At 45.2% G+C, this 230,686-nt stretch carries 214 protein-coding genes (2 of these 214 only partly in view); 40 read left to right on the top strand and 174 right to left on the bottom strand.

Features of this window, described 5'->3' with window-relative positions:
- The 3 genes from C161_RS13055 to C161_RS13045 form a co-directional block, all read right to left on the bottom strand.
- Window positions 1-896 carry the 5' portion of an ROK family protein gene (locus tag C161_RS13055; RefSeq protein WP_036670650.1) on the bottom strand. It extends 157 nt beyond the left edge of the window, so 896 of the gene's 1,053 nt are visible here — the first part of the coding sequence; the start codon lies at window positions 894-896; its stop codon lies beyond the left edge, outside the window.
- A 36-nt stretch (window positions 897-932) separates the two neighbouring features.
- The gene (locus C161_RS13050) at window positions 933-2,135 is read right to left on the bottom strand and encodes an ROK family transcriptional regulator (protein ID WP_036670648.1); all 1,203 of its coding nucleotides are present in this window, start codon (window positions 2,133-2,135) and stop codon (window positions 933-935) included.
- Window positions 2,136-2,686: 551 nt separating this feature from the next.
- On the bottom strand, window positions 2,687-3,526 hold the full coding sequence (locus C161_RS13045; protein ID WP_017688839.1) for a YitT family protein: 840 nt from the start codon (window positions 3,524-3,526) through the stop codon (window positions 2,687-2,689).
- A 374-nt stretch (window positions 3,527-3,900) separates the two neighbouring features.
- On the opposite strand from C161_RS13045, the gene C161_RS13040 reads away from it, so the two are divergent.
- From C161_RS13040 to C161_RS13030, 3 genes are all read left to right on the top strand, one after another.
- Window positions 3,901-4,959 (top strand): fatty acid desaturase, encoded by a 1,059-nt coding sequence (locus C161_RS13040; protein ID WP_036670647.1) that lies wholly within the window; start codon window positions 3,901-3,903, stop codon window positions 4,957-4,959.
- Window positions 4,960-5,046: 87 nt separating this feature from the next.
- Window positions 5,047-6,195, top strand: coding sequence for a sensor histidine kinase (locus tag C161_RS13035; RefSeq protein WP_036670646.1), 1,149 nt, complete (start codon window positions 5,047-5,049; stop codon window positions 6,193-6,195).
- Entirely contained in the window at window positions 6,192-6,791 is a 600-nt protein-coding gene (locus C161_RS13030; protein WP_036608692.1) for a response regulator transcription factor, read from the top strand. The genes C161_RS13035 and C161_RS13030 overlap by 4 nt, the downstream gene beginning before the upstream one ends.
- A gap of 182 nt (window positions 6,792-6,973) precedes the next feature.
- On the opposite strand, the gene C161_RS13025 is transcribed toward C161_RS13030, so the two are convergent.
- The 7 genes from C161_RS13025 to C161_RS13000 form a co-directional block, all read right to left on the bottom strand.
- Entirely contained in the window at window positions 6,974-7,882 is a 909-nt protein-coding gene (locus C161_RS13025; RefSeq protein ID WP_051449717.1) for a hypothetical protein, read from the bottom strand.
- A 44-nt stretch (window positions 7,883-7,926) separates the two neighbouring features.
- On the bottom strand, window positions 7,927-8,667 hold the full coding sequence (locus C161_RS13020) for a polysaccharide deacetylase family protein (RefSeq protein WP_036608702.1): 741 nt from the start codon (window positions 8,665-8,667) through the stop codon (window positions 7,927-7,929).
- A gap of 471 nt (window positions 8,668-9,138) precedes the next feature.
- Window positions 9,139-9,642, bottom strand: a complete 504-nt coding sequence (locus tag C161_RS13015) for a ferritin (protein WP_036608705.1) — start codon at window positions 9,640-9,642, stop codon at window positions 9,139-9,141.
- Window positions 9,643-9,798: 156 nt separating this feature from the next.
- Window positions 9,799-9,918 (bottom strand): hypothetical protein, encoded by a 120-nt coding sequence (locus tag C161_RS13010; RefSeq protein ID WP_017688846.1) that lies wholly within the window; start codon window positions 9,916-9,918, stop codon window positions 9,799-9,801.
- 100 nt (window positions 9,919-10,018) lie between these two features.
- Entirely contained in the window at window positions 10,019-10,276 is a 258-nt protein-coding gene (locus C161_RS13005) for a YolD-like family protein (protein WP_036608707.1), read from the bottom strand.
- A 153-nt stretch (window positions 10,277-10,429) separates the two neighbouring features.
- A complete protein-coding gene (locus C161_RS31535; protein ID WP_051449716.1) occupies window positions 10,430-12,121 on the bottom strand; it encodes a DUF11 domain-containing protein in 1,692 nt (563 codons plus the stop codon).
- Complete coding sequence (locus tag C161_RS13000; RefSeq protein ID WP_051449715.1) at window positions 12,118-18,828, bottom strand: DUF7507 domain-containing protein; 6,711 nt, start codon at window positions 18,826-18,828, stop codon at window positions 12,118-12,120. Before C161_RS13000 ends, C161_RS31535 begins: the two co-directional genes overlap by 4 nt.
- Window positions 18,829-19,060: 232 nt before the next feature.
- Here C161_RS13000 and C161_RS12995 point away from each other — a divergent pair, with 232 nt between their 5' ends.
- Window positions 19,061-20,200 carry a GGDEF domain-containing protein gene (locus tag C161_RS12995; RefSeq protein ID WP_047842681.1) on the top strand — a complete coding sequence of 380 codons (1,140 nt, stop codon included), beginning with the start codon at window positions 19,061-19,063 and terminating at the stop codon, window positions 20,198-20,200.
- 103 nt (window positions 20,201-20,303) lie between these two features.
- Here the strand turns inward: C161_RS12995 and C161_RS12990 are convergent, their stop codons facing one another.
- Together C161_RS12990 and C161_RS12985 are read right to left on the bottom strand one after the other, a co-directional pair.
- A complete protein-coding gene (locus C161_RS12990) occupies window positions 20,304-20,825 on the bottom strand; it encodes a hypothetical protein (RefSeq protein ID WP_036608711.1) in 522 nt (173 codons plus the stop codon).
- A gap of 71 nt (window positions 20,826-20,896) precedes the next feature.
- The gene (locus C161_RS12985; protein ID WP_036608713.1) at window positions 20,897-22,537 is read right to left on the bottom strand and encodes a sensor domain-containing diguanylate cyclase; all 1,641 of its coding nucleotides are present in this window, start codon (window positions 22,535-22,537) and stop codon (window positions 20,897-20,899) included.
- 461 nt (window positions 22,538-22,998) lie between these two features.
- Here C161_RS12985 and C161_RS12980 point away from each other — a divergent pair, with 461 nt between their 5' ends.
- Genes C161_RS12980 through mnhG form a run of 6 tightly spaced genes read left to right on the top strand, consistent with a single transcriptional unit; the run spans window position 22,999 to window position 28,907 of the window.
- Window positions 22,999-25,953 carry a Na+/H+ antiporter subunit A gene (locus C161_RS12980; RefSeq protein ID WP_036671065.1) on the top strand — a complete coding sequence of 985 codons (2,955 nt, stop codon included), beginning with the start codon at window positions 22,999-23,001 and terminating at the stop codon, window positions 25,951-25,953.
- A 1-nt stretch (window position 25,954) separates the two neighbouring features.
- Window positions 25,955-26,293, top strand: coding sequence for a Na(+)/H(+) antiporter subunit C (locus C161_RS12975; RefSeq protein ID WP_036670645.1), 339 nt, complete (start codon window positions 25,955-25,957; stop codon window positions 26,291-26,293).
- Window positions 26,286-27,764, top strand: coding sequence for a Na+/H+ antiporter subunit D (locus C161_RS12970; RefSeq protein WP_036670641.1), 1,479 nt, complete (start codon window positions 26,286-26,288; stop codon window positions 27,762-27,764). Before C161_RS12975 ends, C161_RS12970 begins: the two co-directional genes overlap by 8 nt.
- 6 nt (window positions 27,765-27,770) lie before the next feature.
- Window positions 27,771-28,247, top strand: coding sequence for a Na+/H+ antiporter subunit E (locus tag C161_RS12965; protein WP_036608718.1), 477 nt, complete (start codon window positions 27,771-27,773; stop codon window positions 28,245-28,247).
- Window positions 28,247-28,531, top strand: a complete 285-nt coding sequence (locus C161_RS12960) for a Na(+)/H(+) antiporter subunit F1 (RefSeq protein ID WP_017688855.1) — start codon at window positions 28,247-28,249, stop codon at window positions 28,529-28,531. Before C161_RS12965 ends, C161_RS12960 begins: the two co-directional genes overlap by 1 nt.
- Window positions 28,515-28,907: a monovalent cation/H(+) antiporter subunit G gene (mnhG, locus tag C161_RS12955; protein WP_017688856.1), complete on the top strand. Its 393-nt coding sequence runs from the start codon at window positions 28,515-28,517 to the stop codon at window positions 28,905-28,907. Before C161_RS12960 ends, mnhG begins: the two co-directional genes overlap by 17 nt.
- A gap of 134 nt (window positions 28,908-29,041) precedes the next feature.
- On the opposite strand, the gene C161_RS12950 is transcribed toward mnhG, so the two are convergent.
- From C161_RS12950 to C161_RS12925, 6 genes are all read right to left on the bottom strand, one after another.
- A complete protein-coding gene (locus C161_RS12950; protein WP_156946111.1) occupies window positions 29,042-30,214 on the bottom strand; it encodes a rhamnogalacturonan acetylesterase in 1,173 nt (390 codons plus the stop codon).
- 51 nt (window positions 30,215-30,265) lie between these two features.
- On the bottom strand, window positions 30,266-31,285 hold the full coding sequence (locus C161_RS12945; protein WP_036670638.1) for a dienelactone hydrolase family protein: 1,020 nt from the start codon (window positions 31,283-31,285) through the stop codon (window positions 30,266-30,268).
- Between the two features lie 191 nt (window positions 31,286-31,476).
- The gene (locus C161_RS12940) at window positions 31,477-33,723 is read right to left on the bottom strand and encodes an MMPL family transporter (protein ID WP_036670637.1); all 2,247 of its coding nucleotides are present in this window, start codon (window positions 33,721-33,723) and stop codon (window positions 31,477-31,479) included.
- Between the two features lie 108 nt (window positions 33,724-33,831).
- On the bottom strand, window positions 33,832-34,986 hold the full coding sequence (locus tag C161_RS12935; RefSeq protein WP_036670636.1) for a type III polyketide synthase: 1,155 nt from the start codon (window positions 34,984-34,986) through the stop codon (window positions 33,832-33,834).
- A gap of 233 nt (window positions 34,987-35,219) precedes the next feature.
- Entirely contained in the window at window positions 35,220-35,840 is a 621-nt protein-coding gene (locus C161_RS12930; protein WP_036670635.1) for a flavin reductase family protein, read from the bottom strand.
- Window positions 35,841-36,008: 168 nt separating this feature from the next.
- Complete coding sequence (locus C161_RS12925; protein WP_084650154.1) at window positions 36,009-37,007, bottom strand: ABC transporter substrate-binding protein; 999 nt, start codon at window positions 37,005-37,007, stop codon at window positions 36,009-36,011.
- 233 nt (window positions 37,008-37,240) lie between these two features.
- Here C161_RS12925 and C161_RS12920 point away from each other — a divergent pair, with 233 nt between their 5' ends.
- A complete protein-coding gene (locus C161_RS12920; RefSeq protein ID WP_036670632.1) occupies window positions 37,241-37,891 on the top strand; it encodes a hypothetical protein in 651 nt (216 codons plus the stop codon).
- Window positions 37,892-38,028: 137 nt separating this feature from the next.
- Here the strand turns inward: C161_RS12920 and C161_RS12915 are convergent, their stop codons facing one another.
- On the bottom strand, window positions 38,029-39,264 hold the full coding sequence (locus tag C161_RS12915) for a multidrug effflux MFS transporter (RefSeq protein ID WP_036670630.1): 1,236 nt from the start codon (window positions 39,262-39,264) through the stop codon (window positions 38,029-38,031).
- A 6-nt stretch (window positions 39,265-39,270) separates the two neighbouring features.
- The gene (locus tag C161_RS12910; RefSeq protein ID WP_036608962.1) at window positions 39,271-40,014 is read right to left on the bottom strand and encodes a GTP pyrophosphokinase; all 744 of its coding nucleotides are present in this window, start codon (window positions 40,012-40,014) and stop codon (window positions 39,271-39,273) included.
- A gap of 245 nt (window positions 40,015-40,259) precedes the next feature.
- Here C161_RS12910 and C161_RS12905 point away from each other — a divergent pair, with 245 nt between their 5' ends.
- Together C161_RS12905 and C161_RS12900 are read left to right on the top strand one after the other, a co-directional pair.
- Complete coding sequence (locus C161_RS12905) at window positions 40,260-41,138, top strand: alpha/beta hydrolase family protein (protein ID WP_051449714.1); 879 nt, start codon at window positions 40,260-40,262, stop codon at window positions 41,136-41,138.
- 86 nt (window positions 41,139-41,224) lie between these two features.
- Window positions 41,225-41,941 carry a YoaK family protein gene (locus tag C161_RS12900; RefSeq protein ID WP_036670627.1) on the top strand — a complete coding sequence of 239 codons (717 nt, stop codon included), beginning with the start codon at window positions 41,225-41,227 and terminating at the stop codon, window positions 41,939-41,941.
- A gap of 127 nt (window positions 41,942-42,068) precedes the next feature.
- Here the strand turns inward: C161_RS12900 and C161_RS12895 are convergent, their stop codons facing one another.
- The gene (locus C161_RS12895; RefSeq protein WP_036670626.1) at window positions 42,069-42,965 is read right to left on the bottom strand and encodes a LysR family transcriptional regulator; all 897 of its coding nucleotides are present in this window, start codon (window positions 42,963-42,965) and stop codon (window positions 42,069-42,071) included.
- Window positions 42,966-43,104: 139 nt separating this feature from the next.
- Here C161_RS12895 and C161_RS12890 point away from each other — a divergent pair, with 139 nt between their 5' ends.
- The 3 genes from C161_RS12890 to C161_RS12880 all read left to right on the top strand — a co-directional run bounded on the left by C161_RS12890 (window position 43,105) and on the right by C161_RS12880 (window position 46,461).
- A complete protein-coding gene (locus C161_RS12890) occupies window positions 43,105-43,809 on the top strand; it encodes an O-methyltransferase (RefSeq protein ID WP_051449713.1) in 705 nt (234 codons plus the stop codon).
- Window positions 43,810-43,886: 77 nt separating this feature from the next.
- Window positions 43,887-45,197, top strand: a complete 1,311-nt coding sequence (locus tag C161_RS12885) for an MFS transporter (RefSeq protein ID WP_036670625.1) — start codon at window positions 43,887-43,889, stop codon at window positions 45,195-45,197.
- A 148-nt stretch (window positions 45,198-45,345) separates the two neighbouring features.
- Complete coding sequence (locus C161_RS12880) at window positions 45,346-46,461, top strand: AbrB family transcriptional regulator (RefSeq protein ID WP_235193798.1); 1,116 nt, start codon at window positions 45,346-45,348, stop codon at window positions 46,459-46,461.
- Window positions 46,462-46,591: 130 nt separating this feature from the next.
- Here the strand turns inward: C161_RS12880 and C161_RS12875 are convergent, their stop codons facing one another.
- The 15 genes from C161_RS12875 to C161_RS12805 all read right to left on the bottom strand — a co-directional run bounded on the left by C161_RS12875 (window position 46,592) and on the right by C161_RS12805 (window position 67,428).
- Window positions 46,592-46,795, bottom strand: a complete 204-nt coding sequence (locus C161_RS12875) for a hypothetical protein (protein ID WP_017688872.1) — start codon at window positions 46,793-46,795, stop codon at window positions 46,592-46,594.
- Between the two features lie 77 nt (window positions 46,796-46,872).
- On the bottom strand, window positions 46,873-47,136 hold the full coding sequence (locus C161_RS12870) for a zinc/iron-chelating domain-containing protein (RefSeq protein WP_036670624.1): 264 nt from the start codon (window positions 47,134-47,136) through the stop codon (window positions 46,873-46,875).
- Between the two features lie 162 nt (window positions 47,137-47,298).
- Window positions 47,299-48,147, bottom strand: a complete 849-nt coding sequence (locus tag C161_RS12865; RefSeq protein ID WP_036670623.1) for a hypothetical protein — start codon at window positions 48,145-48,147, stop codon at window positions 47,299-47,301.
- Window positions 48,148-48,375: 228 nt separating this feature from the next.
- Window positions 48,376-50,394, bottom strand: coding sequence for a PTS system trehalose-specific EIIBC component (gene treP / locus C161_RS12860; protein ID WP_036670622.1), 2,019 nt, complete (start codon window positions 50,392-50,394; stop codon window positions 48,376-48,378).
- 28 nt (window positions 50,395-50,422) lie between these two features.
- Window positions 50,423-52,144, bottom strand: coding sequence for an alpha,alpha-phosphotrehalase (gene treC, locus C161_RS12855; protein ID WP_036670620.1), 1,722 nt, complete (start codon window positions 52,142-52,144; stop codon window positions 50,423-50,425).
- 376 nt (window positions 52,145-52,520) lie between these two features.
- Window positions 52,521-53,876 carry a C4-dicarboxylate transporter DctA gene (gene dctA / locus C161_RS12850; protein ID WP_036670619.1) on the bottom strand — a complete coding sequence of 452 codons (1,356 nt, stop codon included), beginning with the start codon at window positions 53,874-53,876 and terminating at the stop codon, window positions 52,521-52,523.
- A 238-nt stretch (window positions 53,877-54,114) separates the two neighbouring features.
- Entirely contained in the window at window positions 54,115-54,807 is a 693-nt protein-coding gene (locus C161_RS12845) for a metal-dependent hydrolase (protein ID WP_036670618.1), read from the bottom strand.
- A 97-nt stretch (window positions 54,808-54,904) separates the two neighbouring features.
- Window positions 54,905-56,617 carry a glycoside hydrolase family 13 protein gene (locus C161_RS12840; RefSeq protein ID WP_373461303.1) on the bottom strand — a complete coding sequence of 571 codons (1,713 nt, stop codon included), beginning with the start codon at window positions 56,615-56,617 and terminating at the stop codon, window positions 54,905-54,907.
- A 310-nt stretch (window positions 56,618-56,927) separates the two neighbouring features.
- The gene (locus C161_RS12835) at window positions 56,928-57,386 is read right to left on the bottom strand and encodes a VanZ family protein (protein ID WP_051449712.1); all 459 of its coding nucleotides are present in this window, start codon (window positions 57,384-57,386) and stop codon (window positions 56,928-56,930) included.
- Between the two features lie 41 nt (window positions 57,387-57,427).
- Complete coding sequence (locus C161_RS12830) at window positions 57,428-58,297, bottom strand: effector binding domain-containing protein (RefSeq protein WP_036670617.1); 870 nt, start codon at window positions 58,295-58,297, stop codon at window positions 57,428-57,430.
- A gap of 264 nt (window positions 58,298-58,561) precedes the next feature.
- Entirely contained in the window at window positions 58,562-60,994 is a 2,433-nt protein-coding gene (locus C161_RS12825; protein ID WP_036608763.1) for a glycogen/starch/alpha-glucan phosphorylase, read from the bottom strand.
- A 522-nt stretch (window positions 60,995-61,516) separates the two neighbouring features.
- Window positions 61,517-62,620, bottom strand: a complete 1,104-nt coding sequence (gene glgD / locus C161_RS12820) for a glucose-1-phosphate adenylyltransferase subunit GlgD (RefSeq protein ID WP_036608765.1) — start codon at window positions 62,618-62,620, stop codon at window positions 61,517-61,519.
- A gap of 26 nt (window positions 62,621-62,646) precedes the next feature.
- Complete coding sequence (locus tag C161_RS12815) at window positions 62,647-63,816, bottom strand: glucose-1-phosphate adenylyltransferase (RefSeq protein WP_036608767.1); 1,170 nt, start codon at window positions 63,814-63,816, stop codon at window positions 62,647-62,649.
- 519 nt (window positions 63,817-64,335) lie between these two features.
- Window positions 64,336-65,487, bottom strand: a complete 1,152-nt coding sequence (locus C161_RS12810; protein ID WP_036670616.1) for an iron-containing alcohol dehydrogenase — start codon at window positions 65,485-65,487, stop codon at window positions 64,336-64,338.
- Between the two features lie 246 nt (window positions 65,488-65,733).
- Window positions 65,734-67,428, bottom strand: coding sequence for a M3 family oligoendopeptidase (locus C161_RS12805; protein ID WP_036670614.1), 1,695 nt, complete (start codon window positions 67,426-67,428; stop codon window positions 65,734-65,736).
- A gap of 660 nt (window positions 67,429-68,088) precedes the next feature.
- Here C161_RS12805 and C161_RS12800 point away from each other — a divergent pair.
- Window positions 68,089-68,790 (top strand): DUF3153 domain-containing protein, encoded by a 702-nt coding sequence (locus tag C161_RS12800; RefSeq protein ID WP_235193797.1) that lies wholly within the window; start codon window positions 68,089-68,091, stop codon window positions 68,788-68,790.
- 117 nt (window positions 68,791-68,907) lie between these two features.
- Window positions 68,908-69,120 (top strand): hypothetical protein, encoded by a 213-nt coding sequence (locus C161_RS12795; RefSeq protein WP_017688899.1) that lies wholly within the window; start codon window positions 68,908-68,910, stop codon window positions 69,118-69,120.
- A 50-nt stretch (window positions 69,121-69,170) separates the two neighbouring features.
- Here C161_RS12795 and C161_RS12790 read toward each other — a convergent pair whose 3' ends face one another.
- Window positions 69,171-71,918 carry a PAS domain-containing hybrid sensor histidine kinase/response regulator gene (locus C161_RS12790; protein WP_036670612.1) on the bottom strand — a complete coding sequence of 916 codons (2,748 nt, stop codon included), beginning with the start codon at window positions 71,916-71,918 and terminating at the stop codon, window positions 69,171-69,173.
- Window positions 71,919-72,128: 210 nt separating this feature from the next.
- Here C161_RS12790 and C161_RS12785 point away from each other — a divergent pair, with 210 nt between their 5' ends.
- The gene (locus C161_RS12785) at window positions 72,129-72,953 is read left to right on the top strand and encodes a protein-glutamine gamma-glutamyltransferase (RefSeq protein WP_076327827.1); all 825 of its coding nucleotides are present in this window, start codon (window positions 72,129-72,131) and stop codon (window positions 72,951-72,953) included.
- Window positions 72,954-73,140: 187 nt separating this feature from the next.
- On the opposite strand, the gene infC is transcribed toward C161_RS12785, so the two are convergent.
- The 11 genes from infC to C161_RS12730 all read right to left on the bottom strand — a co-directional run bounded on the left by infC (window position 73,141) and on the right by C161_RS12730 (window position 88,401).
- Window positions 73,141-73,632: a translation initiation factor IF-3 gene (infC, locus tag C161_RS12780; protein WP_036670610.1), complete on the bottom strand. Its 492-nt coding sequence runs from the start codon at window positions 73,630-73,632 to the stop codon at window positions 73,141-73,143.
- Between the two features lie 121 nt (window positions 73,633-73,753).
- Entirely contained in the window at window positions 73,754-74,686 is a 933-nt protein-coding gene (locus tag C161_RS12775; RefSeq protein WP_036670609.1) for a manganese-dependent inorganic pyrophosphatase, read from the bottom strand.
- Window positions 74,687-75,128: 442 nt separating this feature from the next.
- Window positions 75,129-75,881, bottom strand: a complete 753-nt coding sequence (locus tag C161_RS12770; RefSeq protein ID WP_036670608.1) for a metallophosphoesterase family protein — start codon at window positions 75,879-75,881, stop codon at window positions 75,129-75,131.
- A gap of 99 nt (window positions 75,882-75,980) precedes the next feature.
- Window positions 75,981-76,988, bottom strand: a complete 1,008-nt coding sequence (locus C161_RS12765; protein WP_036670607.1) for an LLM class flavin-dependent oxidoreductase — start codon at window positions 76,986-76,988, stop codon at window positions 75,981-75,983.
- Between the two features lie 234 nt (window positions 76,989-77,222).
- Window positions 77,223-79,160: an LTA synthase family protein gene (locus tag C161_RS12760; protein ID WP_036670605.1), complete on the bottom strand. Its 1,938-nt coding sequence runs from the start codon at window positions 79,158-79,160 to the stop codon at window positions 77,223-77,225.
- Between the two features lie 115 nt (window positions 79,161-79,275).
- On the bottom strand, window positions 79,276-81,555 hold the full coding sequence (locus tag C161_RS31530; protein WP_051449711.1) for a putative PEP-binding protein: 2,280 nt from the start codon (window positions 81,553-81,555) through the stop codon (window positions 79,276-79,278).
- Between the two features lie 149 nt (window positions 81,556-81,704).
- Window positions 81,705-82,862 (bottom strand): amidohydrolase family protein, encoded by a 1,158-nt coding sequence (locus C161_RS12750; protein ID WP_051449710.1) that lies wholly within the window; start codon window positions 82,860-82,862, stop codon window positions 81,705-81,707.
- The gene (locus tag C161_RS12745) at window positions 82,843-84,144 is read right to left on the bottom strand and encodes an amidohydrolase family protein (RefSeq protein WP_036670603.1); all 1,302 of its coding nucleotides are present in this window, start codon (window positions 84,142-84,144) and stop codon (window positions 82,843-82,845) included. The genes C161_RS12750 and C161_RS12745 overlap by 20 nt, the downstream gene beginning before the upstream one ends.
- Window positions 84,145-84,164: 20 nt before the next feature.
- Window positions 84,165-85,721: a glutathione ABC transporter substrate-binding protein gene (locus tag C161_RS12740; protein ID WP_036670601.1), complete on the bottom strand. Its 1,557-nt coding sequence runs from the start codon at window positions 85,719-85,721 to the stop codon at window positions 84,165-84,167.
- A gap of 60 nt (window positions 85,722-85,781) precedes the next feature.
- Complete coding sequence (locus tag C161_RS12735) at window positions 85,782-87,071, bottom strand: amidohydrolase (protein WP_036670600.1); 1,290 nt, start codon at window positions 87,069-87,071, stop codon at window positions 85,782-85,784.
- A 58-nt stretch (window positions 87,072-87,129) separates the two neighbouring features.
- Window positions 87,130-88,401 carry an amidohydrolase gene (locus C161_RS12730; RefSeq protein ID WP_036671053.1) on the bottom strand — a complete coding sequence of 424 codons (1,272 nt, stop codon included), beginning with the start codon at window positions 88,399-88,401 and terminating at the stop codon, window positions 87,130-87,132.
- A gap of 216 nt (window positions 88,402-88,617) precedes the next feature.
- On the opposite strand from C161_RS12730, the gene C161_RS12725 reads away from it, so the two are divergent.
- The 7 genes from C161_RS12725 (at window position 88,618) to C161_RS12695 (ending at window position 95,552) form a co-directional block, all read left to right on the top strand.
- Complete coding sequence (locus C161_RS12725; protein ID WP_051449709.1) at window positions 88,618-89,502, top strand: ABC transporter permease; 885 nt, start codon at window positions 88,618-88,620, stop codon at window positions 89,500-89,502.
- A 31-nt stretch (window positions 89,503-89,533) separates the two neighbouring features.
- Entirely contained in the window at window positions 89,534-90,454 is a 921-nt protein-coding gene (gene nikB / locus C161_RS12720; protein WP_036670599.1) for a nickel ABC transporter permease, read from the top strand.
- Between the two features lie 21 nt (window positions 90,455-90,475).
- Window positions 90,476-91,516 carry an ABC transporter ATP-binding protein gene (locus tag C161_RS12715; RefSeq protein ID WP_051449747.1) on the top strand — a complete coding sequence of 347 codons (1,041 nt, stop codon included), beginning with the start codon at window positions 90,476-90,478 and terminating at the stop codon, window positions 91,514-91,516.
- A 38-nt stretch (window positions 91,517-91,554) separates the two neighbouring features.
- Window positions 91,555-92,544 (top strand): ABC transporter ATP-binding protein, encoded by a 990-nt coding sequence (locus C161_RS12710; RefSeq protein ID WP_051449746.1) that lies wholly within the window; start codon window positions 91,555-91,557, stop codon window positions 92,542-92,544.
- 178 nt (window positions 92,545-92,722) lie between these two features.
- Window positions 92,723-93,487: a sensor histidine kinase gene (locus C161_RS12705; RefSeq protein WP_036670598.1), complete on the top strand. Its 765-nt coding sequence runs from the start codon at window positions 92,723-92,725 to the stop codon at window positions 93,485-93,487.
- Window positions 93,488-93,526: 39 nt separating this feature from the next.
- Window positions 93,527-94,225 (top strand): response regulator transcription factor, encoded by a 699-nt coding sequence (locus C161_RS12700; RefSeq protein WP_036670597.1) that lies wholly within the window; start codon window positions 93,527-93,529, stop codon window positions 94,223-94,225.
- 1 nt (window position 94,226) lies between these two features.
- On the top strand, window positions 94,227-95,552 hold the full coding sequence (locus C161_RS12695) for a hypothetical protein (RefSeq protein ID WP_036670596.1): 1,326 nt from the start codon (window positions 94,227-94,229) through the stop codon (window positions 95,550-95,552).
- Between the two features lie 58 nt (window positions 95,553-95,610).
- Here the strand turns inward: C161_RS12695 and C161_RS32980 are convergent, their stop codons facing one another.
- From C161_RS32980 to C161_RS12635, 12 genes are all read right to left on the bottom strand, one after another.
- A complete protein-coding gene (locus C161_RS32980; RefSeq protein WP_051449708.1) occupies window positions 95,611-96,705 on the bottom strand; it encodes a fibronectin type III domain-containing protein in 1,095 nt (364 codons plus the stop codon).
- A 190-nt stretch (window positions 96,706-96,895) separates the two neighbouring features.
- The gene (locus C161_RS12685) at window positions 96,896-97,165 is read right to left on the bottom strand and encodes a hypothetical protein (RefSeq protein ID WP_036670595.1); all 270 of its coding nucleotides are present in this window, start codon (window positions 97,163-97,165) and stop codon (window positions 96,896-96,898) included.
- 691 nt (window positions 97,166-97,856) lie between these two features.
- Window positions 97,857-99,410 carry a helix-turn-helix domain-containing protein gene (locus C161_RS12675; protein ID WP_076327930.1) on the bottom strand — a complete coding sequence of 518 codons (1,554 nt, stop codon included), beginning with the start codon at window positions 99,408-99,410 and terminating at the stop codon, window positions 97,857-97,859.
- 216 nt (window positions 99,411-99,626) lie between these two features.
- Window positions 99,627-100,631, bottom strand: coding sequence for an ABC transporter substrate-binding protein (locus C161_RS12670; protein ID WP_036608793.1), 1,005 nt, complete (start codon window positions 100,629-100,631; stop codon window positions 99,627-99,629).
- Window positions 100,632-100,809: 178 nt separating this feature from the next.
- Window positions 100,810-101,184 (bottom strand): hypothetical protein, encoded by a 375-nt coding sequence (locus C161_RS31520; RefSeq protein WP_051449706.1) that lies wholly within the window; start codon window positions 101,182-101,184, stop codon window positions 100,810-100,812.
- A 207-nt stretch (window positions 101,185-101,391) separates the two neighbouring features.
- Window positions 101,392-101,520 (bottom strand): hypothetical protein, encoded by a 129-nt coding sequence (locus C161_RS33315; RefSeq protein WP_268745225.1) that lies wholly within the window; start codon window positions 101,518-101,520, stop codon window positions 101,392-101,394.
- A gap of 60 nt (window positions 101,521-101,580) precedes the next feature.
- On the bottom strand, window positions 101,581-102,159 hold the full coding sequence (locus tag C161_RS12660) for a histidine phosphatase family protein (RefSeq protein ID WP_235193796.1): 579 nt from the start codon (window positions 102,157-102,159) through the stop codon (window positions 101,581-101,583).
- Window positions 102,156-104,378, bottom strand: coding sequence for a class I SAM-dependent methyltransferase (locus tag C161_RS12655; protein ID WP_036670590.1), 2,223 nt, complete (start codon window positions 104,376-104,378; stop codon window positions 102,156-102,158). The genes C161_RS12660 and C161_RS12655 overlap by 4 nt, the downstream gene beginning before the upstream one ends.
- Before the next feature lie 241 nt (window positions 104,379-104,619).
- A complete protein-coding gene (locus C161_RS12650) occupies window positions 104,620-105,432 on the bottom strand; it encodes an aminoglycoside phosphotransferase family protein (RefSeq protein ID WP_036670589.1) in 813 nt (270 codons plus the stop codon).
- A 13-nt stretch (window positions 105,433-105,445) separates the two neighbouring features.
- A complete protein-coding gene (locus C161_RS12645; RefSeq protein ID WP_036670588.1) occupies window positions 105,446-106,036 on the bottom strand; it encodes a GNAT family N-acetyltransferase in 591 nt (196 codons plus the stop codon).
- Between the two features lie 8 nt (window positions 106,037-106,044).
- Complete coding sequence (locus C161_RS12640; RefSeq protein WP_036670586.1) at window positions 106,045-106,491, bottom strand: RidA family protein; 447 nt, start codon at window positions 106,489-106,491, stop codon at window positions 106,045-106,047.
- Window positions 106,488-107,390 (bottom strand): AraC family transcriptional regulator, encoded by a 903-nt coding sequence (locus C161_RS12635; protein WP_036670585.1) that lies wholly within the window; start codon window positions 107,388-107,390, stop codon window positions 106,488-106,490. Before C161_RS12635 ends, C161_RS12640 begins: the two co-directional genes overlap by 4 nt.
- A 127-nt stretch (window positions 107,391-107,517) precedes the next feature.
- Between C161_RS12635 and C161_RS12630 the strand changes: the two genes are divergently transcribed.
- Window positions 107,518-108,807, top strand: coding sequence for a Gfo/Idh/MocA family oxidoreductase (locus tag C161_RS12630; protein ID WP_036670584.1), 1,290 nt, complete (start codon window positions 107,518-107,520; stop codon window positions 108,805-108,807).
- Between the two features lie 312 nt (window positions 108,808-109,119).
- Window positions 109,120-110,775 (top strand): MGH1-like glycoside hydrolase domain-containing protein, encoded by a 1,656-nt coding sequence (locus C161_RS12625; protein ID WP_036670583.1) that lies wholly within the window; start codon window positions 109,120-109,122, stop codon window positions 110,773-110,775.
- 73 nt (window positions 110,776-110,848) lie between these two features.
- Here the strand turns inward: C161_RS12625 and C161_RS12620 are convergent, their stop codons facing one another.
- Window positions 110,849-111,193 (bottom strand): hypothetical protein, encoded by a 345-nt coding sequence (locus C161_RS12620; RefSeq protein ID WP_036670582.1) that lies wholly within the window; start codon window positions 111,191-111,193, stop codon window positions 110,849-110,851.
- A 123-nt stretch (window positions 111,194-111,316) separates the two neighbouring features.
- Between C161_RS12620 and C161_RS12615 the strand changes: the two genes are divergently transcribed.
- Window positions 111,317-111,739, top strand: a complete 423-nt coding sequence (locus C161_RS12615; RefSeq protein WP_036670581.1) for a hypothetical protein — start codon at window positions 111,317-111,319, stop codon at window positions 111,737-111,739.
- 199 nt (window positions 111,740-111,938) lie between these two features.
- On the opposite strand, the gene C161_RS12610 is transcribed toward C161_RS12615, so the two are convergent.
- From C161_RS12610 to C161_RS12550, 13 genes are all read right to left on the bottom strand, one after another.
- Window positions 111,939-115,112 (bottom strand): bifunctional cytochrome P450/NADPH--P450 reductase, encoded by a 3,174-nt coding sequence (locus C161_RS12610; RefSeq protein WP_036670580.1) that lies wholly within the window; start codon window positions 115,110-115,112, stop codon window positions 111,939-111,941.
- 298 nt (window positions 115,113-115,410) lie between these two features.
- On the bottom strand, window positions 115,411-115,965 hold the full coding sequence (locus C161_RS12605) for a glutathione peroxidase (protein ID WP_036670578.1): 555 nt from the start codon (window positions 115,963-115,965) through the stop codon (window positions 115,411-115,413).
- Window positions 115,966-116,180: 215 nt separating this feature from the next.
- Window positions 116,181-116,906 carry a LutC/YkgG family protein gene (locus C161_RS12600; protein ID WP_017688925.1) on the bottom strand — a complete coding sequence of 242 codons (726 nt, stop codon included), beginning with the start codon at window positions 116,904-116,906 and terminating at the stop codon, window positions 116,181-116,183.
- Window positions 116,896-118,413 (bottom strand): LutB/LldF family L-lactate oxidation iron-sulfur protein, encoded by a 1,518-nt coding sequence (locus C161_RS12595; protein ID WP_036670576.1) that lies wholly within the window; start codon window positions 118,411-118,413, stop codon window positions 116,896-116,898. The genes C161_RS12600 and C161_RS12595 overlap by 11 nt, the downstream gene beginning before the upstream one ends.
- Window positions 118,410-119,138, bottom strand: coding sequence for a (Fe-S)-binding protein (locus C161_RS12590; protein WP_017688927.1), 729 nt, complete (start codon window positions 119,136-119,138; stop codon window positions 118,410-118,412). Before C161_RS12590 ends, C161_RS12595 begins: the two co-directional genes overlap by 4 nt.
- 113 nt (window positions 119,139-119,251) lie before the next feature.
- Complete coding sequence (locus C161_RS12585) at window positions 119,252-120,013, bottom strand: DeoR/GlpR family DNA-binding transcription regulator (RefSeq protein ID WP_036670575.1); 762 nt, start codon at window positions 120,011-120,013, stop codon at window positions 119,252-119,254.
- A gap of 1 nt (window position 120,014) precedes the next feature.
- On the bottom strand, window positions 120,015-121,508 hold the full coding sequence (locus C161_RS12580) for a rhamnulokinase (RefSeq protein ID WP_036670574.1): 1,494 nt from the start codon (window positions 121,506-121,508) through the stop codon (window positions 120,015-120,017).
- 235 nt (window positions 121,509-121,743) lie between these two features.
- Window positions 121,744-122,259: a DUF2500 domain-containing protein gene (locus tag C161_RS12575; RefSeq protein ID WP_235193795.1), complete on the bottom strand. Its 516-nt coding sequence runs from the start codon at window positions 122,257-122,259 to the stop codon at window positions 121,744-121,746.
- Between the two features lie 111 nt (window positions 122,260-122,370).
- A complete protein-coding gene (gene pepF / locus C161_RS12570; RefSeq protein WP_036670573.1) occupies window positions 122,371-124,173 on the bottom strand; it encodes an oligoendopeptidase F in 1,803 nt (600 codons plus the stop codon).
- A gap of 353 nt (window positions 124,174-124,526) precedes the next feature.
- A complete protein-coding gene (locus C161_RS12565) occupies window positions 124,527-124,886 on the bottom strand; it encodes a winged helix-turn-helix transcriptional regulator (RefSeq protein WP_036608849.1) in 360 nt (119 codons plus the stop codon).
- A 267-nt stretch (window positions 124,887-125,153) separates the two neighbouring features.
- Window positions 125,154-125,717 carry a 6-phospho-3-hexuloisomerase gene (hxlB, locus tag C161_RS12560; RefSeq protein ID WP_036670572.1) on the bottom strand — a complete coding sequence of 188 codons (564 nt, stop codon included), beginning with the start codon at window positions 125,715-125,717 and terminating at the stop codon, window positions 125,154-125,156.
- Window positions 125,718-125,721: 4 nt separating this feature from the next.
- On the bottom strand, window positions 125,722-126,354 hold the full coding sequence (gene hxlA, locus C161_RS12555) for a 3-hexulose-6-phosphate synthase (protein ID WP_036670570.1): 633 nt from the start codon (window positions 126,352-126,354) through the stop codon (window positions 125,722-125,724).
- A gap of 381 nt (window positions 126,355-126,735) precedes the next feature.
- Complete coding sequence (locus C161_RS12550; RefSeq protein WP_036670568.1) at window positions 126,736-127,818, bottom strand: lactonase family protein; 1,083 nt, start codon at window positions 127,816-127,818, stop codon at window positions 126,736-126,738.
- Between the two features lie 214 nt (window positions 127,819-128,032).
- On the opposite strand from C161_RS12550, the gene C161_RS12545 reads away from it, so the two are divergent.
- Window positions 128,033-128,962: an AEC family transporter gene (locus tag C161_RS12545; protein WP_036670567.1), complete on the top strand. Its 930-nt coding sequence runs from the start codon at window positions 128,033-128,035 to the stop codon at window positions 128,960-128,962.
- Here the strand turns inward: C161_RS12545 and C161_RS12540 are convergent.
- From C161_RS12540 to C161_RS12520, 5 genes are all read right to left on the bottom strand, one after another.
- A complete protein-coding gene (locus C161_RS12540) occupies window positions 128,940-129,530 on the bottom strand; it encodes a DUF2062 domain-containing protein (RefSeq protein WP_036670565.1) in 591 nt (196 codons plus the stop codon). The genes C161_RS12545 and C161_RS12540 overlap by 23 nt on opposite strands.
- A gap of 58 nt (window positions 129,531-129,588) precedes the next feature.
- Window positions 129,589-130,047, bottom strand: a complete 459-nt coding sequence (locus C161_RS12535) for an OsmC family protein (protein WP_036670564.1) — start codon at window positions 130,045-130,047, stop codon at window positions 129,589-129,591.
- A 20-nt stretch (window positions 130,048-130,067) separates the two neighbouring features.
- Entirely contained in the window at window positions 130,068-130,835 is a 768-nt protein-coding gene (locus C161_RS12530) for a DeoR/GlpR family DNA-binding transcription regulator (protein WP_036608860.1), read from the bottom strand.
- A gap of 137 nt (window positions 130,836-130,972) precedes the next feature.
- Entirely contained in the window at window positions 130,973-132,103 is a 1,131-nt protein-coding gene (locus C161_RS12525; protein ID WP_036670562.1) for an NADH-dependent flavin oxidoreductase, read from the bottom strand.
- 187 nt (window positions 132,104-132,290) lie between these two features.
- Complete coding sequence (locus C161_RS12520) at window positions 132,291-132,968, bottom strand: SOS response-associated peptidase (protein ID WP_036670560.1); 678 nt, start codon at window positions 132,966-132,968, stop codon at window positions 132,291-132,293.
- Between the two features lie 228 nt (window positions 132,969-133,196).
- Here C161_RS12520 and C161_RS12515 point away from each other — a divergent pair, with 228 nt between their 5' ends.
- Together C161_RS12515 and C161_RS12510 are read left to right on the top strand one after the other, a co-directional pair.
- The gene (locus C161_RS12515) at window positions 133,197-133,718 is read left to right on the top strand and encodes a hypothetical protein (RefSeq protein WP_051449705.1); all 522 of its coding nucleotides are present in this window, start codon (window positions 133,197-133,199) and stop codon (window positions 133,716-133,718) included.
- A gap of 44 nt (window positions 133,719-133,762) precedes the next feature.
- Window positions 133,763-134,434 carry a hypothetical protein gene (locus C161_RS12510; RefSeq protein ID WP_036670558.1) on the top strand — a complete coding sequence of 224 codons (672 nt, stop codon included), beginning with the start codon at window positions 133,763-133,765 and terminating at the stop codon, window positions 134,432-134,434.
- A 134-nt stretch (window positions 134,435-134,568) separates the two neighbouring features.
- Here C161_RS12510 and C161_RS12505 read toward each other — a convergent pair whose 3' ends face one another.
- The 10 genes from C161_RS12505 to C161_RS12460 all read right to left on the bottom strand — a co-directional run bounded on the left by C161_RS12505 (window position 134,569) and on the right by C161_RS12460 (window position 146,681).
- Window positions 134,569-136,479 (bottom strand): AraC family transcriptional regulator, encoded by a 1,911-nt coding sequence (locus C161_RS12505; protein ID WP_036670557.1) that lies wholly within the window; start codon window positions 136,477-136,479, stop codon window positions 134,569-134,571.
- 235 nt (window positions 136,480-136,714) lie between these two features.
- Window positions 136,715-137,803 carry a peptide-methionine (R)-S-oxide reductase MsrB gene (msrB, locus tag C161_RS12500; RefSeq protein ID WP_084650143.1) on the bottom strand — a complete coding sequence of 363 codons (1,089 nt, stop codon included), beginning with the start codon at window positions 137,801-137,803 and terminating at the stop codon, window positions 136,715-136,717.
- A 16-nt stretch (window positions 137,804-137,819) separates the two neighbouring features.
- The gene (locus C161_RS12495; RefSeq protein ID WP_036670555.1) at window positions 137,820-138,401 is read right to left on the bottom strand and encodes a redoxin family protein; all 582 of its coding nucleotides are present in this window, start codon (window positions 138,399-138,401) and stop codon (window positions 137,820-137,822) included.
- Window positions 138,402-138,419: 18 nt separating this feature from the next.
- On the bottom strand, window positions 138,420-139,145 hold the full coding sequence (locus C161_RS12490; protein ID WP_235193794.1) for a cytochrome c biogenesis CcdA family protein: 726 nt from the start codon (window positions 139,143-139,145) through the stop codon (window positions 138,420-138,422).
- Between the two features lie 34 nt (window positions 139,146-139,179).
- Window positions 139,180-140,220 carry a sensor histidine kinase gene (locus tag C161_RS12485; protein WP_036670551.1) on the bottom strand — a complete coding sequence of 347 codons (1,041 nt, stop codon included), beginning with the start codon at window positions 140,218-140,220 and terminating at the stop codon, window positions 139,180-139,182.
- Window positions 140,217-140,921 (bottom strand): response regulator transcription factor, encoded by a 705-nt coding sequence (locus tag C161_RS12480; protein WP_017688950.1) that lies wholly within the window; start codon window positions 140,919-140,921, stop codon window positions 140,217-140,219. Before C161_RS12480 ends, C161_RS12485 begins: the two co-directional genes overlap by 4 nt.
- A 77-nt stretch (window positions 140,922-140,998) precedes the next feature.
- The gene (locus C161_RS31515) at window positions 140,999-141,550 is read right to left on the bottom strand and encodes a hypothetical protein (protein ID WP_051449704.1); all 552 of its coding nucleotides are present in this window, start codon (window positions 141,548-141,550) and stop codon (window positions 140,999-141,001) included.
- A 166-nt stretch (window positions 141,551-141,716) separates the two neighbouring features.
- Window positions 141,717-144,266, bottom strand: a complete 2,550-nt coding sequence (locus tag C161_RS12470) for a beta-mannosidase (RefSeq protein ID WP_036670550.1) — start codon at window positions 144,264-144,266, stop codon at window positions 141,717-141,719.
- A gap of 246 nt (window positions 144,267-144,512) precedes the next feature.
- The gene (locus C161_RS12465; RefSeq protein ID WP_036670548.1) at window positions 144,513-145,544 is read right to left on the bottom strand and encodes a LacI family DNA-binding transcriptional regulator; all 1,032 of its coding nucleotides are present in this window, start codon (window positions 145,542-145,544) and stop codon (window positions 144,513-144,515) included.
- A 189-nt stretch (window positions 145,545-145,733) separates the two neighbouring features.
- Entirely contained in the window at window positions 145,734-146,681 is a 948-nt protein-coding gene (locus C161_RS12460) for a DMT family transporter (RefSeq protein ID WP_036670547.1), read from the bottom strand.
- Between the two features lie 165 nt (window positions 146,682-146,846).
- On the opposite strand from C161_RS12460, the gene C161_RS12455 reads away from it, so the two are divergent.
- Window positions 146,847-147,722, top strand: a complete 876-nt coding sequence (locus C161_RS12455; RefSeq protein WP_036671042.1) for a LysR family transcriptional regulator — start codon at window positions 146,847-146,849, stop codon at window positions 147,720-147,722.
- A 42-nt stretch (window positions 147,723-147,764) separates the two neighbouring features.
- Here the strand turns inward: C161_RS12455 and C161_RS12450 are convergent, their stop codons facing one another.
- From C161_RS12450 to C161_RS12430, 5 genes are all read right to left on the bottom strand, one after another.
- A complete protein-coding gene (locus tag C161_RS12450) occupies window positions 147,765-147,962 on the bottom strand; it encodes a hypothetical protein (protein WP_036670545.1) in 198 nt (65 codons plus the stop codon).
- A 32-nt stretch (window positions 147,963-147,994) separates the two neighbouring features.
- On the bottom strand, window positions 147,995-148,477 hold the full coding sequence (locus C161_RS12445) for a tetratricopeptide repeat protein (RefSeq protein WP_036670544.1): 483 nt from the start codon (window positions 148,475-148,477) through the stop codon (window positions 147,995-147,997).
- A 426-nt stretch (window positions 148,478-148,903) separates the two neighbouring features.
- Window positions 148,904-149,761 carry a heme o synthase gene (gene cyoE / locus C161_RS12440; protein WP_036670542.1) on the bottom strand — a complete coding sequence of 286 codons (858 nt, stop codon included), beginning with the start codon at window positions 149,759-149,761 and terminating at the stop codon, window positions 148,904-148,906.
- Window positions 149,762-149,918: 157 nt separating this feature from the next.
- A complete protein-coding gene (locus tag C161_RS12435) occupies window positions 149,919-150,485 on the bottom strand; it encodes a hypothetical protein (RefSeq protein ID WP_017688959.1) in 567 nt (188 codons plus the stop codon).
- A gap of 656 nt (window positions 150,486-151,141) precedes the next feature.
- Window positions 151,142-151,495: a DUF3243 domain-containing protein gene (locus C161_RS12430; RefSeq protein ID WP_036609024.1), complete on the bottom strand. Its 354-nt coding sequence runs from the start codon at window positions 151,493-151,495 to the stop codon at window positions 151,142-151,144.
- 246 nt (window positions 151,496-151,741) lie between these two features.
- Here C161_RS12430 and C161_RS12425 point away from each other — a divergent pair, with 246 nt between their 5' ends.
- Window positions 151,742-151,957 carry a hypothetical protein gene (locus C161_RS12425; RefSeq protein ID WP_036670540.1) on the top strand — a complete coding sequence of 72 codons (216 nt, stop codon included), beginning with the start codon at window positions 151,742-151,744 and terminating at the stop codon, window positions 151,955-151,957.
- A gap of 116 nt (window positions 151,958-152,073) precedes the next feature.
- On the opposite strand, the gene C161_RS12420 is transcribed toward C161_RS12425, so the two are convergent.
- From C161_RS12420 to C161_RS12360, 13 genes are all read right to left on the bottom strand, one after another.
- Entirely contained in the window at window positions 152,074-152,991 is a 918-nt protein-coding gene (locus C161_RS12420) for an NAD(P)/FAD-dependent oxidoreductase (protein ID WP_036670538.1), read from the bottom strand.
- A 181-nt stretch (window positions 152,992-153,172) separates the two neighbouring features.
- A complete protein-coding gene (locus tag C161_RS12415) occupies window positions 153,173-154,804 on the bottom strand; it encodes an S-layer homology domain-containing protein (RefSeq protein ID WP_235193793.1) in 1,632 nt (543 codons plus the stop codon).
- A gap of 94 nt (window positions 154,805-154,898) precedes the next feature.
- Window positions 154,899-155,498, bottom strand: a complete 600-nt coding sequence (locus C161_RS12410; RefSeq protein WP_036670536.1) for a nitroreductase family protein — start codon at window positions 155,496-155,498, stop codon at window positions 154,899-154,901.
- A gap of 148 nt (window positions 155,499-155,646) precedes the next feature.
- Window positions 155,647-155,901: a hypothetical protein gene (locus C161_RS12405; protein WP_036609033.1), complete on the bottom strand. Its 255-nt coding sequence runs from the start codon at window positions 155,899-155,901 to the stop codon at window positions 155,647-155,649.
- Window positions 155,902-156,037: 136 nt separating this feature from the next.
- The gene (locus tag C161_RS12400; RefSeq protein WP_036670534.1) at window positions 156,038-156,901 is read right to left on the bottom strand and encodes an AraC family transcriptional regulator; all 864 of its coding nucleotides are present in this window, start codon (window positions 156,899-156,901) and stop codon (window positions 156,038-156,040) included.
- A gap of 65 nt (window positions 156,902-156,966) precedes the next feature.
- Window positions 156,967-157,515 carry a glutathione peroxidase gene (locus C161_RS12395; RefSeq protein WP_036670533.1) on the bottom strand — a complete coding sequence of 183 codons (549 nt, stop codon included), beginning with the start codon at window positions 157,513-157,515 and terminating at the stop codon, window positions 156,967-156,969.
- Window positions 157,516-157,704: 189 nt separating this feature from the next.
- Window positions 157,705-158,601, bottom strand: a complete 897-nt coding sequence (locus tag C161_RS12390; protein ID WP_235193792.1) for a carbohydrate ABC transporter permease — start codon at window positions 158,599-158,601, stop codon at window positions 157,705-157,707.
- A gap of 18 nt (window positions 158,602-158,619) precedes the next feature.
- Window positions 158,620-159,501: a carbohydrate ABC transporter permease gene (locus C161_RS12385; RefSeq protein ID WP_036670532.1), complete on the bottom strand. Its 882-nt coding sequence runs from the start codon at window positions 159,499-159,501 to the stop codon at window positions 158,620-158,622.
- Between the two features lie 208 nt (window positions 159,502-159,709).
- Complete coding sequence (locus C161_RS12380) at window positions 159,710-161,026, bottom strand: ABC transporter substrate-binding protein (protein WP_017688971.1); 1,317 nt, start codon at window positions 161,024-161,026, stop codon at window positions 159,710-159,712.
- A 168-nt stretch (window positions 161,027-161,194) separates the two neighbouring features.
- Entirely contained in the window at window positions 161,195-162,046 is an 852-nt protein-coding gene (locus C161_RS12375; protein ID WP_036670530.1) for a response regulator transcription factor, read from the bottom strand.
- Between the two features lie 182 nt (window positions 162,047-162,228).
- Entirely contained in the window at window positions 162,229-164,049 is a 1,821-nt protein-coding gene (locus C161_RS12370; RefSeq protein ID WP_036670528.1) for a cache domain-containing sensor histidine kinase, read from the bottom strand.
- A gap of 198 nt (window positions 164,050-164,247) precedes the next feature.
- On the bottom strand, window positions 164,248-166,581 hold the full coding sequence (locus C161_RS12365) for an endo-1,4-beta-xylanase (RefSeq protein ID WP_051449703.1): 2,334 nt from the start codon (window positions 166,579-166,581) through the stop codon (window positions 164,248-164,250).
- A 359-nt stretch (window positions 166,582-166,940) separates the two neighbouring features.
- Window positions 166,941-167,705, bottom strand: a complete 765-nt coding sequence (locus C161_RS12360; protein WP_036670526.1) for a helix-turn-helix domain-containing protein — start codon at window positions 167,703-167,705, stop codon at window positions 166,941-166,943.
- A gap of 146 nt (window positions 167,706-167,851) precedes the next feature.
- Here C161_RS12360 and C161_RS12355 point away from each other — a divergent pair, with 146 nt between their 5' ends.
- Window positions 167,852-170,101 (top strand): FAD-dependent oxidoreductase, encoded by a 2,250-nt coding sequence (locus C161_RS12355; RefSeq protein ID WP_036670525.1) that lies wholly within the window; start codon window positions 167,852-167,854, stop codon window positions 170,099-170,101.
- A 59-nt stretch (window positions 170,102-170,160) separates the two neighbouring features.
- Here the strand turns inward: C161_RS12355 and bglB are convergent, their stop codons facing one another.
- From bglB to C161_RS12205, 30 genes are all read right to left on the bottom strand, one after another.
- Window positions 170,161-171,231, bottom strand: a complete 1,071-nt coding sequence (gene bglB, locus C161_RS12350) for a beta-galactosidase BglB (protein WP_036670524.1) — start codon at window positions 171,229-171,231, stop codon at window positions 170,161-170,163.
- 35 nt (window positions 171,232-171,266) lie between these two features.
- On the bottom strand, window positions 171,267-173,774 hold the full coding sequence (locus C161_RS12345; protein WP_235193791.1) for a hypothetical protein: 2,508 nt from the start codon (window positions 173,772-173,774) through the stop codon (window positions 171,267-171,269).
- Window positions 173,775-173,827: 53 nt separating this feature from the next.
- Window positions 173,828-174,652, bottom strand: coding sequence for a carbohydrate ABC transporter permease (locus C161_RS12340; protein ID WP_036609056.1), 825 nt, complete (start codon window positions 174,650-174,652; stop codon window positions 173,828-173,830).
- Entirely contained in the window at window positions 174,652-175,557 is a 906-nt protein-coding gene (locus tag C161_RS12335; protein WP_036609058.1) for a carbohydrate ABC transporter permease, read from the bottom strand. Before C161_RS12335 ends, C161_RS12340 begins: the two co-directional genes overlap by 1 nt.
- 91 nt (window positions 175,558-175,648) lie before the next feature.
- Window positions 175,649-176,920 (bottom strand): ABC transporter substrate-binding protein, encoded by a 1,272-nt coding sequence (locus C161_RS12330; RefSeq protein WP_036670521.1) that lies wholly within the window; start codon window positions 176,918-176,920, stop codon window positions 175,649-175,651.
- Window positions 176,921-176,942: 22 nt separating this feature from the next.
- Window positions 176,943-177,824 (bottom strand): AraC family transcriptional regulator, encoded by an 882-nt coding sequence (locus tag C161_RS12325; protein WP_036609061.1) that lies wholly within the window; start codon window positions 177,822-177,824, stop codon window positions 176,943-176,945.
- Window positions 177,825-178,060: 236 nt separating this feature from the next.
- A complete protein-coding gene (locus tag C161_RS12320) occupies window positions 178,061-178,861 on the bottom strand; it encodes a phosphotransferase (protein ID WP_036670519.1) in 801 nt (266 codons plus the stop codon).
- A gap of 11 nt (window positions 178,862-178,872) precedes the next feature.
- Window positions 178,873-179,148, bottom strand: a complete 276-nt coding sequence (locus tag C161_RS12315; RefSeq protein WP_036670517.1) for a hypothetical protein — start codon at window positions 179,146-179,148, stop codon at window positions 178,873-178,875.
- 166 nt (window positions 179,149-179,314) lie between these two features.
- Entirely contained in the window at window positions 179,315-179,854 is a 540-nt protein-coding gene (locus tag C161_RS12310; protein ID WP_036670516.1) for a GNAT family N-acetyltransferase, read from the bottom strand.
- A 204-nt stretch (window positions 179,855-180,058) separates the two neighbouring features.
- Entirely contained in the window at window positions 180,059-181,246 is a 1,188-nt protein-coding gene (locus C161_RS12305; protein ID WP_036670515.1) for a glycoside hydrolase family 5 protein, read from the bottom strand.
- A 208-nt stretch (window positions 181,247-181,454) separates the two neighbouring features.
- Window positions 181,455-181,871: a hypothetical protein gene (locus C161_RS12300; RefSeq protein ID WP_051449702.1), complete on the bottom strand. Its 417-nt coding sequence runs from the start codon at window positions 181,869-181,871 to the stop codon at window positions 181,455-181,457.
- Between the two features lie 26 nt (window positions 181,872-181,897).
- Window positions 181,898-182,926 (bottom strand): alpha/beta fold hydrolase, encoded by a 1,029-nt coding sequence (locus C161_RS12295; protein WP_036670512.1) that lies wholly within the window; start codon window positions 182,924-182,926, stop codon window positions 181,898-181,900.
- A gap of 39 nt (window positions 182,927-182,965) precedes the next feature.
- Window positions 182,966-183,613 carry a hypothetical protein gene (locus tag C161_RS12290; RefSeq protein WP_036670510.1) on the bottom strand — a complete coding sequence of 216 codons (648 nt, stop codon included), beginning with the start codon at window positions 183,611-183,613 and terminating at the stop codon, window positions 182,966-182,968.
- Entirely contained in the window at window positions 183,610-184,143 is a 534-nt protein-coding gene (locus C161_RS12285; protein WP_036670509.1) for a GNAT family N-acetyltransferase, read from the bottom strand. The genes C161_RS12290 and C161_RS12285 overlap by 4 nt, the downstream gene beginning before the upstream one ends.
- A gap of 40 nt (window positions 184,144-184,183) precedes the next feature.
- Window positions 184,184-184,453 (bottom strand): hypothetical protein, encoded by a 270-nt coding sequence (locus C161_RS12280; RefSeq protein WP_036670508.1) that lies wholly within the window; start codon window positions 184,451-184,453, stop codon window positions 184,184-184,186.
- Window positions 184,454-184,503: 50 nt separating this feature from the next.
- Window positions 184,504-184,971: an NUDIX domain-containing protein gene (locus tag C161_RS12275; protein WP_084650137.1), complete on the bottom strand. Its 468-nt coding sequence runs from the start codon at window positions 184,969-184,971 to the stop codon at window positions 184,504-184,506.
- Window positions 184,972-185,126: 155 nt separating this feature from the next.
- The gene (locus C161_RS12270; RefSeq protein ID WP_036670507.1) at window positions 185,127-185,585 is read right to left on the bottom strand and encodes a GNAT family N-acetyltransferase; all 459 of its coding nucleotides are present in this window, start codon (window positions 185,583-185,585) and stop codon (window positions 185,127-185,129) included.
- Window positions 185,586-186,147: 562 nt separating this feature from the next.
- Window positions 186,148-186,690 (bottom strand): GNAT family N-acetyltransferase, encoded by a 543-nt coding sequence (locus tag C161_RS12260; protein ID WP_036670506.1) that lies wholly within the window; start codon window positions 186,688-186,690, stop codon window positions 186,148-186,150.
- 2 nt (window positions 186,691-186,692) lie between these two features.
- Window positions 186,693-187,190 carry a GNAT family N-acetyltransferase gene (locus C161_RS12255; RefSeq protein ID WP_036670505.1) on the bottom strand — a complete coding sequence of 166 codons (498 nt, stop codon included), beginning with the start codon at window positions 187,188-187,190 and terminating at the stop codon, window positions 186,693-186,695.
- 479 nt (window positions 187,191-187,669) lie between these two features.
- Entirely contained in the window at window positions 187,670-188,137 is a 468-nt protein-coding gene (locus C161_RS12250) for a DUF2691 family protein (protein ID WP_036670504.1), read from the bottom strand.
- A 50-nt stretch (window positions 188,138-188,187) separates the two neighbouring features.
- Entirely contained in the window at window positions 188,188-188,718 is a 531-nt protein-coding gene (locus C161_RS12245) for an AAA family ATPase (protein WP_036670502.1), read from the bottom strand.
- A 12-nt stretch (window positions 188,719-188,730) separates the two neighbouring features.
- A complete protein-coding gene (locus C161_RS12240; protein WP_235193790.1) occupies window positions 188,731-189,216 on the bottom strand; it encodes a GNAT family N-acetyltransferase in 486 nt (161 codons plus the stop codon).
- On the bottom strand, window positions 189,206-189,358 hold the full coding sequence (locus C161_RS33420) for a hypothetical protein (protein WP_442789430.1): 153 nt from the start codon (window positions 189,356-189,358) through the stop codon (window positions 189,206-189,208). Before C161_RS33420 ends, C161_RS12240 begins: the two co-directional genes overlap by 11 nt.
- A 94-nt stretch (window positions 189,359-189,452) precedes the next feature.
- A complete protein-coding gene (locus tag C161_RS12235; protein ID WP_036670499.1) occupies window positions 189,453-189,983 on the bottom strand; it encodes an AAA family ATPase in 531 nt (176 codons plus the stop codon).
- A 191-nt stretch (window positions 189,984-190,174) separates the two neighbouring features.
- A complete protein-coding gene (locus tag C161_RS12230; protein ID WP_036670498.1) occupies window positions 190,175-191,239 on the bottom strand; it encodes a polysaccharide deacetylase family protein in 1,065 nt (354 codons plus the stop codon).
- A 220-nt stretch (window positions 191,240-191,459) separates the two neighbouring features.
- Window positions 191,460-192,512, bottom strand: a complete 1,053-nt coding sequence (locus C161_RS12225) for an ABC transporter substrate-binding protein (RefSeq protein ID WP_036670497.1) — start codon at window positions 192,510-192,512, stop codon at window positions 191,460-191,462.
- Window positions 192,513-192,620: 108 nt separating this feature from the next.
- Window positions 192,621-193,595, bottom strand: coding sequence for a galactofuranose ABC transporter, permease protein YjfF (yjfF, locus tag C161_RS12220; RefSeq protein WP_017689006.1), 975 nt, complete (start codon window positions 193,593-193,595; stop codon window positions 192,621-192,623).
- Window positions 193,585-194,628, bottom strand: coding sequence for an ABC transporter permease (locus C161_RS12215; RefSeq protein ID WP_083657362.1), 1,044 nt, complete (start codon window positions 194,626-194,628; stop codon window positions 193,585-193,587). Before C161_RS12215 ends, yjfF begins: the two co-directional genes overlap by 11 nt.
- A 4-nt stretch (window positions 194,629-194,632) precedes the next feature.
- Complete coding sequence (locus tag C161_RS12210) at window positions 194,633-196,144, bottom strand: sugar ABC transporter ATP-binding protein (protein ID WP_036670496.1); 1,512 nt, start codon at window positions 196,142-196,144, stop codon at window positions 194,633-194,635.
- Window positions 196,145-196,229: 85 nt separating this feature from the next.
- Window positions 196,230-197,252, bottom strand: a complete 1,023-nt coding sequence (locus tag C161_RS12205) for an ABC transporter substrate-binding protein (RefSeq protein ID WP_017689009.1) — start codon at window positions 197,250-197,252, stop codon at window positions 196,230-196,232.
- A 243-nt stretch (window positions 197,253-197,495) separates the two neighbouring features.
- On the opposite strand from C161_RS12205, the gene C161_RS12200 reads away from it, so the two are divergent.
- Genes C161_RS12200 through C161_RS12190 form a run of 3 tightly spaced genes read left to right on the top strand, consistent with a single transcriptional unit; the run spans window position 197,496 to window position 201,860 of the window.
- Window positions 197,496-199,307, top strand: a complete 1,812-nt coding sequence (locus tag C161_RS12200; RefSeq protein WP_036670495.1) for a cache domain-containing sensor histidine kinase — start codon at window positions 197,496-197,498, stop codon at window positions 199,305-199,307.
- Between the two features lie 5 nt (window positions 199,308-199,312).
- Window positions 199,313-200,902 (top strand): response regulator, encoded by a 1,590-nt coding sequence (locus C161_RS12195; protein WP_235193821.1) that lies wholly within the window; start codon window positions 199,313-199,315, stop codon window positions 200,900-200,902.
- Complete coding sequence (locus C161_RS12190) at window positions 200,895-201,860, top strand: sugar ABC transporter substrate-binding protein (protein WP_036670494.1); 966 nt, start codon at window positions 200,895-200,897, stop codon at window positions 201,858-201,860. The genes C161_RS12195 and C161_RS12190 overlap by 8 nt, the downstream gene beginning before the upstream one ends.
- A 135-nt stretch (window positions 201,861-201,995) precedes the next feature.
- On the opposite strand, the gene C161_RS12185 is transcribed toward C161_RS12190, so the two are convergent.
- The 6 genes from C161_RS12185 to C161_RS12160 all read right to left on the bottom strand — a co-directional run bounded on the left by C161_RS12185 (window position 201,996) and on the right by C161_RS12160 (window position 206,179).
- Window positions 201,996-202,520 (bottom strand): GNAT family N-acetyltransferase, encoded by a 525-nt coding sequence (locus C161_RS12185; protein ID WP_036670493.1) that lies wholly within the window; start codon window positions 202,518-202,520, stop codon window positions 201,996-201,998.
- 38 nt (window positions 202,521-202,558) lie between these two features.
- Window positions 202,559-202,882 (bottom strand): hypothetical protein, encoded by a 324-nt coding sequence (locus C161_RS12180; RefSeq protein ID WP_036670492.1) that lies wholly within the window; start codon window positions 202,880-202,882, stop codon window positions 202,559-202,561.
- A gap of 45 nt (window positions 202,883-202,927) precedes the next feature.
- A complete protein-coding gene (locus tag C161_RS12175; RefSeq protein ID WP_084650135.1) occupies window positions 202,928-203,374 on the bottom strand; it encodes a GNAT family N-acetyltransferase in 447 nt (148 codons plus the stop codon).
- 182 nt (window positions 203,375-203,556) lie between these two features.
- Complete coding sequence (locus C161_RS12170; protein WP_036670491.1) at window positions 203,557-204,402, bottom strand: hypothetical protein; 846 nt, start codon at window positions 204,400-204,402, stop codon at window positions 203,557-203,559.
- A 129-nt stretch (window positions 204,403-204,531) separates the two neighbouring features.
- On the bottom strand, window positions 204,532-205,389 hold the full coding sequence (locus C161_RS12165; RefSeq protein WP_268745226.1) for a methyltransferase domain-containing protein: 858 nt from the start codon (window positions 205,387-205,389) through the stop codon (window positions 204,532-204,534).
- A 229-nt stretch (window positions 205,390-205,618) separates the two neighbouring features.
- Window positions 205,619-206,179: a class I SAM-dependent methyltransferase gene (locus C161_RS12160; RefSeq protein WP_156946108.1), complete on the bottom strand. Its 561-nt coding sequence runs from the start codon at window positions 206,177-206,179 to the stop codon at window positions 205,619-205,621.
- A gap of 157 nt (window positions 206,180-206,336) precedes the next feature.
- Between C161_RS12160 and C161_RS12155 the strand changes: the two genes are divergently transcribed.
- Window positions 206,337-206,786 (top strand): DUF1569 domain-containing protein, encoded by a 450-nt coding sequence (locus tag C161_RS12155; protein ID WP_036670488.1) that lies wholly within the window; start codon window positions 206,337-206,339, stop codon window positions 206,784-206,786.
- A 106-nt stretch (window positions 206,787-206,892) separates the two neighbouring features.
- On the opposite strand, the gene C161_RS12150 is transcribed toward C161_RS12155, so the two are convergent.
- From C161_RS12150 to C161_RS12080, 15 genes are all read right to left on the bottom strand, one after another.
- Entirely contained in the window at window positions 206,893-207,474 is a 582-nt protein-coding gene (locus tag C161_RS12150) for an HAD-IA family hydrolase (protein ID WP_036670485.1), read from the bottom strand.
- 21 nt (window positions 207,475-207,495) lie between these two features.
- The gene (locus C161_RS12145) at window positions 207,496-208,458 is read right to left on the bottom strand and encodes an acetamidase/formamidase family protein (RefSeq protein ID WP_036670484.1); all 963 of its coding nucleotides are present in this window, start codon (window positions 208,456-208,458) and stop codon (window positions 207,496-207,498) included.
- 87 nt (window positions 208,459-208,545) lie between these two features.
- Window positions 208,546-209,025 (bottom strand): DinB family protein, encoded by a 480-nt coding sequence (locus tag C161_RS12140; RefSeq protein ID WP_051449700.1) that lies wholly within the window; start codon window positions 209,023-209,025, stop codon window positions 208,546-208,548.
- Between the two features lie 33 nt (window positions 209,026-209,058).
- Window positions 209,059-209,856: an aminoglycoside N(3)-acetyltransferase gene (locus tag C161_RS12135; RefSeq protein ID WP_162163197.1), complete on the bottom strand. Its 798-nt coding sequence runs from the start codon at window positions 209,854-209,856 to the stop codon at window positions 209,059-209,061.
- An 84-nt stretch (window positions 209,857-209,940) separates the two neighbouring features.
- Complete coding sequence (locus C161_RS12130; RefSeq protein ID WP_036670481.1) at window positions 209,941-210,480, bottom strand: phosphotransferase-like protein; 540 nt, start codon at window positions 210,478-210,480, stop codon at window positions 209,941-209,943.
- A gap of 54 nt (window positions 210,481-210,534) precedes the next feature.
- Entirely contained in the window at window positions 210,535-211,017 is a 483-nt protein-coding gene (locus tag C161_RS12125; protein WP_036670479.1) for a DinB family protein, read from the bottom strand.
- 31 nt (window positions 211,018-211,048) lie between these two features.
- Complete coding sequence (locus tag C161_RS12120; RefSeq protein ID WP_036670478.1) at window positions 211,049-211,705, bottom strand: DUF4367 domain-containing protein; 657 nt, start codon at window positions 211,703-211,705, stop codon at window positions 211,049-211,051.
- Between the two features lie 42 nt (window positions 211,706-211,747).
- A complete protein-coding gene (locus C161_RS12115; RefSeq protein ID WP_036670477.1) occupies window positions 211,748-212,302 on the bottom strand; it encodes a hypothetical protein in 555 nt (184 codons plus the stop codon).
- Between the two features lie 185 nt (window positions 212,303-212,487).
- On the bottom strand, window positions 212,488-213,015 hold the full coding sequence (locus tag C161_RS12110) for a YfiT family bacillithiol transferase (protein ID WP_235193789.1): 528 nt from the start codon (window positions 213,013-213,015) through the stop codon (window positions 212,488-212,490).
- A 181-nt stretch (window positions 213,016-213,196) separates the two neighbouring features.
- A complete protein-coding gene (locus C161_RS12105; protein ID WP_036609128.1) occupies window positions 213,197-213,598 on the bottom strand; it encodes an NUDIX hydrolase in 402 nt (133 codons plus the stop codon).
- A gap of 52 nt (window positions 213,599-213,650) precedes the next feature.
- Window positions 213,651-214,079: a hypothetical protein gene (locus tag C161_RS12100; RefSeq protein WP_036670476.1), complete on the bottom strand. Its 429-nt coding sequence runs from the start codon at window positions 214,077-214,079 to the stop codon at window positions 213,651-213,653.
- Between the two features lie 86 nt (window positions 214,080-214,165).
- Entirely contained in the window at window positions 214,166-214,690 is a 525-nt protein-coding gene (locus C161_RS12095) for a hypothetical protein (protein ID WP_036670474.1), read from the bottom strand.
- Window positions 214,691-214,890: 200 nt separating this feature from the next.
- The gene (locus C161_RS12090) at window positions 214,891-215,094 is read right to left on the bottom strand and encodes a helix-turn-helix domain-containing protein (protein ID WP_036670472.1); all 204 of its coding nucleotides are present in this window, start codon (window positions 215,092-215,094) and stop codon (window positions 214,891-214,893) included.
- A gap of 103 nt (window positions 215,095-215,197) precedes the next feature.
- Window positions 215,198-215,599 carry a GNAT family N-acetyltransferase gene (locus C161_RS12085; RefSeq protein ID WP_036670471.1) on the bottom strand — a complete coding sequence of 134 codons (402 nt, stop codon included), beginning with the start codon at window positions 215,597-215,599 and terminating at the stop codon, window positions 215,198-215,200.
- Window positions 215,600-215,732: 133 nt separating this feature from the next.
- Complete coding sequence (locus C161_RS12080; RefSeq protein ID WP_179086413.1) at window positions 215,733-215,954, bottom strand: helix-turn-helix domain-containing protein; 222 nt, start codon at window positions 215,952-215,954, stop codon at window positions 215,733-215,735.
- Between the two features lie 153 nt (window positions 215,955-216,107).
- On the opposite strand from C161_RS12080, the gene C161_RS12075 reads away from it, so the two are divergent.
- Window positions 216,108-216,395 carry a hypothetical protein gene (locus C161_RS12075; protein WP_036670469.1) on the top strand — a complete coding sequence of 96 codons (288 nt, stop codon included), beginning with the start codon at window positions 216,108-216,110 and terminating at the stop codon, window positions 216,393-216,395.
- 22 nt (window positions 216,396-216,417) lie between these two features.
- On the opposite strand, the gene C161_RS12070 is transcribed toward C161_RS12075, so the two are convergent.
- The 16 genes from C161_RS12070 to C161_RS11995 all read right to left on the bottom strand — a co-directional run.
- On the bottom strand, window positions 216,418-216,909 hold the full coding sequence (locus tag C161_RS12070) for a GNAT family N-acetyltransferase (RefSeq protein ID WP_036670468.1): 492 nt from the start codon (window positions 216,907-216,909) through the stop codon (window positions 216,418-216,420).
- Window positions 216,910-217,150: 241 nt separating this feature from the next.
- Window positions 217,151-217,804, bottom strand: coding sequence for a lysozyme inhibitor LprI family protein (locus tag C161_RS12065; protein ID WP_036670467.1), 654 nt, complete (start codon window positions 217,802-217,804; stop codon window positions 217,151-217,153).
- 224 nt (window positions 217,805-218,028) lie between these two features.
- Window positions 218,029-218,574 (bottom strand): hypothetical protein, encoded by a 546-nt coding sequence (locus C161_RS12060; protein WP_036670465.1) that lies wholly within the window; start codon window positions 218,572-218,574, stop codon window positions 218,029-218,031.
- Between the two features lie 550 nt (window positions 218,575-219,124).
- Window positions 219,125-219,895, bottom strand: a complete 771-nt coding sequence (locus C161_RS12050) for a nucleotidyltransferase domain-containing protein (protein WP_036670463.1) — start codon at window positions 219,893-219,895, stop codon at window positions 219,125-219,127.
- A 201-nt stretch (window positions 219,896-220,096) separates the two neighbouring features.
- Complete coding sequence (locus C161_RS12045; RefSeq protein WP_179086414.1) at window positions 220,097-220,933, bottom strand: Cof-type HAD-IIB family hydrolase; 837 nt, start codon at window positions 220,931-220,933, stop codon at window positions 220,097-220,099.
- Between the two features lie 178 nt (window positions 220,934-221,111).
- Window positions 221,112-221,738: a Type 1 glutamine amidotransferase-like domain-containing protein gene (locus C161_RS12040; RefSeq protein ID WP_036670461.1), complete on the bottom strand. Its 627-nt coding sequence runs from the start codon at window positions 221,736-221,738 to the stop codon at window positions 221,112-221,114.
- 272 nt (window positions 221,739-222,010) lie between these two features.
- Entirely contained in the window at window positions 222,011-222,487 is a 477-nt protein-coding gene (locus C161_RS12035) for a GNAT family N-acetyltransferase (RefSeq protein ID WP_036670460.1), read from the bottom strand.
- 329 nt (window positions 222,488-222,816) lie between these two features.
- Window positions 222,817-222,987 carry a hypothetical protein gene (locus C161_RS32975; RefSeq protein WP_235193788.1) on the bottom strand — a complete coding sequence of 57 codons (171 nt, stop codon included), beginning with the start codon at window positions 222,985-222,987 and terminating at the stop codon, window positions 222,817-222,819.
- 194 nt (window positions 222,988-223,181) lie between these two features.
- Window positions 223,182-223,559, bottom strand: coding sequence for a hypothetical protein (locus C161_RS12030; RefSeq protein WP_036670459.1), 378 nt, complete (start codon window positions 223,557-223,559; stop codon window positions 223,182-223,184).
- Window positions 223,560-224,192: 633 nt separating this feature from the next.
- On the bottom strand, window positions 224,193-224,633 hold the full coding sequence (locus C161_RS12025; protein WP_036670457.1) for a hypothetical protein: 441 nt from the start codon (window positions 224,631-224,633) through the stop codon (window positions 224,193-224,195).
- A gap of 393 nt (window positions 224,634-225,026) precedes the next feature.
- Window positions 225,027-225,686: an HAD hydrolase-like protein gene (locus C161_RS12020; protein ID WP_036670456.1), complete on the bottom strand. Its 660-nt coding sequence runs from the start codon at window positions 225,684-225,686 to the stop codon at window positions 225,027-225,029.
- 239 nt (window positions 225,687-225,925) lie between these two features.
- The gene (locus C161_RS12015) at window positions 225,926-226,645 is read right to left on the bottom strand and encodes a ferritin-like domain-containing protein (protein WP_051449699.1); all 720 of its coding nucleotides are present in this window, start codon (window positions 226,643-226,645) and stop codon (window positions 225,926-225,928) included.
- Window positions 226,646-226,818: 173 nt separating this feature from the next.
- Window positions 226,819-227,610: a GCN5 family acetyltransferase gene (locus C161_RS12010; protein ID WP_051449698.1), complete on the bottom strand. Its 792-nt coding sequence runs from the start codon at window positions 227,608-227,610 to the stop codon at window positions 226,819-226,821.
- A 185-nt stretch (window positions 227,611-227,795) separates the two neighbouring features.
- Window positions 227,796-228,767 carry an HNH endonuclease gene (locus C161_RS31510; RefSeq protein WP_051449697.1) on the bottom strand — a complete coding sequence of 324 codons (972 nt, stop codon included), beginning with the start codon at window positions 228,765-228,767 and terminating at the stop codon, window positions 227,796-227,798.
- A 341-nt stretch (window positions 228,768-229,108) separates the two neighbouring features.
- The gene (locus tag C161_RS12000) at window positions 229,109-230,206 is read right to left on the bottom strand and encodes a Gfo/Idh/MocA family protein (protein WP_036670455.1); all 1,098 of its coding nucleotides are present in this window, start codon (window positions 230,204-230,206) and stop codon (window positions 229,109-229,111) included.
- Between the two features lie 63 nt (window positions 230,207-230,269).
- Window positions 230,270-230,686, bottom strand: the final stretch of a protein-coding gene (locus C161_RS11995; RefSeq protein ID WP_036670454.1) for a Gfo/Idh/MocA family protein. It continues 756 nt past the right edge of the window; 417 of the gene's 1,173 nt are visible here — the last part of the coding sequence; its start codon lies beyond the right edge, outside the window; it ends in the stop codon at window positions 230,270-230,272.

Genomic DNA, 230,686 nt, shown 5'->3' with positions numbered 1-230,686 from the left:
ACGCCACCACCGATCACTATAATGGAAGGATTGAGTAAAGCCGTAATATTCGCCAGACCTCTCGCCATATAACGCATGGGTAGTTCCAGAATCTCCAGGGCAGCAAGATCACCCGACTCCGCTGCTTTGAATACATGCCTGGCTTCAATCTGTTCCGCTTCCCCTCCTGCCAGACTCATGATCAGGGATAAGGAACTTCCCTTTCCAGCAGCAAAATAACGCCTCGCCTGTTCGGTAATTCCCGTACCTGAAGTCACTTGCTCAAATACGCCAAAGGAATCCGCATCCGCAACGTAACCGGTATGAAGCCCTTCGTCTCCTGCAATGAAATGCCCAATCTCACCTGCTGCTCCATTCTGGCCGCTATAGAGCTGTCCATTCAGGATAAGAGCAGATCCAATGCCTGTTCCAACCGTGACCATTACACAGTGTTGATGTCCCTGTGCTGCCCCTTGATCATATTCTCCCATTGCCGCCATATTCACATCATTATCCAACATGATATTCCCGCTGTAGTACTTCGCAATAACAGGGCGAATATCTAGCTCAGGCCACTGAAAAGCGGGAGCATTTCGCAGTATCCCCTCCTCTTGCAGAATCACACCAGGGAATCCCAAGCCTGCACCTTTAAGTTGATCCAGACTGCATCCAACTTCGCGGCAGAATATTTCCAATTCAGTAAATAACCATCGGAAGAACTCATCCGGCTGATCACTGGCAAGCGTAGGCAAGATACGTTCATGAACTTCATTTCCAGCCTGTTGTGATGACAAGAGCATTAATGTTTTGGTGCCTCCAATGTCAATACCTGCAATCCAGCCGGATAGATCACCTCCAACCGTACCATTCTGATTGGTCTGATAATTATTACTTACGTTTTTCACGGATTCTGTCATGCCTTTTCCCTCCTCACATGTTGTATATCCAATCTCTTATTCCATGGCTTCCTGCTGAAGGTTCAGCATCGTTTGTTGTATGGCCACCTGTACCGCGCCAGTGACAACAGCCTGCTCACCAAGCTTGGAACAGATTAACTGTGGTTGCACAGGGAATTGCTCAGAGATGATCTGCCTCAGTAAAGGCAATAACATATCACCGTTCCCTCCTACACCTCCGCCAAGCACAATGAGATCTGGAGCAAGCACAACGCTAATCTGACGCAGAGCGGAAGCAATCTTCTGGCTGTATTGTTGTAGAATGTCTAACGCCTCTACTTCTCCACTGCGCGCAGCTTCAAATAACTTCTCGGGAGTTAGGTGTCTGTGAAGATCATCTGCACCCGAATCAGCAACTTCCAATAGTTCATCATGCTGATCTAGATAATCTTTCGCCAGTTGCATCAGACCATCAGCGGACAGCACTTCCTCCAGACGTCGGCCATCGTCCACCAGCATCTCCGCGATCTCTCCAGTTAAGCCACCTAAACCTCGAAGCAGTTGGCCATGTACCATGATGCCAGCGCCTGTCCCTGTACCGATGGAGAAAAAAACAAACAAGGGATATCCTGCTGCTGCACCACTCCGATACTCCCCAAGGGCTGCAAGATTCACATCATTTTCCAGAATTACTTCACAGGGAAAAGCTCCTGACAACGATTCTAGAGAGAAAGCTTCTTCCAGACCCGCTAACGGGTCCACAATACGATTGATACGCCCTGATTCAGGCAGCACTACGCCTGGTATACCAAACCCGATGCACTGAATCTGATCCCAGTTCAGATGATTCTCATCAAGCAGTTCGTTCATATGGCTTCGAAGAAGTTCCAACATCGTCGCTTCTCCTCGCTCATAAGCTCCTTGAACAACCATGGGATATGTTCTATAGGCAATGATCTCTCCATTCAGATCGGATAATGCAACCCGAATACGTGTTGCCCCGATATCTATACCACAGACATAATAAGCCGTTTCGTTGAAACGAATGAGGGTTGCTTTTCGACCCTGAGCGTTGTCAGCTGGCCCCATTTCCCTCACCAGATTACGGTCAATCAGATGTTCGACTGCCAAAGATACTGTTGGTTTACTGAGTCCGGTCTGACGGCTGATATCCGCTCTCGACATGGTTCCCTGAGTTATGAGGGCATCCATGATGAGATTTTCATTCAGATTGCGGATATACTGCGGTGTGCCAGCCATGTTATCGCCTCCTCTTATAGTTAGTTAGGTTTATTAACAAATTGATTAAATTCAATATATCATCGTGTTTGGTAGGTGTACAGCTTTTTGTCATTGCACTCTTTTAGTAGAAAGTTTTACTAGAAAGAACCAACCTTCACCTGTAACACAGAAGCCTAATAAAGGAATTATTATACAATAATAGACGTTTATACATTTCCGAAACAGTGACACGCTCATAGAATACCTTATCACGATCAGGGAGGTTTTAATATGTATAGAAAACATCATAAATGTCATCATCCAAGACCAAAGTGTTTTTACAAAAAAATTACGAAAACTTGTGTTACCAAAGTGAAATATGTCCCTACAAAGTGTAAAAAACACTGTCATGTCACTGTTGAATATTGTGGAATCAAAAAAAGAAGACATTATTAATACTCTTTTGCCCTTCTCTTCAGAGAAGGGTTCTTTCTTATTGAACTAGGTTAATACCGGATACCATTAACCTATCAAAAAAGTTGCGGTGATATTTCACCGCAACTCCTTTCTTCCTTATATACATATATTCATCAAGTTTTAGAGAGTTCAATAAATCCTTCACCGAAAACATCACGCACGTCATGAATGGTGATAAAAGCAATCTCATCTTCTGCTCGTACAATCTTCTTGAGCATAGAAACTTCCTGCTTGCTAATCACAATGTATAGAATTTCTTTCTTATTTTTTGTGTAATAGCCATGACCGGACAGGACGGTTACTCCGCGATCCATCTTCTCAATGACTTGCTTTGCGATTTCATCCTGTTTGGAAGAGATAATCATGACTGCTTTTTTCGGATTGAGCCCTTCAATAATGAACTCCATTGTTTTGGTTCCGACAAACAGCAAGACAATTGTACACATTAATCCTTGTGGTCCAATGATGAAGTATGAGGAGAAAGCCACAATCAGATCGAAGAACAGAAGTCCGTAACTGATATTCCAATCCAGATATTTGTTGGCAAGTCGGGCCAGGATCACTGTCCCCGCCGTTGTGCCTCCCACTCTAACAATCAAGCCAATTCCAAGACCGGCAAATAATCCGGCAAAAATGGTATTGATCCAGAGTTCATCCGATGCAATCGTCCAACTCTCCGTCAGATGCAGGAACAACGAGTTGAATACCACTGCAATAATCGTATATACCGTAGTCGTTTTATCAAGAAACCGATATCCCACAATTAACAAAATACCGTTCAGGATCAAGTTCATCAGTCCTGGGGACCATTCAAACAGGTAATACAAAATAATCGTGATACCCGTGACGCCGCCTTCAGCCAAATCGTTCGGGATGACAAACAGGTTCACCGCCAGTGCAAACAGAAATGCACCTGCCATAATAAATAGGATATCCGTAATTCGTTTCTTCATTATGCATTCCATCCAATCCATCAGAAATCAACCTAATCGACCCGTCTCATAAGTTGTCATAATCACTCAAGGATAGATTTTACCATGCTCACAACAAAATTTGTATACATAATACAAATTGTTGCGTAATTTGTGCAAAGGAATTAGTAAAACCTGCTCTTCTGTCTTCTGCAGAGCTATTGAGTATCATACACCCATGACAAATGTCATGGTCCATCATTGATATTCATCATTACAGAAGGCTGACGTTTATGACTTACTGTCATGTTCGGATTGTTTTACAATGATAAAAACGCTTCCTACAGGAAAGTCTAGCGGGAAACGCCAAGTTGTAGCTGATTACAGTTATAACGATTGAAGGAGGACACAATTTTATGAACAGATCAAAAGAAATGGCCTTAAAAAAAGAAGTTACCCCTTACGAAAAAAATGATCTCAGACTAAGTATCCGCCAGTTAATCAATACATTGCTCCCGCTCTTCTTGTTATGGGCTGCAGCTTACTTTAGCTTATCGGTTTCCTACTGGCTGACCTTCCCGATTGCCTTGGTGGCATCCGGATTTGTACTGCGGACCTTTATTATTTTCCATGACTGCTGCCATGGTTCATTCTTCAAGAGCAAACGCGCCAACGATATTCTCGGTACCATTACTGGTGTATTAACAGTGACACCCTATCAGCAGTGGAAAAACGAGCATTCTATCCATCACGCAACAAGCAGTAATCTTGACAAACGTGGTGTAGGTGATATCTGGGTTATGACGGTTGACGAATACAAAGAAGCTTCTACTTGGGGTCGTCTCTTCTATCGGATTTATCGTAACCCGTTTGTATTGTTTTGTATCGGACCCATTTACGTGTTCCTGTTGGCTTACCGTTTTAACCGCAAAGGTGCTAGACGTAAAGAACGTATCAATACACACCTGACTACCGTATTGATCGTTGTGCTCTATGCATTCATGTCCTGGTTAGTCGGATGGCAGGCTTTTGTAATGGTGCAGGCACCTATCTTCTTCTTCTCCGGTTTCTTTGGTATCTGGTTGTTCTACGTCCAACATCAGTTCGAAGAGACGTATTTTGAACATGAAGATGAGTGGAGTTATGTAAAAGCAGCTGTTGAAGGCAGTTCTTATTACAAATTGCCAAAATTATTGCAATGGATCAGTGGTAATATCGGGTTTCACCATGTGCATCACTTGAGCCCACGTGTACCTAACTATTTCTTGGAAGAAGCACATAACGCAACACCACCTTTGCAAAAAGCAACGACTATTACATTACGTTCCAGTCTGGTTGCCCTGCGCTTCCGTCTGTGGGATGAAGATTCTAAACAGTTTATTAGCTTCAGACAGCTCAAAAAGCTATCCCGCAAGCCGTATGTTCAACCGCCTATCCGAGTAACCAATCCAGCGGGTCTGACAGAGAAGCCTTAACTCTGTCGGATTCGTTTTCTTGTGTTCAAGCCATAGTCATGCTACAGTCATGCTAAAGTTGAGTACAAGTTTGAGGAGGAGAATTCCATTCAAAAGTGGATGCAAAATTTTTATAAAAAAACAGGGTTGAACCTTTATGTATGGCTCGCCTTTTTCATCCTACCATTCTATTTTATATCGCAATATTCTAAATTATGGACGATGGTAACCGGCATCATCATTATCCTCGTTTTCTTCGTCTGTTACCTGCTCGCCTTCATCACCAAGGGCTGGCAGGTGTACATGTGGATTGGAATGCTTATTGCCATATCCATTACGATGACGATCGCCTATGATTATGCGTATTTCTCATTGTTTCTTGCTTTCTTTATTGGGAATATTAAAAATAAAGCCGGTTTCTTCACCCTCTACTCGGTGAACCTGGGAGCCAGTTTCGTAACCATTAATTACGGTTTCATTAATCAGAGTTCTCTGTTGGTGAGCCAACTCCCGTTTGTATTCATCAGCTTAATGGCCTCCATCCTGCTCCCAATCAGTACGTATAACAAAAACAAAACTGAACATTTGGAAGGCCAATTGGAGAATGCGAACAAGCGACTTGATGATCTCGTAAAAATGGAAGAACGCCAGCGTATCGCTCGTGACCTGCACGATACACTTGGACAGAAGCTCTCTTTGATCGGTCTGAAAACCGATCTGGCGAGACGGCTGCTCCGCAATAATCCCGATCAGGCCGAGATTGAATTGAACGACCTCAGACAAACGGCAAGTACAGCTCTGAAGGAAGTCCGGGAAATGGTCACCACTATGCGTGGTACACAATTGGTCGATGAACTGTTCCGGGCGGAGCAGATTCTGAAGGCCGCTTCGATTGAATTTGTGCTGGAAGGTAATCCGAAGTTACAGGATACGTCACAATTGAATGAAAATGTGCTCGGTATGTGCTTGAAAGAAGCTGTCACGAATGTCGTCAAACACAGTCAGGCAACAACCTGTACTATCATCATTAAGGAAACACTAGCGGATAATGTAGTAACCGTTCAAGATAACGGTGTTGGAATAGAACGAACTCGCAAACAGGATCGGCGCGGAACAGGAATTTTGGGCATGAAGGAACGACTTGAATTTGTGAACGGATGTCTGGATATTCCCTCTGCGACAGACATCCCGGGTACAGCGATCATTATTCATGTTCCGAAACTCGTTCGCAAACCGATAAAGGAGGCAGAATCATGATTAGAATTGTAATCGCGGAAGATCAGCGCATGATGCTCGGCGCCTTGTCCTCCCTCCTCAATCTGGAGGAAGATATGGAAGTCGTCGGACGTGCCAGCAACGGCCAGGAAGCCCTTGCCCTTGTCCAAGAGCTCGCACCAGACATCTGTCTGATGGATATAGAAATGCCTGTAAAAAGCGGCCTTGAAGCCGCAGAAGAACTCAAAGGAATGAGCTGTAAGGTCATTATCCTGACCACTTTTGCCCGGACCGGATATTTCGAACGTGCCCTAAAGGGCGGTGTCCGTGGTTACCTGCTCAAAGACAGTCCAATTGAAGAACTTGCCGAGTCGATCCGCCAAGTTATGAATGGCAGACGTATCTTCGCTCCCGACTTGGTAGATGAAGCTTATGTAGAAGAAAACCCACTGACAGAACGGGAGAACGCTGTACTAGGCCTCATGGCAGATGGGAAAAACACCAAGGAAATCGCCGGGCATCTGTTCATTACAACGGGAACGGTGCGTAACTACATCTCCATTATTCTCAACAAGTTAAATGCCAGTAACCGCATTGAGGCCATCACTCGCTCCAAGGAAAAAGGGTGGTTCAAATGAAAGTACCGCTTTAACCCATTGAAACAAAAATAAGCATGTACCCCGGCTGCATAAGCTGCGATAACATGCTCAAAATAAAAAGCTTGGCCCAGCACTTCCTGGGCCAAGCTTTTTTAGGTGTATCGTAACAATCCCACACTCATCTCTTCTACATAGCAGAATATCCGTAAAACACTCAAGATTTATTTCACAGATACAACCATGCCAAGAGCTTCTAATGGCACTTGATCGGTCTTAAACTGATGAATTTGGTTACCGTCCTGCCATGAGATCGTTACAAGAACAGACTGTCCACCACTTGGATATTCAACCTTGATATACCCTTTATCTTTAGGTACAGGCAAGGTATGTAACTCCAGGTACTCCACCATTTTTTTCGCTATGCCCGGATTATTCATTTCATCTTCGGATACCGAACGAATTTCCAGCGTCCATCTACCTTCTTGCCAAGTCAGATATTGACTGCCTGCGGCACCTTCACTCATGCCTTTGATGCCATGTCCCAGATCCACAGCCATATCTGCTGGAATATCTTTCAGGTCCGTCTCAGGGAATATTTCTGGCTGATCCGGGTCCTTATAGGTCTTCACTTCATAGGAAGCCAGTACAGGTATCTTACTGTCGGATGCAGTTAAAGATTGATCATTAATGGCAACAGACTGAGTGGTAGCGTAGAAGTTTACCTTAAATGCATCCGCAGTATTGGACAGTATTGCCGCCCCCAAAGATGTACCCTTGTCCAATGTGAATGAAGTGGGTAACGCTGCATCCTTCATCTTCAACTGGTTGCGAACTTGCTTGATCACATCATTCACACCTGAATGACCAGTGGCAACTTGGTTGTCATTTGCCTTCGATCCTGATGTGTCTACATTATCTGTTGTGCCCGTATTCTCTTTGGTTCCTGTTTCATTTTCATTAGAGAAATCAGCACCACCGCTGCCGGTCTCGGTCTGCTCCCCCACTGTTGTTGTTGGTGAAGAGCTATTCTCTGATGATGCTGCATTTGAATCCGGTCCGCCACATCCTGCCAGAGCAAGTAAAACGGCTGTCGTTACTGGAATCATGATCCATAATGGCTGTTTCTTCATGATGTGTACCTCCTTCGTTGTAGCCAATCTAAAAATTCAAAAGATTAACGCTTGTCGTTCCAGAAGTTAACCGGCTGTACTTTTTTGCTTAATACTTCAAAACGATACCCTTCTGCCTTCAATGTTTTCAATACTTGCGGTAATACTTTCAGCGTTGCTTCCTGGTCGTGCATAAGCACAACAGGTGTTGTTCCGCTCTTTTGCACATTGTGGATCTGCTTCATTACACTGTTATAGACTTTCTGGTGATCCTTCTTGTATTTCCAATCTTCCGAGTCGACATTCCAATCCCATAGATGGAATCCACCCTGGCCCAGAAGTACACTACGGAACGCAGGCTTGAGGTATGGTTTACTACCGTATGGCGTCCGCACGAGACTTGTTTTAACTCCGGCAACCTTGTTCAGACTTGCATTGGCCTGTTGCATTTCTTTCAATCCGCTATATGCAGATTTATAGAATTTGCCTGGAACGTGAGTCACACCATGCAGACCCAATCCATGCCCGTCAGCTACGATACGTTTGGTAGCCTTCTGAAATTGCTCCATTTGAGGTCCCAGCATGAAAAACGTTGCCTTCGCATGATATTGATCCAGAATATCCAGTAACTGACCCGTATGAGCAGTTGGCCCATCATCAAACGTCAGGTATATGATTTTGGAATTTGCTTTGCTTGCACCATCCTTGGATGCAGCTGATTTGGCAGATACCGACTGCGGCAATAATAGTGGAATGATTAATAAAATAGCAAGTGTGACCATGATAGATTTACGAATATGTAGCATAATTAAAAGTCTCCCTTGTGTGTTAAATTTCCCCGGGTGTCCATGTTTTTCTACCTTCATCCCTTGGCGATTAATCCTAATACTATCAAAGATAGTGGCTCCTGTTCTCGCTCCAAAGGCTACGGTAGAGTTACACTTTTGTCAGATAAACCTAAAATTTAATACGAATTTGATAGATTTGCGCAAAATAAGATCCCGTCAGGATAGATCAATTGTGACATATCCTCTATTACCCACATTCAGAATTTTGATAGACCTTTCCTCCAATTCAAGTAAATCTATACAATCATTAAATATCGTTGCATGCAAAAAAACCTGCACAAGTGCAGGCTTCTTTGTCTTCAATCAGCATATGGCATCAAACCATCATCCCTTGCAAGGGGATTGCCCCCATTGCTTTCAGGATCATTACCTCATGCTGTATGTAAATGGTGTTTTGACGCTGGAATCTTCTCGACTCCCAACATGCATTTATTCAGCAGGAGCAGTGAACGAACGTTTGCCAAACTCGGCATCCAGCATGTAGAAGGCATTGCTGTCTTTTTCAATGCGGCGCAGCTTCTGAATAATATTGTCAAACAAAGCTTCCTCTTCAACCTGCTCATCAATGAACCATTTCAGGAAATACATCGTTGCATGTTCACGTTCATTCAGAGCGATGTCAGCCAGATTGTAGAATTTTTTCGTGTTTTGCTGTTCATGAGCATAACCATGCTCAAACACATCCAGCATCGAAGCATATTCATTCTTCGGTTCTGGCAAAGCCTCAAGTGTGGCACGTTGCCCACGATCATTCAGGAATTTGTATATTTTCATGCCATGGAATCGCTCTTCTTCCGCTTGCACGATGAAGAAGTTCGCAAATCCATCCAGACTTTTGCTGGAACAATAGGCTGCCATAGCCAGATATACATGAGCGGAATAAAACTCAAAGTTCATCTGTTCATTTAAAGATTCTGTTAACGTTTGGCTCATAATCAAAACACCTCTTTCTTTCTCTAGGGATGGTTATATTCTAACATAACGTAAGCAGGACTTACACCGATTTTCTACAAAATTCGCCAAGGACTGAACGAACAAAAAAGCTCTGCCGCGATGGCAGAGCTTCTTTCATTCTTTAGAGATATGCAATTATACCAAGAACGCTTTGGAGATGATAACCAACAGGATGAACAGAACCAGAATGGCACCTACAGAAGTGAAACCTCCGTATCCGTAGCCTCTTGTTTCTCCACCTAATACTTCGCTCATTGACCGTACCTCCTCTGCAACAGGTATGGGTTATCTTATGCAGGAAGAACGACTTTGACAGGGCGGATGCCCTAATTATTCAGATTGCTGTTTTTTTCGTTCAGTACCGGGGAGATTGCACACGCATGATATCCAGAAAAGGTACCTTCGCTGTGAACTCTTCTTCGGTATACTCTACATGCACAAGTCGTGTACGGGAGTCCATTTTGACGATGACTCCTTGCACCTGATCTTCTTTGCCCCATACCGTCAACAGTACTTCCGAACGTTCCCGAAAAGCTTCAACCAGCTGGTTTCCCAACTCTTCGAGTTCAAACTCATCCCGTGTAGGTCTTTTTGCTACTTTTGCTTTTGCCAATGTGGCTGCCTCCTCTACTCCGACGTCCCGATTCCACGGGTTGATTGCCGAGTTCATATTCAATTAGTATACCATTCATTTACGTTCGTGTAATCTCATGGCAACCAGAATGAGCAAATTCCTCAGGCAAGTTACCGTTAACCGTGATACCTCCTATTCTTCTCTATACTCCACAATGATGCTGTACTCATTCGATCGGGTTTCGCCAGCCCGTTTTTGTCCATTCCATTCATACGTGTACCTGGCAATCAAGTCTCCTTGCAGCGTCCCCACCTTCTCAGAAGCTAACTTCGCTACATACGAGATGTTTTTTTCCGTTCCAGGCTCAATCACGCCCACATGCAGAACCCGTGGTGTGGAATACTCTGATATGCTCAATTGGAGCTCACCCGTAGCTTGACCAAGCCATCTGGCACCCTCAGGTAAAATGCTCCCAAGTTGTACACGTGCCGGCAAATTACCCGTATTCCCCACACGTACCTGAAAAGTGACGGTACCTCCCTGCTCGACCAATGTGGGTGTCACTTGAACATAAGCCTGAATTATCGGCGCTTTCAATTCGACCACAGCTTCATTGGATGTAATCATCCGCTGCACTGACCGTGAATCTGGCAATCGAAATGTATACATCAGGCTAGCATGATTCACATACCTGTAGTCATCAGGCATCGATTCATCTCGATCTGGAAGTTTCGCTTCGAACTGAATATTCAGAACCGACCGGGCTGTCAACGTCCCCAGATTAAGCCCTTTAGCCAGATTGGTTCCGGGACGTTTAACCCCATTCCAGCGCAGGCTGCCTTCGACAAATGTCACACCTGTGGGCAGTCCATCCAGGAGAGTTCCATCGACCGCATAACTGCTTGCATTGGAGACGGTAATATTATATTGGACGACATCGCCTAATGTGGCCGTTACCGGGAGCACACTTTTCACCACAGAGACCTGGGGCTGTATCACTTCCAGGGTAACCTGATTGGAGTAGACCGTCTCCTGCTGTCCTGCCGAGATATACGCCAGTACAGCTACACTTGATATTCCGTTTGCATCGCTTCCCCCAATAACCTGAACCCGATATTGTATTCTAATTGAGCTTCCGGGTAAAATCTCTCCAAGTTGTATGCCCGTATCAGGCGTTACTTGTGGCGCAAACATTTCATCTACGATGACACTCGCAGGTATAAAAACAATACCTTGTGGCAAAGAAATCGTTACTTGGGCATTCGTGGCTGCAATAAAACCCGGATTGCTAACGATGACGGTGTACATGACAATATCCCCTGAGAAGGTATAGATGTGATCAGCCTGAAAGGAGATCTCCAGCCGGGATGAGACCAGATTGACCTCCACGATATTGGATTGTTCCATACCTGTAACCGTTCTGCCTTCCGGTGTCAAAAACTCATAGTTAACCTGTGCCTGATTCAGCAGCTTCAGTGTCTCAGGTAAACGCAAGATTACAACTTGGAAGTGGTATCGCAACGTGGCTCCGGGCGCGATTTCAGCTGGAGGCAATCCTCTCTCCGGTGATGCTCCCGGTAACGGAATACCATCACGCAGTACACTGTTGGGAAGCAGTGCCGTCTCTGCAGATAGCTGATCCAATAGGTACACTAGGGCCGTAAGATTTCCGGTGTTAACAATTTCAACACGGTAGATAAGAGACTGCCCTAAGGCAGCCTCCGTGACATTGCAGACTTTTCTGACTTCAAGCCTGGGGCCGATCCACGGTGTTACAACCGTATTCGAATAGGATACCTGTTCCAGTTCAGTCGCACCAGAGCTGAATCGAACCAGGGACTGATTCTTTAGCCAGTGGGACAACGGACCGGAAGATTGGCTCATATCACCACAACCTCTACTCTGAATGTAACCGTAACGGAAGCACCCGCAGCAATCGAACCAAGCGTGATGCCTGTATTCGGATTCCCTGTTGGTCTTGGCACACCATCCACCGTAACACTTCCTGGCACAAATACTGTACCGACAGGTACCGGGTCAACCATGACCACATTATTCACCACTTCAATGCCGCTATTGGTTACTACAACCGTATAGGTGATTACATCACCGACAACAGCATCAATGGCACTTGTACTTTTGGCAACAACAACATTTGGTGCAGATACCGGGATAACCAGAACATTCGAAGATACGGTCCCCGTCAACAGACGGCCATCGGGTGGACTAAATGTATAGTTGGCCACCGCCTGGTTAACCAGTTGCTGATCCTGCGGCAACGTATCTACAGTCACCTCGAGGGTAACCGTTACAATAACCGTACCTCCGGACGGTATGGTACCCACAACGATACCCGTCTCTGGATTGGCACCTGGCTGTGGAACACCATCAATCAGAACACTGTTGGGAAGCAGTACGGCTCCATTCGGTATATTGTCCGTTAATGTCAAACTTGCATCCAGATTCCCGCTATTGTTAATGGCAAAAGAATAGGTGATGGTGTCACCAATGGTTGCATTGGAGGTGCTCCCTGTTTTGGTTACGGCAATAATCGGCTGATAGATTGGTGTTACAACCGTATTGGAATACGCTGCTCCCGAGAAAACACCCGATGTGAAACTTACGGAAGACTGACTGCTCACTTGTGGTGGTGTTGGAAGCGTATTGACCCGTACTGCATACGATACCGCTATCGATGCTCCAGGCGCTAAACTACCAAGGGCTATGCCCAGCGCCGGGTTTGCCAAGGCCCGTGGGACGCCGTCCACCAGAACACTGCCTGTAACAAATGTGGTGGCTGGGTTAATCGGATCGGTGATCACAATGTTGTTTACCGGGTCAATTCCTTCATTGGTCACAACCATTTCATACACAATCGTGTCGCCTACCACGGCATCAACTACCGAAGCCGTCTTAACTACACTCACGTTCGGAGCAGATACTTGAATGTTGAGTGCGTTGGACGTAATCGTGCCTCCAAGTGTTCTACCATCAGGTAATGTATACGAAAATGTCGCAGAAGCCTGATTGGTAATGGACTGGCTCAAAGGTAACGTCACAATCACAACGGAGAAGGTAACCAGAGTTGTTGTGGAAACGACACCAAGCGGAATACCCGAAGCTGGATCTGCACCTGGTGCAGAAGCCCCGTTAATAATAACGCTATTTGGAACAAACTCTGTTCCTGCCGGAATGGTATCCGTTAACGTGACAGATGCCCCATAGTTCCCGGCATTGGAGATGGCGATGCTGTACACAACGGTATCCCCTACCGTTGCTATCGTCTGATCTCCCGTTTTGACTGCCGACAGAATAGGTTGATAGACCGGAGTTGTAACTGTATTGGAGAATGTGGTCGCTGAGAAAACACCTGATGTAAAGCTGACAGTAGACTGATTGTTTAACACTGCACTTGCCGGGAGCGCCGTAACCTGCACACTAAATACAACGGTTACCGTAACACCAGGTGCGATGGAACCAAGTGTTATTCCCGTAGAAGGATTGGCACCAGGGCGCAGAACACCATCGACAAACACGCCGGTTGGCGCAAGAACGGTACTTGTCGGCACTGCATCCGTGAAAACCACATTGTTGACCGTTGCAATTCCGTTATTGGTTACAGCGATGCTATACGTTACGATATCACCAACTGATACCGCCGTTGAAGTTGTGGATTTGACGACATCAACATCCGGTGCCGATACGGTAATGGTCAACACATTGGATAGAACAGACTCCGTGATGTTTCGCCCATCCGGCAATGTATATGATAGAGCCACCGAAGCCTGATTCACCAGTTGTTGCGGACTTGGCAGCGTATCAACAACTACTGAAAAGGTAATGGTGGTCGTAGCTCCGGGAGCCACATTACCTGCGGGGATGCCCGTTGCTGGATTTCCTGCTGGCAGCGGTTGACCGTTCACAATAACGCTATTTGGCACAAGGATGGTTCCGGCTGGAAGGTTATCTGTCAGGTTAATCTGGGCTCCATAGTTTCCCTGATTGCTCACGGTTATCGTGTAGCTGACTGTATCCCCAACGGTAGCATTTTGTGTACTGGCTGTTTTTTGTGCTGAAAGAATAGGCTGGTACACCGGAGTGACCACGGTATTTGAAAAGGTTGTGCTTGAGAATGTACCTGAGGTAAAACTGACCGTAGAGCGATTGCTCAACTGATCACTTGGCGGGATCGCGTCGATACGGATACTGAATGTGACCGTCGCGGACGTTCCGGGCCCCAATGTACCAAGGGGTACCCCACCTGCCGGATTGGCTCCGGGTTGCGCAACCCCATTCACTGTGACACTCCCTGTAACAAAAGAGGCTCCAGCTGGAATCGGGTCTGAAAACTGAATATTGTTCACCGGTGCAATTCCGCTGTTGGTCACCAGAATGGAATAGGTCACTGTATCTCCTACCGTAGCCGCAGTGGAAGCTGTGCTTTTGACAACAGCGACGTTTGGTGACGAGACCGGGAACGTGAGTGTATTCGAAGTGGCTGAGCCAGTCAACGTCCGCCCATCTGGAGGTGTAAATGTAAAGGATGATGTAGCAAAATTGCTAAGCTGCTGTGGGGATGGAAGTGAATCCACAACAACGGCAAACGTGACAACAGCCGTCGCCCCCGCTGCTACAATGCCTACCGGAATACCTGTTCCTGGTGTTACTCCCGGCTCTGGCACACCGGATACAACCACACTGTTGGGTACAAAAGTAGTCGCAGAAGGAATGTTGTCTGTGAGAGTAACATTTGCTTCCAGATTGCCAGCATTGCTGACCGTTACCGTGTATACAACCGTATCACCTACAGTTGCATTTACGGTATTTGCTGTTTTGACAAGTGAAATCTGCGGTTGTATGACCGGAGTCTGAGTGGTATTGGACGATGATGACCCTGAAAATGAACCGGATGTGAAGCTGACCGTCGACTGATTGTTAATCTGCGAAGGAATCGGCATGGTAATCGTCACCTCAAAAGTTACGGTAACCTCGGCTCCTGGAGCCAACGTACCGATTGGAATGCCGGCGGTCGGATTGGAGAGCGGGAACGAAGTCCCGTTCACAATGACACTTCCGGGTACAAATGGGGTATTCGAAGGAAGAGGATTGACATATACCACATTATTAACGGCTACTGTGCCGTTATTACGAATAACAGATGTGTATCGAATGACATCTCCGACTACGCCGTACTCTACATTGTCACTGTTGACAATCGTAACATTGGGCAGAGACACTGGAATAGTGATGGTGTTTGATGACGAGAGACCGGCAATCGTTCTCCCACTTGGGAGTGTGTAGGCAAATGAAGCAACCGCCTGATTAATTAACTGCCTTGCATCTGGCAAACTGGTAACCGTTGCAACAAAGGTGACCGTTGCACCTGAGCCCGCAGCAATCTCTCCTAGACTGATACCCGACTCCGGGCTGACTCCAGGTGTAGGTACGCCATTAATAATGACACTATTTGTGCTGAATACTGCTCCTGCTGGAATGGGATCTGTCAAGGTAACCGTTGCAGCTATGTTACCTGTATTGTTAATTTGGATGGTGTAATTAAACGTATCGCCTACAGTCAAACTTGTTGTACTTGCTGACTTCACCACTTGGATCACTGGCAGAAATATGGGGGTATTTACTGATATAGAAGAAGAAACACCGTTAAAACTGCCTGATGTAAATGCTGCATTGGCCTGGTTACTAACCAAACCCGTAGATGGAACGGAATTCACTCGGGTCTGATAGGTCACAGTTACACTGCTTGAGCTATTCAATGAACCCACTGCGATTCCCGCAACGGGGCTTGCGCTGGGAACAGCAGATCCATTAATCGTGACACTACCCGGGACAAATTCAGAGCCGGATGGTGCATCCGAAATCACCAGATTTTGTACTGTACTAATTCCTGCGTTTGTTGCAACAACGGTATACGTAAGCACATCTCCAACTGTCGCATCTGGTGTGTTTACTGTTTTACTAAGAGAAATATTGGGAGCCGATGCAGATATACGAACGATATTGGATAAGCTACTGCCTGAGAGATTCCTTCCACTTGGAAGCTGGTACGTATAACTTGCTGTCCCTTGATTCTCCAGTGTCGGGGGATTCGGGAGTGTGGTGAGTGTAGCGCGAAACACCACCGTAGCCGCAACTCCCGGCAGGAGGCTGCCCAGTGTTATTCCGGTTAATGGGCTTGTTCCAGGACGTGCAGTACCATTCACAGTTACCGAATTCGGGACAAACGTCAGCCCCGCTGGAATCGTATCCGTCACATTCACTTGAGTCGCTATATTCCCACTGTTCGTGACCACAAGTGTGTATGCAATCTGATCCCCCAGTGTCGCATTGGTTTGGCTTGCCGACTTGTTGATACCAACAACAGCTTGGTATACAGGGGTTGTAATGGAATTGGAGTTGGAAATGCCCGTGAACGAACCAGAGCTATAGGACACTACCGCTCGATTGACTAACGAACCTGAAGCAGGCAAAGACTGCACATTCACCTGAAACGTCACCGTCGCAGAACTTCCGGCCGCCAATGTCCCAATGGAGATACCACTGCTCGGATTCGCAGACGGTACAACAGTTCCCCTTACGGTTGCACTGCCGGGAACAAAAGTTATTCCAGCAGGGAGCGCATCTGTAAGTACCACATTGTTAATCACCTGAATACCGCTGTTGGTAGTAACTACGGTGTACGTGAAGGTCTCCCCGACAGCAACATCGGTGACTGATGCTGATTTTACCGTGGTCACATTGGGCAATGTTACCGGAATCGTTAAGGTATTCGAGGCGATGTTTCCCGTGATCGTCCGACCATCAGGTGAATTGAAGGAATAAGAAGCTGTCGCCTGATCCACAAGAGTCGGCGGTGTTGGCAAGCTTGTTACAAGTACCTGAAAAGTCACGGTATTGGCACTTCCTGCCGCGAGGCTCCCCAGATTAACGCCAGTAACCGGATTGGCGCCAGCAATCACATTTCCATTCAGACGAAAGCTGCCTGCTACATATGAGCTACCACTTGGAATGTTATCCCTCAATGTAACGTTGGCAGCAACATTCCCTCCGTTGTTCACTTGCAGTGTATAGGTTACCAGGTCACCCACCGTGGCATTGGTGGTACTCGCCGATTTCACAATGGACAGGTTTGGCGAATAAACCGTAAGGGTGGAGTTGTTGGACGGAATAACTCCGGTAATGACCGGCCCCCCTGCTACACTTTGAAATGTAAAGGCTGCATTGGCCGAATTCACCAGTTGCAGGATGCTTGCATCCTGACCGATGAGTGCTCGATAGGTTACAACAACACTGCTGGATAAAGTTAACGAACCCAGCGGGATGCCTGCCGTCACATCAAGTGTTGGACGGGATACACCTGCAACCGTGACACTACCTGGAATAAAGGTAAGACCTGCAGGAAGTGAATCGGATAAAACAACACTGGCCGCACTCGCAGTGCCTGCATTGGTAACGGTAACCGAATATAGAATACTATCCCCGGCAACTGCACCGGCGGCGACCGTTGCCTTAGCCAATGTGATCTTGGGTGCATTAATATCAACTTGAATTGCATTGGCGTTGACAATGTAGGCATCCCCCGAGGTCGTTAATGTCAACACCGCAGATGACTGGTTATTAATCAGTCTTGCTGAAACATCCACATTGGTAATATCCCAGCCTTGACGTCCACCGATAATATTCGTACCTGGAGCTCCGTTGATCTGATTTCGTGTTCCAAACGTTCCTGTTGTATTAAGCGCTCCGGTATCTCCGTTAATCTGAGAGGCAAAAAAGTTCGCAGCTAGATTATTGGGCCCAGACAAAGCAACCGATGTAGCTGAGGTCGGCCCGAATAATGCCTGGTCACCGGTCCGGTTCGCGTCGCCCTCCTGTGCACTGAACAGTATTCTTCCTCCCAATACACCGGAAAGGGGCGTTGCAAATCCAGTCAGTGTGGTAACAACAGGTGGTGAAGTGGATTGAACGAGTACGCCCCCTGCACGCAAAGACATGTTGCGAAAAGGCAGATTGGGATTCTGATAAATGACTCCAAGTGTCCACCCCGCATGATTGGCCGTGGAATCATTTGTAATAACAATAGTCCCTACCACTGCTCCGGTGATATATGTACCTGCTCCCCCATTTTGTACAAGTGTGGTCACATTAGCGGAACGTACATAGCCAGCAGCACCGCCCCCCAGATCGAATTGATTGTAGGTAAGTGGATCAGGGGTAACACTGGAAGTCCCTGCGGGTGTAATAAACGTAACCGGATTGTTGATGGCAGCACTCAGGTTGACTGTACCATTAATGTAACTTCCGCCCCAGATCAATTCTGCATACAGAACGGTACTTCCAGCAGGTAGTGTAAGAATGGCTGCTGAACTGTTGCTCTGATACAGGCTTGTCGTTCCCAGTGGATAGGTGCCGTATTGGAGGCTGGTGTTGGTTGTGATAAAACCTCCAATACTATCCTGTGTTCCGGGTACTCCCGCTGTTTCCGAACGACTCAGTCCAAGCGTATTTCCTGTAAATGTAATTGCTCCCGTAGCATTAACGGTTGAACGAACGACAAGAGGAATGAAGATCACCTCCCCTTCATCAATGATTTCCTACATATGGAACGGAGCCATGTATATAGTCTATGAGTGTATTGTTGAGTTTTGTTTGTCCTCCATAAAAAGTTTGTGACAACTCGAAACTTCTGTGAGTCTTGTTCTCTCATAACAGTTAAATACATTTGCGTTTTGTTCATTGTGATTTATAATTATCATATACGAGAGTAATTCTGTCGTACCATTATGATGCAGTCAGCGGTGATATATGAAAGGTTTCCATACGCACAATAGTCACATTCCAACAGAGTACGAGTTCAAACATTCCAAATGGATTCAAAAAATGCTTCATGCCTACTGGGTTGTTACGATTGCACATTTCGCCATTCAGATTGGCTGTTTCCTGTTTCTGGAGTACGATCGCACACCTACAGATTTCTTGATGAATGTCCTCTTCTGGCCTACGGCCGTCAGTAGTTCATGCATTTTGTTCGCAAGCTGGGTTGATCGGCGCTTCAGTTCATATTCCTTTTACACCATGTCTATAGCCAGCACGGTTATCGCGTGGACGATTATTCATGTCAATTATGACATTCGGATTATATTAGCAATCTGTCTGTTGCCCATCTTTGCTTCGGTGCTGTTCTTCAGTAAAAAAAGAGTCTGGATTGTCTTTCTGATGCAGATGACTGGTTACTTTCTGGTTTTGTTCGATCCGGCCTACCGGTTGTACCTGTCTTCATTTGACATGGTATCCATTCCTGCTTTTCTAATCCTAGGTACATATGTAGCACAGGTTATCGTAACCAGCGGCGTTGAGGTGCTCGATGATCTTCAGGCCAGCATGCTTGCCAAGCAGGACCTTATTGTGCGAAATGCCATTATGACCAAACAGTCCAAAACAGACGGTTTAACCAACCTTTATAATCAAAGTTCATTCAAGGATTATTATGAAAAAGCATTTGAGTATGCCAACAGTGGCATGAGTCTGCATCTGGCCCTGATCGATATTGATGACTTCAAATCCATTAATGATACGTATGGTCATCGGGTTGGAGACATTATTCTGGAGAAAGTGTCCCTGATCATTCAGGAAACCATTACCTCAAGTGATATTGCAGCACGGTACGGGGGCGAAGAGTTCGCCTTATTGATGTTTGAGCAATCTTTCAAGCAGGCTTATGCCTTGGTGGAACAGATTCGTCAGAAGATTGCCCTGATGGGCCATCTGGAACTTGAAGGAGCTTCCATCACGGTGAGTATCGGTCTCAAAAGCTACAGCCCTAATCTAACCAAAGACAAATTGTTCGAGGAAGTGGATGCCTGTCTGTATGCCGCCAAACGAACAGGTAAAAATAAAACCGTAACATCACTTGATCTGACTTCATCCTTGGCAGAGAAAATATAAATAAAAAAGTTGTGCTGTACACCGGAATTCCGGTTTGTACAACACAACTTTTTTTGGGTCTGAATATGATCAGCAGGCCGATCTTTTTCATACATCTATGTTCTCATTCCGCCCATTCCCAGCGATGACGATTTTGCTCCAGCATCGGATGCAGGTATTCGGACGATCCATCAATGATGAGACGCAGCTCTTTGATCCAATCCTTGAAGGAATCAAATGAAGCAAACATATTCGCCATCTCTATCGTCAAATACAGAAAGTGAGGGGCTGGATATTCCGCAGTGATATGGCGCAGCGCGCTATCCACAGGTGTATATTTCTTTCTCTTGCCCTCAAGCCCCTCCACACGTATACGCGAAGTTGGATGTTCCCGCCGCCAATCATGCAGGCGGTCTTCTCTTTTGTAATATGCCTGTATCGAATCCTTGCTCATTCGTTTAAACGTGCTCTCGTGTAAAGGATACAACACAAGCTGTATGAATGAACGGGTATCTACCGTTGCAGCGGCGCGCTCGAGTTGCTCATCCGTCACATGTTCAAACGAGTCATAAAAAGTCAGTGTGCCTTTGCGGCTGGCCGCCGGTGGCTCATAACCATAAGGTACAGATGTATATTTTCCAGACATTTCACCCCTCCTTGTTTATACGCACATTCGCACAAAGGTGATTGGGATAACCCAGCTCATGTTATTATACGCTAACGATCTTGCTTCAACTCGGAATAAAATGTCATTCTGTTCTTGCCTGCACGTTTGGACTCATACAAAGCTTCGTCCGCCATCCGAATAATCTCACTTGGGTTGTCGCTGTTGGTTGGATATTCGGCACCTCCGATGCTACATCCAATTCGAATTCGCTCGTATTCGATAATAAACGGCTTGTTCAAGCTTTGAATGATGGCTTCTGCATAAGCCATGGCTTCTTCCCTCGGATGACTTCCAACAGACTGAAGTACAATCAGGAATTCATCTCCGCCCAATCGGACTGTTATCCCCTTCACCTGACCAAGAGCAGACAGTCGCTGGGCCACTTTCTGTAACAGTACATCTCCAGTCTGATGTCCAAGTGTATCGTTGACCCGTTTGAATCCATCGAGATCCAGATAGAGAAAAGTCAGCGTGTGATTTTCACTTTCGGTCTCCAGAGACTCCTCCAGATACACTTCTAGGGCAGTGCGATTTGGCAGTCTAGTCAACTGATCAAAATGCGCCAGATTCTGCATCACGACCAGCTCTGAGTTTTTATTCATAAGAGAGGTCAGCATATCCCGAAGTGAACGGGACAACACTTCAATCTCCTTAATCCCCTTAATCGCAGGAATCTCAAGCTCTTCCCCTGCACGCAGTCGATTGGCTACTCTGGTAAGACGCACAAGCGGGGCAGAGATCAGACGTGAGACAACCCAGCCAATCAGTGCAAACAGCACGGTAACGGCGAGTCCAGACCACACATTAAACCACATTAGGTCAAACACAGACGCAAAAGCAGATGACTTGACTTGACGAATGACTACGGTCCAGCCTAATCCGGGAAAATCCAGATGACCCTGGCTGTAGGCAAACCCTGTCACATATTCATTACCGTCAGGCCACTTTTCAATGGACCAACTGCTCTTGTTGAGCTGGGCCTCTTCAATGCCAGGCAATACTAACGGTTTACCGATCCATTCCTTCGGCCCGAGCAGCACTGTATGTTCCTTTTTGCTAACGATAAAAAATTCAATGTCCTTTTCTTCCCTTTTCAATGGGGCAAGTACGGATTCCTCGACTTCCTTCGCCCATTCCCAGCTTAAATGTGCAGCGAGCACACCTTGAATCATTCCTTTGCTATCCTTCAGCGGAAAACTGATATCGACAAATTGCAACGGCTCTCCCGTTGGATTCGGAAGCAGCTTGGCAAGAAGGACTGCATTATGCACATCTCCAATGAATTTACCCTTGATTCCCTCCTGATACACAGGTCGCTCTGATAAATTTTCCCCAAGCAAGATACCATCCGTAGCAGCTAACACTTTTCCCTTCGGGTCCATGAATCCAACCCATGAGAATGAGGGAAAGCTATCTTGTAACTGATCCAGCAGCATCTGAATCTCATCAGGTTGGAATTCATCTTCCAACGAAGCCATTCGGCCCAGCAGGTCCAGTTCACCCGCGCGAGCCGACATGAATCGATCCAGCTTGTCCGAAGCCTGTGAGGCCGTGCCTGTAAGCGAGTGACCAATCTCAGTCTCTACAGCAACAAATGACTTTTGGCTGAAAATAGACCCAATCGTCAGGGTAACCAGCAAGGATAACACAGCAAAGATGACTGTAAGCACAGTTCTAATTTTGAATGACATTACTTCCTCCATTACACGGTGAAACCATCTTGCTTCTCAACATAACTATGCTGTAAAGAGTACACGGAATGTCACCTCGGACGTGTCTCAAAACTCGCTGAAGTGCATCTTTTACCGCCTTTTCGCCCCCTGCTGCGTCACTTTCCCTTGACGTGCCCCGGCACGCCTGCGGAAAACTTCCTGGCTTGGAACGAAAATTCGGCAAAATCTGCTTCTTCGGAGTTTCAGACACGCCCTAATCGTTTTCATATTTATCGGAACTTGTGTGTTTTTTTATTATACATACCCATACAATATTATACTGAAATCTTCACCGTGTTTCTTCCATTCAAAGAATAGACACGATTCTGTATATACATACTTGGGTTATGAATATAGAGAGCAAGCATATTCTTCAAAGGATCATGCGCCTGTATGTCACAGAGAGAGTAATCGAAATAAAAAACATTGGGGGTGTAATGTTGAGCCTGCTTCATGTTGCTGTTATTCTGCCTTTTGCCGCTGGCATTCTTCTTGCCATGCTGCATCGTTTCTTCCGTAAATTACATTTGGGATGGCCGGTTCTCCTTGTCCCGGCACTATTATTTGTATACTTTGCGAGTCTCATACCCGCTGTGTCACAGCGCAATACCGTATCCGGAAATATCCCGTGGATCCCTTCACTGGACATTGGATTCAATCTGTATCTGGACGGTCTGAGCCTCATGTTGACACTGCTGATCACCGGAATCGGTGTCCTCGTTGTTCTCTACTCCATCTTCTACATGGATATGAAAGAAGCGCTGAACCGTTTCTACCTGTATCTGTTGATGTTCATGGGAGCCATGTTGGGCGTGGTACTGTCTGATAATATGATCGTGCTCTACGGATTCTGGGAATTGACCAGTATTACGTCATTCCTGTTGATTGCATTCCATTACAAACGTAAAGCCTCGACTTCAGGAGCACAAAAATCATTCCTGATTACGGTATTTGGCGGTTTCGCCATGCTTACCGGATTCATGATGATGTATCTCATTACAGGAACATTCAGTATTCGTGCAACCATTACAGGATTGGGTCAGTTTCAGGAAAGCGCACTATTTCTACCCGCACTTATCTTGATCCTGATTGGAGCTTTCACCAAGTCAGCTCAGTTCCCGTTCCATATCTGGTTGCCGGATGCCATGGAAGCTCCGACACCTGTTAGTGCCTATCTTCACTCAGCCACCATGGTCAAGGCCGGACTGTACGTTGTCGCACGGTTTACACCAATCTTCGGTGGACAGGGACTCTGGTTCTGGCTCGTTACTGGCGTTGGTCTTCTGACTTTGTGTTATGGATCATTCCTGGCGGTGAAAAAAAACGATCTCAAAGCGATTCTTGCCTATTCGACCATCTCTCAACTTGGTCTGATCATGTCCCTCTTAGGGGTTGGATCTGCTGCTCTCTACTTCGGATATGGCGAATCCTCTGCGATGTACACTGTGGCAATAACCGCTGCGCTACTTCACCTGTTTAATCATGCAACCTTCAAGGCCGCTCTGTTCATGGTCGTAGGGATTGTTGATCATGAAACGGGTACACGTGACATACGGAAGCTCGGTGGACTTGCTTCATTCATGCCAATCACATTCACCGTGGCATTGATCGGCTCACTTGCCATGGCGGGTATTCCGCCCTTCAACGGATTCCTGAGCAAGGAGTTATTCTTCCAGGCGATGGTGGAAGTCACGCATCTGCGAATCTTTGGACTTGGGTCCTGGAGTGTTCTATTGCCGGTATTCGCTTGGCTTGCAAGTGTGTTTACCCTGATCTATGCGCTAATTATCGTGTTCAAAACATTCCTCGGTCGTAGCCAAAGCGAGATCCCTGCCGAGAAGTTGCACGAAGCGCCAGCTGGCATGCTCATTCCGCCTGTTGTTCTAGGTGTTCTTGTCATTGTATTCGGACTCTTCCCGAATCTGCTGGCCGGATCACTGATTGAACCGGCAATGGCCGCTGTGCTTCCATCCCTCTTGAATGGAAATGAGCGCTTCGATGTACATTTCTCCCTATGGCACGGATGGACTCCGGAACTGATTATGACAATCGGAGTCGTGATTCTCGGAATCACTCTCTACAAGCTGTTGCCACGATGGAGGAATATTTATGAGCATTATCCACAAGGATTAACAATTAACAATATGTACCACGTCGTGCTGGATAATCTTCAGCATTATGCACGCAAATGGACGGAAGCCTATATGAATGGCTCGGTTCGTAATTATCTCGTTTACATTTTCTCATTCACGGTCGCGTTGCTGGTCTATGCCTTCTTCCGTTCAGGAGAAAATATTAGCTGGAATCTGCAGGGCAATGCACCTTACTCATTCTATGAGGTGGTACTGCTAGTCACGCTCATCGGTGCTGCAGTTTCGATTCCTTTTGCCAAGAACAGACTGTCAGCAGTCATTATGACCGGAGCGGTTGGTTACCTCGTAACCCTACTGTTTGTACTCTTCCGGGCGCCAGATCTGGCGTTGACACAGATGATTGTTGAGACGGTATCGGTTGCATTGTTCCTGCTCTGCTTCTACCATCTGCCTGAGCTTCAACGTGGCAAATCAAGCCGCAGTTATCTCACGGTAAATATGATCGTAGCGATTGCAGTCGGAATCGTGATGACTTTTGTTGCACTAGCGGCAAGCGGAACAGCATCACTGGACAGCATTTCTACCTTCTTCCTTCAGGAAGCGTATGACTCGGCTGGTGGTAAAAATGTCGTGAACGTGTTGCTGGTAGATTTCCGTGGCTTCGATACGTTATTGGAAATTATGGTGCTTGGCGTTGCTTCGTTATCCATCTACTCCATGATTAATCTGAACCTCGAAGCAAAAGATCTTGGAGCCCGCTTGAAGTTCCGTAAGAAGGACGAGAGTCAGGATTCCGAACCTGCTCTAGATGATGAAGCGGACAATACGAAAAAGTATGGTAACCGGGAACGCAGCTCATCCTCGTGGGATACTGTCCCTTTGCAGAGTAATGATGTATTGCTGCAAACGACCACCAAGGTTGTTGTGTTCATCATACTGACGTTTGCCATGCACCTCTTCTTTGCAGGTCACCACAATCCGGGCGGAGGTTTCATCGGCGGCTTGGTCACAGCGGCAGCGCTCGTATTGATTGCCCTGGCATTCAGTACAGATACGATACGCAAAGCGTTACCGGTTGACTTCCGTATGCTAACAGGAATCGGATTGGGTATAGCTTTACTCACGGGTGCGGGTTCATTTATATTCGGAGTCCCGTTCCTAAGTCAAACCTTCGGCTATTTCGAACTTCCTTTGCTGGGAGAGACAGAACTCGCTACAGCCATGCTGTTTGATCTTGGCGTGTATCTCGCTGTCCTGGGTGTCACCATGACCATCATTCTACAGATCGGGGAGGATCGCTGATATGGAAATATTGATGTGTGTAGCCGTTGGCATTCTGTTTGCGGTTGCCGTCTTTTTAATCTTGTCGCGGAGCCTGCTCCGTATCGTACTTGGCATGTCCATACTAACCCATGGCGTGCATCTGCTCTTGATCACCATGTCACGTCTCAAAACTGGGGCACCACCACTGCTTGGGGAGATGGCTGAACGTTATGTCGATCCACTTCCTCAGGCTCTGATACTAACTTCGATTGTTATTAATTTTGGCCTCACTGCGTTCTTCTTTGTTCTCTCCTATCGTTCTTATCTGAAGTTAAAAACAGACGATATGGAAGAAGTAAGGGGGCGTCCATATGAATAATCTCGTCGTTCTGCCGATTCTGTTGCCTTTGATTACAGGTGTTCTGGCTCTGCTGTTTTTCCGGAAAACAAATATCCAGCGGATCATTAGTGTCATTGGACTTTTGTTCACAGCAGCGGTCTCAACGATACTCATTACGCGGGTAGCTCAGACTGGAGTTCTAACGCTTAATATGGGTGGATGGGCACCTCCCTATGGTATTGTGCTTGTTGCGGACATGGTATCGGCGCTACTTGTCGTTGCCGCTTCCATCATTGCACTGGCGTGTCTGCTGTATGCGTTTCGCAGTGTGAACAAGGAGAGGGAAGAGCACCACTTCTATCCGTTCTTTCATTTTCTAATCGCGGGAGTTAACGGTTCATTCCTAACCGGAGATCTGTTCAATTTGTTTGTCAGCTTTGAACTGATGCTCATCTCTTCCTATGCACTGATCGTATTGGGAGGTACCGAAAGACAGCTTCGGGAAACGATCAAATATGTCTTGATTAACATCGTTTCTTCAGCTCTTTTTGTCGCTTCCATCGGCTTCCTCTACTCCATTACTGGCACACTGAACATGGCAGATTTGTCCGTCAAAATTGCTGAAGTGGGACAGAGCGGAGTCATTACCTTAATTGCTGTTCTCTTTCTGATCGTATTTAGCATCAAGGCCGGTCTGTTCCTGTTCTTCTGGCTGTCGGGCTCTTATGCGGCACCACCTGCTGTCGTCACTGCATTGTTCGCAGGATTGCTGACCAAGGTTGGCTTGTACGCGATTGTGCGAACATTCACACTGATCTTCTATCATGATCCTGATTTCTTCCATGCACTGATCGGATGGATGGCTGGTGCAACAATGGTCCTTGGTGTCATCGGTGCGATCTCATACCGCGATGTGAACAAGATTCTCATCTACAACGTGGTCGCAGGTGTGGGTTTTGTTGCTTTTGGTATGGCCTCGGCCAGTCGCCCTGCACTGGAAGGTCTGCTCTTCTATATGCTGCATGATATGTTGATCAAAACATTGCTCTTCCTGCTCGGCGGCGCCTTGATCGCTGTTGCCGGAACATCCAAACTCGACAACATGGGAGGCCTGATCCATCGCTATCCGCTGCTCGGCTGGATGTTCTTCATTAGCGCACTTGCCTTGGCAGGTTTGCCGCCATTTAGTGGATTTCCAGGGAAGTTGCTTCTCTTTGAAGGAGGCTTGCAGGCAGGCTTGTATGGTCTTACCGGCATTGCGGTGCTTTCGAGTTTGTTGATGTTATATTCGGTACTGCGCATCTTCATACAAGCGTTCTGGGGCGAACCGCCTGCCGGGGTTACAAGACGCCCTTACGCGGTGAACGGCCTTCTGATTCCTGCCGGAATTCTGTTTGTATTCATCATCGTAATGGGTGTGGGGGCTGAAGGCATGTTCCAATTGACCTCCCGCGCAGGCGATATTCTACTGCATCCCAATATTTATATTGATGCCGTATTGAAGGAGTAGATGTCTATGGCCTTTCAGATTGTACTGAATCTTATCATTGCTTTTGTATGGATGTTTCTGAACAACGCCTGGAATGGTGTTGGTTTTCTCATAGGTTACCTGCTCGGACTGCTTCTCATCGGGGGGATGCGCAGATTCTTCCCCCAGCGCTTCTATATTGTGCGCGTCTGGGCCATCTTCAAACTGATTACTCTGCTATTCAAGGAACTGGTGCGAGCCAGTATTGAGGTTATACGCCAGATTATCAAGCCTAAGCTCGATATAAGGCCCGGTATTTTTACGTATAAAACTCAATTGTCCTCGGATTGGGAAGTTACTCTGCTCTGCTTACTCATCTCATTGACACCAGGTTCTCTGCCGCTTGAAATTTCGGGTAATCAACGCAAACTGTTTATTCACGCACTGGATATCAAGGATGAACAGAAAATGAGAGATGATATCCAAAATACATTCGAAAAAGCAATTATGGAGGTGACGCGTTAATGTTATCCTCACTGTTGTTCATCTCATTGCTCATTCTCTCCTTAGCCATTCTGGGTTGCTTGTACAGGGTGCTTCGGGGACCATCCATGGCTGACCGGATCACGGCACTGGATACCATCGGTATCAATGTGATTGCCATCGTTGCCGTTCTGTCGATGATGCTGCAAACCCAAGCCTATCTGGATATTATCTTGCTGATTGGCATTTTGGCTTTTCTAAGTACAGTGGCATTTGCACGTTATATTGAACGGGGGGCGGTATTCAAAAATGATGGAGATCGTTAAAGTAGCCGCTGAAACCGCTATAGGTCTACTCGTACTGCTCGGTGCACTACTCAGTGCACTCAGTGCATTCGGACTTATTCGTCTGCCTGATGTATATCTACGTGCCCATGCCGCAACCAAAAGTATGACACTTGGAGTGTTCTGTGTATTAAGCGCTACATTTTTCTACTTCTGGTATTTCGATAACTATATCAGTGCCCGCTTGTTGTTAGGTATCCTGTTTGTATTCATCACGGCTCCGGTCGCCGGACATCTGAACGGACGGGCCGCCTATCGCACAGATGTACCACTGTGGGAGCAGAGCGTGCAAGATGAACTGGAACCCTTGTTAAAAGGAAAAAAAGTGAACCATGAAGCCAAGGATATGATGGAGTAATCCCCAGTCTAGGCATAACAAATACCCCCGAGGATCAGCCGCCCGTTTCGCGGCATGTTCCCGGGGATATTTGTTTATTTTGCATACACGGATCATATCAAGCACTGATTATGCAGACTGATTAAGTAGTAAAGTCAGAATCCATTCAGTCCCTGTCTTCTCAGGTCCGCAGCCACAATACGTGCAAGCTCCGCAGCCCCTTGACGATTCGGATGCAGACTATCCCCTGTCATATACAGAGCAAGTGTTGCCGCAGGACCAATGGACGTGAAATAAGCAGAACTTAACTTATTCAGTTCAACCAGGGTGACTCCCTCTTCCTGAGCGAGTGCACGTGTGGATTGATTGTACCAGCGGTTCTCCGCTTGATGCACATTGGCTGTATTAAAATCTGTTGCCCGGCCCTGAGGCGTGGAGAGGATAACCGTTGCTCCTTTGTTCTTCGCCTTACGTACCATATCCCGCATAATCTCTTTGAACTGCGCCTCCGTTGTATTGTTCTTGGCATTGGTATCGTTAATTCCGAATTGCAAAATAAAATAATCTCCCGGCTTGATATACTTCAGAATCGCTTCCATCTGACCATCATCGCGGAAACCTCTCGCAAATTGACCACTTGACGCCATATTTCGAACCTGGAAGGTGGAATTGTTCACATAGGACGGAAACAACTGTCCCCAACCTCCTTGTACACTGCTACCCAGCGGATAGTAATTACAAACTGTTGAGTCACCACCAATGTAGATTGTGCGGTTGGTAACGGTCTGATTGGATAACTTCCGGATTTCGAGTGCACTAAGTGTGAAGGCGGTGCCTGCCTTTCCTTCTGTAACCAGCAGGTTTAATTGCCCGTCAGTCACCGGAATTTGAAACTGGTCCGTTGCCCCGTTGCCCGTCATATTAATGATCTGGTAGACACCTTCTGCAGCCACACTCGCTCTGGCAGTATTGCCCAGGACCACTTTAACTTCATATAGGCCATTGGACAGATTCACATTGAAGGTATTGGTGCTCTTGGTGCCGTAAGTCAGAAACTGCACAGCGTCACTCTTAACCCCGCTTCCTGAGGCAGGCACATTTCTCATATTGGTAGGTGTGTTGAAGCCATAACCTTTCGTAGGCGTATAGGCATCTCCTGCGGACACGCCTGTGTAACCGCTCTCAACACCACCCGAACCAAAATCAAATCTGTAATTGTCCGTTGCCGCTTCGGCGACTTGCCCTCCACTGCTTCCCAAACCGATGCCCGTTGTACTTGCAAACAGAACAAAACAGAGCAGTAGCTTTACCGATATTGACCATTTCATCACTAATTTCTCCTCTCGAATCAGAATTATATTAGTTGAAGATCCACAGCTTCACAGAACTTGATCAAGCCAGTCATAAGCCTTCGCTCCGCTAATCTCATGTCCACCGGTAAAGAAATCCGCATCCAGTGATTCTGCTGCTCCCGCCTGCTCATATATGTGTGTCAAACGGGCATACGCCTCTCTCGCTGCATGGATTGGGAACACCTGATCATCACTTCCAGCTTCAATAAAAAGTGGCCTAGGCACAATCAGGCCGATGAGATCCGGCAACTCCGCTTCACGCAGGATACCTGGCACATAGTTGTCCAGACAATGGTTCCGATCCAATATGCTGCCCTGGAATGTATTTGCATAACCGCTTACCACAGTTGCCCTGAACCGTTCATCCAACGCGGCTGTAAATGCGGTCACCAGCCCACCGCCCGAGATACCCATGCTTCCAATTCGCTCCGAATCCACTTCTGGCCGAGTCGATACATAATCCAATACACGTGTTGTTTCATACACCCTATGACCGGCGAGGGTCTTCCCCACCATGAGCAGATGCGCAGCAATCTTCGTACAGGAGCTTACCCCTGGTGGCGCATCGCGGTCCTCTTCCAGTCTTCGATCACCAAATCCGAGCAACTCTGGAGCCGCAACCACATAACCACGCTTCACAAGAGCTACTGCAAAGTCCTTGTGTAATCCGGGCTCGCCTGTCCGTAGTGACCCATCCGGTTCCATACCCGATATCTCTCGGCTACCGTAGCCATGCCCATGACAAGCAACGATAGCAGGTCTCTTGTTTTCGGTAATGCTTCCATCACCCGGAATTAATAAATACACTGGCATGCGAAGTCCTGCATAGGTCGTGATTTCAATCCGCTCCCGAATATATCCGTCACATGTAATGCGCTCCAGTAAGACAGGATTCAGTGCGGCCGCCATCGTGGGAAAACCGCCCAGCCGTTCTTTCACACGTGTACGTAACTGACTGCGCCATAACTCCAGGGGTTGATCTGGATGATACGCGGAACGACCACGAAGATTCGTTTGTTGTTGTAGATAGGCTTCAATATCAGACATGGGCCTGTGTCCCTCCTGTTTTTCATAGGATAACGTAGATAAAAGACTGTTATATGGAATTAATTCCATCCATTATAGAACATCTATGTCACCCATGAATTGAACATGTTTGCCTGTTTTGAATGGAATCACATGATTTCTAGCCAAAAAAAGGATATCTCCAACCTGAAGACAGGTTACGGAAATACCCTTCATTTCATCTGACCTGGCAGCCACCAGTTCCACCTGCCCATTAATTTCATCAATGCAGGTACCAGTATTAGACGGATTAATGTAACGTCAATCAACACCGCTGCCGTGATTCCGATCCCTAACTGCCTCACACCTGCGACTTCAGCAAAAGCAAACGGCACAGTCACCGCAAGCAGAATGGCCGCTGCGGAGGTGACCAGACGACCTGTAGAAGCCAATCCCTGTTGGACAGCCACATCGCTGTCTCCGGTTCGTCTATACACTTCCTGAATACGGCTCAGCATAAACACACCATAATCCATGGATATGCCAAACACCAATCCTGCAATGAATACAGGAATCATAATGGCAATGGCTGACGGCTCCATACCTAGATGTCCTTCATTGAACACCCACACCAATATGCCAAATGAAGCGGCTAAGCTGAGCAGATTCATCACAATTGCCTTGATTGGAATGAGCATCGATCGGAATGCCGCCAGTAACACAAGATAATTGGTGACCACTACAAATACCAGCACTTTGGGCAGTTGACTTGTGACTTCTTGCATTATTTCATACTGCTTGGCAGCTTCCCCGCCATAACGTAGTTTTACGTTGTTGGAACCTGGTGCATGATCGCTATTCCTCATTCGTTCAAGCCAATCTGCAACCTGTTCCGAACCAGGTTCCCCGTGCACGGTGGCTATCAAACGTATGGAATGGTCAGAGACCGTTGAATGCAGCCATGCCGCCCTTATTGACTCCTTGCCTTCTATGGAAGGAGTGAGCGCCGACGGTGGAATTTGTAAAAGGCTCTGCGAGTCATTTTGATTCGGCTGTAATAGGCCCCATGGTGAAACAATGCTCAATACTTCTGAGTCCTGCAGTAGTTGATGGGCTTTGTTGTGGGCCATCTGCCAGTGAGAGGCAGTCAACAGTTCCTGCTGTCCGCCAATCACCATCTCGATGGTAGAGGTATTCTTTTGCCCCAAATCATGTTGCAACTGCTCTGCTGCCTGGCGGGACTCCATTCTCTCTGGCAGTGAAGAAGCATCCGGGACGGACAGTTCCAGCCGGGTCACTGGATATACACACAGGAGCAGCACAACCGTACCTCCAATGGTCATACTGACTGGGCGTTTCATGACCATTGCAGACCATCTATGCCAGATCGAGCTTCTGGGTAACCAATGGACTAACTTTCGCCTGAAGACCCGACCCGCAGACAGTGACAGCAGAGCTGGCAGCAGCGTAACATTTAAAAGTAGCGATAGGAGCAGAACAATAATGGCCCCCAAGGAGACACTCAGAAACATCGGCAGTCTGATCCAGAGCAGACCCATCAGCCCAAGGAGCACGCACGCTGCCGAGAACAACACTGCTCTGCCTGCTGTACGCAATGTTCGCTGAAGAATCTCGCTCCGCAAAACCTCGCTCTGCATATCCAGGCTACTGCCCGTAACGTTAGCTTTGCCTTCATCTTCATAGGCCCGCTGAACTTCTTCCCTGTACCTGCTCAGGATGATCAGGGCAAAGTCTATACTCAGTGCCATACCCACCATGGGAATCACATTAATGATAAAGTTAGACAATTCCAGATGATAACCAAGGAGTGTCGTGACTCCCATGGCGGTAATCACAGCACTGATCCCCATCATGACAGCAATCAATGCAGCATATAGCCCCCTGAATGCAAAACACAAAACGATCAGGGCAATCGGCAGGCCCACCATCTCTGCCCGTTCCAGATCACGAAAGCTCAGATTATTGACATCCTGCTGGACGACTGCCTTTCCCGTCAATTGCACCGTACCTGGACCGTCTGTTGCCAGCACGGCGCGCAACTGCTCCAGTGGGGGACCCATCTGATGCGCGGGCACATCCATTTTCACAAAGGCATAGGCCCTTTGGTTTTGCAGCGTCACCCTTTCGCTAACATCCAGAGGGGACGTGATAGAGGTTACCGCAGGCAACACTTGAACCTGTGTCAAACGATCCTTGATCCACTGCCGGAACTGTAACGGCGAGGTATTTTCCTTTTTCTCAAACACCAGAATAACCGGATCAGCAGGAGATCCGAATTCATCCTCCAGAACAAGTTCAACCGCTTGCGCATCCCCGTGAACCCGTTTTAATCCGTGATCTTGAACAATGTCAGGTAACTTCCATGCCCAGACCGCTGACATCCCGATGATAAATACCCAGCAGAGAATAATGAACCGCGGATATCGGCTGATGAAGGCAGCAAGTCTGCGATAACCCATACCTAAGCTCCTCTGCGATCAGATTAGTCATTCGATTATGTTCATCGGTAAGATCATAAGCACATTCATACACTTACGGTGTATATCTCCTTCACTCGGGTTCGCGAACTATTGAATGCCATGATTCACAGGTGTTCTGTTCGCAATGGGGGCAGGGATGTATGTAAAAGGAAGTAACTCTGCCGTCAGTCCCGGGCCAAAGGCCAGCGCTATCCCACTGGAATGCTCTTCCTTCTGTCTGTAATCCTCACGGATGGCTTGAAGAACAAAAAGAATCGTCACGGACGACAGGTTGCCATAATCCCGCAGGATGTTTCGGCTGTAGGAGACCTGCTCATCTGTCAACTGATACAGCTTCTGAACGGCATCCACGATGCCTCTGCCTCCCGGATGGATCGCCCATATTTCCGGTAAACCGCTCCCCTCCAGCAACCGTTCTACCTCTGGACCGAGATGCAAACCAAGCAGCTTCGGAATCTGTGGTGACAGGTAGAGATCAAAGCCTGTATTGCCCACTTCCCAGATCATTTCTTCTGCACAATCCGGGAGCAGCGTTGAGTGCCCTCGGCCTAGTCGAAAACATTCATTGCGGTCTGTTCCAGACGCACCAATAACACAGGCAGAGGCGCCGTCTCCGAAGAATGATGCTGCATATAGGTCGTCCCGTTTGGCAGATGGCTGAAAGTGAAGTGTACATAGTTCCACACACACGATGAGAACTGTAGCCTTCTGATCTGTCGTTACAATGGAATTCGCCAGTTGGATCGCCTTCAGACCGGCTGCACATCCTTGAAACACCAGTGGAATCCGGTTGATCTGCGGTGACATTTCAAGCTGTTGGATCAGCCGAACATCAAGTCCGGGCAGGAATTGCCCCGTGCAACTCACCGTAATGAGATGTGTAATTTCCGAGGAGGTTACGTCTGCATCCTGAATGGCCTGTCCGGCCGCCTCGAGACCAAGTGGAACAGCAGCAGCTTTGTATTTGCCCATACGCTCGGATGTAGTCGGAACCTCGTCCGCATTGGTAAAGGGTAAATATCGGCAAGAATCAACAGGCTCAAGCAGATTCGGTTCACACGTATACCGAGTCTCTACACCGCACTGATTAAAGATTCGTTTGGCCCACCTTCTCGCATCTGGCTCATGTTCCAGCGCTTGCGCGAGACGGGCAGACACATCCTTTTGCTCAATACGGTGGGCAGGCCACGCCGTTCCTATTCCCATAATACTTGCCCCAGTATTTGCCTCAAGCTGGTTCATCGGCTTAACCCCCTTATAGTACGTGTTCAAAAGTAGGCTTTTTAAACAACCTATATATAAAATAGGTTCATATGACATGTGTGCAGGATATAGTACAAGTCTATTCACTACCTGTCCTGTTTATGTTCATATTAACAAGCAAAGGCGGACAACTTATGCGAGTTTCGCACGTGCTGTCCGCCTTTGATACCGGATTAAACCCGTTCCTATATTACATATTCGATCTGTCAGAACTATTCAGGCCGAATTATCGTGAATCTCTCCCCAAGCTTGGCATAATCATTACCCGCCAGTCGGCTGACTGGTTTCAAATGATCCATCAGGATATAGCCCTTGTCCGGATTGTAGACTTGTTCGCTGAAATGATACTGTACAATGCGTACCAGCAGCAGGTCACTCACTGGTTTGCCCTCATCATTCGTGATCGGAATGTGTTGATACAGCTCACACTCCATCCGAATGAGTGCTTCCTGAATTCCTGGCACAGCAACCTTGGTACTTGGCACTGTAGTCAGTTTTGTCCGCTCAAGCTCACTTTCGTGGGGTTCCAGTATGGCTGCTGTCTCATTCACTTCTGTTATGATTGCTTCATCACAGATATGCACGACCAGTTCTTGATGAGCAATCACATTACGTGCAGTATCTTTCATGATACCGTCTTTACGTGCAATAGATATGGATAACAGCGGTGGGTCCGAACTAACCACATTAAAGAAACTAAAAGGCGCTGCATTAATTACACCATTCTTATCTGAAAGTGTCGTCACAAAAGCAATTGGGCGTGGTACCACCGAACCACTCATCAGTTTATAGTTGTCTCTTCCCGTTATTTCACGTGGATCCAATGTATACATATGTAAATATCCCCTTCCATGCTCGTGTAACAAGTGTCAATTTCACTTCAGGACACGATAACACACTCATATTTATTATATATCGTAAAATGCTAAATTAACAAAAAAAACTCCCTGGTGCCCACTGCACCAAGGAGTTTGAACATGCCATTTCGTATTGGCTATTTCTTATTTAACGATGCTGTTCTGAATGTCTTCCATAATTTGAAGGTTCGCTTGAACTCCGCTGTACAACCAGCTACTGGACCGGGTGAATTCAAAGACATTACCTGTCTTTACAGCAGGAATGCTCTGCCATACGGCATCTTTCAGCGCTTCTGAGCCTGCTCCCTTGTCACTGTTCACCAGGAATAGATAGTCTGTGTCCATTTCCGCGATCTTCTCCAATGAAATCTCAGACCAGTTACCCGTTGCCTTCGCAGATGCTTCCTTCACAACATTAGGCTCTGCAAGTCCAAGTTCGTTGTACATCACTTCACCACTGGAAACATTGTTGCTTACAACATAAAACTTGTTATTGAACAACCACAACGCTGCGGCCGACTTTGTTCCTCCAGTAACAGCAGTTACTTTTTCTTTGATTTCCTTTGCCTTGGCATCATAATCGTCAAGCGCCTTCTGCGCTACATCCGATTTGTTCAGAAGCTCGCCGATCTTGAGCAGAGCCTGACGCGAGTCCTTGTTGACCTCATCTCCGAGTACATAAGTAGGGGCAATTTTGTTGTACTGTTCGTATTTCTCCCCTTCAACTGTACTTTCAGAACCCATAATAATCAGGTCTGGTGAGAAACTGGCCATGGCTTCAAAAGGTAGATCACTTGCAATACCAGGTATACCATTCAGATCGGTTTGCAGATAATCCTGCAAACCACTGCCGTTGTTGATGGCCCATTGTGCTGCTGGCTTAACACCGAGTGTAACAAGATGGTCTTCCAGATAAGACGCGATGATGCGCTCCGGATTTGCGGGAATTGTTACTTCGTGTCCCATTGCATCTGTTAATGTGCGCTCTGTAGCGGCTTCTGTTTGTGTCTCTGTCTCCGTTGTTGTCTCGCTCTCTCCTGCTGCTCCATTCTCTGCCGTTTTTGTTCCACACGCGACCAACCAGATGGACATAACCATCACCGTCATTAGAAGCATGATCATCTTTTTATTTCTCTTAAACACTTGATATATCCCCTTTCAATTCATTATAAAAACCTTATTCGGCGTTATTGTGACAGATTTCAATGTTCAAAAATATTGAAACTATTATTGATACATATAATATCCGTATGTACATTTGTCCGATTCCATTGACAATGATAATTGTTATCAGTTCAGTTGTCAATTCGATTATGTGGCGAGGCGATCATATAAAATCTTCTTGACGGCATTCACATATAGGCGGATGCCGCCATATGCTGAATGCAGAATACGACGACAGGAAGGATGTTCTGTACATGTATTACGAATATAACCCTTATCTAAGTTATGGAGAAGACCGTTCCTTTCAATTGCCTCCCCTGTTCCCAGGAGGTGGCGGTGGCGGCACACCGGGTGGTCCGACGTTTCCTGGTATCCCTGGCGGTCAAGGCGCCTATCCTCCATACATTCCAGGCGGAGGACCCGGTCCATATATCCCTGGAGGCATTCCAGGTACAATTCCGGGTACAGCACCGGGCGTACCTGCGCAACTGACTCAAGGCAACCTGCCCACCCTACTTAGTGCCTATCCTCGTCCGGTAGGTCAGCCTCCGGCAGAAATGCTTTTTTTGTATAACCTGATCAAAAGCAGCCCGGGTCTGCTTCCGCTCTTCCTCCAGCAACAGCCGCAAAGCCTCACTCAAGCGGTTCAATTTGCACAGACTGGTGCAGCGGCACCTCGAGAGAACGAAGAACGTGCGCTGCCCAACTTTTGCTATAACCGGTGGTCCCTTGTCTTCACATACAATGATGTCTACCTGATGTGGCCTGCAATTAATCTGTTTGGTTTTGTGGTGGGGTACTTCTATCCATTCCTCACGCCAGGTATACTGTCCAATACACAGATTTTGTTTGCGCTCTGCTAAACCTGTCCTTACCTACAGCAAGAGCCCCACTTGGAAGCATAATTCCTTCCAAGTGAGGCTCTTTTTCGTCCTTTTATCCAGATGTACCTTTACATTACTAAGACTCCATAAACGCAAGGTGTACAGAATCAGTACATTTAACTCAACACTTGATCGTTCTGGCGCTTCCCGCCTCTACTGACCATTAGGAAGTAAATCACCAAGGCACCGAGATCAGCACACGCGATAACGATTCCCATTGGCACAGCTGTTCCTTCTCCTCCGAGACCTACGAGGGGAGCGACAATACCACCGAACAGGAACGTCATCACACCAATAAGCGCAGACGCACTGCCAGCCGATTTCTCCTGATTGGCCATCGCCAAAGCGAAGGACGCGGTATTGACCAACCCAACACTGGATACCACCAAAAATAGCGGAATCAGTACAGAGATTAGATTACCTCCAGCCAGAATGGCGATGAGCAATGAAGTTCCTCCGAGCGCCGCGGTTAGCAGCCCCGCGATTAACAGGCGAGTCTCTGATACCTTTCCTGCAAGTCTGCCGGCAATCTGACTGGCCAGAATAATGCCTAACCCGTTAATGGCGAAGCATACACTGAACATTTGCGGGGATACCCCGTATATTTTCTGAAGCACAAACGGTGAACCTGATATGTACGCAAACATGCCAGCAGCTACAAATCCTTGGGTTAACGCATAACCCATAAACTGACGATCCCCCGCGATTTGGCGAAACGTAAGTAATGTCTGCTTCAATCCTCCGCTTGATCTGCGATTGGAAGGCAATGTCTCTCCAAGACCGAAAATGACAGCCAACAGCGTCAGTATACCGATAAGGCTGAGCAAAATAAATACGCCGCGCCACGATGTATATGTCAACAATTGTCCACCAATGATTGGTGCAGCAATCGGGGCTACGCCGTTTATCAGCATTAACAGAGAGAAGAACCGTGTCAGTTCCGGGCCCGAATATACGTCTCTGACGATTGCGCGCGAGATGACAATCCCTGCCGCTCCAGCTACACCTTGAATGAACCGCAGCACAACAAAAGAGCCCATCGTCGGGCTAACCAGGCAAAGTATGGAGGCGATCGTATAGAGCACAAGCCCTGCAATGAGCGGTGTTCGCCGACCACGTACATCACTTAGAGGTCCGGCAAGCAACTGTCCAACCGCAAGTCCAATCATACACGCCGTCAGACTGAGTTGAGCATACGATGTAGATGAACCAAACTCATCAGCCAGCGTGGGCAATGCGGGTAAATACATATCCAGGGACAACGGCCCGAAGGCCGACAATGTCCCCAGAATTAAAGCCATCCGTACACGAGATGTGGAGTTTGTGTTCAATGAGGCTGGTGTACTTTTCATCAAATACTACTCCCCGCTACCCAACAGCTTGAGCAGGTTGGACGGCAGTGTGAACTGTTGATTGTTAATAATAATACGGCGCAGTTCTTCTTCATCCCGCTCGTTATCGGCGTCCTTAATCTCCTGAATTTCCCGGTGAAGTCGCTCCATCTGTTGATCCAGCGCATTTGCCGAATCTGCCGCACTCTTTAACTCTCTCGTCAAATGCTCGGGAACATCCTTATTGTATTTATAAAAAATCTTATGCTCCAGACTCGCCCAGAAATCCATCGCGATTGTACGGATCTGGATCTCCACACATGCTCGTTCCTCACCATTGGACATGTACACAGGCACTTCCACCAGAAGGTGAAGGCTTTGGTAGCCGTTTGGCTTTGGATTCTCGATGTAGTCTTTGACCTCCAGTACACGCAGATCACTCTGGTTGCACAGCATATCCTTAATGCGATAGATATCCGAGATAAAGGAACATGTAATCCGTACCCCGGCGATATCCTTGATATTTTGCTTAATGCTCTCAAACGTTAACTCATGATTTTTGCGGAACATCTTGTTCATAATGCTCTCAGGAGATTTCAGTCTGGACTTTGTATGTTCAATTGGACTGTAATCATGCAAAGACTGGAATTCTTCCTTCAGGACTTCAATCTTGGTCTCCATTTGATCCAGAGCAAATTTATAGATCATCATAAATCTGGTAATTTCATATTTGAATTTCTTGAATTGATCGATTGGATGTGGAGCGTTCATCATGGCTTTCTCCCTTTCTTTCTGCACACTAAAATTAGTTTTATGAATATGAGGACAAGCGGTCAATCCACATGTCTCCTGAACCATTATAAATCATATGGAGCCAATAAACGAATTTCTCACATTTGGGCTGGTGATTCAGCCTGGAAGGTATGGGAACTTATTTTACGCGCATCCTATAGAAGCATCCCTGTCATTTGGCCTGTTATTATTAATAAAAGAGGTGGATTTTCCTGCTCTATCAAGTGACATATTCATCCGATACACTTCGGGTTAAAGCTTATTTATACCTGCCACAAGGTTGCTCATTACCTGATATCACGACATATGAAACTTCTCATCCCGGCTCTGTCTCCTCTGCCTATCCGGAACTCGCTTCCATACATAAGTCTCTACATTTGCAACCGCTCGCCAGCCATTATCCTGCTGCAACAATGCATGATACGGATAACATACCGGAACAGTGGCCAGTTCTGCTCTATTGTCGCGGCGGACTTGGCAGCTATGGCGGGGTAAATACCGTTTGGCTTGAGCAATTTGTACATAAAGGTTATATCGTGTTCGCCCCATCCTATCGTGGCAACGAAGGCGGTGAAGGTCGTGACGAGTATGGCGGAAAAGATGCCGAAGATGTGCATGCCGCTTACCGGTTGATACAGCGTTTACCCTTTGTTGACCCAACTCGCATATCGTTAATGGGGTTCTCCCGTGGAGCCATTAATGCTGTACATACCGCAACTGCCTATAATGAGGGACCGGACAAAGTACATAAGTTAGTTCTTTGGAGCGGTGTCTCCGATGTGGAACGCACTTACCATGAGCGAACCGACCTGAGGCGTACATTGAAACGGGTGCTAGGTGGTTCCCCACGCACGGTTCCAGAAGCTTATCTCGCCCGTTCTCCCTTGTCGAAAGCGAACAAACTATCTTGTCCCGTGCTAATCATGCATGGTACATCAGATACACAAGTGAATTATAGTCACGGAACCCGAATGTATCACTGGCTTAAGCGCCAAGGTGCGGATGTCACATTTCATGCTTATGGCGGGCAGGATCATCATTTTCACGAGAAAATACATCAGTCAGCGGTGAACAATATGTTTGATTGGCTCGCTGCACCTTAAGTCTTGCGCGATGAATTTCATTTTGAAGATGCATGGGTTATGGCTGTATACTGGAGGGGCTACGTTTTTTTGAAAGGACGGATAGGATGAATCAAAGCACCCTCCAAAAATACGCCATGTTGCTTCTCTGTATGTCTGCCGGAATGGTGGACCTGATCGGATATCTGGGACTGGGGCATGTGCTCACAGCCAATATGACGGGAAATGTTGTACTGCTCGGTATTGCCATTGCCCGTGCTCAGGAATTTGTCGTGCTGCGGTCATTGCTTGCTCTCATCGGTTTTATTGCCGGCAATGCCATTGCAGCACATATGGTTGGACCTGTGCAGACCAAAAATGGCTGGTCTTCTAAGGTCACAGCCGTATTTACTGTTGAAAGCATATTGCTCCTGCTGTTCGCGATCGCCATGATTAGTCCATTTTCAGAACAACTGTCTTATCTGTTAATTGTCATCCTAGCCGTTGCAATGGGGATGCAAACAACTGCGGCACGCCGCATTGGCATTGCTGGCATCTCAACAACCGTGCTCACCAATAATTTGGCCGCTGTGGTCGAGGATACCGTAAACATCCTCAAAAAGCTGCGACATGCCAATATCCGATCGTTAACCAAAGCCTTGTCTACAGACTCCTACCTTCGTGCAGGTGCTGTTGTCATCTATTTGATCGGCGTCATTGCAGCCGCATTGTTATTCCACCGTGTGCCCATGATTGCAGTCTGGATTCCTGTCCTGATCATTGGCGGCGTAACCCTATACGCCCGATTACATGCATGGGGAACTTCACAACAAAGCGAAAGTTAATAAAAGTTAATAGTAGAAGAAGTAACCTGTCCATGTTCAAGTGGCTGTTCAAAAGTCCGCTTTAGGATACTGAAAACTGGTCTTTTTGAACACGTACTTTAAATTGTTTTAAGTACAATCACGCTATTTATTTCATCAAAGCAGCTTGTTGGCGGATAAGCTTGACCAGATGCTGTGCAGCAGGTGATAATACCTCCCCGGCTCGTGTACATACGGCAACCGTATTTCTCAGCTGTACACCTCGAACAAATACACGTGCCAGCCTGCCTTGCTGCACATCTTCGTTCACAACCAAAGAAGATATAAAGTTGGCCCCATAACCTGCCTTCACCGCACTAATCGTTTCGTTCAGCCCGTTGAACTGAAGCGCAATGCGGGGAGCGGCCAGGTTATTTGTTGTGCAAAGGGAAACGAGTCGCTCACGTGTAGCACTGCCTTCTTCGCGCATGATGAACGGTTCTGCCATCATCTCATGCAGCTCGATTTCTTTTCCCGCATACGGATGGTCAGGGTGCACAACAAACCACATCTCATCGTCAAACAATTCATCCCATTGGACACCTGCATGTGTAATGCCACTTCCACCATACACTGCAATCTCTGCCTCATAACGAAGTAATTGGTCAAAAGCCATCCGGGTGTTGGTTGTGCTCACAACAATCTCCACATCCTCGTGCATTTGCTTAAACCGAGCAATCCAGCCCGGCAACAGAAAATTTGAAGGCAAGTAGGTTGCCGTAAGACGGATCAGTCCTTTCTTGCCCTCCCGAAAATCCTGCACAAAATTCTCGACATCCTGCTCCAGCATGAACAGACGTTCCGCATAACCTGTCAACTGTATCCCCGCATCCGTAAGCACCAGTCTTCTTCCCTCCGAAACAAAAAGCTGGATTCCTAATTCACGTTCAAACTTCTTCACCTGAGAAGATACCGCAGGTTGACTAATATTTAGTTCCTCTGCGGCACGAGTGACCCCGCCATATCTCACGATGGCATGAAATAATCGTAATCCATGCAGATTCATGTTTACACCTCTTCCACGTCAAATTACATAATCTAAAGTTATATTATCATACATAATATATATTTTATTTATATATCTGCTCCATTTATAGTTGAAATATGAAATCCAATACAAGGAACAAGGAAAGGAACATGTGAACATGAAAAATATAAATACGACGAACCTACAGCATACCTGGACTCAAGTCGACGACTACATGAATGATCTGCTGATTCCGTCAGATTCCCTGCTGGAACATACACTGCAAAGCAATACCGAAGCTGGACTCCCTGCTCATGACGTAACACCGAATCAAGGAAAGTTACTTCAGCTCATGCTGCAAATCCAAGGCGCATCCCGTGTACTTGAAATCGGCACTTTGGGTGGATACAGTACCATCTGGATGGCAAGAGCGCTGCCTGAACACGGACGCATCGTCTCACTGGAATCCGAATCACACCATGCAGACTTGGCCCGGGCCAATCTCACACGAGCAGGACTGATGCACAAGGTTGACCTGAGAGTTGGTCCTGCCCTAACCACCCTTCCCGATGTTCAGGAAGAATACAGGGAACCGTTTGATATGATCTTCATCGATGCTGACAAACCGAGTAATCCCGATTATCTGAGATGGGCCCTGCGACTGACTCGGCCGGGGAGTCTTATTATTGGTGATAATATCGTCAGGGACGGTGAAGTGATCCGCACAGACAGCACAGACCCCAGAGTTCAGGGCGTTCGATCATTCCTGCAGTTGATCGCGGATCACCCTCGACTTGAAGCTACAGCACTGCAAACGGTCGGTAGCAAAGGTTACGATGGATTCGTCATTGCTCGTGTGATTGATGCCCCTGAACCAAAATAAACAGTGGTCAATTCTTCCGCAAATTCCCCTTTCCTGTTAAACTGGAATCACTGCACAGGCAGACTGGGGGGAACCACTTGAGAGTTTTACAACATATTAATGATGAAATTCGCGGCTGGTCCCGCAATATTCAACTGTTTTTCTTGGCTAGCATTCTGTATCAGATCGGAAATGGTATGTTCTCTGTCTTGTATAATCTGTACATTCAGGGTCTGGGCTATAATGATACAATGAACGGCCAAATTGTAAGTATTCAATCACTCGCAACAGCCATTATGTTTGTTCCTATCGGTCTATGCGGTGATCTGTTCAGCCGCAAGCGATTACTCATTACCGGGGCGTTATTCAGCGGAATCTTTCTGATCGGACGCTCCTTCGATTATTCGGCTACAGGACTGATCTGGTTCGCGGTATTCTCTGGCCTTTTCGCTGGAGTATTCCAAGTACTGGCCATTCCTTATCTGGCGGAAAACGTCAAGAAAAGCCAGCGGCTGAAGATGTTCAGTTATTATTCATCTCTTGTGCTCGCTTCCCAGGTGCTTGGTAGCCTGGGTGGCGGTGTATTCGCAGATTTGTTACATACGGCAGGACTCGCCAAGGTGACCGGATTGCAGACGGTTTTATTTGTCGGTGGTGCAGCAACACTAGCTGCATTTATTCCACTGTTATTTGTAACCGAAGGCAAGGCTGCTCCGCAGACAACCATTCCGGCGCAACCCGTTCTTCAACCCAATGAGGAGCTAAAAGAAAGTTCAACAAATATCCCAAGCACGGACGATTCGATCACGAAGAAAAAAGATTCCCGACTGATTGGTCAGTTTATAGTGACTCAGTTGTTAATTGGATTAGGTTCCGGACTGGTTGTACCGTATCTGAATCTGTATTTCACCAATCGGTTCTCGGTTTCTCTGAGCGGCATGAGCTTACTGATTGCACTTGGTCAGATTATGACGATTGTATCGATGCTGATTGGTCCTACCTTGGCGGCAAAGGTCGGAAGCGTAAGAGCCGTTGTCATTTTCCAGGTCATGTCGCTGCCCTTCCTTCTATTAACAGGCTTCACCAATCTGTTGTTCATCGCTTCGCTCAGTTTCTTGTTCAGACAAGCATTGATGAACGCAGCCAATCCCATTCATTCAGCCATACTGGTGGATCGGATCTCGGACAAACGCCGCGGCATTGCCAATTCACTGATGCAGACCTCGTTCATGATTGGTTGGGCGACCATGGGACCCGTTCAATCCTATCTGGTCACCACGTACGGAACGTATTGGGGTTATGCGATCACTTTCAGCATCACAGGCTGTCTATACGTTATTTCATCACTGATGTACTTTGTAATGTTCAGAGAACCCAAACCTTCCGCTACGGCTCTCTCAGGATCTTAATGAGTTGAACACTAGCAGTCTGGTTGTTCCGCAGATAACGCAACGTATCTCATCATCAGGAGTGATCACACATGAACATGAATCCTTCATTAAACCTGAATGCATACCTGAATCTCATACCACCTCATTCAACCGGTAGGCTAAACGGATGGAACTGATGCGCAAGCTTGGTTCCCACGTTGTCTTTCGGTTTTTTCTTAGTCTGGGTGTCTCTGTTCTTGGCGGATTGCTGTTCACAGTCATTCATACACCGATCCCGTGGTTGCTCGGGCCAATGGTATTTATGCTGCTTGGCTCCCAAGTCGCCAAATGGCCGCTCATGTGGCCTGCCTCCATTCGGGACTATGGCATTCTGATTGTTGGTTATTCGATTGGACTCACCTTAACTAAAGAGGCACTGCACGGCATTTTGCTACAACTTCCCATGATGCTTCTGATGACCTTGCTGTTAATCGGATTGTGTGTAATTACGGCCTACATCGCTTCAAAGATAACCGACTTTGACTTCCCCTCCCTGCTGGTTGGCAGTATTCCAGGAGGACTATCCCAGATGGTGTCCCTCGCAGAAGAGATGAAATCTATCAATCTGACGCTGGTTACCTTTTTGCAGGTGACTCGGCTGATCATGATTGTCTTCTGTGTTCCGTTCCTGCTATTCAGTCCGTGGTTTGAAGGTACCGCAGGTGGAAGTTTGGATCATCCGTTCATTGACGTAGCAACGTGGGGTACCCTTTTTCCCGAGATTCTTCTCTATGCTCCGCTCTGTGTAGCTGGTGCATGGGTTGCACGCAAACTCCGATTTCCGACGGCCTTTATGCTGGGTCCCATGATTGTCATGTGTGTCGTTCAATTAAGCACAACGATGCATACGCCCAGTCTGCCAACCTCACTCTTAAACGTATCGCAATTGATGATTGGCAGTCACGTTGGACTGATGCTCAAGCCGGAACAGTTGCAACGCAAGACACAGACAGTCACGCTAGCGGTGATGAGTAGTGTACTGCTCATTGTTGGTGCGCTTGGATTGAGTTATCTGTTAATGAATGTGTTCTCCCTCTCCGCGGCAACCTCACTACTCAGTATGGCCCCTGGCGGGATGGATCAGATGAGTATCATGGCACATGAAGTGAATGCCGATCTTTCGGTTGTATCCGGGTATCAATTGTTCCGCATCCTGTTTATCTTTTTCATCGTCTCTTCCGTACTGAAGATGATTCTTGTACATATGTTAAAAGAAAAGAAAGCAGATCCCTCACTTCAATGATCATATTTCGCCCCGATTCCATGACAAAGAGAGTATCCATTTGATGTCACATCCTGCGGATACTCTCTTTTATTTGTACAGACTCATCTTCAACATTTGGCCCTCATTCAATTTTAAGCATAATGATGTCTTATGAATAAATTCGGTTGTACATCCAGCCTACAATGCCCACCGTAACCACTGTTGCCCCAATAATAAATGCATAATAGCCAATCTTACTTTTGGACTCCGAAGTCTGATGGTCATAATAATCCGAGTTACGTCGGTAAAACCCCATCCATAACTCTCCGATCATATTCACTACAACCAATACAAAACGTTTAACAAGCCCCATTGTATTCGCGTCTCCTCTCTCTAATCAACCTTCTTCCCTATTAAGTATAATTATCCCAATTCATTAAAACAACCCACTCATATTACCTTCGGTGCGGTTTCATGCTCCAACCAGTTTAGAATATCAAAGGCTTCTTGGTCGGTGCTACCACACATCTCTTCCTCAGCTTGCAATCCACTGCATACCGCAGGACGATCTTTTTGGCCAAAAATTCCGCAGCGATTATCATCGGTAAGCTGCACACAACGTACACCTGCCGGCTTGCCATGAGCCATGCCCGGTATCGGTGATGATATGGAAATCGCGATACAACATGCGGCACAGCCTGTCCTGCATTCCATACATATTCCCTCCTAATTTTAATACTTATATTACTTACAATACGTGTTCAAAAAGACCGGTTTTCAGTACCAAGAAGATGGGATGAATTCCATCTTCGATACTGATGATGCCATAAGGCATCCTTCGTAATCAAAAGCGGACTTTTTGAACTACCTCTGATATTATGAGCGATTTATCCAGGTCCAGGTTCGAGCCAGCCCCTGAGCAATTCTCCGATTCATGCTTCGATTGGAAAAATACCCCCCATGACTTAGCGGATTCCAACTCATAGCCACGCCGCCAGAGTTCACTTCAATGTCTTCTTTGACCGCTTTCTCATAAGCGGGATCAATGGGGCGTAATGGATAACCCAGAATATCATCCCGATCGTAGAAGTTCACCCACTCCCCTTCCAGCCCAGCATAGTACTGATTCACATGGGAAGAGGGCACCTGAATTGGACAACTAAAGTCATGGTAACGCAAACTCCATAAGGGCAAGGTTGTACCAAAGGAGTAAAAATTGGTCAGCGTATCCCCCCGCTCCAGAGCCGAGTTCACATCCACAACCTCAGGCACACGACTGGAGGGATATTGCAGATCGTAGAAGAAGTTACTGGCGATTACGGCACCCAAACTATGGGCAACCACACAGAGCGGAGCTTCCGGTCCATTACGCTGTGCAAGGGTATGCATCGCCTGATTCAACGTTCGATGTACGGCATCGTAGTTATGGCCTTGATTTTCCACCGGTTGATAAGCAACCGCATCAGCTAGGTAGTGGATGACAAATCGGCGCAACGCCTGAAAGTTCAATCCCGGAGAGCTGACGAGCTGTTGAAAAAGTGCCTCTTCCCGCTCCTCAAATACATCCGCCCAATATACAGGTTCGATATCCAGCATCTGTTTAGTGGCTCCAGGCAAGACCATCACCTTGTCCAATTCCTTATGCAAACAAGCAATCAGCTTGTCCGCGTACCCATCCTTCCGCATACCCAGCCCGTGAATGACCATCACCGCAATACGTGTCATGGCTCTCCTCCTCATCGATTGACTAGGATCTCTTTCTCCACCATATGAACGCCACGACTCGAACATGCCTGAAGCTTGCTTTGTCAGAAGAACCTTTCCAACCACCATTATTTTAAAAATGTGATTCTTCCATTTTATATACAGTTTACCATGATCGTCATGAAAATAACGATCATACAGCAAAAAGGAGCTGCACATCACGCAGCCCCTTCTTGTTGTTGTATTCAATTAACCTTTCAGGTGAACCTTCAACACACCGCTTTGATTAGATGTAACATCACCTGTCGTGACTTCCACCCGCTCAACCATATCCTGACCATCTGGAATGATAATCGGTGTAATCAGCGGGTATCCCGCATCTTCAATTACCTTACGATCAAACTCCAACAGCTTTTGTCCAGCTTTTACATGTTCGCCAGCTTCCACATGCATGTTGAAGCCTTCACCCTTGAGGGATACTGTATTAATCCCGACATGGATCAGAACTTGTAATCCACTCGCGTGTTCAAGAATCACCGCATGTTTACTTTTGATTACATGAGCTACCTGAGCATCGAACGGAGCAACAACAACGTTGCCAGAAGGTTCAATCGCTACACCTTCACCCATCTGTTTCTCGGCAAAAGCCGGATCTGGTACTTGCTCCAGTGACACGGCCTGGCCTGTTAAAGGCGCCATGATTTCCAGTGTATTCACGGCTTCGTCTCCTACTTGAGCTGCACTACGTGTGCGCTGGTTTGGATCTGTTTTTGCAGTTGAAGAGGTAACACCCGAAGCAGACTGCGATGTAGCCGCTTTAGGCTCAGCAACGGTTTCATTGCTTGCACTACGATCTTCTTTTCTCAGTTTGGCTCTGCCAAAAAGGACGGTCAGTACAAACGGTACAACCAAGACAATCGCCATGCCGATGAAGAAAACGCCCCATTTGTCAGGGAAAATCGACAGGAATCCAGGTACACCACCTACACCGATGGAGGTTGCCTGAACATTATTCATCGTCAGCAGCACACCACCAATCGCGGAACCGATCATACCAAAGATAAACGGATAACGGTAACGGATATTCACTCCGAAGATCGCCGGCTCAGTTACCCCGAGGAAGGCCGATACCGAAGACGTTGCCGCAAGTCCTCTCATTTTCTTTTCACGCAGGACAAGCATCATCGCAAGTGCCGCCGAGCCTTGTGCGATATTGGACAATGCCAGCATCGGCCACAGGAACGTACCGCCCTGACTACCAATGAGCTGAACATCCACCGCGAGGAACGTGTGATGCATACCGGTGATAACGAGCAAAGCGTACAGACCACCGTAGATCAGACCACCCAGCGCCGCGTATGAATCGTATACATAGATCAAGCCGGATGTAATTGCATTTGCAATAGCAAATGTAACCGGTCCAATAATCGTAAATGCCAGGAATCCGGTAATCAGCAACGTAACTGGTGCAACGACCAGCAGTTTGATCGAATCATGTACCCTTTTATTCAGGAAAATTTCCATCTTCGCAAGCAGATAGGCCGATACCAGTACTGGCAGAACCTGCCCTTGATAACCAATCTTCTCAATCTCCCAACCGAACAGATTCCATGTTGGCACCGTGCCATTATTCACAGCATCAGCGTAACCATATGCACTCAGCAGATCGGGATGTACCAGAATGAGACCCAGCACGATCCCGAGCAGCGGACTGCCGCCGAACCTTTTTACAGCTGCCCAACCAATTAGAGCCGGCAGGAACGTGAAGGCTGTACTTGCGATTGTATTAATAATGGACGCAAGATCCTTCCAGGCTGGATAAACATCCACCAGTGATTTTCCATCAAAGAAAATGCCTGGGCCTGTCAGAATATTGTTAATCCCGAGCAAAAGACCTGCCGTAATGATTGCAGGCAAGATCGGAATGAAGATATCCGAGAGTGTTTTAATCGCTCGCTGGATTGGATTTTGCTTTTTACCAGCAGCCGCCTTCACATCATCCTTGGAAGAACGATCTCCCCCGGTAATCTGAATCATCTCATCATAGACTTTATCCACCAGACCAGGCCCAATAACGACCTGGAATTGTCCTTGGGAAGAGAACTGTCCTTTGACCAGATCATTCTGATCCAGACTTTCAGTATCCACTTTACTCTCATCGTACAAGGCAAAACGGAGTCGTGTAACACAGTGTGTAGCAGCTTCAATATTCTCTTTGCCACCGACAGCCCGGACGATCTCCTCAACCTGTTTTTTATCGATTGCCATAGTGTCACTTCCTATTTATAAAATGTGATTAGTCCTGTTGTGGCACAAGCCACATATAGGATGCATACGGACTGAGAGAGATTTCCTGCGTCAGCACAGGGGCTGCCTCCGTATTTCCTATGAGTAACTCTGCTGATTTGCCTGCAATGTGATCATTCCAGACCGCTTCCGGAAGCGAGAACGTGACGTCTCGTTTACTGAAGTTGGATACAACAATCAGAGTTTCACTTCCATTGGTCCGTGCGTACGCGAATACATTCGGGTGTGCATCATCCAATCGTTCATACAGACCGTCGATCAGCACGTTAACCTGTTTACGCAGGGCAATTAATTTGCGGTAGTGATAGTAGATCGAATCTGGATCAGCCAGCTGCTGTTCCACGTGAATGGAAGGATACCGCTCATCCACCTTAAGCCAAGGTGTTCCGCTAGTAAATCCGGCGTTCTTACTTCCATTCCATTGCATCGGTGTCCGAGAGTTGTCCCGGGAACGCTCTTTTACAATGTTGAATGCTTCTTCAGCGGATTTGCCTCGTTCTTCCTGAAGCAAACGGTACATATTCGTTGATTCGATATCGCGGAACTCGCTAACGTCATTCCAGACCGGATTCGGCATGCCGATCTCTTCTCCCTGGTAGACATAAGGTGTACCTTGCATGCCGTGTATCGTTGTTGCAAGCATCTTCGCACTCTCGGCATGATAGTCACCATCATCGGCGAATCTGGACAGTGCCCGAGGCTGATCATGGTTATTAAGGAACAGCGCGTTCCAGCCACCACCAGCTTGCATGCCTGTCTGCCACTCACTAAAGAGCTGCTTCATCGCTTCGAAATCATACGGCATCAGTTCCCACTTCTGACCATTCGGATAATCCACTTTCAGGTGATGGAAGTTAAACGTCATCGAAAACTCCCGGGAAGCCGGGTTCGAATATTGGATACAATGTTCCAGTGTTGTGGAGGACATTTCCCCTACGGTCACCATGTTGTAAGGCCCGAATACTTCATCGTACATCTCGGTGATGTACTCATGCACACGCGGTCCATCCGTGTAGTATTTGCGTCCATCACCCGGTGACACGCTACCATCATCATCAGGGAACCGCTGGTCTTTGGAGATCAGGTTGATCACGTCCATACGGAAACCATCCACACCTTTTTCGGCCCAGAACTTGATCATATCCCGTACAGCTTTGCGTACTTCTTCATTCTCCCAATTGAGATCTGCCTGCGTTTTATCAAATAAAGTCAGGAAATATTGTCCCGTCTGTTCATCGAACTGCCAAGCAGGCCCACCGAACTTGGATTGCCAGTTGTTTGGCACACCGCCATCCGGAGCAGGATCTTTCCAAATATAATAATCCCGATACGGATTATCCTTGGAAGAACGGGATTGCTGGAACCACTCATGATCGGTCGAGGAGTGATTCACCACGATATCAATCATCAGTTTCATATCACGAGCCTTCAGACCTTTCAGCAGTTCGTCAAAATCCTCCATCGTTCCATAATCCGGATTAATCCGGTAATAGTCCGCTACGTCATACCCATTATCATGCTGCGGAGATACATATACCGGCTGCAACCACACAATATCGATACCCAGATGCTGCAAATAATCAAGCTTCTCGGTTAATCCACGAATATCTCCAGTACCCGATCCGGTTGTATCATTAAAACTCTTCGGATATACCTGATACACCGTTGATGTCTTCCACCAAGATGACGGAGTTGTGTTATTAGAACTCATGTTAACGCCTCCAATAAATTGTAATGCTCTTATGTGATGTTCTCGGCTAACTTCATATCTATATTACATAAGTAAACATGTATATACAAGTTGAAACTATAATATGTATATTCTCCGCCTCTTCTACACATTCCCCATAAATCTTTCCTCTGTAACATTTATTTTGGAACCTGCGTTCGTGAACCCAATGATATCTGTATTGAGACAACAAGAAACCGTCTGTTCTTCCCACCATTGGTGCGGGCAACAGACGGTCTAATTTGGTTGAACTTGGTTGAACTTTTTAAATGTATTCTACTGTTTTTTACTGTTGTAATGGATTGTTATTATAAAGTTGCTGTCACTTGACTTCATCACCACAGCGGAGACACGCCTCTTACGACATCTCTGGTGAAACAACGGCTTTCCCTTGTTTTTCCTGCATATTCAACTTCAATAAAGATAGTGCAGCTTGCTCTTCCCTTTCCAGTTCAGCGGCACTGATCTCACCAGAGAGTACGGCACGCATTCGCTTTTGATCCAGCAGACCTTCCCATTTTGCCACCACAAATGCTGCGACACAGTTGCCCATCAAGTTGGTGAATACACGCATTGTATCCATGAATCGATCTGCACCAAGCAGCAGAGCAACCGCTGCTACCGGAAAAGCATTGACAGCCACTGCCGTTGCGGACAGGGCCAAGAATGCGGAGCCAGGTACTCCTGCCATGCCTTTGGAACTTAACATCAACACCAGCAAAATCGTAATCTGCTGCATCAATGTCAGTTCAATCCCTACGGCCTGAGCAACAAAAACCGTTGCCAAGGATAAATAGATCGAAGCGCCATCCAGATTAAACGAGTACCCCGTCGGCACTACAAGACCCACAACCGCACGATCACAACCCGCCTTGGTTAGTTTGTCCATCATGCGTGGCATCACCACTTCTGATGATCCGGTTCCAATCGCCAGCATCACTTCAGAACGGGTATATTTCACAAATTGCAGGAAATTTAGCCCGGTAATCCACCAGGCAGCCAATGCCAACATGACCAAAAACAGCAGTGCTGCGCCGTAACAGGCCAGAATCAGCAGACCAAAGGACGACAATGTGGAAGCCCCATAAGCACCTACCGTGTAAGCCATGGCTCCAAATGCACCAATTGGTGCGAGTTTCATGATATAACCGATGATACGAAACACAATGCCGAGCAAGTTCTCAATCAGCGTCAGTACATTCTCTTTTGCCTTACTCTCTGTTGCTGCCAGGGCAACCCCGAACAGGCATGCCACGAGCAATACTTGCAGAAGTGCATTTTGTGCAAAGGCATCTACAACACTTGTCGGAATAATATTCATGATAAAGTCTACCGTATGCGGTAACTCGGAACCATTGGTTTTTGCTTCAATGCCGCTTGCATCTATGGTTGAAGGGTCCACGTTCATTCCGGCACCGGGGCGAAGCAGATTGGCTGTTCCCAATCCAAGTACCAGTGCCACTGTAGTTGCAATCTCGAACCACACGATGGCTTTCAGCCCGATGCGACCTACCGACTTCAGATCACCGATCTTGGCAATACCTGTTACAATCACCATGAAAATCAGTGGTGCGATGATCATCTTGATCAATTTGATGAAACCTGTTCCGAGCGGTTGCAGCAGGCTACCCAGATCCGGCCACAGGATGCCTACGCCAATCCCGATGATTACCGCTACAATAATTTGAAAAAATAATGATTTCATAAATGACATGAACGCTCCCCCTGTTTGCGGTCAATTCGGATTTCCGTTTGGTTTCCGTGTAACTTTTTATATCATTCTAAAAGGGAGTTCAACAATGGAATTTCAATTTTTTTGTCATTTGTACCAACTCTATTGGTGAAAATTGAACCTAAAACCGAAAAAAGACGAATACCGCGTCAGTTATCTTGACGTGATATTCGTCTTTTTCCATAAATCCATTTATTATTGAACAGCGGTTAAATGTGCATCACAGGGTAATCGATTCTCCCGGGGCTAGCACACGTCCTTCCAACCCTTTTGCAGCAAGTTGCTGCACGAAGTGTTCCGCATCCTGACGAATTACCGGGAACGTATCATAATGAACCGGAATCGTCAGTTTGGCATTAAACCATTCGGCCGCTTGCAGCGCATCCTCAGGTCCCATGGTGAAATGTCCACCAATCGGCAAGAAAGCTACATCAATATCATGACGATCACCGATCATTTTCATATCCCAGAAGAGACTTGTGTCTCCGGCATGCAAAATCGTTTTACCACCAATATTAATGATATATCCAGCAGGCAACCCTGCATACATGATCCGTTGTTCTTCTTCGAGCACAATCCCGGAAGTATGGAACGCCTGAATCATTTTAGCTTGAGCAAATTCAAGATCTACCGTTCCGCCCATGTTCATGCCGAGTGTATCCAGACCCTTCCAAGACATATATGTAGCCAATTCAACAATAGCCACAACTTTGGCGTTATTTGCTTTGGCAATAGGTTCAGCATCGAGGATGTGATCCATATGTGCATGTGTCAGCAACACAACATCTGTCTTAATATCTTCAGGCTTCGTGACGGCAAGCTCGTTGCCACGCAGGAAGGGATCAATGATCAGAGACTTTTCTTCTGTGCCCAGCTGTACACTGGAGTGACCGTGGAACGTAATATTCAACAATTTGGATTCCTCCCGACATATGTTTTATTATTTTGAAAACCACTATATATTATAAATCATACCTCTTCACCAACGCAAAATCACGCTAGCCTCCGTGTCACCGCTGCTTACGATATACTCTTGCTTCATACGGCTGAAGCTGAATCGCACCTTCATCGGTAGAATAACGTCTGCTCACATTGCTGATGATCAGCTTGGCATGCTCGGAAGTCCAACCTTCCGGCCAGTGCATCTCAGGTTCATGCCCACGGAAATTCAGAATGACCAGCATCTGCTCATCTTCCAGCGTTCGGGTATAGGCATAGATATCCGGATCATCCGGTAGCAGCAGTTCATACGCACCATAGATAAGTACTTTATGTTGTTTGCGAAGGGCAATTAACTTACGGTAATAATGCAAAATGGATTGCGGATCACTTTCGGCATCAGCCACATTAATCTCAGGATAATTATCATTCACCTGAATCCACGGCTGACCCTGGGTAAACCCTGCATGTTCCGTCTCATCCCATTGCATCGGCGTGCGGGCATTATCGCGACTCTTCAGCCAGATCGCCTGCATAACTTCATGCTTTGATTTACCTTGACCAATGTAATGATTGAAATAATTTTTGGTCTCGATGTCCCGGTATTGTTCGATATTCGGGAAAGCGACATTGGTCATGCCGATCTCTTCTCCTTGATAGATGTAGGGGGTCCCTTCGAGTGTAAGCATCCATGTCGCCAGCATCTGAGCAGAACGCACCCGATATTTACCATCATCACCAAAACGGGAAACCGGACGTGGCTGGTCATGGTTGCCCATATAATTGGCGTTCCAGCCTCTACCATGCAAAACCGTTTGCCACCGGCTCATGATTTCTTTGAGATCGGTCAATTTCCATTCCTTATAGTTCCACTTACCAATTCCGGAGGATTTAGCATCAATGAACATATGCTCAAACTGGAATACCATATTAAGCTCGTCACGATCCGTGCCCACATAAGCCAAGGCCTGCTCAGGTCCAAGTCCTGAAGTCTCGCCAACTGTCATGGGTCCGTAGGGTTTCAGGATCATGTTATTCAGTTTCTTCAAGATCGAGTGTACCTGTTCCAAGTTGGAAAAGAGCTGATACGCTGGAACCACCGGCAGATTATCCGGATTGTGGGCACTTGGCAGCCCCTCTGCCTTGGCGATATGCGCCACTGCATCGAAACGGAATCCGTCGACCCCTTTTTCCAGCCACCAATGCACCATCTCATACATCTCTTCTGCCATCTGTGCATTGTTCCAGTTGAGATCCGGTTGCTGTTCGGAATACAGATGCAGATAATATTCATTTGTCTCGGGATCATGCTTCCACACTGAACCCCCAAAATAGGACTCCCAATTATTCGGCACCTGTCCATTTTTGCCTGAACGCCAAATATAATAGTCCCGCTTTGGATTCATCTTTGATGAACGTGATTCGGCAAACCACGCATGTTCATCTGACGTATGATTCAGCACCAGGTCCATCATGATCTTGAGACCACGCTTGTGGGCCTCTGCCAATAATCGATCAAAATCCTCCATCGTGCCATACTTGCGTAAAATGCCGTAATAATCCCGGATATCATATCCGTTATCATGTCCTGGTGAATCGTAAATGGGACAGAGCCAGATCACATCTACGCCCAAATTCTCCAAATAATCGAGTTTCTCATAGATCCCCTGCAAGTCGCCATATCCATCTCCGTCCGAATCCTTAAAGCTGCTCGGGTAAATCTGGTATACCACACTCTCTTTCCACCAAACGATATCGCCCACCTCGCTCTCATCATTGTTCAATATATAAATTGAACTAAAGAATATTTACACTGGACACTCCGATGACAGAACAACCTTCCGATCGCTGTTATCCCCAGATTTTATGAATTCCCCTTATAAGGGGAAAATCCGGTGATAAAGGCGAACGCTTTCGCTTCTTCAGGTTATTTCTGTCCTCTCCGTTTCGTGTAAATGTTTAGTTAAATTTATATATAAACTCTGCTCACGATATAAATAAGCCGTTAATATGTTTTATCCGAAATGATTCCCTTGTAAACATTTGAAAGGTATCTTATGCAAGAAGACCCGGTCATGGACCGCGATCTGCGGTTCAATTCCGAGTCTTTTTTTGTGAATATAAGACTAACTTAAATCCAGTGTAACCTATCCAGGCACCGATCGTGTTCAGAATAATGTCATCCACATCAAACGAACCTACACGTGTAATCAATTGTGTGACCTCAACACCCAGCAGAAGCAAAACAACTGTAGATGTAAAGGTCAGGAACGTACGGCACCTTCGAAACAACCATGGGATCCAGATGCCCAGTGGAATGAACAATACGATATTGCCAAACAGGTTTTTGACCCAGGTATCTGTATTGTACCTCTCCCTCTCCATAAGAAGTGGACGAATCGTCTCGAAGGGTACGAGATTATATTGATAATACATGCTAGGTGTTCGTCCACTGACAAACAGTAAAATGCCCATAATCAGTAGGTAAAGCACTGCCATGCAAGCAACAATGGTCAGTATCCACTTGGAGTGGAGCCACGACTTTTCGCTCATCCATCTGTCCTCCGACCTTGAATTCCGCGAAGCGGTAAGGTCTATTTTAACGGGATATATATCTTCATGTCCAGTTGTTCAGGGGTCGATTTCCAGACATCCGTCACTTCAAAGTCTGGTCCTTCCCTCCGTTCATAGTTAGACTGCGGCAACCAGCTGCCATAGATCATTTTCCGAATATCCTGCCCGGAGCCTTCCACGGTGAACTCTGCATACAAGCCGCCCGGAATTTCAATCGAAGTAAAACCGGGTTCAAGTACCTGCGATGCTCCACTGCTTTCTTCACCCACAATAAAAGAAAATGCTCCATCCTCTTCAAAATGACAGGCCACACCATAAGCCATATCAGGTCGTGTCCTCTCCGGGATCGCCATGAATTTCTGTTCCATGCCAAAATCGTGATAAAATCCGGGTATTTCAGCATAATGCTGATTGTCATTCAGGTTGGTCTTATATTCATAGCCGACAATCCAGTTCGGTTCCCGTGTGACCAGACGGGGTGTGTTCATGTGGAAAGTTCCATCAAGCCGAGTTCGATAATCGTTAAAATCAATGCTCTGTTGCATCTTCAGAAGAGACAACTGATCCACTTCCAGCTTACGTAGCTTCGCCGGTGTCATTCCAAAGTAGGCTGAAAATGCACGGGTAAATGCCTCTTGAGATTGATAGCCAAAGCTCATCGCAATGTCCAGTATGCCTTCCGATGTGCCCCGCAGCATCCCTACAGCTTCCGTTAATCTGCGTCTGCGCACGTACTCCAGTACCGTGAATCCCGTGATCGCCTGAAATAAACGCTGAAAATGAAACGCCGAAAAGCTCGCAGCAGCGGACGTCTCTCTGATATTAAAATCATCTTGCAAATGCTGCTCCAAATACTCAATAGCAAGCTGAATTCGTGTGTAATGATCCATAGTGACGGCTCCCCTATCTAATTCAAAATATCAAACGATTTCTTATGTAGTATGACTGAGATCCAGATCTTTTTTTTGATTTTGTGTGCGAACTTGTATGACGAAAGATACGCGAGTTCCGATTCTCTTCAAGTTGAATGACACTATGATACACTGTATGCCAAAAACCCCTTGTTCTACAAGGAGATGCTCTCTACGCTGGTTGATTTACCAACAGAGATAGCTCTTGTGAACAAGGGGACTTGTTTGTTTAACAATCTATGCTTAACCTTTCCAGTTCCCGGACACGGGATGAATACCCCAGATATCTGTCGCATACTCACTAATGGTACGATCACTGGAGAATATGCCGGAATGTGCCGTGTTTAATATCGCTTTCCGAGTCCAGCCCGGAATATCCCGATACGCCTGGTCAATCGCAGCATGCGCGTCGGCATAAGCAGCAAAATCACGCAATACAAAGTATTCGTCACCATGGGCCAGTAAGGAGTCATAAATATCCCAGAACTCCCCGTCACGATAACAGAATGCACCTGGATGCACCAGTTGCTCCACGACCTCGCGAATGCGTTCATCGTGCTGCACGATCTCATTCGGACGATAGCTGCCAGAACGATAATACTCAAGTACTTCGTCTGCACGCAGACCATAGATGAACATATTTTCTTCCCCAACCTGCTCCGCCATCTCCACGTTGGCTCCATCCATCGTGCCAATCGTTAAAGCCCCGTTCATCATAAATTTCATGTTGCCCGTACCGGAAGCTTCCTTACCTGCGGTTGAGATCTGTTCACTAACATCCGCAGCGGGGATGATCTTCTCTGCAAGAGAGACGGAATAATTTTCGAGGAAAAATACCTTCAAGCGGTCATTCACGGCCGCATCCCGATTCACCGTGTCAGCCACGTTGTTGATCAGCTTGATAATTTTCTTGGCAAAATAATAACTCGGCGCTGCCTTGGCACCAAAGATGAACGTACGTGGTACCATATCAAACGAAGCATCATTCTTAAGCCGGTTATACAGATGCATAACATGCAGAATGTTCAACAGTTGACGTTTGTACCCGTGTAGTCTCTTCACCTGTACATCAAAGATGGAATCCGGATTCACTGCTGTCCCGGTATGATCCAGAATATACGCAGCAAGCCGCTCTTTGTTATCCCGCTTAATTGAACGGAACTGCTCCTGGAATGATGTATTATCCGCAAAACCAGCCAACTGGTCCAGCTTGCCCGGCTCTGTTATCCATTCGTTACCGATTGTATCCGTGATGAGATCCGACAGTTTCGGATTGGCATGCATCAACCAGCGGCGATGGGTGATACCATTCGTTTTGTTATTGAAACGCTCTGGATACAGTTCATAGAACGGAGCCATCTCGCGCTCTTTCAAAATCTCGGTGTGCAGAGCAGCAACACCATTCACGCTATGACTGCCTACAATCGCCAGATGTGCCATCCGTACCTGATCGTTTGCAACAATCGCCAGATGCCCTATGCGATCCTGATCTCCCGGATACCGGTCCAGCAGCATGCCACAGAAACGTTTGTTGATCTCTTCAATGATCATGTAGATTCGTGGCAGCAGCCTGCTGATCATGGATACAGGCCATTTCTCAAGAGCCTCACTAAGCGTTGTATGATTGGTATACGATACAGTACGGGTTGTGATATCCCATGCTTCATCCCAGCCGTAACCCTTCACATCAATCAGGATGCGCATCAGTTCTGGAATAACCAAGGTTGGATGCGTGTCATTAATGTGGAAGGCCACTTTATCAGGCAAACGATCATACGGTAACTCCAGCTTGTTGAACGTACGCAAGGCGCTCTGTACACCTGCTGAGCACATGAAGTATTGCTGCTTCAATCGCAGCAACTTTCCTTCATACTGAGAGTCATCCGGATACAGGAATTCCGAGATTGATTCAACCGATCGGCTATAATCCAGATAACCGTAGTAGTTCGAAGGGGTGTCGAGTGAAGTTTCGCGCTTTGGCTCGGCACTCCATAGACGCAATGTATTCACATGGGTTTGACCATAACCGATGACAGGCACGTCATAGGGTATGGCGACAACCGATTCGGCATCTTTTGTAACAAACTGATATTCTCCATCCTGCTCATGAGCTTCTACTCGGCCCCAGAACTGTACTTCCACCTTTTTGTCTGGACGGCGGACTTCCCATTCATTGCCCTTATCCAGCCAATTGTCGGGTAACTCTACCTGATTACCATTGATGATTTTTTGCTCAAACAACCCGTATTTATATCGAATCCCGCAACCATGTCCTGCATATCGTAGTGATGCGAGTGAATCCAGGAAACAGGCAGCGAGTCGTCCCAGACCTCCATTACCGAGTCCTGCATCCGCCTCCTGTTCTTCTATCTCCTCCAAGGAGAAGCCCAGCTCAGCTAAACTGTCACGCACCAATTCCAATTCATTCACATTCAACAGATTGTTGCCGAGCAGACGTCCAATCAGGAATTCCAGCGAGAAGTAATAGACCTGTTTATCCTGGCGCTGCTTGAACCCCTGATTCGACGCTGCCCAATCCTGGCCTGCATATTCACGAATCATGCTTCCCAGTACATGGTACACGTCTTCCTGTGTTGCTTCTTCAATCGGTTTGCCCAATTTGCTGACCAGATTCCGTGTAAATATACTCTTGAACGTTTCCTTGTTGTCAAACAAAAGTAGGTTCCTCCCGGGGAAATCCTGCAGGATGGTGGCGGTTCATACACTCTGTTGCTCAACATTGTGCAAAGTGGCCGTTCCGGTTACGAATCGTTCTTTTGATCGCTGTTGTCTCCAAATTTTCTTGATTAATCTATATAAATTGAACTAGAGAATATTTACACTGGACACTTCGATGACAGAATAACCTTCCGATCGCTGTTATCCCCAGATTTTTTTGATTCCTTTTAAAATGGGAAAATCCGGGGATAAAGGCGAGCGCTGCGCTTCTTCAGGTTATTTCTGTCCTCTCCGTTTTGTGTAAATGTTTAAGTTGAATTTATATAATCAAGGGTAAAATTTGAAGCCAAAGGCGAACGCTACGCTTCAGAATCGATTTCGTCCCCTCCACTACGTTTGCATGCTGGTGAGAACTTTCGAAGATGCAATTCATGCGTCGAAAGTGTATGAACCTTAAATCCATCCTGCAGGATTTTTATTTTATATATATTTATAGAAGATATCGGTTACGTGGGGGCATTAGATAATAGTACTTTTCGCTAAGATGTATGGATTTGACGGGTCACCGATCAGCGTCTGTCCTCCGGTCAGCTTCACGTCTTTATCGAGAATGACGTTCTCAAGTACCGTCCCCTCACCAATGTAACATTTCTGCATGATGATGGAACCTTTTATTTTGGCACCCTTGGCCACCTGTACACCACGGAACAGAATGCTGTCCTCCACCTCTCCACCAACAATGCAGCCATTCGCGAGAAGTGAATGTTTAACATCGGCGGTATCCAGGTATTTGGCAGGCGCTTCGTATTTAATTTTGGTCTGGATCGGATCTTCCTTGAAAAGTTGTTCATATTGCCCTGTGTTCAGCAGATCCATACTATTGCGATAATAACTGTCAATGGAATTGATGACTGCGTGATAGCCATCATATGCATACGCAGCGATATTCAATCCATCCGGATTTTTTTGAATCACATCCCGGAAGAAATGGCTCTCGCCATGATCGATGCAGCGTTGCACCTGGCGCAAGAACAATTCTTTTTCCATGATGAAAATTTCTGTATATATATTCGGGTGATTAGCGCTTTGGTGAATGTCCACCACGTTACCGTCCCCGTCATGTTCAACTTTGACACAGGCGTCATGTTCAGGCAGCAGCTGATCTACTTTTTTGCAGACCAGTGTAACGTCCGCTCCTTTACTGATGTGATACCTGTAGACATCCTGGAGGTCTGCTTTGGTCACATGGCGACTGCCCGCATGCACAACATATTGTCCTGCCCCTCTGTGGAAAAAGTCCAAATTGTTATGGAAATGTTGCAAATCCCCTTGTGATGTATCTGTTGGATCGTTCCAGTCTGGTGGCAAAATAAACATGCCACCATGCTTGCGATCCAAATCCCAAGGTTTACCGTCACCAAGATGGTCCATCAACGAGCGATATTTTCGCCGTACAAATACACCAATACTCTCAATGCCTGCATTCATCATATTGGATAGAACAAAATCGATCAGACGGTAACGCCCGGCATAAGGCACCGCGGCTCCGCAGCGAAAATACGTCAATTCTTTCAATTCTTCAAGTTCATGGTCAAGGTTAATAACTCCGATCAATTGTTTCATCGCATGCACCGTCCTTTTGACTTCAATTAGGCCTTGCTAGTTATTCCTTGGCGAAGCTGACGTTCCAGTTCTTCCTGATCCACGAGCAATATATCACTCTCATCTTCCGGTGCAGGCGAAATCTGTGTTCCATCCGGAATAACCAATCCTTCTGCGATAATAGCTCGGTAAATGCGCACATTTTGCCCGATTTTCACTCTTGGCATGATCACCGAATCGATGACCGCACTGTTCTCACCAACTTCAATTCCATAGAACAGAACAGAATGATTGACCTCACCATGCACTACAGTACCTTCACTAATAATACAATTCCGCACCTTGCCCGAAGGTGAGATGTATTGTGCAGGTTGGTTCGGATTACGTGTGAAAATACGCCAGTCCGGATCATTCAGATTAAACGGTGTGTCTTCGTCCAACAGGTCCATATTGGATTCCCAAAGACTGCGAATGGTACCAACGTCTTTCCAATAACCTTCAAATGGATACGCATATAAGGATTTTTCATTTTCAAGCAATAAAGGAATAATATCTTTACCAAAATCATAGGAGGTGGATGCCTGTTGTTCATCCTGGATCAGGAAACGTTTCAGTACATCCCACTTGAAGAGATAGATACCCATGGAAGCCAGTGTGCTCTTGGGCTCAGGAGGTTTTTCTTCAAATTCATAGATGCTATAGTCATCGTTGGTGTTCAGCACTCCGAACCGGCTGGCTTCTTCCAATGAGACATCAATGACCGATATGGTGCAATCCGCATCTTTTTCTTTGTGATACTGGAGCATTTTTTCATAGTCCATCTTATAGATATGATCCCCTGACAGAATGAGCACATGCTCAGGATCGAATTGTTCAATAAAGTTCAGGTTCCGGAAGATCGCATCCGCTGTACCCCGGTACCAGTTGCTACCGTCTTCACGTTCATGTGGAGGAAGTACATATACCCCGCCGTTTTTCCGATCCAGATCCCAGTCACTGCCAATGCCAATATAGGAATGTAAGACAAGTGGTTCATATTGGGTCAATACACCCACTGTATCAATACCAGAATTAGAGCAGTTACTCAGCGGGAAATCAATGATTCGGTACGTGCCGCCAAAATATACAGCCGGCTTAGCCAGTGATTTGGTCAATCCTTTTAACCTCTTACCTTGCCCTCCGGCAAGTAGCATCGCTACAACTTCTTTTTTCGCCATCATTACAGCCTCCTCCACGTGCATTCGTTCTGATTCATTTCAGAGCCCATAATCGATATTCTGTTGTGTGGACACTGTTGTCTTGATTAGGAGCTTGCTGTACAGATGTGTAACCGGTGAATCTTTGTTGCAGTTGAACTGCTTGGATTGTAAAGCCTGAAATAGAGATGATGCTGGTGTAGAATTGCTTGACTGTCTTACAGAGGTGAATGTTAGATGCAGAACTTAAGGTGTAGCTCGTGAACAATGAAATAGTCTACTCCTATTTAACATTAAACACGAAACGGACTGGGGAATCTTACTGGAAAACATCGACATCAAGTTGCGGGTAAGGTTACCCTTTCTCTTGCCGCTGTTATTCATATTGTATTCGATAATAGAGAAGCAAAATCCTTTAGTTTTTGTGCAAACATTAAGTGGGAAAATAAGTAAAAAGAATGAGTTCACATGACAAAAAAGCCGACTTTCGATCCCGGCTCATTTTGTCTGTTATTTTGGTGTATCCGTTCCTGAAACAGTCTATATAATTTTGCGGAACAGCTCCATTACTTCATCCTTGGACGGTTGATAGGGATTACCTGGTGCACAGGCATCTTTCATCGCGTTATCGGCAAGCAGTTCCACATCGGGATCTTTTACACCCAGTTCAGACAGTTTCTCAGGAATGCCGACTTCCTTCGATAGCTGACGTATGGCCTCAATGACGTAATCGGAACACTCCTCATCACTTCTACCCTTCACATCCATACCAATGGCCTTAGCAATATGACGGAATTTGCCGGGTACATGCTTGGCGTTCAACTCTTCCACATAGGGGAGTAACATTGCGTTACAGACACCATGCGGCAGATCATATACGCCACCCAGTTGATGCGCCATCGCATGGACATAACCCAGGCCCGCATTATTAAAAGCAATCCCGCCAAGGAAACACGCATACGTCATATGTTCCCGCGCTTCCAGGTCACTGCCGTCTCTCACGGCTCTTGGCAAATATTCAAAGATCAGTTCAACAGCTGCTGCAGCTGTCGCACTTGTCACTGTAAATCCACCCGGTGTAACCATCGCTTCTACGGCATGTGTCAACGCATCCATTCCTGTGGCCGCTGTGAGACTTGCAGGTTTGCTGAGCATCAGCTCAGGATCATTAACCGACAGGGAGACCAGACTGTTGCGGTCCACCATCACCATCTTTACTTTACGTTCCTCATCTGTAATCACGTAGTTAATTGTCACCTCACTCGATGTGCCAGCCGTTGTGTTAACAGCCACAAGTGGCACGGACTTGTGTTTCGATTGATGAAATCCTTCATATTCGCGGATATGCCCACCGTTCGTAGCTACAATACCAATGCCTTTGGCAGCATCCTGCGGTGAACCTCCGCCTATCGATATAATGGCGTCACAGCCATGATCCTGGAATACTTGAAGTCCATCATGTACATTCTGACATGTTGGATTAGGCTGAACCTCATCATATACTACATAATCTAACCCTGATTTTTTTAATATAGACAGTACCTGCTCTGCAACGCCTGAAGTAATCAATTGGCGATCACTTACAACCAGCGCTTTGCGGATACCCATCTGTTCAATCATCTGACCTGCTTCCTGTAAACAACCTCTACCCATCAAGTTCACGGGCGGAACATAATATGCATGTGTTGCCATTTGAACCAGCCTCCTGTAACCCCTGATTTACTATCTTCATTGTAACTGAATCCGTTTTCAGATATAGTGAAATAAATCACAATGAAACCGATAAATGTTACACTTGAGGTTGATTTTTCCCCGTAATGATAAAGACGACCCAGACACCCGAAGGTCTCCAAGCCGTCTTACTTACCTATCTTAAAGCTTTATCCACTACTTATACCTTACCGAAGGTACTCTCACTAAAAGCATCCTTACGAAGGCTTACAGCGCCTTATCGTTCACGCCGTCAAGCCATGCCTCAATATCGCCAATTACGGAGGATACACAGCCATCCTCGAATGGTGAGTTCAATCCAGCCAGTTCAACCAATCCAGTAAAGGACAGGCTTCCTCCCGCTTTGCACAATGTCAGATAGTCGGCCCATGCGGACTTCATGTCCTCATTGCTGCGTTTCCAGAACTGGAATGCACAGATTTGTGCTAACGTATAGTCAATGTAATAGAATGGCGATGAGAAAATGTGACCCTGTTTATGCCAGAAACCACCTTGCTCCAAATACGCATTATCTTTGTAATTGATGTGTGGCAGATAGGTCTTCTCAATGTTGCGCCATGCCTGCTTGCGCTCCGTTGGAGTTGCACTCGGGTTCGCATACACAAAATGCTGGAATTCATCCACAGCTACACCATACGGAATGAACAACAGACCGGAAGACAGGTGATCAAACTTGTACTTGTCCGTATCTTCCTTGAAGAACAACTGCATCCACGGCCATGTGAAGAACTCCATACTCATGGAATGAATCTCAGCCGATTCATATGTCGGCCAGTTGTATTCAGGCACTGCAAAATCACGGCTCTCATACACCTGGAAAGCATGACCTGCTTCATGTGTCAATACATCAATATCACCGGAGGTACCGTTGAAGTTGGAGAAGATAAACGGCACTTTGTAATCGTTCAGGAACGTACAATATCCGCCGCCCTGTTTACCTTTTTTGCTTACCAGATCCATAAGCTCGTTTTCGGTCATCATCTGGAAAAATGCATCCGTCTCTGGTGATAATTCAGCGTACATTTTTTTACCATTATCGATAATCCAGTCCGCGTCACCCTTAGGTGTCGGGTTACCCGTCTTGAAGCTGAAGCCCTGATCGTAATAATACAGCGTCTCCACATCAATCCGATTACGCTGACGCTCTCTGAGCTTGGTCGCCACAGGCACGATATAATCACGAACTTGTGCCCGGAAATTAGCAACCATCTCGGCGTTATAATCCGTACGGTTCATGCGATCATAGCCGAGTTCCACATAGCTTGGATAACCCAGTTTCTTCGCGATCTGTGTACGTACTTTAACCAGTTCATCGTAAATGCGATCGAATTCAGCTTCATGTTCAGCCATGAACGTGTATCTGGCTTCCGAAGCACGCTCCCGCATGGAGCGATCCGTGGACAGTTCAAATGGATGAAGCTGTGGCAACGTGCGCTCTTCACCTTCGAACGGAATTTTGGCCGATGCGATCAACTGATTGTATTCTGTGGAAAGTTTGTTCTCCTTCTGGAGCTCTTCAATAATTTCCGGGCTGAATGTTTTCAGTGAAAGATCCGCCAGTTGGAACAGCTGTGAACCCCATTTTTGTTCCAACTCGTTGCGGAATTTGGAGTTAACCAATGCACGGTAAAAATCCGTGATATATTCCTGTACAATTGGTGCATTCTCATCCAGAAATTCGTTCTCCGCCTTGTAAAACTCATCATTGGTATCAATGGAATGACGGATGTAGACCAATTGGGCTTGTGTCTCAAAATCACTGCGCAGCGCGTTAATCTGATCCATGAACCCACTCTGTTCTTCAACCGTTGCCGCAGCTTCAAAACCGCTCAACAGCTCACGGAAAGATGTCTTGATGTGTTCCAGATTCGGACGTGTATACGTATACTCACTAAATTTCATTTATGTACACCCTTTCCTGTTTGGCAGAATTTCGGGAGTATCCCGAGTTAAACTACCCCCTATTATACAAAAGAGCAGCTAAAAAATCCCATAATTACGAAAAATATTTGTCCATCGGTCAAATTGTGCAACATGAATGGTTACAAATATTACTTACTTATGTAAGGTCAGTGCCTCACAATTTTTCCCCACACAAATAAGCCCGCCTCGCGTTAGCGAAGCCAGCTTATAGGTTGTCTCTCTTCTTTTCACATTTAAACAATACTAGCTTTGGTCTTTATCCATAATCTGATAGAACCAGCCCATTCCGACCATGCCCACGACCATAATAACGGCCATAATAATGATATATGTCATGAATGTAACCTCCCTGCTTCCGTATATTCATCACACTACTACTAGTGTACACGGTGAATCGCCGTTTGAATTGACCGAACATTGACAAAAATACGAAATCTTTAATTTTAATAAATGGATTATTTCCCCGATCACACTAAATCATACGTACCTCGCTGCACGGTGCAAAGTTTCATCCGCCATGCTTACGGTGTATACTATACTTCTATGAAATGGAATTTGGATTTTTACGCAGAAAGGTTGAAAGACATGTCAACTCGCATTCCCTTACGTCAGCTATTTCTTACTGTTTTATTAGCCCTTATGTTATCTGTTTTGACCGCCTGTGCTGATGGAGAAGCCCATCTAACGGTAAATATGGATGGATCAACGGATCTGGATCTCAATCTCAACGTAAAGAACTCCGCTCTTGGAAAAATTGGACAAGACAATCTCATGCCTCTGATCGCAGATGCATTGAATCGAAATAACTTCCAGGCAGAGGTTTCGGAACAGGGAGATCAGAAGCAGCTCACAGCGACCACCCATTATGAAAAAAGCAATAAAACCAGCTTTGATACGTCCAAGTTACCACAAGGGATCAAAGTTGAACAAACAACTTCCCCCGGCTTCTTCACTTCCAAGATGCACATTACAGCAGAAGCCGATCTCATGGAGTCCATGCCCGATGGTGAGATCAAAAATCAAATTAACAAGGTGCCTAGCTTTCTTAAAAACCTCTTGTTGAAAGATGTTAACTTTGACTTCAAGTTGTCTTTGCCCATCAAGGCAGCCGATTCGAATGCGGATCAAGTGGAGGATGGCGGAAAAACGCTCATTTGGCACGTTTCACCCCTCCAGATGAATAAACTGGATCTGACTGTACAGGTTCCTAATATCCGGAATATCATCATCATTGCAGTCATTGGTCTATTATTAATTGCTGCTCTGCTCATTTGGTTTTTTGTTCGTCGCAGGCGGGCCAGACGGCGCCACAGTGCAAGATCACATCGCGGAAAAAATTAATTCTTCACACCAATTTTATTTGTGACTTGCCAAACGGTGTTATGGATAGTAGAATACATCCGTACTGTGTGAACGGTTAATTTTTTATTAAGCAAAGCTAAAGAGGTGACAGGTTTCATGAATATCCGCGAATGCCCACTACCTGGTATCGGAGTTAAGTACCAGTTTGATACAAAGGGCGGCCATCAGTTAGTCATTATTGTGCATGAGGACGGACGCCGTGAATTATTCTCCGTTGATCCACAAGACAACGAAGAACTCACTCTGATTGCAGATTTGGAAGATGACGAATGCGTGACTCTCTCCGGTTTAATCGGAGGCTGGTCGTAAATGACAGAATAACCTGTACCTTGAATTTCAAGGCGCAGGTTATTTTTCCGTTACGTTACCCTTTGAGAGCGGATATATGGAACCCATGTATTCAGTACACGGCTAATCTCTGTGGAATGAAACGGTTTGCTGATAAAGTCCTGCATCCCGCATTTCAGACACTCCTCACGGTCACCGGCGCCTGCAAAAGCTGTAATCGCTGCAATAACCGGTATTTCTGGGTGGGTCTGTCTGATGTGGCAGGTCGCTTCAATCCCATCCATAACGGGCATTTGAATATCCATAAACACCAGGTCATATTGAACCTTGTTCAATGAATCGACGGCCTGTGCACCATTCTCAACGATATCACAGACTCCGCCAAACTTGCGCAGCATCTCCTCCAACAGATGACTGTTGACCGCTTGATCCTCAGCAATCAAAATTTTGATGTCATGGGCAAGACTCGCTCGATCCAATTGCAGTTCATCATTCGTGGTGATTTCAATCGGGTCATTACTTTCCTCTAACCACCGCTCCACTACGAGGGTGAACTGGAATTCTGCCCCCTCACCGATCTCACTCTGTACACCAATCGCTCCGCCCATTAATTCTACCAGTTTTTTGCTGATCGCAAGGCCTAGACCTGTCCCGCCAAACTTACGATTAATGGCCGGATCAAGCTGTGAGAAGGATTGGAACAACTGATGCTGCTTTTCTATTGGAATGCCAATCCCCGTATCTCTCACCTTAAAGGTCAACATCAGGTTATCCTGACCATGCTCATCTGAGAAATCAGCACCTACGCTCACCATAATACGGCCCTGCTCTGTGAATTTAACGGCATTACCCACCAGATTAATCAAAATCTGCCGGATTCGTGTCTCATCCCCTCGAATGCGTTCAGGAATATGGTCCGACACTTCACAATAGAGTTCAATATTTTTCTCTGATGCCTTCAGTGCAAACAGCTCGATCACCCCACCCAGCATCGCCTTAATATCTACAGGTGCGCGCTCAAGATCCATTTTGCCTGCTTCGATTTTGCTGAAATCCAAAATTTCGTTCAGAATGTACAAAAGGGATTCGCCGCTATCAATCATGATTTCCGCAAAACCTTTCTGTTCATCATCCAGCTCGGTTTCCATTAACAGATGGGCCATGCCCATGATGCCGTTTAATGGCGTACGAAGCTCATGACTCATGATGGCGAGAAACTCGGACTTTGCCCGGTCTGCATGCTCTGCTGCTTCCTTGGCACGTATGATGTCCTTAACAGATGTCATATCACGGAAAACCAACACTGCTCCGCGCGTTCTACCCTGATCCATAATCGGCTTCAATTGGAACTCTGCCAGGAAACTGGACCCATCCTGTCTCCAGAATACGGATTCGGTACGTGGCAGACCTCGTCCCTCACGAACAGCCTGTAGAATTGGTGTATCCTTGGATGGGTAGGGGATGCCTTCGCTCTGCATTTGGATCATCATCTGTTCTAATGGTTTGCCATTCAATTCACTTGGACAGAAGTTCATGATCTCCGCAGCGGCCGGATTGGCAAAGTTCAGATTCCCTTCCAGGTCCAGTCCAATAACACCCTCAGACATGCCATTCAAAATCAATGCCCGTTCATAACTAAGATTCTCGATTTCCTCGACGTAACGTTTGGACTCTGTAATGTCACTCGTAATCCCGTAGACCCCAACAACTTTGTTCTCCAGTATAATAGGAACATTAATCACATTTGTTTCAATCCGCTGCCCATTTTTGTGAATTAAACCTATCTCGTAGCTCTGTGCATTGCCCTTCACCGTTTCCTCAAAATGATATCGAGTCTTCTCCAGATCCACAGGATCAATGAGGTGATCAAAAGGCCGACTCAGCAGCTCCTCTTTGGTGTGTCCTGTCAACTGTTCCTGACCCATATTTGCTTTCAGCAGATTGCCTTCCAGATCAAGAGAAGCCACACCTAGGGGATTACAGTCAAATAACGATCTGTACTCCTGCATGCTTAACTGTTGTTGCTGGCTGGCTGTGATATCCCGGGTTACGGCGACCATCTCCATTAATTCACCTGAATCGTCATATACATAGTGCGTAATCGTATCTGCCCATACCGTAGATCCATCCTTATGTAACAGGCGATAATTGAGCCGTTTGGGAGCCAGACCCTTTCTCTGCTCTTCTACGTACGCTTCAACCAAAGGCACATCCTCCGGATAGATCACAAATGTTCCCGGCTTACCTATAACTTCTTCCAACTCATAGCCCAACATGCTTTTACATGCATTCGATACATATTTAAATGTACGACTTGAATCGGCATCATGTATTGCAATCAGGTCTAGTGAAGACTCCGCCAGCAGGCGAGAGATGCGACTGCTCTCTTCCAATTGCTTACGTTGCACAATGAGGATTTCCTCTGCATCTTTTTGTTTCGTAATGTCAGCAGCCTGTACCAACAGATACAATGGCTCACCATTCGTTTCATCCCTAACAATGCAAGCTCTAATGGTTGCCCACAATAACGAACCGTCCTTTCGTTTCAGACGAACCTCCGTCTCGTACATCGGACTTGTTTCATGAGTCATTTCCCAGAACTTGCTGCGGAATTCCTCCATATGCAGATCTTCTTCGTAGATCATATGTATGACCGAAGTATCGATCAGTTCATCTTCACTGTATGCAAGCATCTCGCAAAATGCAGGATTAAGCTGCAGCCACCGTCCATTTACATGCGATGCGACAGCAATGCCGATTGGTGCGTGCGTATACAATTGTTCGAACAGAGATCGGCTCTCTGTAATGGATTTCGACATTACATGTCCTCCTTTATGAGAATCTGAATGTATTCCGTATGAATAGATCGACCTGAACATAACTTCATCTATAGAGTACTACCCCAAATGCCATCATTGATAAACGAGATCGGACAAAATCCCTACTTGAATCGACATATACTACACAATACCCGTGCTCTCCCGATTATACAATGTTGAATATTCGAATAGGAACGGAGGTTATGGATCATGATCATTGTTGCTAATCAACCCGTCCAGCTGAACCGCTCGGAATGGTCTGATTTTGAATGGTATTGGTTACAGCAACTCCAGAATCGTCCAACGAGGTATGTGTACCAATCCATGGATCATCTTCGATTTGAATGGGACTTGAGGGGCTCTCTCGTGGAAGCCGCGGAAGGACTGGATCGAAGCGGTGTGAGTTTTGCCTCCTTTGAAAAATCCAGATGTAATCCTGCCTACTGGAATCGTAATGCGGAAGGTGGGTTTGAGCTAAGATCAAACGTGACCCCCGCCGACGGCATCCGGGATATCTGGAGGAATGGACACTTATATGCCTTTGAATGTGCAACAGCCACCGTTATTGTGCTGTATGGTGGCGTACTGGGAAGCATTCGCGAAGACGCCTTTAATTCCCTGTTTCGCAATCTGTTACTCTTTGACTGGCATTATGACAGTGACCTGCGATTAACCGAAAAAAACGGTAGCGAAACCGCCCTGCCAGGAGATGTGCTGTATTTCAAAAATCCGGATGTTTCTCCGGAAACCCCCGAGTGGCAGGGAGAGAATACGTTCATGCTGCGCGAGAACTTGTATTATGGTCATGGCATTGGTATTGCAAGTGGCGAAGAGATTATACGTACCCTGAATCAGTTCCGCGTTCCAGGTAGCCGAGTCTCCGCCTACTTAATGGATATGGTGATCTATCCGGACTTCTTTTATTTATCCCGATTCGCCAAAAACAGCCAGAATAATATTGCCGCTGGTTCTACGCCCGTATTACCCGGACAGTTATATGTACGACTTGGTGGCAGCCGTTATTTACGCAGCTGAACTACTGAAACGGAAACGGATTTTGCATTAAATTGCGAACAATACCTCAATCCAAGTGATGACAAACAAGCCCAATACAGTAGCAGTTAACCTGCCACCTCATTGGGCTTTTTTTACATCCAAAAAATCATTACTATATCAACATTCGCGTTACCTTTGTGCTACATCGAGGATCACTTCTGGCAGTTTACGCATTCGGGTCCAGTTGCACAACAACCTGTTTACCACTTACCTGAACACCTGTCGTTTTGCTACCGAATTTAGCCAGCGATTTGCTCAGTTGCTCAGCCCACTCCTTGCCTGCAACTCCTTCTTTGGCTCCATGCACCTGGATGACGAGTTTTACCGAATCACCCTTCTTCAGAATGCGCTCCGCCTGAGACTGCTTCGTCTCCCGGTCATGATCTTCCATCGCAAGGTTCAAGCGAATTTCCTTTACTTTACGTTTATCGGGAGATTTACTCGCTTTTTTCTTCGCCTGTTGCGCTTCTGCTTTGGCCGCTCCTGCGCCAATCAGCTTGCATGGCGGTGGACTTGTCATCAAGGACAAGCACACCAGATCTACTTTATGCTGCTTTGCAAGTAAAAGTGCTTCCTGCGTGGACATCACACCCAGATCTTCACCATTCAGGCCGGTCAGCTGCACTTCGGCTGCTTTGATCTTTTCATTTTTGATCATGATTCTTCCTCCTCTACATCAAAAGCCTGTCCTGACCATTTACGGATCAGAGCAGGCTAGGATGGTGTTGCTACTTATTTTGTAATACATATCAGCGTATGAATATGCCAATCGGTTTGATTTACAGCGTGTTGAATGCTTCAGTCAGAACCGGTACAATTTGTGATTTGCGTGATACTACGCCTTTCAAGATAGCTCTGCTATCAGACAGCGTCACATTGTAGGCTTTTTCCACCGCTTTAGTGGATGTACCATATGCCAAAGCTACGGAATCGTTGTTCAGAATGTCTGTTACGACAAATACAAACAGGTCAAGACCTTTACTGGAAATGATCGCTTCAATAGCTGCTTCAAGCTCAGGTTGCTTCACGAGAACATCATTCACGTCAACAGCATTAACCTGTGCAATTTCCACTTTGGATTGACCCATTACGAATTCTTTGGCATCCAGGGAAATCAGTTCAGCAATTGTTTTTTGGCTCAGATCCGCACCGGCTTTCAGCATGTCCAGACCATAGCTGTCTGCATCTACACCAGCAATGGCAGCCAGTTCACGCGCAGCGGCTACGTCCTGCTCTGTGCAAGTCGGGGATTTGAACAACAGGGAATCGGAGATAATGGCAGACAACATCAGACCAGCAATCGGTGCACTCACTTCGATGCCATTTTCTTTGTACATTTTATTCAAAATGGTTGCTGTACAACCTACAGGCTCTGCACGGAAATACAGAGGTCCGCTTGTCTCAAAGTTAGCAATACGGTGATGGTCGATAACTTCAACAACAGTCACTTCCTCAATATCGCTTACACTTTGCTGACGCTCGTTGTGGTCAACCAGAATAACTTTGTTTACTTCATTTGCAGCTGTTTTAATCAGACGTGGTGCTGCAATTTTGAATTGATCCAGTGCAAACTGGGTTTCACCATTGACTTCGCCGAGACGAACAGCTTCAACGTCCTGACCCAATTTTGTTTTGAGATCCGCATAGGCGATTGCCGAACAGATCGTATCCGTGTCGGGATTTTTGTGACCGAAGATTAACGCTTTTTCCATATTCATAGCCCTCCGTCAATTCTGATTTATATAAGTTTAACCAAAGAATGTTTACACTTGCCACTCCGATGACAGAATAACCTTCCGATCGCTGTTATCCCCAGATTTTTTGATTCCCTTTTAAAGGGAAAATCCGGTGATAAAGGCGAACGCTCCGCTTCTCCAGCTTTTTTCTGTCCTCTCCGTTCTCGTGTAAAAAGTTTAGTTGAACTTATATAGAAAATATATGTCATATTTAATCATACCCTACTGATTATAGCGCTAATAAGGCTTAATTCCAATCCCTTTACAGCGAATTAATTGCAAATCATTCTCAGGCAAGTCATTTTGGAAAATAGCCAAACTTGGTTCATTCCCTCAAGCTGATATGCTATGTATCCTATTTATTCCATCGTACAACCTTATAAATTAGCATACGAAACTCTGATACGCAACGAAAACATTAAATCTCAGGCTCTTCCGCGCTCTGCCCTTGCCGTACAAAAAAGGTCTGTAGACTGCCGTCCTCGCTAATCTCCAGCAGGTTCAGTTGTGCTCCGTAGGCACAACCACCATCAATGCCAATTTTGTCTCCGCTCGGGTCAAACCAAATGCCTGTCTCATCATGCAAATGCTTCACGGGGGTGTGTCCAAATACGACCGTCTCTCTAATCGTCGTTGGTTTGGAATAGAATGATTCACGAATCCAAATGAAGTCCCGCTCGGACTGGCTTCTCCAATCCTCGATATCCGGGTTGATCCCGGCATGCACAAAAATATAACCCGGAATCTCGTACACCAGCGGAAGCTGTTCCAGAAAACGAAGATGGTGTTCATAGTGTGTACGTATCCACTTTTTGGCTTCAGCATAAGCTTCCCAATCTATCTGTTGCTCATCATAAGTAAGCTCCAGATCCAGATAACTTGCCATCGTCTTTAGTCCACCGTTGCGGATCCAGTGTTGATCATATTGCTCAACATCCTGGGTTAACGCCTTGACCATCATGGCATCGTGATTGCCTTTAATCACCATAATATCGTGCTGTTGCTGAAGCTGCATAATCTGTTCGATGACCTGTTTGCTGCTTGGACCTCGATCCACATAATCACCGAGTAAAATCAATTCATCCTGCTGCGGATTATAATCTGCAAGCTTAAGCAGTGCATTAAATTCATCGTAACAGCCATGAATATCACTAATGACACATCTGCGCATGTGAATCTCTCCTCTCCCTGATCACGCAAGAGTATAACCGGAACCTTGCATGAGCAAGATTCCAGTCTGTTCAGAGTAGTTATTCCCGCTTGCTTACCATTAGTCCTGCTTGAGTCCAAAGGCTTCTGCAATCAAGCCGAATGAGCGCAGACGTGCTTCAAACGAATGGACCGCTGATGCAATAATGACTTCATCTGCTTCATGGCGTTCAGCCATTGCGGTAATTTTGTCTTTCACCTGATCCGGTGTTCCCACGATGGAAAAAGAACGACGTTGACGAATCTGTTCCATCTCCATCGCTGTGTATGGATAGTTGTTCACCGTCTCCAGAGATGGGAATGAACTTTGTTCAAGACCTCGTCCAAGGCGTAAGAAGAAAAGTTCATTGCTGCGTGCAAGTTCAGCAGCTTCTTCCTCTGTCTCCGCGCAGAATGCCGAGACAGCAATCATTGAATGTGGTTTGTCATTCAGGATGGACGGTTTGAAATGTCTGCGGTAATGTTTCATCGCTTCTTCGCCGCCTGGTGTTCCAAAGAATTGGGCAAACGCATATGACGTCCCTTGCGCTGCAGCAATTCTCGCACCTTCGGAGCTGGAACCCAGCAACCACACTTCTGGTACCGTGGGAACCGATGGTCCGGCTACCAGAGATGCAAACCGATGATCCTCGGGCAACTGCTCGTGGAAGTATCCGCCCAGATCCGCGATCTGTTGCGGAAAGAATTGTACATTCGATGATTTCCCCTCATTCAGAGCTCTGCTGGCAATTGGCATACCACCTGGTGCTCTGCCAATCCCCAGGTCAATCCGCCCCGGATGCAAAGCTTCCAGCAGACGGAAATTCTCTGCAACCTTATAGGCACTATAATGAGGTAACATAACGCCACCGGAACCTACACGAATACGATCCGTATGTGCAGCCACATGTGCAATCATAACTTCAGGACTGGAGAATGACAGCGCACCACTACCGTGATGCTCCGACATCCAGAACCGGGAGTACCCCAATTGATCCGCATGTTGTGCGAGTTTCACCGTTTCCTGCAACGTATCCTGTACACTTCGTCCTTCATTGATATGTCCATGTTCGAGTACACTCAGTTTCATATATATTCAATCCTCTCGTCTGTTAGGTTCATAAGTACTGTGAATATGAGATCAGCGAATATTACGCGCTTTTGCTCACTTCATTCTTGCTCATTCCATTGTAACATTAATTATTACAGTTTCAAACTTTAGTTATTCTCTTTATTACCACACTTGTGCAAGAAACATGCAAAAAAACGCCACCAGCTTTTGAACTGGTGACGTTTTTGATCTGACCTATTGCAGAAAATTGATTTATGGTGCACGTTTCGGTAGCAACTTCACATACTCATCAGACAGTTTCATCAGGCTGAGCACATGTTCATAATCGGCACGATACGGTTCCAAATCCGTTACCGGCTCGTATGTCTTCAGCGAATAGGCTGTTCCATCGTCAAAGCCCGCACCCGGGATAAACATAATGTCATCGTTGACAAATGAACCCGTTGGCAAGTAATACCGGATACCAAAGGCATTGTGGTCCATGTTGAGCAGATCATGTCCGAAGGCAGTGAATTTCTCAGCCTGTAGCGAAACTCCCATCAGATTCATAATCGTTGGCAACATATCCAACTGACCGCCTGGCTGCTCAATCACTTGTCCTTTGGTCTGTTTCGGCGTATGAATCATTAACGGAATATTGAATCGACTTACTTTACCGTCATAAGGGACGCCCAGATTGGCCTGAATCTGCTGTGTGATCTCTTCATCAGCAGGCAGACCAAAGTGGTCCCCGTAGAGTACTAAAGTAGTATTATCCCATAATCCGTTCGCCTTCAACTCATTAATGAGTTGACCGATGGCATAATCCGTATAGTTGATCGCTTGCAGATAATCGTGAAGCAGTTTGTTCGTGATGGTCGCAGGAATCGTGATCCGTGCACGATCAGCGGGAACCGTAAACGGCGAGTGGCTCGATGCCGTTATGAACTGAGCATAGAACGGCTGATTCGCAGCCTGATGCGCAGTCATTTTTTCCACACCTACACGGTACAGCTCTTCATCCGATGGTCCAAAGTCATTGAATCTGTCGTTCTCGAAGCTGGGCTTGTCGAAGTAACGAGTGAATCCGAGTGCCGGATACATTTTGTTCCGGTTCCAGAAGGTGACGTCATTAACGTGATACGTCTCGGACTCATATCCCTCTTTTCCTAATAACTTGGGAAGACTCGGCAGTTCACGGTCACTATACCCTGCTGACATGGGAACAACTCCGGTTGGATAGATAGACGTGTTCGACATGAACTCCGCGTCTGATGTGTTTCCCTGTCCGATCTGTTGGAAAAAATGAGAGAAATAATAGCTTTCTTTGGCCAGATCATTCAGTACCGGTGTTAACTCCTGACCATCCAATGAAGCATTAATCGGGAAATTCTGAAAGGACTCCAGTTGCAGTACAATCAGGTTACTACCTTTGGCCTGACCAAAATATTTGGCTTTCACGGCTGTACCGTCACTTGGTTTATCCTGATACGGATACTGGCTAACCAGCTCATTGATCTTGGCAATGGTTTCGTTAATGTTGCCATTGGCAATGGCCTCATTTTCTTTGCTCGTCAGAATGGCAGACGATACCTGGTAGTTCAGGAAACCGAGATTCTCGGCTCGCACCAACTCGTTATCAATCGTTTCACCTTTGACAATAAAACTGCCAGACAGCACGATGCAGAATGCAGCCGTAAGCGCAACGCCGAGCTTGCCCCAGTAACGTCTACGAATTCTGCCAAAAGTCAGACCGCTATCGCGGTAACTGCTGCGGTTACGCCCGCCAGCACGTTTGCGCATAATCAACCATATTGGCAATGCCAGTACGATGTCTGCAAAAAACAGAAAGTGCTCCGGTCGTACCAGTGGTCCGATACTTCCCCGTACTTGGGCAACTTGCCCCAACTCACTTAGCGCGGTATATGTGGGTACCGAACTGAAATGAACGTTATACAGCGTAGCCGCGAACAACACCAGAGAAAACAGAATATTGAATCCTCCGTATACTGCTCGCTTCCAGCCTTTGGGCACGATCAGATCCAGCAGGCATACCACGGTTAGTGCGCCTAATGCGTCAGTTAACAGACCGATGCCGGACAGACCCTGGAAAAAGAAATACCGTAGCAGTGACAGCTTCAGCAGCATAAGAATGAATAACACGGCGAATAAGGTCCGTGATGAAGTTCGTTCATTTTTGGAATTATACATGGTCGCTTTCAACCCTTACCCTGAAATTTTACGTTCATTTTACAAAACGCATATTTCAGTATAACAGTTTTCTGGTTGCTATTCCATGGAAGTTCCGTGTAGGACAGGGTGAGCGTTACGCAATTGTAGAAATATCCGTGTTCTGCGTGTCTGCTCCCTCTCTCTGTGCCTTAATGGCTGCTTGTGCAGCAGCAATTCGTGCATAAGGGATCTGTTCAGGCAAACAGCTTACGTAATCCAGTCCAATGCGGTGGCAGAACGTAATCGACTCCAGGTCCACAACATTTTCCCCACAGATCCCTGTCTTCAGATGAGGTTTTCGAATTCGACCTTGGACTACCGCCATCTCAATCAGTTGTCCGACTCCCTCAATGTCCAACACATGAAATGGATTATTCGTTACCGTACGAGAGTCCGTATCACGTTGAAGGAGAAGGAGCCGCTTCTCAGCTTCATGGCGACTATATCCAAATGTCATCTCTGTCAGCTCATCCGTGCCAAACGAGAAAAAGTCAGCCTGGCGAGCAATGTGAGTCGCCGTCAGCGCCGTTCTCGGAGCTTCGATCATCGCCCCCACTCTATAGAGACAATGCCGCTTCTCCTCACCAAGCACTTGGTCCGCCACATGATCCACCAGATCTCTCATCACCTGAAGTTCATGCACATGACCGATCTGCGGGATCATAATCTCGGGACGTACCCACCAGCCTTGCCGGATGCCTTTCACCGCTGCGCGGAATATCGCTTCCAGCTGCATATCAACGATCTCCGGGAACACCGTACTCAGCCGACAAGCCTGTTGCCCCAATGTCGGATTATGTTCATGCAATTCACAGACTCTGCGAATGACACGCTCCAGTTCCTCCAGTTCATTCTGATGGTCTTTTTGCTCCTGCCACTCCTCTGCTTGTAACCACTCACGTCGTTTCTCCAACACTCCCAGATCCGGTAACAGTTCATGCAACGGCGAATCGAGCAAACGTATCGTTACCGGGTATCCATCCATCGCTTCGAATATTTGTTCAAAATCAGACTGCTGCATTGGCAACAGACGCTCCAACCCACGCCTGCGTTCGGACTCACTGTCTGCCAGGATCATTTTTTGTACAAATGGTAACCGCGCAGGTGATAACAGCATGTTCTCCGTCCGGCATAGACCTATTCCCTCGGCCCCTTGTAGCCGTGCTGTCATGGCATCCTGTGGATGATCTATATTGGACAGTATCGTCAGTTCCTTTATTTCATCAGACCATTCGAGCAGAAGCTGTAGTTCCGGTGTACCACTTGAGAACCCTTTCAACATCTCCGTCACATGCCACGGCTCGATACGTAACAGCGCATCCGCTTTGGTGATTACCCCTTCATGCACAAAATCAATAGTACTCTGCAAGGCGGCCTTAGCACTCAAGCACGCTGGACTGACATGCAGAAGATACAGCTCCCCTGAATCGATAATGAATTGGATTTTTTGAACTTTCCCCAGATAGCGCTCCAGATAACTGCAAGCATCCAACAGAAGACCATATAATCCAGGTTCTTCTCTCCGCAACTGATCCAGTCCTTCATCCTGAGATTGGGAAAAAGCAGATGCAGAGTACTCGCCTGTCATGCCTCTTTCGCCCGTACCCGGATGACGGGAATATACCGTGCCGCTGCCGCTGCGTTCACCTTGCTCACCATTAACCATCACCTGAATAAGAGCCGGAGCTCCTTGATGATCCCCTGAGTGTCGAGTAGATTGGAGAAGAAGTTCTTGCTGGGAGTTAAGTCGTGGTGCACGTTGTGTATGAGAAACCGCACGAATCGCTTCTTTTAATTGTAATTGAACATCTTGAGGGAATGGATGAAACCCTATATCTTCTATTAATTGCTTATATTCTGCAATGGCGAATTCCAGCTTCGCTTCATCGAGGATCGAGAAGTCACCCAATTTCTCTTCAAATAGGGAATACGAGATGCCATGTACTAGCTGACCATAATCCTGCAATAAAATTCGATAACAATTAAGCGCATACTGTCGATCATTGGTCTGCCTGGCGAACCCTTCAACCGTCACATCATTCAATCCCACATGAAGCAAAGCAAGGGATTCCATATCATGGGAACTCGCTTCACTTGACCTCACGGCAAGTAGCAACGGTGCTAAAGCATCGCCGAAGAATTTTCCTGTTTGCCCTTCCAAGTGCCGAACTGCGCTGCCAATCTCTTGAACTTCTTCTGTGGAAAGATGTCCAAGACGGGTACAGAACGCGCGACAGCCTTCCCTTGTTACAATGAACCCGGCCGGAACGGGCCAACCTGCCTGAAGCAACACTGCAAGTCCAGCCCCTTTACTACCCATCAGCCCTTTCATCTCTGCCGTACCTTCTTCCAACAGAACTACCCGTTTCGTCATTACAGCGCTCCCATCTGCCATTACATGGCTATGCTTCAAAGGCAACTCAACCTTTCGAATTGCCCTTTAGTTAATGGTATGTTGCAATGAGGCAGTCAAGGACATTTGCTTCGACATTTGTGTTCGGAATGTAAAACGTATTTTCTATCTTAACGTATACGTTTGCCCTTTTTGAATACCGCCGTGCGCGCAGGTACAGAAGCTAGAGCGTGTTGGGCGTTCAATGCCCGTACTAACATGAAGTCAGCCGGATCACCAACGCTTGGGGTTAACTTGCCATTACTCACCCACGAATAGGTGCCTAACAACCTGTCATCACTGACCCAATTTTCACGTTCAGCCATTCGGGAAGCTCGCTGCAACATATCGCCGTTGCCAAATGGTGACCAGGCATCACGGATGTTATCGGAACCAAGCATAAAGTTAACACCTGTATCGAGAACCTGGCTTCCTCGCGGCATTGGACGATCTATAGGTACACTAGATACAAGTGTTACTCCGGCTTGTTTTAACACATCAAGGGTAGGCTGTACGCCGGATTCCGTTTGCTCCCCCAAGCAATAGGCATGGCTAACCGCTGTTCGATGCTGAAGTCCTGCCTCCATTGTCAGTTCAGCAAATCGCCGTAAGGTGGCTAAACCGGTTTCACCTCCATCATGAAGATGAAGATCGATCCCCTTATCTGCAGTTGTAGCGATATCAAACATCATCTGTAAACTGCGTTCCATATCCCCATCCAGACCTGCCGGGTCGACACCACCAACCAGATCGGCCCCCAGTGCCAGCGCCTCCTTCACGATCTGTTCAGAAGATGAACGAATGAGCCCTTGCTGAGGAAATGCCACAATCTCAATGTCCATGTAATCACAAAGCTCATCTCGTACTCGCAGTATGGCCTCCAGATTTCGGAGACCCACCTCAGGATCCACATCAACATGTGTACGAATGCGCGTTGTACCGTAATCTATCATTTGTTCCGCAAGAACTTTCGCCCGTTCTCCCACCGTTTGAGTCAATTCACTTAGCAGTTTTTTTTCATAAGCAAGATGGGACTCCAATGTCTGGAACGGCTTCAGGGGAATCCAGCGTTCACCGGTATGATGTTTATCCAGATGGCAATGCATGTCTGCAAGTGCCGGAAGGTACACAAGCCCGGCAGCGTTCCATGAATCGGCATCGCTCTGGCGAGCATGTATGATTTGATCCTGATCAGTGGATTCTGCTATAACCTGTGTAATCTTCCCCTCTTCAATAACCAACGTGTGTGTTCCCGTAGGCAAAAGTACATTATCGATAACTAATTTCATAACATTCTCCATCCTCCACTCTTGTAGTCAGAAGGCGACCTTCCTTCCATACTCCAACAGGTCGCGGTCGTTCAATAATCAGTTCACGCCTTGACTGCACTGGAAATATGACCAGATCGGCCTGTGCTCCAGCTCGAAGACCGTAATTGTCTATTCCGAGCGCCCGTGCTGCACCAAGTGTTGCCATCTCCACCAAAGTATCGGCATCCTCTTCACTCCCCATGTAGGCCGCATGGGCAAGCAACCAAGCGATATCAAACGGATTGCCATTACCAAAAGGTGTAAAGGCATTTTGAATATTGTTGGTGCCGTAAATTACGTTCACCCCCTCCTCCCGCAACAAACCAACCGGCGTTATGCCTCTGCGGGTGTTATCGTTATCCGCTCGACCATTCAGGTACAGATCTGTTGCAGGAAGGGTCATGAGATGGAGATCTGCCTCTGCAATCTTTCTAGCACATAACTTCACCTTTTCCCGTGGCATAGCCGCAAGCGAAGTTACATGACCAGCCGAAACTCTGCCCTGGAAACCATAAGCCAAGGTCTTATTCGCTATGTGAAGTATAGCTTCATCATCAGGATTTAGTGAGAAATCAGCATGAAAATCAAGGGGGCGATTGTACCGCGCAGCCAGTTCAAACGCAAAATTCAGATGATCATCCAGTATGGGATCAACATAAGTAATTCCACCAATTACGTCGGCTCCCATCCTTACTGCCTCTTCCATAAGATCTGCGGTACCTGGGGCACTAATAATCCCTTCTTGCGGAAAGACCACAATCTGGATCTCCATCATATGCTCCATTTTTTCTTTCACAGTCAACGCACTGTTCATAGCCCTTAGTCCCAGCATCGGGTCCACTTCAACATGACAACGGAGTCTGGTTACGCCGTAACGGGAAAGTTTTCGGATGACTTCTATGGATCTTTGGATCATATCGTGCTCCGTGAACCCTGCCTTAAGCGCAGCTGTCATCGAGATCGCTTCCTGCAATGAGGCAGCATCACCAGGCATGCGATCAAGCAAAAGCGCCTTTTCCAGATGGATGTGGGGTTCAATTAATCCCGGCAGTACGAGACCACCCTTAGCATCAAATATAAATCCATACTGCCCATGATTTTCTTCAAGTTCTCCATGGATCATACCTGTCATGTCACTTATGGATGAACCCCCACCGTCCGAAGACGGCAGGATCTGCTCAATGGTTGTACCATGCAATACGATATTATGAAGTCCATGACTCCCGGGAATCCGGCAATTTTGAATGAGTTGGCGGATCATGTTGACCACTCCTCCGTTCGTTATTTCAGAAAGCTTGCGCTATTGATCTCAACAAAACCGGATGGACTAATCCATACCCCATCCACATCTTTGGAGAGGGCTGCCAGATTCTCGCCATTACGGAACGGTAGAATTGGAACATCGTTCAGCTCAAGTTGAATGGCTTTTTCATAAATGGCAGTGCGTTTATCCGGGTCCGTTTCTTTCCGGGCATCTTCAATGAACTGATCCACTTCCGGATTATTATAGAAGGAATGATTACCAGGGACTCCTTTGGAGGTGCTATGAAACAGGTTAAACTGATTATAATCCGCATCGCCTGTTGCATTACCCCATCCACTCAGGAACATTTCGGTTTCCCCTTTGGCCGCTGCATCAATGTAAGCTCCAAACTCCAGTACTTTCACCTCAAGATTAATTCCGATACCTTTCAACTGAGACTGTAACACCTCTGCTACGTTCACTCTTGTTTTGTTATCACTGGTATATAGCGTGGCCGAGAACCCCTCCGGATACCCAGCCTCAGCAAGCAAGGACTTAGCCTTGTTCAGATCATAACTGTATCCCTTCACATTGGAACTGTATCCGATCATCGTGGTTCCGAGTGTGGAGTCCGTTACCTTGCCAATATTGTTGTACACGCCGCTGACGATAGATTCCTTGTCCACCGCGTACGCTACAGCCTGACGAACCAACGGATTGTTAAATGGCTCTTTGCTTGTATTAAACCCTATATGGTCCGTAGAAAAAGCCTCGTAACGCCCCAGTTTCATGGTTGAAGATGCTTCAATCCGTGCAATCTCCGTGGAGGGAACCTGTTCGGCTACCTGAGCCTCTCCTGTCTCAACCATCGCTAAGCGAGTCGTATCTTCCGGGACGGTTTTAAATTCCACTTTATCGATGTTTGGTTTGTCACCCCAATAATTATCATTTTTAGCAAGTACAATTTTGTCTCCTGGCGTCCATGATTCAAATACAAACGGTCCTGTTCCGCTAGGCTCCTTCACCATATCTGTTCCAGCAGATTCTATGGAAGCCGGGCTAAGTATATTTCCTTCCGCACTGGCAAGCAACGACATGATTGGAGCGTAAGGATAATTCAGGATAAACTGAATCGTATGCTCGTCCACCGCCTTCACTTCCTTGATCATGGAGAACATGCCTGCTTTGGGTGTAGTCGGAATACGTTCAAACGTTTTTTGCACAGCCTCTGCATTAAAAGGTGTCCCATCATGGAAAGACACTCCCTCACGCAGTTTGAACTCCCATGTTATATCATTCCGTTGCGTCCATTCCGTAGCCAGCAATGGTTGATACTTGCTGTTCTTGTCCATCAAGACAAGTCCTTCTGTTATTTTATGATGGTATACCGCCATCGAATTAATCTGGGAACTGTACTGAGGGTCCAGATTATTTGCATCACTCTGTCTCGCTATGACCAGTGTACCTCCCGATTGGCGTTCTCCCGGAGAGACCGCTTCACCACCTGCTGTAGATGTTCCTCCCGATGAACAGGCACTAATTACAAGTGTCATGGACAATGCCAGCATGCTTCCGACAAACCCTCTTTTTTTCATATAAATCTCCTACTTCCGTTATGAATTGAATTGGATTGAATGATGTAATATGTCTGAATGTTACACGTTAACAAGATTCCCCTGATATATGAATGCCCCTCGCCTTGAACGCCTTGCGATCGCTTCAGCCGAGCAGGAAGCCTGCACAAGAACCGCTGTCGCTGGATCACCAATGAGAGGCCATTGAACATCACCCTGTTCATCTAACGGGGTGATTCCCCCTGTAATATATCCCAGTGTCTCGGCTAATCCCCGTTCTGAACTCCATCGCTCACGCTCGGCCAACCGTCCGGCTCGTTCCAATATGTCACCACGGCCGAAAGGTCCCCAGTGATCCGTAATGGTATCTTCACCCAATTCAACTCGAACTCCGTATTTCTTCAGAAGAGAATAGGGCATCCAGCGGCTAAGCGGTACAGTCGACGTTATCGAGATATCCAGTTCCGCAAACCGTTCGGCCAGTTGCACCTGCATCGCTTCTGTAACGTCTGCAAAACCCAGTGCATGGCTCACATTCACTCGCCCCTGCCAACCGGCCTGCTCCGTCATCGCCGCAAGACGATTCATCGTAAATGTGCCCAAATGACCCGGATCATGAATGTGAATATCCACTCCTGCATTGGCCTCCACCGCCAAGTCCATGATGGTAAAGAGTGATTTTTCAATATCATTATCCACCGTTGCCGGGTCCACCCCGCCTACCCAGCGCGCACCGCGTCGTAGTGCCTCTTTCATTTCTGCAACGACGCCACTTCGTAGAAGACCATGTTGTGGAAACGCCACGATCTCACACGTGAGACTCTCGCTAAATTGAGCCGCAGCTGACACGGTTGCTTCAAGGTTGGCAAGCCCAATCTGAGGATCAATATTGCAGTGGGTTTGCACATGCGTAACCCCGCTGGATTGAAGAAGAGACAATACTTTCACAGCCCTCTCCTGCGCATGCGGCAATTGCCGTGGCAATAGTTCACACTCCTCTGCAATTCTTTTGAAAATTCCTTCAGGCGGCGTCGGCGCGATCCAAGGTCCACCGTAATATGTTTTATCAATGTGAATATGCATTTCGCGGAAGCCGGGTAAAAGCAGCATCCCTCCCGCATCCCGATCTGAGCATGGCTTGGCCAACCCCGCTTCTTCTTCATTCATCAATTCTGTAGTAATTGTTAACGAATCTGAAATATTACGATTTTCCGTTTTAACGATTCGCATGATTTTTCCATGCTCGATCCATAGATCAAACAGTTCACTTATGGTCCCGGTTATATGATCATTCTCATAACAATACCCTTGTTCCAAACGCACATTACGTAACCAATACGGTGTATGCTGATGCTGTATAATGCCCCTCATCCCCTTCTTCGTCACATGATTCGAATCCAATGAACTTCCGTAGGTTTGTCAGACAAGCTCACTCATGCACCATTCGGTGTCCCGTCTGATCATCCCAGATGAGATGTCCTTTGGAGAAAACTGCTTTTCTTGGTGCTCTGCGGGCTACAGCTTCCGCTGCACAGCTTGCATCGACCAATACCCAATCTGCCGAATCGCCCGGAACTGGCCACACCCGTTCACCTTGAGCATCCAGTGTTTCTCTGCCTCCCGTGATCAGTCTCAGCGACCGGGCTAACGAACGTTCATCAATCCAGGCAAACCGTTCTGCGAGTCTTGAAGCTCGTTCCAGAATGTCCCCGTTTCCGAAGGGTTGCCACGTATCATAAATGTTGTCACACCCTGCTTCCACATTCACTCCATGCTCCCACAGCAGAGGCAAAGGTGGCAGTGTTCGACCATGAGGCGCACTGGTTATGATGGTTATTCCCGCCTCTGCCAACAGATCTGCTGTAGATCGCGCTTCTGCCTCACTGACTTCACCAAGTGCAAATGCATGACTGATCGATACGTTACCCTGCAGTCCTGCCTCCACAGTTAATCTTGCCAATCTCTTCATTGTATAGGTGCCCAAATAATCCGGATCATGGAGATGCACGTCAATACCTGCACCCGCTTCAACTGCAAGCTCCACCATCAGCTGCAAACTCGCTTCCAGATCTGTGTCCATTGTTGCAGGATCAACCCCGCCAACCAGATGAGCCCCTTGCTGAAGCGCCTCACGAACCAATGCCTTGCTGCCTGAACGCAATAAACCATGCTGAGGGAACGCCACAACCTCATGTGTAATCTGATGACGATAAGAATGGAACAAGTTCAATACGGGTTCCAGTTGTTTCGTTCCTGCTTCAGGATACACATCGATATGGGTCCGTATATGAGTAGAACCTGATTCGATCAGACGTTGAAGCAGAAGTTCAGCCCTTTGCAACGGCGGTGTGACAAGCTGCGGAAGAAGCCTTTTTTCGATTTCACATCTGCCCGCCACCCCGCTGGCGGGTATAACCGCTTGCCACGGTTCACCCAGCAACGTTTTGTCCAGATGAACATGCTTCTCGGTAAATGAAGGTAACATCAGCATTCCTCTGCCATCATACGCAGGCTCCGCCAGAATCTGTTCTCCGTCCATGTTGACCGAATTCATCCTGTCAGCCGCAATGACTTGCACAATCACCCCTTCTCTAATCTGTACATGACTAAGTTCTGTTTCCGTACCCCGTACAGCATCCCCGTCATAGACATAGCGGCGTTCAATCTGAACATTAAGCAGCCAGTAGTCTGTTGAATTCATGTAGTCCAATTCGCATCTCCCCCTTCTTAGCTTCTTTGTTTTAGAGTTGGAGGCTATCAATCCTGCCTTGAATTCCATTCTAGCGATTAATTGTCATGTTTATTTACATGATCTTTACTTAATTTTTCGTTATTTTTACTTCATGAGTAAAAATCCTTTATTTTTCATTATTGTGTGTTAGTTTTATTAACATAATAAGCAATAAAGGAGGCTCCTATGAATCAATCTGTGATCACACCTGCTGCTCCACACACGGTAATAAGACCTGGTCAACTGCGTAAGTTTCTTACCCGTATGGTAGCAAACAAACTAGCCTCTGCCGGAGGCCTCATTGTTCTCTTCTATATTATTGTTGCTCTTTTTGCCCCATGGATTGCTCCGTACGATCCTTATAACATTCATCTGCCTGACAAATTACTTCTCCCCTCCTGGGATCATTGGATGGGTACGGATGATAAAGGTCGCGACCTGCTTAGCCGCATCATTTACGGAACACAATTATCTCTATTAATCGGTGTTGCTGCTGTAAGTATTGGTGCAATCTTCGGCGTGTTTCTGGGACTGGTAGCTGGTTACTTCGGTGGCTGGCTGGATGCCATTATTATGAGAATCATGGATATCCTTCTAGCCTTTCCGGGTATTTTGCTCGCTTTGGCTATTGTTAGTGCACTGGGAGCAAGCCTGATCAATGTCATGATTGCTGTCGGCGTCTTCTCCATTCCCATGTTCGCACGAATTGTAAGAGGCTCAACACTGACCGTCCGTAAGCTCGAATACATTGATTCCATACGCACGCTTGGCGGAAGTGATCTGCGAATCATTCTCGTGCACATATTGCCCAATATTATGTCGCCTATTATCGTGCAGATTACGTTGCGACTCGCAACTGCAATTCTGTCCGCAGCAGGCCTTTCCTTTCTAGGTCTGGGTGCTCAGCCTCCTTCCGCAGAATGGGGCGCCCTGTTAAGCAGTGGACGTGATTACATGTTCAGTGCCCCATATTTGGCTCTTTTCCCCGGCCTTGCCATCTCTACACTTGTGATCGGCTTCAATCTGTTTGGTGATGGACTTCGGGATGCACTTGACCCCAAATTAAAATAACTTTGCTCATGAAAGGAAGAGAACATCATATATGCTGACCTACATTGTGCGACGCCTCATTCAGACCGTTCCTGTTATATTCGGCGTCATTCTAGTCGTCTTTCTCATTATGCAGATGGTCCCCGGAGACCCTGCCGTTCTCATCGCCGGAGACGGAGCATCTGAAGAAACGGTACAAGCCATCCGCCATGATCTGGGACTTGATCAACCTCTTCTGCTGCAATACATCCAATATGTACTCGATGTGTTTCGCGGAGATCTGGGAACCTCGTATCGCTCAGACCATCCGGTAATGGACGAAATTATGCTTCGCTTGCCCACCACCATTCAATTGGCACTCGCGAGTATTGTCATCACGATTGTACTTGGTATGATAGCGGGAATTGTATCCGCCACCCGCCAACATAGTACAGCGGATCGCCTGATCATGCTGGTTGCCCTGCTGGGCATCTCACTCCCCAGCTTCTGGCTGGGCATGATGTTAATCTCCTTTTTCTCCGTCAAATATCATCTATTGCCCGTTACCGGCTGGGGAAGCCTGGAACACGTCATCTTACCTGCTATCACGCTAGGTGCTTCGGGAGCCGCCATCGTTGCCCGCATGACCCGTTCCAGTATGCTGGATGTCATTCATCAGGACTACATCCGTACCGCACGGGCAAAGGGTCTGAAAAATAGACTCATCGTGTACAAACACGCCCTCAAAAACGCACTTATTCCCGTAATCACAGTCATCGGATTGCAATTTGGAACACTGCTTGGTGGGACCGTTCTGGTCGAATCTGTTTTTGCTATCAATGGTCTGGGGCGATTGATCGTTGATGCCATCCGTATGAGAGACCTACCTGTCGTTCAAGGAGGCGTACTTGTCGCTTCTGTCATTTTTGTATTCGTGAATCTGGGTGTGGATCTGTTATATCGGTACTTCAACAAAAGGATTGAGATGGATTAAGGAGGAGGAAATCGCATGGCTATGGTATCACAGGAGAAGTTGCTGGAAGTACAAGGACTGCAAACATACTTTTTTACGGACGAAGGAATTAGCAAAGCCGTTGATGGCATTGATTTCAGTGTATATCGCGGAGAAACACTAGGTCTGGTTGGAGAATCCGGTTGTGGAAAAAGCATGACATCTCTCTCTATCATGCAGCTTCTAAGTCGGCCGGGACGAACGGTTGGAGGTCAGATTTTGTTCAAGAATGAGGATCTGTTAACCAAGTCTGAAGAACAGATGCGGCGCATTCGTGGCAAAGAGATATCCATGATTTTTCAAGAGCCGATGACCTCGCTGAATCCTGTTTATACAGTCGGAGAACAGGTTGCTGAGGTGTTCAGGCTGCATGAGAAACTGGGACGGAAAGAAGCTTGGACAAAAGCCGTTGAACTGTTACGCATGGTAGGAATCCCCTCCCCTGAAGAACGCGCGCATCAGGAACCCTTTCGGCTTAGTGGTGGCATGCGCCAACGCGTCATGATTGCAATGGCTATGGCTTGTCAACCTGATCTGTTAATCGCAGATGAACCCACGACAGCGCTCGATGTAACCGTACAATCTCAAATTCTTGATCTGATGAAGCAACTCCAGCAGCGTATGGGCATGTCCATCATCCTGATCACACATGATCTGGGTGTTGTAGCAGAAACCTGTGACCGCGTGGCTGTTCTATATGCAGGACAGATTGTTGAATACGCCTCTGTGGATTCCATATTCGATAACCCCAAACATCCCTATACCCAGGGACTGCTTCAGTCACTGCCAAGGATCGATGAAGACCAGGATGAGTTGTTAGCCATCCCGGGAACTATTCCGAGTCCTTATGATCTGCCTTCAGGTTGCCGATTCGCTCCCAGATGTGCTTTCCGCAAAGATATCTGTTCTACGGCTCAGCCTGAGCTGTTGAAGAATTCCGATGAAGAATCGGTACGCTGTTGGATGTATGACGAAAACTGGAGTGGATCTGATGCAAGCGGCCAACCGCACATCTCGAATCAGGAAGGGAGTAAAGTGATATGACAAACATCCATGTGAAGCACCAATTATCCGCAACGGACATGAAATCTTCGGCACTTTCGAGTTCTGATGTTCTTGCTGATATCAGGCATTTGAAACAATACTTTCCGATTCGAGGAGGCCTGTTCGGCAGAGTGGTTCACCATGTCAAAGCTGTGGATGACATCAGCTTTCAGATTCATGCAGGTGAAACGCTCAGCATTGTAGGGGAGTCGGGTTGTGGCAAATCAACGACGGGCCGTTCCATCCTGCGACTCGATGACCCAACGAGTGGAGAGATATATTTTCAGGGTAAGAACATTCTAGAGTTAAATAAAGCTGAGTTAAAGCGAATGCGCAAGGATATGCAGATTATTTTTCAAGACCCCTTCGCCTCTTTAAACCCACGCCAGACCGTACGGCATATTTTGAAGGAAGCACTGGAGATTCAGAAAGTCGTCCCCCGCAGCAAACAGGATGAACGCATCCGTGAACTGATGGACAATGTTGGTTTGCGTCCGGAGCATATTGATCGTTTGCCTCATGAATTTAGCGGTGGGCAACGCCAGCGGATTGGTATCGCTCGAGCACTTGCCCTGGAGCCTCGATTGATTATCTGTGACGAAGCCGTCTCCGCACTGGATGTATCCATTCAGGCTCAGATTATTAATTTACTTAAAAAACTTCAGAAACAACATCAACTGACCTACCTGTTTATTTCCCATGATCTTGGTGTGGTCCGTCACATCTCTGATCGTGTAATCGTGATGTACTTGGGCACAATCGTCGAGATCGCTGATAAAAAATCGCTGTTTGATCACCCGCAACATCCGTATACACGCGCACTGCTGAGTTCCATTCCATCGACGAAACGTAATCAGCCAAAAGAACGTGTTCATTTAACCGGTGATATCCCTTCTCCCATTCACCCACCTAGTGGATGCCGGTTTCATACACGTTGTCCATTTGCAGTTGATCGTTGCTCTTCTGAAGTTCCCGAACTGCGCACCATTCATGAGGGACATCAGGCTGCCTGCCATCTGATTTCCTAAAATCATGAATCCTTTTTGGGCACCATTTACAAAATGCTTTCCCTCTATTGAATCACTTACCAAAATAAATTAATATGACAATACATTTCTCTTTCAACTTCATAATTTAATAATTTTATGATTTACGGATGGCTCTATCCGATTCAATATACACCCGATGCTAGTATGGAGGACCATCATGATTAATCTTGATCAATTTACTCTCATCGTCCTAATATTCATTATCGCTCCCATCGTGGGGGCGATTGCGCTATTAATTTTGTTTTTTTTCGAGAAACAACTGGACTTGCTTCGGATGCAAAAAAGACAGATCGAGCTGGAGAAAGAGTTCCAAAAATCACTGTATGTACAGCTCAGTCAACAGATCCAGCCTCATTTTATGTTTAACACCCTCAATGTCATTCTCAGTCTCGCCAGACTACGTCGTACCGAACAGGTTGTCGGTGCACTCGAGGTTTTCTCCAAATTCCTCAAATTCAAGTACAATACCGATGAGCCCATGATTCGTCTGGAAGAAGAGATTCGTTATACCGGTCATTATCTGGAGATTCAGCATCTGCGGTTCGGTGAACGCTTGCGACTTGTAACGGATTACGATGAGAATGTGCTTGATGCTTATATCCCTCCCTTTGTGCTTCAAACGATTGTAGAAAATGCGTTCAAACATGGACTTGAACCAAAAATGGGCCCTGTCGAGTTAACCATCCGTTGTCTTCGAAATCAAAAGCAAGTGTTGCTAACCGTAATCGATAATGGTGTGGGTCTTAAACCAATATCCTCAGATGAAATGATTCAAGGACATGGGCTGGAAAATATCAGAAAACGACTGCATATCTTTTTTGGTGAGGAGAGTTCGCTCAGCTTATCCGCTGAAACACAAGGAGGAGCTGTCGTTGAGGTCCGTTGGCCCTATACCCAAGAAGAGATATTGAAAGCTCATTAGAAACAGAGAACGATACATCACAAATAGGGGGACTTCATCATGAATGTATTGCTGGTTGATGACGAGCCTCTGGAACTGGAGCAGCTGGAATTTCTAATTCAGCCTCAATTTCCTTTCTGGCGTCTCTACAAAGCTGCCGATGGAACACAAGCCAATTCGATTGGACAAGAAGTACAGATTCAACTCGCCCTGCTCGATATCAATCTCCCTGGCAAATCCGGTCTGCTCGTTGCCGAGGACCTACGCCGTCTTCACCCCGAAATTCATATTATCATGATCTCTGCACACCACAACTTTCAATACGCTCGTCAATCGATCAAGCTGAAAGTTATGGATTACATCACCAAACCCGTTATTGAACAGGAGTTGCTTGAAGTACTGCATGAGTTTGATCATAATGACTCGCCAGCTGTGCAGTCCAAAGTCATTCAGGAAGCACTCCAGATTATGCAAAAACAGTTTTCAGGAAAAATCAATCTCTCCGGGCTCGCCTCAGCTGTTCACATGAATCCAACCTATCTAAGCCGACTCTTCCATGAAGAAGTAGGCATCTCTTTCTCTGAATATCTGAATCAATTGCGAATGGAGTACGCCAAACAGCTTCTTCACCGCCATTCAGATTTGAATATTGCAGACGTTGCTGAACGGTGTGGCTTTAACAGCCAGCACTACTTCTGCACACAATTCCATAAACATGTGGGGATGCCACCCAAAAAGTTCCGTGAGAAGAGGAATTAAGATGCGTTACAATCATTTCCACGAAAATTTGGCGACGCCTGTCAAACTGGGTATTGGACTTGGAACTATTGCGTTGCTTGGAAGATGGCTCACCGGCCTCAACATTGTAGATTCGCCTGAAGCATTGATGCGTTATGGCTTGTACGGCACTTTGGGGTACTCTCTCGCTACCGCCCTCGCGCTGATGTTATTCGGGTGGTTGGGTAAATATGTGCGAAGCCACTCCGGTGATGCGGCAACAATGAGTCAATGGCTCACAGCCAAACTGACACCTTCAGGGGCTCGTTTGATGACAGGATTGTTTGCGATATTACTTCTGGAAACGGTGCTCCTGCAAGGAATGGTGTCCGGATTCTTCTTCCATCAATTATTTGATCTTCCCGAAGTTGCTGGGCGAACGGCTTTTATTGTCATCTTCTCCTTGCTTGCAGGTTTTATTGGATTACAGACACTTTATGCATTGGCTATCCCCCAAGTCATTCTGACTTTCAGCGTTGCCATCATGTTTCCTTTGTTTTATTTTATCCGGCAAGGTGTTGACCCGGTTTACTCTGGAATTCGACTCTATCATCCTTATATGCTTGTGATCGACAACCATTCTGCCCTGCTTTTTATAGCAACTGGTATATTGGTGGGACTGGGACAGGTTATTGCTGATCCGGCTACCTGGCAGCGTCTATTTCACATCGAACGATCCAAAATTGTGCCAGCATTTATGATGTCCGGCATGATGTATGCGACCGTGCTGATGGCTTTTCTACTGCTCGTGATGGTCTCCATTCATTCTGGTGGGCTGGCAAATATACCGTCTCTGATTTATCCGCTATTATCCATTACCCATTCACCCGTTTTGTTTGGAATGTTGATTATATGTCTAATTTTGATGTTCACGGTGTCCTATATGAGCCGGTTTCAAGCCGTTCTGAAATTATGTATGGAACAATTCAACCTTGCCAACTCTGGTGAAAAACGTACTCGGAACAGCATCATTTGCATGGCCATGTTTATAGCAACCATCATTTCCCTTTCCGTGTCGATGACGCCGATTCAAATCCTGTATTTGTTCGGATCATTGCATGGTTGCATGCTTGGTCCCATGTTACTCCTGACTTTAATTCACAAGCGTACACAGGGCATTGCACTTCCCCTTATCACACTGGGGGGATGGATCGCTCAATTTTTGCTTCAGCTGTTTTCCTCTTTTTCGGGGCTTGAACGAATCTGGATCAGTAGTGCTGTGTCGGCTGTTCTAACCTGTATTTATATATTCATAACATTAGGTCTTCGTCGCCACACTCAACACATGTCAATGGATTTATATCGCTAATTCATCGTAGTGAACAAAAAAGAAGCCCCTTCAGCTAAGCTGAAGGAACTTCACATTTTTAGTATTCACTTACCTCAAACGTCAGCACCCGATCAAACAGGATATAATCCTTCCGACTCTTAAATGGCCCTTTGTTGTTGTCGTGTTTATCGATGGCATACGAAGCTTTTCCGCTTCCCGCTTGCTTGGCTTCATACCAGTTGATGAAATCATTTACTTCTTTCATGCTTAGGTCGAATTCTTTCTCCAAACCCGTTGTCATGGTGACGACAAAGATGGCACGGTTGGTGGATGGTTGCTCTGGTTGTTCCGGAGTTGTAGGTTCTTCAGGTTCTGGTGTGGTTGGTTGCTCTGGTTCCGGATCAACCTGACCGTTGCTCTCAATAATTGCTGATGCTTCGTTTGAGTTAACACTTTCACCAATAGGATTAACAGCAGTCACTATGTAATAATAGGTTGTACCTGAGGTTACATCTGGATCTGTATAATTGGCCTTGTTTACGCCAGTTGCCACTGTTGTATATGGCCCATTTGCTGTAGTCGATCTTTTAATTGTGTAACTGGTTGCTGTTGCTACTTCATTCCATGTCAATCCAATGGATGATTCATCTGCAGATGCTTCGAGATCTAATGGATTAGCTGGAGGTGTGATATTATACAGCTGAAACTCGGATACACTGACTGTCCGTGTATTGGAGTAATTAAACAAGTTAACTTTTGCTATTCCTTTGTACGTTGTAGGAAGATAAATTAATCTTCCATCAGCCTGATTTGCTTTTACTGTGTACCAATACGTCGGTAAAATCGCCTTTCCAGTGGAATCGAATAATCCAATTGAAACATCAAAATCTGCTTTTACACGGATAGCATTCGCTGTAACTGTTCCATTAAAGATTCCAACTGCATGATCCACCGCTGTAGATGGCGTGTTCCATTTTTCTATAATCGCGCTTGTAGCTTCATTATTATCTGTTAATGCATATGTAGATTTACTCCCCTTGCTTTCAGTATCGCTAAGTGTCATTACCATCTTATCCATGAGCCCGCCGCTATAATCTACCGCAGCATGTACCCCTGAATTAGATGCAAAACCAATTGTAAAAATAAATGCTCCAATAAATAATCCGACTTTCTTAAAAAATGTTGTTTTCACATGAATCCTCCTAAAGTGTTTATGTACAAGCACACTTTAGTGTATATATGTTTATGTGTCTAAACATAAACTTGCTCATCTATAAAATTCAGCTAAATTCTTGAATTTTTATTTTTTTATTGGATATTGAAAAAGCCCAAGAAGAATCAATCTCTCCTTGCGCTTCCAGATTGTAAATCTAAGGAATTAGCTATTCCCATTCACCTTTTTTGATGTAAATAGCATCATAAGCAACAATTACATTCGTTTTATCTGTTACCTTTTGTATATCATCGAACACAACTTCTTCTTCGCCGTAATCTACTAAACTCGAATCAACTTTTTCGAAGATCCCACAATCCTTCACATAAATTACATCTGGATGGTTAGAATCATATCTTAAGCTTTCAGGAAGATCTTCACCCGAAATTTCATGCGATTCGGCAACCGTAGTCGTTGATATTGCTGTAACAGGGGTCATTCCAATAACAGCTATTACTAAAAGCGAGGCCCAGATTTTTTTCGCATAGAATGTCTATTCTCCAATTCATTTTTCCTATATTATACATTAAAATGGAATGTTATAATATTTTCTCTGATGTTGAATCCAGCGTGTTTGTTATTTTGTAGTTTGTCGCTCATTGTAATTCCTCCACTGTTTTGATTTTTAAAAACGAAAAAGACCGCCAGATATATGACGGTCAAGCTTCAAGATGATTATTGATATAGATATTTGAAAAATAAAACTACACAAAGAACACCTATTATCAAAAATATAATTGCTGAGTTCCGATATTTTTTCCACATCCGAATGGCATTAGCAATATTTAGTATGCCTAGTGCAAGCATGTTAATACGAGAATCTACTTGAAACAAGTTATATACTAGCATAATGACAACTACTACCGAGGTACACCAGAACCAAATTGGAATTTTATCCTTTATCATTGATCTGCTCCTTTAGTTTATATCCTATCTGTTATAATATATTCCTCAATCTAATTAAAATTCCTTTATTTAGTCTATTAAACAAACAGATTATAGATTAACGAAAAGGATAATACCAGTAGATTCATAGAGTGCCCGTGAGTTACATCACAAAATTTTGATAGTTTTGAAAGTTATATGGTTTTCTTAATTTTTTCGAAAAACATCTCACAGACCATTCATTATCAAGCCATAAACCGCAATACATCCTCAATCTTCTTCCCATGAGAGATCACACCGTAGTTCATCCAAGACATAAAATCCACTTCATACACATTACCGCTCTTCACCGCAGGCAGACGTTTCCATTCATCCCTATCGAGCAGTTCGCGCTCCTCTCCAGGTTTAGCAGAATTTCCAGTGTCAAATGTAATCAACAAGTGATCCGCATGAAGCTGACTTAACTGGTCCAATCCAATGAAAATCCTCCGCTCGTGTCTTGTCCATTGCTGCACACGGGAGTGGGGAGTCAGTCCAAGATCCTGATAAATTACAGGTCCGACATAGCCCTGCTGAACCCCATAGAGAGTAATATCCGAAGCAGATATACGCAAAAAAGCTACTGTTTGACCACGCATATAACGTGCTAACCGACTCTTAGCTTCCATTGCCTTGTCCTCATACGCACCAATTACATCTTGAACCCGATTCACCTTCCCTAACACATCGGCTGTCGATCTTAAAATGGAGCGCCAGTCCTCTCCCAAATGATCTACGTAAAATGTAGGTGCTACCTGCTTGAAGCGGTCCAGATTCCATCGATCATATCCCTTATCCAGCATGATAAAGTCCGGTACATTACCCAGATTAAACTGCGCATCCATCTGGCTCACATCAAATTCAGGTACGTCATCCAACCCCAAATATTGCTGCCTGCCCCAAGAATGATGCGAACATTGCAGTACAGGTTTTACGCCAAGAGCCAACACAAAGTCCTCCAGATAAGGAGCAAAGACACGAACCTCTTGACGGTGATGACGGCGGTATAACCCAGGTGAAATACCAGCGTATTGCTTAAATCGGCGGCCAAAATAATACTCGCTGCTAAATCCCACATTCTGTGCAATTTCATGGATGCGATCATCCGTAAGCTGCAATAGTTGCTTCGAGCGCTCCAGCCGAACCGCATTTACATATTCAAGCGGGAGCTTGCCCGTAATTTTTTTGAATTGCCGAGTGTAGCTGGCTCTTGTTAGACCAATATCTGCTGCGAGCTCATCCACGGTTATGGTCTGATCATAGTGGTCGCCAATATAACGAATTGAACTTTGAAGACGGGCACGGTCATCGGGTACTTCTGTTTCGAGGGCACTATGGCGAAGCAAGGCACGAAACCACTCCTGGAAACGAAGCTGTACCTCCCATTGCTCCAGCCAATCGCCAGTGACCTGTTGACGCAGTATTTGTTCCAAGGCTTCCAGACAGGAACTCCACGGACTGTAACTGAGTTGCATAAGCGGTAATAATGTCGGAGAATCTGGACTTTGGGAAAGTTCCTGCTGCTTCTCCGTGTTTCTTCTAGACAAAGCGTTCGAAGTCTCTTCTTTCAACTCAGCCACCATAAGATCAAGCTTATAATACTGCAATTCACTTTCTGTCCAAGGCGAACCTTCTATTTTAACGGATGTTCCAGCCGGAACAAACATAATCATTCCTTTTTCCAGATGAGATTCCCGATCTGAGCAAACTATTGAACCTTTCCCAGACGTTACAACAAATATGGAGTGTGAAGTCGACATTCTGTATAACAAACGTTTATTGATATGAGATTGATGGTGATCTACGTATTCCATATGCTGAAGTGAGCATAGCCAGGGCTTGGGGATCAGTTGTATTATCGTGGGGCACATGTTCATCGTCCTTAACTGAGAATTATTATCATTTAAAATAGTGTATACGAAAAAAGAAAGCCCTTCAACCCTGGCTGAAGAACTTTCTTTAAGTAATCGATTCAATTATGGAGTCAATTTTTCCAAGAGATCATCAATTTTCATGGAATTTGCTGTAATCGCACCTGATTGCCAATGTGATCTTTCCATAATATATACCTGATTGTTCTTAACGGCCGGAAGAGATTTCCACAATTTGCTGTCAAGTACCTTCAAGGCTTCCTTGTTCTCAGGAGAAGACCATTCACCATTGGAAGGGAACACAATAAGATGATCTGCATCAAGTTGCGGCACGGCCTCTTCAGACAGAATTTCCTGGTATTCTTCCATCTTGTTAACCAGAGGATGAGGTGTTAGGCCAAGCTCCGAATAAATAAATCCGGTGAACCGATTTTTCACACCGAACAGTGCCAGTGTATCATCGTTAACATTCAGTCGGACAACTGCGACAGTCTCGTCTCCAACCGCTTCCTGCAACTTCGCCTTAGCATCTGCAATCTTGGCCTTAAATGCCGCAGCAACTTCTTCACCCTTGTCCGGTTTCCCTACAACATCGGCAATGGTTTTCAAAATTTGATTCGAATCCTGCAGTACGCTCTCAGGCAGACGATATGTCGGTGCCACCTTGGAGTACATCTCATATTTCTCCATATCTACCCCACCATCTACAATGATGAGATCCGGATCATATTCCAACAAAGCTTCAATACTCCCCGTAGTATCAAATTGAGGAACATCCAGTCCTAAATAATCCTGTACACCCCACATCGGGTTATACCACTGCACTACAGGTGTAATATCAAGCGCCTTCAAATAATCTTCCACATATATTCCAGCAATCCGCTGTGGTTGAACCGGAATCGTCACATCTCCAAATTCATCCTGTACAACTCGTGTCGCAGGCTCTGTCTCGGTTCCAGAAGTATTTTCTCCAGAAGCCGCACTTTCAGTTGCAGTTGCAGGAGTCTGTTCCGCATTCGTAGCGGTATTTGTACTACATCCTGAAATAACCAGACCCATGAGCAGTAATGTAATCGTCCACCCTTTGAAACCTTTAACTAAACCTACCATGTTACCCTTCACCCCTATGTGATCTGTTGATGTAACCGTGAGAATATCTCACATATAATGATTATCATTCTCATCGATTGCTTAGGTGAATTGTACCTTATGCCTCAGCCGACCCACAATGTACATTTGATGTTGTTTTTTTATACAAACGAAAACAACCCTGTTGGTCCTCCCCCGCTTATCGCAGGGGCAACCTGCCTTGACGATAACTTTCCAACAACTGATCCACAAAGAAATCGTTCGCCGTACCCTGTAACAATGCAGCACCAATTAAACCCATATCATCACTCACATACCCCGCTAACTCAGGTTCGCCGGTGAGAGCCAAGGTCTGTTTGAACGCCTGTTCCCTACATGCGCGCAGCACCTCTTCTTCAGCCACCACTTTATCTTGAGCCCATCGTACAAAAGCTTGCATCCACTCGTCAGCAAATGCAGAAGCATCCCTTTCATCCAAGTAAATTTCCACATCCAATCCTTCGAATGTCTGCTGGGTCAGAATCCGTCCCTCGTTAAGATCCAACAGTAGCTTCTCCACATCCGTTTTGCTCATTGATCTCTCCTCCAGTTCCTCGTCAAGTCAGATACATCTCTGGTATAACAAAACGTTTCATCATCTGCTTTGGATCGGCTGTAAAATGATCCAATTGAAGTTCCTCATATTCGCTAAGGATACTTTCAAAGATACCAGCGATCACACCACAATCTGCCAAAGCATTGTGCCTGTGAATTCCATCTGTATTCAGATCGTAATACCGAATCAGAAAATCCGTAGAGACGGATTAATGCCTGTACCTTCGAGATCAAATATGCAGTACATTCTATCCTGTAATGAAGATACGCTTAGATTTTCAATAAAGTATGTATCAGGCAACAGCGTAATTTTCATCGGCCAACTCACTCCTCCCCACTATCATTCTGGCAAATGCATTTCTCATATATAACTCTGTCACTCCCACAATCGGGTGACCTGGACCAACTTGCGCGTTCCATCAAACTGCAACTTATAGATATCCGGCATCGTAGTCTTCTCCCAGAAATCATAACCGTAGGAAGAATCATAGTGTTGTAAAATAAGTGTCATTACATCTCCATGGGTTCCGATGACTACCTTGTGACCCACATGTTTATCCAAAATTTTCTCGATTACCGCTACTGCCCTTGAGCGAGCCTGTGCACCAGACTCCCCACCTGAATACGCATACGTAGGATCACGATACAACTGCTGCTTGGCTTCACGAAAATTAGCATGCTTCACATCTGAACTCGACAACTGGCGTTCACGCAAATCCTCCTCTGTCACCACAATTCCATCTGACCAATCTGCCAGAATCTGAATCGTATCTACCGCTCGCCTGTAGGGGCTAGAATAAAACAGTTGAATCTGCTCCCCATGGAGCAGACTGGCAACCGTTCCCGCATCTTGATGACCTTGCTCTGTCAGTCCACGCTCGCGTTCCTGTCCTTCAACATATCGAGACTCCGCATGTCTGACAAAATACAAAAACGTACTGGCCTCACTCATCATTCATCCGCCAACCCTTTTTTCTTCTCAATGACAATCAGGCAGGTACTGTCTGGCAAAGGCGCAGGCTCACCATTTTCCTTCATGAAGATCATTCGTTCTCCAAGTGCTTCCGTGTACCCCTCCTGGAGAAAATGTCGGAACGTAATCATCTCGGCTTGTTCACCCAGCGCTTCTCGAATACAGTTCTCATAGGCTGTCGGCGTGAATATACCGAACTGTTCCTGAATTTCATGCACGTATGCCTCTTCGCCCCACGTATAGGTGTAGAGAAACTCCATTGCATCGTTGATCGGCAATACGACCTCATTGTCTGAGACCCGCTCATATTGAATTGCACGTCCCTGAAAATCCTCTGCATACCGCTCCAGCCAGCGCATCCCATCCGGTTCCAGGAAACGAATCCGGCGCTTCTGCGCCTCCGGCTCACTCATGATCCCATCCCGAATCAGAATTCTTCCTCCAGGTGACAGCACACGGAATGAACTTCTCAGCGCTGCTACAACCGTATCGGAATTAAATCTTCGACCGTCCAGTTCAATATATGAATATAATTCATGCAGAATGGATGAAAAAATAACCGTATCCACTGTGCCCGGCTGCACATATTGCTCCAGTTGTAGGGCATCGCCCTTCATCACTTGCCAGCGATGTCCCTCAAGTTGTTTTTTGCGTTCCAGCGCTTCAATGACATTGGCTGAGATATCGATACCAATCGGCTCCACTTCCGGTTTTTCCTGCTCAATCAGATCCAGCAGAATTCCTCCACCTGGACCAATATCCAGTACTCGTTTACCAACGATATAGTCGAGCAGTACTTTTTTGTAATCACCGGAGCTGTTCATATCGGACAAATACGTCTCTTCGTTGTGGAAACGATCATACGCATCCCGGCGTAATCCGAACAGGTCAAATAACAGCAGTACAGCCTTCTCGTATAACGGCGACTTCTCCGCTTCAATACAGAATGCAATCAGCTTCTCGGCAGCCGGAGAAAATTCGAAGGTCACGAATAATGTATCCGGCAGATCCGTATGACGTTCAATGCGATGGGTTAGATGGGGATAGACGATCTGCTCCCCTGCCACAATCTGTTCCCACGAATACTGTTCCAAATATTTTTCAATCATTCGTTTCTTGTAAATATTGAGCTTCTTGACGCCCTTATAGTCGTAATACATCGTATTCATCAATGGTTCAAAGCTGATATGGCGAACGATTTCAGATCGACTCTCCATGGATGTTGGATGCATTCTCTCGCTGCGAAGTGTCAACAGGAACACTTTCACCATCTCCTGCAACGAAAAATCCTGCATGGCCGACTCCACATACCATAATGTGCGATGAGCCAGCGGAGCCAGCGCCTGTTCTACATCCAGTTCCGTTTGGAGCCTGGCATAAGCCGTATCCATAGCTTCTCCTTGCCGAATGGATGAACTTCTTAAGCGGGATAACCGTTCCTTCACGCTCCAGTCCTCATGATTCGGTCCGGTGATAATCCAGCCTATAATTCGCTGTACCTCAGCCTGAACCTGATTCCATAACGCTCGATCAACGCCTGCAATAATGCACTCATTTAATGCCATCAGTATGGTGTGCAATTCATCTGTAGCAAGCCATCCTTTGACGATCAAGCCGTGAAGCGGAGCATTTTCGGCAAATGGAATCTCACCCCGTATGTATTGACCAATAAGTCCATGTGTAGCAATTAGAGTACGTATAATCTCATGCCTTGGAGTGTGTGTATTCAGCGCATCATGCTCGCTTATATCCGCATTGTTACTTAGAGCACCACTCGGAGAACCAAGTTGATATATACTCGTCTCCTTGGTCTTATCGATGTCATTATCCAGGTGCTCTGCCACTGCGTATAAGTCATATAACTGAGCGGACCCCACATTGTGTACAAACAAGTTAACGCCCTGCTTTTGCCATACCCGCCGTTGCTCCCGTGATCCGGCCTTCGCCGTCTCTGACCAGGTTAATACGTCTTCCAGAATTTCTCGCACCCAAAAAGAAACCTGAAGCTCCTCCAACACATGCAGTGTACGCTCGGTGTACTCCAGTACCGGATTTGTTCCCTCAAGTTCGGCAATGGAATGAATGCGTTCGAGGTTAATATGGGGTTTCTCCGCTGCTGCCAGCAGTTGCAGCCATAACTGCTGGGCTTCCGGCGTATTACCTGACTTGTATGATTGTATGGCCTTTAATGAATGCAGCATAAATATGTCCCCTCTCTTTCTCTAGCCTTTTTTATAAAATCATTAGATTCGTCTATAGAAGTTGAACTAATTATTAACACTATAACGAAGAGGTCAGAAAAAACCTGAAAAAGTGAAGCGCTCGCCTTTATCCCCGGATTTTCCCCTTCGGAAAAGGGAATCCAAAAAATCTGGGGATAACAGCGATTGAAAGGTTATTCTGTCATCGTAGTGTCAGTGTAAATAATATGTAATTCAACTTTTATAACAGACGAATTCGTTCCTGAACAAACTTGAGCAGCTGTTCTACCTCTTGAGCGGGCAAATCCTCGTCAAGACGCGCGGCAGCAACTGGCAGCATCCAGGACTCTATTGCTTCACGTGTAATCCCGGAGAGTTGCATATAATGATGGATGTAAAATTCGACCAGCGATTCACGAGCCTTTTCAAAACCCATTCGTATAGCAGAATCTGTATCTTCCGGCAATGTGGCACTCATTAATATTACCCAGCTTCGAGCCACATCACCCGCAGGATCACCCGACATACCAGTCATCCAATCAATGACCCAGTATTGATCGCCAGCCTCACTGAGCATAACATTATCAGGGTGAAAATCGCCATGACAGATCTGTTGTTGATCAGGCAATGTTGTTAAGTAAGAAAGGACTCGCGCTTGATCGTCCTCCGACAATAATTGAACATTGTGAATCGCTCCAGATAAAATCTGCTTCTGTAAGGGGAGTGTTCCTTCATCATCTCGCTCGCAATGAAGTCTGTAATGGCAGTCAGCCATTTTAAACGCCAGCTGCTCTAGTAACTCCGGTTGCTGAATGATAAGTGATAACAGGGTAATCCCCTGGATTCGCTCAAAAACAATGCCAGCACGCGACGTAGTATGTTCTATCAAGGATACTGCCTGTGGGACGGGGAGTCCTTTTTTGAATGCCAACTCACTTATTCTAAATTCATTCTGGACGGCTTCGTGAGGAAAATCCATTCGATATAACTTCATAATGTGCTCGTTCGAATACGCATAGATTTCCGCAGTTCTTCCTTGACCGATTCGCTCCATATCTACCCTCCCTTTACTCGAACTCACTGCCTCTGATTTTGGAGAAAACCATATAATCAACCAGCGTACCTGTACTGTCCCGCCGCATCTTACGTAGTGTACCTTCCAGCGTATAACCCGCTCGTTCGGCTACTTTGGCACTTCGCACATTGCGGGCATCACAGCGGATCTCCAGCCGGTTCGCCTCCAGATGAGTAATGGCAAATTGCTCAATGCCTTTCACCGCTTCTGTCATCAAACCCTCACCAGCTCGCGATGTTCGAATCCAGTAACCAATCTCAAAACAGCGTGCATTCCAGTCAATACGATGTAACCCGCTGCTGCCTACGAATTCATCCGTATGTCTATCACGCAAATGTAACATCATGTCGGTACGTTCCAGATATTGCAGCCTTGCTTTGCGAACAGTCACTTCAGACTCTTCCAACGAAGGGATTTTCTCGGCAAAAGGTAACCACAACCGCAGCTGCTCCGCACTCTCACGGACCGCTTCATTAACGGCTACGCCATCCCCCCACTGCGGTGCTCGAATTGTGAGGCGTTCCGTGTGGAAGCTCTCGGGAATCGTTAGCATAATTGGATTAAATGAAGACGATTCTGTCATCGTTATACCTACTCCTCCACTTGAAAAATAGAATCAATGATCAGCGGCAAATTATCCCTTACGGACACTGTACCGAATACTGAACGAGCGTGTACTCCCTGATCCCCAAATACCTCCATCATCAGATCCGAGAATCCATTTAGCACTTTATGATGCTCCTGATACGAAGCGGACGCATTAATGAATCCCTGCACTTTAACCACTCTCTTCACCCGATCCAGTGAACCCAACACATCTCGAACGACAGCAAGCACCTCCAGTCCAGCATTCCGGGCAAAATCATACCCCTGCTCTGTTGTGAAGTCTGATCCCAGTTTGCCGCGTTCGGAGGTATCCGGTCCTTTCCCGGATACATACATAATTCCATTCACAATAACGGCATTGGCGTATTTCGCTGCAGGGGCACTGGCCTGTGGCAAAATGATCCCCAGTTCATTTAATCTCGCTTCAATCATCGTATATTCTCTCCCTCTTTTAGGGTCCTCACGGAACCCGATTCCTTGTATTCCTGTCTATAAACTCTGGGTGATACCTGAACGGTACGTTTGAACATCTTGCCAAAATGAGAGAAGTTACTGAATCCCGCAAGCCAGGCGATATCCGTAACGGATTCTTCACTTTCTCGCAGCAAACGCTGTGCTTCCTTCACCCGTAACAGATTCAGATAATCACTGAAGGTAAAGCCCGTCGTTTGTTTGAACAATCGACTCAGATAATGCGGACTAATGCGAAACATGCCCGCCACCTCCGGTAATGTCAGTGGTTTCTGATAGTTCTCATTCAGGTGACGTACAACTGCCTGTGTCTTGGGATGAAGAACCGGCTCACGATCATCGGAGCTTAACCTGCCCAAGTGTTGATTACGATAGGCATGGAGCAACAATTCAACAGCCCGGTGACGGAGCATCAGGTTGCTTCCAGGTTGAGGACGAAGCATTTCATCCACCATTTCGCTAACCATCCGTTCTAGAACCTCAGTGACTTGAGATGGAAACCTTACAATAGGAATCTCCCAACAGAAGGGTTCCTTCAAACCTTCAACTAACTCCGTGGAAATAGCTATGGTTGCAAAAAGCTCAGGCTTCAAATACAGCACCATCCGTTCATGGTCAGGCATACCGCTCTCCAATGTTTTATGAACCGTATTTCGGTCAACAAACACCAGATCACCAGCCTTTACCCGGTAAGTCCGGTCCTTGATGAAATAGATACGCTCACCAGACAACAAGTAATATAACTCATAATGATCATGCAGATGGTCATCCGTCATCGAGAAATATCCAATGCGACGATCATATTCGATGTGCAGTAAATCCGAGGGATCATGAAAATCTGCACTGAAAGGTTCTGTCATGTCGCCCTCTCTCCTTTCCATAAATTATAGCAAAATATGCGGCATTTGAAAGCGGTTACGCATAAAATGCGGCGAAAGAAGTACTCCCTTGTTATAGTCTAGAGCTATATTCAAGGAGGCGATAGACATGAGTAACAAGAAACGTTATGTATTAGTTGGAACCGGCGGCCGCGCCGAATTTTTTTATGGTGCTTTGACCCGGGATTATAGGGATACATCCGAGCTTGTCGGCTTTTGTGATATAAATCAAGTCCGCATGAACTACGCGAATCAACTATTGAAGGAAAAGTACGAGTATCCTGAGGTACCCACTTATCCTGCAGATCAGTTTGATCAGATGATTGAGAACGAGAAGCCTGACTATGTCATCGTAACGAGTGTTGACCGCACCCATCACAAGTACATCATTCGTGCGATGGAACTGGGTTGTGACGTTGTCACCGAAAAACCGATGACCATCGATGAGGAGAAATGTCAGGAGATTCTGGATGCTGTCAAGCGGACTGGCCAGAACGTAAGAGTCACCTTTAACTACCGTTATGCACCGCACCATACTAAGATTAGAGAACTTATTCTGAATGATACCATCGGGAAAGTCACTTCCGTTCACTTTGAATGGCTGCTGAATACCCGCCACGGGGCAGATTATTTCCGCCGTTGGCATCGGGACAAGCGTAATAGCGGCGGATTACTCGTGCACAAATCCACCCATCACTTCGATTTGGTGAATTTCTGGATTGGCTCGCAACCGGATACCGTGTTTGCATTTGGTGATCTGATGTATTACGGCAGAGAAAACGCAGAAGAACGCGGTGTAACGCAATTCTACAACCGGGCAACCGGCAACCCGATCGCAAAGGATGACCCTTTTGCACTGCATTTGGATTCAGACGCACATATGAAGTCCATGTATCTGGATGCCGAATCGGAAGATGGTTACCAGCGCGATCAGAGCGTATTTGGGGATGGCATCAACATTGAGGATACGATGGGTGTTCTTGTGAAGTATCGAAACAAGGCGATTCTTACCTACTCCCTCGTTGCCTACCAGCCATGGGAAGGTTACCGCATTGCCATTAATGGCACCAAAGGCCGAATTGAGATGAACATTGTGGAGCAATCCTATGTCAATTCATTGGGTGACAAAAGTAAAGAAGGTGCATTGATCGGTAAAACATTGCGGGTTCTTCCAATGTTTGATGCGCCATATGAGGTTGAAGTGGAAGAGAAAGCAGGTGGACATGGCGGAGGTGACCCGGTTCTGCTGAATGATCTGTTTGGAGAGCCTGTTGAAGATCCGTTCCATCGCGCTGCTAACCACGTGGACGGTGCCAGATCCATTCTGACGGGTATTGCTGCCAATCGCGCCATCGCGACGGGTTTGCCTGTCAACGTCAATAATCTGGTTCGTTTCTAAGTCCCCCAGGTCTGCACTACATTATTAATTTCATTTAAAGGCTGCGCATATCACGCAGTCTTTTTTATATTTTTGTGGCTAATCTGCAAGTCGACTCGGTAAAAACCTTGTCTCTGAAGCAACGAAGACTGAACCATTTGATGTGAGTTACAATCCACCTGGATTTGCAGAGTTCTCCAAGTTAGCACAGACGACAAATCAGGAGATTGGATTTGGACGAAAAAGTGTGGAGTAAGCTCTCTCCGACTTCTATAACGGGACCGTTCGGATCTTTAAATCGAATCAATAAGCAGACGCTACAAGGAGGAACAAATGACAGAAGAGATACTGAATCGGCTGCGCAACATTTCGATGATGGATCAAGTTCAGCCAGTTAAACCGGAAGATCAGCAGTTATTACAAGAATGGCATGCGTCGGGTATCCGGTTTGCGGCATCGGGCGGACAACTGGAAGCTACGTATTATGCAGCGGTGGAGAATTTGCTTGCTTGTATCCTGCCCATGGGAGACAACGACCCTATTTTACAAGAAGGTGGCATCTATCTGGGATGTTGGTTAGAGAGCACAGGTACCATCAATGCGCAGCTGCTGTCTCGCCTGCTGCCTTCCGTGTCCGAAACAACGTACCTCGCATTTGCCAAGCAGCAAAGAGCAGATGGATTGCTCCCGTATAAACTCACGGCAAACGGACCCTCTTTCCGGCAAATCCAGTTGGTCACTCCGCTGGCACGCAGTGTATGGAACCACTATCAGCTTCATGGCAATCATGGGAAGCAGTCGCCTTTCCTGAACACGATGTATAAGGCTATGGTTCGTTACGATGAGTGGATTGCACGCAACCGTGATACCCGAGGAACTGGCTGTGTAGAGGCCTTCAGTACGTTTGACACCGGACATGACTTATCCCCGCGATTCTGGCATGTTCCGGATACACCTTATATGAATGATGCTTCTGCCTATCACCCGGATTCTCCGATTCTGCCTTTTCTGGCACCAGATCTGACTGCCAATATCTATTGTCAGCGCTTGTATCTGTCCCGCATGGCTGAAGAACTGGGAGAATCGGGAACGGATTGGAAAGCAAAAGCCGAGTCTAGCCTGGAAAGTCTTTTCCGTTATTGTTACGACGAACAGGATATGTTCTTCTATGATCGGGATCGCAATGACGAGTTGGTCAGAGTACAATCCGATGTGTTGCTCCGCGTAATGGCCTGCGAGGTGGGCGACCGTGAATTGTTCGATAACCTACTGCGTCGGTACCTGTTGAATACAAGCAAGTTTTTCGCTAAATACCCGTTTACATCGATTTCAATGGATGATCCCAGATTTGATCCTTTTTCCTCCTATAACAGCTGGGGAGGGGCATCCAATTTCCTGAGTCTGATTCGGGCGCCACACGCATTCGAGTATCATCATCGATATGTGGAGCTAACCTGGGTAATGCAGCCTATCTTGTCCGCTCTATCGAAAGATAAGCGATTTGGTCAGGTACTAAGCCCCTGGACCGGAGAACAAGGTTTTACCGAGACGTACTCACCCTCCATCCTCTGTCTCCTCGATTATGTGGAGCGAATATGCGGAATTATGCCTGTTGGATCGAATCAGCTCTGGTTTACCGGACTGCTCCCCATCGACATGGATCACGGTGAGATCGTATCTGGTAACACGGCTTATAGCCGGAAAGTCAACGGAGTAGGATATGAATTGGTCAACACGCCTGATCGCATGACGGTATATCTGGAAGGCAAGGTTCATCTGGATGGCCCGTCAGGGATTCGACTGGTGACGGATCATAGTGGACATCTGGAAGGCGTTATTGGAATGAGCGTTCGCACCGTTGAGGGAGAGCTTTTCTATCAAGGAGAGCGCATTCCGATTCGGGTCAAAGGAAATGAAATGCAGCGTTATGCTGATGGAAATTTGAGCACCGAGCGCGATATTGGCATCATCCATCCTACGTATCGTTAATTGTTTGTATGCAAAAAGCGCAAGTTGCCGAGGTATACTTCCCCTGCACTTGCGCTTTTGCATTTCTTTATTTCTACACCTTCCGGTTCCACGCCGGGTGACGATAAAATTCAATGGTATCAATATAATTTACCGTGAACTGCTGTTCCACATCCGACAGGTTCAACAGTTTGCGGTCGATTTGCTTCAACCCCATGACCACATCATGCCTTAACAGGTCCATCGCAATTTTGCCTACAAATCCGCCTTCCATCTCCTTATGCTTGGTACGGAACTCTTCATTGTAGATCAGTTCAGGCGTGAATGCCGCTTCAACGAAAGCATTAACAAGCGTAAGCTCATTGCCCTCGATCTGCACTGCCATATAATAATTGCCACGCTCATCCTTAATGAGGTCTTTATACATCTCTACGATCATGTGAATCACTCCTCTATTATAAAAGAAACCCCGTTAGCCTTAACGAACATGGGCTATCAAACGTACACCTTCCTACCCCGTTCCTTCATATACTAGGTACAAATGGCGAACGGAGGAATACTTATGAGCTGGCAGCATCTCCATACTGGAAAAACACTTCAGCAGCGTCTGGCAGAACTCCAGGGGCACCTTGCAGAACTGAATACTCCACTCTCCGGGTTGGAACCGGGACGTATTCGTCGTGTCTATCCAAGGAAGTTTATCAAAGTAAACCGGCAGTTATTCATTCCACTTAGTCTGAATTCCATTCGGGTATTCGATATTCCTCGAACACGGCGAGGCGTCAGAGTGGGAATCCGCACGACTTTCCCTTCCAGGGATGCATTTAACAATATCAGACTTGTGGGCGTGGGACTGGATTATCTTGAACTCCAGGGAAAAGGCAGAGTCCCTTCCCGTATTTTATTTCCTCTCTCCAGCGTCGAGTCGATCTATCGGCCAACCGCCGGAAGAAAAAACCTGAAACGGGCTTGTAGGCGGAAGTAAAGCTGGTTCTTTTCGCAAGCCATACAATGGTTCCCAAATGTCTGCATACGGGTGCTCCCTTCCAATATATAATTATAACCCATGCAACCACTTATCTGCTGAAGAATCATTTTATGTCAAAAAGCGGTGAGAACAGAACTGCTTCTGTATCTCACCGCTCAGCCAGTTACGGATCAAGCTGACCCTTCATATGTGTACATCAGATGCCTGTCCATACATCCTTGGCATAACGACCTTCCTGCTGAAGCTGATTAAGCCAATCTTCTGCTTCCTTCGCGGATTTGCCATGAATATCAGCGTATGCCTGCTGGAGTGTGGCTTCTACATCAGGTGCCATCTTGCTGCCATCACCGCAGATATACAGATGCGCACCCTCTTCAAACAAAGGAATCAGATGAGGGGCATCGTCTCTCATCAGATGCTGTACATAACATTTCTCCTCCCCGTCTACACGGGAGAAGGCCGTATGAAGCTTCACAAGCCCTTCTTGCTGGGCTGCTTCCAGTTCATTTTTGTACAGATAATCATGTTCGGGATTCCGGCATCCAAAGTACAGGTGGGCTTCGCCAACCTCTTGACCTTGTTCCTTCAATACATGCCTTGCTTGCAAGAAACCTCGGAATGGAGCAACACCTGTACCCGGCCCTACCATGATGACGGGAACCTGTGCATCCTCCGGCAGTTGGAACCCGGATTCCGGTGTCCGCGTGAACATCACGATCTTGTCACCCGACTTCAGGGTAGCCAGATAGTTGGACGCAATACCTTTGTATTCCCCCTGCCCACTCCATGCCGGGGCGCGCACAACACTGACCGTAATACTCGCTTGATCGGGCTGAACACGCGGTGAGCTGGAGATCGAATAATATCTGGCTTTTAATGAAGGCAATAATTCAAGGAAACGCTCAAACGGCAATTCACATGCCTCATATTTCACCAGATAATCCAGCATGGAGATCCGTTTGTTCCGCACTTCGTCCATATACACAGATTCATCAAGCAGCGCTTCAAGTTCCTTCTTATGCGGTGGACATACGGTATATGCTGCCATTTCTCTCAACTGCGCACGAGTTGCCGCCTCCTGAAGCTCGACGCTATGACTGAGCAGATCATACAGGTTCACCGGTTGATGCAGCGGCAGATGCGCGGCACTGCGACCGGATGCATCCAGAACCAGATGCTCAGTACCGGTAAACCCGTATCGACGAAGTACACGTTCCACAAGTTCCGGTGGATTCTGCGGCAGAATGCCCAGATGATCCCCTTCCTTGTAGGTTATGCCTTCAGGCAATTTGATCTCCAGGTGACGTGTGCTTCGTTCACTGCCCGCGTCGTGAAGCTCCCTGTTCTCGAGTACTTCTGCCACATGGGCATCATACGTATCCGCAAGCGGTGTTACGGCGAGCCCACTGACAAACTGTACAGATAGTGAGCTGCGTTCACTATTGGAGCTTGTGTTCAGTTTCAGTCCCATCGTTCGTGCGAGATCTGGCCATAATTGCTCTGTCCAATCCCCCACCTGTTTCTCAAAATCTCCGCTAGCATCTGACTCACCCAGTGGTGATAACCGCTCTGCTCCTCTGGAAGATAACTGTTCATCTATTAAACGCGGAATACGCTGATAGGTGCTGGCCCAGTTGTGGTCACCGCATCCAAGAACGGCGAAACGCACACCTTTGAATTCATTCGCATCTGCATGTTCGATCCACTCGACAAACATCTTGGCATTACTTGGCGGCTGACCGTTATAGGATGCACTGACAATAATGACGGCACCCTCCTTTGGCAGTTTGCCAACACGATCATCCAGCGTAGCGACCTCACTCCGGAAACCCTGATATCTGGCGGTATCCGCAATTTCACGTGCAATGCCTTCAGCGGTACCCAGATTGGAACCGTACAGAACAAGCATCGGTGTGTGGTGGGCATTGGCTGCATCCGGCTCCGTTCTTTTGGCAACTGGCTTTGGTTCTTCAACCGCTACACCCGGAACGGCCATGACTGGCTGCCCGCCACGCGCACGTACACGAATTGTGAAGTTATCCGGTTTGAGCGTCAGCGTTTCTTTCACCTTTAACTGATAATCAGAATGATCTATGAAGTCAAAATGCTTCAACACCATGCCCAGTACCAGCGTTGCTTCCTGAAGTGCAAACTGCTGACCAATACAGGCCCGTTGACCGTTACCAAAAGGTTTATAGGCATCATGCGGCACTTTGCTCGGATCTTCGAACCGTTCCGGGCGGAATTCCTCTACGTCGTCTCCCCAGGCTTCGCGGTCACGATGCAGCTTGGGAATAAGTACACTGACACTGTCTCCTTTTTGCAAAGGATATTGACCCGCAAGTACCGTGTCCTCTTTTGCATACAGGGAAAATGCCGGGGCCGTAGGCCATAACCGCAGTGCTTCATTCAAAACCATGCGAACATACTTCAGATTGCGAACCTGGTTGTACGTGGGAACCGGATCTTTCAGAATCTGATCCACCTCAGCTTGTGCTTTAGCCAGCGTATCCGGATTCTTCATCAGATAATAAACGGCGAAGGATAACAGTCCACTTGTGGTCTCATGTCCAGCAATCAGGAATGTAATAATCTGATAACGGATGTTCTCATCATCTAGCGTTTCTCCTGTTTCCGGGTCTTTGCCGCTTAGCATGTGGGACAACAGATCATCTGCGCCTTCCTGCGGTTTCTCTTTGCGCTCGGCAATAATGTGATCCACCAAAGAGAACATGGAACGGATATCCTGTTCAAACTGTTTCTTTTTGGTGATCATCAGCTTGTCTTGCAGACGCAGTCGCTGCAATGAACTCATGGATTCATCCAACGCACGAACCATACTTGTAATGAATGGATGTGGTTCTTCCCGGTAGAAGCTGTTAAACCGATAGTTGAACCCACACAGACCAATCGTGTCGAGCGTAAGGCGTGTCATATCATCCGGAACGTTAACCGTCTCATCCGGGTTCAATCGTGACCATTTCTGAACCAGCTGCACAGCCAGATCAATCATTTTGTTATGATATCCCTGCATGGCACGTTGACTGAAACTTGGCAGCAGTACGTTATGGGCTTTTTTCCAATTCGGCTCCTCGGTCCAACTCGTAAATAGTCCATCTCCTGCAAAAGCGCGAACCTTCGCAAGGGGTGCCCACACACGTTTGTCGAATTTGGATTCATCCGTTACCTCGGCAACCAGTTCGTGACCGGAAATATACAATTCACTTCGCCCGGGGTACTCCATTCGAAAGATCGGTCCATATTCCTCAGCAAGTTTCACCAAAGATTGTACCGGCTCTTCAAAGTTCAATTGCGGCAAATTGCCCAGTGGGCCAAATGTTTTTGGTTGAGGCACTGAAATTGGTGGCATGACGCTCACTCCTTCTTCCCAAGTTAAGAGTTCTACAACTAAAAATAATGACTTGATTTACAGACGCGATTACACTTACTCTTCAGATCAACAGATTCAAGTTATTTTTTGCACATTTTCATATTTCATCCAGATAACGACAAAACCATCAAAGAACTAACTGACTGAAATGGTATATTGGTCATTTTTGATTAAAAAAAATGGAAGACTTCGTTATCTTCTTTTACCCTAACATTTCCAGTTCTAATCTTCAACAGTCCCAAAGTCATAGGACCTCAGGACAGGGATTAAGGTATAATTATGAATTCTTTAACAGAACCTGAATAACTGACTCCATCTCTAATGGAGCTACTGTCGTTTCATAACGGCCATGGACGTTCCCACTGCGATCAATCAGGAATTTGGTGAAATTCCATTTGATGCCGTCACCTTGATACAATTCTGGATGCTTCTCTTTCACAAAGGTGTCCATCCACTCTCCTTCCTTCGTGTCCAGATCATAACCTTGAAATGGCGCTTCTGTAGTCAGATAACGAAACACAGGATGCATCGATTGCCCAACGACCTCAACCTTCTCCAAAATCGGAAAGGATATCTGAAACTGACTTCTGCAATACTCAGCTACCTCAGCGCTACTACCAGGTTCTTTGTCGTTAAACTGGTTGCACGGGAACGCCAGAATCTCCAGCCCCTGATCACTAAATTTCTCATACATCTGCTGAAGTTCACTGAATTGCCGGGAGTAGCTGCACCGACTTGCTGTATTCACAATAAGTAGCACCTTCCCTTTAAAAGCAGAAAAATCACCCTTGTGTTTATCCATAAACGGAACTTGGTAAGAAAATATACTCATCTGTATTCATCCTCCTCTTTCTCTTTTGTATCTCATATGAACTCTCTCTTGAGATGGATTATACACCTCCATTATTAATAGGTGAAATATATAATAAATATAATTTTAATAGTTTTTAACTATAGTAGACAAAATAAAAAACTGCCCTTAGCAGTCACACACTGCATCTCGGACAGTTATCAAAATCATGATGTGCCATCACGCTAAACACATCGTTAACCCATAATTAAACCATATACAATGCCTGGTCCGTGTACCCCAATGGTTAAATCATTTTCAATATCGGAAGAGCGGCTTGGCCCGGAAATAAAGTGGATGCCTGCTGGAAGATTCTCTCTCCCCGCTTCGTCAAATCGATCCAGCGTCTCACCCAGTCTGGTGTACAGTCGATCTACTGGAATAATGATGATGAGTACCGTAGGCAAGAGACTGACCGAACGACCTTTTTCCGGTGAAGAAAGTACAGTAACCGAGCCTGTGTATGCTGTTGCATAATCCGCCATAACCACACCGATATCAGCCTCAGCTGCCCGAGCCTTCCAGTTCTCATCCGCCTGACTATTCCAGACTGAGATCTGTACATCCGGAAGCTGCTCTTCCAATCCGAGATCCTGTAACGCCTGTTCATTCTGACGAATGATATACCTGGCACTCAGTTCATGAGACTTGTTGGCAATAAATTGAGATACTTCTTCCATATTCTGAACCCGGGCGATGTGTGCGCCTACACTCACAAAGTTATCCGTAAATGCTTGAATACGCTTCTCTTCATCCCATTCCAGCTCAGTCCAAAAGTCGGGTGCTCCCCGAAAGGGTTGGGTCGGCGCATGGCGTTGCCTTGGTCTCCTCAATTTCGAAGCAATGTCATTCATGAACTGCTCCTGTTTCTCCATGGACTTCTTCTCCAATTGCGCGAGCCATTGCTGATGTTCAGTGACCATGCTTATCCTCCCCTTCCTTTCGTTCACGAATAATCTGCTCCATGCGGCTGCGAACAGAAGAATCCATGGCCGGTTGCTTTTGGTTCATTTCCTGATCCAGCTTGTTCCATTGCTGCCGGAAGGATTTCTTGGCGAGGCTTGGGGCAACCCGATAATTGTTCCAGCCTTTAAGTGGACCCAATTTGATTGAAATGCCGTTGTTGCGTACAACTGCCTTCTGCCCGATCTGTCCCAGACGTATGGCCGCACTGAAACGTTTGGAATTGGAAACCACGGCGGCAAAACCCTTCATGCCCATGCTTTCCATTTTGTTTCCATGACCGTCTTCCACTTTACGCCTACGTAGATAAACGAGCATATCATGCAATGGAATTTTAACTGGACATGCTTCATAACAGGCTCCGCACAGACTCGAAGCACCCGCAATATCGTTCCATTCATCAATGTTGCCATTAAGTGCAGGTGTCAGTACTGCGCCAATTGGACCACTGTACGTCCCACCGTAGGCATGACCTCCAATATGACGATATACCGGGCAAGCATTCAGACAAGCACCACAGCGAATACAATTCAGCAACTCCTGGAATTCAGGATCACCGAGCTGTAAAGATCGACCGTTGTCCACGATAATAATATGCATTTCATCCGGCCCATCAGCATCCGCTGTGCGGCGAGGACCTGTGATGCCTGACATGTACATCGTTAGTTTCTGACCTGTTGCGGAGCGTGGCAACAAGGTTGCCATGACTTCCAGATCCGTCCACGACGGGATGATCCGCTCCATGCCCATCAGTGTAATCTGCGTTTTCGGAACAGTGGATACCATACGGGCATTGCCTTCATTTTCGAACAAAACCATGGAACCCGTCTCTGCAATTGCAAAATTGCAGCCGGTCATGCCGATATCTGCTTCAAGGAATTTCTCACGCAGCTTTTTGCGAACAAATCCAGCAAGTACCGTTGTGTCCGGCTCCAGAATTTCACCCGCTTCCTTCGATAACAACTCTGCAATCTGGTAGCGGTTCTTATGGATGGCTGGAATGACAATATGAGATGGCGCCTCGCCTGCCAGCTGAATGATGTATTCACCCAGGTCGGTCTCGATAGCTTCAATGCCCGCCGACTCCAATACATGATTCAGGTGCACTTCCTCCGACACCATCGATTTGGACTTCACCACCGTAGAAGCCTGCTTGTGCGCCGCAATATCCAGCGCAATCGCCGCTGCTTCCACCGATGTATCTGCAAAATGAATATGAACCCCGTTCGCACGGGCGTTATTCACAAATTCATTCAGGTAATAATCCAGATACGCAATCGTATGCAGACGAATCTGACGGCCACGCTCCCGCCATTCATCCCAATTTCCATGTTCTTCTGAGGCAGATTTCTTCCCGTTACGCAAACGTTCTGTCGTGAATTTGACTGCTTTTCGCAGAAAATCATCATTCAAGGCCAGTCCGGCACGTTCTTTGACCGTAGTATCCATAACTCCCGGTTGGCTCATCCTGTTCGCACCCCCTCATACAGTAGTTCCGCCAAATGCATTACACGCACCGGTTCATTCCGATAACGCAGATTACCTGCGATATTCATCAGACAGGCCATGTCCAGCCCCACCAATACTTCGGCTTGTGTCTCTTTGACATGATCGACCTTCTCCGTCACCATCGCTCCTGAAATATCGGACATTTTGATGGCAAACGTGCCCCCGAACCCGCAGCAATCCTCAGCAAATGGGAGCGGAACCAATTCCAGACCTTTTACTTGAGATAGTAGCGCCATCGGCTCATCCTTCACACCAAGCAGACGGCTGCCATGACAGGATGGATGATAGGTTACTTTGTGCGGAAAATGTGCGCCCAGATCGGTTATCCCGAGCACCTGAACGAGGAATTGAGTAAACTCATAAGCTTTGGCTTCCAATCGTTTTGCCTTCTCCAACCATACTGGTTCATCCGCGAACAGCTCGGGATAATGATGAATCATATACGTACACGATCCCGAAGGACATACCACAAAATCACTGTCGTCAAATGCTTCAAGAATCGTTTTGGCCGCTACCCGAGTCTCATCCCAGTACCCGCTATTGTAGGAAGGCTGACCGCAGCAGGTCTGCACCGGCGGAAAATCCAGCCGAACGCCATGAGCGGCGAGCAATCTGACCATGGCTTCCCCCACTCGGGGATAGATGGCATCGCTGAGGCAGGTAATGAATAAGGAGACCTTCATAATTACACGCTCCTATTAACTGATTAGTAGATAAATTGACTAAGAATATTTACACTGGACACTCCGTTTCGTGTAAATGTTTAGTTCAATTTATATAGATAAAATCCAAAAGATTAAACCGTGATGATACCAATATCGTATCCGCTCAAACGTTCTGTCTGTTCAGCCTCCAATGGCTGATCGGTAACGATCGTATGGACTGCATTTAATCCGGATACTCGGGCAAAAGCACGGACACCAAATTTACTGGCATCTGCAAGTAAGATGACCTGATCGGATATGCCAACCATCTTCTGCTTCAGCCTTGCCTGGAGTTCATTGGATTCACTGATTCCGCCACCTTCGAGATGTACACCTTTGCACGACATAAACATTTTATCCACGTGATACGTTTCCAGAGAACGCTCCGCGAGCGGCCCAACAAAAGACAACGAGCGAGATGCCAACTGGCCCCCTGTTGAGATGACCTCAACCTTGTCACGGTTGCTGAGTTCAGTAGCGATTTGGATCGAGTTGGTTAAGACCGTCAGCGGGAAATCCGGCATATTCGCTGCCATATAACCTGCCGTTGTGCTCGCATCCAACAGAATGCGATCACCCGGATTAATCATCGCCAGAGCCGCTTGTGCAATCCGTTTTTTCTCTTCCGCATGGGTTGTCTCCCTGATCCGGTAAGGGATCTCGGGTTGATCTTCCTTCACACTTACTGCACCACCGTGAGACCGGCGCAGTCGTCCTGCCTGTTCCAGACGATCCAGATCCCGCCGGATCGTTTCCTCCGTCACCCGGCAGCGCTCACTAAGCTCGGATACACGCATACTGCCCTTTACATTCACCATCTCCACAATCCGGTCATACCGCTCGGCTGCCAGCATGTTACACCTCACTCCCCGCTTGTGAATTAGATGAAGCCATCACACGCAGAAATCTGCCATAAGCATCTTCCCAGATTGATCCGTCCTGCGGCTCATACACAGTTACCGGAAATGAATCACGAATGGCCTTACGAGCTTCCCAGATATCTTTAAAAGCTCCGCTCGCCATCCATTGCACAGCCATATTCCCGATGGCACTTCCCTCTGCTGGACCTGCCCATACCGGCTTACCAATGGAATTTGCAGTCCACTGACATAACAGGCGGTTCTGGATGCCTCCACCGACCATATGCAATCCGTTGAACGCCTGACCCGACAATTGCTCCGTCCATTCCAGAACTCTTCTATACTTCAATGCAAGACTCTCCAGAATTGCCCGGGCAATAGCCCCCTGATCCTCTGGTACCACTTGCCCTGTATCACGGCAATACTGACGTATACGGGTCGTCATATCTCCTGCTGGCATGAATAGTTCATCATCCGGATCAAACAAACTGGCAAATGGAGGTGCTTGTTCCGCCTGCGCCAATAACGCATCATAGCTAATTCCCTGCCCCTGGCGCTCCCACTCCCGCATGCTTTCCTGCAAAATCCATAGTCCCATAATGTTCTTCAGCAGACGGAATGTTCCGCACGCCCCGCCTTCATTCGTGAAGTTCAAGGCCAGACTCTGGCTACTTATCGCAGGATGATCTATCTCCGTACCCATCAGGGACCAGGTTCCACAGCTCAGATAAGCAAATGAACGTTCCGTTGCAGGAACAGCCACAACGGCTGAACCCGTATCATGCTCCGCAACAGCGATCACGGGAATCGGGGACAATCCCAGATCGTTACAGATACTGCTTCGCAATTGTCCAACAAGGGTACCTGGCAGCACGGCTTCACCAAACAGTTTCTCCGAAATACGAATATGCGCCAGCAACTCACTATCCCACTGCCCCGCTGATGGATTGTATAATTGTGTTGTGGTTGCATTGGTGAACTCATTCACCGCTTCCCCTGTCAGGAAATAACGTAGCAAATCCGGAATCATGAGAAAACGCTCTGCTTCCTGAAGTAACGGGGAGCCGCTGCGTTGAAGCGTTGCCAATTGATACAAGGTATTAAAGCTAAGAAACTGAATCCCTGTACGTTCGAAGATTCGCTGGGAGCTCAGCTCTTGGCGTACCTGATCCATCATGCCGTTAAACTGTGTATCACGGTAATGATACGGGTTACCAAGCAACTCACCATTACTGCCAAGCAAACCAAAATCAACGCCCCAGGAATCGATCCCCAGGCTCTCCGGCTGTTCTCCCTGCTGTTTCACAAGGGCAAGCCCCTGCAACAATTCATGATGCAATCGCAGAATATCCCAGTGCATCCGCTCGCCAATCTTCACTGGTTCATTCTTGAACCGATGAATTTCGCTTGTTTCGATCCCTCGATCATTCAGATGTCCCAGTAGCGCTCTCCCGCTCCCAGCGCCCAAATCATAAGCCAGCACACTCACCGCGCTTCACCAACCTTTCGAACCAATCCTATTTTCCAAACGGTATCCCTTGATTCAGACCGTAACTCTGTACTTTATTCTGTATTTATTGTTTGTTTGTTTTTGTTTAATACTGTTTTACTTTATTTTACGAGTATATCACCATTGTAAGCGTTTGAATACCCTCCGGTTTTTCTTTCTTTTGTGTATACCAAAAACGACTCTCTCCCAACTGGGAGGAGCCGCATTTCTTTTTTCACGTATAAAACTGGCTTTTACTCATCCCCGACTGGGGCTGTACATCTCGTTCAAAATGCTTGAAGCGTGTCCCCTGATACGTCAGCATCCCTCGATCATTTTCCACCATCATCCCATAATGATTTCCGCCAACAATCAGTTCAGTGCGCTCCCCATTGTCGAACTCAAATGTAACATAATACCGGGTAGTCGCACTGCTATCGCCGCTACCACCTGAGACTTCCGTTCGTTTGGCCACCACCGTTGAGTGCAGGGTTAACAAAGCTGCCGCGTTATTTGACATCCCTGAGCGTATGCCTGAAATAATAACAAAAACAATGACTCCCGCAATGATGAGAAATATGGCGCCAATAAAAATCGAAGCAAATGCATTCATTGCAGCAAACTCACTAAATCCCGAAAAAAAACCACCCTGATTGCCTTCAAAACCTGGTACTCCATTCATGTCGTCAAACACACCAAAGCCGTCTACGCTTAATCGGCCCATCGATGAGGACACGCTTGTTAACGCCATTCATCATCGTTCCTTTCCCCTTGCAAAAATAAGATACACCGCCCCCCACGCAAGGAAGGCGGTGCATGCAGACAACCCGTTCTGCCTTGTCCGTATACTATATGAACCAGATCAGGAATACAGACGTTCAAGTTCGTCGACCAGACTGCCGACATAAGCAACCGCAGAGCGAATCGGCTCAGGTCCGGACATATCCACACCCGCAAGCTTCATTAACTCCTGTGGTGTGAGACTTCCACCAGCTTTGAGTGCATCAAGCCAGCGATCTACCGCAGGCTGTCCTTCTTCACGAATCTGCTGTGCAGCCGCTGTGGAAGCCGTCAAGCCTGCCGCATAGGTATACGGATATAGTCCCATATAATAATGAGGCTGTCTCATCCACGTGAGCTTGGCCCCTTCATCAATTACCAGATCAGGTCCCCAGAATTCGGAAAGGATGTCTCCCTTGAGTTGACTCAACGTCTTCGCCGTAATGGGCTCATCATTGGTTGCGCGTGCGTACACCCTGCGCTGTAATTCACCTTCCAGCAGATGTGTAACGAAGTTATGGTAATACGTGTTCAACAATTGCAAAATGACCCAGCGACGCATTCTCGGATTATCGGAACGCTTCAATAGATGATCGGCCAGCAGCATTTCATTCATGGTCGACGGCGCCTCAATGAAATAAAGAGATGGCCGTGTATTCGTAAGCCGTTGGTAACGTCCCGCAAGCATGAAGTGGCCTGCATGCCCCACTTCATGGGCAAGTGTAAATGCTCCGCGCATATTGTTCGCCCATGAAATTAAGATATAGGAATGTGAACCATATATCGAGGAGCAAAATGCCCCTGTTGATTTGCCTGCGTTATCTGCGTAATCCACCCAGCGATCACTGAATGCGCGCTCTACGATCTCGCCGTACTCCGGCCCAAGCACATCAAGTGCTTCTCGAATGAGTGTGCACGCCTCATCATATGTAATGGCAGGGCTAAATTCAGGATCAAGCGGCGCCTTCAGATCACAAAACATCAGTTTGTCCAGACCCAGCTCACGTTTCTTGAGAGCCGCCAGTCTGCGCATATGAGGTGCGAGTTCCTGCTGGATAATATCCAGAATATTATTGTACATCTCTTTGCTCACTTGCTGTGGGCTGAGAAGCATATCTGTAACATCGTCGTAACCACGCAGCCTGGATAAAACAACCTGTTTCTTCACTTCAGTTGCATAACCTTCTGCGAACGTATTTTTGTAATCATTTAATGTCGAGCTGAATGCAGCATAAGCAGAACGGCGCAGCTTGGTATCAGATGACATCTCATAATTATTTTCATAGAATGACCAGGACAGTGGACGATTATTGTCCTCTCCATCAAGAGCATCGTCAAACGTCATGTCTGCCAGTTTACCGCGCAGATAGATACGGTATGGCGAATCCAGCACCTCTCCAAGTGAAGCGAGTACCTTCTCGGTCTCGGGCGTAAGCCGATGTTCTTTTTCTCGAATCAAACGCTCCAAACTGCGCGCATACGGTTCCAATCCCGGAAGTTCTTCAAGGTAACGTTCAACGGTTCCCTCCGGCAGATCAACGATCTCCGAATTGACAAAAGACAAGGACGACGACAGATTTGATAGGATATCTCCTGCTTTAGCTGAATTCTCAATATTGACCGGATTGGTGCTGTCCTCTGACTGCTTCAAGCGGGCATAAGAAGCCGTCTTGGCGATCCGCTCCTGCAAAGCTTCGCGCGCATCCAGACAAGCCAGCAATTGTTCAGCGCCTTCGCCAAGACGTCCTTTGAACGTTGCGATCTGGGCAGCAGCCTGAGGAAGTGATCGAAGCTCCTGCTCCCACTCTACATCGTTTACAAACAAGTCTTTCAGATCCCAAGTGGTTTCTGGGTTTACCTCAGCACGTGTACGTATTTTTTCCATCTGTATATGTCATCCTCCTTGCATTTCCAATATCTCTCATCGTATCATATTCTGCTCATCTATACATGACATCTCCTAAAATGAGACCTAGGGTCCAGATGACAAATTAGTTTATCCGTATCACTCCAATGACAGAATAGCCTTCTGATCGCCGTTATCCCCAGATTTTTTTGATCCCTTTTCCAAAGGGAAAATCCGGGGATAAATGCGAACGCTTCGCTTCTTCAAGCTGTTTCTGTCCTCTCCGTTTCGTATAAACTTTTGCTCATGTGACCATGGTTTGAAAGCAACTAAAAAACCGCTGGTTTATGGAAGAATCCATTTACCTAGCGGTCATTCTGAATATAACTTATTTAGCTTTCTTTCCAAATTACATTTTCACCATAGTTTTTACCCCAGTTATACATCGCGTGCAGGACGGGCATCAGACTTTGACCGTGATCGGTCAACGTATACTCCACCCGAGGAGGGACTTCTGCATATACCTTGCGCTCAATCAGCTTGTCTTCCTCCAGCTCACGTAGCTGGTTGGTCAGCATCTTCTGGGTAATATGAGGGATTAGGCGTTTCAGCTCACTGAAACGTTTGGTACCTTCCAGACCCAAATGCCACAAAATAATCAGTTTCCATTTGCCACCGATCACCGCAAGGGTCAATTCCTTCTCACAGTTGATTTCTTTCAGATTAATCCGTTCCTTCACTTCGGATGCCATAGCTCCGAGCCCCCTCATCTTCAATCTTATATCGCGTATATTACGCATATCACGGGGACACTTCACACGAAGTAAGCTTTCCGCTCCATGCATGATGTAATAAGTACATTCATTCGATACAGCTATCTATTAATTCTACTACAGCCTGGTCGGGATGCAAAGTTTAACTGAGAATCACGGATAAAACCTATACAGATGAATGACTATGCATCGCAGAAAAGACCAGAACCCTTCATAATCAAAGGATTCCGGTCTTTCATCTATTCACTATTCCAGGTTTGCGTGGCGGCCAAACATATCCGCTCCGGTCATACCCTTCATTTCCATCATCGTAAGGATGAGAGCATCCATACCGATTAACAGTCCTTGTTCAAACAACGAGCCCATCGGCTGAATGGTTACATCCGCTCCGGAAGTTGCTGTGTCCTCTTTGGCCGAAGCCGGAAGGCGCACGACCGTAGTTGCCAATTGCCCAATCGTGGACTCTGGCTTGATCGTAATCAGACCTACAGGTGCACCTGCCTGACTAGCCTTTTGAGCCATGGCTACCAGACTGCCTGTCTCTCCTGAGCCAGAGCAAAGCAAGAGAAAATCCTTCGAGCTGATCCCAGGTGTTACGGTCTCGCCCACCACATATACACGAAGCCCCATCTGCATCAGTCTCATGGCAAAAGCCTTTCCCATAAGTCCTGACCGGCCTGCTCCTGCTACAAAAATCTGTTCTGCAGCCAGAATGTGCTCAGCCATCGCTTGCATCTCTGCATCGTCGATCTGGCTTAACGTACGTTCCAGCTCCTTCAAGATGTCAGCTGCGTACTGTGTTTTGCTCATCTGCTTACCCTTGTTTAACGAGACGTTGCATTTCAGCTGCAACTGCCGCTTTGTCTGCTTGTCCTGTGATACCGCCGCCTACAATAACCAGATCCGGTTGCGCTTTGATTACTTCTGGCAATGTTTCCAGCTTGATTCCACCAGCAACAGCCGTTTTAGCATTTTTCACAGCTGCTTTGATCGTTTGCAGATCTTCGAACGGGCTTTGTCCTTCAGCTTGCAGATCATAACCTGTGTGTACACAGATGTAATCTACGCCAAGCGCATCAATTTCACGAGCACGTTGTTCAAGGTTAGGCACGTTGATCATGTCCACAAGAACTTGTTTGTTTTGTTTCTTCGCTTCTGCTACTGCACCTTTGATCGTACTGTCATTGGTTGCCCCAAGCACAGTGATCAGATCCGCACCAGCTTCAGCAGCTTTCATGATTTCATAACCACCAGCGTCCATGATTTTAAGGTCTGCAAGAACTTGCAGATTAGGGAATGCTTCTTTCATCGCTTTTACGGCATGCAAACCTTCATTAATAACGATTGGTGTACCAATCTCAACGATATCAATATATTGTTCAACCTCTTTAACCAGTGCGATACCTTCAGGGATATTTACCAAGTCAAGCGCCAATTGCAATTTCATCATTTATTTCTCCTTTGTTGTTCAAGTATGATTCGTTCCTGTAAAAATAATAATCAGATATTTAGCCTGCACCAATTTGTCTGTTTAGATGCATGCAGTGTTTGTTTTGGCTACTCACTCATTGTAGACCCTGACTATCCATTCAGGAAGTACGCACTTTGAAGTGGGGTAGTTACTTGGGCGATACTATTGATAATTTTTCGTTGTTAGGTGAATCAAATATAGAATTAAACCTCTATTCCAATCCACCCGCTTACAGCTGAACAGCAGCCTAATCATCCAATTAGATATTCAATACAAAAGACCCCGCCACATGGCAAGGTCTTTATCTTTATCGTTTCATTTTCAATCCAGCCATGGCTGGTTTAGAAATTTATCATTTTACAGATATACAGGTTTCACGCATACCGGCTTGGATACACCTGTGCTGTGACCTGTGTATTTCAGACGTCCGCTCTCCTGGTCTACCGTGAATGTCACGAGGTTGTTCGTATCACGGTTAGCTGCGATCAGCAATTTGCCGTTAGGTGTCAGAGCAAAGTGACGCGGATGCTCACCTTCTGCAGATACATGCTCAACCAGTGTCAGGTGACCTTTGTCTGCATCTACTGCAAATACAACGATGCTGTCATGTCCACGGTTAGAACCATATACATAACGTCCATCATTGGAAACCGTGATTTCGGCTGTTGTATTCTCTTTGCCATCATATCCATCAGGCAGTGTGGATACAGTAGACAATTCAGTCAACGTGCCCGCTGCTGCATCATATTTGAACGAAGTAATGGAAGAATCCACTTCATTGATGACATATGCGAACTGACCATTCGGGTGGAACGCCAAGTGACGTGGGCCTGCTCCCGGATGTGTTTTGGTTTCACTGTGCAGCACAAGTTCATTTTTGTCTGCATCAATGGAATAGATCGCGATGTTATCTGCGCCCAGATCCTGTACCATCATGTATTTTCCATCCGGGCTGAAGAATGCGGAGTGAACATGTGGCTTGTCCTGACGTTCAGGATGCGCACCTTGTCCTTCATGTTTCTTCTCGTCCAGAAGCGCTCCAACTTCACCGTTATCCGTCAAGGCTTGCAGACCTACCAGACCACCGTGGTAGCTGGACAGGATCAAGTATTTGCCGGAAGGATCACGCTGGATATGACATGGTGGAGCTGAAATGGAGTCATTCCGGTTCAGCAACGTTAATTTTCCTGTAGAAGGATCAATGCTCAGAGCTACCGCTTCAGACATTTTGTTGCCTTCAGCTGATGCTGTTTCACCAATCGCATACAGTTTGTTTCCTTCAGCATCCACGTTGACAAACGTTGGGTTTTTCACCCCAGCGATGCCGTCAAGCTTGGACAAGCTGCCTGTATCCTCATTCAATTCATATGCATAAATGCCCTCATTTTCCGCTTCGGCGTAAGAGCCAGCAAGTACGAGCAAGCGTTTTGATTCACTCATTACAGTTTCCTCCTCTATGTGTATGTAATCTTGTTGCACCTCTTCTATAATAAATCTGCCATATCAAAATAGCAATCCGCTGTCGCTACCCATCAGGGAAATCCTTAGTTAAGCAAGGCGATTACTACACATCATCATACTGAAATCCATTCATATGAGGTGCATCTTCTGCTATGATAAGATAGGTTTTTCATCCAGAAGGGACTGAATTGCATTGCTTCACTCATTTTTACTCACGTTATATCATGTGTTCCTGCCGATATCACTTCCCGTGATTGGAGGTATTCTGTTAAAACGCTTCAAGAATTGGGATACCCGGTCGCTCTCGACCTTTTCCCTTTATATTTTGAGCCCTGCGCTCATCTTCAATACATTGCTGCATGCCGAGATTACCTGGACGGACGTCACTAGCACGTTCTGGTTCTCTATTATTAATCTGATTGCTCTGTGGGCCCTCGCCGAGCTGTTAAGCCGGGTGTTCCGTCTGGGTGCAAGCGAAAAAGCGGGTCTCACCCTCGTCTCCACGTTTACAAACTGCGTGAATTACGGGCTCCCGCTTGTACTGCTTGCCTTTGGTCAACTTGGACTGGACAAGGCTTCCGTCTACGTCATTGGACAGATGATCATTGTTAATACGGTAGGTATCTTTTTTGCCGCGCGATCCGAATTCACGGTGAAAGATGCGATCCTGTCCGTTTTCCGCATGCCATCCATCTATGCTGCTGGCATCGCCATTGCGTTGCGTGCGTCCAATCTGAGCCTGCCTGAAGCACTCGATGGAGGCATCTCCATGCTGGCTGCGGGCTACTCCCCTGTCGTTCTCGCCATTCTGGGAGCACAGATGCTCAGACCAAAAGGTGCAACGGTGCCTTGGTTGCCCAATGTACGCCGAGCTTTCTGGACCGGGCTTGTAGTCCGTCTCGCAGCTGCGCCAATCCTGTCCTGGCTGATACTGACCGCGCTTCAGGTCGAAGGCACGTTGTTCAGTGTGCTGCTGATCCTCGCATCGATGCCGACCGCAGTGAATGCCGTTATATTGGCTGAACAGTTCAATGCTTCTCCGCAGTTTGTATCCCGCTGTATTCTGTGGACCACCGCTGCATCCATGTTGATGCTACCCATTATGATTGTGATGGCTTCCTGATTAATACCGGAGGTGATACCGAAGCGATATCCGCTTGTCGGCGTTTCTCCAACCGGCGTTCATAACGCCGGTTGAGCGCTCTGACGTAGAAGAATTTTACGACAAAGTACGAAATCACACCCAGAATGACACCAAACACGGACATGCCTGCCAGAATATCCAGTCCACCAAGCAACAATTCACTCACGGCCGACCAGTTCCCGCGAAACAGCTCCATGAATGCACTCTCATGTACCGGTCCCTGTCCCATGCTGTGAGCAGGCAATATCCATGAGCCAATTTGTTTCGCGAGCGGCATCAGGATAATAGGTAAAAACGTAAGTTTCCCGATCACATTACCAACAATGGCTGCTGGCACCGAACCCCCAGACAGTCGCACAATCGGATAAAATACGAGATATATCAGGGAAGCCGTCGAGATCACGATCAGTTCCAGTCCGAACCCTATGGCAAATCCGGTAGATACTTTATGGGCACCTCCGGGAGCACGTAACAATTTGAGAAAATTCAGCTTCATAGCACGTGTTAAACGTACCCAGCGGTTAGTCTTGCGCTTCTGTGTGTTCATACCGAATTACTCCTTATTTTACACAAATGACAACTTGAATCGTCTACTCTTCAGTATATCACACCGCGTTAGCACCTGTAGTAACAATGACTGGTTGTGTCTCCATCTGGACATTACCTGCCACCGCTCGGGAGATCATGCAGGAGGATTCAGCCTTATGCGCCAAGTGCTCAGCCTTGGTCAGATCCGCCTCAGAGGCATCTGCGCTGAGCACAATCCGAGGTCTATGTACGATCCGTTCGTACGTAAATACGTTATTCGTAACATCTACCGTTGCTTCCGATTCAAGCGTTAATTCATCTGGCGTAATATCCGAACGCTCCAGCATCGCTGCCAGCGTGATCAGGTAACAGGTGGAGGCTGCACCCAGCAGCATCTCGTCCGGGTTAGTTCCCGTACCGGGTCCGCCCATCTCCTGCGGAATCGATATGACCGTTTTTAATCCACCTGCATCGATTGTTCCCTCACTGTTACGCCCACCATTCCATACCGCTTTCAGATGAAAAGGATGTTTCATGACATTCATTCCTTTCTTGTTTACACACGTATACACGTAATATTCTGCTCGATCAATGCGCTAACGTGCTCTTCATCTACACCCTGATCTGTAATCACTTTGCCCACACTGCTCATCTCAGCAACTCTGGTAAACGCCTGTATGTTAAATTTGCTGGAATCTGCAAGTAGAATGACCTCATCCGCAATATGGATCATTTTCTGCTTCACCAAAGCCTGTAATTCATTGGATTCACTGATGCCTTTGGTCAGATGCACACCTTTACAAGACAGGAATACTTTATCCACATGATAGGCATCAAGCGAACGTTCCGCCAGTGGTCCTACAAAAGACAGTGACTTCGAAGCCAATTGCCCACCTGTGGCAATCACACGAATCTGCTCCTTGTTACTCAGCTCAGCGGCGACCTTAATCGAGTTGGTTAATACCGTCAGTGGAATGTTTGGCAATCCTGCCGCCATATACCACGCCGTTGTACTTGCATCCAAGGCGATCCGGTCGCCGGATTCCACCATTTTCACCGCTTCGCTTGCAATTCTGCGCTTCTCTTCGGCATGGGCTACAGCCCGTTCCGGATACGGAATCTCCGACTGTAACTCATCCTTGTATTTTACGCTGACCGCCCCGCCATGGGACCGTCTGAGCCTGCCCGCCTGTTCGAGCTTGTCCAGATCACGACGAATCGTCTCTTCCGTCACCCCGCAGCGCTCACTAAGTTCGGTCACACGCATGCTGCCTTGCGTATCCACCCATTCCACTATTTTCTCATACCGTTCAGCTACGAGCATATTCCTTCACTCCAAACCGTTGATTATCCAGTTGATCCTGTTCATCCATCATACCACAGAGCGATGACAAGGAGAATTTGGACCATGTGCAAAAAGAGGGAGCTTTCGCCCCCTCCATTCCAGTTCTGAAGTGTATCTTATTTATCTTCTGCCATAGGGAACCAGCCCGGTGTGTGGATAATTGCATTCCACAATCCGTCAGGGATAACCAGACGTTCCTGATCCGATTTGGTCAGAATCGTTTCAATGTCTTCTTCACGTCCGCTCTCGATTTTCTCGACCCAATCCGGCTCGATAATCAATTCACGTCCAAGAGCCAGCAAAGGTACTCCCGTTTGGAGTGCCTCAGCGGCCTGATCTGCCGTATGAATTGAACCTACGCCAATTACAGGCAATTTGCCGTTCACACGATCCAGGATGAATTCCATTCTAGAACGCGTATCTGCTTCGCCACGTCTTGGCTTGGACCAGAATTCGTTCAGGGAAACGTGCAGGTAATCCAGATTTTTATCTTTCAATGCATCCACCAGTGCATACGTGTCTTCCATTGTGAGTCCCGGTGTTTCCGGTTCTTCCGGGGAGAAACGGTAACCAATGATGAACGGCAGTTTCGTATGTTCGGCAACCACTTTCTGAATCTCATCCACTACAGCAAGCGGGAATGTCAGACGTTTCTCTACACTTCCGCCCCAACGATCTTCACGTCGGTTGGAATGCGGGGAGAAGAATTGCTGGATCAGATAACCATTAGCACCGTGAATCTCAACACCATCAAATCCGGCTTCGATTGCACGACGTGTCGCTTCACCAAAGTCTTTGATAATGGAAGTAATCTCGGCATCCGTCAATTCTCTTGGTTCAGGTGATCCTGGACGCTCACTCGCAACCGCACTAGGAGCAACCACTTGACCCGCAGGTACAGCTTGTTCAGGTGTCAGACGGCCCGCATGGAAAATTTGCAATACGGCAACGGAGCCTTGTTGTTTCATGGTGTCAGCCAGTTTCTTTAGACCAGGAATGAAGCGGTCATCATATACGCCAAACTGAGCCGGGAAACCAATGCCATACTCTGTTACATGCCCTACAGCCGTAATCGACATGCCCGCACCACCGGTGCGACGTGCATAATAAGCAAGTTCAGCGTCGGATATTGTACCATCAGCATTCGAGGACATATGAGTCATGGGAGCGAGCACGATACGGTTTTTCAGTGTAATACCAGTCGGCAGTGAAACTTGTTCAAACATCTGGTTAAACTTTGGATTCATTCGTGGTTCCCTCCTGATTATAAATATCTCTTTTAATAGATATATGAATATATGCGTCCACTTACTGTAATGATTATAGTTACGTTTCACCGCAATTGCAACTTTTCATTTTCTGAAAGGAAAAAAAGAGCAGAGTGTCTCCAGACTCTCAGCCCTCTTCATCTTCTTCACATCATCCAAAGGATATTCAGAAACTCCGAACGTAAGCCAGCTTCTGATCCATCTCTTCCACGCATTCGTAACAATCGTGTTCATCGTTGGCGACCATTGGGGTGACTGGATACAGATTCATCTCTGTACTGTTATAAGATTTCAATAGCGGTAGCAATTGTGTCACTCGTGTATTAGCCGGATCAAGCCAAGTGTTGATCTCTTCTTCGGAGAGGATCGCCGGCATTTTACTGCCAAATTCACGTGTAACCATGTTCGCGCCTGTCATAAGCATCGTGCAGGTCCGAAGCGGCTCTTTCCGCGTATCTCTCCACACCTCGTATAACCCAGCAATACCGAACAGACCGCGATCCGGCATGACAACACGAACTGCATAACTTTTCTTGCCCTCTTGCCGCCAGTAATATAATCCATTGCAGGGAATGACGCAGCGTTTGGTCTCTACCAGTTTGTAATAGGAAGGATTCTCATGTACCGTCATGAGATTTGCGTTAACGGCATCACGCCCCCAGAATGGAATGAACCCCCACCGGAACTCATCCAATACACGCTCACCATCCTGATGCAAAATAATTGGCGTATGCTGGGTTGGGCTGATATTGTAGCGGTTTTTGTAATAATACATCACTCGCTGAATCTTGAAATGATCTCTGACTTGGTCCAAATCGGCTGCCAATGAAAAACGGTTGCACATGCTCAAGCACTACCTTTCCCTGTGAGAAGTTGTACGTATTGTCTGTTATTTCAGGGAAATTATGCATGCATATCGAACAGAAAATGACTTATTTTGACACCATTAGGGTCTGATCTAGATATATTTCATGTTTTTCACGACAAAAACAACGACCTCGGACTCATTTCAACTCAAATATTACTTGTTACTATAATAGAGAATAAAATACATTTATTGGAGGTTTTAAGTATGAAAAGGAAGTTTTTAATGAGCATCATGTTGTTCTCAGCGATTGCGATGTTTGGCAGTACCATCTATGCGGCAACCTTTCTGACCTACGGTTATCCCAGCACCACCATTCCCATTCGTACGTATAATTACGCCTCCTCATGGCAGACTCCCATGGACGCTTCCCTTACCAACTGGAACAATGCAGGTGCCAAAGTTAAATTCACCAAAACAAGTAACTCCCCAAACACCATCACCGCAGGAAACTTCAATAATACAGCATATGGTGTCAACTACGCCTCCGTATCCGGCAGTCAAGTCGTAAGCTTCCGCATCGAACTCAATGCATCCACAATCACCCCTGACGCAACCAACTTATCCAACTTCATTCAAAGCGTATTTGTCCACGAACTCGGTCACTCCATCTGGCTCGGTGACAACCCAACAACAAGCAGTCCTTCCATTATGTCTTACTCCCGCAACCGCAATTCCATGACCCAACCCCAAACTTTTGATATCAATAACGTAAGATCCAAGTACTAATCCGCTACGAACTTATCCCAAAAATCCAAGGAGGATCCCTATCCATGAACAAAAATCGAGTATTAACGCTGCTTCTCTCTTCCATTTCCATTTTATCTGCTGTTGGATGTTCTTCTGTTACACCTACCGCGTCCACATCCGATGCACCCATGACCATTATTGCTTCTGAAGATTACCCGAGTTATGCCAGCATTGGCGACCTGTCCGAGAGAGCAAATACGATTGTGAAAGGCAGTGTTGTTGAGACTCGTGTGGAAGCTTTAAACGATATCGCACAAGTTACTGATGCTGCTAATGAAAACGAGTTAACCCCCGCGTCCGATCCGGGCGGAGAGCCATCTTCTTTTGACAAAATCTATACGATCCACACGATTCAGGTCGCTGAATCCTATAAAGGCGGTTACACTGCCGGGGAAAAACTTGAAGTGAAGCAACTTGGCGGACAACTAGGCAACACCGAGATTATTAATGATGACAACCTCAAGCTGATTCCTACCAAAGACTATGTACTCTTCCTGGAAACGTATGAAGACACCCCTGCCAGCCTGCTCAACTCCGTTCAAAGTCTCTACGTGATTAAACCTGCCGCCAAGTCGAATCAGCCAGGTCAGCAACAATCACAGTCAGAAGTCATTGTGAGTGCAAACCCCGAGAACGACCTTACACTCCAGCTGGAGGATCTGCAAGAAATTCAGAACGAACAAAAGAGCGAATAAACTCTTATACGGTATTCACACTGCTACTTCATCTCCGTACAGACAGCTAATCCCCTCTACTGTTCAGTCCTACATAAGAATATAAAAAACCGTGCTGCTCAGCAAAATGGGCGGCACGGTTTTTTTGAAGTTCCTTACTTAGACGGTGTATTAAGTCCAATAATCCATTCAGCCAGATCCTGTGTCTGTTTCAACAAGGCAATAGGGTCACGGAACCAGGATTGTTCTTCCGTCCATATGTACACTTTTCCATTTTTGATAGCAGGCAATGAACCCCAGATCGGATCTGCCTGAAGATCTTTTAGCTGAGACTTGCTGGTCAGCACAATGTAATCTCCGGCATACTTCGAAAGCAATTCTATGGAGAATTCATGGTAGGCGCCCTGCATCAACTCGGATGGAATGTTCTTTGGCGCTTGCAATCCAAGCAATTCGTAGATGTTACGCCCTCCCCGGCCCGACTGATTGCCAAATATGAAGACTTGGCGATCATATTCCTGCATAACGGAGAATGTAGCGTCAGCTGGAACAACGCTCTGCACCTCCTGCTTGATTTTGGCAATCTCCTCATCAAAATCAGCCAGCCACTTCTCTGCTTCCGCTTCTTTGCCAAGGACTTTACCGAAATAGTTCACTTCATCTTTCAGTGTCGGGAATGTGATGGATGCGATCGAAACGGTTGGAGCAATCTTGCTGTATTTCTCATAAGCAGCCTTGTCCGGATTCAATGTAATAATGAGATCAGGTTCCAGTTCCATCAATTGTTCAACGGAATCCCCTATCGTTTCAAGACCATCCATGTGACCTTCAAGATAAGGACTGTTCATCAGAAATTGGCCTCCACCTATCGGTTTGACACCAAGAGCAAGCACCGTTCCCAGATAATCAATGGCAGCAACTCGCTCCGGATGTGCAGGAATCTCTACCTCACCAAAGGTCGTATTTACCATTTGGGTTTCCACGACTGCCGGTTGTTCGGGTTCAGCAGCAACTTCGGATGTTTCTGCCCCCTGCTGGGCTGTTCCACAAGCACTCAATGTGAGTACAAGCGCAAGCGACATGATCGCTGATTTAAAATGGTTAAACATGTTGATTTCCTCATCTCCCTCATATTGATAATGATTATCATCATCAATTAAAGGATAACGTTCATCCCCTCCTGTTACAATGGATTGATTTGTTGCATTTAATGTACTTTTTGAAACTGATTTCGAGTTATCCTGCTGCTTCAACCGATATTGCCCCGGTGTGATACCGATCTCTTTTTTGAATATACGATTGAAATAAAACGGGTCCATATAACCCACATACGCAGCAATCTCCTGTAATGAAGCTTCTGTGGACGCAAGCAGACTCCTTGCCTCACCCATTCGTAACCGAATCACATATTCTGTCGGTGTACATCCCGTCTGTTCCTTGAATTTGCGTGATACATATTGCGGACTGTAACTCAAGGACTGGGCAAGCAAATCAAGTGAGATGGATTCCCGGTAATGAGCTTTGATATATCGCAAAACCTGATCGGTAAGCGAAGGCTGTTGAAATTCGTTAGACATGCGACTCCGCTGTAACAAGACAAGCTGTACGAGTTGAAAAAAATACACTTTAACCTGAATTTTGCCCACTCGCTCCTGCCCTGACCAACATTCATGTATATTCCGCACAAGCTCACGCAGCTCAAGTGTATGATCCGGCACTGTCGCCCAAGACTCTTCAAACGGATTACGCTGGTTCAACATCATTCGGTACTCCACAAGCACATTGGAGGGCAAGGTTGATTTGTACAAAATCAGATGTACCTCCATAACCCCTGTCGCTTCAAGTGTTAGACGTCTTCCTTTTCCCCCATGCAGCAACAAGAACTGGTTTGTAGTCCATACCTCTTCATCCAGCCAGACCTGCCCCCTGCCTTGAACATACACAAATGCACTGGTTGGTAACACATAATTGCGTATGAACTCGTGTGTTGCGAGTGATATAAGACGCACATCTAGCACGCGAACCTGTACCTGATCCCACAGCTTGATGTCATTCTGAATTCCCATATAAACTCCCTCTCCTAAGCAATCAAACATGCACAATACCCTGGCATTGTGACTAAAAACCCACCTATAATTGATAATGATTATCAATTATAACAATGATGGAACCATCTTTGAAGCCTACCTTCGTTTTTGTTAGATGCCGCAAAATAAAAAACGGTCGAAATCCCTCATAGAGAGATCTCAACCGTTCTAAATTATGGCCTTATTATGTTTTGATAAAGTCAGCTGCCCTTCTCTACTCGACAAAAGACAATAAATACCCGTATCGTTCTTCCTCCATCTTGTCTAACGGAATAAACCGGATCGATACACTGTTAATACAGTAACGTTTGCCGCCGCGATCTTCGGGACCATCATCGAACACATGACCGAGGTGGATGTCACCTGCCCGGCTTCGTACCTCCGTGCGTTCCATCCCAAAGCTCGTATCCGTTGTATAGGTAACAACCTCAGGTACAATCGGCTTTGTAAAACTCGGCCACCCGCAACCGGAATCGTACTTATCCCGGCTGGTGAATAACGGCTCTCCCGTTGCAATATCCACATACAGACCGGGCTCCTCATTATCCCAGTATTCGTTACTGAACGCATGCTCCGTATCATTGTTTACCGTGACCGCATACTGTTCGTCTGTTAATCGTTCCTTTAATTGTTCATCTGTTGGACGTGGATATTGAGCGGGATCAATTCCAATCTCCAGGTCATCCAGGACAGTCATATCAATGTGACAATATCCGTTCGGATTTTTTTCCAAATAATCCTGATGGTACTCCTCCGCCAAATAATAATTCTGCAGAGGCATTACTTCCGTTACGATGGGTTGGTCATATTTTTCTTGCTCTGCCTCTACAGCCTGCCCGATGATTTTGGCATCTTCAGACAACGTATAATATATTCCAGTCCGATACTGAACTCCACGATCATTGCCCTGCTTATTCAAGCTGGTAGGATCAATAACTCGAAAATAAGATTCAAGCAATTTCTGCAAAGATACTTGCTGCGGATCATATTTTACATGAACAGTCTCCGCAAACCCCTGGTCCCCGCGTATAACATCCTCATAGGTTGGATTCTTTCCTTCACCGTTGGCATAACCGGAAGTCACATCCTGAACCCCTGGAATACGAGCCATATATGCCTCCACACCCCAGAAGCAGCCTCCTGCCAAGTACAGGTTACTCAGGTTTTCCTCAGAGACACTCGATGCCTTGACAGGTTGAGTGGATATCGAAGATGAAGCTGAATGGCTCTCACCCCTGTTTCCACAAGCAGACACAACTATCGCTATAACAAGGAGGCACAGGCCCAGCAGCGTCCTTTTCATGACACTTCCTCCCTTCTCACAAAATCTCTTGTAATGATTCCATGATCTGTTCATTGGATGCATGCCCTGGCTGCGATTTCGCTAAAATACCATCAGAGCCAATATAAAAGGAACTAGGATACGCTCTTACACCAAATTCCTTGGCCCATACACCTTTCTCATCCAAAAGAACAGTTATGTTATCATATGGCTGTTGGTCAAACCATTCGGTAAACGCTTGGGAGGATTTCTCTCCTTTGTAGTCCGGCGTCACAATCGTAATGACTTGAAAATCATTGTTTTGACCAGCCAGATTATTCAGGTCTTCCAAACCCGCAAGGCAGATGGAACACCAGGAAGCCCAATATTTCACATACACTTTCTTGCCTTGAACATCAGAAAGTCCAACCGTGTTTCCTTTCAGATCACGCAATGAAAATTCAGGAGCCGTCTCTCCCTTGTTCATCATGGTTGACGAACTCATATCGGATGTTGATGCTGAGGTTGATGATGACCCCGTTTGTTTTGTATCTGTTTGCTGTGATCCACATGCGCTCAAGATCAATAGTACTCCAGTGAATACGATTACAGATACCATCCATTTCCGTGCCGTCTTCATACCAAATTCCTCCAATGATTATTGAAACCAGGTCACTAAGCTGTTTAGCCGGTCTGTCATTAACAATAGTCCCATGACAATAAGAATACAGCCGGAAGTTATTTTGATGACACCCATGTACTTGTATAAACGACGTATCCGCTTCATAACATATTCCGAAAAAACGGACAGAATCAGGAAAGGAATCGCTAACCCAAGGGTATACAGGAACATGAGAAACCCGCCATACAGTGGAGAGCCTTCTCCTGCGGCGATACCAAGAATGGCCGCCAGCACAGGCCCGATACAAGGCGTCCAGCCAAAACTAAACGTTAGACCCAACAGGAACGCTCCGACATACCCTCCCCGTTTGGCTTGATTGTTTGACAGCTTTCTCTCCCGTTCCAGCCAGGATAGTCGGATCAACCCGGTTTGATAAATCCCAAAAAGCACTACGATGGCTCCGCAGATCGCAATAAACGCAGGACTTGAGATCAAATTACCAACGATGCCGGAACCAAAACCGAGTAAAACAAATACCAGGGACAGCCCAAGAACAAATAAAAATGTCCGCAAAACAAGTGTGGACCGCAACCGAACCGAATGGGTGTCAGGCTGCTGCTGATTCGTACCGTTGACGATGCTTCCGGATAGATAAGACACGTATACCGGGATCAGCGGCAGAATACATGGCGCAAAAAACGATAACAATCCTGCACCAAAAACCCCGAAAAGAAAAACCAAATCACTGGTCAAGTCATTCACCACCTGAATAAATACTACGTTTGATTAACCAAGGTTAACGACTGACGTAGATCGGAAGCGTGAACCAGAAGCAGCTTCCTTCTCCTTTTGTACTCTGAACCCCGATCTCGCCACCATGGAGTTCCACAATTGATTGAGCGATGGCAAGGCCAAGCCCGGCCCCCCCATTACTCTTGCTGCGTGATTTGTCAATTCGATAAAAACGTTCAAATATACGCGAAGTTTCCTCGGCTTCAATGCCTTCCCCTTCATCCGTAACTGAAATTCGTATAAACGGCCCCTTTTCTTCGGCAGCCAGAATGATTTTTCCTTCAACAGGAGAGTATTGAATGGCATTTTGCAGCAAATTGGAAAGGACCCGCTTCATTTGTGCAGGCATCATGACCGCGGCTGGTAATTTATCGGGCAAATCGATTTCAACGTTCAGCGTTTTCTCGGCGAGGTGAAACGAAAAACTCTCCAACGTACTGAGCAGCAACTCATCAACGTGACAAGGCTGAGGGTCAAATACCTCCCCTTGCGCTTCCAGGCTGGATAACTCAAACAAATCTTGAATAAGCCCTCCCAAACGCTTCGTCTCAAGTCGTATCGTGTTCAGGTAACGTTGAAAGGTTTCTTTATCCTTAATGACATCATCCTCCAACGCTTCGACGAATGACTGAATGGATGCCAAGGGAGTCCGTAAATCATGGGAAACATTGGCGATCAACTCTCGTCTCGCGGTTTCTGAGTGATGCAGATGATCAAAACTTTCCTTCAGCTTGGAACTCATTTCATTAAATTGCTGTGCCAGGAGCTTAAATTCCTGCGTACCGATGAGAGGGACTTCCGTATGGAAATCCCCTTCGGCAATGCGTATTGTCTGCTGTGTAATTCGTGCAATTGATTTCTCCAATGGCTTAGTCAGCAAATATTGAAGAATAAACGAAAGTAAGCCTACCCCTGCCGTTATAGCCGATAACCAATACAATTGTTCGATTGTAAGCAGCATTTTGGAATAACTGATGAACAAACAAATTAATAATACGCCAATGCCCGTGAGACTGGACAACACCAAGTATGTGCGAAGTTTCATGAACTACCACCCGCAAACTTGTAGCCTATGCCCCAAACTGTTTTAATATATTTTGGATCAGAAGGATTCTGTTCGATCTTCTCTCGTAATCTCCGAACATGTACAGTCACCGTTGTTGTATCTCCCTCATAGCTAAAATCCCAAATCTTGCTTAACATCTGGTTACGGGAGAACACCTGACCCGGGTGACTTGCCAGCAAATACAACATCTCAAACTCTGTAACGGTCAATTCAATGGCCTGCCCGCTGATGTGCACTTCACGCTTGGTAAAATCAATGGTAAGCCCTTCATAATTGATCGTATATTCAGATGTTGTAACAGGTGATGCCTGCGCAATTCGCATTCTCCGCAGGATTGCCTTCACACGCAAAACAAGTTCTCTCGGACTGAATGGTTTGGTCAGATAATCATCCGCCCCCATCGTCAGTCCCATCAGACGGTCCTGCTCCTCCCCCCGGGCCGTCAGCATTACAATGGGCACATCCTCAGTTTGCCGAATCTCGTTGCAAACTTCCCAACCATTCTTATGTGGCATCATCAGGTCGAGCACAATCAAGCTTGGCGTTTGGCTGTGCCACAGCTCAATAGCCTCCAAACCGTCCTTAGCCGTCACGACAAGATAACCTTCCCGTTCCAGATACCTGCGACAAACGTCCGTAATATTTGTATCATCATCGGCAACCAGTACACATTCATTCAAACGAACCCACCCCATATTCCAGAAAATACATTTGAGCCAATCATATCATATGGTGATGGCAATGCTTAGCCCTTAAATTACTTCATTCCCATGGCTGGCATCATGTATTGTTTAATTACAGACTCAGCCGCATACGAATTCCCTTCATGGATGACAGGCATCGATTTCAAGTTAACTTGCATACCGTCTACCATAATTTCTTTCGATCCAATCCACAATTTAATCGTTTTCCCCGCAGGCATCATCGTTTCTTCCATCATTTTGTCATCTTTCATCATCATGTCGTCTTTCATCATCATGTCGTCTTCCATCATTTTGTCATCTTTCATCTTCATGTCGTCTTCCATCATTTTGTCATCTTTCATCTTCATGTCGTCTTCCATCATGTTGTCGTCTTTCATCATCTTGTCGTCCATTTTGCCCATATACATCAGAGTTACAGATCTATCCTTGCTGTCCCACATAATGCTGTAATCATACATTTTCGCCGCCTGTCTCAATTGAACAAGCTCCATGCCATCCTTTTTAATCGTTTTCATATCTGCTGCACTTGCCAATCCAGAAAAGGCCATAGACATCATCAATACCGCTGCTACCATCACTTTTTTGCTCTTATTTGTTTTCATCATTCTTATCACTCTCCATTCGTTTATTACTTACATGGATTACAATAAGCAAGACAGCTTACGATTCTCTAAGCGAAGTATTACGAAACCATTACGATATATAAATGGGGTGAGGTTTCAATAAAAAAACGGTTGAAATCTCTCTTCCGAGAGACTCCAACCGTTTCTTCTAGGTCAAACGAATAAAATCAATCATGGATCGAACCTCGATCGGTCCCGGATTTGATATCACATCATTAGACTGCAATCCCTCTCTAGAAGTGAACTGCACCTTCACCGGAATGCCAGGAATCAAGTCGAAGAAGTTATCTGAGAAGACACCCTCCACATCCGAAGATAACCATACCTGTTTAGCAAGCACGTCACTTTCCAGTACCAGATGAACGCCGTTCTCATCCGCTCCCCCGCTTACATTGATGTTTGCAGGCTGCAGAGCAAGGTCTTTGGACGGTACAAAATAGTGTTCCTGTACGATATTCGCCGCACCTTCCTGTTTCAGATCCAGGCGCAGCAGCGTGTTAGTTGTATCATGACCTTCAAGCCACTCCACGTTACGTAATGACAGCACTCGATCACCTGTATTAGGTGCCAAGGTCACGTCATGTGTTTCATCACGATGCACCGTTCCATCGAACCCGAGCAAACGAATCTGTAACTGCCCTTTTACAGGTTGTAATTGATCCGAGATGATATATATATCTGTTGTATCTTCTTTTGTTCCATCTACCGATACCAACACATCGCTGAAGCTGCGTTTCGCATAATATTGCAATGCTTTCCAACGACCAAGGTAGTCCATACCTGCCCATGAAGCCACCGGCCAGCAGTCATTCATTTGCCAGTAAAGTGTGCCCATGCAGAATGGTTTGCGGCGACGGTGCGCTTCAATGGCTGTCTTCATTGCTTCCGCTTGAAGCACCTGGCTCATATACAGGAACGATGGGAAGTCCTTCGATTCATGCATGTACATATCCATGTACTGTTTGATCAGACGATTGCCTGCCCCATTCTTTTGATGAGCCAGCATGACTTCCGATTCCAGAGCCAGATCCTCTTCTTCTGCGTAAGTGCGTACTGACTTGTACTCCGGGAAAGACTGGAATCCGTATTCACTCATGAAACGACCCACATGCACGTTGTAGTTCTCGAATGGTTCTACATTGTGCCACACGCCCCAGTAGTGGATATCCCCTTCGGCTGTGGATGGGTGCGCATGTTGCGTCTCATCCCCTGTCAGGGATACCAGTGGTGAGGAAGGCCAGTAATCCACACCTGGAGCATACGCTTCAACCACTTCTGGCAGCAGATCATGGAAGATGGCTTCGTAATCGGCCCAGATACTTTCACGCTGCTCGGCAGTAAATTCCTTTTTCCAACCCCAGCCACCATTCTCAACATAGTGCGCCCAAGCCGAATCAATCTCGTTGTTCCCACACCAGAGTGCAATACTTGGATGGTTGCGCAGACGTTTCACATTATCAATGGCTTCATGTCTTACACTGCTCAGGAACGCTTCGTCTCCCGGATACATGCTGCATGCAAACATGAAGTCTTGCCATACCAGGATTCCGTATTCATCACATAGTTCGTAGAACACATCCTGCTCATAGATTCCGCCACCCCACACGCGCAGCATATTCATATTGGACTCGGCTGCGGATACGATCTCATGACGATAACGTTCATGAGTAATTTCAGTGATGAAGCTATCATTTGGAATGTGATTGGCCCCTTTGGTAAAGACCGCAACACCATTTAGTTCAAAGTAAAAGGATGCTCCTGCTTCATCTTTGTCACGTACCAGCCGAATGGAACGAAGCCCAGTCTTCACTGTAGATTCAGCCACAGCTCGCTCACCTTGAAGCACTTCGGTAAGGAAGGTGTACATATGGGGATCACCAAGCCCACGGCTCCACCACAGTTTTGGTTCATCAATGGAGATTGGAATCTCCACAGTCTGAGTTCCAGGTTGTAGCGATACGAATCTTTCCCATCTCTGTCCATCTGCGCCGATACGAATAATCGTATCTACCGCTTGTGATGTCTCGACTTCCACAACAGCAGTTAATGAAGCTGAGGTAGCGCTTACTTCATTTTGCTGGATATACACATCATTGATTCGTACCTGTGTCCAACCTTCAAGACGTGCTTCACGCCAGATCCCACTGGTTACAAAACGCGGCCCCCAGTCCCAACCATAGTGATACGGGGCTTTACGTGCAAAAATACTTACTCTCTTGTCGCCAAGTCCGCCAACATCGGACTGATCATTCGATGCAGGTAATGCATATCCGAGCTTCTCCAGCTTAGGCAGATCTTCCTGAATTGGTGACCGAAAACGTATTCGAAGAATGTTGCCGTTCCCCTTCAATACAGACTTTACATCTGCCTTCCATACCCGGAACATATTATCTGCTGATAACACATGCACATCATTCACATACACATCCGCATATGTATCCAGACCATCAAACACCAGCTCCAGATGTTCTTGGGAGAACAACCCTTCGGCAACGTCAAATTCTGTCTGATATTCCCAATCTATCTTATCAATCCATTGTACTTCCTTCTCGTTTGTTCCATAAAAAGGATCTGGAATCTTGCCCAGCTTCAGCAAATCTGTATGCACACAGCCGGGCACCTTAGCCGGCATCCACTCTTGATCTTCGCAAGCCTTGAACGTCCAATTCTGAAAAACATGTGATTGTATTGTGCTCATGACAGCCTCCATTGTTGTTAGAGTTGGTAAACATTATTTTGTTAGGTTTTGTTATTATAAAAACAAATAACTTACAAAACAAAATTAACACGATATGCTTCTTATAGTCAATCTGTTTTGTAATTTAATTTGTTAAACAATCTCTGCATAACAAAAAGACATGAAGCTCTAACCTCTCCATGTCTTTCACCTGATTTCATTTACCCGTATGATCATTGCTAAAATGACCCTTAAGTTCATATCCCATTACTGTATACTGGCGTTATATTCATCACGAATAATTAATTCCGAATAGATCAGCTTGCGTTCATAAGGTTCATCCAGATGTTTAATCCGCCACAATAGCTGATCTACTGCTCTCGTTCCCAGATTCTCTTTGTTAATATGTACCGAAGCAAGAATGGGTTCATCCGTCTGCGTATTGTCAAATCCGGTTACGGCACAGCGTTCAGGCACCTTAATGCCTCGACTTTCGAGTGCCTGAATGACAATGACAGCTGTATGGTCATTTGCGCACACAATAACTTCAGGGATATCCTCCAGCTCCATTTCAGCAACGGATCTCCGGATCTGATCATACTCTGGTCCCAGCAAGCCGTCTTGCTGTTCCCCCTCCAACTGTTTCTCTTCCAGCACCATACGATATCCAAGCCAGCGTTCTCTAAAACTTGCTGCATCGGGCAGTTGCCCGGCAAACTGGAACCTTCTATACCCTTTACCAACAAGCATGAGAACCAGTTCTTTCATACATTTCATATTGTCCGTAAAAACCGAGTCTGCGTATATGGCAGGGTCTTCATGATCCACCATGACAAGCGGAATACGCAGTCTGTAAATCTCCAGCAATACCGATGTCGAGATGGTGCCCACGGTAATGACTCCGCTGATTGCTTCGGGATTAAGGACCGAGAACATTCGATCTGAAGAGGGTTCTGTCAGCGTTAAAATATCCATCCCCTTCTCATTCAACCTCTCAGAAATGCCATCAAACACAGGCCCCCAGTATAAGGAAGATCGATTCTGAGAACGAACGTTAGGAAACAAAATTAATATCGTGCCTTGTCGCTCCGCTTCTGGCTTCATCTCCGTTGATATCAGTGTCTCCCCCGGATAACGCTTAGGCTCAGTTCTGAAATACCCAAGCTGCCCCGCTGTTCTGACAATCATCTCGCGTGTATGTTCACTCACACCAGGCTTGCCCGTCAGCGCACGGGAGACTGCGAATTTGGACACCCCCGCAGCATCCGCAATTTGCTGCATCGTTACTCTTTTGGCCATCCTACTCACCCGTTTTTCCTAATTTTCCATTCAGTGTAGCATAAAAAACAAAAATCAACAAAACAAGGTTATGTTATTTTGTTTTTGTTAGGTAGTTGTTTATCTGTTTCACAAGGTGTGCGACATAACCAAAAAAGGCCCTCTCCCCACCTTCCATAGAAGATGACGAAAGAACCCTTTGTCCTCCAATTATACGCCTCGTGCTCCTTGATCGCCGAGTTCCGACTGTAAAACCGGGCGTTTTCTGCGCCAGAAGATAGGCTGTGGAAGTTTGATCTCTGTGATCAGAACACCGACCAACATCAAAGCTGCTCCTGCATATCCTTGCAACGTTAGCGATTCCCCTTGAAAGGTAAATGCAAAGGCTGCCGCAAACAGTGGTTCGAGTGAAAAAATCAGACTTGTTCTTGTGGGAGAGGCATGACGCTGCGCGAGTGTCTGCAGAATATACCCCAAGCCGCTACACAACACACCTAACCCGAGAATGGCTGCCCAGGATTCAGCCGTATCGGGCATACGTGGCGTTTCCAGCATAAATGTAGCTGCAATTCCCCACATCGCCGCAGCACCCAATTGAACTGTCCCCAATGTTAACGGATCATGCTTCGGTGTGAACTTGCCAGCAATCATTATATAGATGGCATACACAAGTGCTGCTAGTATGCAGAGAATATCTCCCGTGTGCAGATTAAGCTGATGCTGAAGCGTCAGCAAGCCAAGCCCGGTAACGGCAACCAGGATACTGAGTGTCAATCGTTTATCCGGCATACGACGATGCTGGATCGTCGTCAGGATCGGTACAAAAATAACGGCTAAACTTATTAGGAATCCCGCTTGGGATGTCGTGGTTCGTTGCACACCATAGGTGATGAATACAAATGCAGCGAATAAAGCTGTCCCCATAATAGCGCCTGCCACAAGTGTACTGCGATCCATCTTAAACAACCGCCGATGAAAAAGAAGTCCTGCGGCAATAAAGGCAATTCCAAAACGAAATGCGACCAGATTCAATTCTTGTATGGACTCCAGACCCGATTTCATAAACAGATAGGAAGATCCCCATATAACCGTTGCGAGCAGCATCTGTATGTCCGCTCTTCTTGTTGCCTGACCTTGATTAACCTGTACACCATTCATCTTACTTCAACCTTCATTCTATGTATTCTGATCTGTGTGATCGTGCGTCAAACTAACTCGCCTTGGCAAGTATAAACCATCTCTTTGCATTATTAAAATGAATATTTATAATGGATTATATGAAATAAACTCATGTATCAAAAATGGGAAGGAACGGAACCATTCATGTCACTGATCAAATACGAAATATTAAATACCGTTGTGGAATATGGCAGTCTCACCAAAGCAGCTGAAGCTCTGAATATCACCCAATCCGCAGTCAGCCATGCCATCGCCAGTCTGGAGACAGAATGTGGTTTTTCCCTGCTCCATCGCAGCCGCTCCGGTGTGCGGGTTACCGCTGAAGGGGAACGCATTCTGGGATACACACGTGAGATTCTGCGCTGGACGGAACTCATGAACCAGGAAATTTCCCTCATTCGCGGCGCGGAGATTGGTACGGTGCGTATTGGTACCTTCGCAAGTGTCTCCACACAATGGTTGCCGGGCATCCTGAAACAATTTCGCCTGCGTCATCCCGGAATTGAGATTAAGCTGTGGGAAGGAGATTATGCTGAGATTGAGGGCTGGCTAGCTGGAGGTGCCATCGATCTCGGATTTCTATCCCTCGGCGATTCATCACCTTTTGAGACGATCCCATTACAAAAAGACAGGATGATGTGCATCCTGCCTCTGGATCATCCTCTCGCCTCAGAGGAGTCTGTTTCGTTTGATGTTTTACTGGAACAACCCTTTATTCTGCCCAAGTGGGGTGGAGATAACGAGATTGAACGACTCATCCGGCAACATGCAGCCAAGCTCAATGTCGTCTATGAAGTAGCCGAGGATCAAGCCATTATGGCGATGGTCCGTAATGGCCTCGGTATCAGCCTGCTTCCGGAAATGGTTCTTCAAAATCATACCGATTCACTCGCGCTCGTGCCACTCTCTGGAGATCCTTATCGTACAATTGGCATGGCCTGCCCATCTTTGGGCAATCTATCGCCCGCTACGCGGCGTTTCATTGAAGCGGTACAACAGTGGCTGGGCCAGGTAATGTAAATTTGGAGAACTCACTACCTCTGTCGTTAAGATCGATTTCTCCTATCCGTTACTCACAAATTGGATAACGCCGAGGGTCAATATCAGTACAGATATAATCCCAATCGTGATGCCAAAACCAATCAGGAAGCGCACGCCAGGTGAGCGTTTGTTCTGATGGCTGCCTCCCAGGTTATCCAATTTTCGCTCAATTTGATCCAACCTTTCATTTACCTGTTTCAGATCTTGATTGGAGTTCATTCATCCATCTCTCCCTTTTCTGTGTATTCGATCTATTCCCACACCCGATCGAGCTGATCTGCGTAGTTACGGATGGCTCTGTTATAGTCATTGATTCTCTTGTCACTTGATGTGTCCGCAAGTTGCACGAGCAGTCGTTGCATCGCTTCTGCATGTTCACCCAGATTGTAGAGCACCATGGCATAGAAAACTTCAAATTCCCGGTACGCCGGGAATTCTTTCATCCCTTTTTCAAACCAAACCTTTGCCTGCTCATACTGTCCAAGCGTTCGATATGTGCTGCCCAACCCGAGTATCGCCCCTGCCCTGTCCTCACCAGAAAGACCAAGACTTAGTGCCTTCTCATAATGCGGGACAGCTTCCTGCTCCAATCCAAGCGAATCATGTGCCCAAGCCAGCTGATACCAGACATTCGCATTCTCGGGTTCCTGGACTGTAATCTCTTGCAGTAGTTCAATCGCTTCCTGCACCTTGCCTTCTTGTCTCCATTGCACGGCCTGTTCCAAATTACTCATGCTGTCACTTCCCATCTTGCATTATAATTTCCACATATATAATTCAATTGTTTTATTATACCAAAAAAGCACCCTAGAGAATATGTTGTAACAACTCAAGGTTGTCCAAACGCTATTCCATAGTGTGCTTTTTCATTCGATGCAGCCTGTTATAAAAAATGGACTAAAGCATAATTCCACTGGACACTTCGATGACAGAACAACCTTCCGATCGCTGTTATCCCCGGATTTTTCGAATCATTTTAACAAAGGTGAAAATCCGGGGATAAGCGTATGCTTTCGATGCAGCTTTCTTTCAGAAAGCTTTTAGGCGAACGCTTTCGCTTCTTCAGGTTTTTTCTGTCCTCTCCGTTTTGTGTAAATGTTTAGTTCAATTTATATAGCTTAAGCTGAAATCTCTCTGAAAACGATCTGTTCATCGTCTAATTAAGACCATACCGTATTCGCTACCATGACAATAAATACAAGCATGAGATAATTAACAGAGATCAGAAAGTTTACTTTTGCCCACTTCTCATCATCCCGTGTCTTCAGTCCGCTAAGTGTATGCACGAACCAGATCAGTCCACCGACCAGAGATACAATCAGAAATACCAGACCTACGTAGTTGTAATAATACAACAGGAATACAGCAGGAAGCAGCAGAAAAACATAAGGAATCATCTGAAACTTGGTGCGTTTCACCCCTTTAACCACTGGCAACAACGGGAAGCCAGCAGCACGATACTCCTCTACCCGGCGAATACCCAATGACCAGAAGTGTGGTGGTTGCCACAAGAATAATAGTGCAAATAGCAACCAGGCACCTGCATCAATCTCATTGGTTACAGACGTATAACCGATGACAGGCGGCATTGCTCCTGCAATTCCACCCAGCGACGTGCTCCACGTCGAACTGCGTTTCAACCACATCGTGTAAATCACGATGTAAGCGAACCACCCAAGTAGTGCCATCCAGCCTGATAACGGGTTCACCAGAAAAAATAGTACTGCTAGTCCCACAACACCAAGGATAATGCCATAGCCAAGTACAAACCCTGGCTTCAGATGGTTAATGTAATCCATCCTTTTTTTGGTGCGCTCCATCTTTTGGTCCAATTCACGATCCCAATAATTGTTGATTACACAAGCTGAAGCAATAACCAAGGTTGATCCAATCACGACCATGAGCAGAGATAACCAGTTGATATCCCATTTTGAAGCTACCCAGAATCCTACCGCCACCGCAAACACATTTAACCTTAGAAGTCCGGGCTTAGTTAATGCAATCATGTCTTTAAGCATGAGGCTCCTCCTGAACTATGTAAAAACGCCATTCCAATAATGATACATGTACCTACCATTAATTACAATCGCTTTCATTAATTTGTCATAACCAAAAAGCATCCCTCATCGTTCCAATGAACAGGAGGAATGCTTAAATGATGAATTTCATCTTATTTTATGGGATGTATTGTTGCACAATTTTAGTCACTTTTCCGTCCTGCACCGTCAGATGATACGGGAATACGGACAGATCAAGAATACGGGTATTCTCATACAACGATTCGAACTTGGATAATGTCACGGGTTCATTCCACTGAATGTCTGCGCCCTGCATCGTACCATCCCGATCATACAACTGCATCAATACTTCAGCATTGGCACTAACTTCAACTTGTTCCTGCTCTTTGCTGTCATTGACAATATAGTAACCATCTGGAGCACCGTCTATACCTGCTTCCGGATTGCGCTGTGCAAAAATCGCATCGGCTTCTTCACCCTGATACCAGCCAATCTTGTCCACTGTCATAAACAATTTGCCGTCTTCTATATGCATACCTTCAACATAGGCTGTAAACATCTCGGAGTTTGCAACTTGAGCTTCTTTCGCAGAAGTTTGTTGAGCGTCCGTACTACCTTGAGCATTCGCAGGGGTAAGTAAATATGTAGTCAGCACAATCATACCAAGTAAAGCAACAACTGCACCGATCATTCCTAGTTTCCATTGTTTTGTCGCGTTCTTCATAGGTAACATCTCTCCTTAATATGAACGTTACTATTCCTTAACCGGAAGTCTTGCTTCTCAAACGCTCATGTGAACTATCGATTCCAACGTTCTTTCTTTTCCTATCATACTTCGAACAGGGATTATAAAAGTATCAGCCAGATTAAAAATAGTTACAATGTGCGTCATCACTCCTGTCTGTATTCTCCGTAAACGGCAATAACCCCTGAAGGCATCGCCATTCAGAGGTTATTTACTAGGGTGTGTTTTTTAAACTCAGGCAAGTGATACGTTGAAGGATGTCTGTGTCCCAAACATCTTGAAGTCCAAGCTACCTAGTCCTGACGAATGGTCCAGATAACTAAGGAATCGAGGACGTCTTATTTGGTCTTCTGGCGGTCCTTTTATTTTGTAAGGAACATGAGACACGTTATTTGCCAAAATTTCCTGGAAATACGCTATTAACGGCTGTTTATACCAATATAACGTGTGTCAGATTCCTTAGATTGCTACGGGACTTTCAAACCCCTGAATAAGACGTCACAGGTTCGTTAGCGCTCCCCTCTCTATGCCCTGCTCCAGACACGTTCAGAGTTACGCTCCAGCTTTTGGCAGGTTTTTGGCAAGTTTGAAGACCTGCTCAAAATATTTCTTATGCTTACGCATAGATACTAATCTTAATGATTGGGTGTGGAGCTTTGTGCCAAACGAACGAGCATATGAGCCAACATGTGACGTTCATCTTCCTTGCCGACGTTCCACAACTCCTGCAGCAGTTTTTCTTCACGATTACGGGGTTCCTCCCGAGCTGCCAGATAATCCGCTACTTTCTCGGCAATTTTGGCCATCTGCTCCTCACTTAGTCCAATCGATTCTCCCATGGCAATTCGCTTACCCAGATATTCTTTGAATGCATCAAAGTTCTGTAAAATCTGTTCTCTTTCTTCCGGCGCAATCTTCTCAATTGCATTGTCCACCTTGTCAGTTGATACTTGGCCATCTTTATGGATTACATGATTTTCTTCATTCATCTGAATAACCTCCTGCATAATAGTTGTTTATTGGTTTGAAGCTTTAAACTTAATACTCATTGGTTATCTATAATATAAACGTATTGCAGAAGTTTAATCAGTACGTTCAATTCTGTATATATCTTCTATATATGAGCAAGTACACGTTTCAAAAGAACTACAGTGGTTAATCGTTTACATATACGTAACGGTGTTTGGATATGTTAATGAACACCTTATACAATATCGAACCAGGAGGGATTTCCCATGCGTGATAAAACCAAACATGAGAAGACAAACGATGAACTTGAACCAGGAGTGAATACCGTTATCCATCCAGACAAAAACAATCCCGGACCAACCGATATGATCGAAGGCGTGGTTGGTGATATCGTGGACAACATTCGCAAAGATTTCTCACATAACTCGAAGGACAAGAGTTCTTCTTCCAAGTCAACGGATTCATCGGATAAACAAGCGTAATCCTTTTCTCCCTAGCAAAAGATAGCTCAAAAAGTCCTCCTGCCACATGCATGGCTTGGGAGGACTTTTTTGGTAATGAGCAATGGAATAATCAACCTCATAGTTGGAGGTGAAATTCATCGTGAATCCTTGGTCATCTGCTGTAACGCCTTATGAATCCAGATCGCGGCAATGGAACCTTCACCCATCGCAACGGTTGCTTGTTCTGCGTGCAGGCCCAGATCCCCGGCAATCCACACATTAGTCGCTGCCTGCAAGCAGCGCGGATCGGCTTCCACATGTTTATTATCTGCGATTACAGCTCCCAGCTGCTCCGCCAGTTCATAGTGTACCCGGTTGCCTCCAAATGCGATAAATCCACGCTCCGACTCAAAAATCTGCCCATCTTCGGTCAGAACACCGGTGATATGGCCATCCTCAATCTGTTGTACTTCCTGAACAGCCGCTTCCAGATAACGAACTCCCGCCTCTTTCATGCTCCGATGCAGCTCTGCAGATATGGGAGCCTGCTCATGATTGATATATAACAGATCATTCGTACGCTGAATTAAAATCATCGCCATATTGGCACCTGGTTCGCCAGATCCCAATAGTACCGTACGTTGATCCTGAATCTCATAACCATCGCAATCAGGGCAGACATACACTGTTCGGCCCAGCGTAGGGGTTAGACCCGGAATGTCCGGAACTCTATCCGTGAGCCCCGTTGCCAATAACACGGTTTTGCTCCTATATTCAGATCCGGAAGTACCGAATAATTGAATATGTTCTCCCTTACGTTCCGCTTTAATGATACGGTCTTTCTCAAAAGATACACCAGTCCGCTCTGCCTGCATCCTGCCTCGTTCTCTAAGCTCTTCACCGGATACCCCATCGGGGAAACCGAGGATATTATGATAAGTCCGGCACAACGTCGATCTGCCTTCTCCTGCGTCAATTACCAACACCTGATGAGCTGAATAACGTCCAAGCTGAATGGCTGCCTGAAGCCCTGCGAGCCCTCCACCTACAATTATGCAATCAACCTCTCGCATGCTCCTTCTCCTCCTGAACTTCCATTTATCTAATTTAATTAAACAGTTTGTCCTTATATACATTAAACCGTTCAGCCAAGCTTAAACGATTCCTCATATTCCTTATCTTATACCAAAATAAACAGGCCCAAACCATCCGTAGGAATCACGGTGAGTTTGGGCCTATAAGATTTATGATTACTTAGAAGTTATAAGATTCAAATCGCGATGCATTCGAGATGGCGTTCCATACATCCGCTGTTTCGCCGCCCATATACCAGTAAGCCAGTCCAGCGATTTGCCGTTGCTCACTCATTAACACTTTGGCCGATAAAGAACGACTGTCCTCTGCCCATATATATCTTGGCTTACCGTTACTGTTGTACCCGATAATATATTGAACCAGACTTGCATCCCATCGTCTTACAGATCCCGTGGCATGCGCACGCATTCCCTGATCTGCCAGTGTAATGTCCCAAGAGCTGGTTGCTGGATTTACGGAAGACCAGTCTCGTGTATACAATGGAAGGGCCAAAATTGTTTTGGCACGTACGACCTCGGAGAGCATGGTATCCAAAGCCTTTTCCACCCATGGAAGAGACGCCACTGATCCTGCTTTCGGATCACCGTTCCAGTGTTCCTCGTATCCCATCAGCACCATATAATCCGATACAGCGCCCAGTTTGGCATAATCAAATGCATCCGTCCAATCAGTACCCAGGTCTGGCGAAACGTCCACGGACACCACAGCACCGAGTGCGTGCAACGTAGCCGTCAAAGAGGTCACAAATGCCGTTAACCCTTCACGATCCGCAGGATCAACATTCTCGAAGTCCACATTAATGCCGTCCAGTTTATAGGTTTTGACATAAGCGGCTACCTGTGAGATCACTGCCGCTCGGTTGGCCGAACTGGATAACATCTGATGGGTAAGTGCCGAATCGGAACGATTCCCAAGTAATGGCCATAGCTGCCTGTCGGTGGCGGATGCCCAGGAGATCAATGCCGGGTCCGCGTGATCTGTTACTTTCATACTGCTGTTCAGGAAAAACCAGCGTGGGACGAGCGTATTGACCTCAGATTGTTCCACTTGCTTCTTGAATTCAGTTGTAGTGGAGTTATATTGCCAGCCCAACTGAACGCCAAGTTCATCCCCACGTTGTAACTGCTCAGACCATGTTTTCTTTTGTAAAATGGCATCGAGCACTACGGCTGCTTCTTCTCGCGTTACCTGGTCATGTGGTCGAAACACGCCTCCGCTTCCCCGCATTAGTCCAAGTTGATATACCGTCTGAACATAAGGACGTGCCCAGTCCGAGATATCCGCTGCGTCAAAATACGTTGAAGATAAGAGTGATGTCTCTACGGGTTGTTGTTTCAACATTCGCACAAGAAGGGCAGCAGCTTCTTCGCGCGTAATGGAAGCATTAGGCTGGAACGTTCCCTGACCCTTACCCTCCAGAATAAAAAGATTCGTCATAGCGGCAACATTGCCGTAATACCAAGCATTCATGCTTATATCCTGATAGGGATTTATATTATTTTTTACGGGCTTCAAACCTAGCAATCTCACTGCAAACGTCGCAAATTCTGCACGAGTAACGGCCTTCTTCGGTTCAAACGTAGTCTCTGACGTACCGGCAGCAATACCTTTAGCCACCAGATGTGTAATGGCATCCTTGGCGTAACTGGTGTGCGTGTCCTGAAACTGTTGCTGCACGCTTGCAGCCTGTACGGTAGAGCTGTATCCAGCCACTGATCCAAGTGTTAATAACCCGCATAAAGCCATTTTCCATATCCGTTGGTTCGTTATGTCTTTTAATCTATTATTCACATTAAAAAGCCTCGCTTCATTGGATTACGATCAACTATCATCGTATCAAATAGAAGCGAGGCCGTATGTGGTTAAATGTTGGGAAATGCGAAGCTTACTTGTGTACTTTTACGCGCTCTTCAATGGGTTGGAATTCTTTCTCCCCCGGTGCTGCCGTTGGTTTACCAAATGGCATTTGAGCGATCAATCTCCAGTTCTCAGGAATGTTCCATTCTTGCTTCACTTTCTCGTCAATCAACGGGTTGTAGTGCTGCAAAGATGCACCCAGACCTTCTTGTTCCAGAGCAGTCCAGATTACCAGTTGCAACATGCCGTTGGATTGGTTAGCCCAGATTGGGAAGTTATCTGCATAAGCTGCAAAGTTTTGTTGAAGCTGTGCGATCGCATTGTTATCTTCGAAGAAGAGAACCGTACCATATCCGCTGCGGAATCCAGTCATTTTCTCTGCTGTGGATTTGAAGGCTTCTTCATTACCTACCACTTCACGCAAAATTTCTTCTGTGTGATTCCACAATTTATCATGTTGTTCACCGAGCAATACAACGGCACGGGATGTTTGTGAGTTAAAGGAAGTTGGTGTATATTTCACCGCTTCTTCTACGATTTCCTGGATTTTAGCATCCGAAATTGTAGATTCCTTGCTGATTCCATAATAAGATCTTCTGTTTTTCAACGCATCAAAAAAAGTTGTCATTCTTATTCGCCTCCCAAAATTTTTTTTCAATTGCCAACACAGTAACTATAATATAGTAACATACATTAGTCAACAAACTAATTTATTTTCACTAAATATACATTCACTGAAAACATTTCAACAAGTTTGCCCAATACAGCAATTGAAATTATCCTTCGCCCGTCTTTTTACGATAATCCGCCCGGTATTTCTCTTCCGTAGACGAGTTACTTTTTGTCTGATCTTTATTCTTCTCTTCCTGAGCTTCCATATTCAGATCTTCCATCGGAATTGGATCTACGGTCTGTTCTTCTTCATGTCGGTCAAGCAGACTTTCGTGCTCTGTCTTATATTGTTCAGGATTGTCACGGGATTGTTCCTGTTGGGTATCGTTGTTATTCTGATCCGGTGTGCGCTGTTTCATTCATATTCGCCTCCTCTGGGTTCATTACCTTTCTTTACCTGTTCTGCGTGTCCTCTAAACACAGTGGGATGCATTCCTCAAACAAAAACCAACAAAAAAAGCCAACCAGACAAGCTGGTCAGCTCAAAGACGACTTCTATGATTGGCGATGCAATTGGGTACGGTACAGATCAGGCGAACATCCCACACTTTGTTTGAACATCCGACTAAAATGCGAAAGGCGTTTGAAACCGGACAATCGACTTGCTTCTGTCACGGTGATCTCAGGCTGAAACTGAAACAAAAGCTTCGCCTGATTGATACGGCGGTCATACAGGTATTTAAATATCGTCAAACCTGTCATTTCCTTAAACATGCCTGCCAGATATGGCTTGGACAGATGTAATTCCAGTGCCAGATCATCCAGACCAATGTCCTTCATATAATGGGTATCCACATAACGAATAATGTGTTGGACATGCCGCTCCCTCTCCGATGAGGGAAGTTGTTCCTGGACATCACCCTGGCAGATCTCTGCTACAAAATACAACAGATCACACAGTCTGACATTCATTCGCTCTTGCCTGAAATTGCTCTGACTTTGAGACAGACGATGAAGATCATGCAATAGAGCTTCGAATTCAGAGCGGTTATCTCCCTTCAGATTGACCCGGCAATTTCTGAGTTCTTCAAATGGTCTCAGGACCTCAGCCATACGGTCCGGATGCAGGCTGCCGCGGATTGCAGACGGATCAAAATGCAGTGTGCTTCGCTCATAAGCACTGCCTGGCTTCGGATGTGGTCGATGAAGAGTCAGGCCATGCATTAACACCAGATCACCCGGCTCCAGGTTATATACCCGGTCTCCTATGATATAGGTACATTCTCCATCATGAAAATAATAAATCTCATAATGTGGATGTGAATGGAATCCATCTGACTTGCCTGGGTTAAATATGCTGGTGGATCGGTAACTATACTCCAGTGAAGCGCTAAATTGCATCATGCTCGGCACATTCATGCACCTCCTGTTCGGAAGAGGGAAACGATTTGTATCATGCCCCTGTAGGATATATGAAAGTGAAATTATAGAAGCTGTTTAATACTCTCTTGAATCTCGTCGATGGAGTCGACAGGTTCGAAGCGTCTGACCACACGACCCTCTGCATCAATCAGGAATTTTGTGAAATTCCATTTGATTGCATCGCCGTGTAACCATTCTGGTGCCTTCTCAGCCACCATTAATTTCAATAATTTGGCCTGTATATCTGTTTCATCAAAGCCGGCAAAAGGCCCTGATCTTTTCAAAAAGTCGTAGAGCGGGTGCGCCGCTTCTCCATTCACATCCAGTTTGGAGAACATCGGAAATTTCACACCATAGTTAATCTGGCAAAACGATTCCGCTTCCGAACTGCTTCCAGGCTCTTGCTCTGCAAACTGGTTACACGGGAAACCAATAATCTGAATTCCTTGATCCTTGTACTGGTCATACAGCTTCTGCATGTCATCAAACTGGTGCGTATATTTACATTTACTTGCCGTGTTTACGATGAGCACAGGTTTTCCTTCATATTGATAGAGTGGGAAACGCTCTCCACTGGTTCTGGTTACGGTAAAGTCGTAGATGGTTGGCATAAGTCTAGTGCACCTCGCGATAGTTATGTAGTCATACAGCATCATATGTCATTGTTAATTATATACGAAGTTTGAACTATTGTATCGCGCAAGATAAGTTACTCTCCCTTTCAACAGAAAACCCTTCTGCCGCGAAAATCTCTTCGTTCAGCAAAAGGGTTATTATATGGGATCACAGTGACAGCAGCTTCAGCCCTTCACGGCACTTCCGGCCACGCCCTGAATGATATAATGCTGACCCACGAGGAAAACGATGATCATCGGAATAATGCCTGCCGTGGCAGCGGCCATCATGCCGTTGTAATCCACATTGTTCTCCAGAATAAAGTTCTGCAGTCCGAGCGGAACGGTGTACAGGTCTTTGTCGATCAGGAACACAAGCGCATTCTCATAGTCATTCCAATGCCATGAGAAATCTATAATCGCCAGGGTAGCCAGCGCTGGCTTCGCCAAGGGTAGAATCAGCCTGAAGAATATGCGCAGGTGACCGGCACCGTCGATGAACGCCGCTTCCGATATCTCTGATGGCACGGACAGAAAAAATTGTCGCAACATAAACACGCCAAAGATCGTGAACATTCCGGGCAGGATCAATGCCCAATGCGTATTATATATGCCGACCCATTCAAACATCAGGAACTTCGGTACAAAGAGCACCTGCGGAGGCACCATCATCATCGAGAGATAGATCAGGAACAATGTCTCCCGACCTTTGAATTGAATCCGTGCGAAGCCATAGGCTGCAAAAGCCGAGAGAAATACAGCTCCGATCGTGCTAATTAGCGATATTTTCAACGAGTTCAGATAATATGTGGCAAAGGTATCCGCTCCACTCCAAACCTTAATATGATGCTCCCAGTTCAGGCTGGAGGGTATCCACTGGATGGGATAGGTGAATACGTCCGCAGGAGATTTGAACGACGTGCTGATCATCCAGATAAACGGCATAATCATCAGCAGGGCAAACCCGGACATCAGAAGTGTCAGTATGATTTTTCGAATCTGGCTCAAGGACTCCATGCGGACTTTAACTTTAGGTGAATGTGGAGCTGTGGGCTTCGCATTCGTGACAATTGGTTTCTCCATAACGATTCCCTCCCCTCCTTAATAGTGAACCCAACGTTTCTGACCGAGCCACTGCAATACAGTGAAGATCATGATGATGGCAAAGAGTGCCCAGCTAATGGCAGCAGCGTATCCCATCTCGTAATATCGGAAGGCATTTTGGTAGATAAACAGCGACAGGACGGTTGTACTGTTCCCCGGCCCACCCTGGGTAATCGCTTGAATGATACCAAAGTTTTTGATGGTCATAATCAGCCCTGTGATCAGCAGTAAAAAGGTCGTTGGGCTCACAAGCGGCCAGATCACTTGGCGTATCGTCTGCCAGGGGCGGGCTCCATCTATCCGTGCAGCCTCAACCAATTCCTCCGGAATTTCCTGCAAAGCGGCCAGATAAATAATCATATTGTAACCCAGCATGAACCAAATCCAGATGATATCAATCGCATACATGGACCATTCGGTTGTTGATAACCAGCCGGGAGGGTTCGTAATACCGATTCCCCGCAAGAAGCCATTAATGGGCCCCGATGTTGGCTGGAACAGCAGCATCCAGACAAAAGCGATGGCAACGCCGCTGGTGATATAGGGCATGAAATAGAGGGCACGCAGCGTTTTTTGCCAATACACCGACTTGTTCAGCGCCACCGCCACGATAAATGCCAACCCCATCGATACCGGAACCGCTAACAGAAATACAAATGTATTTCGCAGCGCCACGCCAAACAGATCATCATTCAACATTCGGCGGATATTGTCCAGCCCGACAAAATTCGTCTCCGGGCTCATGAATTTGTAATCGGTGAACATGAGATAGAACGAATAGACAGCCGGTATAATAAAAAACAACAGCACGCCAATCATATTGGGCCCAATAAACAGATACCCGAGCCTGCTCTGCCGTTTCATCCAGGATTTATGCATATGCTCCCCCACTCCTTAACATCTGTTCTGGAATTAAGCATAACAAGATGTCCTCTAACATTTAAGGAACATAACCCTGTACCTGATATCACAGATATATGTATTTCGGCAGTGACTTTCGGGAGGAAAACAACATGGAATTGTTCTATTGCTTATATAGAAAAAACCGCCCCATTGGGACGGCCTTTGGACTCATTGCTTTTGCAATCTATTGATTCTGTTTCAGCCAGTCATTATGGCGTTTGACCATGTTCTGTACCGTAACTTCGGCAGTCTGGTTACCGAGGAAGAACTTTTCATACTCCTGTGCACGCAGATCGACCACTTCCTGCGCAATGCTGCGGACAAACGTAGGTGTCTCGTCACCGTACAACACAAATTCCAGAGACTCTTTATCATAAGAATCGGCATAATCGCCCAGCAGATGATCGATCGCAGTCTGTTGATCAACCGCATTGGAGGAAGGCAAACGTCCACCCGCAGCCATCGGCATCATTCCCCCATCGGCGTACCATTTCAGGAACTCCCATGCGGCTTCTTTATTTTTTGACTTGGAATTAATCGCAATAAAGTCACCAAGTCCTCCACTCTTCACCATATCTGCTTCTTGTGCAGCCAGTCTCGGTACAGGGGCAAAGGCGATTTTCCAATCCCGCGGGAATTCGGTCATATTGTTTGATGTGCGGATCAGCCATTCGCCGATATTAATCATGGCAGACTCACCGCCAAGGAACATGTTTTCCACCGGCATTTTGGAAGTCAGCTGCTCTCCGAGCGGAGGAGTGGTTGCATCCTCCTTCATCATTCCGTTCAACGTCTCCAGCCATTTGGTAACGAGTGGATCATCAAGATTGGAAGAACCGTCTGCCTTAACATAGCCGTTCTTCACCAGAACAGAATCGAGCGGGTCTACATAGGAAGCAGTATGCTGCACCAATCCGTATTTGAAGCCAGCAGCCTTCAGTTTGAGTGCATATTCACGAGCTTCATCCCAAGTCCAGGCTGTTGGTACGCTCAGTCCGGCCTGATCAAGCGCTTTCATATTTAAAGCGAAGAAGGCAGCGTTTTTCTTGGTTGGCATCCCGTAATATTTGCCGTCCACTTTCCAGGAAGCCGCATCTTCACCCATTTTCTCATCAATGTTGTAGTCGGTGAACTCGCCCAGATCCAGTGCTGTCCCGCCCTTGATGCGTTTATCCAGATTTGTAAGGGTATAGTTGACGTACAGGTCAACGTTCTGGCCGGTGGACAGCGCCGTATCCAGCTTCAGGTTGCCATCATCGTCATTCACAAACCGTACATATTCCACCTGAATATCAGGATGTTCCGCATTCCAGGTATCCACCACTTCCTGTGGACCATTCTCGGGCGGCACCGCGCCCCACATGGTGAGCTTCACTTTTCCCCCTGCCGCTCCACCTCCGTTATCTCCACCGTTCGTCTCATTTTTACCTACACAGCCGGCAAGCAAGCCCAGCATCAGCGCACCTACGATTAATCCCGTTAATCCTTTTTTGATTCTCATCTGGTCACATGACCTCCCTGAATTGAAGTGTACCTTCCGTTACATCGTAGCAGGGACCTTGCTGGGTTCATAAGATACATATCCATGATTCGGATTGAACAAAAATACGGATTTACTTGTGCTTGCCTGAGCACTCGGTACACATATTCCTTCTACTCATCCTGTGAGTCACGAACGATGGCGATACTGGCTGGGCGTGCAACCGGTCCAACGCTTGAATATTTTAATGAAATAATTATCACTTCCGAACCCTACCCGGTAACCAATCTCCTGTACAGGAAGATCCGTCTCGCGCAAGTATTCAGCCGCTTTCTCCATCCGTACCCCATGCAGGTAGTGAATCAGTGTATGGCCGGTTTTCTTTTTAAACAAAGCACTAACATAATTCTCGCCCATCATCACATATCGTGACATGGATTTGACAGTAATGTCCTGGTCGTAATGCTGTCCGATATACTGAATTATTTTGCTAATCTCCGGATGTTTCACAATTGGCTCACGAACAGGTGTAAATGGAAGATCCGTATCAGACGGGGGCGCAGAAGAGACCGTAAGAGAATCAGGCGAAACAGGCGTTGATGTGAGAACCGGTGTGGAAGGTGGCACTTGATGATGATCTGTCTCTGTCCGGGCTTCAGTCGAAGCTCCCAGTTCTGCACTTACTTTACGGAGTGTATCACGCAGTGAATTCACACTCATGGACAGTTTCAAAATATAATTGGAAGCCCCGTATTCCATTGCACGGCGTACATATTCGAACTCCCCCATACAGGTGAGCATGACAAACTTGGTTTTTAACCCGGCCTGACGGGTCTGTTTGAGTAATTCCAGACCATCCATACCCGGCATGACAATATCGGTCAGTACCAGATCCGGTGTATCCTGTATAATCATCGCCAGCGCTTCGGTCCCGTTACCGGATTCCCCGATGACCGTGAAGCCCAGCTCTTCCCAGGAAATAATCTCTCTCACCGACTCTCGTACGAATACCTCATCCTCTACAAGTAATACTTTCCACATGCCAGATTCCCCTCTCCAGTCGTAGGGCGTTTCTCAAAACTCGCGAAGTGCATCTTTTACCGCCTTTTCGCTTCATGCTTCGTCACTTTCCCTTGACGTGCCTCGGCACGCCTGCGGAAAACTTCCTTGCTCGGAACGAAAATTCAGCAAAATCTGCTTCCTTCGGAGTTTTCAGACACGCCCTAGTCTGATCGCTTCTGTAAGTAAGGCGTCGACAATAAAAAAGGAATGCTGAACCTCACTAATGTCCCCGGCTTGGTATCAATCACTTCAAGTTCACTTTGGCCTTTGAACAATAATCGTAATCGTTCCTTAAGGTTAGACAGACCAATCCCCGGACGTGTGCGGGTCATCTGCTGACGCCGGGATTCCTCCATTCCAATTCCGTTGTCTGCCACCTCCAGCATCAGCTTTCCTGTATCTTGCCTGTAAATGCCGATGCGGATCTGACCAAGCTGCTCCAGTGGCCCGACACCGTGGTGAATGGCATTCTCCACCAGTGGCTGCAAGCTCAGCTTGGGCACGAGCGCATACTCAAGTTTTTCGTCAAATTCACAAGTCACCTCAAAGCTATCGCGGTAACGAATCCGCTGGATATGAAGGTAGGCTTGAACCAACTCAATCTCGTCCTTCAGGTATACCAATTCGACCTGTGAATTCAGGCTGACCTCCAGTAATTTGCCCAAGGAAACACACATCTCGGAGATCTCTTCATTCCCGCTGCGGATCGCACTCCATTTCATTGTATTCAATGTATTCAGGAGAAAGTGCGGATTCATCTGGGCCAGGAGCATATGAAAATGTACCGCTTCCTTCTGGCGTTCCTCCGCCTTGAGTCTGTTGATCATCTGATTGGCATCATCCAGCATCGTATTAAACGTGCGTGTCAGTTCCAGCACTTCTCCGCGGCTGCGGCCTTCAGGGATACGGACCTTGAGGTTTTTGCGTACAACCTCCTTCATCTGGTTCTGCAGATGTGATAAAGGCCGAGTGAACGTCGCCGAGATCATAAAGGCCATGAGCACAAATGCTGCTGTGAAGCCAAAAAACGTTAAAAAATAGCGTTGCTTAAGCCCCGATATCTCCGTGAACAACACAGCTAGTGGAATACGATTTACCATGTACCAGTCCAGTGACTCGATGTATACGTAGTTAATCAGCGTATCTGAATCATTATCCGTCAGATAGGCCTCTGCCGGATGAAGTGCAATTTCCCGGGTCACGTCTGGGGAAAGTACCGCTTTTTCGGACGAGCGGGCAATCGTTTCCCCATTGCCAGTAATCAGGAAATACTCCTGATTGCTCTGCGAATCCTTCAGCATAGACTGAAACCAGTACGAATAATCGATGCTGATCCGTGCCATTCCGTACCTTTTGCCGCCACTGTCCTTCATATACGCATAGAGGGACAACAGATACGGGCTGGAGGATAGCTCCCGCAGGACATGGTTGGTATCCCGGGCATCCCAGCGGTAGAGCAACTCTTCTGATGGAAACGAGTTTGAATCAGTGTTGCCCTTGATGAAGGTCATTTCTCCAAGATGCTTGCGAAATTGTTCCCGATAAGGGCCATAGGCCAGAGCTTTTTTGGGCAAATACGAAGTGTAAACGTTATCATGAAAATCTAACAGTGTGAAGTACACGGAAGGATTATATAGAAAAAAGCTGTTGTTGATCATCTTGAACTTCTCTTCCACCAACGACTTATTCTCAAGCGGAGAACGATTGTCTGGAGAAGTCAGGACGTTTCTTACGGCTGAATCCTGTTCCAGAAAAATCAGGGTTTTGAATGCAATACTCATCTGGTCCTCTAGAGAACCATACATCTGCACCAGTTGCTCGTGGCTCTGTTCGCTGATTTTTTGCTCAACCAGAGATTCGATCTGTCCATAGTTGTAGACATTAAGTACGCTGAATGGCAGCAGAATCAACACCACAAACGCACCAAACAGCCGATACCTGAGCTTATGCGGCAAAAAGGTCTTCCAGTCGGGCTTTGTCATCCCCTCAGCGCTCCTCCTGCAATTATTGAGATCATTATACCATCAGTTCCCCCGCTTCGGCCGGGGCCGGGCTCATTCGCATGGATATGTGATACCAGTTGCCAGGGAAGGGATAGAGATACACAGATTTGTTCTATTGCATTAAAAAAACCGGAGATCTGGGATCTCCGGCTAGGCTAGATATAACGACTTAGCAAATTAGGATACAGGCTCCACTCCCCAGACAAGCTCGCCGTTCCGGTAAAGAGTTACCTTGGTCCAATCGGCAAAAGAGGTCTGCAGCGGGTTAAAGGAATAATCATCCCCCTCGCTGTAATTGGACCAGTCTGCTTTGTGCAACCGGGTATGTATCTCCCCAGAGGTTCCTCCGACCGGGATCACGCCTGCTCCGGTACCGAACTTCAGTTCCAGATAATGGTCCGCTCCAGGAACAGGTGCAGGCAGTTTCACTATGCTGCCGCTGATCTGACTGCCTCCAAGCTGTGCATAATCACAGAAAAAGGATTGTTGTTTCTCCCCGTCCACTGTATACCAGTAACGAATTGTCAGTTCATTCAGGCTAACTTCGGAGGTACCGTTGTTGTGAATGACAAACTGCGGTTTCATTTGGTTATCGAGCAGATTTGTATCCCCTGCACGATAGGCTAGAGTCAGATTGCTAGCAGGCTCTGGCGGCCCTCCACCCTGGACCTTTGCGGAAGCTTGAACGGAATTTACACTCTTCCCAACGCTGTTAACCGCATTCACCACATAGTAGTAGGTGGTTCCAGCAGATACCGCCATATCCTTATAGCTTGTTCCCGATACAGCGGCCACAGATGTATACGGTCCGGCTGCTGTCAGCGACCTGTTTACCGTATAGGAGGTCGCACTTGCAGATGCACTCCAGCTTAGATTGATGCTGTTGTCGCTAACCGCAGTGGCGGTCAGATTCTGCGGAGCGGCAGGTACTGCCTCGACCTGGACCGTCTCTAATACGGACCAATAGGCTGGCTTGGACTGGAGTCGCTCGTCGAAAAGCAGCGGCCAGTTGTTGCGGGCGACCGGGAAGGTTCGTAGCCAGGTATTGGCATCATCCTTGCCCCACAAGGTAACATTTTTGACTGTATCCGTATGCCTCAGGAAGATCTGGAACAGGGACTTGTACAGCGCCGCCTGCTGTGTCTTCAGTTCTTCCGGGAAGATATCATAAGATTGCGAATCATTGGAATATACACTTACATCAAGCTCAGTAATATGTGTTTCGAGGCCCAGCGCCTTAAATTTGACAATGGAACTCTCAATTTCCGAAAGGGTTGGATAAAAGAGGCTGATGTGTGTTTGATGGCCGACTCCGTCAATAGGCACACCCTTGGCTTGAAGGCGAGTGATCAGATTGTAGAGGGCCTGGCTTTTGGCCGGCTCATGGGTATTGTAGTCATTAATAAACAACTTGGCATCCGGGTCGGCTGCATGGGCGAATTCAAATGCTTTCTCAATATATTCTTCCCCGGCAATCTGGTACCACAGACTGCGCCGCAGGCCATCCGGCTCGGAGGCATCAATGACTTCATTCACAACGTCCCAAGCGTAGATCTGGCCTTGATAACGCTCCATTACCGTCTCAATATGCTGTTGCATCCGTTCATACAGCACCGTTTTGCTCACCAGATTGCCGTTGGCATCGTGGAATACCCAATCCGGAGTTTGTGTATGCCAAACGAGGGTATGCCCGCGTATCTCTTGTCCGTTCGCTGCTGCAAAAGCGACTGCGGCATCCGACCCGCTGAAATTATACATACCCTCTTGCGGCTCGGTACTGTCCCATTTCAGAACATTGCCTGGTGTCAGACTATCAAAATGCTTCGTAAGCAGCTGCTTGTCCGGTTCGGTCAGCAGTTCATTGTTCGTGAAGGCCGTCCCAATTCGAAACTTGCCCGCAAAAGCATCCTTTAGGGAAGGAATGTCTTCTTCGATCACAATGGGTCCGAGATCTGGCAGCTTCTCCAATCGGAAATCATCCATATAAAAAGAAGCTGTGGCACGGTCTGGCACTTCAAAATAAACCGATAACTGATTCGCTGGTTCCAGCATTTTAAACTGTGCAGTAAGCTTGGTCCATCCGCCTGCGGATGCGGTACCGAATGTTAAATTTTCATAATGTGTTGTATCTGGTAGGGTACGCTGTAAAGACATATTAAGGTTTGTGCTGGACGCTCCCGCCGGAAGCTTCACCCAGCCAGTGAACACATACGTCTGTCCCACCTCCAAAAGTTCTGTCACATCCAGCGCTGGCCCATGCCATGTCATAGCACGCCCGCTCACTTCCAGTCCATAATCTCCGGTACGAGCTGCAACGGCGCTTGCATGAAGCGTTTCTACTTCACCGCGTCCGCTCCAGCTCTGGATCGTGCCATCTTCAAAATCATGACTCAGAATCAAGGTATTTTCCCCTTCTGCCGCATGGACAGATGGAGCCGCCCAATACAAAGGAACTAACAACGTTATCATCAAAACAAATTTAAGCGCTTTCAAAAATATCATTTTTCTCATCGCTTCCATTCTCCTTTATCGAATATTAGGATGAATTCCTTATTCCAAAGGCTAAGGCCATATCCACCTCCTTGGTTTTAGTTATAAAATCAGAGTCCTCATTCAAACGAATACGGGGGCATACGTTCGGATAAGGACTCCATATGGTAAATTATAGTATAAATTGTCCATGATCTACAACTGAAATGTACTTCCCCTCTAATTTCGGTTAGAAATGCAGTATCCGTTGCTTCTACACTCATTCGCACCAGCTCCTCCATAATCTGGGCAACCCGTAACGAAGTGTATACCTGGTGCTCCGCTGGCTTCAAAAGTTGTCTTTAAAGTTGTCTTCAAGCTTTCTGCTCACTTCTTTCAGCTTACACCCTGTGTCTCCTGCGATACTCAGATGGACTTATGCCCAACGTTTTGGAGAACACTCTACTCAGATAAAAACCGTTCTCATATCCGCATCGCTCGGCAATTTGGTTAAGGGTCAGGCTGCTGTCAGCCAAGAGGTTCTGCGCTTTTTTCAGACGGACCCGTTTGAGATAGCCTGATGGCGTCTCCTGAAAAGCTTCCCGGAAACGCCTTGTCAACTGCACCGGACTCAAGGCCAGTCGCTGCGCCAATTCCTGAAGGCTGATCTCCTCTTCCGCCCGTTCCTCCAGCAGCGCTGCCGCTTCAGCCATTCGTGCGTCTTCGGTGAATCTCCGCTCCTTTAAGCGATTCTGTCTGCGTTCCACCTGATACAACTGCCACAAATCCATCATAAAATGTGTCTTCCAACGGGCAACTTCCCCCTTATTCTCCTCACTGTCCTGGCGTAAATAAGCGTACGTCGAGGCTAACCGCTTCGTGTCATTAATCAGCGATTTTCCGGCTGGTGGCAGAAACTCCTCCTCCTCCAGGCTACTGCTAAACTGTAAATAGTGAAATGTCAGCGGGGTAATGACTGTCCGCCGAAAAGGAACCGCCGGGGGGCACAGCACCAGATCGCCAAAACTCGCTTCTCCGATCTGACCCCCAATCTCATAATGGAATATTCCCTCTTCGACGGCAAAAGCCACCCAAGTCGTATAGATATCTTCCGTAAGAGCAAATTCCCCTTTTTGCTTCCAGTAGATGTGGTTAAGCAGCTCCATGACTTGACCACCCTTTCTGTGAAATAAAGTATATGTTTGATGATAGTATAGTGCATTTAAAAAGTGAATATATAAATCTAAGATGAAATTATAGATATGTAGTTGGAGTCAAGGTGGATCTAACTTCAGTTAAGGAGGTCACAGATATGAAACAAGAGCATGTACAATACGACATCACCGTCATCGGCGGAGGACTTGCTGGTGTATGCGCCGCGATAGCCGCTGCCCGCATGGGGCAGCAAGTGGCGCTGGTGCAGAACCGCCCCGTGCTTGGCGGCAATTCCAGCAGCGAGGTTCGGGTCTGGGTGTGCGGTGCCACCGCCCACGGGATTAACCGTTATGCCCGGGAAACGGGCATCATGGGAGAACTATTTGTAGAGAACCAGTACCGCAACCCGGAAGGCAACCCGTATCTCTGGGACTTGATCATTCTGGAAGCCGTTCGAGCTGAACCCAACATCAGCCTGTACCTGAACACGGATGTACATGAAGTCGAGGCCACTGGGGATGGAGATGAACGCATAATCACCTCTGTTACCGGGTGGATGATGGGTTCTGAGCGCAAAATCCGATTCGAAAGCCAGATCTACCTGGACTGTACGGGCGATGGATTGGTTGGCTTTCTGGCTGGAGCCAAGTTTGCACTCGGCCGGGAAGCCCGCAGCGAATATGGCGAAGAGTGGGCACCAGAGGTGGCTGATCAGATCACGCTGGGCAGTACACTTCTCTTCTATACCAAGGATGCTGGTGCGCCTGTCCGTTATATTCCGCCTTCTTTTGCCAAGGATATTACACAGACCAGCATTCCGATTCGCCGGGTCATTCGCAGCGGGGATTCCGGTTGTCATTATTGGTGGATTGAATGGGGCGGTGAACATGACACCGTTCATGACAATGAGCTGATCCGTGATGAACTGTGGTCCGTGATCTACGGGATCTGGGACTATATCAAGAACTCCGGCAAGTTTGATGCAGATCATATGACGCTGGAGTGGATTGGTTCGCTGCCTGGCAAAAGGGAGTACCGTCGCTTCACGGGTGACTATGTGCTCACCCAGAATGATATTATCAGCCAGCGGGAGTTCCCGGATGCCGTTGCTTTTGGCGGCTGGTCCATTGACCTGCATCCCCCGCAGGGCATGTACGCCGAAGCGAGTGGCTCGAAGCATATGCATGCCGATGGCGTATATCACGTGCCGTTCCGCTCGCTGTATTCCGCAAATGTGCGGAATATGCTCATGGCCGGGCGCGACATCAGTGCATCACATGTCGCCTTCGGGACAACGCGCGTCATGGCAACATGCGCGGTCATCGGCGAAGCCGCGGGTACGGGCGCGGCGCTCTGCGCGTCCATGGGGGTATCGCCGCGCGAGCTGCACGCGAGGCATCTGGCGGTCCTGCAGCAGACGTTGCTGCGGCAGGACGCATCCATCATCGGGGTGCGCAGCCACGATGAGCTGGATCTGGCCCGGCGTGCCAAGGCTACAGCCTCCAGCACGCTGACGGGCATCGCTCTTGAGCAGCCTGGCGAGACGTACCCGCTGGGTACGGATGTTGCCCTGCTGCTGCCTGTGCATCCAGTGCTCAGCGGCCTGGAGCTGCTGCTGGATGCATCCAGCGATACCGCGCTGACGGTAGAGCTGTGGGATACGGGGCGTAAGGAGAACTACGTCCCGCATTCGTTACAAGTTACGGCGACTGTTAACGTTACAACAGGAACTGCGCAGTGGGTGAAGCTGCCGCTCGAATGGCGACCGGAAGAACCACAGAATGCTTTTATAATCATCCGCTCCAATAAAGCCGTCTCACTCTACCATTCGACAGAAGCACACAGCGGGGTGCTGATCTTCTTCAAAACAGAAGAAAACCACGTGTCCAAAAATCTGGAGGATCATGCCACGGATCAGCCTGTCGTATTATGGTCCATGCAGGGGTTGGCGCGTCAGCCATTCTGCTGTCGTACCCTCTCTGAGACTTCGGCATATTCAGCGGACAACACGATTAACGGTTATCATCGCCCTTACGGTGGGCCGCAACAGTGGATGTCGCAGCCGATGCAGTCTGGCAATCCTGAATGGGTGCAACTGACATGGGAAGAGCCACAAACCTTGGCTGAGTTACACTTGACGTTTAATGATGATGTGAACGAGGATCTGGTTAATTTACATCACCATCACACAACATTCCGTGTGATGCCTGAGCTGGTGCGTGATTATCGCTTGGATGTGCTGACACCGGCTGGCGAATGGACACAAGCCGCAAGTGTTCAAGAAAATCACAAAAGAAAAGTTATTCATTCCCTGGAAGTCCCTGTGTCAGCTCAGGCTCTGAGAATCATAATTGATGCCACAAATGGCAGCAGATATGCCGAATTAATCGAGATTCGAGCTTACTAAAACAAAAAGGAGGATACAGGAAACTGTATCCCCCATCCTCCGTACAAGTCCGCCTGATTCTATTCGGCGGTTGGGACCCGCAAGCCCTCAATCAGGATAAACAACGTAAGTGCTTGTCCATATCCCATCGGACTGATCGCTATATCTTTATAAAACTGAGCATCCTGCCCCACAGGTGTACCATAGGACACCTGCTGTACAACTCCGTTATCATCAATATGTTTCAACACCGCTTCAAGCGCACTCAAGCCATTCTGGCGATAGGATTCATCCAGGTATCCATACCGGATTCCCTTAAGAATGCCGTATCCAATCGCTGCCGTTGCCGAGGTTTCTTTGTAAGAGGTTGGATCATCCAGCACAGTGTGCCACATGCCATCCTCACCCTGAAGCTTGCTCAGTGCTCTGACTTGAGCGGTTGCTGTATCCAATAGATAGGCCTTCAGCCCGGCTTCGATCGGAATGATATTCAGGAAATCCATAACTCCCGCCGTATACCATGCATTGCCTCTTCCCCAATGAACAGCACCATAATTATGATTTTCGTTGAAATCCCAGCCATGATAGAATAATCCGGTTTTCTTGTTATATAGATATTTGATATGCACAAGGAACTGTCGTTTGGCTTCTTCAACCATGTCTGTTTTCTTGAAGTATACCCCTGACTTGGCCAAAAATAGCACCGTCATAAACAGGGTATCAATCAGAATTTGACCATCATTGACATCTCCCGTGATCATATGTTGAAACGCACCATCTCCGGTTCGCAGCAGTCCATCCATGATCCAACTGCTCCACTCCTCACAGACCTGTTCGTACTCCTTGTTTCCGGTCAGCTCGCATAATGAGATCAAAGTAAGGAGCGGAGCGCAGGTGTTCACATTTTTTTCCGGTAACCCTTCCATCAGCCTTGCATTATACCATGATTCCAGAAATTCTAGCACTTTGGGATCTTTCGTTGCCTCATGGAGCTGAAGCAAGCCATACAGACCGACACCTTGCGGCCATTCCCATAGATGTATGTCAATTAGTCCGATGGGAAACTGTTCATTGATACTTGTGTTTTTCATAGACTCCATCGCTTGGGATACCTTGCTTATTCTCTCCTGCAGCACCATTTGATTCAGCATGTTGGTTATCACTCCCTTGGTTTCTTGCACACGATTCAGCGCTCCATGTCCAGTAACTTCAGTTGTCCCTTCACTCCATAACCTTCGTGTATAATTTCCTCTTCTTTAATCAGAAAAGACTTGTTCATTCCCCATTGAATTGGACCATATACCGGGTCTGTTAGAGTGAGAGTTAAAGCTTGATTATTGAATTGCGGGCTTGCAGAACGAACTTGGTTGATAAAAGCGTCAAATGACCCGAATTGCTGTTCGCTTCCTGCTCTTATAATCCAGGCGTTCCGCAAGCCAGGTGAAATAAGCTCACGTTTTCTTGTCACCCCGCTGCTCTCCATACTCGTCCCGTTGGCCGCATATATAGCTGCATAACCCTTATCCAAACGGGCAAAGTGCCAGTTCTCATGCCTTACCCATTCCGTGAAGGAGTGAGTAGGAAAATAAGCATGTGTCCAGTCAGAGTTGTGATCCGCAGGAATATCAAACATCATCAAAGCGATCCCCTCATGCTGAACAACATCGGGCAATATCCCATTCCCAGCCCAGAAGCAAGGTCGACCATCCCCATGCTTGTATATTTCTGCCGGATGATTCACCCAGATCAGCGCCTCAGGTGACAGAGATAAATGCTGGACATGCTCCTGATAACCTGGCTTGCCTGGACGAAAGCGAATGATTGAGGATAAGGAGTATTCCTTGGTCCGACAGTGATAGAGCTTGGCGTAACCTCCCTTGCCCTGCTGATTGGCGAACACTAACTGCTGATTGTCCCCGAGCAACAGATGCTCCTGATATTCTGCTGGAGGACTGTAATCGGATAAACTCAAGGCAACATTGCTTATTGAATAATTGTTTACATTGCCAACGCCATAAGCGATCCAGCACATTGAAGTGGTTCCCGCTGCATAACCACCCAGCAGTTCCTTCTCATAGCTGCGCCCAAACGTTGTGGACAAGACTCCTTGATGCATCTGAACGGTAATATAATAGAATAACAGGTCCATTGCCTTTTTGGCTTGCTGTCTGAGCTGTTCATTATGGGCAAATTCATAGATATGCAATAGCCCAACCGCATCAATCGGAATGTATGCACTTGAATTCCATTCTGCCAATCCTTCATCCAAAAAGCGCTCAAACCATAATGCAAGCCTCTGCTCTGCTTTTTGACGGTGTACTTCACCGGATTCACCACTGTTGCTGAACATTTCATCCCCAAACAGCTGTCCGGCTAACAGTTCATTGGTATGGAACAACAAGGCATGGTTCTCACTGAAGAACCACATCACATCATCGCCAGGTTCATCAATCCAATATCGATAGCCAAGAATACTTGCTTTTACCCGATCCCAGAACGGTTCACTGAACAGACCGCTATTTCGCTCATCTCTCCATAGACGGAACAGTCCCACCAGATAGAAGTCACTGCAATCCTTCCGTTGCTCGATACCTTCCACACCCTCAAGCAATATGTTCTCCGCTTCTTGCAGATTACCTCCTGTTTTGAGCATGGCGATGGCCTTATGAATATTGGGACTGCCCTTCTCAGCAATGCATTGCAGAGCCAGGGATTTGCGGGCTTCAATATCCGCAGCTTGCTGAGCAGCCTCATCATAGCTCGTATCATAGGATTGGCAGCCAAACTTCTTGGTTAGTACAATATTTGAAACTGAAATGGCCAGCGTGAAATATACGTAATGATGACCGAGTTGATTCGTATGTGCCAGGACCAGGTCCGTTTCCTTTTCGGCGATGTGTATCGTCTTGTTTTCGGTACCGTCAAAAAAATTGCCATACTGAATATCAACCTCTCTAACGATATCCGGCAAGGGAAGCGGCAGCTTGAGCTTAATCTGCTCACCTCTGAAGAGATCCGAAGGAAAATAAGCCTGTTCGAGGGCTTGCTCTGCGGATTTTACAGACTCAGCCAAATGAGGAGCAATAGGCAGGGAAATCACCAATTCCTCGTCTCCCAGATATTCCAACGCAAAAGCATACATGGTATCTCGCTCAGCCAGATCCTCCCAGCAGGCATAGATCTCATTAATTCCAGCTAAAAGTTCAGCTTTAATTACGATTTCCTGCTCCTTGTTACGCATGAGTGGCGCAAAATCCGTTACCATTTCCCCATTCACCCACAACGTCAGACTGCCATAGGTCTTAATCCGCAAAGAAGCGGTATGAGCAGTCGGAGAAATGAGTCTTGTCGCCGCGTAACTGCGCAGATGTGTCGGTACAAACCAAAATCCTGATTGCTCCACCCGTGGATTATTCCAAGGAGAATACAGTGCCCAAGGCATTCCGTTCTCTTCTCCAACGAAGTCGTCTCCCGGGCTAGGAAACTCGCTCCATTGATCAAAAAATCGCTTCACAGGCTGCGTTCTCCTATGTTCTACAAATTCCTTTCTGCATGGATTCTCATGAATGGCAAAACCATCGATAAGCCAATCATTAATATCTCCCTCCATCGTTGTTGGAACAAAGGCAACAGGCTTCGTATATATGCCGCTGATCATCCAATGATTAATGACCTGATTGTGACCTAATTTCATAGGTTTATAATTCAAGGTATCCATCCCACTCCGGGTGGTATCTGACATTCAACTCATCCTTTCATTCCTGAAGTAATCATACCGCTGACAAAATACCGCTGGAAAACCATAAAAACAATGAGTACCGGAAGCATCGTGATAACGGACATCGCAAGCAAACTTCCCCAATCCACGTTGTATTCTCCAATAAAATTAGAGAGCGCAAGCTGAATCGTATATTTCGATGGATCACTAATCGCAATTAACGGCCATACAAAATCATCCCATCTCCACATGAAGGAGAAGATTGCGAGCACCGCAAGAATCGGCTTCGCTATCGGAAGAATAATGCTCCAGTAAATTTTCCATTCGCCCGCTCCATCCATCCGGGCAGCTTCCAACAGCTCGTCCGGTACGGACAACAAATACTGCCGCATAAGGAACACACCTGTTGGGGTTGCTGCTGGCGGGATAATAATCGCGAGTAGGCTATTATACAACCCCAGTGCACTCAGCACTTTGAATATAGGGATCATAATTACCTCAATCGGAATCATGAGTGTTGAGACAAAAGCAATTAATATGATCGCGCTTCCGCGGAAGCGATATTTCGCCAATGCAAAACCTGCCATGGAGTTAATCAATAACAGTAGCAGCGTTGAGCTTACAGTTACGATCGTACTATTCATAAAATACAAGCCAAAATCGCCTTTACTGAATGCCTCCTTGAAATGCTCGAAGGTGATTGGCTGCGGCCATAACTTGGGAGGGAAGCTGTACAGATCGCTATTCGTTTTTAGAGAAGAAATCACGACCCACAGGACAGGCAGGAGCCACACCACTGCGGCAACACTTAACAGACTGTAGATGAAGATTTTGACCATAGGCTTCATGACCATTACGTAGCCCCTCCTTTCGATAGACGGAATTGCAGAGCCGAGAATCCACCAATAAGGATAAACAGTATCACCGACATGGCACTGGCCAGACCAAGCTCCTGTCTGTTAAAGCCAATCTCATAAATATATTGAACAATATAGGTAGTATCTTTGCCCGGACCACCACCTGTAAGCGCAAACATAAGTGGAAATGCTTTGAACGCGTCAATCAGAGTCAGCATAACAACAAGCAAGCTTGTGGGCTTCAAAAGCGGGAGCGTGATATAGCGGAACACCTTCATTCCCGTTGCCCCATCCAAGCGGGCAGCCTCATAATAATCCGTAGGTATAGCCTGCAAACCCGCGATAAAAATGACCATAAAAAAGCCTGCACGTGACCACACTGTCGCGATGATTACAGCCGTATTTGCCCAAAAGGAAGAGGTTAAAAAGCCGACAGGTTCCACACCAACCACGGTTAACAGATGATTCAAGATGCCAAATGAATCTCCGAAAATCCACTTCCAGGTCAATCCTACGATAATGTAAGAAATCATGGTCGGCCAGTAAAATACGGCCCTGAAGAACCCGCGCATTCTAATCTCGCGCGCAAGCAGCAAAGCAATGCCTAACGCTGCTGCATATATTAGCGGGACAACAATCGCTGCATAAATCCCCGTTCGTCCGATGGTCGACCAAAATTCCCGATCCCCTATAATTTTGATATAATTATCCAGCCCGTTGAACTTCATTGGGTTCAATCCATCATAGACATGAAAGGAATAATAGAGGCCCAATAAAGAGGGAAATACGATAAAAGTTCCAAAGATCAGGAGGTTGGGTAGTATAAACAGATAAGGAGCAATAACGAGCTTCCTGTTCTGTTTTGCCAGCGTATTTTTGTTTAATCGTTGTCCTTCACTCATCTGCTTGCCCCTTCCTTATGCGTTATTCGAAAGGGAGGCTTTACAGGAATCGCTAAGCCCCCGTATACGAATTAACCACATGGCTTTACGTTTATTGACTGCTAATAGCCTCGTTAATCAGCTTGGCTGTTCGATCCAATGCCTCCTGCGGAGTTGCCTTATCGGATAAAACCTCAACAATATTATTTTTCAGGTCCGTTGAAATTTTGGATATAATGGTCTGTCTGGACCAGTCATTAGCTGCAAGAGGCGAACTGTTCTTCAGTTCATCCGCAAAAATTTCAAACATCTCCTTGCCGAATTCATAATTCAATACAGAGCTGTCCTTCCGCGGACTCATAAACAATGATTCTTGGTTATATTTTGAATTCACTTCTTTGGACGTTAAGTATTCAATAAATTCTGCCGCCTCCTGCTCATATCCGCTGCCTTTGAATGCCATCAGAAACTTCCCTCCTGGCACTGAAGAACGTTGTGTTCCTTTTGGCATATAGGTGACTCCCCATTCAAAATCAGTGATATCCTTGTAATTGCTGATCATCCAGTTGCCAGCCCAGTGGGTAGCCACCGTCCCGGAACGGAACAGGTTGTTCGGATTTTCCCCTCCGAGCCATACGGATTCGGGCATGATACCTTCTTGATGAAGCTGCTTGAACTGCTCCATGCTACGGATTCCGGCTTCACTGTTAATCGCTGCTGCAGTGCCATCCTCTGTTAAGATGCTTCCGCCATTCTGATACAAAAGAGTGGACCATCTATGCGGTGTGACATCCCATACCATGCCATAACGTGCTCCGCCTTTGTCCATAACCTCTTTTAACGCAGCTGTGTATTCATCCCACGTCCATACCTGGTCAGGAGAGGTCGGTACTTTGACGCCCGCTTTATCAAATAAGGTTTTGTTATAAATAAGCCCATTCGCTGTAACATCCATAGGCGCCGCTACCAGCTTGTCATTAATAACATAATAAGGTTTAAGTGAGTCAATAAATTGATCCTCGAATTGGTCCGCATTGTCCACGTAAGGTGTCAGATCAACCGCCTGATTAGCAAATGATCCGGTATCCGTGACCCGGCTCAGGGCAGGTGGCTTTCCACCGGATAACATTGTTTTTAATTTGGTTTGGATATCCTTGAAGCCAACTTCAATCAGGTTGATTTTAACCTTGGTATTGGTCTGCTCATAATCTTTGATGATTTCCTTGATGACTTCTCCTTCTTTTCCGTCAGAGAACCACAGGAAATCCAGGGTTGTTTGTTTTGGATTAGCATTGGTACCTGAATTTCCGCAAGCAGTCAATACGATGAGTAACATGACCAATACCATGCTAGTGATGAGCTTAAACGTTGTTCTTCTTGTCATATCAACATCTCCTTGGAAGGTTCTAATGAATTTTGGCTTCGTTGAGCAATTCACTTTTACGGAATAACTGTGGTGATACACCCACATATTGTTTAAAGGCCCTGCTAAAATATACAGGTGTGTTAAAACCTAGCGTCTCAGATATGGACAAAATCGGTGCATCCGTAGACAGCAACAATTTTTTGGCCTCTGCAACTCTTTTCCGTATAACATAGTTGCTTATGGTATATCCCGTCGTCTCTTTGAAAGAATGACAAATGTAGTATTTATTCAAATGGAGTGTTTTGGACAGTTCATCCAATGAAACATTCTCCGTATAGTTCTGGTTTAAATAATGAAGAACCCGGCTTACGCTTGTCTGCTTCTGGGAAGAACATAAGATAGGATTGGCGGATTGCTCACTGGTTGTTTTCCGGTAAATCCGCAGTAGCAATTGGGTAAGACTCAATTTGACCATTGTTTTGTACCCTGTATTTCCTGCCCCCATCTCCTCCTTGATTCCCTTAAATATAGCTGTGATATACTCACGCTCCTCCGGAGGCCAATGCACCAATAACCCATTGGGATGACGGAATATGGACATCAGATTCTCTAACTGACTGACAGCAAGCATGTCCAAAAGCAATAATTCCGTGAAATTGACAAAACTTCGCTTGTACACCATTTCTCTTGAAGGATTGATTCGGTGGGGCACACCGCCTCTGAATATAAACATATCTCCAGGCAGCGGCTTATATATTCGGTCACCGATTAAAAAGGTTGCATCTCCTTGAATAAAATAATGTATCTCATACCCATTATGCGTATGAACAGGCCATTCATCCTGAAAATTATCTGCTTCTGATCGCACATAAACTTCATTTTCCTGCAAAGCAATATTCGTCGGGGTGTGTATGGTTAGCATCAGTAAGATCTCCCTTCCCAGAATATAAAAAGCAATATAGTTTAATAATTTACAATGATAGCGCTTTACAATGAATTGTATCACAGTTATTTCGATCTAATCTGAACTATATTGCTGTATTGTTGATCACAATTGTTGAAAATGATTAGAAAGGAATTTATAGGGATTCGAAGATAGACACAAAAAAAACCGCTGTCCAGCCCGTAGGCTATCACGCGGTCCATTAGCATTACCTTTCAAACCCATTCATCCCAATGGTTTTCAAGAAAAATGACTTCTTTCTCATAGTGGGCCAGATGACCCTCTTCGACCATCTTCATAAAAGCGACATCTCCATCAGCCGCACGATCAGTCAGTGTTTTACACATGAAACGGATACGGGATATGACCCAATCCTTCAAATCTGCTGGAACACTCAGCCCGTACGTAGCCATGAATAAGGCAATCCGTTCTTTCCGAATAGTTCCGTGCGCCTGGCTGGCGTATGGCATTACACCTGTTCCATCCATCTCTGGTGAGAAATTTGCGAGTGGAACGGATGTATACAAGACATAGGCGATATCCCACATTCGCGGACCCGGACCCGCCATATCAAAATCAATAATGCCTTGAGGACGGCCATCCTTGTACACCACATTATACGGCGCAAAATCGTTATGACATACAACTTCATCTTCTATTATGCCTGGATATCTGTTCGTTGAAACTGATGTTGTTGTAAATCCAGCGGTCGCATCATGGTAACTTCTCAACAGTTTTGCGACTTCAATCAAAGATTCGTCTGACCACATATACTCTTCTAGATCAGGGTAGTCATTGCCTGGAACGATGCCTTCGAGGTAAGAGAGCGTTTCTCTCCCCTGTTCATCTATTCCCAGAAATAGAGGGGCATGATCATAACCAACTTTTTCGAGATGTAAAAGCAGTTCAACCACATATGGATTTGGTTTCACATGCCGGCGAACCGTCTCACCTATTCTGACGACCTGATTCACATTACCTCCCGTTAACACTTCCTCCTGTTGGGCCACTTTCATCCCTCCTCAAGCTAAACTTCCTTGCTATACCCATGATTACGATTTTTCTTATAACTCCCCGGGAATCCCGCGACCAATAGTATGAATCCAACAAAGAACATGAAGTATACGAGTAAACCTGTTGGATGCTCGTTCATCTGAGCAAACTGGGGTACGTTCGTCCCTCCTGACGCATATCCTGCTTCTACTATAGCGACGGAGACTCGTATTGAAATTCTCTCCATCGTTGAAATAAACACACTGCCAAGCATGAGGACTACACCCAAAATCTTGTTAATATTATTCATTTCATGCCTCCTTGATTAACCGTCCACTTTTTATGAGGTTATCTACTTAATGTCTTTCGATTCTCTAGTCCATATTCCTGCATGTTATATTAACGGTCCGTTCCTATATCAACATATCAAATAGCGGCGTCATCACTGACGCCGCTGTTGACGCTCTCTGAATAAGTTACGTAGCTACCACTTGGTGCAGATCCATACTATTTTCGAAAAAGGCTGACCGTTCAACATAATACAGATCATACATCTGTTCATTCATATTAATCCGTTGATATACATCTGGATACACACCATTGGCTAACTTCACATAAGGCAGTTTTTGTACTGCTTTTCTGGATCTTATATTCTGCTTGCGTATCTTCATAAATACCGTTTCAATCCCATGTTCCAGAAACAATTCAACAAAAAAGGCTGATTTGGCTCTTTGGCTATACCCATTTCCAAAAAACGGTGATCCAATCCAAGTGGCTAAAAAACCGGTTTGATGCTCAATATGATATAGATCAATAGTTCCAATAGGCTGCCCTGTTTCATTCAAAATCGTTCGGGAAATCACTGTCTTTTGCTCTTCTTCGGCCATCAATTGTTTGGTCAGGAACAGATATTCTTCATACGATTGGCATTGATAACGAACGTAAGGAGAAACTGCGGGGTCCATCATTAAGCTGTACAGTGAAAGGCATTCCTGCAAATCACGTTTTTTTAACATTCTGTCTACCACCTAGTCCTTTTAGTTCGCTATATCAAGCAAATTAAGTATATAAAAGCTAGTGTGGGATTTAATGAATTCTGTATGTGGCTTATGTAAAATGCATTGGTAAATGTTGTTCATCTTCATCTCCAGTAGCACAAAAAAACGGCATGTCCCTTTTACAGGAACACGCCGTTTACACGGATACAGCCAGACAGTAATTTATTGCATACCTTGCATGATGGCATTAATGATATTTTGCTGCGTCACGGTTTTGTTTGAACGGTTAAACAAGGCGAATCCATGTTGACCGTTATGCCCGTTATCCCAATAAACAGGAACCATTTTGTATTTCTTGGCTTTTGCTGTAACTGCTTTGGCGTAAGCAACACGATAGACATTGTTGCTGGAATCATAGGACGTTTTATCAATGGAACCGAACTCACCAATCACTACGGGATAGCCCTGAGTCACAAATTTGTCGTACATGGACTTAAACTGCGATTCAAGATAATCCTCTTGTCCCCAAGTAGACTTCTTGGCAGGATTCGTAGAAGTTGCACCCCACTGTGTGATATTACCGTTTTCCTCACCTGCAAAATCCCACGGAGAGTAATAATGTGCCGAGATCATGATTCTCTTCTGCGAACTAGGAATAGCCGAGGATCTGTAATTATCTGTCGGAAGAGCAAAGCCATAATTACCAACAGTGTAGTCAATATTGGTATTCCAGCCTGGAATCAGCAACCATCTGGCATTGTTGTTACCTCCAGTCTGACGAACCGTATCCACGAAGATTTGATTGTATGCGTTCAGATTGGCGTAATAGGCCGAGTTTGGATTGCCATAGTTACCATCGAATACTTCGTTCATGGATTCAAAAATAAGACGATCATTGTAGTTGCTAAACTTGGTGGCAACCTGCTGCCACACCTTCTTATATTTTTCCTTAATGGCAGTCTGATTGCCACCATTCACGAGGAGCCATCCACCCTGTACGGAATTAAACCCATCACCATGAATATTGATGATCACATACAGACCTTCATTGTACGCATAATCCACGACTTGCTGAATTCGATTCAGCCATGCCGCATTGATTGTATAATTGGGAGCGCTTCCAATGTTACTCAAATAGGAAACGGGAATACGAATGGATTTGAAGCCTGCCGCTTTTACCTTTTTGATTAACTCTGGAGTTACCGTAGGATTGCCCCAAGCTGTCTCATTCGGTGTACCGTTCACCGCTGCTTCCAGCTGATTGCCAAGATTCCATCCTGCACCCATCTCAGACACTATTTGCGAAGCGTCCGCTGCTGATGCTTTAGCGCTCCATCCCGTAAAGGCTACCGCAGCCACTAATACCAGTGCCAAGCTGCTGATGCCAAATTTCTTCCATTTTTTGAACATAACCATACCTCCGCTTATTCTATTATTTTTAACAAGCAGTGCAGTTAATCTATGCATACAGATTGAATGATTCGAGAATACGTGCCTCCTCTCTCTAATCGATCAAACAAATGAATTCTTCGTCCAACACCAACATAATAACACATTTATGGAAAATAAAGCGATATCTTTATTGTTTTTTGTGACTATTTACTACAAAATAATCCATCTATCCGTTTAAGTGGATTGCTTGGATTTGTTCTCTATCAAAATCAATAATCATAATGTGATCGCGCAAAATATGATCTCCGCAAGATATTGTTGCGCCGTAATCGGCTATACTGTTAAATGTGATATCCACACGATAGACTTCAATCTCATTAAACCAATTCTGATGTACTTTTTCCTGAAGTTCATTCTCATAATATTCCCGAAAGACAGTCTCACAAGTTGAAAACCACTTAATGAAGTCTTCTATTTTATAAACAATTGAATCTAACGGTGTATTAGTGGACACATATATTCGAAAGTCATTTAAATCCTCATCCTGTATGCAATGTTTAAATATTTGCACAGTATTTTGCAGAGTGTAACACCGGTAACTCTCATCACTCTCTTCTTCAAGCTCAATGAATTCATTTAACAATATGATCTTGCTCCTCTCAATGCATATTAAAATAGCTCATTTAACCACTTTACGAATTTTTCTTTCTCTTCAAACTGTGGGTAATGCGCCGACTCGTTGAATACAATGAAGTCTTTGATCGGTGCATCCAATACGTCAAAATAATCACGTGCTGCATTTGCAGTGGTCATATAATCATATTTACCCGTTACAAAATAGGTAGGAATATCCAGATGATTAACAATATCAGGTAAATTTTGATCAAATGCTTCCCTCAGTAAGATGTCTTGTGAACTGAACATCCCTGAATAAAAGCGAATCATATCCAGCCCATTATATTCGGGATTTAAAAGGAATCCTGAAATATAATCTCTATTCTCGTTGATGAGTCTGGCTGCACCACCGTACTTTTGCAACAAAATTCTAGGCGTAAGTTCCTTTCCTTGCTCGATCGAGCTGCGGATTAGCTCCAGTTTTTTAACATCATCTTCATTACCGGCTTGTTTCGCTTGCTCGTACGTGTACTCCAAACTTTCCAGTTCGCTCTGAAGTGTATTAGCCATCTGTCCAATGCCTATATAAGCGTGAAACTGAGCAGGTGCTTTAGCCGCAGCTTTCATCCCGATGTATGTACCAAATGAATGACCGATTAATATAACCTTCTCTTGACCTAACTCCTTAGATACATAATCCCTTAACGCTAACAAATCATCTACTAATACATCTGTTGTGAGATTCGAGTAATCTTCAAAAAAGTGATAGGACTTTCCACTCCCACGTTGATCGTAATGCACCACCGTGAAGTGTTGCTCAAGCTCTTTCTGATACTTCCTTACGTATGGAATCTCCGAGCATCCCGGCCCGCCATGCACAAAAATCAGGATAGGATTAGTCCGATCAACACCCCTGATCATGACTTCATGTCCTGTACCGTTAATTTCGACCTGCTCTAACATGCTGATACTGTTTTCACCTTTAATTTTGGGTGTCCATGTGGGAAATATCAGAGCTACTATAACTATTAAAATAATACTGAATATGCTGTACTTGAGTGTTTTACGTATTTTTTTGCGCATGTAATGCTCCTTAAATAATAAGTTTCATTTGTAATTCTACTAACGTTTCCTTAATCGTAACGGATATAACAATTCAACGGGTTCTATCATCAACTCTTCTTGGAAGATGTAATTGTGATCGGCTCCAACGATACAGAGGATTCGTTTTTCTGGATGAGCTTCAATTGTATTTTTGACTCTTTGAACCATAATCTGATTGCGGACCACCCAGCGAAAGTTCTGTGCCTTCGCGTTTACCTGATGCAACCATTCATATTTTTGTCTGGTTACACGATCGAACTCCTTTGAATTAAAAGGAATCTCGCCAAACTGATACGTCTCCATTTGCTCTGCAAACCAATGATCATCCCGTTGTTCAAGTTCTTGGCGTTCCACGCCCGAATAACCGTTGAATGGATCAAAAGCATTCCACACATCCAATTCAAACCAGTCAATAGGGACAAATGGGATGTTATGCTCCTCGCATAAAGGGAAGACCAATTCCCAATACTCACTGGCTGGTTCTCCCCAGTATCCTCTATCATGTTTGTCCTTAAGATACCTCATCCAACTCTGCGGATGAACTTCACCACAAATGAGATCTGGTTTAAACTCAGTAATCACATCCTTGTAAAGAGAAAGGGAACAATGATATCGCTCCCTGAGTTCAGGATTATGAATGGTTCCGAGTATCCCAACCGTTGTCATGTGCCCAGCTCCTTTATCATATGTATATCGTTCGGCTCTTTGTCATAAAGTTCTTGATCAATCTCGCTTGCAATCTGACTGCCCTGACTTCTATAAAAGGATACCGCTGATTTCGTCTCTGTGGAGGAGATATACAGATACTGTGCACCACGTTTCTTAGCCTCTTCACCTAACTCGTTTAGAATACGTTTTCCAATACCTTGTCTTCTGTACCCGCGTGAGACATACATCAAGTCAACTTGTAATTGATTTCGTTCTTTTCCTCTATATTGATGTGCCAGCACACCAAATCCGATTAATTGATCGTCAGCAAACGCACCATATGCCATGCCACCTTGTTCTAATTCGTACACATATCGATTTTGAATCTCTTTCAAAAGCATCTCATCCCAGTTTGAGCATTCATGATTTTGTTCAAGTTCAACCAATCGGTTCTCCCTCATTTCATAAATGAGATCAATATGTTCCGAGCGATCTATTTCCTGCAGCTGATTCACATCATCAAGGGTCAACGTTCTATACGTTATCATGATTGTTGCATCTCTCCTTCCCCATGTTATTTCTAAGATCCTATGGCTTTATTGATCGAAGTCTGTATTTATCAAAGACCCTTTTATCGTACAAAATAGTGTATTCCTTGTTCTCTTCAATTAGTTTTGACATATCCATTGGAACGGCTATTGTTCTTTCAAGATTATTAAAATTAATTACAGTCATTTCATTTTCACTAATCTTTTGAACAGTAACTGCTTCAAAAATTGAAGTTCGAAAGGAATCCCATAACAAAATTAAAAGCAATAAAAGTAATAGTGACATGATGAGTCCCTTATTCTTATTCACTAGTTCTTTTCATCTCCTTTAGTTTCAAAACAGAGTTCCTCCAACTAAAACTAGCTTATTTTAATTTCAGGTAACTCATTCAAATGATTTATTTCGATAGTGTATTTCTTAAGCTTATGGTTCTCAAGTCCATCCCATCTGTCTGAGAAACGATAAAACATATCTCCGAAGTTCATGCCTTCAGGTAATACATCCACAAGCTTTATTTCATCGATTTCAGACTCCGGTAAGCTCTCCAGCAATTTAACCTCAGCATAAGAAACCATACCAAAGCTCCCATTCCATTCATATACACCATAAGGTATTAATTCGAAGTGTACTGCCCCTGTCTCTTCATAGAGTTCTCGACTTGCCGTGTGTAAAATGGTTTCCCCTATTTCTTTGTTGCCTCCTGGGATCTCCCAACCTCCTCTTTTCCTATTTTTTATAATGATGAATTTATTATTGTATTTAGCGATCACAACTGCAAATTTGATTAACTCCGGATCAAGTTCATCTAGATCAAACCAGTGGCTCATGTTATCTCTCCCATAAACAACTATTCTTGCAATATATAATTGTTAAACCATTGAAGTGGTAACAAGCTATCATCGGATATAATCGTTGTGAATACCGCAATCAATCCTCGCTTTTGGTTAACAAAGATATATTGCCCTCTGAAATGTTGAGTCTATCATTTTATTTCCAACCTGTAGATCACTTCATCATCTGAATTGGTTCTGTTCTCACTAATGAAGGACATGCTCTTGTACAAGTTCTGTGCTATTGCGTTATCCCGTTCAACCGTTAATGAAATAACCTTGCACAACGGATGCTGTTTTGTAATGTAATCTAGAATGGCTCTTATAGCGCGCTTTCCCATTCCTTTGCCTTGATAGGATTGATCGATTTGAAAACCACCAATCCAGTAATTATCTGTACTATCTGGCGTATAACTCAGATAAAAGAAACCAAATACCTTCCCATCAAGCTCAAGTACGTAAGGATCAAATGCTTCATCCCACGGTTTTATATAGGCGTAAGCGATCCCCGCAATAACAGATGGAACTAATGAGACTTGGTGTTCATACAAAGAGATCTCCAGCGCCTCTTCCCAATTCTCTCGGGTGACTGGTTGTATTCTTATATTCACCACTGCATCTCCTCTTTCGACAATCCTTGTTTGATTCTAAAGTTCTTTTCAATTTCACTTACAACCACTTCCAAATGATGTTCAATCAACTGTATCGCTTGTTTTTTATTCTTCGTGATTGTTGCAGTCTTATGGTTTTTGTTAATTGTACATATAACTTCTTCTATATTATATTAATGGTTCCATTTCACAATCATCTTGCATAAGTTCTTAAATGACTGCTTGTAATTCCACGGTTGCAAGCCCATTCTGGACAATACAAACCTCTTTATAATTCGATAATCTCTAATGAGAACATTTGGAGCTAATACAAAAATCAAATCCGCTTCCTGGATGGACGCTATTGTCCAATCTTTGCACTGTACTCCTTCTATCATCCAAGCTTCTGAACTGACAATAGACTGGACTGATTCATCCCTAACATGTTCTGGATATCTCAGATTTTCGGCACTTCTGTCCCAGATGAGATTGTCTAATTCATAGCAAGGAATACCGTATTTATCCGACAATTCTTTGGCTAATGTTGATTTCCCACTACCACAAGATCCAATAATTCGTATTCTCATACATATTCTTTCTTCAAACATGCATAGATAACATTATCAACAAATCGATTTTTCCAATAATAATGTTCTTTCAATATGCCTTCTTCACTGAACCCAATTTTCTCAAGCAACTTCCTTGATCCCGCGTTCTCTGGCTCTACAAATGCTTCAATTCTGTTTAATTCAAGGTTCTTGAATCCATATTCAACGATTTTCTGAGTTACCTCGGTCATGTAACCCTGCCGCCAGAACTCCGGTGCTAACTCATATCCCATCACAGCTTTATAATGTTGTTTCATCCAACCATGAAATCCGCATGTTCCAATAATTCTATTGTCCGATTTCAAAGCAATTCCCCAGCGGATCACCTGACCATTTTCGAATCGTTCTTTCCACCTTTGTATAAGTTCTTCCGCTTGTCTGGTATTCGTAAAACTTTCTAAATCGTAGAATCTTGTAACTTCATCTGAAGAAAAAATATGAAATATGTCTTGGGAATCACTCTGTTTAATCTCTCTTAACAGCAATCTTTTGGTTTCTAGTTCAGGAAATGGAGTCATATTCACTTCACCTCAATCGAGTATACTGCTACATTTTTCCCAATTATATCTACGTCCTTCTCGTGTTTCATGCCATTCTTTTGGGCGACTTTCATAGAACCCACATTGCCATGTTGAATTAGAGATATTAATCTTTTCTGCTTCAAGTGATCCATGCCATATTCTTTCCACGCTTTTGCTTGTTCATAACCATAACCCATTCCCCAGTATTGCTCTACAACCCAGTAACCAACTTCAAGCTCATCATTGCCTTCAATGATTTGAGGAATCAGTCCAGAGGTTCCAATTAACTTGTTATCCTCTTTGTTAAATGCGAGTAACAGCCCTTTATCGTCTTTATTCCAGTTGATGAACTTTTCCAGGCTTTGCATGGTTTCTTCCTTCGTCCAGGGTCCTCCATGTCTAATAAATTTCATCATATTTGGCTCACGTGTCATCTCAAAAAGTAAATCGAAATCATTTTTGGTATATTTCCGAAATATAAGTCGTTCTGTCTCCATCTTTCTCTCAACTCCTTTTTCATTCATAAGATGTAATCGTATTCATAAACATTCAAATATCATGGGGAAACGGACTAGAGTCTGTTTTCATACTCAGGCAAGTTAAACTATGATGGGTGCCAGCTTACTGTCCTAAATTGCTGAAGTTCAGGGTGGATAATACTGGCGAATGGCCATGCGATTTTCTAAGGAACACAGGACATCTTATTCGGCCTTCAGGTCCTCTTTTAAAATTGTAAGGAACATGAGACATCTTATTTCTCAAAATCATCTGACAAAAATGCTACAAAAGTCTATTTTTTCTGGTATAGCGTGTCTCAGATTTCTTAGATTTCGGAGGGCGTTTCAAATTCCCGAATAAGACGTGTCAGGTTCGTTAGCGTTAACACCTAACACTAAACTCAACGCTATGCTAATGCATAACAACGAAAGCATGGGAAGTTCTATCAAACCTTAGCAGTTAATCCCAAGCTTCTTTATCACCAGACCGATAGTTTTGTCCTAGCATCATTCTCATCTGTTAAATATGCGAGAGATTCAAATCCCTGTCTATTTATATGATTATATAATTCCTCGACTTTCTCTAAATCTTTACAATAAACCGTGACGTAGGTACTATCGATCACAAGAAGAACCATCTGACAGTCACTCTCCACATAATCTTCATAGGTGATAATATCTGTTATTTGTGAGCCTTTTGGAAATGCTTTTAAATTCGCAAATATTAAATAATACTCGTTGTCATCAATAATCTTCTGTAATTCTTCTCCATTCATACCCATAATCACATCCGGAAAAAGATCATCCCCTAACGTATCATCAACAACGAAATAGGACTCCTCCTCACCAATAAACCAATCGAAATTAGATACTTCCATTGGTTTTAAAATCTGCCCAAGAAAGCGACCATAGGCATTTGGTATTTCAAAACGTATTCCTCTGTTCATCTGTTCACCCTCTTATCATTTTTACAATTCGAAGCATAATAACAGTACAGTTATTTCAATCGATACTTCTCATTATTTATAATTCCACTTACTATTTCAGGTAATTGTGCTTCTGTAAAATGATTAGTATACAGCTTGTTATCTACTCTCAGATCCGGATGATTTTCAAACTCATCCAGCAGAATTATACTTCTTTCTTTCATTTGATATTCTTCTGCTCTTAGACGGTCTCTACGAATAATTGTCTGACGATCAACCATCAATACAACATAGATTATGCGAACATGATAGTCTGCCAATTCTGCCATTAATCCATCAATGTCTTCCGGAAAGGCCACATAGTCCAGCACTACATCGTATTTATAATCCAATAAGTTTTTCACTAGACTAGATATATTTTTCCAAGTTAAGTCGTTTGTATCCTTATCAAGCCAGGGTTTACCTCGCCCTTTGACCGGAAAGTGACTAACCGTATCTCCAGAAATGTAGGCACTTTTATCTAAAGTCTGAACTAGCAGCTTGGAAGTTGTAGATTTCCCTACTCCAGGGGGGCCAGATATAATATATAGGTTTTTACTCATTCTCTATTCTCCTTACAATATCTTTTGGAAACTTCCAATATCCAGTTTTCTATCGAATTTATATCCAATCTCTTTAAACAGAGCACATTGTTCATAACCATTTCTCTCAAATAATGATTTACTTCTTGTATTCTCCATGCAAATCGTCGCAATTAAGGCATGGAATCCTTGTTCTTTTGCAATCTTCTCAATAAAACGTAGTGCTTGTTTCCCCAAGCCTTTTCCCAAAATGTCGGGCTTCAAATATATGGTGACTTCACCACAAATGTCATATGCCTGTTTACTCTTATACTGGGTTATCAGAACATAGCCCATCATTTGATTGTTTTCAAGAATTACATAAGTTTTATACCGTGTATCCTTGTTCATGACAGAGGATTTAATCTGATCAAGATCTAATTCCTCCGTATGAAACGAAATCGTTGTTTTCATTACATAATAGTTATAAATCACTCTAATTTCAGGGAGGTGTTGTTCGGTTACCTCTTCAAAATTCACAATCGTCAATTAGGTTCCATCCTCTTCTGTTCATGTCTTCATCATATGTATGAAATACCGCGTCTAGATTTAATTCACCGTAAATATGAGGATATTCCCTGCCTTCATTATACAGATCTTCCCATATATCTTCTGACTTTATTTTAGAATCCCATTAATCAACGCGGCTTCCCACTCTTTTCTTAAGAGTACATGTACAATCATCATCCAAAATCCTCCTTAATCAAAAATGATAATTATTTGGATAGGACCTTCCTCAATATGAGTTCTATGATTTCACTAGTCTCCAGATGATCGGTAATAATGCGAGTTTGAAATTTTTCATCTTTGAAAGCTTCAACACACTTTGGTGCTTGTTGATACTGCCAGCCTCCATATTCATCTCCACGTTTAGCCAAACGATGATAAATCGTCTCTTCTGTAGCCGTAAGGCAAAAATGATGAATGTCCTGATCGATCTCTTTCAACCCGTTATAGATGTAATTAAATTTTTCCTCTTTATAGATGGTCATGGGGATAATTAAGTGTCTGTTGTATTTCTGCTTTACTTCTTTAGCCGTCTTTACGGTTAGAATTTTCCATAAATCGATATCTTGAAAATCATCCGTACGTTCCCTTTCCTCTCTACAATTCTCCGGAAGAAGTTTTCTGAGCATATAACCTATTTCTTCAGGATCGTAGATCATGCTGTTTGCAATTAAGGGCTGAAGTGCTTCAGCTGCAGAAGTTTTTCCCGAACCAAACGCTCCGTTAATCATTATAATCATTTGATCCTTTCACTCCCATTCAATGAAATTTTTCAATAGAAACAATTCTTCTCATATACAATTTCATCCATTATAAATGTTTTCCTTCCACTTTTGTGTTACAAAATGGCAAAAAACATGATGAAAACCCATTGGGTCAACCCAACGGGATTTCATTATAATGCATTATTTTTCAATCAACCTTGAGCTTGTTAATGTATTTCCAAGTAATCGATGTATATATCCCATGTCCCGTCATCGGCTGTTACAACCAATTCAATGACCTGATTTCCCGTCCCATGACTGATATTATTCAGGGTATAAACCGCTGGAGCGCTTCCGCCAAAGTAAAAGGTTCCCTTCGTCTGTCCGCCAATCTTCAAATCAACTCTAGCCATGTTGGCATTGTTTGAAGCTCCACGAAGCGAGAAATTATGAGTGCTCGTTGCAAAATTCTGAGTGTATTTAACCAAATCATTGTTGGCATAAAGGACCACACCATTGAAAGGAGAACTGATATTGCCGGTGTATTGTCCACCTTTGGTCATGTTCTCAGCTTCCACTTTTGTTCCGTTACTCGGGGGATTGGTAGTGCTATTATCTGGCGCGACTGCCCGACCGGTAGTTGATGAGATCATACCTGAGCAAAGGCCACGATTCTTCAGATTTTGTGCAATCTGCGGAATGGCCTGAAGTGTCGTCTGGTACTGATCATGCATTAGTATGACGTCACCACTTTTCATCGTATTCACAGCTGCTACAATCTGGGCTGCGCTGGCACCATTCCAGTCTTGGGAATCTACGTTCCACAGTACTTCCTTCAGGCCGTTTTGGCTCACAACGGATTTCAAGGTCGCATTTGTCGCACCGTAAGGTGGTCTGAACAGTTTAGGTGAACTTCCGGTAATAGACTGGATCGTCTGTTGTGTCCGAGTAATCTCTGACGACATCTGAGAACTGTTCAATGTAGTCATGTTTGGATGTGTATAGGAATGATTGCCAATCCACATACCAGCTGCTACTTGTGCAGAAACCAGAGATTTATTATTTTGTGCATTTTGTCCAACATTGAACATCGTTGCCCGTAAGCCAGCCTGCTTCAACGCGTTAAGCATGTTTGTTGTATTTCCAGATGGGCCATCATCAAACGTCAGACCTACATAACCATTCGGACAACTTGCATCTGCAGCACGAGCATCAGGCACCCCCGGAATAGAAAACAAGGTACCGAAAAGTGCGAGAGATATTACCGCCTTTGCCAGCTTAACTTTGAACATAAAATTACCTCCTCATAATATATTCACAGCATACTACCTTCTACACTCCCTCTCTTTATCGAACTCTCACCCCTCGAAAAAAGCGCTTTCAAAAGTATGTAATCCGCTACGTCCTTTCTCATAGAGAAGAGCTTTTAGTTCAAGGTGAGTTCAGTATAAACGATAAGTTTATTTAAAGTAAATTGAATTTTATCCAAAATGTTCTATTTATTCACGAATTCTAGAATCGCCTGTTGTACATCTCCCGTTTAGCACTCTCCTGTGTAAAGATGTCCTCCGGGGGCACCATGCGCTTCGGGAGTGTACGCCCTGCAATAATTTCTTTTGTAGCCTGCATAAGCTGAGGACCAAGCAGCGGGTTACATTCCACCACAGCGTTGATTTTCCCACTCGCCAGAATTTCAAGTGCTTTGCGGGAGCCGTCCACCGAGACAATGATAATGTCCTCTCCCGGCTTCAGCCCAACTTCTTCTATCGCTTGTATGGCGCCAAAAGCCATTTCATCATTATGGGCAAAAAGAACCTGCGGCCGTTTGTCTTCCGGGACCTGAAGGAATTCTTTCATGACTTGTTTGCCATTGTCCTCCGTAAAATCGGCAGGAGCACTTTGTGAGAAAATGATATCTGCTCTGGTTTCGAAAATGCTTCTAAAGCCCTCGCCACGCTGGATAGAGGGTGTAGAACCACTCGTGCCTTGCAGTTCGGCAATCCGTATCAAACCCGGATGATTTCGCATCCGATCCTGAATATACTTCCCGGCCTTCACACCTTCCTCATAAAAGTCCGATCCAATCGTTGTCACAAAAAGTGAAGTGTCTTTGACATCAACTGACCGGTCTACGATGATAACAGGTATACCTGCATCCCTGGCCTCCTGAAGAATACCATCCCAGCCCGATTCCACGACCGGTGCAATGGCAATGACATCTACCTTTTGCCTGATGAACGACCGAACAGCCTCGAACTGTTTCGTCTGAGACTGTTCTGCATTTTTTATTACAAGGGAGATTCCCGATTCAGCCGCAGCATTCCGAATAGACGTGGAGTTTGCCAGACGCCAGGCACTCTCTCTGCCCAGTTGTGAAAAACCCAAGACAATCGGTTTCGTAGAGGTATCCCTTGCTACCGCTGATTCCATCCATTCCTCAACGGAGGGAAGAGTTTCTAAGTTGTTAGACGAGATGGGAGAAGGAACAGATTCAGACTCAGGGGCTGTGCAGCCGACAAGCAGCAGTAGAATGAACAAACACAACCGGTTCACATGTCTTCTCACTCACGTATCCCCCATCTCCATGTTACGCTCAGCATTCACCAATGCAGAGCGCATATTGTTATATCATTGTTTCGGTATCCGTGTTCAATATCATTTAATTCGATCAACTTAATGCAGTGATTTCGAGGATACTCGCCGCCCGCTAAGAAGTCGCTGGAACAAAATAAAAACAAACAGCATCAGGCCAATCACAATCTTGGTCCACCATGAGCTGAGCGTACCTTCGAAGCTAATTATAGTTTGGATAGCCCCCTGGATCAATACACCAATAAAGGTTCCCGCCACATATCCTACACCACCTGTTAACAAGGTGCCTCCTATTACAACAGCGGCAATGGTATCGAGTTCAAGACCCATGGCGTGTAATCCATAACCGGATAACATATAGAAGGTAAAGACAACACCGGCAAGCGCGGAACACAAACCGCTGAACGTGTACACCAGGATTTTGGTACGTGCAACCGGCAGTCCCATGAGCAACGCGGATTGCTCGCTTCCGCCGATGGCGTAAACGTTGCGCCCAAACCGGGTGTAATGTGCCAGGTAGATCGCGAGTAGTACAATGACCAGAGCAATAATCACATTAATGGAGACAAAGCTGCCCCCTGGCAGGGAAATCTTCGCCTGCGCAACCTGTGTGTAAAATGGATTCGTAATGGTAATGGTGTCGAGACTGATGACATAACACAGCCCCCGCGCCAAAAACATACCTGCCAGTGTCACGATGAAAGGCTGAATTTTAAAATAGTGGATGATCGCCCCCATGACTGTGCCAAACAACGCACCCATGACAAGCACCATAGGTATAACGATCGCAGGCGACCATCCTTGCTTCTCGACCAGACTTGCGCTAATGATGGTCGTCAGCGCAATGACAGAACCTACCGACAGGTCGATTCCTCCCGATACAATCACAAAAGTCATGCCAATTGCCGTGATAATCAGAAAGGCGTTATCAATGAGAAGATTAAGCAGTACCTGAGTGGAGAAGAACCCCGTATAGCGGAAAGAGCCTATGGCAAACATCACGGCCAGCAAACCGAAGGTGACAAAGACCGGGAGATACTTACGATTAAGAAACATGGCGGTTAACCCCCTGTTCGGCTGGAAACTTCCGTTTTTTCCAACGGATCACCATGGAATTGCGGAATGAATCGGATTGAATCAAACAAACGGCCAGTACAACAAAGGCTTTGACAACCAGCGTAACTTCTGGCGGGACTCCAATCATATAGATCGTCGTTGTTAAGGTTTGGATAATGAGTGCTCCAACGACGGTACCCATTAGATAGAAACGACCACCATTGAGCGAAGTACCCCCGATGACTACAGCAAGAATGGCATCAAGTTCATACCACAGACCTGCGTTATTGCCATCCGCACTGGATACATTCGAGCTGAGAATAAGCCCGGCAATGCCGGCACACAGACCACAGAAGACATATACCGTGAGAATAACCGTTTTTGAACGAATACCTGCCAGTTGGCTCGCGTTTGCGTTACTTCCAACCGATTCGATAAACAGTCCCAGTGCCGTTTTTCTCGTCAACAATGAGGCAACTAGCAGCACAGTTAATACGATGAAGATAGAAAAAGGCAATGCTGCAAGCGAACCTGCACCGATATAGGCGTAGTTCGCGTTGGATACAGTAATAATCTGTCCACTCGTAATCAATTGCGCAATCCCACGTCCGGCTACCATCAGTATAAGCGTTGCAATAATGGGCTGGATTCGGGCAACCGAAACCAGCGCCCCGTTCCATATGCCCAAGATCAGTGAGAGACCTATAGATAATCCAAGTGCACCCAACACAAGCCAGAGCGAACTCTGATCCACTCCTCTGCTGATGCTCATACAAGCCACGGCACCGGAGATCGCTACAATAGAGCCCACGGACAAATCGATACCTCCGGTTGCAATCACCAGTGTCATGCCGATCGATACCAGAATTAAGGGCGCTCCAAAATTGAGAATATCAATCAAGCTGCCATACAGATTCCCTTCACGCATGACGAGGGAGAAGAAATCCGGAGAGTACAGCAAATTAAAGATTAAAAGTAAACCAAGCATACATAACGGCCAAAACAAATGATGTTTACGCATCTTGCCCGCCATCTCTTTAACCTCCTGCCATTGCTTTCATGATTTGCTGTTGATGGATCTGATCCCCGCTAAGTTCTTGCACTTTTTTGCGGTCCCGGATTACGGCAATCCGGTGGCTGACTCGAATCACTTCTTCCAGCTCGGACGAAATGAACAGCACGGCCATTCCCTGCTTCGACAGAGAGAGCACCAGCTTCTGTATCTCAGTCTTTGCACCGATATCAATTCCACGCGTAGGTTCATCGAGAATCAACAGATCGGGGTTCATCAGCAACCACCGTGCAAGCAACACCTTTTGCTGATTACCGCCGCTCAGATTTTTAATTAAATGCTCCGGGTTTTTCGGATGGATATTTAACAGGTTGATGTACTTTTCGGCGATCTCATCCTGTTTCTTGCGTGAGATGGGTTTGGACCAACCTCGTGTCGCTTGTAAAGCCAGAATAATGTTCTCCCGAATGGTCAAATCATCGATTATGCCTTCGGTTTTACGGTTCTCGGAGCAAAAAGCAATATTCTGATCAATTGCATGACGCGGCGACTTGACCGTACTTCCTGTATCTACAACGAGCAGCTTGCCTACATCTGAACGATCTGCACCAAAGAAAAGGCGAGCGATCTCGGTACGACCAGACCCCAATAACCCAGCCAAGCCCACGACTTCTCCCTTGCGAATGTCCAGATCAAATGGCTCAATTGCTCCTTTGCGTCCAAGTGCCTTAGCGGTAATTAACAGTTCTCCCGACTCCGCCTGGGTAGCATCCGCTTCCTTCGGAAGCTCCTCAAGCACCTCGAGCTCCTTGCCGATCATCTTGAGAACCAATTCCATGCGTGGAAGTTCTGCGGCTATGTACTCTCCTTCCAATTCCCCGTTACGGAGCACCGTTAGACGATCCGACATTTCGTATACCTGATCAAGAAAATGAGTAACAAAAAGAATTGCGAGACCTTCACTCTTTAATTTGTGCATAATACGAAACAGTTGCTGAACCTCGTTTTTGTCCAGACTGGATGTGGGTTCATCCAATATGAGCACTTTTGCCGAGATGCTGAGTGCTCTTGCAATTGCAATCAGTTGTTGCATCGCGACCGAGTAAGTCTGTAAAGGAGCCTTAACATCGATGGACAGATGTAATCTGTCTCGCAGAATGTTCTCCGCATCTTTGTTCATTTGCTTCCAATTGATTTTGCCAAATCGCATCGGCTCCCGCCCGATGAAAATATTCTCAGCGACCGTTAAGTTCGGACAAAGATTGACCTCTTGATAAACGGTACTGATTCCCGCCTTTTGCGCTTCAAGCGGACCGGAGATCGAAAGATGCCGGTTATCCATGGTTACCGTTCCTTCATCAATGGAATAAACGCCAGTCAGAACTTTAATAAGCGTCGACTTCCCCGCTCCATTCTCACCCATCAAGGCATGAATCTCGCCCGGAAACAAGCGAAAGCTGACGCTGGATAGCGCTTTAACCCCGGGAAATTGTTTGGTGATGCCTGTCATTTGCAAAATGGGTGCTTGCTCGGCCATATAACCCTCTCCTTTGTTATGGAAAAAAGTCATTTAGCGACAGCCTGGTCGAAAAATGACTTTTCGGTGTTATACGAATCTGCTTTTAATATTCACGTGTTGGCAATGCTTCTTTGGCTTGCTCCGATGTGAAGGTCGTCTCATCCGTAACGATTCGGGGTTCGATGTCTTTCCCGTCCACTACCGATTGAACCGCTTCCATTAATTGAGGTCCTAACAACGGATTACATTCAACGATAAAGTTGATTTTGCCATCAGCAGCAGCCTGCATCCCATCCTTCACGGCATCCACAGAGATAATGGTAATATCTACGCCTGGTTTCAATCCTGCCGCTTCAATGGCCTGAATTGCCCCGAGTGCCATATCGTCATTATGTGCATAGAGAACATCTATTTTTTTATGTGCTTTGAGGAAAGCTTGCATGACTTCTTTGCCTTTGGCACGTGTAAAGTCACCCGATTGTGAAGCAATCACTTTAAGCTTCGAATTGGAAGCAATCAATTCCATAAAGCCCTCTTGACGGTCATTCGCTGGTGCGGAGCCTGTTGTACCCTGCAACTCAACAATGTTGATCTCGTCTTGTGTGTCCTTGTATTGGTCACTAAGCCACTGACCTGCTTTGCGTCCTTCTTCTACAAAGTCGGAGCCAATAAAGGTTTTGTAGAGGGTTTTATCCGGGGAATCCACAGCACGGTCCGTCAAAATCACGGGAATTCCTGCATCCTTCGCTTCCTTCAATACGGTATCCCAACCGGATTCTACAACAGGGGAAAAAGCAATCACCGTCACCTTCTGTTGTATGAAGGATCGCAAAGCTTTAATTTGATTTTCCTGCTTCTGTTGCGCATCGGAGAATTTCAAATCATAACCCGCCTCTTTGGCTGAATCCTGAATCGACTTGGTATTCGCCGAACGCCAGCCACTCTCCGCACCAACCTGCGAAAAACCAAGCGTAATTGTTTTGGCGCTGGCAGGTGTACTGCCATTCCCACTCGTTGAAGTTTCATTATCGGAGCCTGCTCCTCCATTGGTACTGCTACATGCCGTGCTGACCAGCATCACCATAGCCAATGTTATGGCAAGTCCCCACTTTTTTTTGGTTCGCATGTTGTGATCCTCCCTTTTTTCGTTTCACCTTGTGGTGTGACCACATTATAGAACGCTTTCATTCCAAGCTTATATGGAGTCTCATACTTTATTTATGTAATAATTTAGTAATTTCAAAAAATGGAGTTTAAAAAGTGTAATTTCTTTGTTTAATTGTGTAGTATTTAGCGATTCTCTTACATATTAGAAAATCATGTTATACTAATGATACATTTTTGATCCCTTCAGATGGAGTGGAATACGTTGAAACTCATTCAATGGATTGCTTCAAGCCTCAGGCTTAAATTACTCAGCATGTTTATTATCCTCAGTTCAGTGCCACTGATCGTGGTTGGATTGATTTCTTACCACAAATCCTATACGGTCGTATCCAATCATAATAAGGCCTCGACACAGCTGGTTGCTGACCAGCTTGCCAGGAACATTGACATCTTGTTTGAGGATACGGAACGGCTGCTCGAACTGGGCAAGAACCCGCAAGTGCTTCAATACTTGTATTCTCAATCGGAGTCCTACCCGGAAGCCAAAGCCATCCTTCAGACATACAATCTTTATCGGGAAACCTACAAGTATGACAAGGTACTTAATATCTCATTCGTGAATTTCTATGGAAAAGGCATAAGTGAACGAAAAGGCGTGTTCAAGCTGGAACGAAATCCGCTGCGTAACCCATACTTCAAGTATCTAATACAGTATCCGGATGCCATTCTGCGCATCCCTCATTCTGCAGCCTATGCGGAATATAACAGGCTGGATGGGTTTGCTTACCCTAAACAGAATGCGCTTTCAATTATAACCACGGTCAAAGAGCGAATTACACATGAGGTCATCGGGTTCATAGTGATTGATTTGAATGATTCATTCATTGATGATTTTTTGACGAATACCCCCATTAAGGATTCCGGTTTTTTCTATATTAGTGATCAATACGGAAATACACTCTTCAGGCCGGATGTCACCCCGGCATCCATAACCATGATGGATCAGATCCGATCGGTCCCTTTACATCTACAGCACGACAGCTTTATCCTGTCTGCAGGATCCAAACCCCAGTTTGTTGTATACATCACCTCAAAACAGACCGGATGGAAAATGATCGGGGTAGCTCCTTATCAGGAAATCATTGCAGAGGCCAATAGCATTCGCCAATTGATCATCATTACGGTTTTGTTAAGTGCTTTCTTTGCGATATCGTTATATTTTTTCCTGAATAACCGACTGATTCTTCCCATCCGGATTCTGATGAACAAGATGCGTAAAGCTGCAAACGGTTACTTGGAAGCCAAAGTCACACCACACGGCTCGGACGAAATTGCTGATCTGGGCAAAAGCTTCAATGTGATGCTGGATAAGCTCAAAATGTCAATCGAAAAGAGCATTCGAGAGAATGAACAGGTGAAAATAGCTGAACTACGTACGTTGCAAGCTCAAATCAACCCTCATTTCCTGTATAACACGTTGGAATCCATCCTATGGATGGCTGAAGCAGAGAAAAAAGAAAATGTAATCAAACTTGTGCAGGCCCTCTCGAAGTTCTTTCGTTTGAGTCTGAACAAAGGATTCGACTGGGTATCCATTCAAACCGAGCTTGAACATGCGCGGAGTTACTTGGTTATTCAACAGATGAGGTACCACGATATTCTCACCTACGAGATCAGCGTTGATCGTGAGCTTCAGGATTATCCCATTTTGAAGATGACGCTGCAGCCCCTGATTGAAAACGCGCTCTACCATGGGATCAAGAACAAACGCGGTCAAGGGCTGATATCCATACACGGATATGTAGAGGACAATAGCATCATTCTCACCGTACAGGACAACGGAATTGGCATGTCTGCGGATCGATTGGCACAATTACGTGAAGAGCTGGAGAAGCCGGCCGGTTCCCGTTCACCCCAAGATGACGAGCAGGAAGGCGGATTTGGTCTGCTCAATGTACATCACCGGATTCGACTCTATTTTGGACCAGCTTATGGCGTTGAAATGGAAAGTACCTATATGGAAGGCAGCACATTTATGATTCGTATCCCCAAAAGCAAGGAGGTTAACCGTTGAAAAAGGTGATGATTGTGGATGACGAAATTGGAATTCGGGAGAATATACGGAGCTGCATCGATTGGGAAAAGGAAGGTTTTCACTATTGCGGGGATGCACCCGACGGCGAGCTTGCGTTACCTTTAATTCATGAATGGGCTCCGGATATTCTGATTACGGATATCAAAATGCCATTTATGAACGGATTGGAACTGACCTCCATCGTTCGCACTCAACAACCTGATATCAAAATCATTATCATGAGCGGTCATGATGAATTCAGCTATGCCCAGGAGGCTATCCGACTTGGTGTGACCGAGTACTGTCTAAAGCCCATTAGCGCAGCAGAGCTAATCCAAATGCTTCATAAGGTCAGCAAACAAATGGATGAAGAACATCAACGCATGACAAACCGGACGATCACCAAGGAAAAACTGCTGGCCGATCTGTGCGGAGGACTTATCGGTACATCCGATGCGATTGAATCAGCCAAACAACTCTCACTTCCACTCTCGGCCCGGTATTATACAATTGTCATTATCGACGTTCGATTAACAGATGACTCCCGGGACCCGGAATCCCTGATGAAGAAGCTGCTTCCCATACTGGAGGAAACTCGTGATCCCCACGTTGAACTTCTTCCTTATATTCGAAGCCGGACCGAGTTGGTGCTTCTGCTCAAGTATCACTCCGATGACAGCATATCCGTATATCTGGAGCAACTTCGCGGGCGGGTTCGTATGGAACTTGAGCATACGTTCAAATGTAATATTATTCTGGGCATTGGCAGTCAACAGGAGCGGCTACAAGGAATTCATGTCTCGTATCTGGAAGCGGAGGAGGATAAATATATTAATCGACTCACCCTTCAGAACAGAGCTTCTCTACATGACATTAACCTGGATGAGCAAACGACTCTTTTTCTCGACAGGAATTCGTTTCTTGAATTTCTCAAAATCGGCAGCCCCAATCTGCGTGACCATTTTGTGCAAGAGTTTGCCGCTCCATTACAGTCCTTCGACTGGAAGTCCTCCTCGTATGGCTTCTATCTGTTGAATGATCTTACGCTGGAGTCGTTTCGGCTCGCGAATCAGTTGTTCCGCATGAGTGACCATTCGGATGAGAACATTACTTCCCTGCAACAGACGATTCGGAAGATTACGTGCTGGGAGGATTGTACCCAATATCTGTGTTCCCTGCTTAACCTGTTATGGCAGAGAAGAGCAGCGTGCTCTGGAAAATACAGTGATGTCATTGATCAGGTGAAAGCCTATGTATCCCGTGAATACAATAACGAACAGGTCTCGTTGAAGATGATTTCTGCACACGTCAGAATCAGTCCAAGTCATCTAAGCAAGATTTTCAGTCAGGAAACTGGTCAAACGATAACGGAGTATCTAACCCAGATTCGAATCGGCAAAGCCAAGGAGCTGCTGAAAACAACCAACAACAAAACCTTTGAGATTGCTTACAAAGTTGGTTACAATGACTCTCACTATTTTTCTAATATATTCAAGAAAACAACAGGTTTTACGCCAAGAGAATACCGCACTCAAGGAACCGAGGAATCGCAGGCCAGATCATCAGATATGAGAAAAGAGTCAATGTATGAATAAAGCCAGATTTGCACTTTTACTTACACTAAGCCTTCTGTTCCCGATGATCGTTTCATCCGGTTCGGCACACATTCGCCCACAGCAGATGGCTGCAATACTTCCTGCGACTTCACCTGTAGAGAAATCTGCAGCGAGCAAAACTTTCGGTATTATCTATCCAATGACGTATCCAACCTATGAGATGATCACGAAGGATGCAACCGAGTATGCAGGGAAACACAATATTACATTAATTGTAAACGCACCTGATGAAGCCAATACCGAACAACAGATCCGTATCATGGAGAATATGATCAAACAACATGTGGACGGGATAGCTATATCTCCTGTGGATGCTGCTGCACTTACACCCGTTATTGATGCAGCCCAAGCTGCAGGTATTCCTGTCATTACATTTGAGTCAGATGTCCCATCCAGTCATCGAATCGCTTATGTGGGCGCCGATAACTATCGCACTGGCCAGCAGTTCGCGATGACGACTACAAGACTTCTGCATAATCAAGGCATGATTCTTGTCGAGAATGGTTTGGAGGAGATGCAAGGTTTGCAGCAGCGGCTTAATGGATTCATTGATTACATCCGCAATGAAACAGACATCGAGATCTTGGAAGTTCGTTATCATCAAGGGAATGAAGATCAAGCCATGTCCGATATGGAGAACATGATTCAGGCTCACCCTCACTTCAATGCAATTATCGGGCTCGATTTTGTTTCTGTCTCTGCCTCTACCCTGATCTGGAAAGCAAAAGGCCTTAACCGGCATTTAATCGCGTTCGGTGATAGCCCGACTAGTGAAAACGGGTTGCTCAACGGTCAATTGTCTGCCGTTATTTCGCAGAATGAAGGAGTCTGGGGTGCCAAAATGATGGAGACCCTGTTACTCGCTAGCGACAGTGTGCCTGTGAAGGAATTTATTGATACGGGGATCATTGAAATAAACCAGGAAGGAAGTAATTAAGGGGAGGTCCTACTGTCATTCTGATGACAGTAGGACCTCCCCCTTTAAATTTTCGTACACATAGTTATTACATCCGTTCATCGAGGTGTTTCTCAAGAAAGATGACTCTCAAGTATGATGATCGCTTTTGAGAATTCATTTTTTCCATTCGTTTTCTAATATGCTCATTTCGATTAGATTCCAGAATGTATCTTCATATCTTCTCGCATCACGAATAAGTCCCTCTTGTACAAAGCCCGCTTTTTCATAACATCGGATGGCTGAGACATTAAAATCAAATACGCCCAGACTGATCCGGTGCAACTTCTCCTCTTCAAATCCAATTCGAAGTGCCTCATCGATCATTTGCTTCCCATAACCTTTACCCTGATACGGCTTGCCAAGTAGCACCTTACCAATACGCCCTGAACGATTATATCGATCGATACCGCCAAGAGCAATATGACCCACAATCTCCTGAGTTGATTCATCCATCACTTTATAAATGAACTTATTTGAAGTGTTCTTATCATTGGCACCATGCAAATAATCCGATAGCTGCTCTCTGGAAAGTGGATATTGGAACTGAGGGCCGGCCCACTGGAGCAAAAATGCTTCATCCCCACTCCATTCGATCAGTTGATCAAAATCTTCCGGTTCAAAGTATTGGAATGTAATCATGTGTATCCGCCCCTTCTTTTTTTATGTCATATCATAACCTATTTCAGTTCTCTTGTATCGTCATAATTATGAGTTTCATCAAACGCTTTGTTTCTTATATTCAATTCACGAATGGAGTTCTGAACCCAATTCATTCTAGCTAATAAACAGATAACTCCACCTAAAATGCATATCGCGCCTATCCAATAATTCAGTACAAAATCCACTTGATAAGCATTCGAATCATAACTGCCAGCTGCTGCTGACTGGAATGCTGCATACCCTAGCTTGGGAATCACCTCTTCAATCATTTTCGAGATTGTAATAATCACAATTCCTAACATGATAAAGAGTAATGAAAAAATAATGTGTAGATGCTTCAAAGACAAGCTACCTCCTTTACAATCCACATCGCGTGTGTTTTGGCACTACTTGCATCTTAGAAGCCGAACGACTTCGCCATCAATCAGCCCTTCACTTACTCTCTGAAAACCAAGTGATTCATACAGATTCCCGGCGATACCATTTTCCGGCCTGTGTCCAATCATGATGCGTTTGCAATTCTGCGATTCTTTCATTAGATCAATTAACTTCCTCAATGCTTCTCTTCCATAACCTCTGCCCTGATATTTTGTATCTATCATTAGAGCAAGGAGCCAATAGTTATCCTCATGATCCGCCTTATCTGAGTACACAGCAAAACCAACCAGAACCGAATCAAAATAGATGGCCATGGGTTGAAAGTCTTCCACTACTTTGGATTCAGCAATCCAATATACAACCGGAGCGGGAAAACTTTTTTTCTGTTCTTCAGTTACATCCAGTTGGGTGCAAGCATACCAATTATCCACCGACACACGTTTTAAATAAATCATAGTTTGAAATTCCTCCTAGTGAGAATTACACAGAGGAATCCCTCGGAACCTTTCCTTAGGTCCTCTGTGCTAGACAAAAACACCTCTTGCAACTTCATTTCTTCTACTCAGATTTGTATTGTTTCTCATATCACATCACTCCTTTCATGTTGTTGTGCAGGCCTCTTGCGACTTAAATCACCTCATGCTAAACCTTTGATTTCTGATAATTTAGGAGTATGTTTCACAAGGTCCGCTATTTCATAAGATGCATTATCTGCTAATGCATCTTTAACTGCCTCAGCCCCTCTTGTCTTCCAGATCGAATATATACATTTGGAAAAACCATATGCATTTATGTGGTGACCACGTTCCTGTATCTGCATAAACAATTTCACACTTTCCTCATACCTTTCGATATCCGTTAATATGCAGGCCAAATTGTTTAACGCAATATTGATATCTCTCTGCGAATTTCTGGAGACATTAATATCCTCCCAGCTGCCGACCACTTCATCTTTTCTTGAAATGCTTAGTGCTCCATCATTGATTTCATCAATCCAGTCCATCGTTTCGTTCACAAGAGCTTTGACTCCCGCAACCTCCCCGGCATGATACAGATAGGCCAGACGCTGTTTGTTGTATGTAATTCGGGCAAAAAGAATATTGGACCATGTCTCATCTTCTTGTATGAGCTGGTTCATATTTTCAAGCACACTGTCCATTTCACTGTATCTCTCCAAAACCCAAAGCGAACCACCCAAAGCCCGATGGCTCTCGAATCGAACACCTCGGTTGGTATCCAACTTCGGAGCATTATCGCAAGCATACTGGTACCAGTCCATCCAATGATCAAAGTAGTTTCCCAGAGATAATGACAACGCTTGTGTTGAATCCGAAACAATCCAGTGTAACTGCTCCGGGGTGAGATTTTCTTTTCCCCATTTGAAGAATTCCCGGTGATTGGCATAAAGCGGTTTCGGCTCTCTTAACAAGGCATAACCATCTGAAATATTCCAGTAGACCCAGCCTTGTTCATGGACAGACAATTTCCTGGATTGTTCGAAGTTTTTCAGTAACTCAAAATCATACCCTGATGATCCCCTCGAACTACTAATTCCTGAAAAGAATGAACGATATTCATCCCCACCCTCCGTCCCTAATTAGTTTCAACCCAGCTATGTCAATGGCTTCGTACCGCAAGCTGTAATGAAATTCATCATGGCATAGGCTTCCGGCGAATGATTTATCGCTTCAGAAGCGTGTTGCAGCTGAGCAAATTCCTCCGAACTGATCACACCTTTTTCAGCAAAATGTACAAAACGATTAAGATTAAACTGGTGCTTAAACCCTTCTATGCCTAACAGATCACTATGTTGAAGGACAGAATCAATGTCAACATCGATGTATCCGCTCTCAGAAAGGAGACGCGGCAGACTTCTGCCAATTAAGCGATTACCACCGTGTTGTGCTACATAGTCCGAAATTTTCATTAATACCGTATGCAAAGCAGGAACATCAGGATTCACTGCTCCAAAAACGCCGTCATCCACATCAATAATGGCAAGACGGCCGCCAGGCTTCAGTACACGATATATCTCTTGTGCAGCTTCGTTTGGATTGTTCAAGTGAAGAAAGATCAGTCTTGCCACGACAAAATCAAAAGAATCATCAGGCAGATCCATCTGGTAGATGGAAGACTCTACAAATTGTAATCGCTTGGAAGGAATATCTTTCAGCCGTTCTTTGGCTTGTGCTTGCAGTGAACGATCAATCTCAAGCGAGGTAAGCTCGCTCTCCGGCAGACTGTTCAATAATTGCTCTGTGATGTAACCCGGTCCGCTTCCGACCTCCAATACACGCATTCCATTTTTCAAACCATACCACTCTAGATTTCGAAATTCTTTGGACCACCCCATTAACGCCTGCATCTTTAACCTCTCTAATTCCTCTTGTAAACTTAACACTGCCGTTTGGATACTGTATGTTGAACGCGGATCACTCATATATTCCCTCCTGTTCTTCTGTGGAAAAATAAAACATATATCCTTAGACCTTTTTCTTCCCTAGAAAAAGAGCAACCTTATGTTGTTTCTCTATCGTTCCACCTGCAGCATCAATGGAATGTTTGATTCACTCTAGAAATGAACGCCGAACATCAATAGAAAGCTGCTGATATTTGGAATTGGTATTTAACAGCGTGATATACTCTTCGCTGGAACAGGACTGTATCCAGTTATACTCCTTAACCTCAATATCCGTGAACTAGCCAGATTTTTCTGTTATTTCTTTACGCTCCTGGATAACTTCATCTGGCGAAGGATATTGAGAATCATCCAGATGAGGGGCTAATGCTATGTAGTGGGAACGAATTTCATTGTGTAGCTGGTCATAGACCGGTATATGAATCGTCCAGAAAAGTCCAATGCCGCCTGTATTCTCTAGCAATTCCCAAGCCCGGTGGTAACCAACTTTCGGATCAATGAAGTGAAAGGCCGTTCCAGACACAATCAATTGAAATCGCTTTCCTTCGTTATTCCATTCCTCAAAGGAAGTGTTGATTACTTGAATCGATGGATATGACTTGAATTTGTCTGCGGTGAACTGTGCCAAGTTGCTGCCTAATTCAATACACGTGATGTTTGTATAATCCTTGCTCACCAATCCGCCAGTGGCCTGCCCCGTTCCGCAGCCAATCTCAAGAATGGAATCCTCTTTATTAAGATTCAGATATGTAAAAATATCATCAAACATTTCACTCGGATAGACGGGTCTATATCGTTCATATTCATCTGCTACGAGATTAAACGTTTCCTTATTTTCCAAGTTCGCATCCTCCGATTTCAATTGTGGTTTTCCTATAATACATTGACTAAACTTACCATATCTTATTATTCTTGATAGTAAGAGGATAAACCTTTCAATAAGAGAATGATGATAGTTTAAGTTCAAATTTTATATCCTAGAGGACTGAGGTGTTCTTGTGAAAAGTATATTTGATACGATCAATGCTGCTGAAATTACAGAGCGCATGGCTCAACTTAGTGAAAAATCCATCCCTGAATGGGGCACGATGCAGGTCTCTCAAATGCTGGCTCACTGTTCAGCATTTCATGATATCCCCTTAGGAAATGCTTTTCCACCTAGAGGATTACTTGGGAGACTTATAGGACGGTTCGCAAAACCAATGTTTTATAATGACAAGCCCTTGCCCCATAATATGTCTACGATCCCGACAATCATTATTGATGACCAACGACAGTTTATGGCAGAAAAAGAAAAGATTGAGCAGCAGATTAATATCTTTCAACAAGGTGCTTCAGAAAAATTCTCCCGCCACCCCCATCCCTTCTTCGGAAAATTAACAGCCGAGCAATGGGGTAAAGGCATATACAAGCATTTAGATCATCATCTAAAGCAATTTGGAGTTTAGCGGTTATGCACGGTGTGCCAGTTATTCATGCTGTTCTATTATTCCTTTCATTGACTGACGAGTTCAGCATGTAATATCCGGAACTTATTGGTTTCTGGATTACATTCTAAATTAGCAATGACCCAACTTCATTAACCCAATCTCCTTCTTCGTCAGCCAGTAAAGTCCTCCAACCAAGTAGCTTAGCAGAATGTAAATTTTTCTCTTGATCATCTATAAATAGAACCTCTTCTCCAGCTGTCAGGAAGGTTTTGACCCGTTGGTATATCTCAATCTCAGGTTTGCATAAACCCACTTGATTAGAGATGGTTACACTTTTGGTAAATGAGAATAAACGGCTCAGATTCGGCTCAATCCATTCCTTACAATGATTGCTGAGTAGATGGATATCTGCGAACTCACTCCATCGCTCAAGGTATTGAGCGGCTGGTAAGGGAACAATTGAATTGTATAAGATGTCCTTCGTTCGGCTTATTGATAATTCGGGATACATCTCCTTCAACGATTGCCAGAACTCTTCTTCCCTCATCATTCCTGTCCAGAGCTTTCGTTTGATTCCTGCAAAATGTACTTTCAAAGATTCTGCCGATAGGTTGGTTTCCTCACTCATATCTTTCCAGCACGTCAACGACATATTACTTAACAAAACCCCTGCGATATCTAAAACGATCTGTGGTCTGCCTTTCATTTTATCGACCCCCGAGTTCAACTAATACGACGTATAACAGGCCTTGAGTAACTTAAAAGCGTCATGCGGAAGGACAGCATGCACACCCTTAACGCCATTCACAATTTGGGTGATACGCAGGTCAATTACCGCGCTTCCAAGTGCAATCGCTTCCACTCGATCTAGTCCGTACAACTCACCCATCAGATTGAGCATCCCGTCTAATGCTTGAACCGTAGCCTCATTAAGATCTTCATGAAAACCGAAGGTAAGCCAGCCGAATGGCGTATGTGCACGAGGATTGGTCAAAATCATATCATCAATCACGTTGATCGTGATATCCACAACCTCCATTGGACATTCGATGGCCTGACAGCTGACTTCACCGTCTCCCTGCCGTGCATGACCATCACCAATCGCGAGATAACCTCCGTCTACGGGGATAGGTAAATATAATTTACTTCCCTGCACCAGTTCCTTGCAGTCGATGTTTCCTCCACAATAGCGAGGCGGCCAAGTCGTATGAATTCCACCTGACTCTGGCGGCATACCCACTACACCCATAAACGGCGAGAGAGATACCGTGAAGGATTTCCCGTGTACTTCACAGGTTCCACTCATCGTTTGGCGATCAAGTGTCCAGTTCAGCGACAGTTCTTCAATCTCTGTTAGATGTAACTTCTGGTTCTGCCAGTTCGGATATTCGCCAGCGGAAGTAAACCCGTAACTACCGGGTACGATCTCATTAAAAACAATCTCCAACGTCTGTCCTTGCTTCGCCTCATCGATATAGATCGGACCGATTAAGGCATGACCTCCATCTTTTTCACCTTGACGATCAAAAGGTTTCATGCGTTCCGCATAACTCACCCCTGTTCCCCAGCCCGCATCCAGCGTCTGAAAACGAATAGAGTCACCAGATTTCACGCTCAAAATGGGGGTTACCTCATTAGTAAATGAACCGATCAGATTTTCCTGAGTTAATTCAATCGTATGACTACTCACTACAATCCCTCCCTGGTTTGGGATACATATTATATTCAGAGCAAGCAACATGCTGTATTCCGTGTCACCCCCTGCCTGCTAAATCCTTTACGCTTCAAGGTTGGCAAGATATTTCTTCAACGGTTCCATATGATGCTGGTCATGCCATATAAAATCTTTAAGGTATTGGGGAATATAAAATACGTTCCCCTCTGCGTCCAAATACGTCTGATGAAGCTGTTCCTCCGATAACCCTCGAATGTCATTCATAATTTTATGGCGGTACGTGATAGCCTTGTTTACGATTTCGGACGTCTCTGTGCGGTTACCAAATTCAATAGCTTTGCGATTAAACTCTTCAAAATTCATATGTTTCAACGTAACTGGCTGCTTCAGAGCAATCTTCTCAATCGCTTCCTTGTAAAAATATCGGTCCCATAACATGATATGAGTGACGATGGATTTTATCGTCCATTTCCCTTCTTCCATGCTGGAATTCCAGGTCTTCTCTTCAAGATGATTCATCGTCTTGACAAACAACGCCCATTCTTCAAAAGTTTGAAGCAAATGTTCAATCTCTTTAGTCATGATTACATTTCCCTTCTTTCTTTTTGAGATGATTCACTGCTCTATATGTTCTCTTCGGTTTCGATTCATCCATCCCAAAGCATAATCAACCATCTCTCTTTGGGGTATCAGATAACTCACAGCTTCCCCTACCATTCCTTCGGTAACAGCGTTAGTCTGGATCTTAAACTCATTAAAAATCAATTCAAAATCATCTGATTCATTGTTAATATCATCGTATGTAGTCCATTGTTCAATTCCATCCACCAGCATTTTTACTCCCCAGACTTTTGGCTTAACAAATGAATTCTGCTGTTTATATTCGGCCAGGTGCAAGGAGGTGTTACTATTTGTAGGCGCACCAAGTAACAGAATGTATCCACTCAAATCATAGATTTTTCCTAACGGAGATTTCTCATTTAATGCATAATGCAAGTTGTGATCTTCCATTATCCGTTTGGCCTCTTTCCCCCAGGCAGCAAAAGACATGTGCGGATGTGAGCTTCGTAACACACCATCTTGCCTCCGAAACACCTCAGGAATGATGCCCATATACGAGGTTGGGGTTAGATCAGGATAATAAATAGGCATATTGTCTTTAATGAACTCAATTTCCTCTGAGGACAGGTTCGCGTCATGCTCTGAAGGTTCACAAAGATGTTCTGTTTGAGTTGGCATGACAATGGTTCCATTGATTCCAACCGCTTCTTCCAGAGCTAAAATAACACTTACCGGGCCGCCTATAACCTTACCTATTGCTTTGAAGGAGGAATGAACGATTATCGTCATGCCCTCCCTTATCCCCATTGCCTTTAAATCATTAACTACACTTTTTCTTGTTTGTAATTCCATTGAATTCCTCATTTAATCCTCCAGACCAAAGCAGACAAAGTTGTTACTAGATATCGATTCCACTATAGCTTCGTAATATAATTTTTACATATTTTTCAATGGTTCATGATGGTTCTTGAACAGTGCTGCAATAATCTTCTCTGCACATTCTTCCGGTGTGTTCATACTTGTATCAATCGAATACCTATAGTTGATGTTTTGGGCCATGATTTGATGCTGCTCATCCGATTGCTCTTCTCTGCGATCACCACGCTCAATGTTCCGCTGACGACAGATATCGAGAGGACAGTGCAGTTCAACGATATCCAGTGGATACCCTACAAAAATCTGTTTGACTTGTTCATAATGCGGCGCGAGCTCCGGTCTTTCCACAAGAATGCCATCAATCAGAACATGCTTTCCATGGTCTGAAAATACTTTTGCCGTATGATACATCATTACTATCGCTTCACTCAGATACTTCCAGTAATCCGTCTGAAGATGTTTATCACCAATCGTATTTTCAAATAAATCATTAGCCACAACATAGAAAAACGGATCATCGTATGATTGCATCGCCTCTACAATTGAAGTTTTACCGGAGCTGGTTACACCGTTCAAAAATATAATTTTGCCTTTTTCCATGATAGTCATCTTCCTTTGCTTAAGTATAATTTCATAAATGTAATACAGCGTGTACTACGTGTGTTTCATTGATTTTTTGAGCAGCATGATTTGGCCAATATGATAGGCATTATGAATACATAGGTTTGATACAACTCCCCACCATGGCGCGTTGAAATAGGCAGGGATTTCACGGGTCAATTTATGTTCTTCACTATCTTCGAGTGCCCTGTTCCAATCACTAAACACGGTTTTCAGTCTATGTAATGTCTTGCGCCACTCCACATCATTCAGGTTAGACGTATCTATGTCGAATGTATCCTCATTATTCACTGAATTCTGCCCGTTGACCTGTTCGGCAACATATCTCTCAAGCCACTTCTCATTCCAGAAAATAAGATGATTGACGATCGCCCAGATGGAGTGCTCCCCCTCATTCTTTACATAAGCGGCCTCCGCCGCATTGAGGTCTGTCAAAATATCATGAAGCGGTATAAACCAGCTCTTGTCATGATAACAAGCGTTTAATTGGTCTATGAGAATAGTTTTGTAACTCATCGTTGCACCTCACTCAGATTAATATCATCATTTATCCGTTCATTGACTTCGCAATCTTCATCACAAGATCTTCTGACATATTTCTGCCAATGATCTCGTATTGCAACGCCTTCCCATGCACATCCTCTTCGATCCATATCAATTGGGAAGTTTCGTTATTGAAAATATAAAATGCTTGGACGCCACGTATGGCTACCTGTTTAACCTTAGTACCATCATGATCAGACAATGCGATCCGGCTCTTTGTTGTCCCGAAAATATTAAGTTTATAACCACCATATTCTTTATAGGTGATGCTGATGCCCACAACCTTCTTATTGGGCTTCAAGTCGCGTATCACTACATTTCTGCCTGACCTGTTACTTTCTTCAATCATTTCATCGATTTCTTGCGGAGTTAAATTATCAAATCCATAAAATATATGAATGGCATCTATATCAGAATCAATCGGAAATTTCGGCTGCCATGGAGAGTAATGCCGTTGCAATAGCTCCAGACCATCTTCCCATGGAATGGCTGCATAATTGGTCTGTTGCGTGAATTGATTCTCTATAACATCTGCGGTGTAAATCGCCTTCCCGTCACCAGGCTTTAAGTCAATGACTATCCGGTCAATCGCATTATCATTGCGTAAGGATTCAATTTGAATCTTTCCAAGCACATCTCCGCTTTTGTTTTTGATATCCATTGGTCTTTCACTCCTTTGTTTTCAAAAATACCTTTCTGATCTTCATACAATAGAAAGCTGAGACCTACAGAAGATAAAACGATCATGAGGACTCCAAATATGCAAATCGTCGGCAAGATATCCTCGTAACCATAACTTGTCGTTTATTCGTCTGAGATAAAAACCTTTTGGAAATTCATTATCCTCCGTAAGGGCTTCAGATGCTATGGTAATGGAGCCGGACGGTGCTTTGTTACCCTCTGAAATATTGGTAGAACATATCTCAGGTTGATCCAAATATTGCATTCTTAGATAAGGTCCTAACTCAACCGGACAACATTCTAGCCCAAGATCATTTGCTCTTCGAAAGAGCTGAAAAGTCGTAGCACCATCCGAAAATCCAAGTTGTCTGACGGTCAACTCAACCGTTTGCAAGCTTTGCTTTGTGCCGGGAACTACAAATCTCTCATCATTTAACAACTGTTCTCCATATTTATTCAATAAAATAGAGTGTTGGTCCAGTTTCTGAATAAGCTCTGGTTTTGTTAAACCGCCAACGTCTACTATTCTAATTTCAACTGCGCAATCAGGGTATACTTTTTCATCTTCAATCAACATTTGTATCCCCCTAAATCAAGATTACTTCTATTTGAATTTATATTTAAAACGTAGTCACTCATCTAGTTCTGAATTCGTTTACATACAAATGCTCAGTAAGTGGTAGCAGCAGGCCAAGGCTTCTAATTAGAAACTCAATTCACTTTTCCCCATATGTTACCTCCACACTTGAGATGTATAAGACCCTACCACCCTTGCGATGTTATACAAGATTTAATTTGAGCAATATGATGCTGCCCGTGCCATACAAATCTTTGAATCGCGATATCCAATGAAATTGTACCTAACACTTCTGTTCGGAGTTTTCGTCTAAACCGATCGGGATGTAGACCTTGCAGCAACGTGAGGAATCGCTTGTGGAGTATCTCCATCAACAAAATTGAATCTTCGATTGGCGTATTCCTGTAATCATGTAATGATGCCCATAAATCTTCTCGATATGAGCTTGCCATCGGTTCCTCTTCAGTTAACGCTCTCTTAAATCTGATATAAGCGTTCATGTCATTGTCCGCAAGGTGGTGCACAATCTGTGTAATGGTCCAACCGCCATCACGATAAGGAATACAAAGTTGATCATCATTGAGATGTTGTGTAATCTCTCTTAAGGTTTTCGTAATTCCGAGAATTCGACCAATGATGTGGATTCGGTCCTCATTAGAGAATTTAAGACTTGGCTCAAAGTGTCCTATCGGAAAGCGTACATTTTCATCCAAGGTTGACCACCTCTCCATTTCTCTACTATAGAACCAAATCATATCCAATATAACCCACAATGTTCCATTTGCGAAGTGTAACAGCAAAAAAAGAAGCAACCTTTGTTCTCGGGCTGCTCCTTATATTAAACTACTCTCATATCTGTATTTGGATTAGAAAACTAGGATCTGATGGATGTCCTTATTCTGAAAATTCAATCAAAAAAGGATGACTTTTCTCATCTAATGCATTATGAATTCTGTCATAGAAATTTCCCCATGTTATCATTTGTCGAGCTTCTTCTAAAGTAAAGTAGCCCACCTCTTCACTTTCATCACTGGTAGTTAAAGCTCCACCAATCGGTTTTCCAGTAAATATATTGTTGCATACGCCGCGAGTTATGTTCTGATACAAACCACAAAATTTAATTAATTCAATGTCAATCCCTGTTTCCTCTTTCACTTCTCGAACTGCTGCCTGCCTAATAGTCTCTCCTTCTTCAACACAACCTTGAGGCATTTCCCAACCTCTTCGACCTTTCATGAGTAAAATCTCATTATGTTCATTGAGAACGATTACACTTGCAGAAACAATAAATTTCATTCTAATTCCTCCTATGTTGGTTTAAATAACCACTCTCCCTCGAATGGAATAGCTAAATGCCTAGAACTGAAACATAATCATGAGTGGTTAATTGCTTTTTAATCCATACAACAAACTCTATGATTAATTCACGAAGTCTCTGAACACTATTGAGAAAATCTTGTTGAAACTCAACTTTAGAACTGCCAAAGAAAAAATACACATGTTCATTTATTAATTCAATTGTTACTTTTTCATCAAGGAGATTAGCAAACGTTTTCAAATCCTCAAGGATCACCTCCCACGTTTTCCGATGTATTTCGTTAAATGCATAATGATCATATCCAGAAAATATATTTTCTATTGATTTCTCTATATAGCCGAATACTTCTTCATCAAAGTAAATTGAGTTCTCATTCCAACATTGCCCAAGGTACTTCCCGGGTAAAACTTCAATATAACCAGTTCCTTCAAGTTCATCCCTATCTCTTATTATCTTCATTGTTCACCCTCGTTAAATAGTTTCGTCGATTTCACATACTTTTCTGTATATAAGACCCAGCGTATGCTAGGTGTGTGAATGCGGAGTTATGTGATTTCACTGCCTTCATTGAGTAAACTTATCATTTGCCTGTTGGTTTTTAAGATTATCACTTTGTCTTTATAAGGGGACAAGAAACTACAGATCTCTTTCCGATTTGTACTATTAAATTTATGATTCCAGATAAGCATTTCAATTAGTCCTTTTAATGTTTGCTTGTATATAGATCTTTCGGCGCCTATTCTTTGTTTAACAAATCTCATGATAATTCTAAAATGTCGAATCAATACATTAGTGTCTAGGTAATAAATTACATCTGCTCTTGAAAAGCTATCAGAAAGCCATTTATAATATACTCCCTCTACAATCCAACTATCATTATCAATTATTTTATGTAGTAATTTATCTCTCACGTCTGGAGAATTCTTTCCTGAAAACTCCACTTTACTGCTCCACATGACTGTATCTAGTTCGTGAATTTTTATATTTAACTTCTCTGACAAAACTTGACCAAGGTATGTTTTTCCGCTACCAGTTGAACCTATAATATGAATTCTTAAAGGTCTAGACATAATTAGCTTCTCCTCTTTAATTTATTGCAGTGATTTCTAATCACCTTCCTTTTTTTATGCAGTTCAACAAACTCTCGGAGGTGTCTGCCAAAATATCAACTTCGAAATCCATTTAGCAGACCAAGGCTCCGTTAGGAGCCGTTGCTTTATGTCATACGACGGAATCTCAATTTTGGTTAACAGCAGATGTTATCATCCCATCATTGATCTGCTATATGCTCCAATAGATCTCCAGGCTGGCATCCCAATGCCGTACATAATTTATCAATTACTTCTAAAGATACATACTCATTCGTATTGAGTTTTGCCATCGTTGCCGATGAGATCCCCGTGATTTTTAATAAATCCTGCTTCTTAATCTCCCTGTCAATCAATAATTTTTGAAATGGTTTATAACTTATCATCTGGTATCCCTTCATATCCGAATTGAAGCTTTATATAGCGACCTTCTCAAAAACAAATCCATCTATAATCAATTCTCATCTGATCGGAATCTTTACTTCAATGCTATACCATATCTGAAATAAACATGGCTTTAGTTCCTTCTTCTGGCTTAAATCCAAATATTCCATAGAATTTTTCTGCACTATCATAGGATATAAGTACTTTTGTTTTGACATTAGAATATCGACTAAGCATTTGTTCCATCATTCTCTTTCCAATTCCTAATGATTGATATTCTTTGTGTACTAACATGTAATGAAAATATACTGTCATCACGCCGTCAGACAATGCATTTATTAAACCAACTAATTTGTTATCATCCCATGCAGTAATAACCGTATGCGAGTTGTTTATTGCTTGTCTAAGATCTTCTGGGAAATCTCCTGATTTCCAGTCAACCGAGTGAAACAGTTCTTGAATTGCTTGTGTATCAATGTCTTTTACTTCTTTGAAAATGATTGTCATAATATTGCTCCTATGCTTGTTGTTTTGATTGGGAGTATTGGATAACGTTTCTGTATTCTTGAACCCAAAGGGGGAGCTGCTGAAATTCCTTCTCAAAATCTATCCACAGACCAAGGCTCCGGACCTTCACTATTTATTTTTCTCCTGGTACGTATTCGATCAAATCAGATAATTTACAATTAAATGTATCGCATAGCTTGAATAAAGTTTCCAGCTTTGTTGTTTCTATATTTGTTTCCCTATAGAGTTTATTGATCGAATTCCGGCTTAAGCCCGATTTTGCCATCAATTCTGTTATATCATCTATTCGATGTTCTGCCATGAGTTCTCGTATATTACACTTGATTATGTTCATCTTTTCCCCTCCGTAATTCTATCTTATCTTTCATATTAGCAATCATCAACAGAAAGCGAAGTTTTAACTCTACAAAGTCAAATATTCACCTTGCAATTAACTCTAAGAGGTCATATAATAACTTTATAGAGTTAATTAAAGGAGGAACTAAATATGATTAATACTGTAGAATCATTAACAGAACCACTGATAAGAATACGTTTAGATTTGCTCTATACTAAGCTTCTGGAATGTCATAGAGAGTACACTCAGCTTTCTGCTGAGACAGATGAATATTTTAAAACACTTCGTGATGCTTTGCCCGATCCACTTCAACATACAGTTTTTCTTTACGAAGACGCACAAATCTCACTCCAATCCATCCTAGAAAGAAGTATCTACATACAAGGTTTCAAAGATGCCCTACAACTATTTAGTGAATTGCAGAATTCTAGTATTTAGAGGGTTTTATGACCCTCTTTTTCTAATTTCTTGTACTAAATTCTTGTATATATATTTTTTGATCTTGTACATAATGTTCAGTGTAATTAGTTCCTTTAAAACCTTCTATTACACTTCTCCAAAATGTCCTTGCCGGAAGATTGCTCTCCATTTGCGAAATCTTCCAATTCGCTTTGTACATCTTAAATGCTTCTATTGCTGCTTTACGACCTATGCCCGATCTTCTGTATTTCTGTAAAACCATAAAATCGTATATCACATGCGTCGGATCTGGATCAGTATCCATATTCTCAAAAAGGACTACTATAAAACCAACGAGTTTACCTGCTACTTCTATAAAAAATGGATTCCATCTTTCGTCGCCTTCCCAATAATAATTTATGTTTACTTCGAATTTTCCGTTTCCATCTATATCTCGACCTGTATATTTACTGAAGTCATACTCGTACAATTCATATAAATTGATTAGTATACTTTTATCTTCAGGATTTACTCGGACAAGTTTTAATTCCATGTTTGCATCTAACTCCTTTTTTTTCAATGCACTTCGCGGTTTCACCTAACGTATGTCCATTCCTGACTTTGATTCCCCTTAGATAGCTCTTATCTTAAGTAAAATTAAAGTGTCGTATGGATTCATTTCATCGAAACTTCGCAGGCGACCAAGGCGTGGTATCCCCGCAGCTTGAATACATTGTTATGTGCCGTTACTGCTTCGAAGCATCACCTAAAAACCTTTGATCCAGATTCCAACTTTATTTTTTACTTTGGTATAAAAACTCAACTTCACCATCTAACAAATATCGATATTCAAATAATTGCATTGTTCTTTCCCTAATTCTCTCCCGAATAACCGTGCCTAGGCTTACCGATCCTTTTGATCCAAGGTAACCATTATTAATAAATGCCTTCTCTACAAATTTTGTTTCCTTTAAGTGATACTGTAACCATTCTTTCTGCGATTCGATTAGTGCTTCTCTTGGTTCTCTATCCAACTTAGAACGAAGCTTTTTATATATTTGATTCAACTCTTTATCCCAAATCTCTGTATATTTGCTTTCCAACGCCCCCCATCCCATTGTTGTAATAATCTCTTTTGAATTTTGAGCCTCATTAAATTCCACTTCATAATCATGATCTATAGGATTTCGAAGCATTTCATCATAAAATTCTCCTTTCAATTCATAGTTCCCAATGCTCATGGATAACACTTCATTGTTAGAAGCATCTGATCGACCTTCAGTTATTTCTTTCGGTTCTGTTCCATTACCTGTACTCTCTTCATCAGGAGGCAGTTCAGAATTCATTTTTGATTTAGTTTCGCTGTTCAAGGTAGTCGATTGACTACTATTTTGGCAAGATGAAAACACTATTGTAATAAAAACTAATAAGAGTATCTTACCTTTCATAAGTTTTCTCCTTAAATATTATCTTTAATATTTACAGGTAATGGCGCATAACGCTCTCCGCATTCACGAACCCGAGAGGCTTAAGGTTGCCGCGGCGATAAAACGAAGTAATCGCCTTGCTGGGTCGAAGACTTAGCCTCGCAGGTGTTATCGCTGGATAAGCTTCCTCGAAATGCCTCTAACGGACCGAGGGAGCGACAGCGACCGAAGCGTTGAATGTGTTGTTATATGCTTCCCGGGCTTCCTGAGTCATCTCTCAGTTCTTTAAGTTCATGTTTTAATTTTTCTATCTCTTCATCTTTACTAGCTATTATACCGCTAAATTTATCATCGATATTTTTCAATCTATTTTCTACGTCTTCAAAGACCTCTAGTACGTTATCTATTTCTTGGTCTGATTTTAGTCCGATTAGGAAAACAACAATACCTAAACCTAAAAGAACAATTGCATCATTTAATTTCAAAATTAATTCCTGTTCCCAACCAAGTGTGAGATGAGGCAATGCTACTATAGAAAATGCAGTTAAGAATAGTAGAGAGAGTTTTAAAAATCTAAGAATCTTCCCTTTCCAACTATAGTATTTTTCTTTTTCCCTTTTTAATTGCTCAAAATGGTGAGTTGTTAAATCAAATAATATGAAAAAGAAGCCAGCAATAGAGAAACTAAAAGTAAATACCGGATTTAAAATTACAAAATCAGTTAATCTCCAATAGCCTAAGAACATAAAACATAAACCTATAAATTTTGTTATTGCGTTTGTATTGAACAACTAAACCTCTCCTCGGGGTGTAAATTCTTGCCTGATTGTATATAACGTTGTTGTATGTAATTTATCGTCTTTAAGTATATTTTGTTTTATTCGATTCCAAATTCTGATCTCTTCAGTTCCTATTCCCTCGGAAAGATAATCATCAAATGAAGATATTATAACTATCATCAGCATAAATTTCTCTTTGTTGTTAAATTTATTATTTTCATAATATGTAATAAATTCATTTACTTTCGAAGAATCAGCCAACGTATATTCCCAGTCCTGTGAAAACGGAGTAAGTGGCGGTAAATGTAATTTCTTTATAATACTTCAATTAATTCTTTATCAGCAAACTTAGGACTAGTCTGCCCCATTTGTCCGCACCTCTTATTTATTTCTTATTACAGCAATTTTCTAACGTTTTGTATTGACGACGTCCTGGCCCCTTAGAGTCGCTACTTATAGTTGTGAGGCTTGCCGAACACCTAATGAAGTAACGTCCCGACTGACTTAGGGGGCTGGATAGGGTCACTCGCTTCTCAGAGTGACCCCGAGCGTCAATATGGTGTCAGTTGAATGAATTTCTGGAAGCAGCCATTGTATTTAGAGCGTTCTCAAAATAGCGATATACTTCATCTGCAATTCTCAAAAACTCTTCAACAAGTACATTGCTGCAATCCAAGTAACAAGCATATAGATACTCAACTAAAGCGGCGTTAATCTCACAATAGTTTAATATGGCATTCTTCATCTTAATGATTTCATCTTCCCATACCCCTGTATCTTCTAAAACCAAAGAGTATAATGCACGAATTAATCTCTTAGAGTAACCTTTAATATATCTAGTTTTCATTGAGTGATCACTAACATTAGAAAGTGATCGATGTACACGATCTACTTCCTCCTTGGTATCTGTATTTAAGTCTAAAATGAATTCTGGAGAAATTATGATCGGGGGTACTTTTTCACCAATGTCCTCCCCATGTATGCACACACAAATGATCTTAACCCAAAAACCCCAATCGTTCGGTCTACTTAATACATCATCAATCGAGCAAATGATCGTATCCATCTTAGTGACGAATGAATATTCTTCCAAAAGCCTGTCTTTAATCATTGACAATCTTTCGTAATCAATATCTTCCGGATTTGCACATACAATAGTAAAGTCTGCATCTGACTTAAAAGGTTGAGCTGTTCCTTTTGGAATCGAGCCACACATATAAATGCTATGAATCTTACCTCTAAATTCGTTAAGTATATGATCTATATACTTATCAACCAAATCCTTATATTCACTTTGTATGGTAATTTTATTTATAACTTTTTCTAATATCATATAGACTCCTCCTAGAATAAGAACTTCTTTCGGCTAACGTTGTTGTATTCCTGACGTTCAAGCAGCTTACCGTAGGGAACGAGTTAATAGACTTAGCTGATTGAATGTGTCGCCTTAATCAACTTCTCCGATATCCTTCTTGGCGACCGAGGAGCAAGTGCGACGGTGTATGAATGTACTGTTAGATAAAGTAACCTTGAGTTATCCACAAAATCTTTCTAGACTTACAGCAACACCGTTTTCATCATTATTAACGGTTATTTCATCAGCGATTTCCTTCAATTCCCTAATCGCATTTCCCATAGCAATAGAATATCCCGCCATCTTAAAGAGGCCTACATCATTATGATCATCACCAAATACAATAACGGAATCCAATTCTACATTATATAATTCACAGAGTTTAGTAATTGCCATTTCCTTAGATGCCAGATGAGGCATGATTTGTACTAATTTATTATTATCCGTAATTAGTATATTCACTCTACCCTCGAATTTTTCAAACAATCCGGAATTGTGATTATTGCCAGTCAGAAGTATCTTCGTAGCATCATATAGCTTTAATTCTTTTAAGGGTTTTACTATGGGGTTTGATTGTGTGTTCATTGAGCTAATATAATCAAGCTCTCTTAAACTAAACCACTCATCCTTCACTTCCATAGTCAGTTCAATTTGAGGGTCACACTTCAAACAGTAATCAAGAATTTCTGTAGTTACATTAGCAGGGATTGATTCATTAATTTCTATCTTGGTTTCCTTACATACAACTTGAGCTCCGTTGTAATATACAAAAGCCCCGATATCTACTAGTCCTTGTGGAAGCAAACAATTAACCGCCCTGGGCGGTCGAGCTGTTGCAAATATTATTCTCATTCCTTTCTGATAACAAGATAAGACCGCATCTACGTTTCTCTTAGATACTTCTTTTTTTGAATTTAATAATGTTCCGTCCAAGTCAAGAACTACAGTTGAATACTTCAATGAATCAACTCCCAATATAAACTTCTTCGTTATTTTATCTACCGTTGTTGTATTCACGAACCCGAGAGACTTACAGGAGCGACTGGGTCGAAGACTTATCCTCACAGGAGTTGTCTGCTGGATACCACTTCCTCGATCCCTCACTGCAGACCAAGAGGCGTAACCCCGTAGCGTGAATACGGTGTTGGCAGATTTCAGGGGCTTCTTCGAGCTACTTTCAATGAATTTACAACTTTCAATGTGCTTGGTTCATTAAGATTGAGATATATTCTTCATCTTTAAGCCTTGTCACCTTACATTTCTCATTGCATTCAAATTCTACTATTCTCTCTTCAATTGTTTTATTAGTACTATCTTTAAATATGTCCTCTCGATCATAGTGAGGAAAAATAAGCTTGTCGGTTACTCCTAATGCCTTAAAATCCGTTAAATTCATTGTGTTCATTTGTGGAGTAAAGAAATCGACAATGTTAATATTCGGCCCCAGTAATAACGTTCCTGCACTTACTCCAACTATAATTACATTCTGTGCGGCCAGTGTTCTGATAATTTCATCAGCACCACTTTTCTTAGCGTAATACAATAGTGTAAATGGATTCCCACCATTGATATATATAACATCTCTATGTAAGAGATTTTGCGGGTCATCAAATTCAATATCTACGAAATTGATATGCTGAAATCCCATGTCCTTAAACTCTTGCATTGCTCTTTGTGCATATCTATTAGTTTCTTTTCTAGGGGATGCTGTTGTAATAATTGAGACTTTTAATTGAGAAATATCTCCATCAATAAAATCCAGAAATTGATTTTTAATATCTTCAGTATAAAAACCACAGGAGGTTAGTAACAAGCTACTCATTGAAATCACCGTCCTTAACTAATGATTTATCTAATCTTTATAATTTATTTAGGCTTTCTCTTGATTTCCTATAACGTTCTTGTATTCACGAACACTCACTGGCTTAAGCGCGACAGCACGGGTCCGACGGACTTAGTCAGTGCAGGATTGTCGCCTGACCCATCTCCCTCGATATCCCTCCCAGCGACCTAGGGCGAATACCAGATGCGTTAATATGATATTAGATGATTCACCTTATTTTTTCGAATTACTACATAGAAGTCCTGCTTGCTTTATAAGATCAGTTTTGCGAAAATATCGCCGTCTTCATCTAACTCCCCTGTTTCTACAAAACCAAGAGAAGAATAAAGTTTCCTTGCTACCTTATTCTCGGGCGAATAAAGAATCACGACTTCTGAGGCCTTTCCATGCGGCAAAGTTCGAAGTAACTCAATTGACTTTTCTATTGCTTTTTTGCCATATCCTTTGCGCTGATATCGTTTATCTATCATAAATCTATATATGTCATAATAATTTTCAGAATCTTCACTCTCAGAAATAACATATGACATTGCGATAAATCCAACCATCTTATCATTACAATAAATCGCATATGGCATTGGAATAAAACTGCTTTTATTTGTTATAACAACATATAATTCCGCAAGAGTATAAATAATAGATGCTACAAATCTGCCTTGCTCTTCCTCAACTCTTAAGTCCAGACATTCTGAAAAATTATCAAATGTTATTTTCCTAAGTTCTATCATTTATGTTTCCCCCTTAAAAATGAAATGCACTCAAAAGTATTAGTCTTTATTGATTGGGGATTTCATCTAACGTTCCTGTATTCATGAACCCCAACGGTTGTCTGCTGAATTGCCTCTCTGAATTCCTTCCCGCAGACCAAGACTCCATCGGAGCCACAGCTTGAATATTATGTTATCTGATGGATTGACTTTCTTCGAGCAGAAATAACACGTTGAATTATACAATAAACCTTTATTTTCTTTTGTGATTATTATTTCTCTATTTTTTACGGATATCTCTCACTTCATTAATTAACACATCTAATCTTTCAATAATTCTTTTATCATTTTCAAGTTTCTTTTTTAATCTCCCATCTATAATTGCTACTCCCATAACAATAATTATAAGCAGGATCAAAATTAGCACCTTGATCACTTCCCCCTCTAGCAACAGAACGTTGCAATTGAATTAACTCTATAATTAGATAATATATACTTTTTCTTTTTACAGTTTTATTCATTTTTCAATCTTACAGATAACGTTCTTGTATTCACGAACCCTCACTGGCTTAAGGGCTACAGCCGGGTCTGACGGACTTAGCTAGTGCAGGGTTGTCCGGCTGCTCCCAATTCCCCTGCCTGACCCAGGGCCGAATGGCCCGAGGCGTGAATATATTGTTATTTGCAGTGCCCTCTTCTGTGACTAAGCTATGGGCTATCTGTTATTTAGCTTTTCCAATAATTCTACCTCCTCTTCCTCTGAAAGTTGTTCTTCCGCTCTTGTTTTTGTTTCATCTATCTTTCGTACTTTTAATCCTCTTTTTATGAGCCATTCTTCACCAGGTTTCATGGTAGTTGCTGGATGTGGATATACATCCTCACTTATAATTTCCTCATCAATTATGTAAATGTATCCACATAACTTACCATTATGAAATCTTGCGCCACTCTCATTAAAAGAAACAATAGATGGTTTCTGCGAAAAGATTCTCGCTAACTCTCGATCTTGAGTTATTGTGCTTCCGACTAGTAATTCATTTAGAAATAATGGCGAGCCATGGAACCAAGGCTTACTGTAGTCCCAATCTTTCATAATTATCACCTTCAATTAAGTTTTATTATGTTTCTTCTTTTATTGTTCTTTAGTTTCTTCTTAATTTCAGGGTATTGCGTATAACGTTGCGCATTTCTGACGTCCAAACGTCTTAAGGACCGGAGGTCCGGGTGGCTTTGCCACTTAGCCGGTTGGATGTGTCGCCTGATTCCACTTCTCCGAAATCCCTCTTGAAGACCGAGGAGCGTCAGCGACGAAGCAATAATGCATTGTTATACGCTGCCCTTTCTTCTTCGATTCCACATCCTTATATGTCTTGTGTGTTTTATATATTTAATATGTCTTTACGTATTTTATCTTTTGGATTCTATCTTTTGCTCCTATCAAATCCGTTTCCGCATAGGAAAGATGCCCTCATTTACTCTCGTACGCCTTCAGCAGTATCAACTTTGGTTTGTGTAGTAACTTCATCCAATGAACGCTAGCCTTATAAGAGGCTTGTGTTCCTCGGACCGGAGATTTGCCGATGGCTTCATTCAGATTACTGCTCACGTTGGACACCCCTGCCTTAAGCTATGGCTTACTTCTAACCTCACCATTCGGGACTTAATCCTTGATATAGAATACATGCTGAACGAACAATCAAAATTTAAGAGGATTGTTGTCCTCCCTTTAATTCGCAATAGACAAATATGTATTAATGACATGCACAATACCAAAAAGTACTGTTGGTATAATAGCCAGATAATTTTGAAGCCAAATCTCAGCTAATATAAAATATACTACCGGGAGAACGGCCATCCCCAAAAAAATAATCGAGTTTGCGTTGCCTGTAAAATACAATATCCATAGCCCATAATAAAAAATCAACATTATTGCCATACCAATTATATACGGACATCGCATTTCAGATGCTTGTTTTCTTACAACAAATATCAGAAGAAAGAAAAATATCACCTGACTTCCGTGCTCCAAAACATCTAAAATCAAATAGCTATTTGCATTGTTTCCTGATATATCTGACGCAGGAATTAAAAAATAAAATATATTTGGTATCATTGGTAATAAAAAGATGATCAGACCCTTCCATGAAAAACCAAAATGATAATTCATTTGATCCTCTCTTTCGCATAATAGAAATATTCTTTAGTTTGCACTTTATTATGAATCCGCTTTCTGGTATTCCTCTTGATGACCAAGGAGCATAACTAACGATGTGGAAATTTATTGTTATATGGTACACCTTCTAATATTCCGTTCATCCTGGTTTTCAACTGCTACGTTGTAAATGTATTCTTTCACCTATATTTATTATATTAATTGGTTGCATGGTTTAACATTCTTAAGGGGTTGCGTATAACGTTCTGTATTCACGAACTTGCGCAGCAAGTTGTCACATGAATCAACTCCCCTGCCAAAAACATCATTTTGAACAAGGGGTAACCGCAGCTTAAATATGGTGTTATAGGATTTCAGCGTCTTCTTCGATATAATTACAAAATCATTCTATTTTCCCTGATGTTTAAATATATTTTTTAATTCAAGTAAGTCGTCAATAATAAAATCCGCTTGTGCAAGCTCCCCTTCTTGGGCAAAATCAAATCGACAACCAATAGCCTTCAACCCATTGTTTTTTGCGGCATTGAAATCAGAAATCCTGTCCCCAACTACAGTTGCATTGCTGATGTGATGTTTTTTAAGAATATGACCGACTAAGTCATCCTTATTTTGAGTTCCTATTTGTTGGATGCTATAAGTTTCTGCCACCCACTTATCTAATTTGTAGCAGTTAACGATGGCATTGAGGTATTCGTTTAGTCCATTACTTGCAATAAAAATGAAATAGCCTTCATGTTTCAAGTAATCAAAGATTTCGTTGACATGAGGATATAGGGCGCCATTGCCATTATTAATATTTGCAATTAGCTTCTCTAGGAAGATCTCGTCCACAATTCGTCTGATTTCAGTTGAATGATTCGGTAATAACGTTTCCCAAACTACTGGTAGAGGAACTCCCATTATTTCACGATATTTTTGGGTTGGAGCTTCACTCGACCATTCATTTAGAGACCTTAAGATAGTAAATGTTTCTTCTAACGATAACTCTAAGATTTTGTTTGTTTGAAATAGTGTACCATCCATATCGAAAATAACCGCTTCCAGCATGATTTCACTCCTATTCAAAATAAAATAATGAATTGTTATACTGTTTTTACGCTGATCACCTATAAAGTTCTGTATTCACGACGTCCCACCGAATTAAGGCTCCGTCAAAAGACGGCCGCGATGCGGTTAGTCGGTGCGGATGTGTCCGCCAGATTCCACTTCCCTGCCAATTCCCTTCGGGCTGACCGAGGGAGCGTCAGGACCCAAAGCTTGGATATAATGTTATCTGACGTAAACCTCTACTGTGAATTAGCTATAATCTTCTTCGTTAAGTTAAACTCATGACGGCATTCATAGTAATAACTTTTGAGTTTATATCCCCCAGCTTTAAATACTGGCTTATGTTGATACCACACTATAATTAGCGTTCCTTCAAAAAGGATTCTACGAAGGATATGAACTATTCTGTTAAAGAGAACGCTTCTATTTTGAGCAAATTTATGAAGTGTTTCAGATTGAAACTGAACATGTTTCTCCTCATCACTTAAAATCTGATTACATAAATCGATTAATACTTCTGACTTTGTAGATTTTTGCAAGGCTTTATAGTACAACTTAGCAATAATCTCAGCAGTTAATAGAACAATGACTGATTGTTCTAAACTCGCATATCGACGTAATCTTCTAAATACATTGTCCACCCAATGTCTACGAAGGAGTGGGATTCCCTGTACCTTCATAAATCTGCCTAGATCTCTAGCGTGCCTCTGTTCTTCTTTAATGAATTCTATAAGCGCTTCATAGTAATCCTGATCTTGCGTCTGATGTACATATTCTTGCGCACGTTTAATTAGATATTTACCTTCAGAGTTTTCTCCTAATTGAAACTGTTGAATTGACTTAATGATTATTTCTCTTTCATTAGTTGTTAATTTATAGTTGTCATCCCAATGAATATATTTGAGATTCTGATTATTTCTTCGATAATATTGCACCCATTTCGAAAAAGTGATATTCATTATTTGCTCCTAAAATGTAATAGTTTATGTCAGATAACGTTCATGTATTCACGAACCCCGAAGGGGTTGTCTGCTGAAAAGCCTCTTCGAAATCCACCTCGCAGACCAAGGCTCCGAAGGGCCGCTGCTTGAATATTATGTTAGGCGATGCCAGCCTAAATTTCCCCTCACAATTAATTCCTTGTCCATGTTGCCCGGGTATATCCAATTCTCATACCCACTCTTTCCATATTCCGATGGCTTTGCGAGCAAAATGAGCACTGACTCACAACGAGATTACAATTGTTGTAGGTATCATGAATTCGTCTAAGTAATAAATTTGTTTGAAATCCTTTATTTCGATATTCAGGTAGTGTTGTCGCAAATGTTAATGAAGCAACATTGTTCTCTATATACATTACAGCTACTGCAACTGGATAGCCCTGATCCAACCCCAAATAATAGTGCCATCCAGGACGGGAAAACAGTACTCGGTTATTTGCAGCCACGTGTTTTTTCCCATCAAGAGATAATCCTGTACCTAAACAATGAATTTCTGCATATGTATCGAACTCATCTTCGAGTAGTTCACGAATTTCCAGTTTATGATGATCAAACGAATTTAGATTTCCAGGTTCACAAAAAAGCGTTGTATGAAATCCTGATTGATAAAAGCCTTTATTATGGAGTTTTTTCATAACTTCTTGATTTATATTACCCGGGATGACTTGAATCTCAAAATTCCTTTCCCGCTCATTATAAAAGTCTAGGATATCTTCAATGACATCATCAGAAATCCTTCCCTTTACATTATTAAAAAGACCCCATGGCATGGTTTTACTATAAAACGCTGTGCTCTCCCCGAATCGTTTTATTTCAATTCCCTCAGGGTTTCCTTCTCGTTCTCTGATTGCAGTCATTCGATCAACCATATAATTAATTTCAGATTTTTCTAAAATATCCGCAAGTTCCAAATTCAATATCATTCAATTTATCCCCTTCCTTGATCCGCATACAATTACTCCTGGGTGGTTGCGTATAACGTTCCTGTATTCACGACCCGACGTATGTCGGGTGTCCGGCGAAAGCCGGACCAAGAGCGAATTCTCGCAGCGTGAATATTATGTTATCCGAAGAAACAGGCTTCTTTGAAACAGCTATACTTCTTTGTTCAAGGTCTAAAACCAATTCTTGTCCAGTGATGTTCTAAATAATCAGTGTTAACGCATGTTTGCGCTTGCTTGATAGGATAACCATTAAATTCTTTTATTCGATTTATTGGATTACCATAATTGGCTAAGCGCTCAGTATTTATTGATACTAGCAAATCACTATCTAAAGTAAATAAGCCCATTTCAAAAGCTTTATCGTGCATTAAACAAAGACACAAACCGTTATCTATTTCTCCTCTTAATTCCGGTCTGTCCGACCATCGTGCTATATGTGACCCTATCAAAAAGTTTTTATCGCTAATTTCGCAACTAGGAAAGCAACATTTATTGTGAAAGTTTTCTTTAACATTTTTCGAAAATTCATTTTGTCCGATTCGAATTGCTAAACTTGATTGACTTTCATATGCTTTTACCTGTTTTCTGATATTAGTTTCTTTAACGTTTGTATAGCTTGTAATTTCATCAAATAGAATATCACTTAATATCCTATCTAACTCTGACAAATAAGCTCCATTCTGCCTACGTAAACTATCGTTTTGAACTACATAAAACAAAAGTTTTTTTTCATTGCCTTTCTTGATTTTATTTATATTGAAATAGTATCTAAGCTGACTTTCCTTTTGACTGAATAATTTACTGAGCAAAATTTTTTCAGTAAATAATTCAAAGTCTTTTAAATTTACTCTGTTAAACTTTTCTGCATAATCCCATTGGCTTCCGGGATTAGGCGGTCTGAGATCTGTAACAAAGCCATCAGCTTCAGCAATAGAATATCCTACAAATCCAGGCTCTGCATTACCTTTAAGATGTAAAATAACGTCTCCCTCTTTAACACGTATCAAGCTATTCCAATACGGCCAAGGTCTTCTAGAGTTCTTAACGATCTTATATGCTGGAGACCATAGACATTGAGAAAATCCCCATCCTTTTCCTCCATGTGTTTCGTCTGTTGACATTTCAATCCACATCATAATCTTCTGCTCCTAATCCAAGCTGATATAGCTTTCGCTTCACTTTTGTTATTAATAAGTATTTAAGTTTTTTCGGATAACATCATATCTACGAACTTCGTAAATACCTCTCTTTTCAAACATCATCCGAACTACATATAATATAACCCATAATAATCCATCTGCGAAGTCACAAACGTACTCAAAAAAGCAGCCCGAGTAAACTGTCCTATATGTTAGCCATAACTAACACGTAGGATGCAGTTTACACCCGGGCTGCTCTTTCCTCACTGAACAATAGAAGAATGCCGATAACCTTCAGTGATCAAACTTTTCTCCCCTTGCGCTCCTTCACCTAACATTTACTTCGCTCCGCTGCTCCACACCACGCGCTCACTCATCGCTTTATGCTGTGCAATCAGGCAGAGTTCTGCCGCTTTGAATGCATGTTCTTGTGTCATAGCGGTCTCGGTCCGGTCCAGACAATCGCGAATGAGTTGACCAAAGAAAGGATAACCAACCTTGCCTTTTACATTGTAGCGGTACTCCCCTTCATGATTGACCAGGTACACCTGATCCCCCTGAGGTTCCCTTGCGATGTCGATATACTTCCGCAGCTCAATATAACCGTCCGTTCCCAGAATAACTGTACGCCCATCGCCCCATGTGCCCAGACCATCCGGTGTGAACCAGTCCACTCGGAAGTAACCGGACGCTCCGTTGTCACCAATCAGAGAAGCTTCACCGAAGTCTTCCAGTTCCGGGAACTGTGGGTGATTGAAGTTATGCACACGACTGAACCCTACCTCAGCGTCCGTACATGATGCAAACGTCAGGAATTGTTCGATCTGGTGACTCCCGATATCACATAGAATGCCGCCATACTGCTCATGCTTGAAGAACCAGTCGGGTCTTCCTCCGGCATTTAAGCGATGTGGGCCTGTACCCATAACTTGCACTACTTTGCCGATTGCCCCTTGTTCAATGAGCTGTCCGGCATAAATCGCACTTTCCACATGCAGCCGTTCACTGTAATACACCATGTACTTCTTGCCCGTTCGCTTCACTTCTTCTCGTGCAAGGTTTAATTGCTCCAGCGTGGTGAACGGGGCTTTGTCTGTAAAATAATCCTTGCCCGCGGCCAGAACCCTCATGCCAAGCGGCGCACGATCTGAAGGGATCGCTGCACTTGCCACCAACAACACCTCATCGTCTGCAAGCACCTCCGCTTCAGATCCAGCGACTTGAGCCTGTGGGAACTGCTTCCGAAATGCCTCTACCTTCGCCGGGTCCGGATCATACACCCACTTGAGGGTAGCACCAGCCTCCAACAATGCCCCAACCATGCCGTAGATGTGTCCGTGATCCAGCGCAACAGCAGCAATCGTGAACTCACCCGGACCACATACGACCTCTTTTGTAACACTTTTTGGTGCATAAAACATTCCGTCTTTAGCCATGTCATCCCATCCTTATTATAAAATGTTGATTACAATGAACTCGTCTTACATAACAAATCGTCTTCATTTAAACGTCTGACTCAAATCAGCAGGTTGACTGCCACTGAATGCCTTGTCTTTCTTCGTTGTTGATCCAGCAATACGTTCCTGCAGATGTTCATAGAACAGATCCTCGTTGATCGGCAGATCCACCCAGTTATCCGTCCAGGTGGACAGCAACATAGCGTTCGATAACGTCAATCCGTGTATACCATCCTCACCGGGAGCAATAAGTGGTACGCCTGTACGAATCGCATCAACCCAGTTACGAATCAGACCCGGGTGACCCGTTTCCACACCTGTAATCGGAATCTCGCATTTCCAGCATTCTGGCTGTCCAAAACCTCCGGTAAACCGCTGATTGAATTCAGGCTCAGATTCCTGAAGTCGCCAGAACGTAAGTTTTCCATCTTCGATCACGATTTTACCCCGGTCTCCGTT

Source organism: Paenibacillus sp. FSL R5-192 (genome assembly GCF_000517845.1).
Classification (GTDB): Bacteria; Bacillota; Bacilli; order Paenibacillales; family Paenibacillaceae; genus Paenibacillus; species Paenibacillus amylolyticus.
Note: the sequence above shows the minus strand (reverse complement) of the source record. Positions and strands in the feature narration are given on the sequence as shown.

What these genes read in the sequence shown, in the direction of transcription:
- C161_RS13050 (WP_036670648.1), bottom strand. Translation starts at nt 2,135, where the DNA reads ATGGCTGGCACACCGCAGTATATCCGCAATCTGAATGAAAATCTCATC.
- C161_RS13045 (WP_017688839.1), bottom strand. Translation starts at nt 3,526, where the DNA reads ATGAAGAAACGAATTACGGATATCCTATTTATTATGGCAGGTGCATTT.
- C161_RS13040 (WP_036670647.1), top strand. Translation starts at nt 3,901, where the DNA reads ATGAACAGATCAAAAGAAATGGCCTTAAAAAAAGAAGTTACCCCTTAC.
- C161_RS13030 (WP_036608692.1), top strand. Translation starts at nt 6,192, where the DNA reads ATGATTAGAATTGTAATCGCGGAAGATCAGCGCATGATGCTCGGCGCC.
- C161_RS13025 (WP_051449717.1), bottom strand. Translation starts at nt 7,882, where the DNA reads ATGAAGAAACAGCCATTATGGATCATGATTCCAGTAACGACAGCCGTT.
- C161_RS13020 (WP_036608702.1), bottom strand. Translation starts at nt 8,667, where the DNA reads ATGCTACATATTCGTAAATCTATCATGGTCACACTTGCTATTTTATTA.
- C161_RS13015 (WP_036608705.1), bottom strand. Translation starts at nt 9,642, where the DNA reads ATGAGCCAAACGTTAACAGAATCTTTAAATGAACAGATGAACTTTGAG.
- C161_RS13010 (WP_017688846.1), bottom strand. Translation starts at nt 9,918, where the DNA reads ATGAGCGAAGTATTAGGTGGAGAAACAAGAGGCTACGGATACGGAGGT.
- C161_RS31535 (WP_051449716.1), bottom strand. Translation starts at nt 12,121, where the DNA reads ATGAGCCAATCTTCCGGTCCGTTGTCCCACTGGCTAAAGAATCAGTCC.
- C161_RS12995 (WP_047842681.1), top strand. Translation starts at nt 19,061, where the DNA reads ATGAAAGGTTTCCATACGCACAATAGTCACATTCCAACAGAGTACGAG.
- C161_RS12990 (WP_036608711.1), bottom strand. Translation starts at nt 20,825, where the DNA reads ATGTCTGGAAAATATACATCTGTACCTTATGGTTATGAGCCACCGGCG.
- C161_RS12985 (WP_036608713.1), bottom strand. Translation starts at nt 22,537, where the DNA reads ATGTCATTCAAAATTAGAACTGTGCTTACAGTCATCTTTGCTGTGTTA.
- C161_RS12975 (WP_036670645.1), top strand. Translation starts at nt 25,955, where the DNA reads ATGGAAATATTGATGTGTGTAGCCGTTGGCATTCTGTTTGCGGTTGCC.
- C161_RS12970 (WP_036670641.1), top strand. Translation starts at nt 26,286, where the DNA reads ATGAATAATCTCGTCGTTCTGCCGATTCTGTTGCCTTTGATTACAGGT.
- C161_RS12965 (WP_036608718.1), top strand. Translation starts at nt 27,771, where the DNA reads ATGGCCTTTCAGATTGTACTGAATCTTATCATTGCTTTTGTATGGATG.
- C161_RS12960 (WP_017688855.1), top strand. Translation starts at nt 28,247, where the DNA reads ATGTTATCCTCACTGTTGTTCATCTCATTGCTCATTCTCTCCTTAGCC.
- mnhG (WP_017688856.1), top strand. Translation starts at nt 28,515, where the DNA reads ATGATGGAGATCGTTAAAGTAGCCGCTGAAACCGCTATAGGTCTACTC.
- C161_RS12950 (WP_156946111.1), bottom strand. Translation starts at nt 30,214, where the DNA reads ATGAAATGGTCAATATCGGTAAAGCTACTGCTCTGTTTTGTTCTGTTT.
- C161_RS12945 (WP_036670638.1), bottom strand. Translation starts at nt 31,285, where the DNA reads ATGTCTGATATTGAAGCCTATCTACAACAACAAACGAATCTTCGTGGT.
- C161_RS12940 (WP_036670637.1), bottom strand. Translation starts at nt 33,723, where the DNA reads ATGGGTTATCGCAGACTTGCTGCCTTCATCAGCCGATATCCGCGGTTC.
- C161_RS12935 (WP_036670636.1), bottom strand. Translation starts at nt 34,986, where the DNA reads ATGAACCAGCTTGAGGCAAATACTGGGGCAAGTATTATGGGAATAGGA.
- C161_RS12930 (WP_036670635.1), bottom strand. Translation starts at nt 35,840, where the DNA reads ATGTATACATTGGATCCACGTGAAATAACGGGAAGAGACAACTATAAA.
- C161_RS12920 (WP_036670632.1), top strand. Translation starts at nt 37,241, where the DNA reads ATGCTGAATGCAGAATACGACGACAGGAAGGATGTTCTGTACATGTAT.
- C161_RS12915 (WP_036670630.1), bottom strand. Translation starts at nt 39,264, where the DNA reads ATGAAAAGTACACCAGCCTCATTGAACACAAACTCCACATCTCGTGTA.
- C161_RS12910 (WP_036608962.1), bottom strand. Translation starts at nt 40,014, where the DNA reads ATGAACGCTCCACATCCAATCGATCAATTCAAGAAATTCAAATATGAA.
- C161_RS12900 (WP_036670627.1), top strand. Translation starts at nt 41,225, where the DNA reads ATGAATCAAAGCACCCTCCAAAAATACGCCATGTTGCTTCTCTGTATG.
- C161_RS12895 (WP_036670626.1), bottom strand. Translation starts at nt 42,965, where the DNA reads ATGAATCTGCATGGATTACGATTATTTCATGCCATCGTGAGATATGGC.
- C161_RS12890 (WP_051449713.1), top strand. Translation starts at nt 43,105, where the DNA reads ATGAAAAATATAAATACGACGAACCTACAGCATACCTGGACTCAAGTC.
- C161_RS12880 (WP_235193798.1), top strand. Translation starts at nt 45,346, where the DNA reads ATGGAACTGATGCGCAAGCTTGGTTCCCACGTTGTCTTTCGGTTTTTT.
- C161_RS12875 (WP_017688872.1), bottom strand. Translation starts at nt 46,795, where the DNA reads ATGGGGCTTGTTAAACGTTTTGTATTGGTTGTAGTGAATATGATCGGA.
- C161_RS12870 (WP_036670624.1), bottom strand. Translation starts at nt 47,136, where the DNA reads ATGGAATGCAGGACAGGCTGTGCCGCATGTTGTATCGCGATTTCCATA.
- C161_RS12865 (WP_036670623.1), bottom strand. Translation starts at nt 48,147, where the DNA reads ATGACACGTATTGCGGTGATGGTCATTCACGGGCTGGGTATGCGGAAG.
- treP (WP_036670622.1), bottom strand. Translation starts at nt 50,394, where the DNA reads ATGGCAATCGATAAAAAACAGGTTGAGGAGATCGTCCGGGCTGTCGGT.
- treC (WP_036670620.1), bottom strand. Translation starts at nt 52,144, where the DNA reads ATGAGTTCTAATAACACAACTCCGTCATCTTGGTGGAAGACATCAACG.
- dctA (WP_036670619.1), bottom strand. Translation starts at nt 53,876, where the DNA reads ATGTCATTTATGAAATCATTATTTTTTCAAATTATTGTAGCGGTAATC.
- C161_RS12835 (WP_051449712.1), bottom strand. Translation starts at nt 57,386, where the DNA reads ATGAGCGAAAAGTCGTGGCTCCACTCCAAGTGGATACTGACCATTGTT.
- C161_RS12830 (WP_036670617.1), bottom strand. Translation starts at nt 58,297, where the DNA reads ATGGATCATTACACACGAATTCAGCTTGCTATTGAGTATTTGGAGCAG.
- glgD (WP_036608765.1), bottom strand. Translation starts at nt 62,620, where the DNA reads ATGAAACAATTGATCGGAGTTATTAACCTTGACCATGAACTTGAAGAA.
- C161_RS12815 (WP_036608767.1), bottom strand. Translation starts at nt 63,816, where the DNA reads ATGGCGAAAAAAGAAGTTGTAGCGATGCTACTTGCCGGAGGGCAAGGT.
- C161_RS12810 (WP_036670616.1), bottom strand. Translation starts at nt 65,487, where the DNA reads ATGGCAACACATGCATATTATGTTCCGCCCGTGAACTTGATGGGTAGA.
- C161_RS12805 (WP_036670614.1), bottom strand. Translation starts at nt 67,428, where the DNA reads ATGAAATTTAGTGAGTATACGTATACACGTCCGAATCTGGAACACATC.
- C161_RS12800 (WP_235193797.1), top strand. Translation starts at nt 68,089, where the DNA reads ATGTTATCTGTTTTGACCGCCTGTGCTGATGGAGAAGCCCATCTAACG.
- C161_RS12795 (WP_017688899.1), top strand. Translation starts at nt 68,908, where the DNA reads ATGAATATCCGCGAATGCCCACTACCTGGTATCGGAGTTAAGTACCAG.
- C161_RS12790 (WP_036670612.1), bottom strand. Translation starts at nt 71,918, where the DNA reads ATGTCGAAATCCATTACAGAGAGCCGATCTCTGTTCGAACAATTGTAT.
- C161_RS12785 (WP_076327827.1), top strand. Translation starts at nt 72,129, where the DNA reads ATGATCATTGTTGCTAATCAACCCGTCCAGCTGAACCGCTCGGAATGG.
- infC (WP_036670610.1), bottom strand. Translation starts at nt 73,632, where the DNA reads ATGATCAAAAATGAAAAGATCAAAGCAGCCGAAGTGCAGCTGACCGGC.
- C161_RS12775 (WP_036670609.1), bottom strand. Translation starts at nt 74,686, where the DNA reads ATGGAAAAAGCGTTAATCTTCGGTCACAAAAATCCCGACACGGATACG.
- C161_RS12770 (WP_036670608.1), bottom strand. Translation starts at nt 75,881, where the DNA reads ATGCGCAGATGTGTCATTAGTGATATTCATGGCTGTTACGATGAATTT.
- C161_RS12765 (WP_036670607.1), bottom strand. Translation starts at nt 76,988, where the DNA reads ATGAAACTGAGTGTACTCGAACATGGACATATCAATGAAGGACGAAGT.
- C161_RS12760 (WP_036670605.1), bottom strand. Translation starts at nt 79,160, where the DNA reads ATGTATAATTCCAAAAATGAACGAACTTCATCACGGACCTTATTCGCC.
- C161_RS31530 (WP_051449711.1), bottom strand. Translation starts at nt 81,555, where the DNA reads ATGACGAAACGGGTAGTTCTGTTGGAAGAAGGTACGGCAGAGATGAAA.
- C161_RS12750 (WP_051449710.1), bottom strand. Translation starts at nt 82,862, where the DNA reads ATGAAATTAGTTATCGATAATGTACTTTTGCCTACGGGAACACACACG.
- C161_RS12745 (WP_036670603.1), bottom strand. Translation starts at nt 84,144, where the DNA reads ATGATCCGCCAACTCATTCAAAATTGCCGGATTCCCGGGAGTCATGGA.
- C161_RS12740 (WP_036670601.1), bottom strand. Translation starts at nt 85,721, where the DNA reads ATGAAAAAAAGAGGGTTTGTCGGAAGCATGCTGGCATTGTCCATGACA.
- C161_RS12735 (WP_036670600.1), bottom strand. Translation starts at nt 87,071, where the DNA reads ATGAGGGGCATTATACAGCATCAGCATACACCGTATTGGTTACGTAAT.
- C161_RS12730 (WP_036671053.1), bottom strand. Translation starts at nt 88,401, where the DNA reads ATGAATTCAACAGACTACTGGCTGCTTAATGTTCAGATTGAACGCCGC.
- C161_RS12725 (WP_051449709.1), top strand. Translation starts at nt 88,618, where the DNA reads ATGAATCAATCTGTGATCACACCTGCTGCTCCACACACGGTAATAAGA.
- nikB (WP_036670599.1), top strand. Translation starts at nt 89,534, where the DNA reads ATGCTGACCTACATTGTGCGACGCCTCATTCAGACCGTTCCTGTTATA.
- C161_RS12715 (WP_051449747.1), top strand. Translation starts at nt 90,476, where the DNA reads ATGGTATCACAGGAGAAGTTGCTGGAAGTACAAGGACTGCAAACATAC.
- C161_RS12710 (WP_051449746.1), top strand. Translation starts at nt 91,555, where the DNA reads ATGAAATCTTCGGCACTTTCGAGTTCTGATGTTCTTGCTGATATCAGG.
- C161_RS12705 (WP_036670598.1), top strand. Translation starts at nt 92,723, where the DNA reads ATGATTAATCTTGATCAATTTACTCTCATCGTCCTAATATTCATTATC.
- C161_RS12700 (WP_036670597.1), top strand. Translation starts at nt 93,527, where the DNA reads ATGAATGTATTGCTGGTTGATGACGAGCCTCTGGAACTGGAGCAGCTG.
- C161_RS12695 (WP_036670596.1), top strand. Translation starts at nt 94,227, where the DNA reads ATGCGTTACAATCATTTCCACGAAAATTTGGCGACGCCTGTCAAACTG.
- C161_RS12685 (WP_036670595.1), bottom strand. Translation starts at nt 97,165, where the DNA reads ATGACCCCTGTTACAGCAATATCAACGACTACGGTTGCCGAATCGCAT.
- C161_RS12675 (WP_076327930.1), bottom strand. Translation starts at nt 99,410, where the DNA reads ATGTCGACTTCACACTCCATATTTGTTGTAACGTCTGGGAAAGGTTCA.
- C161_RS12670 (WP_036608793.1), bottom strand. Translation starts at nt 100,631, where the DNA reads ATGGTAGGTTTAGTTAAAGGTTTCAAAGGGTGGACGATTACATTACTG.
- C161_RS31520 (WP_051449706.1), bottom strand. Translation starts at nt 101,184, where the DNA reads ATGAGCAAAACGGATGTGGAGAAGCTACTGTTGGATCTTAACGAGGGA.
- C161_RS33315 (WP_268745225.1), bottom strand. Translation starts at nt 101,520, where the DNA reads ATGAAAATTACGCTGTTGCCTGATACATACTTTATTGAAAATCTAAGC.
- C161_RS12660 (WP_235193796.1), bottom strand. Translation starts at nt 102,159, where the DNA reads ATGATGAGTGAGGCCAGTACGTTTTTGTATTTTGTCAGACATGCGGAG.
- C161_RS12655 (WP_036670590.1), bottom strand. Translation starts at nt 104,378, where the DNA reads ATGCTGCATTCATTAAAGGCCATACAATCATACAAGTCAGGTAATACG.
- C161_RS12650 (WP_036670589.1), bottom strand. Translation starts at nt 105,432, where the DNA reads ATGGAGCGAATCGGTCAAGGAAGAACTGCGGAAATCTATGCGTATTCG.
- C161_RS12645 (WP_036670588.1), bottom strand. Translation starts at nt 106,036, where the DNA reads ATGACAGAATCGTCTTCATTTAATCCAATTATGCTAACGATTCCCGAG.
- C161_RS12640 (WP_036670586.1), bottom strand. Translation starts at nt 106,491, where the DNA reads ATGATTGAAGCGAGATTAAATGAACTGGGGATCATTTTGCCACAGGCC.
- C161_RS12635 (WP_036670585.1), bottom strand. Translation starts at nt 107,390, where the DNA reads ATGACAGAACCTTTCAGTGCAGATTTTCATGATCCCTCGGATTTACTG.
- C161_RS12630 (WP_036670584.1), top strand. Translation starts at nt 107,518, where the DNA reads ATGAGTAACAAGAAACGTTATGTATTAGTTGGAACCGGCGGCCGCGCC.
- C161_RS12625 (WP_036670583.1), top strand. Translation starts at nt 109,120, where the DNA reads ATGACAGAAGAGATACTGAATCGGCTGCGCAACATTTCGATGATGGAT.
- C161_RS12620 (WP_036670582.1), bottom strand. Translation starts at nt 111,193, where the DNA reads ATGATCGTAGAGATGTATAAAGACCTCATTAAGGATGAGCGTGGCAAT.
- C161_RS12615 (WP_036670581.1), top strand. Translation starts at nt 111,317, where the DNA reads ATGAGCTGGCAGCATCTCCATACTGGAAAAACACTTCAGCAGCGTCTG.
- C161_RS12610 (WP_036670580.1), bottom strand. Translation starts at nt 115,112, where the DNA reads ATGCCACCAATTTCAGTGCCTCAACCAAAAACATTTGGCCCACTGGGC.
- C161_RS12605 (WP_036670578.1), bottom strand. Translation starts at nt 115,965, where the DNA reads ATGAGTATATTTTCTTACCAAGTTCCGTTTATGGATAAACACAAGGGT.
- C161_RS12600 (WP_017688925.1), bottom strand. Translation starts at nt 116,906, where the DNA reads ATGGTCACTGAACATCAGCAATGGCTCGCGCAATTGGAGAAGAAGTCC.
- C161_RS12595 (WP_036670576.1), bottom strand. Translation starts at nt 118,413, where the DNA reads ATGAGCCAACCGGGAGTTATGGATACTACGGTCAAAGAACGTGCCGGA.
- C161_RS12590 (WP_017688927.1), bottom strand. Translation starts at nt 119,138, where the DNA reads ATGAAGGTCTCCTTATTCATTACCTGCCTCAGCGATGCCATCTATCCC.
- C161_RS12585 (WP_036670575.1), bottom strand. Translation starts at nt 120,013, where the DNA reads ATGCTGGCAGCCGAGCGGTATGACCGGATTGTGGAGATGGTGAATGTA.
- C161_RS12575 (WP_235193795.1), bottom strand. Translation starts at nt 122,259, where the DNA reads ATGGCGTTAACAAGCGTGTCCTCATCGATGGGCCGATTAAGCGTAGAC.
- pepF (WP_036670573.1), bottom strand. Translation starts at nt 124,173, where the DNA reads ATGGAAAAAATACGTACACGTGCTGAGGTAAACCCAGAAACCACTTGG.
- C161_RS12565 (WP_036608849.1), bottom strand. Translation starts at nt 124,886, where the DNA reads ATGGCATCCGAAGTGAAGGAACGGATTAATCTGAAAGAAATCAACTGT.
- hxlB (WP_036670572.1), bottom strand. Translation starts at nt 125,717, where the DNA reads ATGAGCAAAACACAGTACGCAGCTGACATCTTGAAGGAGCTGGAACGT.
- hxlA (WP_036670570.1), bottom strand. Translation starts at nt 126,354, where the DNA reads ATGAAATTGCAATTGGCGCTTGACTTGGTAAATATCCCTGAAGGTATC.
- C161_RS12550 (WP_036670568.1), bottom strand. Translation starts at nt 127,818, where the DNA reads ATGAGTGAATCAAAACGCTTGCTCGTACTTGCTGGCTCTTACGCCGAA.
- C161_RS12540 (WP_036670565.1), bottom strand. Translation starts at nt 129,530, where the DNA reads ATGAACACACAGAAGCGCAAGACTAACCGCTGGGTACGTTTAACACGT.
- C161_RS12535 (WP_036670564.1), bottom strand. Translation starts at nt 130,047, where the DNA reads ATGAAACATCCTTTTCATCTGAAAGCGGTATGGAATGGTGGGCGTAAC.
- C161_RS12530 (WP_036608860.1), bottom strand. Translation starts at nt 130,835, where the DNA reads ATGCTCGTAGCTGAACGGTATGAGAAAATAGTGGAATGGGTGGATACG.
- C161_RS12525 (WP_036670562.1), bottom strand. Translation starts at nt 132,103, where the DNA reads ATGAATCCAAAGTTTAACCAGATGTTTGAACAAGTTTCACTGCCGACT.
- C161_RS12520 (WP_036670560.1), bottom strand. Translation starts at nt 132,968, where the DNA reads ATGTGCAACCGTTTTTCATTGGCAGCCGATTTGGACCAAGTCAGAGAT.
- C161_RS12515 (WP_051449705.1), top strand. Translation starts at nt 133,197, where the DNA reads ATGAAAAGGAAGTTTTTAATGAGCATCATGTTGTTCTCAGCGATTGCG.
- C161_RS12510 (WP_036670558.1), top strand. Translation starts at nt 133,763, where the DNA reads ATGAACAAAAATCGAGTATTAACGCTGCTTCTCTCTTCCATTTCCATT.
- C161_RS12505 (WP_036670557.1), bottom strand. Translation starts at nt 136,479, where the DNA reads ATGGGAATTCAGAATGACATCAAGCTGTGGGATCAGGTACAGGTTCGC.
- msrB (WP_084650143.1), bottom strand. Translation starts at nt 137,803, where the DNA reads ATGAAAAGGACGCTGCTGGGCCTGTGCCTCCTTGTTATAGCGATAGTT.
- C161_RS12495 (WP_036670555.1), bottom strand. Translation starts at nt 138,401, where the DNA reads ATGAAGACGGCACGGAAATGGATGGTATCTGTAATCGTATTCACTGGA.
- C161_RS12485 (WP_036670551.1), bottom strand. Translation starts at nt 140,220, where the DNA reads ATGAAACTTCGCACATACTTGGTGTTGTCCAGTCTCACGGGCATTGGC.
- C161_RS31515 (WP_051449704.1), bottom strand. Translation starts at nt 141,550, where the DNA reads ATGATGAAAACAAATAAGAGCAAAAAAGTGATGGTAGCAGCGGTATTG.
- C161_RS12470 (WP_036670550.1), bottom strand. Translation starts at nt 144,266, where the DNA reads ATGAGCACAATACAATCACATGTTTTTCAGAATTGGACGTTCAAGGCT.
- C161_RS12465 (WP_036670548.1), bottom strand. Translation starts at nt 145,544, where the DNA reads ATGGCCAAAAGAGTAACGATGCAGCAAATTGCGGATGCTGCGGGGGTG.
- C161_RS12460 (WP_036670547.1), bottom strand. Translation starts at nt 146,681, where the DNA reads ATGAATGGTGTACAGGTTAATCAAGGTCAGGCAACAAGAAGAGCGGAC.
- C161_RS12455 (WP_036671042.1), top strand. Translation starts at nt 146,847, where the DNA reads ATGTCACTGATCAAATACGAAATATTAAATACCGTTGTGGAATATGGC.
- C161_RS12450 (WP_036670545.1), bottom strand. Translation starts at nt 147,962, where the DNA reads ATGAACTCCAATCAAGATCTGAAACAGGTAAATGAAAGGTTGGATCAA.
- C161_RS12445 (WP_036670544.1), bottom strand. Translation starts at nt 148,477, where the DNA reads ATGAGTAATTTGGAACAGGCCGTGCAATGGAGACAAGAAGGCAAGGTG.
- cyoE (WP_036670542.1), bottom strand. Translation starts at nt 149,761, where the DNA reads ATGCTTAAAGACATGATTGCATTAACTAAGCCCGGACTTCTAAGGTTA.
- C161_RS12435 (WP_017688959.1), bottom strand. Translation starts at nt 150,485, where the DNA reads ATGAAGAACGCGACAAAACAATGGAAACTAGGAATGATCGGTGCAGTT.
- C161_RS12430 (WP_036609024.1), bottom strand. Translation starts at nt 151,495, where the DNA reads ATGAATGAAGAAAATCATGTAATCCATAAAGATGGCCAAGTATCAACT.
- C161_RS12425 (WP_036670540.1), top strand. Translation starts at nt 151,742, where the DNA reads ATGCGTGATAAAACCAAACATGAGAAGACAAACGATGAACTTGAACCA.
- C161_RS12420 (WP_036670538.1), bottom strand. Translation starts at nt 152,991, where the DNA reads ATGCGAGAGGTTGATTGCATAATTGTAGGTGGAGGGCTCGCAGGGCTT.
- C161_RS12410 (WP_036670536.1), bottom strand. Translation starts at nt 155,498, where the DNA reads ATGACAACTTTTTTTGATGCGTTGAAAAACAGAAGATCTTATTATGGA.
- C161_RS12405 (WP_036609033.1), bottom strand. Translation starts at nt 155,901, where the DNA reads ATGAAACAGCGCACACCGGATCAGAATAACAACGATACCCAACAGGAA.
- C161_RS12400 (WP_036670534.1), bottom strand. Translation starts at nt 156,901, where the DNA reads ATGAATGTGCCGAGCATGATGCAATTTAGCGCTTCACTGGAGTATAGT.
- C161_RS12395 (WP_036670533.1), bottom strand. Translation starts at nt 157,515, where the DNA reads ATGCCAACCATCTACGACTTTACCGTAACCAGAACCAGTGGAGAGCGT.
- C161_RS12390 (WP_235193792.1), bottom strand. Translation starts at nt 158,601, where the DNA reads ATGGAGAAACCAATTGTCACGAATGCGAAGCCCACAGCTCCACATTCA.
- C161_RS12385 (WP_036670532.1), bottom strand. Translation starts at nt 159,501, where the DNA reads ATGCATAAATCCTGGATGAAACGGCAGAGCAGGCTCGGGTATCTGTTT.
- C161_RS12380 (WP_017688971.1), bottom strand. Translation starts at nt 161,026, where the DNA reads ATGAGAATCAAAAAAGGATTAACGGGATTAATCGTAGGTGCGCTGATG.
- C161_RS12375 (WP_036670530.1), bottom strand. Translation starts at nt 162,046, where the DNA reads ATGTGGAAAGTATTACTTGTAGAGGATGAGGTATTCGTACGAGAGTCG.
- C161_RS12370 (WP_036670528.1), bottom strand. Translation starts at nt 164,049, where the DNA reads ATGACAAAGCCCGACTGGAAGACCTTTTTGCCGCATAAGCTCAGGTAT.
- C161_RS12365 (WP_051449703.1), bottom strand. Translation starts at nt 166,581, where the DNA reads ATGAGAAAAATGATATTTTTGAAAGCGCTTAAATTTGTTTTGATGATA.
- C161_RS12360 (WP_036670526.1), bottom strand. Translation starts at nt 167,705, where the DNA reads ATGGAGCTGCTTAACCACATCTACTGGAAGCAAAAAGGGGAATTTGCT.
- C161_RS12355 (WP_036670525.1), top strand. Translation starts at nt 167,852, where the DNA reads ATGAAACAAGAGCATGTACAATACGACATCACCGTCATCGGCGGAGGA.
- bglB (WP_036670524.1), bottom strand. Translation starts at nt 171,231, where the DNA reads ATGCTGAATCAAATGGTGCTGCAGGAGAGAATAAGCAAGGTATCCCAA.
- C161_RS12345 (WP_235193791.1), bottom strand. Translation starts at nt 173,774, where the DNA reads ATGAAATTAGGTCACAATCAGGTCATTAATCATTGGATGATCAGCGGC.
- C161_RS12340 (WP_036609056.1), bottom strand. Translation starts at nt 174,652, where the DNA reads ATGGTCATGAAGCCTATGGTCAAAATCTTCATCTACAGTCTGTTAAGT.
- C161_RS12335 (WP_036609058.1), bottom strand. Translation starts at nt 175,557, where the DNA reads ATGAGTGAAGGACAACGATTAAACAAAAATACGCTGGCAAAACAGAAC.
- C161_RS12330 (WP_036670521.1), bottom strand. Translation starts at nt 176,920, where the DNA reads ATGACAAGAAGAACAACGTTTAAGCTCATCACTAGCATGGTATTGGTC.
- C161_RS12325 (WP_036609061.1), bottom strand. Translation starts at nt 177,824, where the DNA reads ATGCTAACCATACACACCCCGACGAATATTGCTTTGCAGGAAAATGAA.
- C161_RS12320 (WP_036670519.1), bottom strand. Translation starts at nt 178,861, where the DNA reads ATGAAAGTGGCCCAACAGGAGGAAGTGTTAACGGGAGGTAATGTGAAT.
- C161_RS12315 (WP_036670517.1), bottom strand. Translation starts at nt 179,148, where the DNA reads ATGAATAATATTAACAAGATTTTGGGTGTAGTCCTCATGCTTGGCAGT.
- C161_RS12310 (WP_036670516.1), bottom strand. Translation starts at nt 179,854, where the DNA reads ATGTTAAAAAAACGTGATTTGCAGGAATGCCTTTCACTGTACAGCTTA.
- C161_RS12305 (WP_036670515.1), bottom strand. Translation starts at nt 181,246, where the DNA reads ATGTTCAAAAAATGGAAGAAATTTGGCATCAGCAGCTTGGCACTGGTA.
- C161_RS12295 (WP_036670512.1), bottom strand. Translation starts at nt 182,926, where the DNA reads ATGCGCAAAAAAATACGTAAAACACTCAAGTACAGCATATTCAGTATT.
- C161_RS12290 (WP_036670510.1), bottom strand. Translation starts at nt 183,613, where the DNA reads ATGACAACGGTTGGGATACTCGGAACCATTCATAATCCTGAACTCAGG.
- C161_RS12285 (WP_036670509.1), bottom strand. Translation starts at nt 184,143, where the DNA reads ATGATAACGTATAGAACGTTGACCCTTGATGATGTGAATCAGCTGCAG.
- C161_RS12275 (WP_084650137.1), bottom strand. Translation starts at nt 184,971, where the DNA reads ATGAGCCACTGGTTTGATCTAGATGAACTTGATCCGGAGTTAATCAAA.
- C161_RS12260 (WP_036670506.1), bottom strand. Translation starts at nt 186,690, where the DNA reads ATGACTCCATTTCCTGAACTAGAAACCAAAAGATTGCTGTTAAGAGAG.
- C161_RS12255 (WP_036670505.1), bottom strand. Translation starts at nt 187,190, where the DNA reads ATGGAGACAGAACGACTTATATTTCGGAAATATACCAAAAATGATTTC.
- C161_RS12250 (WP_036670504.1), bottom strand. Translation starts at nt 188,137, where the DNA reads ATGAACAGAGGAATACGTTTTGAAATACCAAATGCCTATGGTCGCTTT.
- C161_RS12245 (WP_036670502.1), bottom strand. Translation starts at nt 188,718, where the DNA reads ATGAGTAAAAACCTATATATTATATCTGGCCCCCCTGGAGTAGGGAAA.
- C161_RS12235 (WP_036670499.1), bottom strand. Translation starts at nt 189,983, where the DNA reads ATGATTATAATGATTAACGGAGCGTTTGGTTCGGGAAAAACTTCTGCA.
- C161_RS12230 (WP_036670498.1), bottom strand. Translation starts at nt 191,239, where the DNA reads ATGTTCAAAGTTAAGCTGGCAAAGGCGGTAATATCTCTCGCACTTTTC.
- yjfF (WP_017689006.1), bottom strand. Translation starts at nt 193,595, where the DNA reads ATGTTTCTTAATCGTAAGTATCTCCCGGTCTTTGTCACCTTCGGTTTG.
- C161_RS12215 (WP_083657362.1), bottom strand. Translation starts at nt 194,628, where the DNA reads ATGGCGGGCAAGATGCGTAAACATCATTTGTTTTGGCCGTTATGTATG.
- C161_RS12210 (WP_036670496.1), bottom strand. Translation starts at nt 196,144, where the DNA reads ATGGCCGAGCAAGCACCCATTTTGCAAATGACAGGCATCACCAAACAA.
- C161_RS12205 (WP_017689009.1), bottom strand. Translation starts at nt 197,252, where the DNA reads ATGCGAACCAAAAAAAAGTGGGGACTTGCCATAACATTGGCTATGGTG.
- C161_RS12190 (WP_036670494.1), top strand. Translation starts at nt 200,895, where the DNA reads ATGAATAAAGCCAGATTTGCACTTTTACTTACACTAAGCCTTCTGTTC.
- C161_RS12185 (WP_036670493.1), bottom strand. Translation starts at nt 202,520, where the DNA reads ATGATTACATTCCAATACTTTGAACCGGAAGATTTTGATCAACTGATC.
- C161_RS12175 (WP_084650135.1), bottom strand. Translation starts at nt 203,374, where the DNA reads ATGATTTATTTAAAACGTGTGTCGGTGGATAATTGGTATGCTTGCACC.
- C161_RS12150 (WP_036670485.1), bottom strand. Translation starts at nt 207,474, where the DNA reads ATGAAAGGCAGACCACAGATCGTTTTAGATATCGCAGGGGTTTTGTTA.
- C161_RS12140 (WP_051449700.1), bottom strand. Translation starts at nt 209,025, where the DNA reads ATGACTAAAGAGATTGAACATTTGCTTCAAACTTTTGAAGAATGGGCG.
- C161_RS12135 (WP_162163197.1), bottom strand. Translation starts at nt 209,856, where the DNA reads ATGGAATTACAAACAAGAAAAAGTGTAGTTAATGATTTAAAGGCAATG.
- C161_RS12130 (WP_036670481.1), bottom strand. Translation starts at nt 210,480, where the DNA reads ATGGAAAAAGGCAAAATTATATTTTTGAACGGTGTAACCAGCTCCGGT.
- C161_RS12125 (WP_036670479.1), bottom strand. Translation starts at nt 211,017, where the DNA reads ATGAGTTACAAAACTATTCTCATAGACCAATTAAACGCTTGTTATCAT.
- C161_RS12120 (WP_036670478.1), bottom strand. Translation starts at nt 211,705, where the DNA reads ATGGATATCAAAAACAAAAGCGGAGATGTGCTTGGAAAGATTCAAATT.
- C161_RS12115 (WP_036670477.1), bottom strand. Translation starts at nt 212,302, where the DNA reads ATGTTGATTGAAGATGAAAAAGTATACCCTGATTGCGCAGTTGAAATT.
- C161_RS12105 (WP_036609128.1), bottom strand. Translation starts at nt 213,598, where the DNA reads ATGAAATTTATTGTTTCTGCAAGTGTAATCGTTCTCAATGAACATAAT.
- C161_RS12100 (WP_036670476.1), bottom strand. Translation starts at nt 214,079, where the DNA reads ATGAAGATAATAAGAGATAGGGATGAACTTGAAGGAACTGGTTATATT.
- C161_RS12095 (WP_036670474.1), bottom strand. Translation starts at nt 214,690, where the DNA reads ATGTCTAGACCTTTAAGAATTCATATTATAGGTTCAACTGGTAGCGGA.
- C161_RS12090 (WP_036670472.1), bottom strand. Translation starts at nt 215,094, where the DNA reads ATGATAAGTTATAAACCATTTCAAAAATTATTGATTGACAGGGAGATT.
- C161_RS12085 (WP_036670471.1), bottom strand. Translation starts at nt 215,599, where the DNA reads ATGACAATCATTTTCAAAGAAGTAAAAGACATTGATACACAAGCAATT.
- C161_RS12080 (WP_179086413.1), bottom strand. Translation starts at nt 215,954, where the DNA reads ATGAACATAATCAAGTGTAATATACGAGAACTCATGGCAGAACATCGA.
- C161_RS12075 (WP_036670469.1), top strand. Translation starts at nt 216,108, where the DNA reads ATGATTAATACTGTAGAATCATTAACAGAACCACTGATAAGAATACGT.
- C161_RS12070 (WP_036670468.1), bottom strand. Translation starts at nt 216,909, where the DNA reads ATGGAATTAAAACTTGTCCGAGTAAATCCTGAAGATAAAAGTATACTA.
- C161_RS12065 (WP_036670467.1), bottom strand. Translation starts at nt 217,804, where the DNA reads ATGAAAGGTAAGATACTCTTATTAGTTTTTATTACAATAGTGTTTTCA.
- C161_RS12050 (WP_036670463.1), bottom strand. Translation starts at nt 219,895, where the DNA reads ATGATATTAGAAAAAGTTATAAATAAAATTACCATACAAAGTGAATAT.
- C161_RS12040 (WP_036670461.1), bottom strand. Translation starts at nt 221,738, where the DNA reads ATGAGTAGCTTGTTACTAACCTCCTGTGGTTTTTATACTGAAGATATT.
- C161_RS12035 (WP_036670460.1), bottom strand. Translation starts at nt 222,487, where the DNA reads ATGATAGAACTTAGGAAAATAACATTTGATAATTTTTCAGAATGTCTG.
- C161_RS32975 (WP_235193788.1), bottom strand. Translation starts at nt 222,987, where the DNA reads ATGAATAAAACTGTAAAAAGAAAAAGTATATATTATCTAATTATAGAG.
- C161_RS12030 (WP_036670459.1), bottom strand. Translation starts at nt 223,559, where the DNA reads ATGAAAGATTGGGACTACAGTAAGCCTTGGTTCCATGGCTCGCCATTA.
- C161_RS12025 (WP_036670457.1), bottom strand. Translation starts at nt 224,633, where the DNA reads ATGAATTATCATTTTGGTTTTTCATGGAAGGGTCTGATCATCTTTTTA.
- C161_RS12020 (WP_036670456.1), bottom strand. Translation starts at nt 225,686, where the DNA reads ATGCTGGAAGCGGTTATTTTCGATATGGATGGTACACTATTTCAAACA.
- C161_RS12015 (WP_051449699.1), bottom strand. Translation starts at nt 226,645, where the DNA reads ATGAATATCACTTTTTCGAAATGGGTGCAATATTATCGAAGAAATAAT.
- C161_RS12010 (WP_051449698.1), bottom strand. Translation starts at nt 227,610, where the DNA reads ATGATATTGAATTTGGAACTTGCGGATATTTTAGAAAAATCTGAAATT.
- C161_RS31510 (WP_051449697.1), bottom strand. Translation starts at nt 228,767, where the DNA reads ATGATGTGGATTGAAATGTCAACAGACGAAACACATGGAGGAAAAGGA.
- C161_RS12000 (WP_036670455.1), bottom strand. Translation starts at nt 230,206, where the DNA reads ATGGCTAAAGACGGAATGTTTTATGCACCAAAAAGTGTTACAAAAGAG.